Annotated in this window: 213 protein-coding genes, 8 pseudogenes and 2 riboswitches (1 of these 223 only partly in view); of the genes and pseudogenes, 124 read left to right on the plus strand and 97 right to left on the minus strand. The window is 61.5% G+C overall.

The window, feature by feature from the left end:
* Together WN982_RS38875 and WN982_RS38880 are read left to right on the plus strand one after the other, a co-directional pair.
* Positions 1-577, plus strand: the 3' portion of a protein-coding gene (locus tag WN982_RS38875) for a LysR substrate-binding domain-containing protein (protein WP_341317255.1). The gene continues 341 nt to the left of window position 1, outside the view; the window shows 577 of its 918 coding nt (coding positions 342-918); its start codon lies beyond the left edge, outside the window; the stop codon is at positions 575-577.
* Between the two features lie 74 nt (positions 578-651).
* Complete coding sequence (locus WN982_RS38880) at positions 652-1,806, plus strand: IS110 family transposase (RefSeq protein WP_341317256.1); 1,155 nt, start codon at positions 652-654, stop codon at positions 1,804-1,806.
* Between the two features lie 565 nt (positions 1,807-2,371).
* On the opposite strand, the gene WN982_RS38885 is transcribed toward WN982_RS38880, so the two are convergent.
* A complete protein-coding gene (locus WN982_RS38885) occupies positions 2,372-3,271 on the minus strand; it encodes an EamA family transporter (RefSeq protein ID WP_341317257.1) in 900 nt (299 codons plus the stop codon).
* A gap of 187 nt (positions 3,272-3,458) precedes the next feature.
* On the opposite strand from WN982_RS38885, the gene WN982_RS38890 reads away from it, so the two are divergent.
* Positions 3,459-4,352: an AraC family transcriptional regulator gene (locus WN982_RS38890; protein ID WP_341317258.1), complete on the plus strand. Its 894-nt coding sequence runs from the start codon at positions 3,459-3,461 to the stop codon at positions 4,350-4,352.
* Between the two features lie 514 nt (positions 4,353-4,866).
* Here WN982_RS38890 and WN982_RS38895 read toward each other — a convergent pair.
* The 7 genes from WN982_RS38895 to WN982_RS38925 form a co-directional block, all read right to left on the minus strand.
* Complete coding sequence (locus WN982_RS38895; protein ID WP_341317259.1) at positions 4,867-5,658, minus strand: patatin-like phospholipase family protein; 792 nt, start codon at positions 5,656-5,658, stop codon at positions 4,867-4,869.
* A 290-nt stretch (positions 5,659-5,948) separates the two neighbouring features.
* Complete coding sequence (locus tag WN982_RS38900) at positions 5,949-6,242, minus strand: hypothetical protein (RefSeq protein ID WP_341317260.1); 294 nt, start codon at positions 6,240-6,242, stop codon at positions 5,949-5,951.
* Between the two features lie 245 nt (positions 6,243-6,487).
* Entirely contained in the window at positions 6,488-7,819 is a 1,332-nt protein-coding gene (locus tag WN982_RS38905; RefSeq protein WP_341317261.1) for an MFS transporter, read from the minus strand.
* Between the two features lie 60 nt (positions 7,820-7,879).
* Positions 7,880-8,824: a hydroxymethylglutaryl-CoA lyase gene (locus WN982_RS38910; protein ID WP_341317262.1), complete on the minus strand. Its 945-nt coding sequence runs from the start codon at positions 8,822-8,824 to the stop codon at positions 7,880-7,882.
* Positions 8,821-10,014, minus strand: a complete 1,194-nt coding sequence (locus tag WN982_RS38915; protein ID WP_341317263.1) for a CaiB/BaiF CoA-transferase family protein — start codon at positions 10,012-10,014, stop codon at positions 8,821-8,823. The genes WN982_RS38910 and WN982_RS38915 overlap by 4 nt, the downstream gene beginning before the upstream one ends.
* Positions 10,015-10,119: 105 nt before the next feature.
* Entirely contained in the window at positions 10,120-11,061 is a 942-nt protein-coding gene (locus tag WN982_RS38920) for a LysR family transcriptional regulator (protein ID WP_341317264.1), read from the minus strand.
* A 79-nt stretch (positions 11,062-11,140) separates the two neighbouring features.
* The gene (locus WN982_RS38925) at positions 11,141-11,779 is read right to left on the minus strand and encodes an HD domain-containing protein (RefSeq protein WP_341317265.1); all 639 of its coding nucleotides are present in this window, start codon (positions 11,777-11,779) and stop codon (positions 11,141-11,143) included.
* 237 nt (positions 11,780-12,016) lie between these two features.
* Between WN982_RS38925 and WN982_RS38930 the strand changes: the two genes are divergently transcribed.
* Both WN982_RS38930 and WN982_RS38935 read left to right on the plus strand, forming a co-directional pair.
* Entirely contained in the window at positions 12,017-12,976 is a 960-nt protein-coding gene (locus tag WN982_RS38930; protein ID WP_341317266.1) for a GlxA family transcriptional regulator, read from the plus strand.
* Between the two features lie 85 nt (positions 12,977-13,061).
* A complete protein-coding gene (locus WN982_RS38935; protein WP_341317267.1) occupies positions 13,062-13,820 on the plus strand; it encodes an SDR family oxidoreductase in 759 nt (252 codons plus the stop codon).
* A 513-nt stretch (positions 13,821-14,333) separates the two neighbouring features.
* Here WN982_RS38935 and WN982_RS38940 read toward each other — a convergent pair.
* From WN982_RS38940 to WN982_RS38970, 7 genes and pseudogenes are all read right to left on the minus strand, one after another.
* Complete coding sequence (locus WN982_RS38940) at positions 14,334-14,699, minus strand: response regulator (protein WP_028196001.1); 366 nt, start codon at positions 14,697-14,699, stop codon at positions 14,334-14,336.
* A gap of 21 nt (positions 14,700-14,720) precedes the next feature.
* Positions 14,721-15,692 carry a chemotaxis protein CheX gene (locus WN982_RS38945; protein WP_341317268.1) on the minus strand — a complete coding sequence of 324 codons (972 nt, stop codon included), beginning with the start codon at positions 15,690-15,692 and terminating at the stop codon, positions 14,721-14,723.
* A gap of 37 nt (positions 15,693-15,729) precedes the next feature.
* Complete coding sequence (locus WN982_RS38950; protein ID WP_341317269.1) at positions 15,730-16,269, minus strand: hypothetical protein; 540 nt, start codon at positions 16,267-16,269, stop codon at positions 15,730-15,732.
* Positions 16,266-17,000 carry a methyl-accepting chemotaxis protein gene (locus WN982_RS38955; protein ID WP_341317270.1) on the minus strand — a complete coding sequence of 245 codons (735 nt, stop codon included), beginning with the start codon at positions 16,998-17,000 and terminating at the stop codon, positions 16,266-16,268. Before WN982_RS38955 ends, WN982_RS38950 begins: the two co-directional genes overlap by 4 nt.
* A 30-nt stretch (positions 17,001-17,030) precedes the next feature.
* On the minus strand, positions 17,031-19,418 hold the full coding sequence (locus WN982_RS38960; protein ID WP_341317271.1) for a HAMP domain-containing protein: 2,388 nt from the start codon (positions 19,416-19,418) through the stop codon (positions 17,031-17,033).
* A 1,231-nt stretch (positions 19,419-20,649) separates the two neighbouring features.
* On the minus strand, positions 20,650-21,345 hold the full coding sequence (locus tag WN982_RS38965; protein WP_341317272.1) for a DNA alkylation repair protein: 696 nt from the start codon (positions 21,343-21,345) through the stop codon (positions 20,650-20,652).
* A gap of 52 nt (positions 21,346-21,397) precedes the next feature.
* Positions 21,398-21,634, minus strand: a pseudogene (locus WN982_RS38970) (TolC family protein); the annotation flags it as partial.
* Positions 21,635-21,853: 219 nt separating this feature from the next.
* On the opposite strand from WN982_RS38970, the gene WN982_RS38975 reads away from it, so the two are divergent.
* From WN982_RS38975 to WN982_RS38985, 3 genes are all read left to right on the plus strand, one after another.
* Positions 21,854-22,597 carry a response regulator gene (locus WN982_RS38975; RefSeq protein ID WP_341317273.1) on the plus strand — a complete coding sequence of 248 codons (744 nt, stop codon included), beginning with the start codon at positions 21,854-21,856 and terminating at the stop codon, positions 22,595-22,597.
* Positions 22,581-23,828, plus strand: coding sequence for an ATP-binding protein (locus WN982_RS38980; protein ID WP_341317274.1), 1,248 nt, complete (start codon positions 22,581-22,583; stop codon positions 23,826-23,828). The genes WN982_RS38975 and WN982_RS38980 overlap by 17 nt, the downstream gene beginning before the upstream one ends.
* Before the next feature lie 910 nt (positions 23,829-24,738).
* A complete protein-coding gene (locus WN982_RS38985; protein WP_341317275.1) occupies positions 24,739-25,533 on the plus strand; it encodes a YkgJ family cysteine cluster protein in 795 nt (264 codons plus the stop codon).
* Here WN982_RS38985 and WN982_RS38990 read toward each other — a convergent pair.
* From WN982_RS38990 to WN982_RS39000, 3 genes are all read right to left on the minus strand, one after another.
* The gene (locus tag WN982_RS38990; RefSeq protein ID WP_341317276.1) at positions 25,530-26,048 is read right to left on the minus strand and encodes a hypothetical protein; all 519 of its coding nucleotides are present in this window, start codon (positions 26,046-26,048) and stop codon (positions 25,530-25,532) included. The genes WN982_RS38985 and WN982_RS38990 overlap by 4 nt on opposite strands.
* 211 nt (positions 26,049-26,259) lie before the next feature.
* On the minus strand, positions 26,260-26,739 hold the full coding sequence (locus WN982_RS38995) for a nuclear transport factor 2 family protein (RefSeq protein WP_341317277.1): 480 nt from the start codon (positions 26,737-26,739) through the stop codon (positions 26,260-26,262).
* Positions 26,740-26,752: 13 nt separating this feature from the next.
* The gene (locus tag WN982_RS39000; RefSeq protein WP_341317278.1) at positions 26,753-27,409 is read right to left on the minus strand and encodes a TetR/AcrR family transcriptional regulator; all 657 of its coding nucleotides are present in this window, start codon (positions 27,407-27,409) and stop codon (positions 26,753-26,755) included.
* Between the two features lie 110 nt (positions 27,410-27,519).
* Here WN982_RS39000 and WN982_RS39005 point away from each other — a divergent pair, with 110 nt between their 5' ends.
* Positions 27,520-28,170, plus strand: a complete 651-nt coding sequence (locus WN982_RS39005) for a YceI family protein (RefSeq protein ID WP_341317279.1) — start codon at positions 27,520-27,522, stop codon at positions 28,168-28,170.
* 56 nt (positions 28,171-28,226) lie between these two features.
* Here WN982_RS39005 and tdh read toward each other — a convergent pair whose 3' ends face one another.
* Entirely contained in the window at positions 28,227-29,258 is a 1,032-nt protein-coding gene (tdh, locus tag WN982_RS39010) for an L-threonine 3-dehydrogenase (RefSeq protein ID WP_341317280.1), read from the minus strand.
* Positions 29,259-29,271: 13 nt separating this feature from the next.
* Positions 29,272-30,471 carry a glycine C-acetyltransferase gene (locus tag WN982_RS39015; RefSeq protein ID WP_341317281.1) on the minus strand — a complete coding sequence of 400 codons (1,200 nt, stop codon included), beginning with the start codon at positions 30,469-30,471 and terminating at the stop codon, positions 29,272-29,274.
* 161 nt (positions 30,472-30,632) lie between these two features.
* Here WN982_RS39015 and WN982_RS39020 point away from each other — a divergent pair, with 161 nt between their 5' ends.
* The 3 genes from WN982_RS39020 (at position 30,633) to WN982_RS39030 (ending at position 32,914) form a co-directional block, all read left to right on the plus strand.
* Positions 30,633-31,271: an XRE family transcriptional regulator gene (locus WN982_RS39020; RefSeq protein WP_341317282.1), complete on the plus strand. Its 639-nt coding sequence runs from the start codon at positions 30,633-30,635 to the stop codon at positions 31,269-31,271.
* A gap of 105 nt (positions 31,272-31,376) precedes the next feature.
* Entirely contained in the window at positions 31,377-31,775 is a 399-nt protein-coding gene (locus WN982_RS39025; protein ID WP_341317283.1) for a DUF2471 domain-containing protein, read from the plus strand.
* A 56-nt stretch (positions 31,776-31,831) separates the two neighbouring features.
* Complete coding sequence (locus tag WN982_RS39030) at positions 31,832-32,914, plus strand: tyrosine-type recombinase/integrase (RefSeq protein ID WP_341317284.1); 1,083 nt, start codon at positions 31,832-31,834, stop codon at positions 32,912-32,914.
* A 73-nt stretch (positions 32,915-32,987) separates the two neighbouring features.
* On the opposite strand, the gene WN982_RS39035 is transcribed toward WN982_RS39030, so the two are convergent.
* Positions 32,988-34,193, minus strand: a complete 1,206-nt coding sequence (locus WN982_RS39035; protein WP_341317285.1) for a DNA-binding protein — start codon at positions 34,191-34,193, stop codon at positions 32,988-32,990.
* Between the two features lie 2,141 nt (positions 34,194-36,334).
* Between WN982_RS39035 and WN982_RS39040 the strand changes: the two genes are divergently transcribed.
* A complete protein-coding gene (locus WN982_RS39040; protein ID WP_341317286.1) occupies positions 36,335-37,684 on the plus strand; it encodes a replication initiation protein in 1,350 nt (449 codons plus the stop codon).
* A 53-nt stretch (positions 37,685-37,737) separates the two neighbouring features.
* Here WN982_RS39040 and WN982_RS39045 read toward each other — a convergent pair whose 3' ends face one another.
* Positions 37,738-38,793: a ParB/RepB/Spo0J family partition protein gene (locus WN982_RS39045; protein WP_341317287.1), complete on the minus strand. Its 1,056-nt coding sequence runs from the start codon at positions 38,791-38,793 to the stop codon at positions 37,738-37,740.
* A gap of 24 nt (positions 38,794-38,817) precedes the next feature.
* Positions 38,818-39,480 carry a ParA family partition ATPase gene (gene parA, locus WN982_RS39050; RefSeq protein WP_341317288.1) on the minus strand — a complete coding sequence of 221 codons (663 nt, stop codon included), beginning with the start codon at positions 39,478-39,480 and terminating at the stop codon, positions 38,818-38,820.
* 1,234 nt (positions 39,481-40,714) lie between these two features.
* Here parA and arsC point away from each other — a divergent pair.
* Positions 40,715-41,074 (plus strand): arsenate reductase (glutaredoxin), encoded by a 360-nt coding sequence (gene arsC, locus WN982_RS39055; protein WP_341317289.1) that lies wholly within the window; start codon positions 40,715-40,717, stop codon positions 41,072-41,074.
* An 80-nt stretch (positions 41,075-41,154) separates the two neighbouring features.
* Here the strand turns inward: arsC and WN982_RS39060 are convergent, their stop codons facing one another.
* Complete coding sequence (locus tag WN982_RS39060; protein ID WP_341317290.1) at positions 41,155-42,138, minus strand: sulfonate ABC transporter substrate-binding protein; 984 nt, start codon at positions 42,136-42,138, stop codon at positions 41,155-41,157.
* A gap of 388 nt (positions 42,139-42,526) precedes the next feature.
* Here WN982_RS39060 and WN982_RS39065 point away from each other — a divergent pair, with 388 nt between their 5' ends.
* Entirely contained in the window at positions 42,527-42,817 is a 291-nt protein-coding gene (locus WN982_RS39065; protein ID WP_341317291.1) for a DUF1272 domain-containing protein, read from the plus strand.
* 49 nt (positions 42,818-42,866) lie between these two features.
* Here WN982_RS39065 and WN982_RS39070 read toward each other — a convergent pair whose 3' ends face one another.
* Positions 42,867-43,070, minus strand: coding sequence for a zf-HC2 domain-containing protein (locus WN982_RS39070; RefSeq protein WP_341317292.1), 204 nt, complete (start codon positions 43,068-43,070; stop codon positions 42,867-42,869).
* On the minus strand, positions 43,057-43,665 hold the full coding sequence (locus tag WN982_RS39075) for an RNA polymerase factor sigma-70 (RefSeq protein WP_341317293.1): 609 nt from the start codon (positions 43,663-43,665) through the stop codon (positions 43,057-43,059). The genes WN982_RS39070 and WN982_RS39075 overlap by 14 nt, the downstream gene beginning before the upstream one ends.
* A gap of 449 nt (positions 43,666-44,114) precedes the next feature.
* Between WN982_RS39075 and WN982_RS39080 the strand changes: the two genes are divergently transcribed.
* From WN982_RS39080 to WN982_RS39095, 4 genes are all read left to right on the plus strand, one after another.
* Positions 44,115-44,246 (plus strand): hypothetical protein, encoded by a 132-nt coding sequence (locus WN982_RS39080; protein WP_279635189.1) that lies wholly within the window; start codon positions 44,115-44,117, stop codon positions 44,244-44,246.
* A 525-nt stretch (positions 44,247-44,771) separates the two neighbouring features.
* Positions 44,772-45,056, plus strand: a complete 285-nt coding sequence (locus tag WN982_RS39085) for a hypothetical protein (RefSeq protein WP_341317294.1) — start codon at positions 44,772-44,774, stop codon at positions 45,054-45,056.
* An 11-nt stretch (positions 45,057-45,067) separates the two neighbouring features.
* A complete protein-coding gene (locus WN982_RS39090; protein ID WP_341317295.1) occupies positions 45,068-45,337 on the plus strand; it encodes a DUF6723 family protein in 270 nt (89 codons plus the stop codon).
* A gap of 426 nt (positions 45,338-45,763) precedes the next feature.
* A complete protein-coding gene (locus tag WN982_RS39095) occupies positions 45,764-46,318 on the plus strand; it encodes an NAD(P)H-dependent oxidoreductase (RefSeq protein ID WP_341317296.1) in 555 nt (184 codons plus the stop codon).
* Between the two features lie 87 nt (positions 46,319-46,405).
* Here the strand turns inward: WN982_RS39095 and WN982_RS39100 are convergent, their stop codons facing one another.
* From WN982_RS39100 to WN982_RS39110, 3 genes are all read right to left on the minus strand, one after another.
* Positions 46,406-47,413, minus strand: a complete 1,008-nt coding sequence (locus tag WN982_RS39100) for a hypothetical protein (RefSeq protein ID WP_341317297.1) — start codon at positions 47,411-47,413, stop codon at positions 46,406-46,408.
* Positions 47,414-47,613: 200 nt separating this feature from the next.
* The gene (locus tag WN982_RS39105; protein ID WP_341317298.1) at positions 47,614-49,896 is read right to left on the minus strand and encodes an ATP-binding protein; all 2,283 of its coding nucleotides are present in this window, start codon (positions 49,894-49,896) and stop codon (positions 47,614-47,616) included.
* 131 nt (positions 49,897-50,027) lie between these two features.
* Positions 50,028-50,339 carry a hypothetical protein gene (locus tag WN982_RS39110; protein WP_341317299.1) on the minus strand — a complete coding sequence of 104 codons (312 nt, stop codon included), beginning with the start codon at positions 50,337-50,339 and terminating at the stop codon, positions 50,028-50,030.
* 248 nt (positions 50,340-50,587) lie between these two features.
* On the opposite strand from WN982_RS39110, the gene WN982_RS39115 reads away from it, so the two are divergent.
* The 7 genes from WN982_RS39115 (at position 50,588) to WN982_RS39145 (ending at position 57,629) form a co-directional block, all read left to right on the plus strand.
* Entirely contained in the window at positions 50,588-50,956 is a 369-nt protein-coding gene (locus tag WN982_RS39115) for a response regulator (protein WP_341317300.1), read from the plus strand.
* Complete coding sequence (locus WN982_RS39120) at positions 50,949-51,572, plus strand: chemotaxis protein CheC (protein ID WP_341317301.1); 624 nt, start codon at positions 50,949-50,951, stop codon at positions 51,570-51,572. Before WN982_RS39115 ends, WN982_RS39120 begins: the two co-directional genes overlap by 8 nt.
* Entirely contained in the window at positions 51,569-52,507 is a 939-nt protein-coding gene (locus tag WN982_RS39125) for a diguanylate cyclase (RefSeq protein WP_341317302.1), read from the plus strand. Before WN982_RS39120 ends, WN982_RS39125 begins: the two co-directional genes overlap by 4 nt.
* Before the next feature lie 250 nt (positions 52,508-52,757).
* Positions 52,758-53,606 (plus strand): presqualene diphosphate synthase HpnD, encoded by an 849-nt coding sequence (gene hpnD / locus WN982_RS39130; RefSeq protein WP_341317303.1) that lies wholly within the window; start codon positions 52,758-52,760, stop codon positions 53,604-53,606.
* 4 nt (positions 53,607-53,610) lie between these two features.
* Positions 53,611-54,876 carry a hydroxysqualene dehydroxylase HpnE gene (hpnE, locus tag WN982_RS39135; RefSeq protein WP_341317304.1) on the plus strand — a complete coding sequence of 422 codons (1,266 nt, stop codon included), beginning with the start codon at positions 53,611-53,613 and terminating at the stop codon, positions 54,874-54,876.
* The gene (gene shc, locus WN982_RS39140; RefSeq protein ID WP_341317305.1) at positions 54,873-56,897 is read left to right on the plus strand and encodes a squalene--hopene cyclase; all 2,025 of its coding nucleotides are present in this window, start codon (positions 54,873-54,875) and stop codon (positions 56,895-56,897) included. The genes hpnE and shc overlap by 4 nt, the downstream gene beginning before the upstream one ends.
* 3 nt (positions 56,898-56,900) lie before the next feature.
* Positions 56,901-57,629 (plus strand): phosphorylase, encoded by a 729-nt coding sequence (locus WN982_RS39145; RefSeq protein WP_341317306.1) that lies wholly within the window; start codon positions 56,901-56,903, stop codon positions 57,627-57,629.
* A 148-nt stretch (positions 57,630-57,777) separates the two neighbouring features.
* Here the strand turns inward: WN982_RS39145 and WN982_RS39150 are convergent, their stop codons facing one another.
* A complete protein-coding gene (locus WN982_RS39150; protein WP_341317307.1) occupies positions 57,778-58,803 on the minus strand; it encodes an MlaA family lipoprotein in 1,026 nt (341 codons plus the stop codon).
* Positions 58,804-58,805: 2 nt separating this feature from the next.
* Positions 58,806-61,421 carry an MMPL family transporter gene (locus WN982_RS39155; RefSeq protein ID WP_341317308.1) on the minus strand — a complete coding sequence of 872 codons (2,616 nt, stop codon included), beginning with the start codon at positions 61,419-61,421 and terminating at the stop codon, positions 58,806-58,808.
* 214 nt (positions 61,422-61,635) lie between these two features.
* Between WN982_RS39155 and WN982_RS39160 the strand changes: the two genes are divergently transcribed.
* Together WN982_RS39160 and WN982_RS39165 are read left to right on the plus strand one after the other, a co-directional pair.
* Positions 61,636-62,241 carry an ABC transporter substrate-binding protein gene (locus WN982_RS39160; RefSeq protein ID WP_341317309.1) on the plus strand — a complete coding sequence of 202 codons (606 nt, stop codon included), beginning with the start codon at positions 61,636-61,638 and terminating at the stop codon, positions 62,239-62,241.
* Positions 62,242-62,464: 223 nt separating this feature from the next.
* Entirely contained in the window at positions 62,465-63,595 is a 1,131-nt protein-coding gene (locus WN982_RS39165; protein WP_341313135.1) for an IS481 family transposase, read from the plus strand.
* Between the two features lie 906 nt (positions 63,596-64,501).
* Here the strand turns inward: WN982_RS39165 and hpnH are convergent.
* Both hpnH and ispH read right to left on the minus strand, forming a co-directional pair.
* On the minus strand, positions 64,502-65,653 hold the full coding sequence (hpnH, locus tag WN982_RS39170; protein ID WP_341317310.1) for an adenosyl-hopene transferase HpnH: 1,152 nt from the start codon (positions 65,651-65,653) through the stop codon (positions 64,502-64,504).
* Between the two features lie 10 nt (positions 65,654-65,663).
* Complete coding sequence (gene ispH, locus WN982_RS39175; protein ID WP_341317311.1) at positions 65,664-66,608, minus strand: 4-hydroxy-3-methylbut-2-enyl diphosphate reductase; 945 nt, start codon at positions 66,606-66,608, stop codon at positions 65,664-65,666.
* Positions 66,609-67,020: 412 nt separating this feature from the next.
* On the opposite strand from ispH, the gene WN982_RS39180 reads away from it, so the two are divergent.
* Positions 67,021-68,193, plus strand: a complete 1,173-nt coding sequence (locus WN982_RS39180) for a glycosyltransferase (protein WP_341317312.1) — start codon at positions 67,021-67,023, stop codon at positions 68,191-68,193.
* Positions 68,194-68,281: 88 nt separating this feature from the next.
* On the opposite strand, the gene WN982_RS39185 is transcribed toward WN982_RS39180, so the two are convergent.
* Positions 68,282-68,833 (minus strand): hypothetical protein, encoded by a 552-nt coding sequence (locus WN982_RS39185; RefSeq protein WP_341317313.1) that lies wholly within the window; start codon positions 68,831-68,833, stop codon positions 68,282-68,284.
* A gap of 137 nt (positions 68,834-68,970) precedes the next feature.
* On the minus strand, positions 68,971-69,981 hold the full coding sequence (gene hpnA, locus WN982_RS39190; RefSeq protein WP_341317314.1) for a hopanoid-associated sugar epimerase: 1,011 nt from the start codon (positions 69,979-69,981) through the stop codon (positions 68,971-68,973).
* Positions 69,982-70,294: 313 nt separating this feature from the next.
* Here hpnA and WN982_RS39195 point away from each other — a divergent pair, with 313 nt between their 5' ends.
* Positions 70,295-70,588, plus strand: coding sequence for an acylphosphatase (locus WN982_RS39195; RefSeq protein ID WP_341317315.1), 294 nt, complete (start codon positions 70,295-70,297; stop codon positions 70,586-70,588).
* Between the two features lie 103 nt (positions 70,589-70,691).
* On the opposite strand, the gene egtD is transcribed toward WN982_RS39195, so the two are convergent.
* Positions 70,692-71,672, minus strand: coding sequence for an L-histidine N(alpha)-methyltransferase (gene egtD / locus WN982_RS39200; RefSeq protein ID WP_341317316.1), 981 nt, complete (start codon positions 71,670-71,672; stop codon positions 70,692-70,694).
* A gap of 484 nt (positions 71,673-72,156) precedes the next feature.
* On the opposite strand from egtD, the gene rarD reads away from it, so the two are divergent.
* On the plus strand, positions 72,157-73,053 hold the full coding sequence (gene rarD / locus WN982_RS39205; protein WP_341317317.1) for an EamA family transporter RarD: 897 nt from the start codon (positions 72,157-72,159) through the stop codon (positions 73,051-73,053).
* 29 nt (positions 73,054-73,082) lie between these two features.
* Here rarD and WN982_RS39210 read toward each other — a convergent pair whose 3' ends face one another.
* Positions 73,083-73,622 (minus strand): Mpo1-like protein, encoded by a 540-nt coding sequence (locus WN982_RS39210; RefSeq protein WP_341317318.1) that lies wholly within the window; start codon positions 73,620-73,622, stop codon positions 73,083-73,085.
* A gap of 102 nt (positions 73,623-73,724) precedes the next feature.
* Here WN982_RS39210 and WN982_RS39215 point away from each other — a divergent pair.
* Positions 73,725-73,904: pseudogene (locus WN982_RS39215) on the plus strand (Crp/Fnr family transcriptional regulator); the annotation flags it as partial.
* Between the two features lie 40 nt (positions 73,905-73,944).
* On the opposite strand, the gene WN982_RS39220 reads toward WN982_RS39215, so the two are convergent.
* Positions 73,945-74,169 carry a hypothetical protein gene (locus WN982_RS39220; RefSeq protein ID WP_341317319.1) on the minus strand — a complete coding sequence of 75 codons (225 nt, stop codon included), beginning with the start codon at positions 74,167-74,169 and terminating at the stop codon, positions 73,945-73,947.
* 298 nt (positions 74,170-74,467) lie between these two features.
* Between WN982_RS39220 and WN982_RS39225 the strand changes: the two genes are divergently transcribed.
* Positions 74,468-74,989, plus strand: coding sequence for a lytic transglycosylase domain-containing protein (locus WN982_RS39225; RefSeq protein ID WP_341317320.1), 522 nt, complete (start codon positions 74,468-74,470; stop codon positions 74,987-74,989).
* 42 nt (positions 74,990-75,031) lie between these two features.
* Here WN982_RS39225 and WN982_RS39230 read toward each other — a convergent pair whose 3' ends face one another.
* From WN982_RS39230 to WN982_RS39265, 8 genes are all read right to left on the minus strand, one after another.
* A complete protein-coding gene (locus WN982_RS39230; RefSeq protein ID WP_341317321.1) occupies positions 75,032-75,916 on the minus strand; it encodes a 4-hydroxy-tetrahydrodipicolinate synthase in 885 nt (294 codons plus the stop codon).
* A gap of 2 nt (positions 75,917-75,918) precedes the next feature.
* Entirely contained in the window at positions 75,919-76,260 is a 342-nt protein-coding gene (locus WN982_RS39235) for a hypothetical protein (RefSeq protein ID WP_341317322.1), read from the minus strand.
* Positions 76,261-76,495: 235 nt separating this feature from the next.
* Positions 76,496-76,873 (minus strand): hypothetical protein, encoded by a 378-nt coding sequence (locus WN982_RS39240; protein ID WP_341317323.1) that lies wholly within the window; start codon positions 76,871-76,873, stop codon positions 76,496-76,498.
* A gap of 229 nt (positions 76,874-77,102) precedes the next feature.
* Positions 77,103-77,363 (minus strand): hypothetical protein, encoded by a 261-nt coding sequence (locus tag WN982_RS39245; protein WP_341317324.1) that lies wholly within the window; start codon positions 77,361-77,363, stop codon positions 77,103-77,105.
* Positions 77,356-78,105, minus strand: coding sequence for a DNA/RNA non-specific endonuclease (locus tag WN982_RS39250; protein ID WP_341317325.1), 750 nt, complete (start codon positions 78,103-78,105; stop codon positions 77,356-77,358). The genes WN982_RS39245 and WN982_RS39250 overlap by 8 nt, the downstream gene beginning before the upstream one ends.
* 334 nt (positions 78,106-78,439) lie before the next feature.
* Complete coding sequence (locus tag WN982_RS39255) at positions 78,440-78,799, minus strand: DUF3564 domain-containing protein (RefSeq protein ID WP_341317326.1); 360 nt, start codon at positions 78,797-78,799, stop codon at positions 78,440-78,442.
* Positions 78,800-79,842: 1,043 nt separating this feature from the next.
* Positions 79,843-81,531: an acid phosphatase gene (locus WN982_RS39260; protein WP_341317327.1), complete on the minus strand. Its 1,689-nt coding sequence runs from the start codon at positions 81,529-81,531 to the stop codon at positions 79,843-79,845.
* 125 nt (positions 81,532-81,656) lie between these two features.
* Complete coding sequence (locus tag WN982_RS39265; protein ID WP_341317328.1) at positions 81,657-81,944, minus strand: hypothetical protein; 288 nt, start codon at positions 81,942-81,944, stop codon at positions 81,657-81,659.
* Positions 81,945-82,171: 227 nt separating this feature from the next.
* Here WN982_RS39265 and WN982_RS39270 point away from each other — a divergent pair, with 227 nt between their 5' ends.
* Positions 82,172-83,143 carry an IclR family transcriptional regulator gene (locus WN982_RS39270; RefSeq protein ID WP_341317329.1) on the plus strand — a complete coding sequence of 324 codons (972 nt, stop codon included), beginning with the start codon at positions 82,172-82,174 and terminating at the stop codon, positions 83,141-83,143.
* Positions 83,144-83,222: 79 nt separating this feature from the next.
* Here WN982_RS39270 and WN982_RS39275 read toward each other — a convergent pair whose 3' ends face one another.
* Entirely contained in the window at positions 83,223-84,296 is a 1,074-nt protein-coding gene (locus tag WN982_RS39275) for a porin (RefSeq protein ID WP_341317330.1), read from the minus strand.
* A 441-nt stretch (positions 84,297-84,737) separates the two neighbouring features.
* On the opposite strand from WN982_RS39275, the gene WN982_RS39280 reads away from it, so the two are divergent.
* The 14 genes from WN982_RS39280 to WN982_RS39345 are packed head-to-tail and all read left to right on the plus strand — an operon-like array spanning position 84,738 to position 98,093.
* Entirely contained in the window at positions 84,738-85,052 is a 315-nt protein-coding gene (locus tag WN982_RS39280) for a non-heme iron oxygenase ferredoxin subunit (protein WP_341317331.1), read from the plus strand.
* Between the two features lies 1 nt (position 85,053).
* The gene (locus WN982_RS39285) at positions 85,054-85,365 is read left to right on the plus strand and encodes a recombinase-like helix-turn-helix domain-containing protein (protein WP_341317332.1); all 312 of its coding nucleotides are present in this window, start codon (positions 85,054-85,056) and stop codon (positions 85,363-85,365) included.
* 49 nt (positions 85,366-85,414) lie between these two features.
* Positions 85,415-86,509, plus strand: a complete 1,095-nt coding sequence (locus WN982_RS39290; RefSeq protein WP_341317333.1) for an aromatic ring-hydroxylating dioxygenase subunit alpha — start codon at positions 85,415-85,417, stop codon at positions 86,507-86,509.
* Complete coding sequence (locus tag WN982_RS39295; protein WP_341317334.1) at positions 86,502-87,278, plus strand: SDR family oxidoreductase; 777 nt, start codon at positions 86,502-86,504, stop codon at positions 87,276-87,278. Before WN982_RS39290 ends, WN982_RS39295 begins: the two co-directional genes overlap by 8 nt.
* A 26-nt stretch (positions 87,279-87,304) precedes the next feature.
* Positions 87,305-87,832, plus strand: a complete 528-nt coding sequence (locus WN982_RS39300) for a cupin domain-containing protein (protein WP_341317335.1) — start codon at positions 87,305-87,307, stop codon at positions 87,830-87,832.
* Positions 87,833-87,868: 36 nt separating this feature from the next.
* The gene (locus WN982_RS39305) at positions 87,869-88,759 is read left to right on the plus strand and encodes an alpha/beta hydrolase (RefSeq protein WP_341317336.1); all 891 of its coding nucleotides are present in this window, start codon (positions 87,869-87,871) and stop codon (positions 88,757-88,759) included.
* On the plus strand, positions 88,760-89,620 hold the full coding sequence (locus tag WN982_RS39310; RefSeq protein WP_341317337.1) for an IclR family transcriptional regulator: 861 nt from the start codon (positions 88,760-88,762) through the stop codon (positions 89,618-89,620).
* Positions 89,620-90,417 carry an SDR family oxidoreductase gene (locus tag WN982_RS39315; protein ID WP_341317338.1) on the plus strand — a complete coding sequence of 266 codons (798 nt, stop codon included), beginning with the start codon at positions 89,620-89,622 and terminating at the stop codon, positions 90,415-90,417. The genes WN982_RS39310 and WN982_RS39315 overlap by 1 nt, the downstream gene beginning before the upstream one ends.
* Entirely contained in the window at positions 90,410-92,068 is a 1,659-nt protein-coding gene (locus tag WN982_RS39320) for a thiamine pyrophosphate-binding protein (RefSeq protein ID WP_341317339.1), read from the plus strand. The genes WN982_RS39315 and WN982_RS39320 overlap by 8 nt, the downstream gene beginning before the upstream one ends.
* On the plus strand, positions 92,061-92,891 hold the full coding sequence (locus WN982_RS39325) for an aspartate dehydrogenase (RefSeq protein WP_341317340.1): 831 nt from the start codon (positions 92,061-92,063) through the stop codon (positions 92,889-92,891). Before WN982_RS39320 ends, WN982_RS39325 begins: the two co-directional genes overlap by 8 nt.
* A 44-nt stretch (positions 92,892-92,935) precedes the next feature.
* Positions 92,936-94,426: an aldehyde dehydrogenase gene (locus WN982_RS39330; protein WP_341317341.1), complete on the plus strand. Its 1,491-nt coding sequence runs from the start codon at positions 92,936-92,938 to the stop codon at positions 94,424-94,426.
* A gap of 14 nt (positions 94,427-94,440) precedes the next feature.
* The gene (locus WN982_RS39335; protein WP_341317342.1) at positions 94,441-95,406 is read left to right on the plus strand and encodes a VOC family protein; all 966 of its coding nucleotides are present in this window, start codon (positions 94,441-94,443) and stop codon (positions 95,404-95,406) included.
* Complete coding sequence (locus WN982_RS39340; RefSeq protein WP_341317343.1) at positions 95,399-96,664, plus strand: FAD-dependent oxidoreductase; 1,266 nt, start codon at positions 95,399-95,401, stop codon at positions 96,662-96,664. The genes WN982_RS39335 and WN982_RS39340 overlap by 8 nt, the downstream gene beginning before the upstream one ends.
* A gap of 25 nt (positions 96,665-96,689) precedes the next feature.
* A complete protein-coding gene (locus tag WN982_RS39345; RefSeq protein ID WP_341317344.1) occupies positions 96,690-98,093 on the plus strand; it encodes an MFS transporter in 1,404 nt (467 codons plus the stop codon).
* A gap of 90 nt (positions 98,094-98,183) precedes the next feature.
* Here the strand turns inward: WN982_RS39345 and WN982_RS39350 are convergent, their stop codons facing one another.
* On the minus strand, positions 98,184-98,645 hold the full coding sequence (locus WN982_RS39350) for a GNAT family N-acetyltransferase (protein ID WP_341317345.1): 462 nt from the start codon (positions 98,643-98,645) through the stop codon (positions 98,184-98,186).
* A 175-nt stretch (positions 98,646-98,820) separates the two neighbouring features.
* On the opposite strand from WN982_RS39350, the gene WN982_RS39355 reads away from it, so the two are divergent.
* Positions 98,821-100,311, plus strand: a complete 1,491-nt coding sequence (locus WN982_RS39355) for a PLP-dependent aminotransferase family protein (protein WP_341317346.1) — start codon at positions 98,821-98,823, stop codon at positions 100,309-100,311.
* 32 nt (positions 100,312-100,343) lie between these two features.
* On the opposite strand, the gene WN982_RS39360 is transcribed toward WN982_RS39355, so the two are convergent.
* From WN982_RS39360 to WN982_RS39375, 4 genes are all read right to left on the minus strand, one after another.
* Positions 100,344-101,447: an FAD-dependent oxidoreductase gene (locus WN982_RS39360; protein WP_341317347.1), complete on the minus strand. Its 1,104-nt coding sequence runs from the start codon at positions 101,445-101,447 to the stop codon at positions 100,344-100,346.
* 157 nt (positions 101,448-101,604) lie between these two features.
* The gene (locus WN982_RS39365; protein ID WP_341317348.1) at positions 101,605-101,811 is read right to left on the minus strand and encodes a DUF3562 domain-containing protein; all 207 of its coding nucleotides are present in this window, start codon (positions 101,809-101,811) and stop codon (positions 101,605-101,607) included.
* Positions 101,812-101,975: 164 nt separating this feature from the next.
* Positions 101,976-103,040 carry a DMT family transporter gene (locus WN982_RS39370; RefSeq protein ID WP_341317349.1) on the minus strand — a complete coding sequence of 355 codons (1,065 nt, stop codon included), beginning with the start codon at positions 103,038-103,040 and terminating at the stop codon, positions 101,976-101,978.
* Between the two features lie 44 nt (positions 103,041-103,084).
* Entirely contained in the window at positions 103,085-103,990 is a 906-nt protein-coding gene (locus WN982_RS39375; RefSeq protein WP_341319564.1) for a LysR family transcriptional regulator, read from the minus strand.
* Between the two features lie 107 nt (positions 103,991-104,097).
* Between WN982_RS39375 and WN982_RS39380 the strand changes: the two genes are divergently transcribed.
* From WN982_RS39380 to WN982_RS39405, 6 genes are all read left to right on the plus strand, one after another.
* A complete protein-coding gene (locus WN982_RS39380) occupies positions 104,098-105,654 on the plus strand; it encodes an MFS transporter (protein WP_341317350.1) in 1,557 nt (518 codons plus the stop codon).
* 221 nt (positions 105,655-105,875) lie between these two features.
* On the plus strand, positions 105,876-106,418 hold the full coding sequence (locus WN982_RS39385) for a DUF488 domain-containing protein (RefSeq protein ID WP_341319565.1): 543 nt from the start codon (positions 105,876-105,878) through the stop codon (positions 106,416-106,418).
* 15 nt (positions 106,419-106,433) lie between these two features.
* Positions 106,434-107,033, plus strand: a complete 600-nt coding sequence (locus WN982_RS39390) for a uracil-DNA glycosylase family protein (RefSeq protein WP_341317351.1) — start codon at positions 106,434-106,436, stop codon at positions 107,031-107,033.
* 225 nt (positions 107,034-107,258) lie between these two features.
* Positions 107,259-107,858 (plus strand): cytochrome b, encoded by a 600-nt coding sequence (locus WN982_RS39395; RefSeq protein ID WP_341317352.1) that lies wholly within the window; start codon positions 107,259-107,261, stop codon positions 107,856-107,858.
* 59 nt (positions 107,859-107,917) lie between these two features.
* Complete coding sequence (locus WN982_RS39400) at positions 107,918-109,369, plus strand: glycosyltransferase (RefSeq protein ID WP_341317353.1); 1,452 nt, start codon at positions 107,918-107,920, stop codon at positions 109,367-109,369.
* A gap of 194 nt (positions 109,370-109,563) precedes the next feature.
* The gene (locus WN982_RS39405) at positions 109,564-110,790 is read left to right on the plus strand and encodes an aromatic ring-hydroxylating dioxygenase subunit alpha (RefSeq protein WP_341317354.1); all 1,227 of its coding nucleotides are present in this window, start codon (positions 109,564-109,566) and stop codon (positions 110,788-110,790) included.
* Here WN982_RS39405 and WN982_RS39410 read toward each other — a convergent pair.
* Complete coding sequence (locus WN982_RS39410; protein WP_341317355.1) at positions 110,763-110,894, minus strand: hypothetical protein; 132 nt, start codon at positions 110,892-110,894, stop codon at positions 110,763-110,765. The two genes, WN982_RS39405 and WN982_RS39410, sit on opposite strands and share 28 nt — an antisense overlap.
* 472 nt (positions 110,895-111,366) lie before the next feature.
* Between WN982_RS39410 and WN982_RS39415 the strand changes: the two genes are divergently transcribed.
* Positions 111,367-111,558 (plus strand): hypothetical protein, encoded by a 192-nt coding sequence (locus tag WN982_RS39415; protein ID WP_341317356.1) that lies wholly within the window; start codon positions 111,367-111,369, stop codon positions 111,556-111,558.
* A 78-nt stretch (positions 111,559-111,636) separates the two neighbouring features.
* Positions 111,637-112,053 carry a rubredoxin gene (locus WN982_RS39420; RefSeq protein WP_341317357.1) on the plus strand — a complete coding sequence of 139 codons (417 nt, stop codon included), beginning with the start codon at positions 111,637-111,639 and terminating at the stop codon, positions 112,051-112,053.
* 136 nt (positions 112,054-112,189) lie between these two features.
* Here WN982_RS39420 and WN982_RS39425 read toward each other — a convergent pair whose 3' ends face one another.
* Complete coding sequence (locus WN982_RS39425; RefSeq protein ID WP_341317358.1) at positions 112,190-113,146, minus strand: LysR family transcriptional regulator; 957 nt, start codon at positions 113,144-113,146, stop codon at positions 112,190-112,192.
* 106 nt (positions 113,147-113,252) lie between these two features.
* Between WN982_RS39425 and lysA the strand changes: the two genes are divergently transcribed.
* Positions 113,253-114,494: a diaminopimelate decarboxylase gene (gene lysA, locus WN982_RS39430; protein ID WP_341317359.1), complete on the plus strand. Its 1,242-nt coding sequence runs from the start codon at positions 113,253-113,255 to the stop codon at positions 114,492-114,494.
* Positions 114,495-114,512: 18 nt separating this feature from the next.
* Here lysA and WN982_RS39435 read toward each other — a convergent pair whose 3' ends face one another.
* Positions 114,513-115,424, minus strand: a complete 912-nt coding sequence (locus tag WN982_RS39435) for a LysR substrate-binding domain-containing protein (protein WP_341317360.1) — start codon at positions 115,422-115,424, stop codon at positions 114,513-114,515.
* Between the two features lie 245 nt (positions 115,425-115,669).
* On the opposite strand from WN982_RS39435, the gene WN982_RS39440 reads away from it, so the two are divergent.
* The 9 genes from WN982_RS39440 (at position 115,670) to WN982_RS39480 (ending at position 126,289) form a co-directional block, all read left to right on the plus strand.
* Positions 115,670-116,785 carry a succinylglutamate desuccinylase/aspartoacylase family protein gene (locus WN982_RS39440; RefSeq protein ID WP_341317361.1) on the plus strand — a complete coding sequence of 372 codons (1,116 nt, stop codon included), beginning with the start codon at positions 115,670-115,672 and terminating at the stop codon, positions 116,783-116,785.
* A 418-nt stretch (positions 116,786-117,203) separates the two neighbouring features.
* Positions 117,204-117,599 carry a hypothetical protein gene (locus WN982_RS39445; protein ID WP_341317362.1) on the plus strand — a complete coding sequence of 132 codons (396 nt, stop codon included), beginning with the start codon at positions 117,204-117,206 and terminating at the stop codon, positions 117,597-117,599.
* 308 nt (positions 117,600-117,907) lie between these two features.
* Positions 117,908-120,244: a type VI secretion system tip protein VgrG gene (gene vgrG / locus WN982_RS39450; RefSeq protein WP_341317363.1), complete on the plus strand. Its 2,337-nt coding sequence runs from the start codon at positions 117,908-117,910 to the stop codon at positions 120,242-120,244.
* 187 nt (positions 120,245-120,431) lie between these two features.
* Positions 120,432-123,095 carry a glycoside hydrolase family 19 protein gene (locus tag WN982_RS39455; protein WP_341317364.1) on the plus strand — a complete coding sequence of 888 codons (2,664 nt, stop codon included), beginning with the start codon at positions 120,432-120,434 and terminating at the stop codon, positions 123,093-123,095.
* Positions 123,089-124,108 carry a hypothetical protein gene (locus WN982_RS39460; RefSeq protein ID WP_341317365.1) on the plus strand — a complete coding sequence of 340 codons (1,020 nt, stop codon included), beginning with the start codon at positions 123,089-123,091 and terminating at the stop codon, positions 124,106-124,108. Before WN982_RS39455 ends, WN982_RS39460 begins: the two co-directional genes overlap by 7 nt.
* A gap of 19 nt (positions 124,109-124,127) precedes the next feature.
* Entirely contained in the window at positions 124,128-124,523 is a 396-nt protein-coding gene (locus tag WN982_RS39465) for a hypothetical protein (RefSeq protein ID WP_341317366.1), read from the plus strand.
* Positions 124,524-124,677: 154 nt separating this feature from the next.
* Entirely contained in the window at positions 124,678-125,256 is a 579-nt protein-coding gene (locus tag WN982_RS39470; RefSeq protein WP_341317367.1) for a lysozyme inhibitor LprI family protein, read from the plus strand.
* Positions 125,257-125,311: 55 nt separating this feature from the next.
* Positions 125,312-125,959, plus strand: a complete 648-nt coding sequence (locus tag WN982_RS39475) for a hypothetical protein (RefSeq protein WP_341317368.1) — start codon at positions 125,312-125,314, stop codon at positions 125,957-125,959.
* A gap of 120 nt (positions 125,960-126,079) precedes the next feature.
* Positions 126,080-126,289, plus strand: coding sequence for a PAAR domain-containing protein (locus WN982_RS39480; protein ID WP_341319566.1), 210 nt, complete (start codon positions 126,080-126,082; stop codon positions 126,287-126,289).
* 187 nt (positions 126,290-126,476) lie between these two features.
* Here WN982_RS39480 and WN982_RS39485 read toward each other — a convergent pair.
* Positions 126,477-127,235 (minus strand): annotated as a pseudogene (locus WN982_RS39485) (transposase).
* Positions 127,236-127,356: 121 nt separating this feature from the next.
* Positions 127,357-127,542 (minus strand): annotated as a pseudogene (locus WN982_RS39490) (hypothetical protein); the annotation flags it as partial.
* 131 nt (positions 127,543-127,673) lie between these two features.
* On the opposite strand from WN982_RS39490, the gene WN982_RS39495 reads away from it, so the two are divergent.
* From WN982_RS39495 to WN982_RS39520, 6 genes and pseudogenes are all read left to right on the plus strand, one after another.
* Positions 127,674-129,653 (plus strand): amylo-alpha-1,6-glucosidase, encoded by a 1,980-nt coding sequence (locus tag WN982_RS39495; RefSeq protein ID WP_341317369.1) that lies wholly within the window; start codon positions 127,674-127,676, stop codon positions 129,651-129,653.
* A 51-nt stretch (positions 129,654-129,704) separates the two neighbouring features.
* Positions 129,705-132,470 (plus strand): glucosidase, encoded by a 2,766-nt coding sequence (locus tag WN982_RS39500; RefSeq protein WP_341317370.1) that lies wholly within the window; start codon positions 129,705-129,707, stop codon positions 132,468-132,470.
* Between the two features lie 140 nt (positions 132,471-132,610).
* Positions 132,611-134,236, plus strand: a complete 1,626-nt coding sequence (gene zwf, locus WN982_RS39505; RefSeq protein WP_341317371.1) for a glucose-6-phosphate dehydrogenase — start codon at positions 132,611-132,613, stop codon at positions 134,234-134,236.
* A 35-nt stretch (positions 134,237-134,271) separates the two neighbouring features.
* Positions 134,272-135,072, plus strand: a complete 801-nt coding sequence (locus WN982_RS39510) for an ROK family protein (protein WP_341317372.1) — start codon at positions 134,272-134,274, stop codon at positions 135,070-135,072.
* A gap of 942 nt (positions 135,073-136,014) precedes the next feature.
* Positions 136,015-136,167: pseudogene (locus WN982_RS39515) on the plus strand (nitroreductase); the annotation flags it as partial.
* A 76-nt stretch (positions 136,168-136,243) separates the two neighbouring features.
* Positions 136,244-136,555, plus strand: coding sequence for a high-potential iron-sulfur protein (locus WN982_RS39520; RefSeq protein ID WP_341317373.1), 312 nt, complete (start codon positions 136,244-136,246; stop codon positions 136,553-136,555).
* A gap of 31 nt (positions 136,556-136,586) precedes the next feature.
* Here WN982_RS39520 and WN982_RS39525 read toward each other — a convergent pair whose 3' ends face one another.
* Both WN982_RS39525 and WN982_RS39530 read right to left on the minus strand, forming a co-directional pair.
* Positions 136,587-136,937 (minus strand): DOPA 4,5-dioxygenase family protein, encoded by a 351-nt coding sequence (locus WN982_RS39525; protein ID WP_341317374.1) that lies wholly within the window; start codon positions 136,935-136,937, stop codon positions 136,587-136,589.
* Positions 136,938-136,973: 36 nt separating this feature from the next.
* Entirely contained in the window at positions 136,974-137,447 is a 474-nt protein-coding gene (locus tag WN982_RS39530; protein WP_341317375.1) for a GNAT family N-acetyltransferase, read from the minus strand.
* 861 nt (positions 137,448-138,308) lie between these two features.
* Here WN982_RS39530 and WN982_RS39535 point away from each other — a divergent pair.
* Positions 138,309-138,782, plus strand: a complete 474-nt coding sequence (locus tag WN982_RS39535) for a hypothetical protein (protein ID WP_341317376.1) — start codon at positions 138,309-138,311, stop codon at positions 138,780-138,782.
* 93 nt (positions 138,783-138,875) lie between these two features.
* Here the strand turns inward: WN982_RS39535 and WN982_RS39540 are convergent, their stop codons facing one another.
* A complete protein-coding gene (locus WN982_RS39540; protein ID WP_341317377.1) occupies positions 138,876-140,312 on the minus strand; it encodes a cytochrome c peroxidase in 1,437 nt (478 codons plus the stop codon).
* A 104-nt stretch (positions 140,313-140,416) separates the two neighbouring features.
* Positions 140,417-142,102, minus strand: a complete 1,686-nt coding sequence (locus tag WN982_RS39545) for an alkaline phosphatase family protein (RefSeq protein WP_341317378.1) — start codon at positions 142,100-142,102, stop codon at positions 140,417-140,419.
* 635 nt (positions 142,103-142,737) lie between these two features.
* On the opposite strand from WN982_RS39545, the gene WN982_RS39550 reads away from it, so the two are divergent.
* From WN982_RS39550 to WN982_RS39605, 12 genes are all read left to right on the plus strand, one after another.
* Complete coding sequence (locus WN982_RS39550) at positions 142,738-143,100, plus strand: hypothetical protein (RefSeq protein ID WP_341317379.1); 363 nt, start codon at positions 142,738-142,740, stop codon at positions 143,098-143,100.
* Positions 143,101-143,192: 92 nt separating this feature from the next.
* Positions 143,193-144,488 carry a TolC family protein gene (locus WN982_RS39555; RefSeq protein WP_341317380.1) on the plus strand — a complete coding sequence of 432 codons (1,296 nt, stop codon included), beginning with the start codon at positions 143,193-143,195 and terminating at the stop codon, positions 144,486-144,488.
* Positions 144,489-144,499: 11 nt separating this feature from the next.
* A complete protein-coding gene (locus tag WN982_RS39560; RefSeq protein ID WP_341317381.1) occupies positions 144,500-146,047 on the plus strand; it encodes an efflux RND transporter periplasmic adaptor subunit in 1,548 nt (515 codons plus the stop codon).
* Complete coding sequence (locus WN982_RS39565; RefSeq protein ID WP_341317382.1) at positions 146,044-149,250, plus strand: efflux RND transporter permease subunit; 3,207 nt, start codon at positions 146,044-146,046, stop codon at positions 149,248-149,250. Before WN982_RS39560 ends, WN982_RS39565 begins: the two co-directional genes overlap by 4 nt.
* Complete coding sequence (locus WN982_RS39570) at positions 149,247-149,603, plus strand: copper-binding protein (RefSeq protein ID WP_341317383.1); 357 nt, start codon at positions 149,247-149,249, stop codon at positions 149,601-149,603. The genes WN982_RS39565 and WN982_RS39570 overlap by 4 nt, the downstream gene beginning before the upstream one ends.
* Before the next feature lie 161 nt (positions 149,604-149,764).
* On the plus strand, positions 149,765-151,573 hold the full coding sequence (gene dsbD, locus WN982_RS39575; RefSeq protein ID WP_341317384.1) for a protein-disulfide reductase DsbD: 1,809 nt from the start codon (positions 149,765-149,767) through the stop codon (positions 151,571-151,573).
* A gap of 70 nt (positions 151,574-151,643) precedes the next feature.
* Positions 151,644-152,000: a hypothetical protein gene (locus WN982_RS39580; RefSeq protein ID WP_341317385.1), complete on the plus strand. Its 357-nt coding sequence runs from the start codon at positions 151,644-151,646 to the stop codon at positions 151,998-152,000.
* Positions 152,001-152,403: 403 nt separating this feature from the next.
* Positions 152,404-152,562, plus strand: a complete 159-nt coding sequence (locus tag WN982_RS39585) for a hypothetical protein (protein ID WP_341317386.1) — start codon at positions 152,404-152,406, stop codon at positions 152,560-152,562.
* A gap of 27 nt (positions 152,563-152,589) precedes the next feature.
* Positions 152,590-153,168, plus strand: a complete 579-nt coding sequence (locus WN982_RS39590; protein ID WP_341317387.1) for a PCYCGC motif-containing (lipo)protein — start codon at positions 152,590-152,592, stop codon at positions 153,166-153,168.
* Positions 153,169-153,231: 63 nt separating this feature from the next.
* A complete protein-coding gene (locus WN982_RS39595) occupies positions 153,232-153,549 on the plus strand; it encodes a P-II family nitrogen regulator (RefSeq protein WP_341317388.1) in 318 nt (105 codons plus the stop codon).
* A gap of 85 nt (positions 153,550-153,634) precedes the next feature.
* Positions 153,635-155,296 (plus strand): multicopper oxidase domain-containing protein, encoded by a 1,662-nt coding sequence (locus WN982_RS39600; RefSeq protein WP_341317389.1) that lies wholly within the window; start codon positions 153,635-153,637, stop codon positions 155,294-155,296.
* 77 nt (positions 155,297-155,373) lie between these two features.
* Positions 155,374-155,685, plus strand: a complete 312-nt coding sequence (locus WN982_RS39605; RefSeq protein WP_341317390.1) for a high-potential iron-sulfur protein — start codon at positions 155,374-155,376, stop codon at positions 155,683-155,685.
* Positions 155,686-155,755: 70 nt separating this feature from the next.
* On the opposite strand, the gene WN982_RS39610 is transcribed toward WN982_RS39605, so the two are convergent.
* Positions 155,756-155,905 (minus strand): hypothetical protein, encoded by a 150-nt coding sequence (locus WN982_RS39610; RefSeq protein WP_341317391.1) that lies wholly within the window; start codon positions 155,903-155,905, stop codon positions 155,756-155,758.
* Here WN982_RS39610 and WN982_RS39615 point away from each other — a divergent pair.
* From WN982_RS39615 to WN982_RS39635, 5 genes are all read left to right on the plus strand, one after another.
* A complete protein-coding gene (locus WN982_RS39615; RefSeq protein ID WP_341317392.1) occupies positions 155,904-156,428 on the plus strand; it encodes a TlpA disulfide reductase family protein in 525 nt (174 codons plus the stop codon). The genes WN982_RS39610 and WN982_RS39615 overlap by 2 nt on opposite strands.
* A gap of 56 nt (positions 156,429-156,484) precedes the next feature.
* Entirely contained in the window at positions 156,485-156,814 is a 330-nt protein-coding gene (locus WN982_RS39620; protein WP_341317393.1) for a TlpA disulfide reductase family protein, read from the plus strand.
* Positions 156,807-157,436, plus strand: coding sequence for an SCO family protein (locus tag WN982_RS39625; RefSeq protein WP_341317394.1), 630 nt, complete (start codon positions 156,807-156,809; stop codon positions 157,434-157,436). Before WN982_RS39620 ends, WN982_RS39625 begins: the two co-directional genes overlap by 8 nt.
* A 412-nt stretch (positions 157,437-157,848) precedes the next feature.
* Positions 157,849-160,170 carry a sialidase family protein gene (locus tag WN982_RS39630; RefSeq protein ID WP_341317395.1) on the plus strand — a complete coding sequence of 774 codons (2,322 nt, stop codon included), beginning with the start codon at positions 157,849-157,851 and terminating at the stop codon, positions 160,168-160,170.
* 295 nt (positions 160,171-160,465) lie between these two features.
* Positions 160,466-161,968 (plus strand): sialidase family protein, encoded by a 1,503-nt coding sequence (locus WN982_RS39635; protein WP_341317396.1) that lies wholly within the window; start codon positions 160,466-160,468, stop codon positions 161,966-161,968.
* A 260-nt stretch (positions 161,969-162,228) separates the two neighbouring features.
* Here the strand turns inward: WN982_RS39635 and WN982_RS39640 are convergent.
* The 4 genes and pseudogenes from WN982_RS39640 to WN982_RS39655 form a co-directional block, all read right to left on the minus strand.
* A pseudogene (locus WN982_RS39640) lies at positions 162,229-162,330 on the minus strand (TMEM165/GDT1 family protein); the annotation flags it as partial.
* A gap of 8 nt (positions 162,331-162,338) precedes the next feature.
* A riboswitch (yybP-ykoY riboswitch) is annotated at positions 162,339-162,527 on the minus strand.
* 70 nt (positions 162,528-162,597) lie between these two features.
* Positions 162,598-162,816 carry a DUF1289 domain-containing protein gene (locus tag WN982_RS39645; RefSeq protein ID WP_341317397.1) on the minus strand — a complete coding sequence of 73 codons (219 nt, stop codon included), beginning with the start codon at positions 162,814-162,816 and terminating at the stop codon, positions 162,598-162,600.
* 3 nt (positions 162,817-162,819) lie between these two features.
* Complete coding sequence (dmeF, locus tag WN982_RS39650; protein WP_341317398.1) at positions 162,820-164,097, minus strand: CDF family Co(II)/Ni(II) efflux transporter DmeF; 1,278 nt, start codon at positions 164,095-164,097, stop codon at positions 162,820-162,822.
* Positions 164,098-164,105: 8 nt separating this feature from the next.
* Positions 164,106-164,381 (minus strand): metal/formaldehyde-sensitive transcriptional repressor, encoded by a 276-nt coding sequence (locus tag WN982_RS39655; protein ID WP_207003354.1) that lies wholly within the window; start codon positions 164,379-164,381, stop codon positions 164,106-164,108.
* Between the two features lie 113 nt (positions 164,382-164,494).
* A riboswitch (yybP-ykoY riboswitch) is annotated at positions 164,495-164,666 on the plus strand.
* An 81-nt stretch (positions 164,667-164,747) separates the two neighbouring features.
* Here WN982_RS39655 and WN982_RS39660 point away from each other — a divergent pair.
* Positions 164,748-165,758: a sodium:calcium antiporter gene (locus tag WN982_RS39660; protein ID WP_341317399.1), complete on the plus strand. Its 1,011-nt coding sequence runs from the start codon at positions 164,748-164,750 to the stop codon at positions 165,756-165,758.
* A gap of 955 nt (positions 165,759-166,713) precedes the next feature.
* On the opposite strand, the gene WN982_RS39665 is transcribed toward WN982_RS39660, so the two are convergent.
* Positions 166,714-166,782, minus strand: coding sequence for a hypothetical protein (locus tag WN982_RS39665; RefSeq protein ID WP_341319567.1), 69 nt, complete (start codon positions 166,780-166,782; stop codon positions 166,714-166,716).
* Positions 166,783-168,072: 1,290 nt separating this feature from the next.
* Between WN982_RS39665 and WN982_RS39670 the strand changes: the two genes are divergently transcribed.
* Together WN982_RS39670 and WN982_RS39675 are read left to right on the plus strand one after the other, a co-directional pair.
* The gene (locus WN982_RS39670) at positions 168,073-168,489 is read left to right on the plus strand and encodes a plastocyanin/azurin family copper-binding protein (RefSeq protein ID WP_341319568.1); all 417 of its coding nucleotides are present in this window, start codon (positions 168,073-168,075) and stop codon (positions 168,487-168,489) included.
* A gap of 757 nt (positions 168,490-169,246) precedes the next feature.
* Positions 169,247-170,329, plus strand: a complete 1,083-nt coding sequence (locus tag WN982_RS39675; protein WP_341317400.1) for a TIGR03118 family protein — start codon at positions 169,247-169,249, stop codon at positions 170,327-170,329.
* Positions 170,330-170,937: 608 nt separating this feature from the next.
* Here WN982_RS39675 and WN982_RS39680 read toward each other — a convergent pair.
* On the minus strand, positions 170,938-171,132 hold the full coding sequence (locus WN982_RS39680; RefSeq protein ID WP_341319599.1) for a hypothetical protein: 195 nt from the start codon (positions 171,130-171,132) through the stop codon (positions 170,938-170,940).
* Between the two features lie 78 nt (positions 171,133-171,210).
* Between WN982_RS39680 and WN982_RS39685 the strand changes: the two are divergent.
* From WN982_RS39685 to WN982_RS39700, 4 genes and pseudogenes are all read left to right on the plus strand, one after another.
* Positions 171,211-171,503, plus strand: a pseudogene (locus WN982_RS39685) (IS5/IS1182 family transposase); the annotation flags it as partial.
* A 192-nt stretch (positions 171,504-171,695) separates the two neighbouring features.
* A complete protein-coding gene (locus WN982_RS39690; RefSeq protein WP_341317401.1) occupies positions 171,696-173,189 on the plus strand; it encodes a DUF4331 domain-containing protein in 1,494 nt (497 codons plus the stop codon).
* 174 nt (positions 173,190-173,363) lie between these two features.
* Positions 173,364-174,587, plus strand: a complete 1,224-nt coding sequence (locus WN982_RS39695; RefSeq protein ID WP_341317402.1) for a hypothetical protein — start codon at positions 173,364-173,366, stop codon at positions 174,585-174,587.
* Positions 174,588-174,640: 53 nt separating this feature from the next.
* Complete coding sequence (locus WN982_RS39700; protein WP_341317403.1) at positions 174,641-175,717, plus strand: HupE/UreJ family protein; 1,077 nt, start codon at positions 174,641-174,643, stop codon at positions 175,715-175,717.
* A 26-nt stretch (positions 175,718-175,743) separates the two neighbouring features.
* Here WN982_RS39700 and WN982_RS39705 read toward each other — a convergent pair whose 3' ends face one another.
* The 12 genes from WN982_RS39705 to WN982_RS39760 form a co-directional block, all read right to left on the minus strand.
* On the minus strand, positions 175,744-176,370 hold the full coding sequence (locus WN982_RS39705) for a HupE/UreJ family protein (protein WP_341317404.1): 627 nt from the start codon (positions 176,368-176,370) through the stop codon (positions 175,744-175,746).
* Positions 176,371-176,373: 3 nt separating this feature from the next.
* Complete coding sequence (locus WN982_RS39710; protein ID WP_341317405.1) at positions 176,374-176,988, minus strand: HupE/UreJ family protein; 615 nt, start codon at positions 176,986-176,988, stop codon at positions 176,374-176,376.
* A gap of 356 nt (positions 176,989-177,344) precedes the next feature.
* Positions 177,345-178,031, minus strand: a complete 687-nt coding sequence (locus WN982_RS39715; RefSeq protein ID WP_341317406.1) for a c-type cytochrome — start codon at positions 178,029-178,031, stop codon at positions 177,345-177,347.
* A gap of 391 nt (positions 178,032-178,422) precedes the next feature.
* Positions 178,423-178,926 (minus strand): hypothetical protein, encoded by a 504-nt coding sequence (locus WN982_RS39720; protein ID WP_341317407.1) that lies wholly within the window; start codon positions 178,924-178,926, stop codon positions 178,423-178,425.
* Between the two features lie 25 nt (positions 178,927-178,951).
* Positions 178,952-179,257, minus strand: coding sequence for a hypothetical protein (locus WN982_RS39725; protein WP_341319569.1), 306 nt, complete (start codon positions 179,255-179,257; stop codon positions 178,952-178,954).
* A 192-nt stretch (positions 179,258-179,449) separates the two neighbouring features.
* Entirely contained in the window at positions 179,450-180,118 is a 669-nt protein-coding gene (locus tag WN982_RS39730) for a hypothetical protein (protein WP_341317408.1), read from the minus strand.
* A 231-nt stretch (positions 180,119-180,349) separates the two neighbouring features.
* Positions 180,350-180,604, minus strand: coding sequence for a histidine phosphatase family protein (locus WN982_RS39735; protein WP_341317409.1), 255 nt, complete (start codon positions 180,602-180,604; stop codon positions 180,350-180,352).
* 219 nt (positions 180,605-180,823) lie between these two features.
* Entirely contained in the window at positions 180,824-181,750 is a 927-nt protein-coding gene (locus WN982_RS39740; protein WP_341319570.1) for a hypothetical protein, read from the minus strand.
* A gap of 127 nt (positions 181,751-181,877) precedes the next feature.
* Positions 181,878-183,134 carry an MFS transporter gene (locus WN982_RS39745; RefSeq protein WP_341317410.1) on the minus strand — a complete coding sequence of 419 codons (1,257 nt, stop codon included), beginning with the start codon at positions 183,132-183,134 and terminating at the stop codon, positions 181,878-181,880.
* Positions 183,121-183,549, minus strand: coding sequence for a chromate resistance protein ChrB domain-containing protein (locus WN982_RS39750; protein ID WP_341317411.1), 429 nt, complete (start codon positions 183,547-183,549; stop codon positions 183,121-183,123). The genes WN982_RS39745 and WN982_RS39750 overlap by 14 nt, the downstream gene beginning before the upstream one ends.
* Positions 183,550-183,659: 110 nt before the next feature.
* A complete protein-coding gene (locus WN982_RS39755; RefSeq protein WP_341317412.1) occupies positions 183,660-183,905 on the minus strand; it encodes a hypothetical protein in 246 nt (81 codons plus the stop codon).
* Between the two features lie 41 nt (positions 183,906-183,946).
* Positions 183,947-184,498: a DUF2282 domain-containing protein gene (locus WN982_RS39760; RefSeq protein ID WP_341317413.1), complete on the minus strand. Its 552-nt coding sequence runs from the start codon at positions 184,496-184,498 to the stop codon at positions 183,947-183,949.
* 827 nt (positions 184,499-185,325) lie between these two features.
* Here WN982_RS39760 and cueR (WN982_RS39765) point away from each other — a divergent pair.
* From cueR (WN982_RS39765) to WN982_RS39815, 11 genes are all read left to right on the plus strand, one after another.
* Positions 185,326-185,772: a Cu(I)-responsive transcriptional regulator gene (cueR, locus tag WN982_RS39765; protein WP_341317414.1), complete on the plus strand. Its 447-nt coding sequence runs from the start codon at positions 185,326-185,328 to the stop codon at positions 185,770-185,772.
* 60 nt (positions 185,773-185,832) lie between these two features.
* On the plus strand, positions 185,833-186,204 hold the full coding sequence (locus tag WN982_RS39770) for a hypothetical protein (protein ID WP_341317415.1): 372 nt from the start codon (positions 185,833-185,835) through the stop codon (positions 186,202-186,204).
* A 180-nt stretch (positions 186,205-186,384) separates the two neighbouring features.
* On the plus strand, positions 186,385-186,672 hold the full coding sequence (locus WN982_RS39775; protein ID WP_341317416.1) for a hypothetical protein: 288 nt from the start codon (positions 186,385-186,387) through the stop codon (positions 186,670-186,672).
* 55 nt (positions 186,673-186,727) lie between these two features.
* Complete coding sequence (locus WN982_RS39780; protein ID WP_341317417.1) at positions 186,728-186,976, plus strand: DUF2933 domain-containing protein; 249 nt, start codon at positions 186,728-186,730, stop codon at positions 186,974-186,976.
* Between the two features lie 251 nt (positions 186,977-187,227).
* Positions 187,228-187,632 (plus strand): Cu(I)-responsive transcriptional regulator, encoded by a 405-nt coding sequence (gene cueR, locus WN982_RS39785; RefSeq protein WP_341317418.1) that lies wholly within the window; start codon positions 187,228-187,230, stop codon positions 187,630-187,632.
* A 10-nt stretch (positions 187,633-187,642) separates the two neighbouring features.
* Entirely contained in the window at positions 187,643-189,955 is a 2,313-nt protein-coding gene (locus WN982_RS39790; protein ID WP_341317419.1) for a copper-translocating P-type ATPase, read from the plus strand.
* A gap of 236 nt (positions 189,956-190,191) precedes the next feature.
* The gene (locus tag WN982_RS39795) at positions 190,192-190,545 is read left to right on the plus strand and encodes a YciI family protein (RefSeq protein ID WP_341317420.1); all 354 of its coding nucleotides are present in this window, start codon (positions 190,192-190,194) and stop codon (positions 190,543-190,545) included.
* 153 nt (positions 190,546-190,698) lie between these two features.
* Positions 190,699-191,112 carry a YciI family protein gene (locus tag WN982_RS39800; RefSeq protein ID WP_341317421.1) on the plus strand — a complete coding sequence of 138 codons (414 nt, stop codon included), beginning with the start codon at positions 190,699-190,701 and terminating at the stop codon, positions 191,110-191,112.
* Positions 191,113-191,161: 49 nt separating this feature from the next.
* Positions 191,162-191,689 carry an SRPBCC family protein gene (locus WN982_RS39805; RefSeq protein WP_341317422.1) on the plus strand — a complete coding sequence of 176 codons (528 nt, stop codon included), beginning with the start codon at positions 191,162-191,164 and terminating at the stop codon, positions 191,687-191,689.
* A 69-nt stretch (positions 191,690-191,758) separates the two neighbouring features.
* Positions 191,759-192,166 carry a VOC family protein gene (locus tag WN982_RS39810; RefSeq protein WP_341317423.1) on the plus strand — a complete coding sequence of 136 codons (408 nt, stop codon included), beginning with the start codon at positions 191,759-191,761 and terminating at the stop codon, positions 192,164-192,166.
* A gap of 4 nt (positions 192,167-192,170) precedes the next feature.
* Complete coding sequence (locus WN982_RS39815; protein ID WP_341317424.1) at positions 192,171-193,445, plus strand: RNA polymerase sigma factor; 1,275 nt, start codon at positions 192,171-192,173, stop codon at positions 193,443-193,445.
* A gap of 24 nt (positions 193,446-193,469) precedes the next feature.
* Here the strand turns inward: WN982_RS39815 and WN982_RS39820 are convergent.
* From WN982_RS39820 to WN982_RS39835, 4 genes and pseudogenes are all read right to left on the minus strand, one after another.
* A pseudogene (locus WN982_RS39820) lies at positions 193,470-193,613 on the minus strand (LysE family translocator); the annotation flags it as partial.
* A gap of 23 nt (positions 193,614-193,636) precedes the next feature.
* Positions 193,637-194,215, minus strand: coding sequence for a DUF4337 domain-containing protein (locus WN982_RS39825; RefSeq protein ID WP_341317425.1), 579 nt, complete (start codon positions 194,213-194,215; stop codon positions 193,637-193,639).
* A gap of 175 nt (positions 194,216-194,390) precedes the next feature.
* A complete protein-coding gene (locus WN982_RS39830) occupies positions 194,391-194,567 on the minus strand; it encodes a DUF1427 family protein (protein ID WP_341317426.1) in 177 nt (58 codons plus the stop codon).
* 58 nt (positions 194,568-194,625) lie between these two features.
* Positions 194,626-195,588, minus strand: coding sequence for a zinc-binding alcohol dehydrogenase family protein (locus WN982_RS39835; RefSeq protein ID WP_341317427.1), 963 nt, complete (start codon positions 195,586-195,588; stop codon positions 194,626-194,628).
* A gap of 328 nt (positions 195,589-195,916) precedes the next feature.
* Here WN982_RS39835 and WN982_RS39840 point away from each other — a divergent pair, with 328 nt between their 5' ends.
* Positions 195,917-196,450: a GNAT family N-acetyltransferase gene (locus WN982_RS39840; protein WP_341317428.1), complete on the plus strand. Its 534-nt coding sequence runs from the start codon at positions 195,917-195,919 to the stop codon at positions 196,448-196,450.
* Positions 196,451-196,495: 45 nt separating this feature from the next.
* Here the strand turns inward: WN982_RS39840 and WN982_RS39845 are convergent, their stop codons facing one another.
* Positions 196,496-197,236 carry a GNAT family protein gene (locus WN982_RS39845; protein WP_341317429.1) on the minus strand — a complete coding sequence of 247 codons (741 nt, stop codon included), beginning with the start codon at positions 197,234-197,236 and terminating at the stop codon, positions 196,496-196,498.
* 105 nt (positions 197,237-197,341) lie between these two features.
* On the opposite strand from WN982_RS39845, the gene WN982_RS39850 reads away from it, so the two are divergent.
* Complete coding sequence (locus WN982_RS39850; protein ID WP_341317430.1) at positions 197,342-198,832, plus strand: PLP-dependent aminotransferase family protein; 1,491 nt, start codon at positions 197,342-197,344, stop codon at positions 198,830-198,832.
* A gap of 221 nt (positions 198,833-199,053) precedes the next feature.
* The gene (locus tag WN982_RS39855; protein WP_341317431.1) at positions 199,054-199,389 is read left to right on the plus strand and encodes a hypothetical protein; all 336 of its coding nucleotides are present in this window, start codon (positions 199,054-199,056) and stop codon (positions 199,387-199,389) included.
* 51 nt (positions 199,390-199,440) lie between these two features.
* Here WN982_RS39855 and WN982_RS39860 read toward each other — a convergent pair whose 3' ends face one another.
* The gene (locus tag WN982_RS39860) at positions 199,441-200,247 is read right to left on the minus strand and encodes an aminoglycoside phosphotransferase family protein (protein WP_341317432.1); all 807 of its coding nucleotides are present in this window, start codon (positions 200,245-200,247) and stop codon (positions 199,441-199,443) included.
* Between the two features lie 6 nt (positions 200,248-200,253).
* Entirely contained in the window at positions 200,254-200,544 is a 291-nt protein-coding gene (locus WN982_RS39865) for a hypothetical protein (protein ID WP_341317433.1), read from the minus strand.
* A gap of 184 nt (positions 200,545-200,728) precedes the next feature.
* Here WN982_RS39865 and WN982_RS39870 point away from each other — a divergent pair, with 184 nt between their 5' ends.
* Positions 200,729-201,310 carry a flavin reductase family protein gene (locus WN982_RS39870; RefSeq protein ID WP_341317434.1) on the plus strand — a complete coding sequence of 194 codons (582 nt, stop codon included), beginning with the start codon at positions 200,729-200,731 and terminating at the stop codon, positions 201,308-201,310.
* Positions 201,311-201,353: 43 nt separating this feature from the next.
* On the opposite strand, the gene WN982_RS39875 is transcribed toward WN982_RS39870, so the two are convergent.
* Positions 201,354-201,839, minus strand: a complete 486-nt coding sequence (locus tag WN982_RS39875; RefSeq protein ID WP_341317435.1) for a GNAT family N-acetyltransferase — start codon at positions 201,837-201,839, stop codon at positions 201,354-201,356.
* Between the two features lie 397 nt (positions 201,840-202,236).
* Between WN982_RS39875 and thrS the strand changes: the two genes are divergently transcribed.
* From thrS to WN982_RS39930, 11 genes are all read left to right on the plus strand, one after another.
* On the plus strand, positions 202,237-203,451 hold the full coding sequence (gene thrS, locus WN982_RS39880) for a threonine--tRNA ligase (RefSeq protein WP_341317436.1): 1,215 nt from the start codon (positions 202,237-202,239) through the stop codon (positions 203,449-203,451).
* Between the two features lie 158 nt (positions 203,452-203,609).
* Complete coding sequence (locus WN982_RS39885; RefSeq protein ID WP_341317437.1) at positions 203,610-212,786, plus strand: hemagglutinin repeat-containing protein; 9,177 nt, start codon at positions 203,610-203,612, stop codon at positions 212,784-212,786.
* Complete coding sequence (locus WN982_RS39890) at positions 212,783-213,055, plus strand: hypothetical protein (RefSeq protein ID WP_341317438.1); 273 nt, start codon at positions 212,783-212,785, stop codon at positions 213,053-213,055. Before WN982_RS39885 ends, WN982_RS39890 begins: the two co-directional genes overlap by 4 nt.
* 198 nt (positions 213,056-213,253) lie before the next feature.
* A complete protein-coding gene (locus tag WN982_RS39895; protein WP_341317439.1) occupies positions 213,254-213,460 on the plus strand; it encodes a hypothetical protein in 207 nt (68 codons plus the stop codon).
* A 302-nt stretch (positions 213,461-213,762) separates the two neighbouring features.
* Complete coding sequence (locus WN982_RS39900; protein ID WP_341317440.1) at positions 213,763-215,199, plus strand: UbiA family prenyltransferase; 1,437 nt, start codon at positions 213,763-213,765, stop codon at positions 215,197-215,199.
* Between the two features lie 39 nt (positions 215,200-215,238).
* The gene (locus WN982_RS39905; RefSeq protein ID WP_341317441.1) at positions 215,239-216,384 is read left to right on the plus strand and encodes a hypothetical protein; all 1,146 of its coding nucleotides are present in this window, start codon (positions 215,239-215,241) and stop codon (positions 216,382-216,384) included.
* Between the two features lie 2 nt (positions 216,385-216,386).
* Positions 216,387-216,722: a small multidrug resistance protein gene (locus WN982_RS39910; protein WP_341317442.1), complete on the plus strand. Its 336-nt coding sequence runs from the start codon at positions 216,387-216,389 to the stop codon at positions 216,720-216,722.
* Between the two features lie 14 nt (positions 216,723-216,736).
* Positions 216,737-218,494: a ShlB/FhaC/HecB family hemolysin secretion/activation protein gene (locus tag WN982_RS39915; RefSeq protein WP_341319571.1), complete on the plus strand. Its 1,758-nt coding sequence runs from the start codon at positions 216,737-216,739 to the stop codon at positions 218,492-218,494.
* 115 nt (positions 218,495-218,609) lie between these two features.
* Positions 218,610-219,287, plus strand: a complete 678-nt coding sequence (locus WN982_RS39920; protein WP_341319572.1) for a CsgG/HfaB family protein — start codon at positions 218,610-218,612, stop codon at positions 219,285-219,287.
* Positions 219,288-219,334: 47 nt separating this feature from the next.
* Positions 219,335-219,700 carry a DUF4810 domain-containing protein gene (locus WN982_RS39925; protein ID WP_341319573.1) on the plus strand — a complete coding sequence of 122 codons (366 nt, stop codon included), beginning with the start codon at positions 219,335-219,337 and terminating at the stop codon, positions 219,698-219,700.
* Positions 219,701-219,710: 10 nt separating this feature from the next.
* Positions 219,711-220,379, plus strand: coding sequence for a DUF799 domain-containing protein (locus WN982_RS39930; protein ID WP_341317443.1), 669 nt, complete (start codon positions 219,711-219,713; stop codon positions 220,377-220,379).
* Between the two features lie 133 nt (positions 220,380-220,512).
* Here WN982_RS39930 and WN982_RS39935 read toward each other — a convergent pair whose 3' ends face one another.
* From WN982_RS39935 to WN982_RS39975, 9 genes are all read right to left on the minus strand, one after another.
* On the minus strand, positions 220,513-221,550 hold the full coding sequence (locus WN982_RS39935; RefSeq protein WP_341317444.1) for a methyl-accepting chemotaxis protein: 1,038 nt from the start codon (positions 221,548-221,550) through the stop codon (positions 220,513-220,515).
* Positions 221,551-221,756: 206 nt separating this feature from the next.
* Positions 221,757-222,590, minus strand: a complete 834-nt coding sequence (locus tag WN982_RS39940; protein ID WP_341317445.1) for an AraC family transcriptional regulator — start codon at positions 222,588-222,590, stop codon at positions 221,757-221,759.
* A 180-nt stretch (positions 222,591-222,770) separates the two neighbouring features.
* Entirely contained in the window at positions 222,771-224,261 is a 1,491-nt protein-coding gene (locus WN982_RS39945) for a DHA2 family efflux MFS transporter permease subunit (RefSeq protein ID WP_341317446.1), read from the minus strand.
* Between the two features lie 177 nt (positions 224,262-224,438).
* On the minus strand, positions 224,439-225,110 hold the full coding sequence (locus tag WN982_RS39950; protein WP_341317447.1) for a glutathione S-transferase: 672 nt from the start codon (positions 225,108-225,110) through the stop codon (positions 224,439-224,441).
* 152 nt (positions 225,111-225,262) lie between these two features.
* Positions 225,263-226,903 carry an AMP-binding protein gene (locus WN982_RS39955; protein ID WP_341317448.1) on the minus strand — a complete coding sequence of 547 codons (1,641 nt, stop codon included), beginning with the start codon at positions 226,901-226,903 and terminating at the stop codon, positions 225,263-225,265.
* A 35-nt stretch (positions 226,904-226,938) separates the two neighbouring features.
* The gene (locus WN982_RS39960; protein WP_341317449.1) at positions 226,939-227,334 is read right to left on the minus strand and encodes a RidA family protein; all 396 of its coding nucleotides are present in this window, start codon (positions 227,332-227,334) and stop codon (positions 226,939-226,941) included.
* A complete protein-coding gene (locus tag WN982_RS39965; RefSeq protein ID WP_341317450.1) occupies positions 227,331-227,774 on the minus strand; it encodes a thioesterase family protein in 444 nt (147 codons plus the stop codon). The genes WN982_RS39960 and WN982_RS39965 overlap by 4 nt, the downstream gene beginning before the upstream one ends.
* A complete protein-coding gene (locus WN982_RS39970) occupies positions 227,771-228,991 on the minus strand; it encodes an acyl-CoA dehydrogenase family protein (RefSeq protein ID WP_341319574.1) in 1,221 nt (406 codons plus the stop codon). Before WN982_RS39970 ends, WN982_RS39965 begins: the two co-directional genes overlap by 4 nt.
* A complete protein-coding gene (locus WN982_RS39975) occupies positions 228,987-229,838 on the minus strand; it encodes an enoyl-CoA hydratase family protein (protein ID WP_341317451.1) in 852 nt (283 codons plus the stop codon). The genes WN982_RS39970 and WN982_RS39975 overlap by 5 nt, the downstream gene beginning before the upstream one ends.
* Between the last annotated feature and the right edge of the window lie 68 nt (positions 229,839-229,906).

The raw sequence follows: 229,906 nt of genomic DNA on the forward strand, positions 1-229,906 counted from the left end.
CGACCGTTACCCCGGCATTGCGCTCGAGTTGATCGAAGCGCCGAGCGCGGACCTGGGCAATTTGATCGGGGGCGGACGCGTGGAGCTGGCCGTGGTGGTCGACGCGGTCGAAACGCGTGGTGTGGCTTCGCAACGGCTGCTCACCGAAGCGCTGTACTTGATTGCGTGGCCGGAATATCCGATGCCGGGCGAGCCTGTGCCGCTCGCCGACCTGGCACGCATGCCGCTGATCCTGCCGAGCGCGCCGAATACGATCCGCAGCCGCGTCGACTGGGCGCTGCGCGAAGCCGGCCTGCCGTGTGAGATTCTGTTCGAGGCCAGTTCCACTGCGCTGTTGTTCGCCGCTGTCCTGGCGAAATTGGGCGTGACGATCCTCCCGTGGACCGCCGCGCACGTCGAACTCGATGAGCACAAGCTGAAGCTTGCCAAGGTCGATCATCGGCTGTTCTCGCGCGATCTGTCGCTCTGCTGGCACGATACGGCGTTGCTCAGCAATGCCGTGCAGAAGGTCAAGGCAACCCTACTCGAACTGTTCGACAGCCTCGGCAAGCGGCCGGAGTGGGCAGCGGCAGATTAGATCCTATGAGCAGGAGGCGTCGACGAACTGATACGTAGAATCAGCGTGTCGAGTCTTGTTCAAAGGAGAACATCATGCGCACGGATCAGACGTTCACCACCCATGGTGAAGAAGCAGTACTTACCGTGTCGCTCGAGCTGGCTGCGGCGAAGTGGAAGGTCGCGCTGCACGACGGCCGGCGCGAGACGCCCGCCGTGCACGCGGTCGCGCAGCCACAGGCCGCCGCCCGCGTGCAGGCAGTGCTGGACCTGATCGAACGGCACAAAGAGAAGTGGTTGCTGCCCGCGGGCGTGCGGGTCGTCGTGAGCTACGAGGCCGGTCAGGACGCCTTCTGGATCTGTCGTGCGCTGCAGGCGCGCGGCATCGAGTGCCATGTCGTCGATCCGGCGAGCATTCCGGTCGAACGCCACAAGCGACGCGCCAAGACCGACCGGCTCGATGTCATCAAGCTGGTGATTAACCTGCGTGCATGGCTGCGCGGCGAGCGCGACCGCATGCACGTGGTGCATGTGCCATCGCCGCAGGATGAAGCGTCCCGCCAGCTGATGCGCGATCGTGGGCAACTGCAAAAGGAAGTGCGGCAGCACCACGACCGGACGCGCAAACTGCTGGCCACGCTGGGCTGCTGGGACGACGTCAACTGCAAGGCCTTCGCTGGCCGGCTCGCGCGTAACGAGGTGAAATGCCACGACGGTGCGCCGCTGCCACCCGAGCTGCGTGAGCGGCTGCTGCGCGAGTGCGAACGGCTGGCGCTCGCCGAGCAGCAACTCGTGGCGCTGGAGAAGACGCGGCAGGCAAACGTGCCGGCACCCGCGCGCAAGCGAAGCCACGACCTGACGCGTCTGAAGGGGATTGGCGAAGTCGGTGCGTCGCGCCTCGCGCTCGAGCTGTTCTGGCGGGAGTTCAGCAACCGGCGCCAGGTGGGTGCGTGCGTCGGGCTGGTGCCGCAGCCGTACGACAGCGGCGAGAGCCAGGTCGATCAGGGCATCAGCAAACAGGGCGACCGGCGGGTGCGCGCATTACTGGTCGAGATGGCGTGGACCTGGCTGCGCTACCAGCCCGGCAGCGCGTTGACGCAGTGGTTCAACCGGCGCACGCAGGGCACGGGGCCGAACCGCCGGGCGCGACGGATCGCGATCGTCGCGGTCGCACGTCGCCTCGCGATTGCGCTGTGGCGCTATCTGAAGGACGGCACCATTCCGGAAGGGGCACAGATGAAGGCGGCCTGAGGCGAAAGGATGGCGAGCACCCAAAGAGTGAGCCCGATATATACAACGTCTGAAGTGAACATGCCCGTTCGCCACCCGGGTTGCTAGCGCAACCGATCTGTTAGATGGGGCATGTTTCGGACACTAGTCCCACGACGCAATGCGCATGCAGGATAAGGCTGGCGAGTCGCCAGCGGATAGAAGGTGGTCGGACGTCACGTCTGACGCGCGCAATGATCGGCTTCAGACCAGTAGGAGCGACGTACATCGGATCACAGCAAATATTGATGCACAATGCGCCTGTATGCCCGGCGAGCGTGCGCTCGCCAGGCGTACGTCAGCATATCGATCCCTTCCTGGGTCAAGGGTCCGCTGGCGCCAGGCTTCGCCTGCCCTTGACCCTGATTACGGGCACTGAGCAGAAGGCGCTGATCGATGCTTTGTGAGTCAGTCCGTCGAGAGGCCTTGACAACTTACTGCTCATAGAAGGGTGGCGCACGGCCTGTCTGGATGGAGCGCTCCCGAAACGCGGGCGCGGCGGCCGCGCATGACGATCTAGCCACCGCTCCTGAGCGGCAGATGCCGCTCAGGAAACCCTCACCCGCCGCACAAAGATGCGCCGCGTCAAATCGAACGCCACCAGATTGCCGGCCACCACAAGCACGAGGCCGACCACCGCCAACGCGGACCATCGATAGCCTTCGAACACCGTTGACGCCGCTAGCGCCACAATCGGAAACAGTACGGTGCAGTAAGCGGCCCGTTCCGGCCCGATCCGCCCGACTAGCATCAGGTAAGCCGTAAAGCCGATCACCGAGCCGAATACAGCCAGATAAGCGAGCGCGCCGAGATAACGCGTGGACGGCTCGATGGCGAAGGAAAAGCCGGCCAGCGCGCTCCCTGCCGTCAATACACTGGCGCCGATCAGCATCGCCCAGCTATTCGTGGCGAACGGATGCAAGCCCATCGATTGCATCCGGCTCGACAGCAGATTGCCGGTCGAGAAGCACAATGTTCCAAGAAACGCGATCGCGAGGCCCAACCACACAGCGTGGTCGCCCAGGTGTCCCGCCATCTGCTGGACGAACAGGCACACGATGCCGACGAGGCCCAGCAACGCACCGGCAATCGCCGTCGGCTGCAATGGGCGGCCCATGAAAAGGCGGCCGTTGATCGAGTTCAGGAGCGGCGCAGTCGAAAAGACCACCGCCACGAGTCCGCTCGGCACGACCTGTTCGGCGTAGTAAAAGCACAGGAAGTTGGCGCAAAACAGCGCCAGCCCCTGCGCAACCAGGAAGCGCCATGCGGCGCGTGGCGGCCAGATCGGTCTGCGCATCAGGCGCAGCAGCGCGAATAGCACCAGCGCCGCTATCCAGAAACGCCACGCGATCGATACCGGTGGCGGCACGACCCCCAGTTGCCATTTGATAGCGATCCAGGTGGTGCCCCAGATCAGAACGGTGACGGCATAGAGCAACACATTCATGGCAAACCCGGCAGCAGTGAAATCAGAGACTCGACTATGCTGCGGCGCGGGCGGTGGCACTTGTCCAGGATTGCGCATTTTTTCGTAGCGGCAAGCCGCCGCTAAAGGCTCGCCGTATACTGGCGCTTACTCATTGACCCGACCGCATTCCGCTCGCCCCGTGAACGCCACACCGCCCGCTCCCGTGATGGATTCCACCGACACGCCGTTTGGCCTGCAGTCGGTATGTCACACGCTGCGCGACGCCAACGCGAATCTGGAACGGTTTGCGTGGCTCGGCGATCAATTGGCAATCGCGCTCTGGACACGCGATACCGAAGAAGCTGAAACGGTTTACGACCAGCCCGGTCATCACACGCTGTCGTGTTATCTGGACGGCGGTTATCGCACAGAACGGCAGAAATTGCCCGGCCGCTATGGCGCGCCCGCGCGGCTTTGCGCACTGCCCGGCGATCACGAATCGCGCTGGTGGGTGCGCGGTCACATGCACTTCATGCACCTGTACTTTCTGCCCGAGCATTTCACGCAGCGCGCCGTGCGGGAACTGGATCGCGAACCTCGAGAACTGACGCTCGCCGATCGCACCTATTTCGAAGACGCTCGTATCGCCACGCTGTGTCAATCGCTTGTCAACGAAAGCTGGCAGGACCCCGATAGTCTGCTGCGCGCCAACGAAACCGCGCACCAGGTGTTGAGCTTGCTGCTGCGCGCGCAAGGCGTGCGCCGGACCGATGCGTCGCTCAAGGGAGGGTTGTCGGTCGCTACGCGGCGGCGCTTGCGCGACTATATCGAGAGTCACTTGACGCAATCGCTCACGCTCGGTGAGCTGGCTAGCGTGGCAGCGCTGTCGGAATTTCACCTCGTGCGCATGTTCCGCACATCGTTCGGACTACCGCCCGCTGCGTGGATCGCGCAACAGCGGCTTGAGCGCGCACGCACGCTGCTGCGCACCACGTCGCTGCCGCTGGCGCAAGTCGCCGAGCGTTGCGGGTATGCGAACGCCAGCCACTTCAGCCACCGGTTTCGCGAGAGCATCGGCGTGGCGCCGACTGCATATCGGCAGGCGGTTCGCGCCGAATAGCAGCTTTCACCGCCGCGCCCTTACTCAAGCGCCATCGCCAACACCCGCGCCACGTGAATCGCTTCAACGCCCGCGCCGTCGTGAATCTGGTGCCGGCAACTGGTCCCGTCGGCGACCATCACCGTATTGCCGTCGATCTTGCGCAGTTTGATGAAGTACCGCTACGGCGCGCGCAGCGCCGCCGGAAGAATGACTGCCTTGTCACCAGCGCGGAGTGTGCGGGAACACCGATTCCAGATGCTCCGCTGCCTCCTCCAAGCCATGGGACCCGCTTAAGAATTAGCGGTGTGAAGCCGCTTTCTTTGCTTACTTTCTTTGCGGCGGCGCCCCGAAGGAAGTCCACTTGGTGGGCAAAGAAAGTAAGTGCCTGCCCCGCACAGGGGCGACGCTAATAGACCACGAAGAAAGCAAGGAAAGGCCAACACCACAGGCACACAGACATAAAGCGCCGCGCAGGCAAAAAGATCAAAAGCAAAGACCACCACCGAAGCCCCCCGCTGCGGCAACGCAAGCGCTAATGTGCATGCTCAAGCAGTTCGCCCGGAATAAACGCCCTCTCAAGCCCCCCTTCGCTCAACCACTTTCGCGTTTTCTCGGCCGCCCGGTCGATCAGCCGATCGCATTGGGTGTAGTCGTAAGGCGAAACTTCCAGCGGGCACAGCGGCGGGACGACGAAGATCTCCACGCGGGTCGAATAGAACTCGAGGTCGCGCACGAGTTGCCGTGCGATGACGAGCGTCAACGCATGCATCGCCTGGGCAATCGCGCTGGAAGGCACCGCCCGCAGCGCACAAGCAAAGCCGGCCGGGAGCACAACCACGCGCGTCGCGCCGAGCCCGACCGCCACTGAGATGGGTGTGTTGTTGGCCACACCGCCGTCGACCAGATCGCGACCGCCGATCCGCACGGGCGGGAACACGCCAGGAATCGCTGCGCTCGCCAGAACGGCGTCCACCACCGGTCCGGAAGACAAAACAACCTCGTTGCCGGTCAGCATGTCAGTGGCCACGATGTGCAGCGGTATCGCTGCCTGCTCCACGCGCGTGTACGGTAAGTTTTTTTCCAGCAGCACACGCAGCGCAGTAGCCTCGAAGAGGTGCGGCCGACGCCGCAGCACCATGTCGAGAAACCCGCGCATCGTCAGCGGCATGATGTCCCGCCGATGGATGCGGCGCCAAAGCGCTTCAAGCATTGCGACACCGTTGCCATCGGGGCGGCCGGCGAAATAGGCAGCGTTGATTGCACCGGCGGATGCACCGACCACAAAGCCCGGCCGTTCGCCCCGGTCGAGCAGTTCGCGCAACATGCCGACCTCGATCGCGCCCAGGCTGCCGCCGCCAGCGAACACAAACGCGGTCGACCCGGTGCGGGTCGAGGCAGCCGATAAATCGGATAACGCGCAATGATGGAAGGACATGTGGATCGCTCCTGCCGGACAACGCGGAATTCGTGCGCCGATACTGCTTAATGCAGCGTCGCACGAAACGGCGCCCGGCTCAATGCGGACCATTCCTGATGACTCCCGGCAGCTCAAACGACAGCGGGCTGACGAAGCTGCGCCCGTCCAGGCGCAGCCTCAGTCAGCCATCGGCGAGATCAGTGCCCCTTGAACAGATCAAGCAACTGGTTCTGGATCGCCATCATCTCGTGCGCATGCTTCATCTCCATCTGCGCCATCGTGTCCTGATACTCCATTTCCATCTGCATCATCTTCTGTTGAATGCCAATGGCCTGCGTGCGTTGTTCGGGCGTAAGCTTGTCCATCATCATGCTGTAGTTCGGCGGCATGACGTAGGTGCCGGCGCGCCCGATTCCTTGTGCCTGCACCGAACCTGCCGCGAGCGCCAGCGGCAGCAGTCCGCACAGAATGATGGTTCGAATCGATTTCATGTCATCTCCAGTCTTACGTGAGTAGCCGACCATCGAGGCGGGCGGCATAAGCGACGTCAAGCACCCAGAACGGCTGGCTTCGGTGGGATCCGTCGCGCACGCCTGCTCCGGGAACACAACACCCGGACCGGCTCTTAAGATCACCAGCCGGGGGTTTCATGGGCTTAGTCGCGAACGCTGACTGGAAATGACAGAGGGAAGGAAAATAGTCTCGACGGCTTTTTTTGCTCACCTGAAGACGCGCATCATTGCGACGCATCCTTCTGACGCAACGATTCCGGCAGACCGTACAGCACGATCAGCGCACAGACGAGGCTCGTTGCACCGATCACATACAGCGCCGGCGTGGTGCTGCCCGTCAGGTCGCGCACGCGGCCGACCATCACCGGACTCACAATGCCGCCAATCTGCCCGAGCGTATTGATCAGCGCGATCCCGCCTGCGGCGCCAGCGCCGGTCACGAGTTTCGGCGGCAGCGCCCAGAACGCCGGAATGGAAGCGACGACGCCCGCGCCCATCACGGCCAGCGCAACGACCAGCAACGCGGTTTGCTTATCGAAGAAGCCTGCGGCAAAGAAGCCGACCGCCGCCATCACGAGCAGACCGCAGACGAACCTGCGCCTTTCGCCCGTGGCATCCGACATCCGGCCGACAACCACCATGCAGATCGCACCGGCGATATAAGGCACTGCCGTGAGCAAACCGACCACCGTCGGATTGTTGGTGCCGGCGACGCGGATCAGATGCGGCGCCCAGAAGTTAAGTCCATACGACGCGACCTGAATCAGGAAGTAGACGAGCCCAAGCGTCAGGAAGCCAGGTGTTCTAATTGCGCCCATCAACGAATGTCCACTGCTGGGGTGCCGGCTCTGTTGCGCGATCTGGCTCGACAGATACGATTTCTCCGCCGCCGACAACCATCCTGCATCCTCGATGCGATCTTTCAACAGCTTCAGCACGAGAATGCCAAGCGCCACGCAAGGCAAACCGCCGAGCAGAAACAACCAGTGCCATCCCGGCATGCCGAGCACACCGTTCATATGCCCGATCACCAGACCCGCAACCGGCGCACCGACCAAACCCGAAAACGCGGATGCGAGAAACAGCATCGACGTGATGCGCCCGCGATAGCTCGGCGGAAACCACAGCGTCAGGTAATACAGCACGCCCGGCGCAAAGCCCGCTTCCATCGCGCCGATCAGAAATCGCAGCCCGTAGAACTGCCATTCGGTATGGACGAACACCATCGCCGCCGTCGCCAGCCCCCAGGAAATCATGATCCGGGCAATCCAGCGACGCGCACCGACCTTGTACAGAAACAGATTGCTCGGTACTTCGAACAACACGTAGCCGATCACGAACAGACTCGCGCCAAGGCCGTACGCGGTATCGGACAACCCAAGGTCGCTCTGTAACTGAAACTTGGCGAAGCTGATATTGATGCGGTCGAAGAACGCGAACAGATAACAGATCATGATCAGCGGCATCAGCCGCCATGCAACTTTGCGGATGATTGTCGCGGCGTCGTGCCCGCTGTGCTGACGGCTGCCGGTTGCGACTGCGCCGAGGTCACTCATAGTCGTCTCCAATGCCGGATTCGGCAGCGCCGTCCGGTCGTATAGTCGGTTAAGGGAAGATCAGATTTGCAGGACGTATTCCGGCACGGGATGCAGATCGCAATTGCGGCCCGCTTTCGCCAGTTGCCCAGGCACCTCGTGACCGAGCAAAGCAGGCAAACCGCGCGATAGCGCAATCAGCTTTTCCAGGTCGATCGCGGTCGGAATGCCGATTTCGTCGCACATATTCACGAGGTCCTCCGTGCAGATGTTGCCGGACGCGCCCGGCGCGAACGGACAGCCGCCGAGGCCGCCCAACGCCGCGTCGAAGCGGCGCGCGCCGGCCTCATACGCGGCCAGCACGTTGGCGAGGCCAAGACCGCGCGTGTCGTGAAAGTGCAGCGTCAGCGCCGCAGCGGGCAGACGTTCGAGCACGCGCGTGACAAGCCGCGCGACCTGGCGCGGATTCGCCATACCGGTCGTATCGGCCAGCGTGACGCCCTGGATGCCCATCTCGCGATAAGTTTCGACGATGCCGATCACGCGGTCTTCGTCGATCTTGCCTTCGAACGGACAACCGAACGCGGTCGCCACGGTCGCGTTCAGCGTGGCCTGCGACGAACCCTTGACGAGCCGCACAATGTCGCCGAATGCCATCAGCGACGCCTCGCAACTCATCCGCATGTTGGCGCGGTTGTGCGTCTGACTCGCCGACATCACCAGATTCAGTTCATCGGCGCGCGATGCCAGCGCGCGTTCGGCGCCCTTCAGGTTCGGCACCAGCGCGACGTAGATCACGTCCGGACGCCGCTCGATCTGCTGGAATACGGCCTCGCCGTCACGCAGTGCCGGAATCGCTTTCGGCGACACGAACGAACCCGCCTCGATGCGCGTGAACCCCGCTGTCGAAAGCGCGTTGATCAACGCGATCTTGTCTGCGGTTTCGACCCATGTCGGTTCGATCTGCAAGCCGTCGCGCGGCGCTACTTCCTGCACGATCAGCTTGTCGAAGCTGGAAGCGTTCATTGCACTGCTCCTTCGCGGCGCAGCCGCTCGATATCGCCGCCGCCGAAGCCAAGTTCGCTCAGCACGCTTTCGGTATGCTCGCCCAGCGCCGGCCCTTGCCAGCGCACTTCGCCCGGCGTGTCCGACAGCTTGGGCACGATGCCCGGCATCTTCACCGAGGCACCACCGGGCAGGTCCGCTCGCAGCAACATGCCGCGCGCCTGGTAGTGCGGATCGGCAACGATGTCGGCGACGGAATAGATGCGCCCCGCAGGCACTTCGGCGCGTTCGAGCGCGGCCAGCACGTCCTCGGTGGAATGGTGCGAAGTCCACGCAGTGATCGCCTGATCGAGCCGCGCGCATTGCTTCGCGCGGCCGTCGTTGCGGGCGAGAGTTGGATCGTCGGCGAGATCGGCGCGGCCGATCACATGCATCAGGCGTTTGAAGATCGGATCGCTGTTACCGGCGATCACGACGTAGCCATCGTCTTCGGTCGGATAGGTGTTCGATGGGGCGATGCCCGGCAACGCGCCGCCGCTGCGCTCACGCACGTGACCGAGCAAGTCGTATTCGGGCACGAGGCTTTCCATCAGATTGAACACGCTCTCGACCAGCGAGACATCGACGACCTGGCCCTCGCCCTGTCCCGTCTTCACGCGCAGCAGCGACATCAGTGCGCCAATCACGCCGTGCAGCGAAGCGAGCGAATCGCCGAGACTCACGCCGACGCGCGCCGGCGCGCCGTCCACTTCACCGGTCGTATAGCGGATGCCGCCCATCGCTTCGCCGATCGCGCCGAAGCCCGGCCGGTCGCGATACGGACCGGACTGGCCGTAGCCGGAGATGCGGACCATCGTCAGTTTGGGGTTGATCGCGTGCAGCACGTCCCAGCCGAGACCGAGCTTTTCGAGCGCACCAGGACGGAGATTTTCGATCACGACGTCGGCGTCGGCGGCAAGACGTTTGACGATATCGATACCGTCAGCCGACTTCAGATTCACGCAGATGGATTTCTTGTTGCGCGACTGCAGATACCACCAGAGCGAGGTGCCCTCATGCAGCTTGCGCCATTTGCGCAGGGGATCGCCCGTCTCCGGGGCTTCGATCTTGATGACCTCGGCGCCGAACTCGGCCATGAGGCGCGCGGCGAACGGCGCGGCGATGAGGGTTCCGATCTCGACTACGCGGATACCCTGAAGGGGTCCACCCATAATGCCGTCTCCGAAGCTGGTTTCGTGTTGAGAGACAGCTTAGAAGCGAGGCCGCAGTAGCGTCCAACCGCAATTCGCCAACGACCGTTCGCGAACGGCGAACGCTTAGCGATTGGACGCAGCCGGCAAGGTTTCCGACGCCTCGATCGAGCGCAGGTGGTCGAACAGCAGCCGGCTCACCGGCGACAGCGCCTCAACATCGCGCACCACCAGCAGCAGTTTGCGTTCGGACCAGTCGTCTTCCAGCGGCACGCCGATCAGGCCAAGCGGCCGGCCCATGATCTGATAGACCTTCAGTGGCAAAACGCCTACGCCCATGCCGGCCTGCACCATCCGGCACACTGCGTCGAAGCCCGGCACGTGGATGCGCAAACGCAATGGTTTGCCCGCCTGGCGCGCGGCCATATGCGTGCGGGCGTTGATCGAGCTGGCCGCGTGCAGGCCGACGTGATCGCCGTCCAGCGTTTCAGCGAAGGCGATACTGCTGCGGCCGGCCAACGGATGATCGTCGCGCATCACGAGCACCAGCGAGTCGTGCCGATAGTGCGCGACGTGCAGATCGCGCGTGTCGGCGTCGCCGGAACAGATGCCGAGGTCGGCGAGGCTATCGTCGACGGCTTCGACCACGCCGCCGCTCGGCCGCTCTTCGAGATCGAGTTTGACGCGCTCGTGCTGCAACTGGAACGCGCGTAAATCCTCCGGCAGGAATTCGACGATCGCCGAGAGGTTGGCCATCATGCGCACGTAGCCGCGCACGCCGCTCGCGTGCCCAGCCAGTTCGATGCCGATATTTTCGATGTCGCGCATCACGCGGCGCGCATGATGCAGCAGCGTTTCGCCGGCCGGCGTCAGCGTCATGCCGCGCGCGTTGCGCTGGAACAATGTGGCGCCGACCGCCTGTTCGAGTTCGAGCAGACGTTTGCTCGCGGCGGACACGGCAATCGCCTCGCGCTCGGCGGCACGCGTGAGCGTGCCTTCTTCGTAGACGGCGAGAAAGAGTTGAAGCGTAGTGAGGTCGAGCCTTCGTAGAAGGTTTTTGATTACCATGGCGGGGCGCCGCGTCGTTGAGCAATGCGTCTATTCTGACGCTAGACACGGAAAATAGGTGCCGCCCCCAGCTAAACCCCTAATCCCTCCACGCCGAGCCAAGAATCATCGTGCAGAAATTCTCGCGATGATAATGCGGGTCTTTGAGCGCCAGCACGTCCGCCTTCACGTTGCCGAAAGTCGTCTCCGGTTTGTGAATCGTGCCATGTGCAAACGCGTCGATGATGCCTTCCTTGAAATGCGCGCCGCGTGGATGCGCATGGATCACCTCATGCCGCTGTTGCTCAGTGAACTCGTCGTAGGCGAGGCCGAGCACGTCCATCTCGACGCCCGCCGTGACCAGCGCGACCACCGGCTTCATATATTGCGGAATGCCCGGCGTAGTGTGCAGCGCAATCGAATTCCACACCTGCTCGATATCGTCCTCGCCGATGCCGTGGCGCCGCAGGAAATCACGCGCCGCGTTCGCGCCGTCCACCTCGAAGCGATCGTGTTCGCTGCTATACGGCGCGACGAGTCCCATGTCATGGAACATCGCGCCGATGTACAGCAGCTCCGCATCGTACTTGAGCTGTTTGCGCGTGCCGGCTAGCGAACCGAACAGGAACACGCGCCGCGAATGATGGTAGAGCAACTCGGTTTCGGTATCGCGCACGAGCTGTGTGGCTTCGCGCGCCATCATGCTGTCGGGAATCTGGATGCCTGCGATCGTGGTCATGTGATGTGCTCCGTGAATGACGCGGTCAAGAAAGCGCGCGGTCCTGGTGAGTTGAAAGCGCGTTTGGTATGCTGGTTCGTGACGCTTTTCCTGCTGCTCAAACCATGCGCCGATGAAAATCAGTATTGGCTAACGCGTTATCACGGGCAATCGCGGCGGGCCGCCAAACACTGCCAAACGCACTGCGTCTACTGCCGCGGCCTGCGGATCCAGTTCATCGTTAAAGGAAGTCATTCGATGCCTACCGTCGCGATCGCGATCTTTCCGGGCGTTCAGGCTCTCGACGTCGCCGGTCCCGTCGATGTCTTCTCCGAAGCCAATCGGTTCGTCGCACCGCAAGATCGCTATGAGGTGACACTGCTGAGCGCGGAGCCGGAACCGCTGCGCGCATCCAACGGCATGACGCTCACTGCCGACGCCACTTTCGAACAGGCGCGCCGCCCCTTCAATCTCGCATTGGTCGCCGGCGGCCCCGCGTTGCCGGACACCGCGCCCGATGCGCGGCTGCTGGAATGGCTAATGAACGTCGCCATGCAGTGCGACCGTTACGGCTCGATCTGCACCGGTGCTTTCGCGCTCGGCCATGCCGGACTGCTCGACGCACGCAACGTCACGACGCACTGGCAGCATGCGGCTCAACTGGCGGCGCAATTTCCACACGCGCACGTCGACTTCGATCGCATCTATCTGCGCGACCGGCAACTGGTGACGTCGGCCGGCGTCACGGCGGGTATCGATCTCTCGCTTGCGCTGGTGGCGGAGGACCACGGGCCGCACACGGCGCTGGCTGTCGCCAAGCGGCTGGTGGTGTTCGCGCAGCGGCAAGGCGGCCAGTCGCAGTTCAGCCCATACCTGACTGCGCCGGCCGATGAAACCTCGCCGGTCGCCAGGGTGCAGGCGCATGTGATGGAGCGGATTCGCGAGAGTTTCACGGTGAAGCAGCTGGCCGACGTCGCGGGCATGAGCGCGCGAAACTTCGCGCGTGTGTTCGTGCAGGAGACCAACGTCACGCCGCACGAGTTCGTCGAGCGCGCTCGCGTGGATGCGGCGCGCAAGTTGCTCGAAAGCAGCGGCGCGGCGCTCAAGGCCATTGCTTACGACTGCGGTTTCGGCACCGCGGACCGGATGCGCATTGTCTTCGCCAGACGAATCGGTGTGACGCCGATGCAGTATCGGGAGCGCTTTCGCTCCGCCTGAAGGAAACCCGATAGGCAGCGTCGCTGCAAGCATGCAATGCTGCATGAGAAAATGGTGGCTTCCCCAAGCCACCCATCACAACGACATGCCCCCCTCTTCTCCGATCCGCGCGATCGTCACCGGCCATACTCGCGGCCTCGGCGCTGCGCTCGCAGAACAACTGCTCGCGCGCAACGTCGCGGTGCTGGGCCTGTCCCGCTCGCGTCACGCCACGCTTGCACAGCGCTTCCCGGCTTTGCTCGAAGAGATCGAACTGGAACTGGCCGACCCCGCGCGCGTCGCGCAATGGCTGGCAGGCGACGCACTGCGCGGCTTTGTCAGCGGCGCGCAAAGCGTGCTGCTCATCAACAACGCGGGCATGGTGCAGCCGATCGGTCCGATCGAGGGGCAGGACGCCGCGGCCATCGCGAGCACGGTAAGCCTGAATGTCGCGACGCCGCTGATGCTGGCGAGCGCCGTCGCAGCGGTCAGCGTCGACGCTAACGATCGGCGCATCGTGCATATTTCGAGCGGCGCGGCGCGCAATGCGTACCCTGGCTGGAGCATCTACTGCTCGACCAAAGCCGCGCTCGACCATCACGCGCGCGCCGTCGCGCTCGATGCGAATCGCGCGCTGCGTATTTGCAGCCTCGCACCAGGCGTCATCGATACGAATATGCAGGCACAGATTCGCGACAGCGGCTCCGAGCAATTTCCGATGCGCGAAAAATTCGAAGACCTCAAGCGCAACGGCCAGCTTTCGACGCCTGAACACTGCGCGACCCAGTTGCTCGACTACGCCTTCAGCGATGTGTTCGGGCAAACACCCGTGGCCGACATTCGCGAGATAGCGAAGCAAGCCTGAGGCGCGGTTTCTCTGCTCCCGAAAAATCTCACCTTTGGCACGAAGCGGCCGGGGAAAGGCACGAGATGCGCATCGGCCAGCCCCCGAAAAAGCTCACCTCAGGCGCTTGCGTACGGCCTGCAAAGGCATGCTGGGCGGGGCACCAGTGGTTCCGGACCGGCCACTCCCGCAAACCCTCACCTTTGAGTGTGTTTCAGGTAATTTGCATACCCAGGTAAGAAGCGGTGCGCCGGGCAGACTTTCATCAGCCGGGTGAACGCGGATCGATCTTGCCGCTCACCGAATTCGGTCCAAAACCCGCTACGGCTCGTGACCATGTGCGCGGCTCCCGAATATTCTCACCTTTGCTCCGGTGATCGCATCTGGGAGCCGCCTGCAGCCACCCGCGGCCTCCACAATCACAACGTGTGAAGGATGCCCACGATCACCATTGCCTGACTTTTTGCGCGCGGCTCCCGAAAGTTCTCACCTTTGACCGGAACCGCGGCGCTCGTGCTGCCGCGCGCGTACTGCTCAGCTCGCCAGCTTGCGGAACGTTTCCAGCACCGCGTCGCCCTTGAACGGCTTGACGATCCAGCCTTTCACGCCGGCCGCCTTGCCGCGCTCCTTCATCGCCGGGCTGCTTTCGGTGGTCAGCATGATGACGTTGACCGTCGTGTTCGCGAGTTCGCCGCGAATCTTTTCGACCATCGTCAGACCGTCCATGTTCGGCATGTTGACGTCGCTGATCACCAGTTTGATGCCGGGGCTGGCCTTCAGCTTGGCGAGACCGTCTTTACCGTCCACGGCGGTGTCGACATCCAGACCGTTCTTCTTCAGAAAGCCGGCCACTTCATCGCGCACCGTGCTCGAGTCGTCCACCACGAGAATCTTCGACATGATTTTTTCCTATGACAACAATCAGAACAGCTCGAGTTCGCCCGCATCGACCATCGCGCCGACGTCTTCCTCGACTTCCTTGAAATCCTCGGGCGACCACCTCAGGCTGAACACAAAACGTTGATGCAGCTTGACCGACCGGCCCGACTGCGGGTCCGTCAGCCGATACATGAAACACAGCTGCGGATTGCCGCTGCCGAACGAGATGTACTTGTGCTTGTGATTCACCAGCAGCGGCACCTGCACCTGGCTGCGCAGCCACGCGTCCGCATCGCCGACATAGCGGTTCCGGAAGGAACCCCAGATCAGATTGGTCACTTCACCCAGCACGCCATTCAGATCGCGAAAGTCGGCCTCGCCGTCATGCGCGCCATGGGCCATCTGGAAACGATCCAGCAATTCGAGAATCGGCGCCTCCTCGACCTGCATCATCATGTAGCCGCGGCACCACGCGCTCTCCAGCGGAATCAGGCTGAACACCTCGCCGAAGATGATCCGGTCGCGCACGATGTAGGGCGTCTCGCAGGCGATGACCAGATCCTTGAAGACGTCGCCGAGGATCGCCTGCGTCATCTCCGCAATGCCGCGCACCAGCGCGTTCGGGTAATCCAGGCTGAAGATGTATTCGTCGATTACCTTGCGCAGCGGCGCCATGTCGTGCCCGACGTAGGCAGCGCAGACCACCCTCCGCAGACTTTCCGGCAGACCGTCCAAAGTCGGATCGGATTCGCGGCGCATGATGATCGGCAGTTCGGGCCGCACGGCATTGATCCTGATCGCGATCTCGGCGCTCGCCTCGGCCGAACCGCCGTATCCTTCGCCAAACAGAATCGCGCCCAGATCGATATTCGAGCGCAATACCGAAGGCAGACGACTCTTGCTGACCTTCACGCCGACCAGATTGTTCTCGTCGCAGAAGCGCTTCAGCGCGTCTTTATGCGCCGGGCAGTCATCCAGCACCAGTACCTTGCTGACCGGCTTGTTCACGTTCATTTCGGGTTCCTGCTCATTGCCGATATCGACATAACGTTCAAAACATCTCCAGCTCGCCGCTGGTCTCTTCGACGGCGCTCGTATCCGCCACGAAGTCGACTGGCGCATCTGCGCAGACGCAAATCGTCGCGGCGAGCTGTACCGAACCGTCGATCGTGATCGAATACGAAGACAGAAAATCCGGTTTCAGTTCCTGCAAATGCGACAGGCAGCGAGCGCTCAGCACGTAAGGCGTCGACATGCCGAGGTCCGGAAAATAGCGCAGCAGTTCGTGATTCATCGCGCCGCAGCACAGGTTGCAGATTTCCAGAAACACTTCCTGGAAAGACCGGTCCGCAGTGTCTTTCAGGAAGTAGTTGCAGGTGCTGTCGTTTTCATCGAACTGAACGATCAGCAGCAGTCTAAACACCATCGACGAGATGGTCAGTACGACGACCTGGGTGTCTCTCGTCGCGCCCATGCCGGCTTGCGCGACCGGCACGATCTCGCACGTATCGCTCGATTGCAGCGGCAAGCGCGCTTGCGCAGCTCTGCGGAAAATGCGTTCGAAGCTTTCCTTCGCGTGGCCGGTGATCACGTCGACACCTGGTTAAGCTTCGCCTGGAACTGATTGGCCAGCGACTCGACGCTGCTCAGCGACGCGGCGATCATCTTGCCGCCCGCCTGGATGTCCTGAAACGTCGAGGTCGTGGTCAGGTCGTTGCGGTGCAGGCTGTCGCGATAGCTCTTCGACAGGTCTTCGGAGCGCGCCGCAAGCGCGCGAACCTCGCTCGCCACCACCGCGAAGCCGCGCCCGGCCGGGCCCGCTCGTGCGGCTTCGATCGAAGCGTTCAGCGAAACGATCACCACGTGCCGGACAATCGACGAAAGCTCCTGATTTTTCGCGTGCATGTCGTGGTTTTGCGTCATCAGCGAAATCATCTGATCGTGCCAACGCTCGAACGTCGCGCCGAGGCTCTTCAGCCGCGCGGCTTCGCTCGCGATCTGTTGCGCGTGATGTGCCCACTGGCCTTTGTCGTCGGTGGCGGCTTGCAATGCCGTGCGCAGATCTTCAGATGCCGCCGATTGCCGCGCCAGTTCCTCGCGCAACTGAGTGAGCGACGCCTCCAGATCTTGCGCGAACTGCTCGCGCTCACGGAGCGTTTCGACATGACCCGCATGCTCGGACAGGAGCGTGTCGATTCGCGCTTCGCTTTCAGCGCGCAATCGTGCGATGGTCTTCCTGCTTTGCAACTTGTGCACGGCGAACGCCAGCAGCGCAGTGATTGCGCCGCCTGCCACCGCTGCCATCAGATACTCTGGAATCACAACCGATCCTTCCGAAAATCCTTGCCCGGCTCACGCCATTGCGTCGAGCCGCAGTTCACCGGCATCGCCGCGTGCTTGCACACCTAACGTATCGACCGCGACGCTGTCCGGCAGACAGACGATCGTCTGGAACTGGCGGAACGATGCGCCCTTGTGATCGTCGGTGAAACGCAGCTCGATGCTGCCGTTTTCGCGCTTAAGAAAATCGCGCACGGCATCCATACCGACACCGCGGCCCGACACTTCCGTGACCGTTTCCGCCGTCGAGAAGCCCGGCCGGAAAATGAAATCGGCGATGGCTTCGTCGCTGAGCGATTCGTCCCGACCGATCCAGCCGCGCTCGGCGGCGATGCCGCGAATCCGTTCGAGCGCGAGACCGCGGCCGTCGTCGCTGAGCGTGATCTGCAACGCGCCCCTGTCCACGCCGACTTCGATATCGATCGTGCCGGCCTGCGTCTTGCCCTGCGCGGTACGCGCCTCGGCGGTTTCGATGCCGTGGTCCATCGAATTGCGCAGCAGATGCATGAACACGTTGTTCAGCGTGCCGCCTGCCTGGCCGCGCAGGCGATAGCCGTTGTCGTCGATGCGCACGTTCGGCGCCTGCTTGCCCAGTTCATGCGCGAGAGACGGCAGCGAGTCGAGCACACCGGACAGCGCGTCGCGCACGCTTTCGCTGCCCAGAGCCCGCAAGGTTCGGCGCACGGCGTCGCGCATCGACTGCAATTCCTGGAGCTCGCTTGCGTTCGCCTTGTCCAGCAGGCTCAGGGTCTGCTGGATGTGTTCCTTCTCGACCATCACATAGCGCCCCGCGTTGCCGGCGTCGTTCACGCGGCCCTTGCCTTTGCGACCGAGACTCTGTTCGTTGATCTTCGCGTAGCTCTCAATGGCCTCGCGCACGCGCGTCAACTCCTGCATCAGATGTTCCTGATCCCACGAACGGTCCGCGTCCGGCTGGCGCAATTCGTCATAGCTCTGCTCGGTTTCGTGGACGACGTTAGTCAGATGCTGGAGGTTGTAGGTCCGTGCGTTGCCCTTGATGGTGTGCATGTTGCGGAACAGCTCGGCGATCGCCGCGTGGTCCGCTTCGGAATGCTTGCGAATAATCCGTTCGTTCTCGCTGACAAACCCAGCAGAGCTTTCGATGAAGTGATGGAACTTTTCTTCGCTGACCGCGAGAATCTCGCCGATCATGTCGAGGCGGCGACGCTGTTCGCTGGCTTCGGCCGCGAGCTTGCGCAACTCGGTGACGTCGCGCACGCACAGCATCAGGCGCACGATGACGTCGTTTTCGTCGGTGATCGCCGACCAGCTCAGGTCGAGAATCTTCACGCGGCCATCGGGCATGCGCTTCGAAATCTCGCCCACCAGCAGATGCTGATTGAAAGCGAAGTTGATGCAGTCTTCGCCGAGGCACGCGTGCGTCGCCGCATCGACTTGCGAGAGGACGTCCGAGCCGAGATCGGTGTCTGAAAATACCAGGTCCATCAGACTGCGGCCGGCGATGTCCTTCGTTTCGAAGATGTCTTCCAGATACGCCGAGTACTCCGCGTGAACCACGGCGCCATCGATGACCGTCAGGATACCCTGCTGCATGTTCTGCAACATCGCCTGAATGTCGGCGGTCTTCTGTTTGAGTTGCGCCGAGCTTTCCTGGATCTTTTCGATCATTCCGTTGAAGGCGACGATCGAGTGGCCGATCTCATCCAACCGGCCCACCGGCACGCGCCGCGTGAAGTCCTGGCTCGAGGCGATCTCGCTCATCATCGCCTGCATGCGGCTGAGCGGGCGAGTGATCTGGCGGTAGAGCAGCGAGCCGATTGAGGTCAGCAGAATGATCGCGATGCCGGTGACGATGGCGATCGCCGTCGTGGTGGTGGCCAATCTTGCGTTCAGCGTGGTGATCGCTTCATCTTTTTCGCGGTTCTTCTCGACGCGCAAGGTTTCGACGATGCCTTCGAGTTCGTCGCGATACTGCGCGACGTTGGCGAACAGATAGGCTTGCGCGAGTTCGTTCTTGCCCGCGGCCTTCATCTTCGCCGTCTCGGCGATTGCGGAGAAGTAGTTTTCCAGGCTGTCGTTGGCTTGCAGCACCAGGCCCTTTTGCGCGTGGCTGGCGGCGTCTTTCGCTTGCAGCGCGAGCGCCTGTTGCAGCGAGACTTTTTTCTTCTTCAGTTCGTCCTGTGCCTGGGCGACCATGTTGTCGTCCGGCGCGTAGACCAGCGTCATTGTGGCGAGTTGCACGTCTTTGACTTGCGACACGAGGTCGGCGGACGCGAGTGCGCTGGGCACGACGCCCTCCGTCACCTGCCGCACTTCGACTGCGCTGCCGCGGGTCTGATAGACGGCGTAGCCGCCGATCGCCGATAGAGCGACGAACATCAAGACAACCAATAACGTGATGCGATGACGGATAGTCATGTGGAACCCCCGGGGGTATGGCCTGGTGCGTCGGCCCTCTCGCGGGGCAGCGCGTTTTTTTGCGAAATCTGGTCATGCGTGCAACGCGTCCGATTATTCCGGACGCATGTTACTGAGCGATGACTAAATGCTAATAAAACAACTTAAAGGTGTGGTTTTGGGGGAAGCCCGATTTGCTAATTTTTTTCTAAAGTTTTTCTCGGGGATGTCGTTATATAAAGCCTATTTAAATTTGGCTTTAATTCGGGGTTGGTGTTTTCTTGTTCTGGTTGCCTGCTCGGCGCTATGGTATGTTCGCCTGCGGTGTTGGTCTTTGCTTTCTTTTTTTGCCTGCGCGGCGCTTTTTGGCTGTGTGCCTATGGCGTTGGCCTTTCCTTGATTTGTTAGTGGTTTATTAGCTTCGCCCCTGTGCGGGGCAGGCACTTACTTTCTTTGCCGCCGCAAAGAAAGTAAGCAAAGAAAGCGGCTTCACACCGCTAATTCTTAAGCGGGTCCCCTGGCTTGGAGGAGGGAGTGGAGCATCTGGAATCAGTGTTCTCGCGCACTCCGCGCTGGTGACAAGGCAGTCATACTTCCGGCGGCGCTGCGCGCGCCGTGGCGGTACTTCATAAAAGCGTCGGGCGCTTTTCGCGCCTGCGGTTGCTCAGGTGTTACGGCTGGTGTTTGCTGCGCCAGCGTAACTCGCGGGTGCGTTTCGTTCGGCACTTTTTCGGTGCCTGCGGTGGCTCGCCCTCATGTCTTCAATGCCTCGCCGAGGTACTAGCGTGTCAGCCGGAGTGGTGGCTCACATCCGCACACTTGGGCGCCTCGCCGAGGCGAAGCCGATGGCACCCAGCAAATCAAAACGAAGCCCCCGGTTTCCCTTGCAGACCGTTCCGGCGAGCACGCAGTGCGAGGCGGGAGGGATGATGCCGGAAGCGCATACGCCCCATCGGTGTTGGGAAGTACCGCTGCGGCGCGCGTAGCGCCGCCGGAAGGATGACTGCCTTGTCACTCACGCCGAATGTGCGAGAACACAGATTCCAGATGCTCCACTACCTCCTCCAAGCCAGGGGACCCGCTTAGGAGTTAGCGGTGTGAAGCCGCTTTCTTTGCTTACTTTCTTTGCGGCGGCAAAGAAAGTAAGTGCCTGCCCCGCACAGGGGCGACGCTAATAGACCACTAAGAAATCAAGGAAAGGCCAACACCGTAGGCACACAGGCATAACACGCCACGCGAGACAACCAACCCGTCAGCGAATCGACGGAAGATGCTTCGCGGCCTCACGCAATGTGAGCGGCGAGATAACGTCTCGCGCGGCAGACAGAAAGTCGCTCACTGCATCAGGCGCATGCCACGCGTAGTCACGCAAGGCCCAACCGATCGCCTTGCGAATGAAGAAGTCAGTTTCCGCCGCCAGCGAGCGGGCATAGCCAAATAGCCGCTCTTCATCGGTATGCTCGCGCCAGCCGAGTTGATGAATCATCGCGATCCGCCGAACCCACAGCGACTCATGTTCGAGCGCCGCATCCATGCAGGCCTGCGCGTGCGGCGCCTGCTCGCGCGCCGCTTTCAGAACGTCGCCAACCACACCAGCCAGCGGATCGACCGAATCCCACCATGCACTGCGTTGAGCTATCGACAGCAAATGCTCGATGTCCGCGAGGCCGAGGGTCTTCCACTTGCGCGCCAGCAGGTCGATGGCAGCGTATTGGTACTCGCGTTGCGGCATGGACCATAAGACGTGCGCGCACGCCAAGAGGTGCTCCGCGCTCTCGACCGGCAGCCGCTTGAAAACCGGCAATATCGCTTGCCGCCGCAGCGGCGTCGGCACGCCGATGAACTCGAAGTGGTTCCGCATGTAAGCGCGCATCGCGAGCGCGCGCTGGGCATCGGCATGCGGGGCGAGTGCCGCCTTGATCTCGTCGCCGAAAGCGTTGGGCGTCATCCCGAATATCCTCACCTTTGAGTTTGAAGTGCGTCGACAGGTAGTATTATTCTCACCACGCGCTCCCGAATATTCTCACCTCTTGGCATTTGGCATCACGCCCATCCACCACCCTGTGCAAGGTCACGAGATTGGCCTGTCGCGACGGCGTATCCAATGTGAGTTGCTGCTGCGCAGTATAGAAGGTGCGCTGCGCATTGAGGAACGTGAGGAAGCTGTCCGTCCCCGCCTTGTAGCGCGCCTGAGCAAGCGTGTAATAGCGCTGCGACGACGCCACCTGTTCGCGATCCGTGCCTGCATCTGATCAAAGTAGGTCACGCGCAGTGAGCTTAAACTCTATCTGAACGGCACCGTCGGCCGTAATAAACTGTAAGCGCCTATAAGAACCCGAAACCGCCACCGCCACGCGATTCGCTATATTCCGGTGTGCGACGGGCGTGGCGGGCGCTATACCTGTCCGCCTTCGGCCGCGCTGTCCGTCAACTATCCTCCTCGATCTGGTCCAGCCATGTCCGACACGCCCATCCAGGTTTTACTGGTCGACGACGACGCCGACTTGCGTGACCTGCTGAGAACATTCTTTCAACAACGCGGCATCGAGATGTCCGTGTTGCACGACGCGAATCACCTCGCGCGACGCCTGGAACGCGAGCGACCTTCGATCATCGTGCTCGATCTGATGATGCCGGGCGTCGATGGACTCAGCGCGCTCAGGCAATTGCGCGCGAGCGGTGACACGATTCCCGTCATCATGCTGACCGCGCGCGCAGACGGCGTGGACCGCGTGATCGGTCTGGAACTCGGCGCCGACGACTATCTCGGCAAACCGTTCATGCCGCAGGAACTGCTCGCGCGCATTCATGCGGTGCTGCGCCGTCATGCTCAACCGTCGGCGTCGTCGGCGGCGGCACCGGTCGAACGGCGCGAGGCGCTGCGCTTCGGCCGCTTCCGGCTCGATTTCGCGACCCGCACACTGTTTCGCGATGACGAGCCGCTCAAACTGACCGGCAGCGAATATGCGCTGCTCGAAGTGCTCGCCCAGCATCCCATGGAAACGCTGTCGCGCTCTAAGCTCGTCGATCTGCTGCACGGCCCGCACGCGGAAGTGACCGAACGCGGTATCGATGTGCCGGTGTGGCGCCTGCGCCGGCTGCTCGAAGACGATCCGGCCAACCCGCGCCGGATCCAGACAATACGCGGCATCGGCTACATGTTCGTGCCCGGCGATAGTGACAATGAAGAATCCGTTTAACACGCTGTTCGGCCGGCTCTCGCTCATGACGGTGAGCCTGATCGTGCTGGTGCACCTCACCGCATTGTTCCTCGTGGACCGGGAACGCGGCCATATCGACGCCGATCACGCGCAACGCGCCGTGCTTCTCGCGGTACAAGCCGAACACGATGGCATGCTCGCCGCATCCCACGTCACACAGACGCTCGGCGTGTCCTATGTGAGCGCGCGCGACGCGATCCAGTCAGGCTGTCCCGCGCCTTGCCAGAACACCTTTGGCCCGTTCGAGCGCGACTTGCGCGGCCGGCTTCCGGCAGGTAGCCAGGTCGTGGCCGACGGTGACAGCGGCACGGTCTGGGTACGTGATGCGGGCAATCCGGATTGGCTCAGAATGCAAAATTCGATGCTGCCGGTGCGCCGTTTTTTCGGCGCATCGGCGACGATGCTGGTGATGGCGGTCATCGTCGCGTTGCTCGGCGCGTGGCAACTGCAACGGCCATTGCACCGGCTGGCTCACGCGGCGCGCGAATTCCGGGTCGGCCATCGCGCGCCCGTGGTGCAGGCGAGCGGCCCGCGCGAGGTGAAGCAACTAATCGGCGACTTCAACCAGATGGTGCATGAACTCGCGCAAGCCGAGCAGGAACGCGCGGTAATGCTGGCCGGCGTGGCGCACGATCTGCGTGCGCCAATTACACGGATGCAGGTGCGTGCGGATCTGCTACCCGACGAAGCAAACCGCCGCGGTTTTCTGCGCGATGCGGAGTCGTTGTCGCGGATCGTCACGCAGTTTCTCGACTTCGCCCGCGAGACAGCCGATACGTCGCCAAGCACCAATGTCGACGCTCACTGCCGCCGGCATTACGGCGACAGTCTCGCGGACGACGCGCTCGTGCGCCTCGATCTGCAGGCCGGCGACGGCTTTGGCCTGCCGCTCGTCGATCTCGACCGGATTCTTTCCAATCTGATCGAGAACGCACTCACCTACGGCGAACCGCCTGTGGAAATCTCGACGTCCAGACGCAACGGTCAATACACGCTCGAGGTCCGCGATCACGGCGGCGGCATTCCCAGCGATCAACTCGAGCGCGCGCTGCAGCCGTTCGTGCGGCTCGATGAAGCGCGTAGCGGCGATGCTCACTGCGGACTGGGCCTCGCGATCGTGCGGCGCCTCGTGCGGTATAACGGCGGCGTTTTTCATGCCGGTAACGCAACCGATGGCGGTTTCGTCGTATCGCTTAAGTTTCCTGATTAGCCCTGGGCGGCGTTTCCAGGAACGACGATTGCGCCATGCGGCCCGCCGCCACCGGGGCCACCCCCGCCTGGCCCGCCGCCACCCGGGCCGCCACCGCCCCAACCCGGGGGCGGTCCCCACCAGCATCCGCTCAAGGTTGCGGTCAGGGCGGCCAACGCCGCGATTGCCAACAGCTTTTTCATGCCTTCTCCTTCGATGGATCAATGGTCACCTCGCGTCGCCGCTCGGGTGGCGACGCCATGTGTCATCCGCAACTTATCAATCAGCGAAGGATCATGTTTTACGAAGCCGTTACAACCACCGCAAAGTCGGCTCGCTCGTGCGATGCCGGCCTGCCGTCCGTATGCCCGCGGCATGCACTCCACGCGGGCTTCGCGGCGTCACGTGGCGCAAGGTGACGCGTTCACGCTTTGTTTATATATGGAAGAGGAAGTAAGGAGATCGACGGTTTCGCCCCTGAATTGCGTTGCTTCGTTTCAGGGTGAGGTTTCGAACGCTCGATGCATCACCGTCGGCGGATATGGGGTGGACTTCCTGGAAATCCTCACCTTATTGCCTCGTCGCGCTTGCGGTGGATCTTCCTCACCTCCTGGAATGGCTCACCTTTGCGGGTCATCTCCTGGAACTCCTCACCTTGACGTGTCTTTCTGCACTTCAAGGGTGCCGTTTAGCTCCTGGAACGGCTCACCTCTCGCCGATTCGGCTCTATCTCCTGGAATTCCTCACCTTCCCCCTTGCGCTAACGTCTTATCCACCGCCAGAAAATTTATTGCCCGCCCCCTGTAAGAATCGCGCCTATGCTCCGACTAAGTCCAATGCCCTGTCTTATGGCGATAGCTCGTTCGTTTCCAGGCTATCAATACAAAAGCGGGCGCAATTGGATGGCCCAAAGGGCAGAGGAGCTTGACGAATGGATATCGACTTCGACTGCACAATGTGCGGCAAGTGTTGTCACAACCTTCGGTTACCGTTGACGGTGCCTGAAGCCATCACCTGGCTAAGACGAGGTCACCAAACTCAGCTATTTCTCGAAGCTATCCCGTGGCCCGAGGAGCCGCCAGAAGATAACTTGATAGCGGCGCACAAGCGCCGGCGCTCGTTTCCAGCCTCGAGCGGTTCTCTACCTATACGGGTCGTGGCGGTGATTGTCGCCGCGTTTGACGGTCCGTGTCCGAACCTCAAGGAGGATATGCGGTGCGGCGTTTACGGAAGCCGACCGCTGGTGTGCCGTATCTATCCGGCGGAGATTAACCCATTCATTCCTTTGAACCCGGAGCAGAAAGCGTGTCCGCCCGAAGCATGGACACAGGCCACCACACCGCTACTTAGGCAAGGAAACATCGTCGATGCGCAAATCGCAGCGTTGATCGCGGAGTCGCGCAACACAGATGCTGCCGACGTTGACGCAAAGGCCGCTCTTTGCGAGGCACTCGGAATCGCAAGCGTTGCGCTGAGCAATGAAGGCTTCGTTGTCTACACGCCGGACCCATCCGCTCTGTTGAGCGCCCTGGAATCGGCGCAAGCGGCCATCACGTCAGTACGACCACAGTCATGGCAATTTGTATCAAATCGAAGCGCGACCGTCGACGCGTTACGTTCTGTCGATGCGGTCGCGTCGGAGAGGTCAGCGTGGGAAACAGAATCAGCCGAATTTTTAGGCTTTTTCCCAGACGAAGTTATAGGAAATTCCGGCTCAAACGCCTAGAACTTCACCTTCACCTGAAACCCGATCGTGAAAGGAAGATGGTCCGAAGGAATCGGCGGAATCACAATGAAGTTCGCCCCGACGCGCTTGTATTCGACCATCACGATCGGCGCGACCACGGGCCCGATCGTATGGTCGCGACCCAGGCCCCAGTTGCCGTAGTTGTAGCCCGAGATGATCCCGCCGATCGCCGCGATCCGGACGATACCCCAGTGCGCGAAGTCAGGCGACCAGACCCCGCCACCGTAGTACGAAGGGCGCCGCAGCGAGTTGCGAAAGCCGCCGGCGGTCAGCGCCCATTGGTTGTTGAGCCAGCATTCGACGCCCAGACCTGGGTTGAACTGTTCGAAATGGGTGTTGGGGTCGGGGTTGATGTGATACGAGCCGAGCATCATGTCACCCCAAATGCCGCCCTTGCACCAGTCGCCCGCATGCGCCGCGGACGCTGCGGCGAGGCTCGCGATGAGCGCCACGGCGGTGCGTCGGATATTTCTTTTTATCTGCCGAAAATGCATGTCCTCTCCGTCACCGGTCGAGCGCCGGTGTCATTCACGTTTTGGGTATTCCTGCTTGCCGTCCGTCGCGCACTGTACCTCAACCCGCACACGCGATGCGGAGGACACGCTCGGGCGCTCGGGCACAGGACGTGCCCCGCGGCGCAGGCACAACAATAACGGAGAACCGGGACAGAGCGGTGAACGCACGGCGGGCGTTCACCTCGAGGGTTTAGAGCCCGAGATCGGAGAGGCCCGGATGATCGTCGGGACGGCGCCCCAGCGGCCAATGATACAAACGGTCGGCTTCACGGATCGGCATATCGTTGATGCTCGCATGACGGTGCGCCATCAACCCGCGCTCGTCGAATTCCCAGTTTTCGTTGCCGTAAGAACGGAACCAGTTGTTCGAATCGTCATGCCATTCGTAAGCAAAGCGCACGGCGATGCGATTATCGGTGAACGCCCATAGCTCCTTGATCAGCCGATAGTCGAGCTCCTTGGCCCATTTACGGCGCAACAGTCCGACGATCTCCGCGCGGCCACGTGTGAACTCGGCGCGGTTGCGCCACACGCTGTCCGGCGTGTAGGCGAGCGACACGCGCTCGGGGTCGCGGGTATTCCAGCCGTCTTCCGCGGCGCGCACTTTCTGGATCGCGGTTTCGCGCGTGAACGGTGGCAGCGGTGGGCGGGTTTCGATCGGGTCGGCCATGATGGCTCCTCAGTCAGGTTGCGGTCCGCCGGGATGGCGGCCGGTTGTGTGCAAATTTTCCTGTGGATTCGGTGTCGAGCAATGCTTCGGCTGCGGCGCGCGCATCGAGCGCGGCATCGGGCTCGCCGCTCACCAGCGCGACGGCGATTGCGCCGTCGAGCAGGATCAACCATTGGCGCGACAAGCGCGCGGCGCGGCGACCGTCCATGCCGGATTCCAACGCGTATTCATCGCACTGCGTTCGCACGAAGGCCAACAGACGTTCCTTGTGCTCGCGCGCGACGATTCGAATCGGATCGTCCGCGGCGCCAATCTCGCCGGCCGCGTTCAGAAACGCGCAGCCGTGAAAATCCGCCGACGCAAACCATTCGCGCAGCACCTCGAACATGCCGAGCAGGCGTTTGCGCGCGTTCTTGCCGTGCCGCTGCGTGCCGGCGACGAACCAGTTCATCCAGCGTTCGTCGCGTCGTTCAAGCGCGGCGACCACCAGCGCATCTTTCGATTCGAAATGCGTGTAGAAGCTTTTGCGCGCGGTGCCGGACTGCTTGACGATGGCGTCCACGCCGGTTGCATGGATGCCGCCGGCGTAAATCAATGCTTCAGCGGCATCGAGCAGCCGTTCGCGCGCACTGCCCGGCGCGAGAGATTCAGTTTCAGTTTGCGTAGCCATGTACGGATGGTAGAACGATCATTCTCCTCCGTCAAGTTTCCGCGTGCTTTTTGCGGATTGAGTACGCTAGCTGCTATCGTGACGACGATCGGTCAACCGGGACGAACTTCATGAGCACATCTACTGTCCGCGCAACGTTCATGCGCGCGTTGCTCAGCGCAGTACTGCTGACGTCGACGGCCTGCACGCCGCTGCAGGTACTCACGCATTCGGTCAGCCAGAACGAGGCGCGGGTGCCGGTGGGCCACTACGAACTCGATCCGGACCATTGCAGCATTACCTTCGATGTCGATCACTTCAAGTATTCGCGCTTCACGATGCGCTTCGATCGCAAGCAGGCGCAACTCGACTGGAACGAAGGCGGTCTGGATAAAAGTACAGTAGCCGTGACAATCGACGCGGCGAGCATCGATACGAATGTGCCGATACTCGACAAGATGGTGAAAAGCGAAAGCATGCTCGACGTGTCGCGCTATCCGCAGTTGCGTTTTGTCAGCACGCGCTTTGAGCGCACTGGCGAATCGCGCGGCACCTTGACCGGCGATCTGACGATTCGCGACGTCACGCAGGCGGTCACGCTGGAGGTGACCTTTAACGGCTTCGCACCCGATCCGCTCACGAAAAAAGACACGCTCGGCTTTTCCGCGGACGGTCATTTCAGCCGCGCGAAGTTCGGTCTGTCGACGTGGTATCCGGCCGTCGGCGACGATATCCATGTGCGCATCCAGGCCGAGTTCGTGAAAACGCCCGCAGGCGCTTGAGCGCGCTGCGGGCGTTTCATTCGGAGTGCTGCGGTTTGGCGCGTCGTTGTTTCAGATCACGCGGCGGTCCAGTCGAGAATCACCTTGCCGCTTTCGCCCGACAGCATCGTGGCAAACGCCTGTTGATAATCGTCGACCTTGAAATGGTGGGTGAGGATCGGCGACAGATCCAGGCCGCTTTGCAGCATCGCCACCATCTTGTACCAGGTTTCGAACATCTCGCGGCCATAAATGCCCTTGATTTCGAGGCCCTTGAAGATCACCTGGGTCCAGTCGATCGCGGTTTGCGCCGGAGGAATGCCGAGCAGCGCGATCTTGCCGCCGTGGTTCATCGCTTCGAGCATGCTGGTGAAAGCGCTTGGCACGCCAGACATTTCCAGCCCTACATCGAAGCCTTCGGTCATGTGCAAATCGGCCATCACGTCGCGCAGCGTTTCGCGCGATACGTTCACAGCACGTGTTGCGCCCATTTTGCGCGCGAGTTCGAGCCGGTAGTCGTTAACGTCGGTAATCACAACGTTGCGCGCGCCCACGTGTTTTGCAATCGCGACTGCCATGATGCCGATCGGCCCAGCGCCGGTAATCAACACGTCCTCGCCGACCAGGTTGAACGACAGCGCGGTATGCGTGGCGTTGCCGAACGGGTCGAAGATCGCGGCGAGATCGTCGGAAATCTCCGGCGGAATCTTGAACGCGTTGAAGGCGGGAATCACCAGATACTCGGCGAACGCGCCTTCCCGATTCACGCCTACACCCACCGTGTTGCGGCATAGATGCCGGCGACCCGCGCGACAGTTGCGACAGAAACCGCAGGTGATATGCCCTTCGCCCGACACGCGATCGCCGATCTCGAAGCCGCGCACTTCCTGGCCCATTTCGACGATCTCGCCGACGTATTCGTGGCCGACGTGCATCGGTACCGGAATCGTCTTTTGCGCCCAGTCGTCCCATTTCCAGATGTGGATGTCGGTGCCGCAAATCGCGGTGCGCGTGATGCGGATCATTACGTCGTTGTGGCCGACTTCGGGTTTCTTGACGTCCGTGAGCGTGAGGCCCGGTGCGCGTTCGAGTTTTGCCAATGCTTTCATATGCGCCTCCGCTTCAGATAATGCCGAGTTGACGGCCGACGCGCGCGAATGCATCCACGGCGCGGTCGATCTGTTCGGGCGTGTGCGCGGCGCTCATCTGCGTGCGGATGCGCGCGCGGCCTTTCGGCACCACCGGGAACGAGAAGCCGATCACGTAGACGCCTTCCTTCAACAACGCGTCAGCCATGTTCGACGCGAGTTGCGCGTCGCCGAGCATGACCGGAATGATCGGATGTTCGCCCGGCACGAGCGTGAAGCCGAGCGCGCTCATCGCGCGGCGGAAGTGCGCGCCGTTTTCGCGCACGCGTGCGCGCAGTTGCGCGCCTTCGTCGCTCGCCAGCAATTCGAGTACTTTCAGCGATGCGGCGGCAATGCTCGGCGTCAGCGTGTTCGAGAACAGATAAGGACGCGAGCGTTGGCGCAGCAAATCGATAACCTCCTGGCGCGCGGCGACATAGCCGCCCGATGCGCCGCCCAGCGCTTTGCCGAGCGTGCCGGTAATGATGTCGACGCGCGACAGCACGCCGCAATGTTCCGGCGTGCCGCGCCCACGTTCGCCGACAAAGCCGACCGCATGCGAGTCGTCGACCATCACCAGCGCGCCGTAACGGTCGGCGAGATCGCAGATGCCCGCGAGGTCGGCGATGATGCCGTCCATCGAGAACACGCCGTCAGTGGCGATCAGTTTGAAGCGCGCGCCGGCCGCGTCGGCTTCTTTCAGTTTTGCTTCGAGATCGGCGAGGTCGTTGTTCTTGTAGCGAAAGCGCTTCGCCTTGGACAGCCGCACGCCGTCGATGATGCTGGCGTGATTCAGCTCGTCGCTGATGATCGCGTCGGATTCGTCCAGCAGCGTTTCGAACAGGCCGCCGTTCGCATCGAAACAACTCGAGTAGAGGATGCAGTCGTCTGTTTGCAGGAAGGCGGCCAGCGCTTTTTCGAGTTCCTTGTGCACGGTCTGCGTGCCGCAAATGAAGCGCACCGATGCCATGCCGAAACCGTCTTTGTCCAACCCTTGCTTGGCGGCCTCGATCAGGCGTTCGTCATTGGCGAGGCCCAGATAGTTGTTCGCGCAGAAATTCAGCACGTCGGCGCCATTCGCGAGACGGACGTCGGCCGACTGCGGGCTCGCGATCACGCGCTCACTCTTGTAAAAACCGTCGGCGCGGATCTGCTCGAGGGTGCCGCGCAGATGGGCGAGGTAAAGGTCACGCATGAAGCAGGCTCCTGAAAAGGTACTGGCACCCGCGGCCAGTATGTTCGGCATTTGCGGCCACGGGGCGGCCTGTTATAGTCAGCCGTCAGTTTTATCGGATATTTTCGTTTTTTCGAACTAAAATCCGGTATATCGAACAACTCTAAACGATAGGTCCGTAAATGGCAAGTTCGGGGACCCGCCGCGCCGCAGTCAAGGCCGCACCCAGCGCGACACCCACTTCAGGCTCGACCTCGGTCCCGGCGATCGCGGCGCCGCCTCGCGTCGGCGAGCAGATTCAGCGCTTGCGCGCCGAACGGCGCATGACGCTCGACGACTTGTCGCGCGCGGCCGGCGTGTCGAAATCCATGCTATCGGAAATCGAGCGCGACAAGGCGAATCCGACGATTGCGGTGGCCTGGCGCCTGACGAACGCACTCGGCGTCAGTCTCGATTCGCTGTTCGCGCCGCAAAAAGCGCCCGAGGCGATCGCCGTGTCCGGTCCGCACGAGATTCCGACCTTGAGCGGACACGACGCAAAGTATCAGCTGCGCGTGTGGGGGCCGATCGAGTTGGCCGGCAAGTTCGAGTGGTACGAACTGACGTTGCAGGCGGGTGGGGCGCTGGTGTCGAACGCGCACGAACCCGGCACGCGCGAGCATCTGACCGTTCTGCAAGGATCGATCGAAGTCGAGGCGGCCGGCGCGACGAAACGGCTGAAGGCAGCGGACACGGCGCGCTACGTCGCCGACGAGCCGCACGCGATCCGCAACGCCGGCAAAGGTGAGGCGAAAGCGCTGCTAGTGGTGATCCACGGCTGAGCGCCGGGCGCACCGTTACTAGCCGTTGACGGAATTGGCTGTTCGGCCGAGGTTGCGCGAGGCACTGTATATTTGTACAGTACAGGGTATCGACTGGAGCCGATAATGAACGACCTGACGACCGACCATGCCGACCATGATCTGGCCGCGCTGCGCTTTCAAACCGCGGCGCGCGACCTCGAACACATCGTGCGCAATATCGCCGCGCGCTACATCGTGCAGCAGGTGCCGCTTACGTGGCGGTTGCTGCACGCGATCGAAGCCGAGGCCTTGGCGGATCTCGGGTTTGCCAGCCGTCATGACGCGCTGATGCTGGGCTTGTTTCAACGGCCGTCCGACTTGCCTTACCCCGAAACGGACGAGGCGGTGGATTTCGGCACGTCGACCGCGTTGCCCGCGGTGTTCGCGTTTGCTGTGTCGGCCTATGAAGAGGCGTCACGGCGTGTCGCGCATGCCGTTTCCAATGATTCTTCGCCGAAACGGGCGCGAGCATGGGGCGGCTAAGCTTTATTTTCAGCGGTTGCGACCTACAATATGCGCAACTAACGGAAAGATAGCCTATGTCACCTCCCCATCTGTCTGACCCGATCGAACGCCCAGCGCCGTCTACTGATCTCTTCGATCAGGAACGCGAGGATTGGCGCCGCGACCCGCAAATCGCCTTCGACGCGTGGCTCGCCAAACAGCATTTCAGGCGTTCCTCCGCCGAGGTCTATCAAGCGCAATGGGGATCGTTCCTCGATTGGCTTGCGTTTCGCCAGAAGAGTCTCATTACAGTCGACGCGCAGACGATTGCCGAATTCGTCGCCGGCCTGGCGATTAAAAAGACGCAGCGTGTCCGATATCTGCGCCTGATTGAACGAGTGCTGGATCATGTTCGCGAGATCGAATCGGCTTCCACCAATCCAGCACGCTTCATTGCTCAAGACGGTGAAGCCGCGTGGCGAAACGCGCGCGATAACGAGCCAACCGGTTTTCTCAGCCATCCTGAACGCGCCGCGCTGATCGCACACCTGTTTTCGCCTTTGACGGCTTTGTCCGCCGCGCAGCGCTGGAGAGAGCGGCGCGATCGCGCGTTGATTGCGGTATTTCTCGGCGGCGGACTGAAAACGGGCGAAGCGGCGGCGCTAACGGTTAGTTGCGTGAACGTGGGCTCCCCGTGGGTGACGATCGAGTCGGCTAATCCGATGCTGACACGCCGTACCCGGCTTGCGCCGTTCGCGGTGGCGATTCTCGATGCATGGCTGGCCGAGCGGCGGCTTTCCGAACTGGCCGGCAACCTTGTCTTTCCCGCTTCGCCTTCGGGACGGCCGATGCATAAGGCGACCATGTTACGAGCAGTCGACGCGCTAATCGACACTGCCGGAATTGCCGCGTCCAGGGCATCACGCGCAAGTCCGCAAACATTGCGCAATACTTTCGCCGCGGATCTGTTCGAAAGCGGGGTTGAGGCTGAACTGGTCGGACAATGGCTGGGATTTGTCCAGGCGGTATCCGTGAATCGTTTGTATCGAGCGTGGCAGACATGGGCGGAACAGCAGGATTCGCCGGCAGTCGACGAACCGGATCCTGCCGCCCCGCCATTGCCAGTGCCTAGGCGTGACGGGCGTTTGACGAGGAAAGCGGGGCCGGGCGAGTCCTGAAAATCCTCACTTTCGAGGTCCCGAATTTCCTCACCTTTGGCAATTTATCCGCTATCGCTACCGCGTCGAACCATCACGCCGATGCGGAAATCGATCCCTTCGACAAAAACCGGCTGACCGCCTCCAGGCGCGACTCGCCGGGTCCCGACGAGTGATCGCATTCCGGACACTGCAATTCAAAGCGGTGATCCACCTGCGATAGCTCGGGCTCACCTTCTTCGCATTTCGGACATCGCTGCGGCAGCGTGACATGGCCGTCGGCCGCGGTACCGATCACCGTCAGTTCGTCGTTCGTCAGCCGGCCGGCTTCGACCAGCGTGCACAGCAGCCTTGCAACCGCCGGATCGATACCTTGCTGGCCGCGCAACTCGGCGACTTCCTTCGTCAAAACATCCAGTTCGTCGGACTGCTCGCGCAATTGCGCGTCCAGCCGATCGCCGCGCGCCTTGGCCGAGGCAATTTGCTGAATGAAATCGAACTCCTTGCGACTCGCGTCGCGTACCCCTGACTGATAGGTGGTGGCCATGCTGCGCAAGGAATCCAGTTCGACCAACATCGGCTTGACGCGCCGCTCAGCCTCAGCGACCGCGTCTTTGATCTGTTGCGCATAGTGTTCCGTGCCCTGGCGCAATTCGACATGCAACGCGTCGATCCGGTCGCGAAGCGTGGCATTGGTCGACTGCTCAGTGTCCAGGCGCTGGCGAAGTGCTTCGTTTTCACGGTCGAGTCGCTGCACCGTTGCCTGTAAGCCTTCCTGATGGGCAGTGCCATGTGTGGTGACACTGGATAACTCGGCTTCGAGCGCGCGAACCCGCTCCCACGCGACTTCCGCTCGCAGTTCGCTGCGTTTGACGGCTTCTTCCGACGCGTCCCGGCGGATTTCCGCTTCTCGTGTGCGCTGGTCGGCGGCGGCAATCTGCGCGCGAATTTCCTCGCGCTCCCCGTCGAGCGTTGAACGGGCATGCACGACGGCTTCTTCGAAGAGTGCTCCCAATAGTTCACCGGCCCGGTCTTCCAGCGCTTTTGGAATAGCACCGGCGCCGACTTTTACTCGCGACACATTTCTGATGCGTTCCCAGAAGTTGTCAATGTCCTTTGGAATGTCGCTCGCGCTGCCTGTTTGGGTCAGGTCGCGAACGGCGGCCATCGACGGACGGATTCCAAGATCAAAAAAAAGCCGCTTGCAGGCGTGGAGCGACAGTTCCTGGCGTCGCGCGCCGTTCGCTCGCATCGATTCAAGCTCGTCACGTATGGCTTGACGTTCTTTGTCCAGATTCATTTACACCTCGATGTTGCTCGAATTGGATGAATCATAACAATTTACGTATTGTTTGCTACGTATTTATGTGTGTCGGTTAAGGTTTGATGAATTAGGCGGGTTTATCGGTACAAGTAGACCAATGGATCGGAGCAGCGCTTCTTTTTCCGTGAAACAAAACGAAGAGTAGCCAATAAAGCCTTGTAAAGAAAGAAGTTTTTCGCTGTGTTCACTGATCGCGCACTGTTTCACGAACGCTCGATGATGGCTAGGTGGTGGGGAGGGTCTTGTCCGAAGGACGCGCGGGGAAAATTCTAGAGAGTAATAAAAGTAAACACCTTTGAACCCATGTTAAAAACGTTAACGCCATCGCAGAGCCTTGCCTGGCAAGGCTTCCAGCCCGGTAAGGTGAAGCTTTACGGGAGAGGTGGTGAGGTCCTGCGGGAGTATTGAGTGATGGGGTTCGGGGACGTCGGTGAGTGGGTCCGGGACAGAACGTGAGCGGGTTCAGGAGCCGCTGCAAAAGTGAGGCTTAGCCAAAGGTGAGGTTTTGCGGGACCTGACGGGCGCAGATCGCCCGGCAGCGCTCGAAAGTGCGTTTAGAGCACGGCCCTGCTGGAGGTGAGCGCTTTCAGGACCGCTCTGGACCCTATTTTTTGGCCTTATTTTGGGCTCCCAAACCCCATTGGTGAGTCAAGACGGGACTGAACGCGAACCGCAGGTGAGATTTTACGGGAACAAGGTGCCATTTTTGCCTTAAATCTAGGCACTCAGGCCGCTAAGGTGAGTGTTTGCGGGAGGCGTGCTGCGTTTTGGGCGAAATTCGGCTGATACCGGTATCGGAATTGACGGTGACCTTTTGACAAAGGTGAGCAAATTCGGGAGATAAGGGGCGGGTCGATCCGCGCGTCAATAATTGGCCTATTTTTGGCCAAAGGTGAGGCTTTTCGGGATGACTTTTAGGTGCTGCCGATCGTTGAGGTGAGGAAATACGGGACCAAAGTCGTCATCGCCCGCCGGAAATGCCCTGCAGGCGCTGTCGGACGCAGTCTGGTTCAGCTGCTGCGGAATTCGAATGGTGAGGTTTTTCGGGACCTTTGGGGGCGCGCTCAGGAATCGCTGGATTCACGGAAAAACTGCGGAAGGTGAGGAAATTCGGGAGTGGATGACTGCGTTATCGACCAAAGTGATTTGGTAAGTGCATGAATATATGGAGAAATTTGTCCTCTCTCGGCAAGGGTGAGGTTTTTCGGGAGGTGCTTGCCATGCTATGCGCAAGCACGAGTCGCACTCAATGGTGAGGCTTTTCGGGAGTATTTATCGGTGGTTTTTTGGACTACCAGGCCCGAAGGCCGCGTCAATTCAAGCGCTGAATAGGCTGAAAGGTGAGCTTTTTCGGGTGAGTTTGTCGTGCGTTGACTCGCAAGCATCGGTAAGTTGAGATGCTTGCTTGGCATTTAGTCGCCCTTCACTCGATGTAGGCATGCCACGGTATGTGCCGCCGGGGTCCTCTGCGCCACCGTCGGTCTATGCGGCGCGAGGGCATGTAGCCGTACGCTGCGTGTCTCCATTCGGAGCAGCATGGGTGCGCCGGCTGATTGGGTGGATGCCGGATTGGGAGGCCGCTCCGACGGCGCCGATGCGGCGTGGGACCTCAGGAGGGGGTTTGCGGGCGTGGGGCGCATGCCGTTCAGCCCGCTTCGGGCGGTACGAGACAACGGGCCCCGCCCACTGGCGCCGCTCGTGACGAAGCCGGCGCTCCGCCGACTCCGGGGCCGACATTGGACGGGTGCCCAGTTCTCCCCTGCCCTTCCGCTCGAGAACGAAGCATAAAAATTTTCGCTGCGTTGACCCCACGCGAGTTGACCCCACGCGCAACGTGGGTGCGGCCAAAATTCACGAGATTTTTTTAAGGTGAGGAGATTCGGGATCGAACGCGTCCCGTTCGAGGCAGGTCCGAAATTGGTCCGGATTTCCGGACGCCGCGACCTGCAAGGATGCCCCGAACCTGGCGCGAAATGCTTGAGGTGAGGGTTTTCGGGAGTTGCTCGAGGTGAGTTGCGACTCGTAAACTCACTTCACCAGGAACGGTGAGACCCACGCTATAGACGTGCATCACCGCAGCCGGTATGCTCTCGCCAAATCCCTCCTCGACCCGACGCATGGCCACGAAGCGCGCGAAGAAGACCGATGTTGTGAGCCCGAGTTCGGCCGAATTGCGAAAAGCCGTCGAGGCGATCGCCATCCAGCCCAAGAGCGGCAAAATCACACTCCTCACCCGTAAGCTGTTCAACGTGCTCCTCGCCGTCGCTCAGCAAGCGGACGAGTCCGGCGACACCTATCGGGCATTGCTGTCGGACATCGTCGCCAATTCTGCGTTCGATTCGAATGACACCGCGCTAGTGAAGGAACACTTGCGGCGCATGGTGTCGGTGCAGGTCGAGTGGAGTACCGGTACGTCGAGTCAGAAGCCGGGCCGCAAATGGGGTATCTCCACGCTGATCGCTGACGCTGAAATTCTCGAAGACCCCACCACTCGCCGCGTGTGGGTCGAGTTCTCGTTTGCGCCGAAGATCAAGAAGAAGCTGCTCGATCCAGTTCAGTACGCACGCTTGAGTCTGCAGTTCCAGAGCCAGCTGCGCAGTAGCGCGGGCCTTGCGCTCTACGAAATCTGCGTGCGCTACCTGACGAACCCGAGTCATCTGACGATGCGCGAAACGTGGGAGTGGTGGCGCCCTATCCTCTCGGGCACGCCTGACACGGAAGCCGGCGACGAAGCGAAACGCGAGTACAAGTATTTCAAGCGCGATTACCTGCGTCCGGCGATCGCCGAAGTGAACGCCGTCACCAACATCTTTGTCGAGTTGATCGAGCATCGGGAAGGACGGCGGGTCGCCGAGATCCAGTTCCGCGTGACGGAGCGCAAGCAGCCGATGCTCGCACTCGACGAACATCCAAACGTGTTCGACAGCACGCTGGTCGACCGCATGGTGAAGATCGGCATTCCGCTGAAGGAAGCGCAAACGCTGTACGCCGATAGCGAAGAAAATCGTATTCGTGCAGCTTTGCAAATGACTGAGCAACGCATGCGCAGCACGTCCTTGCCGCCTGTGCGCAGCGCGCCTGCGCTGTTCAAGGATGCGTTGAAGAAAGGCTATGCGCCGCCGGTCGAAGCGGTGCCGTCCATCGGCGGTGGCAAGGCGGCGGTCGCTGCGCCGGCAGACGATCTGAAAGCCCGTCTGCTTGGCGAGTACTCGGCGTATCGCCGCAAGGAAGCGCGCGAGCTTTACGACGAACAAGGTGAGTCCGAGCGGGAGATCGCTCGGCAGTCGTTTGAAGAAGATGAATTGCCGGGGCTCGGCACGCACATGCGGGACGACTGGCGTCGGCGCGGACTGGATTCGAAGATTGTCGAAACGGCGTTCTTCGATTGGCTGGCTCGCAAGACGTGGGGTGAGCCCACCGATGGCGATCTGCTCGCTTTCACGCTGAGCCAATCTCGCGCGGCGTAATCTTGCTGCAGGACGGTGGCCACGTTTCAACGCCGCCGTAACCTGCTCTTCTCTTATTTCAACATCTGTTCGATCTGACGAAGAATGTCGTCGCGCTTTTCGCGTGAGAGACCCTTCAGGCGGAGCTCGATTCGATCGTCGCCGTACGATTTCAGATCTCCGACCGAAACACCGCCGAGCTTGATTTCCAGACGCTGCGCATAGCGCTGCCGGCCCGCCGGTTTCGTGCTTTCCTGCGCGCTTGCCCTGCCCTTCACGATGTCGGCGACTTGCCTCGTGCTCAGATCATCCGAAAGGATCTTGTTGATCAGACGCAGCGTCGCGTCGGCGCCGCGGGCGGTGTGATAGCGGCCTACCTGATAGGCCATGTTCGAGCCGAACCGGTCAGGTCTTGCGACCATCTCATGCATTACCACTTCGGGCAGCTTCGCAATCGACAAGGCGACGGCAACGGTCGACTCGTCTAGTCCAAGGTGTTCGGCGAGCTCCTTCTGGCTCTGGAAATGCCGATCCTCCAGAAAGCGTTTCCACACGACGGCGTTATCGAATACCGTCTGCGAATCGCGCTGGACGTTGAGGTCGTAGCCGAGCTTATAGCTTTGGATGCCGATCGGCAGGTCGATAACGATCGCCTTCACCGATTCCTTGTTCGCTTCTTTCAGCGCTCGAACACGCCGGCCGCCGTCGCTGACGAAGTACGTGCCGGGATTGTCGTAATCCGGAATGACGTGAATGGCCTGTTGCTGCCCCTGTTTGGCCAGATTGACGGCAAGCTCGGCAATCGACGACTTCAGATAGAAATGTCGGGGATTAAACGGACTCGGCTTGATCGTTTTGAGCGCGAGATCGATGACCTGGCCTGGCCGGTAGCCATGCTCGATGCGCCACGCGCGATAGGCCGACGATTCATTGGCGGTGTCAGTCGATTCGATTTCCGCGACGACTTGCGGCATCACAGGCTGGTTCACGCGGCCCGGCGCATTGTTACTCGTGGGGCCATTCTTAACCAAACCGTCGATGGCATTCAGGCGGTCGAGAGCGGTCCGCTTTTCGCTGCTGGTCGTATCAGGACGTGCTTGAAAGCCTTTGGCGAATTGGGAGGGTTTCATTCAGGGTCCTTTATGCGCATAAATTCACGGAAGCAGGGCGGCGATTTCGTTGGCGCACGCCCGGATTTCGATGCCGGCGAGCTTGGCGCCGCGATCGTTCATCTGAAGCACTGTTTGCCCTAAAGCCATCGCCTGCTTGTACGCTTCGCGAGTTGGGATTTGGGTTTTGAGTAGCGGGAATCCGAGTTCTTCTAACGCGCGCTTCAGTTCACGCGTCAGCATCCGCTTCTCTTCGGTCTTGTTGAGCAGAAAGACTGCGCGCAGGTCTTCGTTCATGACCTGGGCTTGCTGGACAAGTTTGACCAGACCGACGCTTGACCAATAGTCAGCGGGCGACGATGAGGTCGGGATAACGGCGACGCTCGCTGCGAGCAACACAACGCCGGACACTTTCTCGGTGATGGAGGGCGGGCAGTCGACGACGATGATGTCGTAATCAGCGACGAACTTCTTGATCTCGCGATGGATCTGGCTGCCGGCTTCAGAGAGGTTGACGACTGGAAACGGGATGCCGGATTCGCCATCGGATGAGGCACTGGCCCAATGGATCAGTGTGTTTTGACCATCTGCGTCCACAACGAGGACGCGTTTGCCTTTCTCATGGAACGCAGCGCCGAGGTGCATCGCGATAGTGCTCTTCCCGACCCCGCCCTTCTGCTGAGTTACCGCGATGATTTCTGCTGCCAATCTTCACCTCCTCTTTTTAGACGCAGATGGATTTTACCTGGATGAATTCGTATTTCAATCGATTTTGTGTAAACACGCGAAGAAATAGCCATTCGGGATAGGTTTATGCGCATAAACGTTGGAAGGCGCTGCATAGAGACTGGGAGGTGGCGTGGGACAAGATGAGCGGCGCGCCGTTTTCTAAATATTCCGGACGTGTTCGTTCTCAAGTCGGCTTGACTCAGTCCGGGACTCGGATGCTCGTGCTGTTTTGCATTGGCGCTTTGATCGGATAACGGGCCGATCTTTATGCGCATAAACGTGCTTTCCGAAACCGCTTACGGGTGAGGCCGTGCAACGGTGTCTTGACGCGCCGGATCGATACATCGTCTCGGCGGCAACCGCATTCGACGATTTGGTGATTGCCGCAACGAGGCCGCTCCACTCGTGCGTACCGAGCAGGCCCGTTTCAACGGCCTGAGAAATGCCGACATGTACGACCGGCTGCGCGCCAATCGAGAGGCTTACGCGACAGGTCCGCGCTTTATGCGCATAAAGCGTTACGCTTCTCGCAGCAGCGCGAGTGGGCGTTTCTACATCGCCTCGCGTCCACGCTCTAATGCACTATCACTCGCTTTCACTCGGTCACTGGGCGCGAAGAGCAGGCGCCTGGTCGTGTTCCGTCCCATGCTCGCGTTGAGCAAGACGATCCGCTTCCCATACGCTCAACCGTTAACGAGCAAACAATGCGAAGCATCGCCGCTGGGCCTGGCGCTCGAGTTGTCGAGGTCCTAAGCCTGGAGAGAACTATCGATCAGAGGGTGACCGCCAATGCAGTCTGCCTTTCACAGTTCGCCGTTGAGCAGACCGCCCCACGCCGTGTCGCCCATGCTTTCCGGCAACATCCGGTTCTATCTGCTGGCACCGAAACCCCCACCGCCGCCGAGCTACGTCGTTCCGGGTGTGACTCAACGAGGCGTCATTCCAAACCCAGCCATTCGCGTTGGAGGAAGAATAATAAATAGAAAAGAAAATATAGCGTCAAGTTAGACGGGCGATCCGGATCTATCGCTAGCGCAAAGACCGGCCTCACTGGAAGCCTCATACCCGCCGGACCTGGAGAGCGCTTCCCACCAGCGATCAATCACGCACAACCCATCGACAAACCGGATCCCATCAAAGACCACCCCACCGCTCACAGCCGCTAAAATCCACCACGAAAAAACACCCAGCAACCGCGACCGCGAAAACCACCATGATCACCATCTACCATAACCCGCGCTGTTCAAAATCGCGCGCCGCCTGCGAGCTGATTGCAAGCACCTATAACAACACAAACGAACCGACAGAAATCGTCGAATACCTGAAGCAGCCGCTAACAATTGCGCAACTGAAGCAACTCAACGCGCAGCTAGGTTGTACGGTCCGCGAGATGATCAGGGACACGGAATCAGAGTACAAGGAACTTCAGCTCTCCGATCGCACCCTGAGCGACGCTCAGTTATACGAAGCATTGGCCAGGCATCCGATCCTTTTGCAACGCCCGATCGTCGTGCGAAACGGGCGGGCCGTGATCGGCCGCCCGCCGGAAAATGTCGAAGCGCTGTTTGCCTGACCGTCCAAACGGCGCTCCTCACGCCTTGCACTGCAGCCCGTTTCGGGCGTTCGCAGGCGCGTTTCATATGTGAACAGACCCTAGGCCTTCGCCGCCAATACAGCGTCCTTCGTAACGATCTTCGTCGGGATGATGCGCAGTTCGTTGAACGTGTCGGCGATACGCTGCTGCTCGGCGAGCACGTTCGCATCGATTGGTTTGTAGATGTGCGCGTAGTGCCGCAATCCGGCCTCGATCACGCCCGCATCGAGGCCCTGAATCGGCGCAAGCTGTGCGGCTGCTTCGCTGTAATGGCCGCGCACCCAGGCGCCTTCTTTTCCGGCTTCGTCCATCACGATAGCGAGCACATCGCCGTTTTGCTGCGCGAACGGCCGTGCGCTCAGAAAGAACTGATGGTGATTCACGATACCTTCGCCGTCGGTGAGCAGGCGCGCGTTCGATTGCCGTTTCGCCGCTTCGAGGAACGGATCCCAGATGGCCCATGCGTCGATCGCGCCGCGCTCGAAGGCCGCGCGCGCGTCGGCGGGCGGCAGATGGACCGGCTGGATTTCGCTGTACTTCACGCCGGCCTTCTCCAACGCCGCGACCAGGAACCAGTGAACGTCCGAACCCTTGTTGAAGGCGATTTTCTTGCCCTTCAGGTCGGTGAGCGTTTTGATCGGTGCGTCCTGATGCACGAGGAGGCCTTCCGCGTGCGGAGTCGGAATTTCGTAGGCGGTGTAGACAAAGTTGGCGCCGGCCGCTTGCGCGAATACCGGCGGCGCCTCGCCGACATAACCGAAGTCGATGGCGCCGACGTTCAAGCCTTCGAGCAACTGCGGCCCGGCGGGAAACTCAGTCCATTTAACTGTGATGCCGAGCGGCGCGAGCCGCTTTTCGAGTGTGCCGTGCGCCTTGAGCAGCACCAGCGTGTTGGCCGCTTTCTGGTAGCCGATGCGAAATTCCTTCGCATGCGCATCGGCGGCGAAGGCAGAGGTGGACACGATGGGCAGGGCCGCGGCGGCCAGCGAGGCGCCCACGCCGGCGATAAATGCGCGGCGCGTAAGCAGCGGATGACGGGACATAGCAGTGCTCGTTAAAAAGACGGACGCAAAACGGACCGATTGGCACCGACGATAAGCCGTCTGCAAACCTGGACGAACCGATAAATTCGCATAAGCAAATCACGCCGGAGGTGGCAGCCGTCATGGCGCATGACCACTCCGGCCGTCCACCCGCATCACTGCGCCACGTTGGCCTCGCGTTGACGCTTGTGATGTGGACGGTGTTGACCTGACAGCGGCATAGGCATTGGGCGCGATTGCCGGCGCGCGCGAGCGGGCGTGGTGGCAGGAATTGACGCGCTGCTGTCCATTCCGCATCGCGCTTGCCGCTTACACTGCTCCGCATCCGGCAAGCGCGGTTGACGCGACATACGCGCTCGCTTTCCCCTGTCGATGCGGAGCCAGAACCATGCTTGAACTGAGACCATCCTGCGAAGGATGTGGCAAATCACTGCCGCCGAACGTGCCCGACGCGATGATCTGCACCTACGAATGCACCTTCTGCGAAGTGTGCGCGCTCAGCACGCTGCGCAATGTGTGTCCGAACTGCGGCGGCAATTTCCAGCATCGGCCGATCCGTACGCGAGCGCAGCTCGCCAAGCATCCGGCTCGCACTGAACCGCATCCTGTCGGCATCGACGAAGCGTCGCACGCGAACTTCTTCGCCCGCTACCGCAACACGCCGCCGGGCGAGCGCTAAGCAAGGCGCCTGGTTGACGCGCTGCTAACGCGCAGACTCTGGCCGCACATCAATCATCGGAGGCGGCCGCGCCCGGTGCTTCAATCCCGCTTGCCGCATGCGCGGCCACCCGCAGCAGACGGATCTGTTTGCGGTAGTTGCGGCAGCCGCTGCAGGTCGGCAGATGCAGCCGGATCGCGACCCATTCGCGGGTCGTCAATCGACGGTCGAGCGCATCGGACAGCAGGCGCGTGATGTTTTTACACTTCCCCATTCGCATCCTCTCTGGATAGGCCTTTTTCGCTCAGGCAAGTGCGCAAGCGCAGCCGCGCCCGGTAGATCAGCACGCTGCAATGATTAGCGGTCATCTGCAATTCCGCGCAGATGGCATCGGTATCGAGATCGAGGAATTCGCGCATCATGAACACGCGCCCGATGTGTTCGGGCAGATGTTCGAGGCACATCTCAAACAAGGTCCAGAACTGCTGCTGACGCAACGCCGTTTCGGGCGTCGGCCACGGCTGCGGCTTGGTCTCGCGCGACCAGTGGCCGTTGTCCTTGAACAGCTCCCGGTCGAGCAGCGCCTCGCCGTCGAGTTCGGATTCGAGGGCCGATAGGTTCACCGTGCGCTGCCGGGCGCGCAAGGTATCGACGAGCTTGTGCCGCAGGATGCCGAACACCCACGTCTTGTGTTCCGACTGCGCGGCGAACCGGTCCGCTTGCGTCCACGCGGCTGCTAGCGCTTCCTGGACGGCGTCTTCGGCGGCTGCGGCATCGCGCAGTTGCAAACGGGCGAAGCGCAACAGGTCGCGCCGCAACTGCGTCAGATAGACGGGATCGTCGAGCGCGGGCCCGCTTATCCGCGCCATGACGCGCTCCGTCTGCGCGCCAACGGCTGCCGCACGTCTTCTATTGAATTGTTGTTGTTCATGAGCGGGTGACTTTCCTCGCGCTGTTTTTGGACTCGTGCGCCATTCTCCCGCACGTTCCTGCGCAAGCGAATCGATATTGAACATGTGCCCGCCGGAAAGCGATAACTCGATGACTTTAGTCGCGCCGGAAAGGCTTATATGACAGCGAAATACATTGTTGCGTAAATTGAAAGCAAAACCTCGGGATCAACCCGGGACCTGAAGCATATGCGCTACGGCTGAAGCCGAGGCGCAAGCGCATCCCCGGCCGCACAGTCCTTCAATTATTTCATTATTTGAAAAAATATCTTCTCAACTTCGATGTTTTTAGGTGAATGCTGAATCGCTATTCTTCACTCCATCGATCGCACCAGATCGCGAACCAAACGCTGAAGAGGAGTAGCACCATGAAACGCATTCTTTCCGCCCTGATCGCTTCCGTCGCTCTGTTTGCCGCCGCTTCGGGCGTGGCCCAAGCTGCCTCGCCGGCACAATGCAACGGTCCGGCATCGTACTGCAACGTGTTCTTCGGTAACTGATCGCTTGGTGGGCACGGTCGGACGAATGTCCGGCGCAATGCTTGCCAACGAAACCGACTCACAAAGTAAAAGAAGGGCACCGATAGCGGCGCCCTTTTTGCATTCACGGCCAACACATTTGCGGCGCATGCCGCCAAACGCAGTAACGGACCTGTGCGACACGCGGCCAGCCAGCGGTACACCTTACGCGGCACCACGAAGCAACGCTCGCGCCCGGCGGCCAAATGCGTCGAATGCTCTCTCAACTTACGTGTTACAGTGAGCCAACCGCTTGCAGTTCTCCTGCGTGTCCTGCGCAGTCCCAGACGCAAAAAAGTCTCTCATCCCAGCGCCCTGGTTTGAACAGGGTTCTTTCCTTCTACTCAGCTTTGCGTTGTCGTCGGCTCGGCTTCCTTGAAGCGGCCGCTCTTTGCGCGCATCGTCGATCAATATTTTTTTCGCGGAAACGGCGCAATTCGCCCGGTTTCACGCCGAAGCCACAGCGATGCGTTTTTACGCGAAAAGCCTTCACCGGAGACGACCACCATGAGCAACACGATCAGAAGTTACCGGGGCCTTGAGATCTATCCGCTGGTTTATCCACATCAACCGCGCAGCCTCGACGGCGCCCGTCACTACGATGCGGGCTTTGACGCAGCCGTGCGAATCTGCCGACGCGGCACAGACGATACATTGACCAGCAGCCGTGTGTTTCGCGTGCCGAGCCGTTCGCCATTTGGTGCGGCCGGCGACGCCCGCATCGCGTCAGCCAGTTATGCGGAGCGCGTGATCGACGGCATGGTGACAGGCCAGTCGATTGCCGGACTCTGATGGGCGCATCAATGGCAACTCCCGTTTCCAGGCGCTCGCAGCGCGCAGACCCCCCAGCCCTCACGGACCGCGCGAACTATCAGGTCGCGGTCTCGTCGCGCCGTACGTCGAGCGGCACCGTGCCGACGCTGAAGGTCATCCGTTTGAGCGACGAGCGGGTGATTTACCCATTCCAGGGCCACGCGGACATGCCGTTTTTCGACAGCGCCGACGCCGCCCAGGTGTTCGCCGAGACCTACGGCTGGCAGCTTGTGGATGGCGACATCGCCGTGCCGGAATGACCGCCCGTGCCGGTTGAGCGCGGACGGTTTCCAGACGCCAGACCATCGGCCTTGGCGTCTCGCCCGGCTCGCCGTCGTTGTATGCAGCGCACCGCCGGCCGCCATCAGTCGTCTATGCCAGACGTGTCGATTTGCATCCGGGCAGACAAAGCAGAACGTCCATTTGCCTCAAATCGTCATACACCGGAAGCAGGCTTGATTGACAAGGCAAAAGTACTACTTATCCACAAGGTTATTCAGTGAAACTGTGGATAACTTTGGGTGCTACCGGGTTATCCACTAGCTGCAACGGCCATCGTTTGCTCCCCGTTTTCCCGATCGTCGGCGTTTTTGTTGCCGCGGCCGTCATCTCGTCCGGCTTTTGCCTATGATTGTCAGTTCTGACCCTTTTCGCGCGTCAAGCGCTTCACACCGAAGGAGCGAGACATGGCCCATCACATTGCAGTCGTTGTCGGCAGCTTGCGTCGTGAATCTTTCAACCGCCAGTTGGCCCACGCCGTGATTTCGCTCGCGCCGGCCGATTTCACCTTCGAATTTATCGACATCGGTTCATTGCCGCTCTACAGCCAGGAATACGACGCCGACTATCCCGAAGTCGCGAAACAGTTGAAGCAGCGCGTCGAAGCTGCCGATGGCCTGCTGTTCGTCACCCCCGAATACAACCGCTCCATGCCTGGTGTGCTGAAGAACGCAATCGATTGGGGCTCGCGTCCGTGGGGCACCAATTCGTGGGCCAACAAGCCCGGCGCGGTGATCGGCACGTCCCCCGGCGCGACCGGCACGGCGCTGGCGCAACAGCATCTGCGTAATGTGCTGGCGTATCTCGATGTCGCCACGCTCGGCCAGCCCGAAGTGTTCATCAAGCACGACGCGGCGGTCATCAACGAGAAAGGCGAGATCCTGAACGACGGCACGCGCAAGTTCCTGCAGACATTCGTCGAGCGCTACGTCGCGTGGGTCAAGTTGCATACCGCCGCCTGACGGCGTTGCCGCGAAAGCGATCGGGTAAATGAAAAGCGCCGGCGTTGCCGCAACCTCACGGCACGCCGGCGCTACCGCTCACCCCGTTTAGACGTGGTGATGCCTCGTCACACGTTCCCAGCCGTGACGCACGGCGAGCTTGAAGCGCTCCCACGTGCTCTCCGGTGAGGTGGTTTCCCAATGGCGCCGGGCTTCCGGTTCGACATCGTCCCACGGCCTGTCGCGATAACGCGTGTCGCGGGCGATGTCCGCGCCGTAGCGATAGGCCGGCACGTAATCCTCGAAACGCGAATTGTCGGTCGCGTACTCCTCGTCGTAGTGGCTGCGGAAATCTTCTTCGTATTCCAGATACTCGTTCGGAATCTGCTCGCCCATGCCGGCGGTCGGCTGGCGCGCTTCGGGAACGACCTCTGACGGCTGCATGATGGCGCCCGAACCCGGCAAGCTACCGGCGGCAATCGCGCTGCGTCCCGCATCGCCGACCAGCGGATCGGTGACCGGCTCGTTCAGCGGATCGGTGACCGGCCGCTCAGCCCGCGGTGGCGGCGTAAATGGTTTGGCCGCGCCGGCGCCAGCGCCCACGGGCGGCGGTGAATACTGCGGATCGGCCTGCGTCGCGGGCCGGGTGGTCGCACCCGGCGTGGTGACGCTCGATGTGCGAGGCGTGCCCGCTGTCATCGCGCCGATGCCCAGTTCGTCGAGTATGGAATGATCACGGCTCGGCGGCGTGTCCCAGTCGGGCGAGCGCTCGCCGATGTCGGTAGCGCCCAGCCTCCTCAAGGTATTGCGAGCGAGTTCCGCATGCGATTCGCTCGCCGCGTTCACGCACACCAGCACGGCGCCGCGGCGCACGGCCTCGGTATAGCGGGCCGTTTCGGACGCGCGCGGGCCGCTGGCAAACAGGCTGGAAAGAAAGCGTTCGATGTTGGCCAGCACACCCGCGCTCGCGACTTCGTCGGTTGCCGAGCCGACGGAGGGTTCCGGGTTCGCCTGCAACTCGATCGATTCCCGTACAAAACCGGTCTGCACAAGCGTGTCGCGGGCGGTTTCCGCTTGTGAATAGGTGTCGAATAAACCAATCACGGTGTGTCGCATGGCAGTCTCCCGACGTCTTGAGCGGAGTGGACAGCGCGGGAACGCGCCGCTCTCCTTCCCCAACCGTGCTGCAACGTTCGTGCCGGAACCGTCCAATGCCCGTGCGCGCCCGTTTGGAAGGCAAGAAACGTGGCGTGTCGCCGGTTGTAGCCGACGCGTTTTTACAATTGCCGGTAAATCACGGCGATGTCTGAAGAGGGTTAATCAGCCGGGTGAGCCGCCGGGTACGCACCCGACTGCGCCAGATCGCGCTGGATCGTTTGCAGGAGCTTGTCGAGCAACGCGATATCGAAGGGTTTGGACAGCACGCGCACGTCCACATGCCGCGCGCGGTCGAGTTCTTCCGCGTAGCCGGTGACCAGAATGACCGGCAGCCTCGTATCGAACGCCTGCACCGCTTCAGCCAGATCGATGCCGTTCATCGTGCCGGGCATGTGAATGTCGGACAGCACCAGATCGAACGGCAGCGGCTCGCCGGTGCGGGCCTGCTTCGCGTGGGCGTCGTCGAACAGGCGCAGCGCGGTGTCAGCATTGAAGACCCAGGTGACCTGGTGACCCATCATCTGCAGCAAGGCTTCGGTGCCGGCGGCGACTTCGTCGTTATCCTCGACCAGCAGAATGCGCAGACCGTGCGGTGCGCCGGTTTCTTCGACGCCCGGTTCAGCCGGCCGTTCAGCCTCAGGCGCCGCGGCGGCGCGCGGCAGATAGAGGCGCACTGAGGTACCCGCGCCGATCGCGCTGTCGATCGCCGCGAGGCCACCCGAGCGCTCGCAGAAGGCAAACACCTGCGGTAGCCCGAGACCCGTACCCATGCCTTTCGGCTTGGTCGTGAAAAGCGGCTCGAAGGCGCGCGCGAGCACTTCAGGCGGCATGCCGCCGCCGGTGTCTTCGAGCGACAACTGCACGAAGTCGCCGGTGAGCGGAAAGCCGTCCTCGTGACGGAAATTGATATTGGTGGCCCGCACGGTGAAGCGGCCGCCGTTGGGCATCGCATCGCGCGCGTTCACGGCGATGTTGATCAGCGCCAGTTCGAGCTCCGCCACGTCGACGCGCATCGGCCAGATTTCGACGCCGATATCCATCACCAGCGAAATCTTCGCGCCGAGCGACGCGCGCAGCAATTCGCGGCACGCCGGCAACCAACGCTCGAGGGCAAGCGTCTCGTTTCTCAACGGCTGCTTGCGTGCGACGCCGAGCAATTGCCGCGTGAGCGATTGGCCGCTCTTGAGCGCCCGCTCGATGGCCGACAGCTCACGGTCGAGCCCAGGTGCGCCGCGCCGCCACGCGATCTGCACGTTCGCCGACACGATCATCAGCAGATTGTTGAAGTCGTGCGCGACGCTGCCGACCAGATTGCCGAGCGCCTCCATCTTGCGCGACTGACGATACGCGGATTCGATCGAGCGGCGCATCGACGCCTCGGCCTGCCAGCGCTCCCACGCCTCCTCTTCGGCGCCGAGGCGCCGCAGCGACAGCCAGATCACGCACCACAGCACGACCGACGGCGTAAACATCGACAGGATCAGCACGCTGAGATGCCGATACCAGCCGGCCCAGATGGCCGAAGCGCGATAGCCGCACGACACGTACACCGGATACGCGCCGACGCGCCGGTACGCGAGGATCAGATTGTCGCCGTCGATGTCCGAGCGCATCCTTACGACGCCGGCCCGCCGTACTTGCGCCAGCGCCTGGGCGAGCGGCGACTGCGGCAACACCGTCACCGGCTCGCGCGGACTGCGCGGATAGTGCGCGAGAATCGCGCCGTCGGTGCGGATCAGGCTCATGGTCATCGGCGTGTCGTCGCTGCCGCCCAGCAGCTCGCGGTAGAACGCGCTGAAATAGCTGGGCCGCAGCGCGACCGACACGACCCCGGCGAACGCGGCGTCGGCGGTGCGCCGCTCGACGCCCATGTTGAACACCTGTTCACCGGCAACGTGCCCCGTCATCACCTTCGACACGTGCTCGATGTCCTTGCCGTCGCGAATCCCGGTGAAATCTTCACGCTCGGCAATCGACATCGGCGGCGCCGGATAGAAACGGCTGCTGGCGAGCAAATCGCCGTCGCGGCCGAAGATCGACACGGCGGCCACCTGCGGATAACCGCCGCCCATGGTGCGCAGCTTGTCGTGAATGGCGGATTCGCCGGCGCGAATGCCGTTGTCGTCGAGTCCTTGCGTGAGATCGACAATGCGCGAATCGAGCGTCTCGTTCATGTCGAACACTTTCAGCGCGTGTTCTTCGGCGACCCGCACCGTGCGTAGCGTCATGTCCGTGGCGTCGGCCTCGCGCGCGCGCAGATCGTTGAGCGCCATGGCCGCCACGTACACGCATGGCAGGACGATCGCTGCGATCAGCAGCGCGATCAGCGTCATGCGCCGGACGTGGAAATTCTGTTCCGGCACGGCTGGGAACAACGCCTCGTCCTGCCGGTTAGCGGAAAGGCGGTTCGCTTGAGGCGGCTCGAACCGGTCAGGTGTCATTTTCGATTAACGCTACGGTCGTTCAAGACGAAAAAACTGGAAGCCGACATCATCATATGAGAAGCATAGACCCGTGGCGGCGCGAGTCGTTGCTGCGGCTAATGGCCGTACAGATTTGTCTGCCTTCTGAATCAGCGACGAATCGACAAGCGCAAACGTACACAAAAGTATAAAGGCAAAAGAAAGCCGCCGAGACCTAAGAAAATATTTTCAAAAATAGCATTAAATGGGGAAATCTGATTAGTGTAGGCTAAATTGGCGTGTTGCCTTTCCGCCCAATTACTTCGAAAATCGACGCCACCATAAATAATGCGTCCGCCATGTTCGGACACATTTGCCGCGAGGGCCGCCAGACAACGCGCACAACGCGTGATGGACGGCGTTTGCGGAATCACGCGCGCGGCAAGGGGACCAGCCCGATCCACCAAGTCGCGCAGATTCATCTACGGGGTAGGCTTCGAACATGCCGGTCATAGCCGTCGTCCACCGTGCGCGCACGCATTCATGCCTGCCCGGCGGTTCCACCATAAGCGCCTCGCGGCGCGCGCTCCCCGGCCGTCCCCAGCCTGAATTCCCGCCAGCATCAGATCTATCAGTCCTTCTTGCCGCCGGTCGACAGACCCCGCGCTAAAGAAATCGCCGCTACCCGCCGTTAACGCGCCAGAGCTCATTTCGCTTTCCCGACCTGCCCATGCCTTTGCCTATTGTGATCGCCGATGATTCGTTGCTTGCCCGAAAGGTGCTCACCAAGGCATTGCCGCCGGACTGGGATGTCGACGTGACCTACGCAACGAACGGACGCGAGGCGCTCGCTCTGTATCGCGAAGGCAAAGCGTCGGTGATGTTCCTCGACCTGACGATGCCGGACATGACCGGCTATCAGGTGCTGGAAGCATTGCAGCATGAGGACCTGAACACCTTCGTGATCGTCGTCTCCGCCGATGTTCAGCCGATGGCCCAGTCGCGCGTTCGCGCGCTCGGTGCCGCGGCGTTCATCGCCAAGCCTGTCACGCCCGAGGCGCTACTACCCATCCTCCAGGAGTACGGGTTGTATGTCTGAGCCAGTCCTTAACGAAGACCGGCGCGACGCGCTGCAAGAGGTCGCCAATCTGGCGATGGGCCAAGCCGCGACGCGCCTCGCACGGCTGCTCGACGCGTTCATCGAATTGTCGGTGCCGCGTGTGAAGATGGTGGCGGTGAGCGAAGCCGCGCAGGCGCTGCGCGAGATGACCGGGATCGAAGACACGGTCAGCGCGGTGCGCCAGGGCTTTCGCTCCGATATCAAGGGCGAGGCGCTGGTGATCTGCCGCAGCGACAACATCGAGCAGCTGTGTTCGCTCGTGAGCGACCCGTACGCGCGTTCCACCTACGAGACGGTGAGCCAGAACGAACTCGTGTTCGATGTCGCGAACGTGCTGACGGGCGCGTGCGTCTCGTGCATTCTCGACCAGCTCGGCCGCACACCGGTTTTCTCGGCGCCCGGTCTGCTCGGCGAAGCAATGACGCTCGACGACGTGTTCCAGCCCGGCGTGCTGCAATGGGAAGTCGCGTTGCTGGTCGAAGTGAATTTCGCCCTCGAAGACCAGAGCTTCCGCGCACATCTCGTGATGCTGATGGCCGAAGAATCGATCCGCCACATGAACGAGGCGCTCGACGCCCTCCTGTCCAGCTTATGAATGTGCCCGCTGATTCGTTGAGCGATCTGGTAGTCGAACGTGTCGGCTTCGGCATTTTCGTGCTCGATCGCGAGATGAACGTGTTGATGTGGAATCGGTTCATGCAGGATCACAGCAGTTTGTCGCCGGAACAGGTGGTCGGCAAATCGCTCTTCACGCATTTTCCCGAACTGCCGCGCGTGTGGCTGTCGCGCAAGATCGAAAGCGTGTTCCAGCTTGGCAGTTTCGCGTTCAGTTCGTGGGAACAGCGCCCGTATCTGTTCAAGTTCGATCACGACCGGCCGATTACCGGCGGCGTCGATTTCATGCAGCAGGACTGCACGTTCATGCCGCTTACGCGCGATCGCGAAGTGGTGGCCGTATGCGTGACCATCTCGGATGTCACGCACGTCAGCATCGTGCAACGCGAGCGCGAGGAGGCGGTCGCCAAGTTGCAGGAATATGCGGACCGCGACGGTCTGACGGGTATCGCCAATCGCCGTTACTTCGAAGCGCGCCTGCTGGACGAATACACGCGCTGGCAGCGCTACGGCGGCGACATGTCCGTGCTGCTGTTCGATCTCGATCACTTCAAGAAAATCAACGACCAGTTCGGTCACGGCGTCGGCGATACGGTGTTGCGCGTGATGGCGCAGCGGGTCGCCGAGGTAGTGCGGGCGCAGGACACCTTTGGGCGTTTCGGCGGCGAGGAGTTCGCCTTGCTGTTGCCGTGTACGCCGCTCGACGACGCGATGCGGGTGGCGGAAAAGATTCGCCGGACGATTAGCGACACGCCGGTCGAAGTGCAGGGCACGAGCGTGCCGGTGACGGCGAGTGTCGGCGGCGCGGCGGCGCGCGTGGGCGTGCCGGCATACGACGTGCTGATCAACGAAGCCGACGCGGCGCTTTACAGCGCGAAGCGGCAGGGGCGCAACCGGTCGGTTGCATTTATCTGACGCGGACGCCGACGGTTTTTGCGCGCGCCGCGCGCCACCGGATGCGATGACCACCGCCGGGTGCGGGCCCGCTTCAGACCCCTTATTCGTCCCCAAAACTGCGACATCCCACAAAGGTTGTTATACTTTTCGCCGTTTCCGGCATGCCTGCCGGGTGTTTCGCGCGTGTCCGCGCGCGCGGGCCGCTTGCCCTGCGGGTAAGCATGAATTCTTGAACGCCTTTCAGCGGGCGCCTCCAGCGGAGATCGTCTTGGCTGTTTCCAATCTTGTCGTGGACGATACAGAAATCGACGCCGCTGCCGCCACGTCCGGCAGCTCGTTCTATCTCGCGATGCGCATCCTGCCAGCCGCGCAGCGCGACGCGATGTATCGGGTCTACGCCTTCTGCCGCGCTGTCGACGATATCGCCGACAGCGACATGCCGCGCGCCGAACGCGCCGCCGCGCTCGAGCGCTGGCGGGCCGACATCGACGCGTGCTACGCCGGTGCGCCGCGCGCTTCATTGCGCGCGTTGACACGGCACATTCATACGTTCCACCTGCAGCGCGAAGATTTTCACGCGATGATCGACGGCATGGCGATGGACGCCGCCGCCGACATCTGCGCGCCCGATGAAGCCACACTCGATCTGTACTGCGACCGCGTCGCGAGCGCGGCGGGCCGTCTATCGGTGAGGATATTCGGGATGCAGGACGAGCCCGGCCGCCTGCTGTCGCACCACTTGGGCCGCGCGCTGCAACTGACCAACATCCTGCGCGATATCGACGAAGACGCCGGTATCAACCGCTGCTACCTGCCGCGCGAATTGCTGGCGCGCGAAGGCATCGCCGTGACGAGTCCGGCGCAGATCGCCGACGATCCGTCGCTGCCGCGCGTGTGCGCGACGCTCGCCGAGCGCGCCAAGAAGCATTTCGCCGCCTCCGACGCAATCATGGACCGCGAGCCGCGCAATAACGTCCGCGCGCCGCGCATCATGTCGGGCGTCTATCGCGTGCTGCTCGAACGCACGCTCGATCGCGGCTTCGACATTCCACGTACGAAGGTCAGCAAGCCGCGCATGCACCTGCTGTGGATCGTCGCGCGTTACGCGCTCTTCTGAGCTGATGCAAAAGCTCGTACATGTGATCGGCGCGGGCCTCGCCGGTCTGGCCGCTGCGGTGCAATTGCAGCGGCGCGGCGCGCAAGTCGTGCTACATGAAGCGTTGCCCCAGGCGGGCGGCCGTTGCCGTTCGTATTACGACAGTACGCTGGGCGCGACCATCGACAGCGGCAATCATCTGGTGCTGTCCGGCAACTACGCGACGCTCAACTATGTGCGTGCGATCGGCGCCGCCGATGAACTGACCGGACCGGTCCAGCCCGACTATCCGTTCGTGGATCTGGCCACGCGGGCGCGCTGGACCGTGCGCATGTCGCCGGGCCGTTTGCCCTGGTGGATCTTCGATCCGAACGCACGCGTGCCGAACACCGGCCCGACCGACTATCTGGCGCTCGCGCCGCTGCTGTTCGCCAAACCTGGCCGCAGCATGGCGCAGACCATGCGCTGTAACGGCGCGCTGTGGGACCGCTTGCTGCGGCCGTTGTTTCTCACGATGCTGAACGTCGAGCCGCGCGAAGCCTCGGCGGAGCTGGCGGCCGCGATGCTCAGGGAGACTGTCATCGCCGGCGGTCAGGCGTGCCGGCCTCTGGTGGCGCGTAACGGACTGGGCAGCGCCTTTGTCGATCCGGCGCTGCGCCTGCTGCAACATGGCGGCGCGGCGATCCGGCTCGGTTCGCGCCTGAAAGACATTCAGTTTGCCGACACCGGTCGTGTGTCGTCGCTGAATTTCGCCGATGAAAGCATCGCGATCGACGCGAGCCAGGCCGTGGTCCTCGCGGTGTCACCGGACATAGCACAGACGCTCGTGCCCGGCTTGCGCGCGCCCAATCGCTTCGCGGCGATCGCTAACGTGCATTTCGCGGTCGAGCCGCCGTTCGGTTTGCCGCCGATCACAGGGCTGCTCAACGCGACTGCCGATTGGCTGTTCGCGTTCGATGGCCGGCTCTCCGTGACGATCAACGCCGCTGATCGATGCCTCGACACGCCACCCGAAGCGCTGGCGAAAACCGTCTGGGCCGAAGTAGCCCGGGCGGCCAGTTTGCCGCCCGAGCCGATGCCGGCCTGGCAAGTCGTAATGGAAAAGCGCGCGACGTTCGCCGCGTTGCCTGATCAGGAAACGCTGCGGCCCGGCACGCGTACTCGCTGGAATAACTTGATGCTCGCGGGCGACTGGACGGCCACCGGCCTGCCCGCGACGATTGAAGGCGCGATCCGCTCCGGCCAGAAGGCCGCGGATATGCTGCTGAATCAACCGATGGAACGCCGATGAACGACTTATCTCAAGCCCAGCAGCTGGACGCCGTCCTGCCTGAATTCGCCGATGCGTCGCCTGACGCGCCGGCCGTTGTGCCGCAAGCGTCCGTAGCCTCGCTCGACGCCGCGATCGCGCGCGCGACCGATGCGATCCTCGCCGCGCAGAAGCCGGACGGCCACTGGGTCTACGAACTCGAGGCCGACGCGACGATTCCCGCCGAATACGTGTTGCTGGTTCACTACCTCGGCGAAACGCCGAACCTGGAACTGGAACAGAAGATCGCCCGCTACCTGCGCCGCATCCAGCTGGCAAACGGCGGCTGGCCGCTCTTCACCGACGGCGCGCTCGATATCAGCGCCAGCGTGAAGGCGTACTTCGCGCTGAAGATGATCGGCGATCCTGAAGACGCGGAGCACATGGTCCGCGCGCGCGAAGCGATTCTCGCGCACGGCGGCGCGGAAACGGTGAACGTGTTCACGCGGATTCTGCTCGCGTTGTTCGGTGTGGTGTCGTGGCGCGCGGTGCCGATGATGCCCGTCGAGATCATGCTGCTGCCCATGTGGTTCCCGTTCCATCTGTCGAAGGTGTCGTACTGGGCCCGCACGGTGATCGTGCCGTTGCTGGTGCTCAACGCGAAGCGGCCGGTCGCGCGCAATCCGCGCCGCGTGCGCATCGACGAGCTGTTCCGCGGCGCGCCGGTCAATACCGGCATGCGTGAGCGAGCACCGCATCAACACCTCGGCTGGTTCCGCTTTTTCCGCGGCGTGGACGTGATGCTCCGCGCGGTCGACGGCCTGTTCCCGAAGGCGACACGCGAACGCTCGGTGCGCGCGGCGGTAGCTTTCGTCGATGAACGGCTGAACGGCGAAGACGGTCTCGGCGCGATTTTCCCGGCGATGGCCAATTCGGTCATGATGTACGACGTGCTCGGCTATCCGGCCGATCATCCGAATCGCGCGATTGCCCGCCAGTCGATCGAAAAGCTGCTCGTTATCAAGGATGACGAAGCGTATTGCCAGCCGTGTTTGTCGCCGGTGTGGGATACCTCGCTCGCCGCGCATGCGTTGCTCGAAACCGGCGAAGCGCATGCTGAGCAGGCCGCTGAACGCGGGCTGGCATGGCTACGCCCGCTGCAGATTCTCGACGTGCGCGGCGACTGGATCTCGCGCCGTCCGAACGTGCGGCCTGGCGGCTGGGCGTTCCAGTACAACAATGCGTACTATCCGGACGTCGACGATACGGCAGTGGTGGCGATGGCGATGCAGCGTTCGGCGGCGCTGACGCAATCGGATGTCGATCGCGAAGCCATTGCGCGTGCGCGCGAATGGGTGGTCGGCATGCAGAGTAGCGACGGCGGCTGGGGCGCGTTCGAACCGGAAAACACGCAGTACTACCTGAACAACATTCCGTTCTCAGATCACGGCGCGTTGCTCGATCCGCCGACCGCGGACGTATCGGGGCGCTGTCTGGCGATGCTCGCGCAACTCGGCGAACTGCCGGCGAGCAGCGAACCGGCGCGACGCGCGTTCGATTACATGCTGAAGGAACAGGAATCGGACGGCAGCTGGTACGGGCGCTGGGGCCTGAACTACATCTACGGCACGTGGACCGCGCTGTGTTCGCTGAACGCCGCGGGCATGCCGCACGACGACCCGCGTATCAGGCGCGCCGCGCAGTGGCTGCTGTCGATCCAGAACGACGATGGCGGCTGGGGCGAGGGCGGCGAGAGCTACAAGCTCGACTACCGCGGCTACGAGCGCGCGCCGAGCACGGCCTCGCAAACGGCATGGGCGCTGATGGGTTTGATGGCGGCAGGCGAGGTGAATCACGAGGCGGTCGCGCGCGGCATCGAGTATCTGCAGCGCGAACAGCGCGAGCATGGTCTGTGGGACGAAACGCGCTTTACCGCGACCGGCTTCCCACGCGTGTTCTATCTGCGCTACCACGGCTATCGCAAGTTCTTCCCGTTGTGGGCGCTGGCGCGCTTCCGGCATCTGAAACGTAACGGGCTGACGCGCGTCACGGTCGGGATGTAACGGATGCCTCTTTTGACAACGCCGTTGTCCGACGCCGGCAGCAGTATCTTGCCGGTGATCGCGGTGACGGGCATGGCGTTCGAGGCGCGCATCGCGCGCGGCAAGGGCGTCGAGGTGGTGTACGCCGCGCGTGCCGATTTGCTGGAACGTGCGCTGAGCGCGGCGGTTGCGCGCGGGTGTTCGGGCATCGTCAGTTTTGGCACGGCGGGTGGTTTGGCGCCCGATCTGGAGCCGGGCACGCTGATCGTCGCGGACGCGGTCGAAGGGCCGTTTGGGCGGCTCGAAACCGATCCGCGGTGGGCGGATAGGCTGGCTGCAGCGTTGGCAGTTGGGCCGCTTGTGGCGCGGTTGCGGCGCGGCTCGATGGCTGCCGTTACTGCGCCTTTGGTCAGCGCTGACGATAAGCGCGTGTTGCATCGCTCGACCGGTGCTTTGGCCGTTGATATGGAATCGCATATTGCCGGGGCTGCTGCGGCGGCGCATGGTTTGCCGTTTGCTGTGTGCCGGGCGATTGTCGATCCGGCTTGGCGGACGTTGCCTTCGGCGGCTACGGCTGGCTTGCGGGATGATGGGAGTACTGCGCTTGCGCCAATTCTGCGGGAGTTGCTGCGGCAGCCGTCGCAGATTGGGGCGCTGATTCAGGTTGCGGTCGATGCTCGGGCGGCCCGCATTTCCTTGGTGCAGGCGCGGCATGCGATCGGCGAGGCTGGGGCCTTTCGGATGGGGGCCTGAAGGCGTTTGCCTACGGTGTTGGCCTTTCCTTGATTTGTTAGTGGTCTATTAGCGTCGCCCCTGTGCGGGGCAGGCACTCGCCGCGCTTTACGCGGCGTCCCGTTTTCGGGTGCCCCGCGCGGCGCGCGCAGAGGCAGTGGTTGGATGCTTATTGGACTGCAGGCGCCGCGGCCGGTTGTTTGTTGTCCGTCGGCGCGGTTTGAGGCGCCGCTTTCGGTGCAGTCGTACCCGACGCAGCGGCCGGTGCCGCCGCCGGGGCACCCGGCGTCAAGCCACCCGCGCCGCTCGCGGGCGTGTCGCCCGGGTCGGCGTAGTTCGGTACGCCCGCCGGCGCGCCTGTGGCGCTTCCGGAGGCGGCGTTCGGTGCTTCCGCTGCGTCGCCCGGGTCCGCGTAGTTCGGCAGCCCCGTCGGTGCGCTACCTGCGGCACCCTTTGGGGGCGCCGCAGATGCGCCGGAGTCGTCTTGGTCTTCGTAGTTCGGCGGCGGCGCCGCGCCTTCGCCGGTGGCGCGCAGACGCGCTTTGCGTTGCTGCGTATAGGCGTCGCGAACGAATGAATATTTGTCGAGCGCGGCCTGTTGCAGCAGGTCCGTCGCGCCCAGCAGGTCCGAGCGCACGCTCACGAACTGCAACACGTACAGCGGATTGCGCTCCGCCGGTTCGATGTAGTTCAGCGGGTTGAACTTCACGTCCACCACGAGACCCGCGCTGTCGCGTACCGAGCTCGGACCGAACAGCGGCAAGACGAGGTACGGGCCCGATGGGATGCCCCAGTGACCGAGCGTCAGGCCGAAGTCCTGGTGGTGCTTCGGCAGGCCGGCCGGCGTCGCCCAATCAAGTAAGCCGCCCAGGCCGAAGGTCGAGTTGAACGCGAAGCGAACGATGTCTTCGGTCGCGTCGGTGATCTTCAACTGCAACAGGTTGTTCGCGGCGTTGGTCAGGTCGCCCAGATTCGAGAAGAAGTTGCTCACCGCCGTGCGCAACGGCTGCGGCGTGACCTTTTGATAACCCTTCGCGACCGGGACGGCGACATAGCGGTCGACGCCGTCGTTGAAGTTGAACACGACCCGGTTCACCGGTTCGAACGGGTCGCCAGGCTTGCGGTCGGGACCGGTCGCACAGCCAGAGATCAGACCGGTGGCGACAAGCGCCAGCGCGGTGGTTCGCAGCTTCATGCTTAAATTCCTTTCTTCTTCGCGCGACGTGGCCGCGGTTTGCCCATCAGTACGGGTTGGAACACCACCGCGCCGATCAGCGTGCAAAACAACGAGAGCGCCAGCAGGCGTCCCATGCTGGACGTCCCCGGATGGTGCGACAGCCAGAGGCTGCCGAACGCTGTTGCCGTGGTCGCCGCGCTGAACAACACAGCGTGCGTGAGGCTCGACTGCAAGAGGCCAGTCTGACCGTTGCGCCACGCCATGACAAAGTAAATCTTGAATGCCACGCCGACGCCCAGCATAAGCGGTAACGCGATGATATTCGCGAAGTTCAGTGGCATGCCGAATACCACGCACAGCTCGAGCGTCACCAGCGCCGATACCAGCAGCGGAACCAGCGTGCGCAGCACGTCGCCGATCCGGCGCAGCGCAAGCCACAGCAGAATCGCGATGGTCAGTAGCGCGTAGCCGGCCGCTTGCATAAACGCCTTGATGATGGTGTCGGCCGAATGCAGGATTGAAATCGGACCGCCGATCGCGCCCGGTTCGGCCTTCTTCACCGCGTGCGCGAAGCGGGCTAGCATCGCGTCGTCGTTCGGATCGGCGCCGGGCTTGACCTTCGGCGCGATGTCGACGAGCGCGCGGCCATCCTTGGAAACCCAGCTCCCGGAGATTTCCTTGGGCAGGTTGTCGCGGGTGATTTCGGTCGGTTGCAGCAGATCCGCCAGTTGCTTCAGCGCGATTCGCAGCGGTTCCGACAGCGCGGTTTCGGCGCGGTCGCGCGTAGCGGCGTCCGCGGCGGCCAGCTTTTGCAGCGTCGCCGACAGATGCTTGGCTTCGGCGGCGCCGGGGCCCGGGTGATCGTCGGCGGCGAGTGCGAGCTGGTTCGACGCGCGTTTCAACGCGGCGACGCGCACCGCGTCCGTGGCTTGCGGCGCGGGCTGCTGCGTCAGCGCGGGCAAGAGTTGCTGCGCGGCGCTCGCGACCAGCATCAGCTTTTGCTGCTGCTCAGTCGGAATGAAGGTGTCGAGCGTGGTCACGCGGCCCACTTCCGGCAACGTTTGCAGATGCGCGGCTATGCGGTCCGCGTCCGCCAGCGACGGCGCCAGCGCTTGTACATTGTTGACCGCCGCTTCCGGCGAATCCTTCAGCGACAGCAGCGTCGCCATCGATTCCGTGTGCGGGTCCTTCAGATGCAGCGGGTTGAAGTCGAAGCGCAAACGCGTGAGCAGGGGCGTTGCGCCGATCACGACGATAAGCGTCGCAATCAGCACCGGCTTGCGGTGTTGATCGAGGAAATCGTCGACGGGCGCGAGTCGCGGGAAACCTGGCGACACGGGTTCGCCCGGCGGGTTGAAGACTTTCAGCAGCGCCGGCAGCAGCGTCATGTTGGTGAAGTACGCGACGAACATGCCGACACCGGCGATCTTGCCCAACTCCGACACGCCGCGATAAGCGGTCGGCAGGAACGAGAAGAAGCTTTCCGCGACCGCGACCGCCGCGAGCGTGAGCGGCACGCCGATGGTGTGGGCGGTGTGGACGAGCGCGGCGGAGAGGCGGTCGTCGCGATTGCGTTCCTCGCGGTATTTGACGCCGAACTGCACGCCGAAATCGACCCCGAGCCCGACGAACAGCACCATGAACGCGACCGAAATCATGTTGAGCGCGCCGACCATCATCAAGCCGAGCGCGGCGGTGATCGCGAGGCCGGCGAACAACGTGATGAACACAGCGAGGATCATGCGGCCCGAGCGCAGCGCCAGCCACAAGATCACCAGCACGACGATAAAGGTGCCGATGCCGTTGAGCACCGCACCGTCCTGGACCGAGGCGAATTCCTCGTCGGCGAGCGGCTGTTCGCCGGTCAGACGGACGGTTGCGCCGTAGCGTGTATCGAGGTGCAGCGATGCGGCGGTGTCGCGGATTGCCTTCGACGCGCTTGCGCCCGCTTCGAGCGCGTCGTAGTTCACGACGGGCTGCACGGTAACAAATGCGCGCGCCGGATCGGTGGCGGTGCTCCTGTCGACCAGCGCGCGCCACGAAAACGCCGCCGGCTGCCCAGCCAACACGCGATCGAGCACGGTCGCGCTTTGCGACAGCAGATGGCTCATGTCGGCGAGCTTCACCTGACCGATTTGCAACGGCAACAGCAGGCTCGTCGTGAGCGTGCCGGCGAGGCCGGTCAAGCTCGGATCGTGGGCGAGGGCGTTGACCAGCGGCCGGGACTGGACGAGCTGCGAAGTGGTCGACAGGACTTCATTGGTCGACGGGAACAACAGGCCATTGCGTTCGAAGAACGGGCCGCCGGCCGGTTGCGTGACCGCGACGAACTCCTTCGGGTCGGCTTTCAGCGCGGCGGTGAGCGCATTGGCTGCGGCGTCGGCGAATTCGGGGGCACGGGCTTCGACCACGACCAGTACCGTTTGACCGCGCTGGGGGAAGGCCGCGTCCAGTGCATCGCCGAGCGACGACCATTCCTTGTCGGTTTCGACGAGACGGCTGATATCCGTGTTGATCTTGAAGTGATGGACGACGTAAAAGCTGCTCAGGACCGCGAGCACGAGCGAAAGGACGATGACGCTTATCGGATGGCGCACCGAATAGGCGACGAGACGGACGATAGATGACTTCAGCATGTAGGCGGAGGGGGCCTTCTTATCACGGATGGTGTTTTTGACGAAAGTGCACAAGTATACAGAGCCGGCGCGATCCGGCTCGTATTCGGCAGCGAGTGCGACGCTGGGCTTAAGGGGCCAGGGTGGGAACGCAATCTCGGTATACTGGTCTATCTTGCTTTTGCCGCTGGCTTGTTGGCTTGCCGGGGCTTACTTTTCAGGTGTTGACGAGCGTATGAAACGTTATTTGTCTGCTTTTCTGGCTGCGGCTGTGATGTCCACGGCGGCGTATGCGCAAAGCGCGCCTGATGCCGTGGTGAAAAGTGCTGTTGAAGGCACTGTTGCCGCGATGAAGGCCGATCCGCAGGCGCGCGGCGGCGATATGAACAAGATCACCGAACTGGTGGAAACGCGATTCGTGCCCGCGACGGATTTTCAGCGGACCACGCGGATTGCTGTAGGCAAGGCGTGGACTACTGCCACGCCTGAGCAGCAGAAGCAGTTGTATGAGCAGTTTCAGATCCTGCTCGTGCGGACGTATGCTTCTTCGTTGTCGCAACTGCGGGATCAGGATGTGAAGTTTAAGTTCTTACCGGTTAGTGTGCCTGCCGGCGCTAAGGATGTGGTGGTGCAGTCGCACGTTATTAGTAATGGCGGTGATGATTCCATCGATTATCGGCTTACTAAGGGTGCCTCCGGCTGGAAGGTCTATGACATCAATATGATGGGGGCCTGGTTGATTCAGGTTTATCAAACGCAGTTTGCCGATCAGCTTTCTAAAGGCGGGGTTGATGGGTTGATTAAGTTTTTGACTGCTCATAATGCGCGGAGCGCGGGGTAGGTTTTGCGCGTAGCGCCTGATTGGGTTTTTGCCTGCGCGGCGCTATTTGTTTGTGTGCCTGCGGGGTTGGCCTTTCCTTGATTTGTTAGTGGTCGATTAGCGTCGCCCCTGTGCGGGGCAGGCACTTACTTTCTTTGCCGCCGTGTATAGACCGGGGACATAGCTGACAGGTGTGCGGGGACATGGTTGACACTTCCGGGTATTAAAACGCCCGGTCCCGACCATGCCCTGGAACGCAAGAGACACCATGAGCCTCCGACAGGAATTTGTTCATCTGGCCAGTCAGGACACCCTGACGATCACCGAGTTGTGCCAGCGCTTCAACATCAGCCGGCAGACCGGCTACAAATGGCTTAAGCGTGGCGAGAACGCGCTGTCAGATCAATCACGGCGCCCAGCCACCAGCCCCTTGAAGACTCCCGCTGCCATGGAGCAGGAAGTGGTGCGGCTGCGCCAGGCCCATCCGCGCTGGGGCGGGCGCAAGATCAGTCGGCGCCTGCAGGATCTGGGCTTTGAGGCGGTGCCGCAGCCCAGCACCGTGACCGACATCCTGCACCGGCATAACCTGATCCTGCCGACCGATTCAGCAATGAGCGAACCGTGGAAGCGCTTTGAACACGAGCAGCCCAACGTACTCTGGCAGATGGATTTCAAGGGTCACTTCGATACCCTCCAGAAGCAGCGTTGCAGCCCCCTGACGGTGCTGGACGACCACTCGCGTTTCAGCATCCTGCTGCGTGCCTGCGGGCCGACGGACACCTCGACCGTGCAGGCGGGATTACGTGAGGCGTTTGGGCACTACGGCCTGCCGTTGCGCATCAACACCGATAACGGCTCGCCGTGGGGTTCGCCCAGCAGTCCGGGGCAGCTTACCGAGCTGGCCGTCTGGCTGATCCGGCTGGGTATCCGTATCAGCTACAGCCGGCCGTATCACCCGCAGACCAATGGCAAGGATGAGCGGTTTCACCGTACGTTGAAGGCTGAAGTGCTGAACGGACGAAGCTTCGCTACGCAGGAGCACGTGCAACAGGAACTGGACCGCTGGCGCACCGTGTATAACTGCGAACGTCCGCACGAGGCGATTGGCATGGACACGCCGGTCAGCCGTTACAAGCCCAGCCCCCGGGCGTATCCATCGATCCTGCAGGAGCCTGAATACGGCCCGGACGACGTGGTGCTACGAGTCAGGTCAGATGGCCAGCTACGCTTTAAGGGACGGAAACTTAAGGTCTCGAACGCACTTTATGGACTGCCGGTTGCGGCACGCGCAAAGGTGGGCGAAGACGGCGTATTTGAATTCTGGTTTGCACATCACCGCATCCTCACCCTTGACCTGAGGAGCGAGAATCACTGACCATAAAGTGTCAACGATGTCTCCGCACGTTTGTCAATCATGTCCCCGGTCTATACACCGCCGCAAAGAAAGTAAGCAAAGAAAGCGGCTTCACCCCGCTAATTCTTAAGCGGGTCCCCTGGCTTGGAGGGGGCAGTGGAGCATCTGGAATCAGTGTTCTCGCACATTCCGCGCTGGTGACAAGGCAGTCATTCTTCCGGCGGCGCTGCGCGCGCCGATGCGGTACTTCATCAAACCGCCAGGCCGTTTTGGTCCCGCGCCGGTTTTGGCGCTTGCGCCTACTTTGGCGCCGTGGCCGACCTCGTGTCCCCTATGCCTCGCAGCAGCGCTAGCTTCTTACCCGGAGTGATCGCTCACACTCGCACGCTTGGACGTCTCGCCGAGGCAAAGCCGATGGCATCCACCGAACCCACGGGTTTCCTGGGCGGACCGTGCCGGCGAGCACGTAGTGCGAGGCGGGAAGGATGATGCCGGAAGCGCATACATCCCATCGGTGTTGGGAAGTACCGCCACGGCGCGCGCAGCGCCGCCGGAAGAATGACTGCCTTGTCACCAGCGCGGAATGTGCGAGAACACTGATTCCAGATGCTCCACTACCTCCTCCAAGCCAGGGGACCCCCCTAAGAATTAGCGGTTTGAGCCGCTTTCTTTGCTTACTTTCTTTGCGGCGGCGCCCCGAAGGAAGTCCACTTGGTGGGCAAAGAAAGTAAGTGCCTGCCCCGCACAGGGGCGAAGCTAATAGACCACTAAGAAATCAAGGAAAGGCCAACGCCGCAGGCACACAGATATAAAGCGCCACGCAGGCAAAAAAAGACCAATAAAAAAGCGCGATAGCAACAAAGCCACCGCGCTTTCAAAAAACCTGCAGGGTAAGGGGCATGAAAAACCGCCCCTATAAACCAAATTTTAATGTGCAGAAGCCGTCTGCACCTTCTTACCCTTACCAGCCCGCTGGATTTCATCCAGCTTGATCTCGACATGTCGAGAAAAAACATACTCAGCGGGACGCTGCTTATCCAAAGGAATATCCTTGGTAAAAGCACCCGAAGTCTTAGGCCCCCGAAGGCTAACCTTCAAAGCCTTCAACGGATGCGCAACCGTATCCATCACCGCGGTAGCTTCAAACCCACAGTGCACCATGCAGTCAGCGCACTTCTCATAGTTACCGGTACCGTAGTTATCCCAGTCCGTGGTTTCCATCAGTTCCTTGAAGGTCTTCACATACCCTTCGCCGACCAGATAGCACGGCTTCTGCCAGCCGAACACGGTACGTGCCGGATTACCCCACGGCGTGCACTCGTACGTCTGATTGCCGGCCAGGAAATCCAGGAACATCGCCGACTGGCTGAACGACCAGTTCTTGCCGTTGTTGCCGCGCTTGAAAATCTCGCGGAACAGATGCTTGGTCTTGTCGCGGTTCAGGAAGTGCTGCTGATCCGGCGCGCGCTCATACGCATAACCCGGTGAGACGGTGATGCCGTCCACGCCCATCGGGCCCAGCGTGTCAAAGAACGCTGCAACCCGTTCCGGCACCGCGTCGTTGAACAGCGTGCAGTTGATGTTCACGCGGAAACCACGGCGCTTCGCTTCCTTGATCGCAGCGACAGCCTTGTCGTACACGCCTTCCTGCGACACCGAGTGATCGTGCGCCTGCTGGTCGCCGTCCAGGTGAACCGACCAGACGAAGTACGGATTCGGCTCGTAATCGTCCATCTTCTTTTCCATCAGCAACGCATTCGTGCAGAGATACACGAACTTCTTGCGCGCGATGATGCCCTTCACGATCTGCGGCATTTCCTTGTGCAGCAGCGGTTCGCCGCCTGCAATCGACACCACCGGTGCGCCGCATTCGTCGACCGCGCCAAGGCACTCTTCGAGCGAAAGACGCTGGTTCAGGATGGGATCCGGATAATCGATCTTGCCGCAACCATTGCAGGCAAGATTGCAGCGGAACAGCGGCTCCAGCATCAACGCGAGCGGGTAGCGCTTGTTGCGCGAAAGGTGCTGACGCATGATGTAAGCGCCAACCCGGACTTTCTGTAGCAGCGGAATAGACAAGACGTCCTCCTTAAACTTCGCGTGCAGCGAGTGGTTGCATCAGTTTCGATGGCAACTTGAATTCGACTTTTTCTTCACGGCCCGCCATCGTCGTGACCTCGACGGGCCCCAATGCGCGCAGCGCATCGATTACGTTCGTTACCATTTCTTCCGGCGCCGAAGCACCCGCCGTGATGCCGACGGCTTGTACGTTCGCAAACCACTCCGGCTTCACTTCCGAACCGTCGGCGACGAGATAACTCGCGACGCCGCTTTCGCTGCCGATCTCGCGCAGCCGGTTCGAGTTTGAACTGTTGGTTGCACCCACCACCAGCAGCACATCGACCTGCTTGCTCAGTTCGCGAACCGCCGCCTGACGGTTTTGCGTCGCGTAGCAGATGTCGCGCGTGTCAGGACCGACGATGTCGGTGAAGCGGCGCAACAAGGCATCGATAATGCCGCGAGTGTCGTCGACCGATAGCGTGGTCTGCGTCACGTACGCGAGCGGCGTATCGAGGGGCAGATCCAGGTGCGCAACTTCGGCTTCGCTCTGCACCAGCAGCACCGTGCCGGGAATCTGTCCGATCGTGCCTTCGACTTCCGGGTGCCCGGCGTGGCCGATCAGAATCAGCGTGCGTCCCGCGGCCACATACTGACGGCCCTGCACGTGAACCTTGGTGACCAGCGGGCAGGTCGCGTCGAGCACGTCGAGGCCACGTTGTTCCGCGTCGCGCTCGACTGTTTGCGCAACACCGTGGGCGCTGAAAATCGCCACAGCGCCTTGCGGTACTTCATCGAGCTCTTCGACAAAGCGCGCACCCTTTTGGCGCAGATTGTCGACCACATGGCGGTTGTGGACAATCTCGTGACGCACGTACACGGGTGCGCCGTGTTGCTGTAACGCGCGATCGACAATCTCGATCGCACGAACAACACCCGCACAAAAGCCGCGGGGTTGAGCAAGGATGACTCGCATAAGTTGGCGAACTCCGACTGACGCGGGTTCCGAAGAAGTCGGTAAAAATGACTTTATCGCCGCGACCATCATATTTAGTTGATGTCTTGAGCCCGGCGTAAGCCGGTACAGCAAAACCAAACGCGCATTCTAACGCTATCGCGGCCGCTTTGCTTTGGCGCGCCTGCCCGGGTGTCGGGCAGGCGCCGCAACCGCCGGCTCGCTGTCCGGCGGCGCATCCGCGTCTCGTGCGGCAATGATTGCACACTGCACCGGTTTATCGGAACCCTTAAACTACGGGATCCTGCGGCACACGTTTGCCGCCGCAATACAGAATGAAACCGAGGCTCGCTGGATGGACGTCGATCACTACGAAAATTTTCCGGTCGCGGTGCGTCGGCGCGCAGGCGCGTTCAATCGAGGGTAATGCTTAATGGCGGTGGTTCTGTTTCTTCTTTCGTGTCTGTCGTTGTTGATCTGGTGCGTGTTGCTGTTCGCGCGTGGCGGTTTCTGGCGGGCCCGTCCTGCCCCACCGCTGACGCTCGAGCCGCGCGAAACATGGCCGGCGGTCGCTGCGGTCGTACCGGCGCGCAATGAAGTCGATGTGATCGCCGAGGCCGTGACCACCTTGCTTCAGCAGGACTATCCCGGCGAATTCCACGTGATCGTCGTCGACGACCACAGTACCGACGGCACCGCCGACGCCGCCCGCGCCGCGGCATTGCAACTGCAATGCGCGGACCGTCTGACGGTGCTGAGCGCGAAGCCGCTGCCGCCGGGCTGGTCCGGCAAGGTATGGGCGCAGTCGCAAGGCATCGAGGCGGTGAGCACGCTCGATTTGCCGGCCGATTTCCTGTTATTGACCGACGCCGACATCGGCCATCCCGCCGACGCTGTCTCCCAGCTCGTCGCCCGAGCAGATGCCGAAAAGCGCGACCTCGTCTCGCTGATGGTCCGTCTGCGTTGCGATTCGTTCTGGGAAAAGGCGCTGATTCCGGCCTTCGTGTTCTTCTTCGCCAAGCTGTACCCGTTCGCGTGGGTCAACAACCCGCGCAATCGTACGGCTGCGGCGGCGGGTGGCTGCATGCTGGTCCGGCGCAGCGCGCTCGAAGAAGCGGGCGGCATCGAGTCGATTCGTGCGGAACTGATCGACGATTGCAGCCTCGCCGCGCGTATCAAGCATCGCGGCGCCGGGCGCCATCCGATTCGTCTGGATGTGGCGGCGCGCAGCGTGTCGCTGCGTCCATACGATAGCTGGCGCGAAATCTGGAACATGATCGCGCGCACCGCATTCACGCAACTGCACTACTCGCCGTGGCTGCTGGTGGGCACCCTGGCGGGCATGACGATCATCTATCTGATGCCGCCCGTCGCCGCGCTGCTGCTCGGTCCGGCCGGCTGGCCCGCGTGGCTTGCCTGGGCGGCGATGTGCTGCGCCTATGCGCCGATGCTGCGCTACTACCGCCGCTCGCCGTTGTGGGCGCCGTTCCTGCCGTTGGTCGCGTTGTTCTATGTGGGCGCGACGTTTGCTTCTGCGGTGAGGTACTGGCGCGGCAAGGGCGGGCAATGGAAGGCGCGTGTGCAGGCGCCGGTGCAGGAGCGCTGAAGAGGAGCACTGAAGCGCGCGAACACGCAATGACGCGGATTTGTCGGATGAAAAGAAAAGCGGCGCTCTTGAGCGCCGCTTTTTCATATCACCCCTTGGTGAGCAGCATGTACAGCTGAATCACCATGTCGGGTGAGAAGGTGAACGGCACCCAGCCGTGGCCGGTGTGGCGCATGACCAGCAGACGGTCGCCATTCGACTGTTTCTGCACCGCCATGACCGGGTTCTTCGTCGAGACGAAGCGCCAGCCGGGCGGAATGCCCGGAGGCGGCTCCGGTGTCATCGACGCGCGCGCGTTCGACAATTCCTCGATCAGTTGCCCGATCTGCTCAGCACGCAGTGCGACCGTCTGGCCGCCGATCGTCATCGTGATCTCGTTCTGAGCGGGGCGGTTGATTTCGAGCGTCGGCTGGATTTGCGCAGCCGGCTGTTCGGCTAGCGCCGACGTTTCCGCCGCCTGTGCTTCAGGCATAGCGCCTTCTGCTACGGATTCCGGCGTGGTGAAGTGATCCACCGGCGCTTGCGGCGCGGCAGTTTCTGCGGGTGTCTCGGGGATGTTTTCGGCCTGTGGGGCCACGACAGCCTGGATGAGCTGATCGACGCCCATTTCCAGCGCGCCGAGCTGTTCATGAAGATTCATGCGAGGTTTCTCTGGTAAGACCCGCGATTTTACCTGCTGCGCGTAGGTTTTTACCTTTCGCAAACAAAGTGACGTTGTAACAAAATGCGTGCGGGCCGCGCCGGATTGCACGGCCCGGCCTGATTTTCATGCAAGCGTCAGGGCTTCAGATAGCCCGCTTGCCTGAACCATTCGAGCGCATCGCTCAAGCCTTCGCGATACGGCCGCGCGCGATAGCCGAGCTCGCGCTCCGCCTTCGCCGACGTGAAGTACATCTTGTTCTTCGACATCTTCAAGCCGTCGACGGTGACGAACGGTTCGCGCTTCGTGATCTTCGCGACCGCTTCAGCGCCTACCGCCAACGGATAGAGCGGCCAGCGCGGCAAACTCAGCGTCGGCGGTTTGCGGCCGGTCAGCGCGGCGATATCTGCGAGCATCGCCTGCAGCGGCAGATTTTCGCCGCCGAGAATATAGCGCTCGCCGATCTTGCCGCGTTCGAGCGCGAGAAAATGGCCGGCAGCCACGTCGTCCACGTGCACGAGGTTCAGACCCGTATCGACGAACGCGGGAATCTTGCCGAGCGCCGCTTCGACGATGATGCGTCCGGTCGGCGTCGGCTTGACGTCGCGCGGACCGATCGGCGTGGACGGATTCACGATCACCGCGGGCAGGCCGTCTTCGGCGATCATCCGTTCCACCGCGCGTTCGGCCAGCACCTTGCTGCGCTTGTAGACGCCGATTGCCTGGTCGGCTTTGAGCGGCGAGGTTTCGTCGGCGGACTGGCCGGAACTGGTGACCTTCAGCGTGGCCACGCTGCTCGTGTAGACGATGCGTTCGACGCCTTCCTTCAACGCCGCGCGCATCGTGGCCTCGGTGCCTTCGAGGTTCGAGCGTTCGATTTCGCTCGGGTCCGGCGCCCACAGGCGATAGTCGGCGGCGACGTGCAGCAGATAGCGCACACCGCGCAGCGCGACGCGCATCGACGCTTCGTCGCGCATATCGCCGATGACGATTTCCGCATCCAGCGCCTCGACGTTTTGACGCGGACTGGTGGCGCGCACCAGCACGCGCACCTTGAAACCCTTCTGCTGCGCGATGCGCGCCACCGACGAGCCGACGAAGCCGGATGCGCCGGTCACGAGTACGAGATCGCGATTCTGTTCGGTCATTCTCTTTCCATTCCCAGCGTGACAGTCGACGGATTGTACGTGGCGCGCGCGCCGCGTGTCGCCTCGCGCAGTCAGCGAGCAATCTCGCCGCTACGCGACTAGAATGCCGGCTTGAAAGATTGCGTTGCATGGGACCGGAGTAAGTGCTGAAGCGCTAACTCTGGTCGACAGCTAAAGCGCTAACTCCGGTCGACCGCAACCACCTCGCATGGGACCGGAGTAAGTGCTTTGCATGGGACCAAAGTAAGCGCTAAAGCGCTAACTCTGGTCGACAGCTAAAGCGCTAACTCCGGTCGACACAGGAGAATACGGCATGGCCCCGGATCTGGATTCGCGGATCGAAACGTATTACGTGCGGGTGCGCGGCATGGTGCAGGGCGTCGGCTTTCGCCATGCGACCGTGCGGCAGGCGCACGCGCTCGGTATCAAGGGATGGGTGGCGAATCTCGACGACGGTTCAGTTGAAGCCATCTTGCAAGGACCGGCCAACCAGGTCGACCGAATGCTGTCATGGCTGCGTCACGGGCCGGCGGCGGCGCGGGTGACCGAGGTCACAGGCGAAGAGCGCGTGACGGAAAAGCGTTACGAGCGTTTCGAGCAGCACTGAGAACGCGCGTGATGGAACGGCAAGGCGGCGCGACATCACACTGATGTCGTGCCGCCTTGCCGTTTTTGCGTAGATTACTGCGTAGATCACCGCCTCTATAGCGTTACCGCGCCACCAGCAGGCTCTCCGCAAAGCCCCATTCCTCTTCGATCCATTGATGGCTGCAGACGAAGCCGGCGTCGTCCGCAATCGCGGGCACTTCTTCAGCGCGATATTTGTGGCTGCTCTCGGTCCAGATCGTTTCGCCTTCCTTCAGCGTGACCGTCAATTGCGCCGCGCCCACGTGTGCCGTGACGTCGCGTTTTGCGCGCAAATGCATTTCGATGCTGCGCGCGTCCGGATTGAAACGTGCGACGTGTTCGAACGCGTCGAGCGGAAAGTCGCCGTCAAGTTCGCGATTGACCCGCGCCAGCAGGTTCAGATTGAACGACGCGGTCACGCCGATCGAATCGTCGTAAGCCGCCACCAGTACCGGCGTGGGCTTGATCAGATCGGTGCCGAGCAGCAACGCGTCGCCAGGTGCGAGCATGTTGCGGATGTCGCGCAGAAAACGCGTGGCTGCGAGCCGCCCGAAATTACCGATGGTGCTGCCGAGAAACAGTACAAGCAAGCGTTCGTTCGATGCGCGGTTCTTGCTGACTTCGGCGAGGCCCGCGAGATAATCGCGCTCATAACCGACAATCGAAATCCGTTCGATGTCGCCGAGCTCGCGCCTGCACAACTGCAATGCACTGCGCGATATTTCAATCGGACAGTATGAAGTGGGGCGCTTTTTACACAGCGCTTCCAGAATGCGCCGCGTTTTGCGGCCGCTGCCGCTGCCGAGTTCGGCGACGGTGACGTCATGCGGCAGGTGCGCGACGATGTCTGCGGCGTGCTTCGCCAACAGGCGCTCTTCGGCGCGCGTCACGCCGTATTCGGGCAGCACGGTGATCACCTCGAACAGCGCCGAGCCGACTTCGTCATACAGATATTTCGACGGCAGTTCCTTCTGCGGTGCGTGGGTGAGTCCGGCGCGGACGGCCGCGGCGAAGGTGGAGCGTAGGTCGGGTGATACGTCGTACGTGAGGGCTGGCTGGGTCATGCTGGCTCCAGTAGTCACATTCGGTGGTCGGGGGTTGCTGACCGGACGGCGGCATGCGCGATGAAAGCACTTGGTGCGTGCCGCGGAGAGTGGAGCGGACCGGATTCGCCGTGACGCGATGGCGTTTATTCCCGGACCGAAGGATTGATGCTGCAAGACTCGTAGCAAGATTCGCGCTTGTGCAACGAGGTTCGGCGTGACGACTTCAGAATTGCCGGTTACGCGTGAAGTTATGTTCTAGTGCATCGGCGCGCGATGCGCACGAAATAAATGCGGCGCGCTGCGGAAAACGTACGTGTGCTGTCGCCGGATAACCCGTCTAGAATGCCGGCTTGCATCGAATATCGACGAAAAATCGTAGTGCTCGCGCAGTGCTTGATCTGCTTGCTGCACGGTAGAGACAACCAAACTTAATGACAACAACCCAGACCACGCCGTCGCATGCTGCGCTGCACACGTTCCCGATTTCGCAGCAGGCCACTCAATGAACCAGTATGACCCAAAGCGCGGGATTGCGTTGTCAGTGGGCGCGTCTGCGCTATTTGCATTGCTGTCGGGTTACGCAAAACTTCTCGCGCCACTCAGTGGCCTCGACATCTTCGCGTGGCGCATCGTGTGGACCATACCGGGCGCGTTATTGCTGATCGTTCTGCGCCAACGCCTGCCGATATTCCGGCAATTGATCGCCCGCATGTTCCGCGAGCCGGTGCTTGGCCTCTCGATGATCGTCGGCGCGGTGCTGCTCGGTCTGCAACTATGGGTGTTTCTATGGGCGCCGCTGCACGGCCGGATGCTCGAAGTATCGCTCGGCTATTTCCTGTTGCCGCTGGTGATGGTGCTGGTTGGACGCTTCTATTATCACGAGCGGCTCGACGGTTTGCAGTGGCTGGCCGTCGCCTGCGCCGCATTGGGTGTCGTGCATGAACTTTGGGTGACAGGCGCGTTCTCATGGCCGACCTTGCTCGTCGCACTCGGCTATCCGCCGTATTTCGTGCTGCGCCGCAAAATCAACCAGGATTCACTCGCGATGTTCACCGTGGAGATGTCGGTGCTGCTGCCGGTGGCGATCATGCTCGTCATCAGCGGCGGCTCGCTGACGAAGATCGCCGGCCGTCTCGACATGTGGTGCCTGCTGTTGCCTGGCCTTGGCGCGCTCAGCACCGTCGCACTGGCTTCGTATCTGAAGGCGAGCCGCTTATTGCCGGTCGCGTTGTTCGGCATTCTCGGCTATGTCGAGCCCGTGTTGCTGGTGGTGGTCTCGGTGACCTTGCTCGGCGAAACGCTGGGCGCGCAGCAGTTGGCCACCTACATACCGATCTGGATCGCGGTCGCACTGACCGCGTTGCATAGCGTGCGGCTCGTCAGCCTCGCGCCGCGCTGAGCGTTGCCGGCTGAATGCGGCACGCGCGTTCAGCGATGCGCCGCCGCACGGTGCGGGTTGATACGCGTTGGGCCGACTTGCGCTTCGATCGCTTCGCGCAGCGCAGGCCGCCAGCCGAAACCGAACAATGCTTCGGCGAGCACGAACAGCGGGCCGATCAGAAGCCCGATCACGTCGTCGACAAAGGCCGGCTTGCGATGCTCGAATGCGACGTGGCCGATGAACTGAAACACCCAGCCGACCACGAACAGACCGATGCCCGAGGCCAGCCAGGTGAGCGTCGAACGCGCGGCCAGCCACTGACCGCACGCGACGCACAACACCGACACGACGGTCATCATCGCGCCGAGCGGCACGTCGAGCACGAAGTAATAGAGCGTTGCCGCTACGAACAACACCCATGCGGGCGACAGCGAAAACGGCAACGCGCCGAAAGTGAACGCCGGCCGGCTCGACAGCACCGCCAACGCCAGTACGATCATCGGAATGCCGATGAAATGCGTAGCGATATTGCGCCGGTCACGATGGTAGGCCGCGTATTGCGTAAGCTGTTCGGTCAGCGTTCTCATGGATGCCGCTCCTCAATCAAAGTCAGCATAATCGCAGGCGGCGGAATTTGAAACCATCGGGTAGCCGACAATCAGCCGGCAGTCGGGCAGGGATGCCATCCTGTGACTGCGAGTTTTTCATCGAATGAGCTTGCCGCGGTGCTTGGCCGCGGCGCGTGGTTTCGCTCGGCGCCCACTATGATGCAGGCGCAACTGATCGAAGCGGGCCGTATCGAGCGCCTGCCGGCAGGTCAACGGCTATTCACGCGAGGCGATCCCGACGATGGCCTTTACTGCGTACTCGCCGCTTTGAATCCGGCTTCGGATTGACGGTATCCCTCGTTCACGCAAAAAACGCAAACGGCAGGGTGGCTGCGAGGTAGACCGCAATACCCGTCGAAGGCAATCCCGCTGCGATCGCGATGGCGGCGACGGCGCTGCTCGCTACCGTCAACGCGAGCATGCGACGACGACGGGTTTGCCGGCCGGAGATAGCTGAGCGGTGCTGTGTGCCGCTTACGTCGTTCTGCGATGCCGCAGCGTAGGGACGGATATTCAGGCTGGACATGATGACGCCTCGTTAATCGGTCATCAGAGTTTGACACTGCTGAAATATCGAACACCTCAATAATGCAGTAAGAAGTGCAAAAGATACATATATGGCGCGCTTGGGCCCGCTTGACGCCGCATTTTTATAAGCATTTTACGGCGCACCCCTGTTTCTTTGGCGATTCGCTACACCGAGCCCGGTATGGTTTGATGCACCTGGTTAGGAAGCGAAGAATATGCACGGAAATGGCGCATTGGATGGTGTTCGAGTAACTCAAATTCACCCGGCATCCGGGCTGAAGATGCTGCTTGTAGCGATGGCTTTTTCACTTGCCGGCGCATGGCAGGCCGCCGATGCACAGTCGGCGACGGCTGCTCCAATCGCTGCCAGCGATACATTTCCCAACGTAGGCCTACCCACCCTAAGCGACATTGTCGAATTGTTGCGCGCGCAGTTCCGCGTGGCGCCCACCGAGTCCGCCAGGATCGCGCGCTCGGTCCTGACTGAAGCGGACCGTCACGCTATCTCACCGGTGTTGCTGCTCGCGGTGATGTCGGTCGAATCGAGCTTCGATCGTCACGCGGTCAGCGTTGCAGGCGCAAGGGGGCTCATGCAGGTCTTGCCTGCCGCGCATCCACAACTGATCGCGGGCACGACAGACTTGTCCGATCCGGCGATCAACGTGCGGATCGGCTCGACTATCCTGCGCGACTATCTGGACGAGGCAGACGGCGATCTCGAGGCCGCCTTGTTACGGTACAGCGGTGGCGGTCGAGGCTACGCGCGGCGCGTCGTATTAAGAATGCGGCGATTCGACGCGAGCTTGCATCGGGAGTGACAGACTCACTTCCGATGCAAGCTCGCGCTCTTCAAACTCGCGCTAGCTCATTGCTCCGGCAAATTCGGCTCGCAGATCCTGCAAGCCGTCACGAGCGCGATACAGCTGCTCGACGAGTCGCGCCGAAGCGCGCGTGATCGGCATCCGCGTCTCGTCGGTGATTGGATGATCGAATGCCAGCATCGCCTTGATTGCGGACGGATTCGGCGCGGCGAACAGCAAGCGCAACACCGGCAGCAAGCTGGCGAACAGATTGCGTGCGTCGCTATCGCGATTGGCCTGCGACAGTTCCTGCACCGCTGCCAGAAGATCCGCACAGACATGTGCGCTCGCCAGAATGCCGCCTGATCCACCGGCACTCAGGCAGTCGGCGAAGGCGTCATCGTTGCCGCACAGCACGTTGACCGGCAGGGCGCTCAGCTGATCGAAGTGTTCCTTCACGCACTCCTTGATCGCGACGATGTTGTCGCACTCGAGCAAGCGCGCGACCGTGGCCGGCGCAATCGTAACGCCGGTTCGATGTGGCACGTCGTACAAGACGATCGGCCGCTCGGTGGCGAGCGCGACCTGCTCGAAGTGCCACTGCACGCCTGCCTGATCCGGACACACATACGACGGCGCGGATACCAGATAGCCGGCGCAATCCCAGCGCTCGTAACGTTGGATTTCGCGCAGGACATCGCGCGTGTCCGAGCCGCCGACGCCGATCAGCATCGGCAGACGCGAGCCGACGACATCAGTCAGCGCTTGCAGTACGGTGAGGCGCTCGGATTCCTGTAGTAGCGCGGCTTCGCCCGTCGTGCTCAAGGCGACAAAACCGCTGATCTCGGTGCGCAGGTAGTAGTCGGCGAGGCGCTGCAACGCATCGATGTCGACTTCGCCGTTGCGCAGCGGCGTGACGATGGGCAACCAGATGCCTGAAAACATGACTAGCGCGCCTTTGCGACGACGTTGCGTCGCGTGAGCGGCCCGATCAATGCCGCGGGAAGCGTCCTGATCAGTGTGTGCAGGGTGAAATCGAGGTCGTCGGGCGCGATGTCGAGTTGCAAGCGAACCTCATCGCGAACCACTTCCGTGCTGACGACGTACACGCCGAGTGGCGAGTGCAATAGCGTGCGGAGCCCGGTGCCTGCAGGGTCGTGCGACTGGTGAGGAAGGGTGACCTGCAAGCGGGCACGCGCCGCGGGGAAGGGGATGACGTTGTTACGTCGAACGGTTGATTTGTTGAGCGGCTGCGTGTCGAGGCTGTCGAGCGATTGAGTGAGTGCCATGAGATGCGGCGTAGACGCCATGGTTGGTCAAGACAGTTTCGAGAGTAGACGTCCCTGAGTAAACGCAGTGCAAAAATTGAAGAGCCGAGTGAAAAAATGATGCGCGCTGTGCACGGCCAAAAGAGACGACGCATAAAAAAAGGCGAGTCATGAGACTCGCCCTCCCTGAACGGCACAATTCGGCTTTGATTAACTACACATGCCTCGCCGGTGCGTGCCGAAAACCGGACACGTGTTATTGCGTTTTGGTCGTGTCGGTTTTTGCGCCGTCGGCCTTAACCGGGGCATTGCTGGCCTCGTTCGCGCTACCCGTTTTGGTTTTGTCCGCGCCTGCTTCGACAGCGTCTTTCTTCTTGCTGGTTTTATGGACCGGCTTCTTCGCGGCGTGAGCGGTAGAAGCCTTTTTCACATGCACTTTCGTCGCGGCCTTCGTCGTCGCCGTGCCGGTCTCGGCTGCGCCGGTTTGCACGGCCGTGCTGGCCTTCAGATTCGCCTGGCCAGCGGGTTGCGTTTGCGCGGGTTGCAGCGGCTGCGTGGTCGACGGTGCGGCGGTTTGTGCGAAAGCGGTCGACACGAGCAGAGCGGAAGCGAGAGCGGCGAAAAGCGTCTTCATGGTTTAACTCCTTGGTTTAACCGGTTGAATCTTGTGTGGCGGCTGAGATTTTTCAGCGCTGCCGGTTTAACGTTGACCGGAAGACAGGAGTTGACGGTGCTCTGGTGACAAAACGTAACGGTTGAAACAGGTTGGGTTGTATCGGCGACTGCCAGGACCGTGCGTAATCGAAATAAAGAGGGTGCACGCCGCGCTCGCGTTGTGCTGCGTGCGCGGCTATGCGGTAGCGCTATTGAAACGGGTTCTGCACCACCCCCGGCTTCGCATCCGGTTCGTCCTTCACCTTCGCGGGCAGATTCGTCTGCGCCTGCAATGCAGCGACGATCGCATCCACCGCTTCCTTGAGCGCGAGCGCCGCCTTGAGTCCGCGCTGGTCCTGCGTTAGCTCCAGTGTTCCGTTCAGCACGACGCGGGTGGTGCCGTTGCTCACGGTGAGCGCATCGCCCTGAATGTTGAGCACGTCGTCATCGTTCGAATAGGGTTTAAACACCTTTCAGTCCTCCCGGTCGCTGATCTTTGAGGGTCTCCGGAATGCCCGGAAAACGGATACTGCTTGCCGCTTCGAGTTCGTGAATCGTCTTGATGTCGTAACGGTTGGTCGAGACATTGTCCACCACCACCGCGAACGCCATCCGCTTCGACGGCACGTAGACGACCTTGAACAATTGCGTCGGCACGAAGACGCGCGTCGGCCCGATGGTCTGCAATTGCTGGCCGTTGAAAATCGGCCCGGTGACCACGTAGGTATCGTCGTACGACATCGCGATTTTGCGCACCGAGGTTTCGATGCGCGCCCACAAGCGCTGATTGTTCTCGCGGTTTTGCGGGACAACGTTGGCGAGCGAAAACGATTGTGCCATCGCTTCCTGATTCCAGCGATTGCCGGCAGGGCTCATATGGCCACGATCGAAACCGCTGCGTTTATAGTCCGCCAGCTTCGCGCCTTCGCCGTCGGGCAAGCGTGCATCTTCGAAGAACTTGTTGGTGCGCACTATGTCTTTGGCGGCTTCGATGTGATCGCGCGTCAGATGCTCGGCGGACCACAGTGGACCATGCGTGATACCGGAATGCAGAACGGCGAAATCGGTGTAGCAAAGCATGCGCGTTTTCGGCGCCATCTTCTGATTGGTCAGCACCGGCCATTGCGCGTTCGGTGTGAACTGAGTGCAGGAGGGCGCCGCGCTCGCGTGAGCGGCGACGGCAAACAACAGACAGGCGAACCACTTCTTCATGAGTCAATCGGTCGAGGGATGGGGGGCGCAAGTATAGCGTTGCGAGCCCGATTCGAGCGACGTGGAACGCACGAAAACACAGCGGAAATTGAGGGGATTTGCGCGGAGCGCCTGGGAAAACCAGAGCTGCGCTGGACAAAAAAATGGGCCGCCTTGCAGCGACCCTAATGCGTGGATTTCCAACTCTACGCACGCAAACTTAAGAACGGCTTAAATGCCGACAAAGTGCAGATGGCGGATGAACTGCCCGCAAATCAGGTGTACAAGTCCGCCTGCACCCAGGCGGCGCCGTTCGATTCATACGGTCGTTCGCGCGAAAAGGAAGCGCGGGAAGCTAATTTCCGAACACGCTGTGTTCGGCGTGGATCGTTTGCCGGTCGACGGCTTGCAGGCGCCAGAAGCCGCTTGTCTGCGCGTGCGTCGGCACGGCTGTCCATGCGGCAGCCCCTTGCGCCGCACTTACTTGCTGTTTGCGGTCCACGTGTAATCCGCGCAGCGTGCACAGCGGTGCGTCCGCGCTCGGCGCGCAGAGCGTCGTGACGCCGTTTTCGTCGTGTAATTCGCCCCACGGGGGCAGATCGATCCCTTGATGCGCTTCTCTCGACCAACGGTGCTCTTCGGTGTCGAGCCATAGCACAGCGTAATCGTGGCTAACGGTGGGATCGGAACCGTTGATGAGGATGGTCAGGCGCATGGCAGTTCCGTACAAATTGCGAAGTATTGCTCTATCAGTCTACGCCGCGACGCGCGTTATGCAAGCTGAAAGGTATGGCCATCCGGCACGAATAAACTTGACGCGATGTATGCGGCTGTACGATTGCGGCGGCATTGGTTGTGTGCCTGCTGCGTTGGCCTTTCCTTGATTTGTTAGTGGTCTATTAGCGTCGCCCCTGTGCGGGGCAGGCACTTACTTTCTTTGCCGCCGCAAAGAAAGTAAGCAAAGAAAGCGGCTTCACACCGCTAATTCCTAAGCGGGTCCCCTGGCTTGGAGGAGGCAGGGGAGCATCTGGAATCAGTGTCCTCGCACATTCCGCCCCGGTGACAAGGCAGTCATTCTTCCGGCGGCGCTGCGCGCGCCGTGGCGGTACTTCACAAAACCGTCGGGCGCTTTTCGCGCCTGCGGTTGCTCAGGTGTAACGGCTGGTGTTTGCTGCGCCAGCGTAACTTGCGGGCGCGTTTCGTTCGGCACTTTTTCCGTGCCTGCGGTGGCTCGCCCTCCCGTCTTCAACGCCTCACGGAGGCGCTAGCGTGTCAGCCGGAGTGATGGCTCACATCCGCACACTTGGGCGCCTCGCCGAGGCGAAGCCGATGGCTCCCAGCAAATCAAAACGAAGCCCCGGGTTTCCCTTACAGACCGTTCCGGCGAGCACGCAGTGCGAGGCGGGAAGGATGATGCCGGAAGCGCATACGTCCCATTGGTGTTGGGAAGTACCGCCACGGCGCGCGCAGCGCCGCCGGAAGTATGACTGCCTTGTCACCGGCGCGGAGTGTGCGAGAACACTGATTCCAGATGCTCCACTGCCTCCTCCAAGCCAGGGGACCCGCTTAGGAGTTAGCGGTGTGAAGCCGCTTTCTTTGCTTACTTTCTTTGCGGCGGCAAAGAAAGTAAGTGCCTGCCCCGCACAGGGGCGACGCTAATAGACCAATATCAAATCAAGGAAAGGCCAACACCGCAGGCACCCAGACAAATCCCGCCGCCAAAAGGCAAAACCAAAAGCACAGACCAACACCAAACCCTCAGGCAAGATCAAGCGCACTAGTCAAATCCCCAAGCGGCGCGAGGCCATTCTCCGCAAAAGCGCGATCTCTCGCGACAACCCCATCAAGCGGTACTAGCCCAAACACGCGGCTGATAAATCGAAGAATCGAATTAGTGTCATACACCGTATGATCGACATACCCTTTCTTCGCCAGCGGCGAAATCACAATTGCGGGAATCCGCGACCCCGGCCCCCAGCGATCGCCCCTAGGCGGCGCAACCGGATCCCACCAGCCGCCGTTCTCGTCGACGGTGACGATCACCACAGTGTTAGCCCACTGCGCACTGCGCTGAATATGCTCGATGACGTGCGCAATATGCCGGTCGCCTGATTCGACGTCCGCGTAACCCGCATGCATGTTGAGATCGCCCTGCGGTTTGTAGAACGTGACGGCCGGCAGGCGCCCCGCATCGATATCGGCGAGCAGGCGATTGGTCGACGCTTCGTTGCCCAAGCCCGCATCGCGCAGATATTTGCGGCGCGCCGCAGTGCCCGGTGCGTAATTGGCGAAGTAGTTGAACGGCTGGTGGTGATACTGGAAGTCGGGTACGGCGCCCGTGTCCTGATGCTCGAGTGCGTATTGCCACGCACCGCTGTACCACGCCCAATCGACCCCCTTGTCCGTCAGACGGTCGCCGATCGTCGCGAACTTTTGCGGCGGCAGCACGCGCGGATTCGACGGGTCGGCGAGCGCCGGATCGCCACCTTGCACCGCACGCACGTTGCTCGGCTGATAGGGCGGCGCCATCGTATTGACGGCGTAACCGTCGGCGGTGAACAAGCCGTCGTTGACGTATTTCGGCGGACCGTCGAGCGCGGACGCGGGCGAATCCGCCGACAGCTTGAGGCGCGTGCCGGTCGGGTCGTCGCCTTCAACCACCGACACCAGCTTCTTCGCCGGGCTGTTATGCACATCCGGGTAGAACGGCGCCTGCGCCGAGATCAGAAAGATGTGGTTCAGCCACGAGCCGCCGAAGGCCGCCATGAAGAAGTTGTCGCATAGCGTGTACTGCCGTGCAAGATTCCACAGACGCAGCGTGTCGGCGGAATTGCGATAGTGGCCCATCACCAGGCCGCCGGAATCGCTCCATGCGGCGAACTGATTGTTGCGCCCGGCGTTGATCTGCATCTGGTTCTGATAGAAACGATGCACCAGATCGCGCGTAATCACCCCGTTCGGCAGCGGCACGCCCTGTGCGTCAGTGATGTGGAACGGCCGGTTGTGCAAGCTGCCGATATCGCGCTCGCCAATCATGTAGCGCTTGCCGTCCACTTCCTGCGCCTGCGGCACGAGGCCGCCCCAGATCTTCGGCAGCTGCGGCAGCGGCGTCTTGCCGTCGCGGTCGAGTTGCAGGTAACGCTCGGCTGTCACTGCATCGAGTGGGTACTGGACGCCGGGAAAATTGCCGTACAGGTTAGCGAAGCTGCGGTTCTCGGCATAGATCACCACGATATGACGGACCTGGTCGCGCAGCGCGGCGTCGAGTCGCAAGTCGGCGGCACTGCGCGGTGCAGCGCCGTTCGCCGCGCTCTGCTCAGCAGTGTGGCAGCCGGCGAGAGCGAGTCCCATGCCAACCGCTGCGAGGCCGGTCAGGACACGGCGGCGCTCGGGATCGTCAGGGGCGTCGTCAGGATTAGGTGGCAGGGTGGAGTCGTTGTCGGTCATCGGTGTTTTCGCAGTTTGCGTGACGGGTGTCAAAGCGGGGTGTCAAAGCGGGTGTCAATGCGCTGCTCGCGGGCGGCGTGCGCGCGACGACGGTTTGAGGTTCGGACTGGCCCGGCCGGGCCAGCTTAAGGCAGACGCCGCTTGACGCGCCAACTGTTGTGCGTCGCGTCAACGGCCAGCAGCAGCCAATGCTTGGCGTCGACGGGATGGCGTCTTTGCGTGGCGTAGCCGTCGACAGTCAATTCGAGTTCGTCGGGCGCGCGGCGATGGCAGGTGGCGTGTGCGCCTGAGCCGTCCGCGAATTCGACTATCGCGGCGGCCGCGCGGGCCGGCTCGGGCAGGTGCGCGATGCGCACCGCGCAGCCCGGATAAAGATGCGAGTCATCGACCTGAATCTGGATGGGATCGGACATGAGCGTGCCCTCCGGACGCGTGCGAGGAGCGAAAGCGCGGCGAGACGGCCCAGCGCTACGAACCGCATCAAAGGATAGCACCGCGCGAAATGGTGGCGGTGCACAAACTGCGCTGCCGGTCGCCGAAAATAAGCGCCCGCCGCGCCGCCAGCCAGATAAATGGCCGTCCCATGCTTCGCGCTATCATGCTGATCTGTAAACGATGAACAGCAGAAACGGCAGCCAAGATGGCAAAAGAAGACCAGACAGGAGCGGGACGCAAGCACGCGAGGCCACGCGGTGCGGCAGCGCCGGCTCCTCAAGACGACGCGGCGTTGTCCCAGGCGGACAGCGCTGATTCCACCGATTCCGCCGATGAAGAGAGCACCGGCGGATCGACCTACCTCGTGCCGGGGCTGGAGCGCGGCCTGCGCATCCTCGCCGAATTCAGCGCGCGCGAGCCGGTGCTCGGCGCGCCCGAATTGTCGAAGCGCATCGGCATTCCGCGCACCACCACTTTCCGTTTATTGCAGACGCTCGAAGCACTCGGTTTTCTCGAGCGCGTCAATGGTGACCGCTATTTCCGCCTGAGCGTCGCGGTGCTGCGGCTCGGTTTCGAATACCTGAGTTCGCTCGAACTGACCGACGTCGGCACACCGATTCTCGAACGCTTGCGCGATGCGACCGGCCTGAGCACGCACCTGCTGATTCGCGATCAGCGTGATGTGGTGTTCGTCGCCAAGGCGCAGACCCATGAGCCGATGTTCAGTTCGGTGAAAGTGCATGTCGGCACGCGTTTGCCGGCGCATGCCACCGTGCATGGGCAGGTGCTGATGGGCGATTTGAGCTTCGAGGAATTGCGTCAGTTGTATCCCGAGCCGCAACTCGAACGCTTCACCGAACGTACGCCGGCGACTGTCGAAGAGCTGTACGGAAGAGTGCGCGAAAGCGCGGCGCTCGGCTACGCGTTGAGCGAAGCGTCGTTCGAGCGCGGGATTTCGGTGGTGAGCGCGCCGGTACGCGACCAAAGCGGAAGGATCGTCGCCGCGCTGACCGTCACCATTCCACGTTCCGATATCGGCGAAGCGGAGGAACGCGAACCGCTCGTCATCGCGGTGTGCCAGGCAGCGCTCGAATTGTCCGAACGGCTCAGCTATCGCCCGCGGCCGGATGATCCGACCGCGGCCCAAGCTCGCCGCAAACCCGTCGCGGCGAACTGATTCCGCGTCTGACCATGTTCAACGGCCCGGCTGTTTTCACAGCCGGGCCGTTTGCTTTACACCACCGACATCATTCGCATCAGAACGAGTGGTGGATGCCAGTCAGGATAATCGTCTGGTTCCGGCCACTCGACACACCCGCCGTAAAGAACGCGGCGTCCGTGTTGGAGCCCGCGCGCTCATAGAGCGCATTCACGTATAACTGCGTCGACTTCGACAGCGCGTAGATATCGCCGATCTCGAACTGCGTCCAGCGATGGCCGGCCATCGTTGTCGTCGCGGCGCCGCCGGCCACGCTGTTGAACGGCGTGAACTGGTAATTCGCGCCGACGTCGTAGCTCTGATACGTGTCCGAATGTCCTGACGATTCCAGCTTCACACGCGTGTACAGACCATGCACCAGCAGTTTGCCGAACTGGTACGACGCGCCCGCGCCCATGTTCTCGACCTTGCTCGCCGTGTAGTTCGCTGCCGCCACGCCCTGGAAGTTGGTGATGCCCGTCGTCACGATCGACGGCGTGCGGTCATGCTCGTTCGCGTACGTCGCGCCGGCCTTGAACGGACCGTTCGCATAGCTAAGCGCAAAGCTCAGCGTCTTGCCGGTCGAGAAGTTGGTCGTGTTGCCGAGCCCCATCATCGCGCCGAACGTGAAACCGCCGAAACTCGCCGAGCGGAATTTCATCGAGTTGTCGAACGGCACCACGCCGGTGTCGGCGAGTTCGTCGATATTGCCTGGGTGGAACGCGTACCAGCTTGCAGCCAGATAGGCCGTGCTCAACGGACCCAGTACATCGAAGCTGAACGGCGTCTGATGGCCGAACGTCAGCGTGCCGATCTGGTCCGAACTCAGTCCGACAAAAGCCTGGCGATTGAACAGCGTGCCGGCTTTAGCAAAGTTACCGGTGTTCGTATAAAAACCGTTCTCCAGCTGGAAGACCGTCTTCAAACCGCCGCCCAGATCCTCGACACCCTTCAGGCCCCAGCGGTCCGGCTGCATGTTGCCCTGTTCCTCGATCCACTTCGAATGGCCACCCGCATTGCTGATGTACGCGACACCGGCATCCAGGCTGCCGTATAGCGTCACGCTGCTCTGCGCCCAGGCGCCTGTCGTTGCGCAGATTGCCGCTACGCCGGCTGCAATGATGTGCTTCACCGTTGGTTCTCCTGATCACACGACGGATGGCGCTTTCGCGATTCCGTCATCCCTGATCCGTACTGTGGGTTGATGCAGCTTTGGGTTTATGCGCCAAAACCGCTACGCTTTATGTTCCACCTATGGGCGTTTGTATCGCCTATGGAAAAGTATAGTGAGTCTAGGAGTGGTCAAAATAAATTTTCGGACCCCGTACAAACCCGCATGAGCGCATCGACATTTGTCTGGAAATAAGCCGAAAACCCATGCCTGGAAAGGTTCTGCGGCCAGCGCGGCCACTCGCATCAGTCCACGCGACGCTGTGTTGTGGGCACCACACTCGGTGTTTTCCCCTGGCTGCCACGATTTTTGTTTTTTCTCGCCGAAGCCAATCCTATAATTATCCATACACGAACTGCTGTTCCGTATATGGAACATAGAGCTTCAGGAGAAAGGCGAGAAATGACTGAACAATGGCGCTGCGCCGGCCATGCCGGCGACCTGTCCGAAGATGCGCCGATCGAGTTCAAGCTCGACGGCACCGAAATCGGCATCTACAAGGTGGGCGATGCGCTGTACGCGCTGGAAAACGTCTGCCCCCATGCGTACGCGTTGTTGACGCAGGGCTTTGTCGACGGCGACACCGTCGAATGCCCGCTGCACGAAGCCGTGTTCCATATCCCGACCGGCAAATGCTTGAAAGAGCCCGGTGGCCGCGACCTGAAGATGTACTCGGTACGTCTCGCCGGCGAAGAAATCCAGATCAAGGTGGAATGACATGCGAGAGGTAGCTGTGAACTTCAATCCCTTCCTGAAGCCGTGGCTCGCGCCGCAGCCGAACAACGTCGCCGGCAAGGGCGTGATCGAAAAGCCGGGCGCGACCGAGAACTTCATCTGGCAAACGCGCAAGGCCGAGCCGACCCAGTACGAAAACGACTTCGGCGATGCGCTCGAAAAAGTCTTCGAAGCCGGCGCAATGGAGTTGCAGGAAGTCGTCGACGGCTTGAATGGCATGGGTTTCCGCACGCCCGAAGGCAATGCGTGGGACGCCGAACGCCTCGCCGCCGAATTCCGCCTGCTCGCCGATTAGGCGCGCTTTCCCGAACACGTTCCATCGCATCCGTATCCGGAGTCTCTTCATGACGTCCCCTAGTACAACGACTCAAGGCACTGCCGACCCGATTCAGTCCTATCTGGACAAAGGCCTGCGCAACTACTGGTATCCGGTCTCGCCGAGCTGGCAAGTCGGCGACGCGCCGGTCGGCATCACGCGCCTCGGCGACCAGATCGTGCTGTGGCGCGACAAGGAAGGCAAAGTCCGCGCGCTCGAAGACCGCTGCCCGCACCGCGGCGCGCGTCTGTCGCTCGGCTGGAACCTCGGCGGCAGCGTCGCGTGCTGGTATCACGGCATTGAAATCGACGGTGGCGGCACGGTCACCAAAGTGCCGGCTGTGTCGAACTGTCCGCTGGAAGGCCAGAAGTGCGTGAAGTCGTATCCGGTTGAAGAGCACGCCGGCGCGATCTTCCTGTGGTTCGGCGACGACGCTCATAAAGAACCCACACCGCTCGTGCTGCCGGAAGAACTGGTCGGCGAGGCGTACGCGAACTTCCTGTGCATGTCGAACTGGAAGTGCAATTACCAGTACGCGATCGACAATGTGATGGACCCGATGCACGGTGCGTATCTGCACGCGACGTCGCACTCGATGGCCGAAGGCGACAAGCAGGCCGACATGCGCGTGCGCAAGACCGAAACGGGCTTGATGTTCGAAAAGGTCGGCCAGCGCGATGTGAACTTCGACTGGGTCGAACTCGGCGAAACCGGCGCGCTGTGGATGCGCCTCGCGATTCCGTACAAGAAGAAGTTCGGCCCGGGCGGCAACTTCGGGATCATCGGCTTTGCTACGCCGGTCGACGAAAACAACTGCCAGGTTTATTTCTGGCGCACGCGCAAGGTGTCGGGCTGGCAGCGCGACGCATGGCGCTTCATGTACCGCAACCGCCTGGAAGGGTTGCACTGGGCGGTGCTCGAGCAAGACCGTTACGTGCTCGAAAGCATGGCGCCGAATGCACGTGAACACGAATTCCTCTATCAGCACGACGTCGGCATGACGCGTGTGCGCCGCATGCTGCGTCAGCGCGCGCAACAGCACTTCGCTGAACTGGACGCACATCGCGCTCAGGCTGCAAGCGCAACACCGGCTATCGAAGCAGCAGGCCACAGCCATGCATAACGAAGCGCCACCGGCATTGTCAGCACTCAAAGGCCGGCGCGTCCTCGTGACGGGCGGCGCGCGCGGTCTCGGCGCGGCGTTCGTCCGTGCGCTGGCGCAGGCCGGCGCGCAAGTGGTGTTCGGCGACGTGTTGCACGACGAAGGCCGGGCGTTGGCTGCATCGCTCGTTGAGCAAGGTCACGGGGTCACGTATCTGCCGCTCGATCTCGCGGACCCTGCCAGCATCAAGCAATTCGCCGATCAGGCTGCAGCGCAACTCGGCGGTCTGGACGCGCTGATCAACAACGCGGCGATCACCCACTCCGGCGGCAAGTTTGCCGACGAGTTGTCGGTCGAGACGTGGGACGCCGTGATGAACGTCAACGTGCGCGGCACCTGGCTCATGAGCACTGCGGCGCTGCCGTACCTGCGCGACTCAGGCCGCGGCAGCATCGTCAACATCGCCTCGGATACGGCGATGTGGGGCGCGCCGAAGCTGCTCGCGTATGTCGCAAGCAAGGGCGCGGTGATCTCGATGACGCGTTCGTTGGCGCGCGAGTTCGGCGCGCACAACGTGACCGTCAACGCAATCGCGCCGGGCCTGACCGAAGTCGAGGCTACCGCGTACGTGCCCGCCGAGCGTCACCAGTATTACCTGCAAGGCCGCGCGCTGACGCGCGCACAAGTGCCCGACGACGTGACTGGGCCGGTGTTGTTCCTGTTGTCCGACGCCGCACGCTTCGTGACCGGCCAGTTGCTGCCGGTCAACGGCGGCTTCGTGATGAATTGATCTTGTCGAATCGTAAGGAGAAAGAGATGGCGGACGCCGAATTCGAACGCAAATCGTGGGACCAACCCGCGGACGCGAGCTTTGCCCAATGGCTGGACAGCCGCGTCGCGCGCCTGGAAACGCGTCGCTATGACTGGGACGCGCTCAAGTTCCAGGCCGACTACGACCCGAAATACCGCCGCGCGCAAATGCGCTATGTCGGCACGGGCGGCACGGGCGTCGCGAAGGACGTGAACACGGTGCCCGCAGGCGGCTTTACGTTCTCGACGATGGTGATCCCGGCCGGCAACATCGGGCCAAGCCATATTCATATGGATGTCGAAGAAATTTTCTTCGTGCTGCGCGGCAAGATGAAAGTGATCTGCGAGAAGGACGGTGAAACGTGGGAAGCCGTGCTCGGCGAACGCGATCTGATCTCGGTGCCGCCGGGCGTGTATCGCACGGAAGTGAACATCGGTGAAGAAGACGCGTTGATGTGCGTCATGCTCGGTTCACCGAAGCCGATCACGCCGACGTATCCGCCGGATTCGCCGCTGGCGAAGCTCAAGCGCTAAGCGCCCGCACTACCGCTCACTTTGAGAAGAGAACCCATGTCCACAGTCCCGTCCGTCAACGCCGATCAGAAAGCCACGCTCGAAGCACGTCTCACGCGCTTCCCGGCGCAGCAGATCTGGCTGGCATCGCAACGCGCCGTGAGCTATCGCGAAGTGGATAGCGCCGACAGCGATGCGTTGCCGCTGGTGTTGTTGCACGGTATCGGTTCGGGCGCGGCTTCGTGGGTGCAGCAATTCGAAGTGCTCGGCGCAACGCGCCGTGTGCTCGCGTGGGATGCGCCGGGTTATGGCGCATCCACGCCGGTTGCGGCCGAATCACCCGCCGCAAGCGATTACGCAACCGTGCTGAAGGAATGGCTCGACGCGCTCGGCATCGAACGCTGCGTGCTGCTCGGCCATTCGCTCGGCGCGCTCATCGCCGGCGCGTTTGCTGCCGTGCATCCGCACCGCGTGGCCGGCTTGCTGCTGTTGTCGCCCGCTGGCGGTTATGGCGCGGCATCGGCGGACGTGCGCGAAACGAAACGTGACCAGCGTCTTGCCATGCTGAAAGAGCTCGGCCCGCTTGGCCTCGCCGAAAAACGCAGCACCAATATGTTGTCCGCTCACGCAAGCGACGAAGCCCGCGCATGGGTGCGCTGGAACATGTCGCGCGTGATCCCGCACGGCTACGCACAAGCGACGCATCTGCTCGCCGATGCCGATCTCGCTGCCGACCTCGCGCGTTACAGAGGTCGCATCAGCGTGGCGGTTGGCGTCGACGACATCATTACGACCCCCGATGCCTGCGAGCGAATCGCACTGGCAGCGGGCACCCAATTGCAGGTCGTGCCACGCGCGGGGCACGCCGGTTATATCGAAGCACCCGCCGCGTACACCGCGATCATCGACACGTTCTGCCGCACTAGCGACGGACAACGGAGCCAATGAATGACGCCCGACACGATTAGCGCCGAGCGCGACGCGGACGACGACCGCAACGACACCAGTTACCGGGTGCCGGGTCTCGAACGCGGCCTGAAGATTCTCACGGAGTTCTCGCCACGCGAGCCGGTTCTCGGCGCACCCGAATTGTCCAGGCGCCTGAAGATTCCCCGCACGACGGTATTCCGTCTGCTGCAAACGCTCGAATCGCTCGGCTTTCTCGAACGCGCCGACAAGGACCGCAACTATCGCCTCGGCGTCGCGGTGCTGCGGCTCGGTTTCGAATATCTGAGCTCGCTCGAATTGACCGACCTCGGCTTGCCGATCATCGAAGCACTGCGCGACGACACTGGCTTGACGAGCCACATCGTGATTCGCGATGGGCGCGACGTCGTGTTCGTCGCCAAGGCACAAAGCCACGCGCCGATTTTCAGTTCGGTGAAAGTGAACGTCGGCACGCGCCTGCCTGCCTACGCGACGACCCACGGCCAGGTGCTGATGGGCGACATGACGCTCGACGAGTTGAAGAAGCTCTATCCCGAGCCGGAACTCGAACGCTTCACGAAGCAAACGCCCGCCACGATCGACGACCTGTACGAACGGATTCGCGACGACGCACGGCGCGGCTTCGCGATCAGCGAGTCGTCGTTCGAACGCGGCATTTCGGTGGTCAGCGCGCCGGTGCGTAACGACACGGGCCGCATCGTCGCCGTGATCACGACGACGATTCCGCGCCACGAGATCGACGCGTCGCTGCTCGACAGCGGTCTGATCGACAAGGTCCGTCGAGCCGCCGACGAACTCTCGCAACGGCTCAACTATCGGCCGTCCTCCGGCACGAAATACATGAAGGCATTGGGGCTCTGATGATTCAAATCGACTTGACCGGGCAGGTAGCGGTGGTGACGGGCGGCTCGTCCGGCATCGGCTTCTCGACTGCCGAGCTGTTTCTGCGGGCCGGCGCCTCGGTCGCGATTTGCGGCCGCGATACCGAACGTCTTGCGCAAGCGGAAGCCGCGCTGAAGGCGCAGTTCCCCGATGCGCAACTGTTGGCGCATGCCTGCGACGTGCTTGACGCCCGCGAAGTCGCAGCATTCGCGCAAGCCGTGCAAGCGCGCTTCGGCCGCACCGACATGCTGGTGAACAACGCCGGCCAGGGCCGCGTGTCCACTTTCGCCGACACCACCGACGACGCCTGGCGCGAAGAACTCGACCTCAAGTATTTCAGCGTGATCCGCCCGACCCGCGCGTTCCTGCCGATGCTGCGCGACGCAACCAACCCAGCGGTGGTCTGCGTGAACTCGCTGCTCGCGCTGCAACCGGAGCCGCACATGGTCGCGACCTCGTCGGCGCGGGCCGGCGTGCTCAGTCTGATCAAGTCGCTCGCGGTCGAACTCGCGCCGCAACGCATTCGTGTGAATTCGATTCTGATCGGCATCGTCGAATCGGGGCAGTGGCGCCGCCGTTTCGCCACGCAAGCGCAGCCGGGCCAGAGCTGGGAAGACTGGACCGCTGACCTTTCGCGCAAGAAAAACATTCCGCTAGGCCGCTTCGGTCGCCCCGAAGAAGCCGCTCAAGCGCTCTTTTACCTGGCTACGACGCTGTCGTCCTATACGACGGGCAGTCACATCGATGTTTCTGGAGGCGTTGCACGACATGTCTAACAAAACCACCGTTGGCGAGCTGATCGCCGCCTTTCTCGAACAATGCGGCGTTCAAACCGCATTCGGCGTGATCTCGATCCACAACATGCCGATCCTCGACGCGATCCATAACCGCGGCAAGATCCGCTATGTCGGCGCGCGCGGCGAAGCCGGCGCGGTGAACATGGCCGACGGCCTCGCCCGCGTTTCCGGTGGTCTCGGCGTGGCGTTCACCAGCACCGGCACCGCAGCGGGCAACGCAGCGGGCGCGATGGTCGAAGCACTGACCGCAGGCACCGCACTGCTGCACATCACCGGCCAGATCGAAACCGAGTACCTCGATCAGGACCTCGCGTATATCCACGAAGCACCGGACCAACTGTCGATGCTGTCGTCGATTTCGAAGGCCGCGTTCCGCGTGCGTTCCGTCGAAACCGCGTTGCCGACGATCCGCGAAGCGGTGCGCGTCGCGCAAACCGCGCCGAGCGGTCCGGTCAGCGTCGAAATTCCGATCGACATTCAAGCCGCCGAAATCGAATGGCCCGCCGATCTGGCCGCCCCGCACGTGACCACGCTTACGCATTGCAGCAAGCGTGTCGCGCAACTCGCCGATCAACTGGCGAAGACGAAGCGTCCGCTGCTGTGGCTGGGCGGCGGCGCGCGTCATGCACGTGCTGCGGTCGAACGTCTGGTGGCATTGGGCTTTGGCGTGGTGACCAGCGTGCAGGGCCGTGGTGTGCTGCCGGAAGATCATCCGGCGACGCTCGGCGCGTTCAACGTGCATGCCGCAGTCGAAAGCTTCTACAAGACGTGCGACGCGCTGGTGGTGGTCGGCTCGCGTCTGCGTGGCAATGAAACGCTGAAGTACAAGCTGGCGCTGCCGCAACCGCTGTATCGCGTCGACGCCGACGCGCTTGCCGACAACCGCGGCTATCGCAACGAAATGTTCATTCATGGCGATGCGTCGGCGGTGCTCGAAGAACTGGCGATGCTGCTCGAAGGCCGCCTGAAGGTCGACCCATCGTTCGCACAGGATCTGGCCGCCGCGCGAGAGAGTGCCGTCGCGGATGTGGGCAAGGGCCTCGGCCCGTACAAGCGCCTCGTCGACGCGTTGCAACAGGCGGTGGGCCGCGACTACAACTGGGTGCGCGACGTCACGATCTCGAACAGCACGTGGGGCAACCGCATGCTGAAGATTTTCTCGCCGCGTGCGGGTGTCCATGCACTCGGCGGCGGCATCGGCCAGGGCATGCAGATGGGCATCGGCGCAGCGCTTGCCGGCAGCGCTGCGAAGACCGTGTGCCTCGTCGGCGACGGCGGCCTGATGGTCAACGTCGGCGAACTCGCCACCGCCGTGCAGGAAAACGCCAACGTCATGATCGTGTTGATGAACGACCAGTGCTACGGCGTGATCCGCAACATTCAGGACGCGCAATACGGCGGCCGCCGCTGCTACGTCGATCTGCATCAGCCGGATTTCGCGCAGTTCTGCGAGAGCCTGAAGCTGACGCACTACCGCATCAAATCGCTCGACCAGGCCGAAGAGATCATCCGCGAAGGCATGGCGAAGACGGGGCCGGTGCTGGTCGAAGTGGACATGTTGTCGGTCGGCTCGTTCGCCACCGCGTTCGCGGGTCCGCCGGTCAAGGAACAGGAGCCGGAACATGCGTGATGCCGATTACGCCGGATGTCACGCGCCCGTCGACGTCGCGATGATCGGCTTCGGCGCGATTGGCCAGGCGGTGTACCGCTCGGTCGCCGCCGATCCTACTGTGCGCGTGTCGCACGTGATCGTGCCGGAACGCCATGCGGTATCGGTGCGCGAAGTGGTGGGCGCATCGGTGGACGTGGTGTCGTCGGTGTCGGCGTTGAGCAGCAAACCGCACTTCGCGCTCGAATGCGCGGGACACAGCGCGCTGGTGGATCACGTGGTGCCGTTGCTGAAAGCGGGCACGGATTGCGCGGTGGCTTCGATCGGCGCGCTGTCCGACATGATGTTGCTCGACGCGCTGTCCGCTGCAGCCGATGAAGGCGACGCGACGTTGACGCTGCTGTCCGGCGCAATTGGTGGCGTGGATGCACTGTCGGCGGCGAAGCTCGGCGGTCTCGACGAAGTGCTGTACACGGGCCGCAAGCCGCCTACGGGTTGGCTCGGCACGCCGGCGGAACAGGTCTGCAACCTGAACACGCTGACCGAAGAGACAGTGATTTTCGAAGGCAGTGCGCGTGAGGCGGCGCGTCTATATCCGAAGAACGCCAACGTTGCGGCGACGATCGCTTTGGCCGGCCTTGGTCTGGATCACACCACCGTGCGCCTGATCGCCGACCCGAACGTGACGCGCAACGTGCATCGGATCGTGGCGCGCGGCGCATTTGGCGAGATGTCGCTGGAGATGTGCGGCAAGCCGCTGCCGGACAACCCGAAGACGTCCGCACTGACCGCGTACAGCGCGATCCGTGCGCTACGCAATCGCGCGGCACGCTGCGTGATTTAAGTCCCCAAGTTGAAGCTAGTTTGAAGCACACCGGAACGACCGACATGACTCACTTCGATACCAGCCTCGTGCCCACCGGCGATATTTTTATCGGCGGCGAATGGCGGCAAGGGCGTGGCAACCCGTACAAAAGCCTGTATCCGGCGGATCAGTCGGTCAACATGGAAATCTCGACGGCCAACGCCGACGACGCCTGCGAAGCAGTGGAAGCCGCGGACATCGCATGGCGCAAAGCCGATTGGTCCGGCCTCAAGCCGCATCAACGCGCGCTGATTCTGTACCGCATCGCCGATCTGATCATGGCGCGTCACGAAGCGCTTGCGCAGTTGCAGCGTCGCGACAACGGCAAGCCGATCGGCGAAACGCGCGTACTGGTGGCGAGCGCAGCGAACACGTTCCGCTACTTCGCCGCGTGCCTCGAAACGCTCGATGAAGACGTGACGCCTTCGCGCGGCGACTATCTGACGATGAGCATTCACGAGCCGATTGGCGTGATCGCGGCGATCACGCCGTGGAACTCGCCGATTGCCTCGGATGCGCAGAAGCTCGCCCCCGCATTGGCAGCAGGCAATGCCGTGGTGCTGAAGCCCGCTGAAGTGACGCCTCTGGTTTCTCTCGCCTTGGCGCGCATCTGCGAAGAAGCCGGCGTGCCGAAAGGTGTACTGAGCGTGCTGCCGGGCAAGGGTTCGGTGATCGGCGACGTGCTGGTGCGTCATCCGTTGGTCAAGAAAGTGTCGTTCACGGGCGGCACCGAAGTGGGCCGCGGCATCGCGCGCATTGCTGCGGACAAGCTGATGCCGGTGTCGCTGGAACTCGGCGGCAAATCGCCGACCATCGTGTTCGACGACGCCGATCTCGATCACGCGGTGAACGGCGTGCTGTACGGTATTTTCAGTTCGTCGGGTGAAGCGTGCATCGCCGGTTCGCGCCTGTTCGTGCAGCGCTCGATTTACGACGCGTTCATGAAGCGTCTCGCGGAAGGCGCACGCAAGCTGCGCGTCGGCGATCCGTCACATGCGGAAACGCAGATGGGTCCGTTGATCACCGCGGCGCATCGCGAAACCGTCGAACGTTACGTCGCATTGGGTCTGGAAGAAGGCGGCCGCCTGCTGTGCGGCGGCGAGCGTCCGGTCGGCGACGGCCGCGAACAAGGCACCTATTTCCAGCCGACGATCCTCGAAGGCCTCACGAACGACGCCCGCATCTGCCAGGAAGAAATCTTCGGCCCGGTGCTGGTCGCCATGCCGTTCGACGATGAAGCCTCGCTGCTGAAAGAAGCGAACAACAGCGTGTTCGGCCTCGCCGCCGGCATCTGGACGCGCGATTACAAACGCGCCTACCGGATCGCCCGCGCGCTCGAAGCCGGCACCGTCTGGATCAACACCTACAAGCTGTTCTCGATCTCGACGCCGTTCAGCGGCTGGAAAGAGAGCGGCATGGGACGCGAGAAGGGCCGTCTCGGCATCCGCGAATACATGCAGCAGAAGAGCCTCTACTGGGGCTTGAACGACGCGCCGCTGGCGTGGGCGAACTAAGCAAGAGGCACGTTATGACGATTCTCGGCATTGAACAGATTATTTACGGTGTGACGGATCTCGCTACCTGCCGTCGGTTTTTCGCGGACTGGGGCCTCAAAGAGACCGAGCACGACGACAAGCACGCGCGCTTCGAAACGCTGAACGGCTGCACGATTCTCGCCGTCGATGCGAACGATCCTTCGCTGCCGCCCGCCTTCGAAGAAGGTCCGACGCTGCGTGAAGTGACGTGGGGCGTCGCGACGAAAGCCGAACTCGACGAACTGCGTGGCCGTTTCGCCGGCCAGCCGGGCCACTTCGAAACCGACGACGCGGTCGGCTGTATCGATCCGAACGGCATGGCGATCCGCGTCGAAGTGACTCGTAAGCGTGCGCTCGATATTCACGGCTCGCCATCGAACGTGTGGGGCCAAACGCTGCGCGTCGATCAACCGTCGCCGATTTACGAGCGCGCCGAACCGGTCGAAGTGGGCCATGTCGTGTTCTTCACGAACCGTCTCGCGGAACAGGAAAAGTTCTATCAGGAACTGCTCGGCTTCGAGATGTCGGATCGCTATCCGGGCCGTGGCGCATTCATGCGTTGCGCGCCGCACGGCGGCCACCACGACATCTTCCTGCTGGCACTCCCTGGTGGCAAACGCGGCCTGAATCACGTTGCATTCACAGTGCGGGATATCCACGAAGTGTTCGGCGGCGGCATGCACATCAGCCGTTGCGGCTGGGATACGCAACTTGGCCCGGGGCGTCATCCGGTGTCGTCGGCGTATTTCTGGTACTTCCAGAATCCGGCGGGCGGCCTGATCGAGTACTACGCCGACGAAGACCAATTGACGCCCGAATGGCAGCCGCGCGATTTCGAACCGGGTCCGACCGTGTTCGCGGAATGGGCGATCGACGGCGGCATCGACGGCAATACGCGTCGCCAGAAGAACGCGAAGGCGCCGGAAGGCAAATTCATGACGGAGCGAAAAAATGACTGACGCTGCTGCTGCAAAGGCGCAAGCCGCGCACGCCGGACTCGAAGCGCCGCGCACGATCGTTGTGATCGGCGGCGGCCAGGCGGCGGGTTGGGTCGTGAAGACATTGCGCAAGGAAGGCTTCGACGGCCGCCTCGTGATGATCGCCGATGAGATTCATCTGCCGTACGAGCGCCCGCCGTTGTCGAAGGCCGTGCTGGCCGGGGAAGCGGATATCGAAACCGTACGTCTGGTGACGCCCGACGATTTCGAGGCGCTGAACGTCGAAACGTGGCAACCGGATTGCGCGACGTCGATCGATCGCGAGCAACGCATCGTGCGCACGCAATCGGGCCGCGACGTGCAATACGACCGCCTGGTGATCGCCACCGGCGGCGCGGCGCGCCGTCTGCCGGATGCACTGGTGAAGACCTCGCACATCGCCTATCTGCGCACGCTCGACGAAGCCGTCGCACTCGGCGAACGGCTGCGCAAAAGCAAGCGTGTGCTCGTGGTCGGCGGCGGCTGGATCGGTCTCGAAGTCGCGGCGACCGCGCGCAAGCTCGGCGTGCAAGCGACGGTCGTGGAAGGCGCGCGGCGTCTGTGCGCCCGTTCGTTGCCGCCGATGGTGTCGGACTTCCTGCTGGATCTGCATCGCGCGAACGGTGTGGATGTGCGCTTGAACGCATCGCTGGTATCGCTCGCAGATCGCCCGAACGACGCCGACCGCATCCGCGCGACCTTTGCTGACGGCTCGACACTCGACGCCGACTTCGCCGTCGCCGGGATCGGCCTCACGCCGCACACCGTACTGGCTGAAGCCGCCGGCCTCAAGGTGCAGGACGGCATCGTCGTCGACCATTTCGGCGCGACCGAAGACCCGCGCATCTTCGCCTGTGGCGACGTCGCGAATCATCCGAGCGCGTGGCTCAGGCGCCGCGTACGGCTCGAATCCTGGGCCAACGCGCAGAACCAGGCGATCGGCGCGGCAAAAGCCTTGCTCGGCACCTTCGAACCGTACGCGGATATTCCGTGGTTCTGGTCCGATCAATACGACGTCAATCTGCAAATCCTCGGCGACATTCCGGCCGATGCGCAGCTCGCCGTACGCGGCGATCTGGCGGACAAACGCGCCACGCTCTTCTATCTGGAAGACAACGCGATTCGCGGCGTCATCGCCATCAACAATCCACGCGAACTGAAACTGTCGCGCAAGTGGATGAACCAAGGCCGGACCATCGACCTTGCCACACTGACCGACGCCTCAACGGCGCTTGCCTAACCACACCTACGGACGGCACCACGGCATGAGAACCATCGACAACACCATCGGGGACCGCAGCAGCGCCGGTGTCTCCGGCCCTGTGACACGGGGCTCGATCATCGCGCGTCTCGAGCGGTTGCCGAAGAATTCGATGCAGGTGCGCGCGCGCATCCTGATCGGTCTCGCGACGTTCTTCGACGGCTTCGACGTGATTGCGATCGCGGCCACACTGCCGATCCTGATCGCGAAGTGGCATCTGACGCCATGGGAAATCGGCTTCCTGATCGGCTCCGGCTCGGTCGGCCAGTTGATCGGCGCGTTCGTGTTCCCGTGGTACGCGGAACGCAAGGGCCGTGTCAGGGCGATTGCGTTGAGCTCGGGGATCATCGGCATGACCAGCATCGCGTGCGGTTTTGCGCCGACTTTCGCCGCGTTTGTCGTGTTGCGTGTGATTCAGGGCTTGGGGCTCGGCGGTGAATTGCCGGTGGCCGCGACGTACATCAACGAGATCAGCCGGGCGCATGGCCGTGGCCGTTTCGTGCTGCTGTATGAAATCGTTTTTCCGGTCGGCCTGCTCGCGTCGAACGCGTTGGGCGCGTGGATCGTGCCGCGCTTCGGCTGGCAAGCGATGTACTTCATCGGCGGCATGCCGTTGATCCTGTTCTTCGTGCTTCGCAAGCTGGTGCCGGAGTCGCCGCGCTGGCTCGCCGAACGCGAACGGATGACCGACGCCGATGCAGCCGTGCATGCGTTCGAGCGTGCCGCGAAAGGTCCGCTACCGCCGGTGGCTCATTCTGCCGAATTCGAAGCGATGGCCAATCGTCATCCGAAACGCCGCATGGGCGACCTGTTCGGCCCGGCGTATCTGAAGCGCACGCTGGCCGTGGCGATGTTGTGGATCACCTGCGGCTTCATTCAATACGGTCTGTCGACCTGGCTGCCGACGATCTATCGCACGGTTTATCACGCGCCACTGCAACTGGCGCTGAATCTGGCGGTGGCCGCTTCGGTGCTCGGCGTGGTGGGGTCGCTGACCTGCGCGTTGCTGGTCGATAAGGTGGGACGCAAGCCGATCATCAACCTGTCGTTCGTGTTGTGCGCGCTGTCGTTGTTGCTGGCAGGCGTGTTCCACGCTTCATCGGTGTATGTGGTCGCGACGTGCTGCGCATTCTCGCTCGGCTTCCTCGCTTGCGGTTTCATCACGGCATACGTGTACACGCCGGAGTTGTATCCGACCAGCATCCGCGCGATGGGCTGCGGTGTCGGTGGCGCGTGGCTCAAGGTGGCGGCAATTTTCGCACCGGCTATCGTGTCGAAGACGATGATCGGCGGCAATCTGCAGGTCGCGTTCTATATCCTCGCGGCGGTGCCGTTTCTGGCAGCGATCACGGTGCACTTGCTCGGCATCGAGACCAAGGGCAAAGTGCTGGAACAACTCGAGGCTTGACGGTTTGGTGGGCGGTAGGTGTAGAAGTGAAGCAGTAGCATGAAGACGAAGGGCGCACTGGGTGGTGCGCCCTTTGTTTTTGCAGCAGCGTTACAGCGCCTTGCGATACACCACGAAGCCCGAGCGTTCAGCAACGCTGTCATAGAGCCGCATCGCCGTCTGATTCGTTTCATGCGTCTGCCAATAGACGCGCTGCGAACCGTCGGCCTTGGCCCGCGCATACACCGCTTCGATCAGCGCCCGGCCGACGCCCTTGCCGCGCTCCGTTTCCAGCGTGTACAGATCTTGCAAATAGCAGGTCGGGCCCGCCATTGTCGTGTGACGGTGGTACAGGAAGTGCACGAGGCCGAGCAATTTGCCGTCGCGCTCGGCGACCATCGCGTGCATCGGCTCGTAGCCGTCGAAGAAACGCCCCCACGTAATCTGCGTGATCTCGCGCGGCAAGGCGGTTTCGCCCGAGCGGCCGTAGAACGCGTTATAGGCGTCCCACAGCGGCAACCACGCGTCGAAGTCGGCGGGTGTGACGGGGCGGATTTGAATCGATTCGGACATGACTGCGGCTCCTTGTCTGGTTATGGGTTGTGGGCGAGCGGTTCGCGCCGTTACGGCTGAGTCGAGCAAGCGTAGAGGGCTGCGCCCGTGTGTGGCAACCCGACAGCCGTCAGCATAAGAAATTTGTGGCACCATTGTTAGCTCCACAATGCAGTCAGAATTTGGAGCCACGAATTTGGACTACGGTCTGTTGATGTCGAACGTCGAGCGGGCACTAGGCGGCCGCAAGCTGACGCAGCAGGATTTGCTGTACGAAAGCCTGCGCCGCGCGATTCTCGATGGCGCCATCCGCCACGGCAGCCAGCTCGTGCCGACGCGTGCGCTCGCCGAGCAACTAGGCATTGCGCGAAATTCCGTGTTGTACGCGTACGAACGGCTGACCGAAGAAGGCTTCATTACCACGAGCCGGCATGGCTCCATCGTCAGCATGGTGAGCGGCGCGGGCGCGTCGATAACCACGACCAGCGGCGGTGTATGCCCACCCGCGAACCGTCTGTCGCATCGTGTCACCGGGCTGCCGCGCGAGCGCAGCAACCCGGACGACCCCACGCCGTTTCGTCCCGGCGTGCCCGCACTCGATGAATTTCCGCTCGCGCAATGGCGCGCTTCGATGGAACGCGCGTGGCGCTCGGTCGAGCCGAACGAACTCGGCTACGGCAACAATTCAGGACATCCCGCCTTACGCCGCTCGATTGCCGAATATGTGAGCGTGTCGCGCGGCGTGCGTTGTTCGCCCGAACAGGTGTTCATCACCGCGGGCACCCAGGCGAGTCTGGATCTGTGCGCATGCATGCTGGCCGATCCCGGCGATAGCGTGTGGGTCGAAGATCCCGGTTATCACGGCGCGAAGGCCGCGTTTCAGGCCGCCGGTTTGCGACTGGTGCCGATTCCCGTCGACGCCGCGGGCATCGCGCCCACACCGGATCACTGGCAGCAGACGCCGCCGCGCCTGATGTACATCACGCCGTCGCATCAATATCCGCTTGGCAGTGTGTTGAGCCTGGAGCGGCGCTGGTCGATCATCGAGAACGCGGTGGCGCGCGGCGCGTGGATCATTGAAGACGACTACGACAGCGAACTGCGCCACAGCGGTCCGCCTTTGCCGTCGATCCAGGGGCTCGCGGCCGATACGCCGGTGATCTACCTCGGCACCTTCAGCAAGACGATGTTCCCGGCGCTGCGCATGGGCTTCATGATCGTGCCGGCGCATCTGGTCACTGAGGTGGACGAGGCGCTCAGCGAGATCGCGCGGCAGGGGCGCGTGGCCGAACAGATCGCGTTGGCGGATTTCATCGATAGCGGGAAATATGCGCGGCATCTGCGGCGCATGCGGCGGCTCTATCAGCAACGCCGCGCCGCGTTGGTCGACGCGATCGAGCGGCACATGGGCGACCTGGTGACGATCTCGTCCGATGGCGGCGGCATGCATCTGACGATGCGGCTCGATGCGCCGCTGCGCGATCAGGATGTGAGCGCGGCCACGCGCGAACACGGCTTGCATATCGCGGCGCTGAGCGCGTTCTGCCAACCGCCCGCAAAGGAAGCCGCGCACTACAACGGCTTTATGCTCGGCTACGCGGGCATCAAGCCAGACGAAGCCGATGCATTGGTGGCGCGCCTCGCCGCCGTGGTGCGTGGACTGGATCGCGAACGTACGCGGCGTTAGAGCGGCGTGTTCGTTGTTGTGACGAACCGCCGCTATGCCATTTCCGCTCTGAGCCAGCGCGCGAGCATTGCGTCGTCGTCCGAATGCAGTGCTTGCGCGATGCGCTGCCCGACCGCCGCGCCGAATTTATAGCCATGGCCCGAGCATGCCGAGACAACCAGCGTATTGCCGATACGCTGCGAAAAGAAGCGGCTATCCGCGGTGAACGTGTACGCGCACGTCTTGACTTCGGTGACCGTATATTCGTCGATGCGGCCGAACGGCGGCGAGAATAGCCGGCGCAACCTGTCGCCTTCGCCGGGCGCGGCAACGCGATTGGCGTCGGGGTCGGCGGCAAGTGTCTTGTGCACGCCCGCGCCGAACTTCAGACCGACGCCGTCGATCGGCGGCAGAACGTAACCGGCGCTATCGCCGCCGATATCGACAATCGCCGGCGCGTTCGACCACGCGTCCTGCAAGTCCGCGGGCGGCTCCATATAGGCAACCGCGTTGCGATAAGTCATCAGCTTTTCAGCGAGGGCGGGGAACAATTGCAAGGTCCAGGCGCCCGCGGTGATCACGAGCTTGTCGCCGCGAACAGTGCTGCCGTCTTCGAGTCGAACGGATGCCGTAGCCGGATCGGCGGCGAGCGCTTTTGCATGCATGCGAATCTCGGCGCCGCTCATCTTGAGCCACGCTTTGACATCGCGTGCTATGCGTTCGCTGAAGAGCGCGCCGCCGTCATGGTCGAGGTAAGCGTAGCGAAAGGTAGCGGGGTCGAGAAACGGATAACGTTCGGCCGCTTCGCGCGCATCGAGCCGTTCGTATTCGAATTCCATCCGGTCGAGGCCGGCGCGGAACAGTTCGGCGCCGTCGCCCGCGTATTGTGAAATGCCGAGCACGCCGCAATTGGCATAGTGCGAAACGCCAAGGTCGTTCCACAGCAGATCCCAACTATCGAACGCTTCGGCGATGGTGTGTGCGTAGCCGTCGGCGTCGCCGTATGCGCGGCGGATCATCCGGTGCTGGTCGCCCGATGCGGCCAGCGGATTGGGAATCGAGCCTTGCTCGATCAGCGTAACGTCATGCCCCAACTTCACGAGCGCCCATGCCGTGCTCAAGCCCGCAATGCCCGCGCCTACGATTGTCACCCGCATGACTTCTCCCCCCAAATCGGTGCGTTGGGTTCAGAGTCTAGCAGCGTGAAAATTAAGTCGGTGCGCGTTTGTGCGAATCAGCGCGCGCAAACCAGCGCGGCTTGTGCGTCGTGCAAAAGCGGTGTAAAGCAGGCGGTGGTCTCCGCGCGCCAACGTATCAATGTTTTCGATTCGACGAATTCCGCAGCTGGTCGCGGACTTTCTTTGCTGCGAAGAGCGGCACGTAATCGAAGACGCGCGCGTCGATTCGATAGTCGGCCAGGGTATCGGCGTACATCTTCAAGACCGTTTCGGTGGGCGTATCGGTTTCTTCCGCGATGTTTTTCACCACTTCGTCGACATTGGGCTCGGGCTGATGGGACATGGATCTCTCCGGAGTAGGCAGGATGAACCGCGGGCGACAGGAGCTTTATTAGAGAACGTGATTCGCGTTGATGCCAATTGAATCGGTCTATCGCGTGATCTGTTCCACAGAGATTTTTGTCTTGCGGTGCCGCTAGTTCCTGCGTCGCGCCGTCATGCGAGAAATCAATGTGTATGTCGATGATGAATATCTGGGAAATGCGCGTGAGCGTGCGTGATTGGTGCATGGCGATGCGGGTGGGTGTGCGGCTCGTTGCCATCCCATGCAAAGTCATGTTCGTGCTGATGATGCGCGTCGTGGCGATGACGATGCGTGTGGTCCAGCGCGTGATGAGTGTGCGGATGTTCATGACGTTCGCGGATGTGCAGCCAGACGCCCAGCGTCATCAATGCAGCCGCGACCCAGAACATGAGCGGCGGCATGTCGGGCCACAGTACCCACGACAAGGTCACGCCGAATAGCGGCGCGACCGAGAAATAAGCGCCGGTGCGCGCGGTGCCGAGATTGCGCAATGCTACGACGAACAGCACGAGGCTCACGCCGTAGCCGGCGAAGCCGGTCAGCATTGCAAGCGCGATGGTTGCGGCCTTCGGCCATGCGGCGCCGAGGGTGAGCGCGAGCGCGACATTCACCGAACCGGCCACGAGCCCTTTGACGCACGCAATGAACATTGCATCGTTAGCCGATACTTTGCGCGTGAGATTGTTGTCGATGGCCCAGCAGGCACACGCGGCAGCCAGCAGCAGGGTGCCGGGCGGCAGGCCGATGGCGCCCGGCTGCCACGACAATACGACCCCGCCCGCGACGATCGCGACCATGCCGAGGAACACCTGCACGTCGACGTTCTCGCGAAACACGACCCATGCGATCAGCGCGGTGAATACGCCTTCGAGATTCAGCAGCAGCGAACCGGTAGCCGCGGGCGTCGTTTGCAAACCGAGCATCAAAAGCGCCGGACCGGCGACGCCGCCAGCCGCGATCGCGCCGGCGAGCCATGGGACTTCGCGTAAAGGGAAGCGGTCGTGGCTGACGTGCTGGCCGCGGGCATGGCTTTGCAGCCGGCGCATCAGGATCACGACGGCAAGGCCGGTGCCGCTGCCGAGGTAGAACAGGCCGGCGAGCAAAAACGGCGACAACGAGCCGAGCAGCGCCTTGGCGAGCGGCGTGGTTGCGCCGAACAGCGCGGCGGCGAGCAAAGCGGTGAAGGCTGCGTTAAAGCGGGTAGACATGAATTGGAAATCCGGTTGAAGCGAGCGTTGCCGACACGATAGTGCTATCTGCGCGCCGGCGCCTCGGGAAATAACCGCTCCGACAGAAAATCCACGAAGGCCCGCAGTTTCGGCGACAACTGCCGGCTCGACGGCCATAGCACCGAAAACTGTCCAGCGTGCGCCAAATGGTCTTCGAGAACGGTGCGCAGCGTGCCTGCGCGGAGTGCGTCGCGCGCCAGAAAGTCCGGCATGTACGCGATGCCCAAGCTCAATTGCGCCGCCGCGCGCAGCGCCTCCATGTTATTGCAGGTCAGCGCGGTCGGAAAGCGCGCGGCCGCATCCTCGGGCAGTCCGCGAAACGCCCAGTGTTGCAGCTTGCCCGAGGTCGGAAAGCGAAAGCGCAAACATGCGTGCTTTGCCAGATCGGCCGGCGTGAGCGGCACGCCGTGCTGTTGCAAATAGGCGGGCGATGCGCACAGCACGAAGCGGAACGGCCCGAGCCGTTTGGCCATCAATTGCGAATCGGGCAGATCGCCGCTGCGAATGGCGGCGTCGAAGCCGCCTTCGATCACGTCGACGATGCGGTCGTTGAAATCCAGTTCGAGATCGACCTCGGGATAGCGTTCTGCGAACTCGGGCAGGACCGGCAGCAGGAAGCGATAGCCGATGGTCGGCAGACTTACGCGCAGCCGCCCGCGCGGCGCGGCGTTGGCTTGCAGCATCATCGACTCGGCTTCGCCGAGCGCGTCGAGAATCTGCCGGCAGCGCTCGTAGAAGCGCTCGCCGTCGCCAGTCAGGCTGACGCGCCGCGTGCTTCGCTGCAACAGCCGCACGCCGAGGTGCTGTTCGAGCCGTGCGACGCTTTTGCCCACCGCCGAAGGCGACAAGCCAAGCCGCTGCGACGCACCGACGAAACTCGACGCCTCCACGGTTTGCACGAACGCGACGATGCCGGTCAGGTTTTCCACCATGTATCGATTCGAGAATTGAAGTCCGGAGTGTGGCGACTTTATCAGTATTTATCGCGTTGGACTCCGCAATTAAGCTCTGGCAGATCTCCTTCTTAGGAAGCGCCATGTCTGTCAGTACCGTTGCACAATGTTCTTCGACCGGCTCCGCCGTGCTGGCCGCAGTCTGCCTCGCCGCGGTGATCCTACCGCTCAGTTTCTCGGCAGGCGCGATTGCCACGCCGGCGATCGGCCGCGCCCTCGGCGGCGGGCCGGTCGCGCTCAACTGGATCACCAACGCTTTCATGCTCGCGTTCGGCAGTTGCCTGATGGCTGCGGGCACGCTCGCGGACCGTTTCGGGCGGCGCCGCGTGTTCATGGCCGGCGTCGCGGCGTTTGCCATGATTTCGACCTTGCTCGCGCTCGCGCCGGGCATCGTCTGGCTGGATCTGCTGCGCGCGGCGCAAGGCGTGGCGGCGGCTGCCGCGCTGGCGGGCGGCTCGGCGGCACTGGCGCAGGAATTCGACGGTCACGCGCGCACGCACGCGTTCAGCCTGCTCGGCACGACCTTCGGCGTGGGCCTGGCGTTCGGGCCGGTGCTGGCCGGCGGCTTGCTCGAAGTCTTCGGCTGGCGCGCCGTGTTCGTGTCGACGGCGCTGCTCGGCGCCGTGTCGCTGTTGCTCGCTGCGCCGCGGATGCGCGAAACGCGCGATCCGGCTGCGGCCTGCGTGGACTGGCCGGGCATCGTCAGCTTTACGGCGATGCTGGCGCTCTTTACCGTCGCGATTCTTGAAGCGCCGGAAATCGGCTGGCGGCATCCGGCGATCTGGGCGTTATTTGTGGCGGCAGCGGTCGCGCTGACCTCGTTCATCGTGATCGAACGGCGCACCGCGCGGCCGATGCTCGACCTTTCGTTGTTTCGCTATCCGCGCTTTATCGGCGTGCAATTGCTGCCGATTGCGACCTGCTATTGCTTTGTCGTGCTGCTGGTGCTGCTGCCGATCCGCTTCGTCGGTATCGAAGGACATGCGCCGCTCGCGGCGGGTCTGATGATGATCGCGCTGTCGGCACCGATGCTGGTGATGCCGATGCTGGCGGTGCGCTTGAGCCGCCACGCGTCGGCGGGATGGATTTCGGGCGTCGGCTTGCTGGTGGCCGCCGCAGGGCTGCTGTGGCTCGGCGACATACCGACGGGCGCCGTGCCGGCAGCGATTTTGCCGCCGATGGTGCTGATCGGTATCGGCGCGGGGCTGCCTTGGGGCTTGATGGATGGCTTGTCGGTCAGCGTGGTGCCGAAGGCGCGCGCCGGTATGGCGACCGGCATTTTCAGCACGACGCGCGTCGCCGGGGAAGGGCTGGCGCTGGCGATGGTCAGCGCGACGCTGGCCGGCATCACGGCGCTCCGGCTCGCGCCGGCAGGCAGCGCGGCGACTGACGCCGGCGTCGTCTCACGCGCGGCCGAGCGGCTTGCAACCGGCAACCTGCACGGCGCGGCGGCGCTGCTGCCAGGCATGCCGCTCGCGCTGCTCCAGCAGCAGTATTCGGAAGCCTTCCGCCTGCTGACTTACGGGCTGGCTGCCATTACAGTGCTAGCCGCGCTGGCGACGCTGCGTTATCTCGGCGCGGACGCCGTTGCCCGCGACACGCAGTCGGCGCCCATCGCTCCCGCCTGCGACGACGTCTAGCCGCCGCGGGCGCCGGCTGAAACCAGCGACGATTGCTGATAACGCTGTGAACACGGCCGGCTGTTCGATGGCGTGATCCGCTGCGGCATGCGTCGGTTGAAGCGCCAGCGGTTGCGCGACAAAGCGGTCGACAACAGCGCTGTGGTTGACCAGGCACCGTGTACGGCGTAAACGTACAGGATCACGTACAGCATCGCCGCCAACGCCCGGGTGGGCCTACGATAACGCGTCCGTTTTTCACGATCGGTCATTCCACGCGTCCGCTGCGCGAGTTCGTCGATTTGCTCGAAGCATCGGAGATCGAAACGCTGGTGGACGTGCGCAGCATTCCACGCTCGCGCACCAATCCGCAATTCAATCGCGATACGCTGCCGGGCTCGCTCGCACCTGCGCATATCGACTACCTTCACCTGAGCGAACTGGGTGGCCGCCGCAGCCATCACAAAGGCGATGCGCCGTCGCCGAACGGTTACTGGACGCATCCCGCGTTTTGCAACTACGCCGACTACGCGACGACGGCCGCATTTCAGGAAGGCCTCGCACGCCTGCTCGACCTCGGCCACCGCCGCCGTTGCGCGATCATGTGTTCGGAAGCGGTATGGTGGCGTTGCCACCGGCGTATCATCGCCGACTATTTGTTGCTGCGCGGCGAGACCGTGTTGCACATCATGGATACGCACCACACCAACCCCGCAACGATGACGCCAGGCGCACGAGCGCAACCCGGTGGCACCTTGATTTATCCACCGGAAACCGAGTCCTGATCTCTGCGACATTGCATGAACGCCAGAAAACTCGCTTCACTGAATACGCTGTTGCGCGAGATCCGCGCCTGTACGATCTGCGCGCCGATGCTGCCGCATGCGCCGCGGCCGGTCGTTGCGGCGTCCGCTGATTCGCGCATTCTGATCATCGGCCAGGCGCCCGGCGCGCGCGTGCATGCTTCGGGCATTCCATGGAGCGATGCGAGCGGTGCGCGCCTGCGCAACTGGCTCGATGTCTCGGATGAGACTTTCTACGACGAGTCGAAATTCGCGATCGTGCCGATGGGTTTCTGCTATCCGGGCAAAGGCGCAAGCGGGGATTTGCCACCGCGGCCCGAGTGTGCCGCGCATTGGCATCAGACCTTGCTGGCGCAGTTACGCGACGTACGACTCACGTTGCTGATCGGGCAATACGCGCAACGCTTCGGTCTCGGCGACGGGTTTGGGCCGACGCTAACCGATACGCTACTGCGTTGGCGCGAGTATGGGCCGAACGTCATGCCGCTGCCGCATCCATCGCCGCGCAATGTCGCGTGGTTCAAGCGCAATTCGTGGTTCGAAGCAGAGATGTTGCCGACGCTGCGGGAGCGGGTAGAGGCGGCGTTGAACGGGTGATTTCATCTCGCGTCATTTACTCCGCTTCCGCTGCCAGGTTATCGCCCCCGGCATGTCGCGCCACGCGCGTACGAAATAAACCGAAATATCCATTTAAGCGTCTGACGGAATAAAACGGCACACTAATACGTATGCCTTATGCCGGCGGCGCAATCACACATGCGTCGGCATGGCCATATTTCAAACAGCTTTCGCAGAAACGCCTTCTTGCCGACGGAACCACCAATGAACACCCACGCCGACACCCTTACCGATTCAACCGGCACTCCCCTGCCATCGCGCTACACCCGCACCGCGATGCTGTTGCACTGGCTGATCGCGCTACTGATGATCGGCAACGTCGTGCTCGGCCTGAGCGCCGACTCATTGCCCGACGACTGGGTGCGTCCGGTGGTCGATACCCACAAATCGATCGGTATCACGGTGCTCGGTCTCGCGCTCATGCGCATCTTGTGGCGCGTGTCGCACAAGTCGCCACCGTTGCCGCGCGAATTTCCGTCGTGGGAAAAGATTGCCGCGCACATCGCGCATTTTCTGCTGTATCTGCTGATGATCGCGCTGCCGCTGTCCGGCTGGCTTCACGATTCGGCCTGGAAAGACGCAGCGACCCATCCCATGCGCCTGTTCAACCTGTTTCCGTGGCCGCGCATCGGCTATGTGATGAGTCTCGATCCGACGCTCAAGGAGACCTTGCACGACCGCTTCGGCGCGCTGCATACGTGGCTCGGTTACGCGCTGTATGCGTTGCTGGCGATGCATATCGGTGGCGCGTTGAAACACCAATGGATCGATCGCAAGTCGGTTCTCAAGCGCATGGTGCCGTAAGCGCCGCGGCCAACACGCCCAATCTTTTAACCGCACTTTCGACGGACTCAGCCGTTATTTTGAAGAAAACTCTGGACCAGGCGCTCGCTCTCGCATCGCCACGCATTCTGCCGCGTCCCGCTACGCTGTCGAGCACGCTGATTCATGTCAGCGTCGTTGCGTTGTGGCTGTTGCTGTTCGCGCGCGCGTTCTTTCTGCAAGGCGTAGTGGCGTGGTCGACTGGCATTGCGTACGTGGTGTACGACACCTTGCTGCTCGCGTTCGTCACGTTGAAAACGCTGCCGCTGATGCGTCCCACGCCGCCGCTCGAACCCGACTTCGACCAGCGCGATTTGCCGAGCATGGGCGTGATCGTCGCGTCGCATAACGAGGCGGCGGTGTTGCCGGTGACGCTCGCCGCGCTTTTGCGTCAGACGCACGGTCCGGCGCAAATCGTGATCGCCGACGACGGTTCCACCGATCACACCGGCGAACTGCTCACCGAACGCTTTGGACTCACTGCCGCAGCCGAAGGCGTACTGAGCGCGCCGAGTTTGCTTTACCCGAATCTCTACTGGCTGCGTGTGCCGCACGCGGGCAAGGCGCGTGCACTGAACGCCGCGATCGCGATCATGACGACCGACACGGTGATGACCGTCGACGCCGACACGCTGCTCGACGACGACGCCACCTACGCGATGCGTGCTGCCTTCGCCGGCGAACCGAAGCTGGTCGCGGCGGCGGGCATTCTGGTGCCGGTCTGCGGCAAGTCGGTTTCGGGCCGCGTATTCCAGTGGTTCCAGACCTACGAGTACATGCGCAACTTCATCGCCCGCTTTGCGTGGATGCGCGCCGACAGTCTTCTGCTGATCTCGGGCGCGTTCGCGTCGTTCAAGCGCGACGCGCTAGTCGACGTGGGCGGCTTCGATCCTCAATGTCTGGTGGAAGACTACGAACTGATTCATCGTCTGCGCCGCTATTCGGTCGATCACGGCCTCGACTGGGACGTGCGCGTGGTCGGCAACGCGCATGCGCATACCGACGCGCCAGGCAACCTCAGCAGTTTCCTGCGGCAGCGCCGCCGCTGGTTTGCGGGCTTCCTGCAGACGCAGTACTGGAATCGGGACATGACCGGCAATCCGCGCTACGGCACGCTCGGCATGCTGATGCTGCCGGTCAAGGCGATCGATACGATGCAGCCGATCTACGGACTGACCGCGTTCGCACTGCTGCTCGGGTTTCTGTTCGGCAGGCATGGCGCGATCGTCGTGTCGATTTTCAGCGTGATCGGTCTGAAAACCGCGATCGATCTCGCGTTTTATCTGTGGTGCATCCACCTGTACCGCCGCTGGACCGGCGAGCGCACCGGCTCGAGTTTGCGGATGGCTGTCCTCGCGGCGATCGCCGAGCCGTTCACGTTCCAGCTGGTGCGTCATGTCGGCGCACTGCTCGGTTGGCTGCATTTCCTGCGCGGCGGACGCTCGTGGGGCGTGCAACGTCGCTCGGGCCTCGTGGCGCGCGACGAAAGTTAGCGGCGGATAGCCTCCTCCGTTGACGCGCCAGGGCGTCGGCCTGGCGCGATTGTGGCGAGGGGCGGTGGCGAACGGCATGTAAGGGTGAGCGGCAGTCCCGACCCACTGCTGGTTCGAGTAGACTGTGCGACGACGTCGGCCGCTATTTGCAGCGGCGGTGACACCCATTCCGCTCGTGCACGGAGACTCCACCTATGCAGGCTGTTCCCCCGCTCGAACAAGACACCGTCGACGTGCTCGTCGATGCGCCGCCTGCTGATGCAGGCGCGCATGCAGCCGTGAATGCGCACGCGCCCAGCCATGCCGCCAACGACGCGCCGGTGCGCGATCTGCGCCGCGTCGGCATTCATCCCGATTACTGGTATCCGCTGGCGTGGTCGAACGAGGTAAAGCGTGGCAAGGCGCACGGTGTGACGTTCGCGGGCGAACCGATCGTGCTGGTACGCACGGAATCGGGCGCGGTGTTCGCATTGGAGGACCGCTGCGCGCATCGTCAGGTGCCGTTGCATCAGGGCGTGGTGGACGGTGAGTCGATCCGCTGCTGCTATCACGGCTGGACGTACGACTGCTCCGGCAAGTGCATCGACGTGCCGTATCTGGGCCGCGATCGTTTGCCGAACGGCGTTCGTTCGTATCCGTGCCGCGAAGTCGAGGGCCTGATTTTCGTGTTTCCCGGCGATGCCGCTCTGGCTGAAGAGCGTCCGTTGCCGGCTCTCGGTTCGGTATCGGACAAGAAGTACAAGACGCGCCGGTTCGGCCGCGCGGTGAGCTGCCACTATTCGTTCATGCACGAGAACCTGATGGACATGAACCATCAGTTCCTGCATCGCCGGCAAATGGGGCAGATGCGTGCGCGTTCAGTGGGTCGCCGGCGTGGCGAAGGCTGGGTCGAAGTCGATTACACGTTTGCACGCATGGCTGGCCAGCAGCCGATCGGCGAAGCGATTGTATTCGGCCAGAGCCGCAAGACCGGGGGCGACAACGACAAGGACGTGATGACGATCCGCACCGGTTACCCGTATCAGACGCTGCAAATCCGCACGTCCGATCAGACGCTGGTGATGGATTTATGGATCGTCTACGTGCCGCTCGATCGCGAGCAGCGCACTAACCGCACGTTTGGTTTGCTCTCGATCCGCAAGCCGGGCATTCCGGGCGTGCTGAATCTCGCGTGGCCGCTGCTGGTGTGGTTCACCGAACGCATTTTCAAGGAAGACCGCGAGATCGTAGAAGCCGAACAGCGCGCGCACGACAAGCAGGGCGCGGACTGGAACCACGAAGTGTTTCCGGTCATCAACGAACTGCGCGCGTTGCTGCGGGAGAGCGGCGCGCCGGACCACGTGGTGGGGGGTGGCACCGGCGATACGTCGGTGATTCGGTTCTGGGATTCGCGTCACGGCAATCCATTGTCGAATACCTGATATTCGAATTTTTTGACGCCGCGCAGGATCGTACAATCGTCGGCGACGATGACCTGCGAGCCGCCGGCACCGGCTATAACAACACACGCGAGGCGCAGGACCATCGGCTATTCCAAACCATAACTAATCGCCGAGGCGCCCGATGGTTTTGTGAAGTACCGCTACGGCGCGCGCAGCGCCGCCGGAAGTATGACTGCCTTGTCACCAGCGCGGAATGTGCGAGAACACTGATTCCAGATGCTCCACTACCTCCTCCAAGCCAGGGGACCCGCTTAAGAATTAGCGGTGTGAAGCCGCTTTCTTTGCTTACTTTCTTTGCGGCGGCAAAGAAAGTAAGTGCCTGCCCCGCACAGGGGCGACGCTAATAAACCAATATCAAATCAAGGAAAGGCCAACGCCGTAGGCACACAGAGGTAAGCGCCGCGCAGGCAAACAAGCTTAAGCAAAAGCCAACGCCGTGCACAACAACCCCCCAAAAAAAACCATGAAGAATTGGTCCATCTCCAAAGGGTAACGAATCCAGCCCGTTCGAGAAGCGACAATGGCACTAATGCACATCGGTTTGCGCAAATCGGCATGCGCCAGCCCCAACCCCATGTACTATTTCGTTTTTTCCGTAATCAAGAACGCCACGTGACTGCTTCCAAATCCCCTATCGCCCAACAAATTCCCGCTTCTTCGCGTAAATCCCTCACATTGCTGCAATTGCTTGGCCTCATCAGCGGCGCGGCTCTGATCGCCGCTATCCTGCTGAACCAGCTGGTTTAATCCCGCCGCAAGCCCTCGCTGCACGCATCCGACCTAACGCCGGCGCTGGCCGCCGGCTTCATCGAACTCCGATTTGCCATGTACAAGAAGGGCGTAGCCGTAGAAATCCAGTTTTCCCCCGAGCGGCTGAACGACGGCGCCGGCGACCCGTACTGGATCGATTTGACGCACACAGAAGCGCAGCGTCTGTTGGAAAGCCTGCAGGCGCGTCTGGCCGAAAGCGCCACGGGCACTGCCGCGCCGCTGGTCGTGAGTCTCGATGAGACGCCGGCTTTGCAGGGAGCCGATGCGCCGCACGCAGTGGTAGAAAACCGGGCACTGGCGGACGACTTCAAGCAGTGGGTCTGCGTGATCTGCGGCTGGGTCTACGACGAAGCCGCCGGTTTGCCCGACGAGGGCATCGTGCCCGGCACGCGCTGGGCGGATGTTCCGGCCGATTGGCGTTGCCCTTTGTGCGATGTGGGCAAGGAAGATTTTGCGTTGGTCGAGTTTTGAGGTTGGCCAATGGCCTGGCTTGGCGCCGGGTACAAATCAGCGTTAGCCCGCGCCTTCCGGAAAATCCGCCCCAACCGTTGTGGCTTCCCTCACATCGAAGTCGCCACGCATGAAGTCCAGCTTCGTGTGCGCCAGTTCAGACGTGTTTCTGCGTTCGAGCGCCCGACGTGCGCCGAGCGTGAGTGTGATTTTTCAACTGTAGCCGCAGCGCAGCCGCCTCGCTCTGCAGCGCCTCGACGAACGCGCCAGCCAGCGGATGGCTCGGACGATGCTCCGGATGTACCACGCTCACGCGAAACGGAAACGACACGGCGAGCGGCCGGATATGCAGATTACGGCCCACGAAATCGAGCGCGGTAAGCGGATTGACGATAGCTAAACCAAGGCCTCGCCGTACGAAACTGCAAACGGAAACGGCCGTGGGTGTCTCGATCATCTGCCGGCGTGCGATGTCCGCTTGCGCGAACGCTTCGTCGATCTGAATCCGGTACGGATCGCTCGACGACAAGCTGATGAAAGGCTGATTCGCGAAATCCTTCAGTTCAATCGCGCGCTTTGCAAGCAGCGGATGCGCGTCGGGCAGCACGCAGACTTCGTCCACTTCGAGCAGCGGCGTGAGTAGCGTGCCGGCCGGCGGCGCGCCGTGTTCGGTCAGGCCGAGATCGTAGCGCTGCGCGGTCAGCCACTCTTCGAGAAACGGCGATTCCTGTGTGGCGATCGACAGGCTCACGCCCGGCTGAGCGTCGTGGAATCGTTTGGACGCGCCGGGCAGGATCGAATGTGAAAACGCGGGCAGCGCGATGATCGAGAGCTGCCCGCCCTGAAATTCGCGCAGGCTTGCCGCTGTCGAGGCGACTCGTTCGAGTCCGATATACGCGCGCTTGATCTCGTCGAAGAGCGTCAGTGCGGACATGGTGGGACGCAGGCGTCCATGCACGCGTTCGAACAACGCAAAGCCGATGCTTTGTTCCATGCGCGCGAGTTCACGGCTCACGGTGGGCTGCGAGGTGAACAACATCTCGGCCGCTTTGGTGACGCTGCCTGCGGTCATCAACGCGCGGAAGACTTCGATATGCCGATGCGTGAGCGCCATGGTGCCTATATCAGGAATGAATGGAAGAGCGAAGAATTGGTATTTTACTGAATGCACGGTTCTCAGCATTATGCCGGTCAAGCCTTCGCATAGAGACGTGAGAACCGTGACCACTTTCGATCCGCAACAACTCGTTGAACTCGCCGGACAGCACGGCACGCCGTTGTGGGTGTATAACGCCGACGTAATCCGCCAACGCATCGCCGAATTGCGCAGCTTTGACGTGATCCGCTACGCGCAAAAGGCGTGCTCGAATCTGCATATCCTGAAGCTGATGCGCGACGAAGGGACCATGGTCGACGCTGTGTCCTTGGGCGAAATCGCGCGTAGTCTCGCGGCGGGCTTCACACCGGATGGCGATCCAGAAGGTGTCGTTTTTACCGCTGATCTGATCGACCACGCGACGCTGGCTACGGTGCTCGCGCACCGCATCACCGTCAACGCCGGGTCGCTCGATATGCTCGAGCGCGTGGGGCTGAACGCGCCTGAAGGTCATCGAGTGTGGCTGCGGATCAACCCAGGTTTTGGACACGGACACAGCAATAAGACCAACACGGGCGGCGAGCATAGCAAGCATGGCATCTGGCTCGATGACGTGGCGCGCGCAGTAGAAATCGTGCGTCGTTACGGCTTGACGCTGGTTGGACTGCACATGCATATCGGCTCAGGCGTCGACTATGCGCATCTGTCGCGAGTGTGCGATTCGATGGTCGAGGCGGTCAAACGTTTGGGTCACGATATCGAAGCGATTTCCGCCGGCGGCGGCTTATCGGTGCCGTATGGTGAAGGCGAGCCGCGCATCGACGCCGAACATTATTTCCGTCTTTGGGACGCTGCGCGCCGGCAGATCGAGGCGCATGTCGGGCATCGCGTGAGGCTGGAAATCGAACCGGGGCGTTTTCTGGTCGCAGAAGCGGGCGTGCTGGTCGCCGAGGTGCACGCACTGAATCGACGGCCGAACCGGCATTTCGCGCTCGTCGACGCGGGCTTCAATGATCTGGTGCGTCCGTCGTTTTACGGCAGTCGTCACGAGATGAGCGTGGTGAAGCGCAACGGCACGCTTAGCGAAAAGCCGCGCGAATCGTTCGCGGTGGCCGGCCCTTTGTGTGAAGCCGGCGATGTGTTCACGCAAGCAGCGGGCGGCGTCGTTGAGAGCCGGTCTATGCCCGCGCCTGAAGTGGGGGATTTTGTCGTGTTTCACGATGCGGGCGCATATGGCGCATCGATGTCATCGAACTACAACAGCCGGCCGCTCGCGCCTGAGCTGTTGCTGGAGAACGGCAAGCCGCGTCTGATCCGTCGTCGGCAGACGATCGAGGAGTTGTTGACGCTGGAGGCGTTGGCCTGATTCACCGAGGTCGCTCCGTCAGCGCGCCCTCACCGTGCGTGTGTACGAAGCAATCATCGTGGCGAGCTCCTGCGCGGCGGGCGTGACCGGAATCGCCGCACGCTGCAACAGGCACACGTTCTGTTCGACCGCGCGTTCACGCACCGCGATCGACGTGAGCGTGCTCGCAAACGGCCCGTGCTTCGCGACGATCGACGGTTCCAGCGACAGACAATCCGTCGCGCCGACCAGATGCAGCGCCTCGAACAGGCCTTCCACCGTCGCGATGATTTTCGGCGCGGGCAAGCCGTGGCTCTCGAACAGATGGTTCAGGCGATTCACCTGCGGATCGCCGGTGAGATTCGGCGAGCGCGTGGCTACCCATGTGCAATCGGCCAGTTCGGCCAGCGAGGTCGCACCCGCTTTCGGATGACCGTGCCGGCAGACGATCACCGGATCGGACGGATACAGCGGCGTGATCGACAGATCGGCTGTATCGGTATGTTTCGACACCAGCGCGACGGCGAAATCCAGCGTGCCTTCGCGGATCCACGAAATCATCATCCGCGAGGTGCCGGTGCGCAGATGTACCGCGACGCGTTCGAAGCGCGCCCGAAATTCCGTCAGCACTGGCGCGAACGCATCGATCAGCGGCTCGGTGGTCATTCCGAACGTGACTTCGCCGGCGTAGTCGCCACGCAACTGCTGCACTTCCTGTTCGGCCCGCTCGCATTCGCCGAGAATCGCGCCGGCACGCTGCAACAGCCGCTGACCCAGCGCGATCCCGCGATTCGCGCGGGTGAACAGCGTCGCGCCCAGCATCGCTTCGAGGTTTTGCAGTTGCTGGGTGATGCCGCTCTGCGCGATGCCGAGCGCCCGCGACGCCGCGCGGATGCCGCCGTGTTCGGCGACCGCCGTGAACGCGCGCAGCTGGGAGATCGTCAACGCCATGAAAGATTTCCACGATCAGAAAAAGTGATCATGATAGTCCGATCGGGACTTCTTTGAAGCGCGATGGCGACATAGGATGGCCCGGTAGGACTCCGCCCAACCCACATCCTTCGCCCATGAAAATCCCGCTGACGATCTTGAGCGCCGCGCTGACTTTCAGCTGCGGCACGTTCGCGCGGAAGTACTTCGGCTTCGATCCGTACGGCAATTGATTTTTTATTTCCTATTCTCCAGACCTTCCGCTCATGAACAAGCAATCGATTTCGCTTCTTTCGCCGGCTATCGGCACGCACCGTGAACTGGTTTCATTTCATTTTGGGCCCTCGAATAGTGGGAAAAAGATTTATATCCAGTCGTCGCTGCATGCCGATGAAACGCCGGCGATGCTGACGGCTGTTTTGCTTAAGCGTCGTTTGCTTGAGTTGGAGAAGCAGGGCGCGTTGGCGGCCGAAATCGTTCTGGTCCCTGTGGCCAATCCGGTCGGGCTTGGGCAGTTCGTGCTCGGACAGTTTCTCGGGCGCTTCGATCTTGGCAGCGGCAAGAACTTCAATCGACACTTCTTGCAGTTTTCGAAGCTGGCGGCGCGGGCTAAGGAGGTTTTGGGTTCTGATCCTTCGGAGAATCTTCGAATCGTTCGCGAGTTAATTGCTGAGGAGCTTGCGCAGCAGAAGCCGTTGACTGAGTTCGAGTCACTGCAATTGGCGTTGCTGAAGCTTTCTTTCGATGCCGATGTTGTTATCGATCTGCATTGTTCGCTTGAAGCGGCGATGCATCTCTATACCAGTGAGGCGGCTTGGCCGGAGTTTGAACCTCTGGCTCGGTATCTTGGGGCGCAGGCTTCGTTGCTTGCCACTAACTCAGGCGGTGAGTCGTTCGATGAAACGCATAGTTTGCTGTGGTGGCAGTTGCAGCAGGAGATGTCCGTCGGTAAGCCTGTGCCCGATGGGACGATTGCAGTGACTGTTGAATGCCGCGGGCAGCGGGATGTTTCTTATTCTGTTGCTCAAAAGGATGCTGATGCGATTGTTGATTTTCTTGTTTGGCGGAAGGCTATCAAGCTTGATGCCAGGCCTTTGCCCAAGCTGCTGGCGCCTGCTACGCCGCTCGCCGGTAGTGAGCAGTTTTATGCGCCTGTTAGTGGGATTCTGGTTCATCGCGCGACGATTGGGGACACGATTCGTGTCGGGCAAGCTTTGTTCGATATCGTCGATCCGTTGACGGATGAGACTACTACTGTTTCTAGTCAAACCGAAGGTGTGTTTTATATGCGGCGCGCTATTCGGTTTGTGACGGCTGGCGCGCCGTTGGGCCGCGTGACTGGTGCGCGGGCCTTTCGGACTGGGGTTTTGTTGGGGGCCTAAGTCCGGGCGCACTGCGCGGTACGACATCACACAATAGCGTTGCCGGCCGCAAACCTGTCGCCGCTCCGGAGCATCACGGTACGGTGCTCGCACGTTGCCGTCGTGTTTGCAATGGCCAGTGTCGTACAGATTGCCAACCCGGTTCCATCTTTTGTATTTCAGACTTATCCGATAGCTTTGTTTTAAGTGTCGATCCAGCATTCTTGAGCGAGAACGAAACACAAGTGGGGCCGCTCAACTCGAGCCGAGGAGACTTCAAGAAAACACCTCAGTTCACTCGTCGGACGAGGGTGCAGCCTCGTGACCAGCCCCGTCAGTTTTTGATCTATACACGGACGTGTAGATGCCGAAAATCGTTGTCCGAAATTTGTTGAATGCAGCATTGATGGAACGTTGATCGCATGCTCTGGTTGAGAAAATGTCAATACATTCACGCTTCGATGCTGCGCTTCTTGCCGCAGAAGGTGATCTTCAGGCGTTCGCCGCAAAAGACCCTGCCTCTCGGGGGCGAATTCACGATATCGCATTCGGATACTCGTCGTATAAGGCGGTTCTTCACTATCGTCTTGTTCGCGCCCTCAACGAAATGGTGGCGGATGACAACGATGCCACTCGAGAAATCGAAAGCGTCGCCGCGCTTGTGTCATCGCGCGGAAAACTGTTGTCAGGAGCCGAAATTCATCCGCGCAGGTACATTGGTCAACGTTTCGTACTGGATCACGGATGGGCTAAGGAGGGCTGTCTTGCCCGTTCAGGGATGCGGTATTCGACATCGATGCATTTCACCCCTGACGCCAGCCGAATACAAGTGTAGATCATGCTGCCGGTCCGATCAGGAACGCACCCCCGCAGAGGTCATTTCTTATGAACCACTCGCTGAGTCACGCATGCCCGCGTAACTCAAATGAGTCTTCGAGTCTGTCGGCCGGTTCATATTGATCCTTTAGTAGCCATATTACTCGCAGTCATCCGGCACAAATACGCGTTAGAAATAAGACGGGAGGCGGATGTTTGAAAAATTGTCAACCCAACGCTATCCCGAAAATATTTGGTTGACCTGATGAGATTTAAATGGTCAGTTAGCGGGTTTGGCGACCGGATCAGGAACAGGGGGAGCAGTTTTTGGACTCAACAGCTGAGTATTGGGACGAGCTTAAACGTAACGCGAAGAAGCTCACGGGGGATGGTGACCACGAGAAATATTTCCTTCAGGTGCTCGGGCCTGAACGGATCAGCGATATTTCGGTGGTGTCATACCGTACCGTCGAAAGGATGGGGCAGCCCTATCGCATCGATATCGTCGCGACTTTCCCGGAGAAGCTGAAGCGTGATGTGATCCTGGGACATGAGGCGAAGTTCAGGCTCGTGCCCGACGATGGCGGCGAGCCAGCCGTGTACTGGGGACGCATTACACGCTTCTCGCATACGAAGACGACAAATGACTTCAGCGGTTACGAGATTGTTCTCGAAGCGCACATCGGTTGCCTGAATCCCCGCACGACGCAGACCTACCAGAACCAGAGCGCGCCCGAGATCATCGATTCGGTCCTGCGTCGCAACGAACTGAAGGGGCATCAGTTCATCTTCAAGTTGCGTCGCCAGTACCCAAGGCACCAGTTCAGGTTCCAGTACCAGCAGGGAGACTGGGATTTTGTCAACATGCTCATGCAGCAGGAGGGCATGTACAGTTATATCATCCAGGGCGATCACGGCGATGTCGTAGTCTTTGGCGACGATATCGACCACTATGTGTATCAGCCCAAGCTCACGGCCCTGCACCGGGCCATCTCGGGCCTGATGACGGGCGAGGAGTCCGTGTTGGCGTTGCGCACGGACACCGAAATGGTGCCTCAGTCCTTTGTCGTGGCCGACTATAACCCCGACCAGGCATGGGAGCGGTTCAGGGCCGAGGGGAACGTCGCTCGAAGCGATACAACGACTTACGGCCGGCCATATATCTACGGCACGGGTCATCTTGACCAGTCCGGCGCACAGTGGGAAGCGCAGTTACGTCATGAGGCTGCGCTTGCGTGGCAGGTCGTCTATACCGGCGAGAGCAACCTGCGCGAACTGCGCCCCGGTCGCATCCTGACCACAGACGATATTCTGCCGGATGCGCCGCACGGTCAGGTCATCATCGAAGTCACGCACTGGGGCGGGCGTGACCAACCCTATCGCAACACCTACAAGGCCATTCCTTCGGACCGGCGTTTCCGGTTAGGAATCGAGGATCACAAGTGGCCGAAAATCACGGGAACCCTGAGTGCCCGTGTCACCTCACCGGGCAAGTACAAGTATGCGTACCTGACGCAGCAGGGCTGGTACGTCGTCCGCTTCGACTGTGACTATGGCGAGTGGCCTGCCGGTGGTGAGAGCGTGCCGCTGCGGCTTGCGAAACCATTCGCGGGCGGCTTGCAGACCGGCTTCCATTTCCCTGTAGTGGAGGGGACAGAAGCCATCATCGAATTTAGAGACGGTTGTCCCAACAAGCCGTATATCAGCGCTTTCCATCACACGAGCCAGCAGGCCGACCTGATTACCAGCCAGGATCGCCTGATGTCGCGCAACCGCATTTATACGCAGAGCGGCAACGAGTTTGATCTTGAAGACTGGGAAGGTGAAGAGCACGTCAGGCTCTCCACCGAGCATTCAGGCAGGAGCCAGCTGACCCTGGGTCACATCGTCAGTGGTAAACGTGAGCATCGTGGGAACGGTTTTGAACTGCGCACCGATGAGCAGGGCGTGGTGCGTGCCGGTGGCGGGTTGATGCTGTCCAGCGATATACGGCAACAGGCCGACGGCAAACAGACCGACATGGCGGAAGCCATGAAGCAGTTCCAGACACTGCAGGTCCAGGCTCAGGGCCTGGCTGACCTTGCGAACACGGCGAAGGCCGAGATTGCTGACCTGAAGGCCGAAAACGACTGGCTCAGGAACAGCGTGAACGAGCTGAAAGAGGCCGTCATGCTGCTGTCCTCGCCCAGGGGTATCGCCGTTTCGACGCCTGATCGCTTATCAATTGGCGCGGGTAAGGACGTGAACGTGACGACAGGCGCAGGCTTCAATGTGAGTGCCCTAAAGAGCATCGTCATGGCGGCCGAAAGCGCGCTGTCGCTGTTCGCGCATACCCTCGGCATCAAGCTGTTTGCAGCACGTGGCAAGGTCCAGATTCAGGCGCAGAGCGATGAGCTTGATATGTCGGCCCTGAAAGATATCAAGATAACCAGCTCGAACGGCAAGCTCATCCTCTCGGCGAAGGAAGAGGTCTGGATTGGCGCGGGCGGTTCATACGTCCGCATCACCCCCCACAACATCACTAACGCCACACCTGGAGACTATATCGAAAAGGCGGCGTCGCTCCAGAAGGACGGCCCGGATTCGGCAATGGTCAAGGAAGGGCTCCCGTGGACGACCGATCTGCCGGATACGGGCGCTCACGGTTCGCGGTTCTCCGGCTGACAACGTTGCGTCGAACCTGACTTACTGACCATTACCACTACCACACCACACAAGCATGCCCGCACAAGCTCACCCGCATCCAGCACCAGCAACGGTCCCTGCGCCCGCGTCAGCGGCCACCGCGCCGACCCCAGCGACCTCGCCGCTAACGTGGGGCTATCCGTTTCCGGACAGGGACAACAAGGAAGTGACCAGCCCGCAGACCTTCTATCAGGCACTGGCCGGAATGGATGATGGCTTTTTCCCGCTGGGGGTCAATGGCTTTCCGCACGGCGGTATCCACCTGAACAACGGCGTCGGCATGTTCGGGACGAAGGACGGCGTGCGCTGCATTGCTGACGGATACATCGTCGCCTACAAGATCGATGACGCCTATCCACACCTGCAATTCAAGGACGGCAAGTGGGCCATGTACTCGACCGGCTTCGTGCTGGTACGCCATACGCTGACGCTGCCGCCCGCGCCCAACAGCACGGGCGTACAACCGGCTGACGAGTCACACGATATCTACAGTCTCTACATGCACACGGCGGACTGGGCGACCTATCTGGCCGATGAGAAACTGAAGCGTCCGTGGTGGTGGCTGGATGTTGACGCGTTCCGCGTTCAAGACAGGGATCATCAGATGGCCCCGCCCGAGGGAGGCACGACCGGGGCGGCGGGCGCATTTGTCTGGACGGAGCCGAAGGCGGGCAAGAAGGCCGGAAGCTTCACGGCGGGCGAACGGGTCGGCTTCCTGCCCGCAGGCAGCGAGGTCATCATCAGCGAGACGCGCGGCCAGTGGGTACACATCAAGGCCATCACGGCGGGTCATATGGTCAGCCTGGTCAATGGCGGCTATTTTGGGTGGGAGGACCAGAATGTTCCGTGGAAAACTGAAGCCGAGAACGCGAAGGTCACTCCCGAAAACGACTGGGGCTGGCTGTACAAGCCGAACCTGCAAGGGATCAAGGAACCGGACCCGGTAGGACAGGTGGTGATTCCGCCGAAGCCGGTATTCGTCAAGGCCGGGACGCCGCTCGGCCAGATCGGTGAGTATCACGATTACGAGCGTGCGACGCCGCTGCCACCTGTGCCGAAGCGCCAGCTTTTGCATCTTGAAGTGTTTGCCGACGATGGCTTCAGCGCGTTTCTGGACAAAAGCCGCGCGCGGGCAGCACGGCTACCCGTCGATCAGCGGACACTTCTGGTGATAGATGTGGGTGCGAAACTGGTGAAAGACATCGCTCCGGCAGATCGCAAGTTGTGTGACTGGCATCCCCTGTACCGGGCTGACGTGACACCGGACAGTCCGGCAAGCGGTCCCTGGGTCAAGGTGCAACCGCGCTATCAGGACTCAAACACGACCCTGCTCATGCCCGAGGGGCCGCCTGTATGGATTGAGCGAGAGAAACTCGCAACCGCAACGGCCACAACGCCCGCCTGGAGCCGGTTCCCGCTTGGCCTGCAAAACGTGGCCGACCCAGCGAACGCATTTACGCTGGTGTATCCACGCAGTCAACTCGATGGACTGAGGGCGCAGGACAAGGCTGTTGACGATGGCAAGACGCAATGGTGGCGTGTGAAATTTGGCAATGCAGACGGACACCCGGCTACGGGCTGGGTCTGCGAAAAGAACCATCCCGGTACACAGTGGCAGAGTCCGTGGGCGTGGCCTGGCTTTGAAAAGGTGGACGCCACCGGTATCAATCTCACGGACGCTTTCAAGCGCAATCTGGTCCTCACCGGTGCAGCGGACTGGAAGGAACAGAAGGAGTTCGAGCCATCGATCACGGCAGTCAATGGCAGTCCATTGTTGCTGAAACTGGAACAGACGATTGCAAAGCTGTCTCCCCCTCCGACCTACGGGGCCGGTAGCAAGCCCAAACCGGAGAATCCTGCTGGCAAGGTCACGGCCAGGGCTATGCAGGCAGCAATGCGCACGCCGTGGCTCGCGCAGGCCCTATCACACGTGATCCTTCGCTACGAAAGCGAATGGGGCGGTGACATGTCGCGATGGGATGCAATCACACCGCTGATGCGAAACGCAAAGGATAACTGGCAGGTTGAAGTGCAGCGCATCCACAAGCTGCAATGGTGGAGCGAGGTGAAGGGCAAGGTCGCGGGCTTTCCTGTCAGCGCGACGGTGCACCACATTCACCCTATTGGTCTGATCACGAATTTCATGTGTAACTGTAACTGTATCGATATAGATACATTTTTGCAGGCCTACGAAGCTGAGCACATATCATTTGAAGCAGGTACGCAGCCGCTAGATGACACGTCAAAAAATAATCTGCGAATTTTTATTCAAGGAATTCTCGACTACTACAAGAAATATAAAAATGGAGAGTGCAATGTCCCCTATATTGCCTACATGCTTGGAACGGCTCGTTTGGAAACAAAGAAATATCATGCAGATCAACATAAAACTATTTATTTCGAACCAACTACGGAAGGCGGTCCCATGTCCTATTTTAATAAATACGACCCAGTTTTAGCGGATACGGCAGCCCATCGACAACGCGCGCTTGACGACGGAAACACACATCAAGGAGATGGTTACAAATATCGTGGTCGTGGGTACGTCCAGGTGACCTGGAAGAGTAACTATCAAGCGATCGGGCAACTAATTGGTGTCGACTTGGCGAATAGTCCCGATCGAATGTTGGAACCGGAAATCGCAGCATGGGCGACTGTCTATGGCATGGAAAATGGAATTTTTACTGGGAAAAAACTCTCAAACTATATCAGTGCAACGACGCAGGATTACGTTAACGCTCGGCGGATAATAAACGGCTTGGATCAGGCCGATAAGATCGCTGGTTTTGCGGTTAGGTTTAAAATAATTCTTGAGGCGGCAAAATGCTAAAATCAGTATTCTGTGCATTTGTTATTTCAGTGCCATTGTTGATTTCTGAAAAAACTATTGCGTCTGACTTGGGGCGAGATGGTCATGCGGACAAGATATTGATTGAGAAAGTAAATAAAGCGGGTGAGGTCGAAATTTATGAAGGTGGCAAATCGCTAGGAAAATATGAAAATTTAATCGTCAACGCATCTTCGCTTTCTTCAAATCTAGTGCCGCTTGTAGACGGAGGGCTCGCCATTGAAATTGATTCAGAAGGATCGAGAAATAAGTTTCATATCGTCGCGCCGATAAATAGAATCGGAGGTCGCCTCTATGTCGATTGCATATACAGAACGTTCTATGATTCCGTTGACGAGACACGTTCAGTTGGCTCTTCCTGCAAGAGGGTAGAGTTAGGCAGTTTCGACGTTGCTGCTGCGATTAGTGAAGACGGCATGATTGCTTACAGTGACGGAAAGGATTGGCTGAAAAACATACAACGCGCAGCTTGTACTAACCCGACTGGATTGGAATATGGGGATTTTCGTTTTGTTAGATGTAGTGCCGATGGGGCCTCGGATACAAAGAACCAAAAAATTATAATTCTCGACAAAGGCGGGAAATCCCTTGCTACTCTTGTTGGTTATGAGTTGATTCCAAAGGTGGACGGATTTGGGTTCGCAATAATCGCTGGTCTTCAAAGCCAGGCGATTGTTTTCAGTGGGGATGCTCGGTGTCTATCGAAAGAGATGGTCAATTCGAATCCTTCATCTGGTGTGGCCAAAATTGCAAATGGACTTGCTATTAATTACACGCTCAACGAGACTAATGCGTGTATTTCTGGTCATTATTCGTATGCTGGGAGAAATGGAGATATTGTGCTAAAAGGTTATAAGGACAATGGGATATTTTATTTGCTGGAAATGGTATCGCATAAGATCTCGAGTGGCCTTTTTATACTCAATCGACTGGATGGCGGCGCTCGGGGTGTGTGGGTTGCAGTTCCTCCAAAGGAACCGCTCATGGTAAATTAAGTATTTACGATGCCCGAGTATGAAGAGCGTTCTCTATTTTTTTGTAAGGCTCAATATAGTTGCCGCATTGATATTTTCGTCGATTGCGGCATTCTCAGAACCATCCTCTGGTGCGTCGGGTATTGAAAGGCTACGCATCGATTTTATTTCCGTTCCAGATTGGATCGAGATAAAGCGTATCGAAGAAGAACCTGAAAAACTTGTGGTTCGGCTTGTGCGTAAAGACGGGGTGGTGATTCCGATTGCGACATTTAATCAAGACGGCCTGCCTACCCGGAATTGGTTGGCACTTTCAAGAATTCAGCCGGTGGGGGGAGTGCTATTTGCAATTGTCAAGTGGCGATATTACCTATCTGGAGTCGATGCGGAAGGTGATTGCTATGAAGTGCATGCGTGTGAGACTCAAAAAAAGTGAAAGCGGCGGAATTGCTTTCTCGGAAAACAAAAAAATATCGGTTTTTTTTGGTTCTGGATCTGACGGAAAGCGGGAGGGTGAAATGGTGAATTTTCGATTTAAGGATACTGCCTCCATTCGGAAGAGTGTGAGCCAGGGTAGGGTTTTGAAATAAATGAAGATAATTGGTATGGTATTGGCGGGGCTATTTTTGATTTCTAATGCTGCTCATTCTCGGCCGGTATGTGGCAGTCCGGTAACGCGCGAGATTGAGACTTGTGCTGAATCAAATTTCAAGGAAGCTGATGCTGAATTAAATCGTGTTTATCAGGCGCTGGGAAAAAAATGGGTGGAAGGAGATCGCAAGCAGTTGCAGCAGGCGCAACGCTATTGGATTCAGTACAAGACTAAGTACTGTCAAGCAGCATTTGACGAAACCAGCCCAGGTCAGGAAGCGGGTATCGATAAATGGGCTTGTTTAGAATCGGTAACGTTCACGAGGACGCGCGAACTCCTTTTCCTTGATAACTCGTATAGCATGAAGGATTTTAAGCGAGCTTTAACTTTCATGGCGAACGAGTATGAAAATGGCAATGAGGGGCAGGTGCTCAATAAATTGGCTCGTGATATGCCAGATGGAAAGAATCAGGACTGGTTGCGGTACGTCGAAGCTAATTGTCAAATGACTCACACCAAGCTTCGAGAGGAGCACGACGTTTGTGTGGCGAGGATGAATTTTTACAAAAACTGGTAGCCTCACAATGCCGAATGAACAGCGCTGCTATAACGAGACGCGGGAATAACGGAGGATGACGTTGCTGACTCCCAGTATCCGGTATGACCACAACGGGATTTCGTTCTTCAGGGTGCTGCCTGTCTACGTTCTCTTTTTTGAAGATGAGGATGGCGACCCCTGTTTTGTCACCGAAAGAACTGAGCAGGGCCAGGCAGTCGTGTGCTTTCTCTCCCCTTTCGATGCGGTGTTCGAGGCGGCTCACGCTGTAACACGCGGCAGGTTCTATCATGTGCTGCCCGCGTCTGAGGTCGACTGGAGAGTATTTCGCGATGCTGACCAACTCGGATTCATTGCCGACATCCACCTGGGATGGCCTTCGATTGACGGCAATATTCTCCTGCGCCCCTCGGGCAGGCTCGGCGGGGTTTGCAGGTTGATGCACCACTGGGCGCGTGACCCGCTGATGTTCGAAGTGGACCCGATTATCCTCGCGGAGTATTCCCGGATTCGCGAGCTTGCCGGTCTATTCGCCTGGGAGGAGACTCACAGGGAGGTTTTGAACTGGGACAGTCATCGCCTGTATCAGGTTGCCGAGCGTGCCTTTGGCTCGATTGAGCTATTGCGACGGAACGCTACGGGTTGCAAACAGGTTGCCCTGTTCGATCCCGAGTTTGGGCAGTGGCATTTCGTCCCCTTCACAGAAATACCGCAGCGGCGATGACGCGGCCGCCCAGATATCCATCAGACCGCTTTCAAGGAAATAACAATGAGTCAACGCTACACCATTCGCGATGGTGATAAGACCACGGCAGGGGGGACTGTGATAGCACATCGCGCCGACATGCTGTACGGCCGTTCGATAGCGTACGAAGGTGATCCGGTCGTGTGTCCGGCATGCAACACGACCGGGTATATCGTTTGTGTGGGCGATCGTGTTTCCAGCAGAGGCGTGAATGGTCGTCAGGAGGCATTGAGCTATGACTGGTGCATGTGCAAGTGCGAAAAAGAACCGCTACTGATCGCGTCGCAGAACCGCTCAATGAGTAGATAGCAGACCACCGTTGCTGTGATGCCCCGGAAAACCGCAGTGCTTCACGCCCGCGCGAGCGGTTGTCTTTTTGTGCGTGATTGCGGCGATCCAGAAATCCTAGGGTGTGATTTCTACACGACCCCGGCGGTCACACCGCTGACGTGGCGCTATCCGTTTCCGGACAGGGATAACAAGTTGGCCCTGCAATTCAAATTGCGAATTGAGGTGAGCCGGGCAAGGGATGTGAGGGCCGCTTTGCCCGCACAAAGCCGGCGAGCAGACGCGAGAGCATAAGCGCAAAAAGCATGGGCTCGATGCCCAGGCGGACGATGGCGCGCAGCAGCCAGCGCAGGTTGTAGCCGGCGGCGCATAGCACGGCATGCAGCGCATCGCCAGTTTGTCCTTTGAGCCAGCAGCGCCGCGTGCCGTGGTCCTGCTTCACGTGCCCGATGATTGGCTCGATGGCCTGTCGCCGTTTCAGCCAGCGCCGCTGAACGCCCGACAAGGTTTTTGCTCTTGCCGCGATGCACGACCTGGCCAGCAGTTCTTCGACACCGGTTTCGCCCAGCGCTTGCCGGAAGCGCACCAGATTGGTCGGGTCGCACGGCAGGCGCGGCTGGAAGTACTCCTCGCCGCAGAAGAACTGGAAGTACACGTCCTGCGCCCAACGCTCGCACACCGACTCATCGCTTTCGTTGTACGCGTGCTTCACGTAGAGCAGACCGACCATCAGCCGAACTGGCAACCGTGGCCGACCGGCCGCGCTCGGACTAGCTCCTGCCAGCACAGGCGTCACGCCGAACAGATCGATGCCTTCACTGACCTGGCCTTCGCGCGCGCCGCTCGAACACCGGACCCAGCGTTGCTCCGATCGACGCCCACGGCATCCGCGTGGCCAGCACGGCCAGCGCGTGACGAAGATCGATCACGCGTCCAGGCGGCTGCGGAAAAAGTCGGGGGTGGTCATCGGCGTCGCTCACAAACTTCCAGAAAGAAATGCAGATCAATATCGTTTCTGGGAGTTCGCCAATTCACTAAGCCCCAGTGAATCCTTGCTGCGCTTGCCTACTGAGATTTCTGAAAAGCCGACTCTTGTAGTTGCTCGTGTCCGGCAACGGCGGAATCCTCGAGTCGGGTGTGCGGAAGTCGAACGCAGTGGTCAGGTCGCCGCACACTGCGCGGCGCCACGCCGTGATGTTCGGCTCATACACGCCAAACCGCGTTTCGATGAAGCGAATCACCGATGTGTGATCGAACACCTGCGAGCGAACAAAACTTAACAATTCGCGTCGATTTCTCGACAGGCAACGGAAAGCGATAAGCTGGCGAATGTTCACGATAGCGCCACGCGCCTGAAGTCCAGGCATACCGAAAGATCTGCGGTTTGCATAACCCAGGTAAATCCATGACACGCATCGGCAGACCCTTCGACATTTCGCGTCTCGAAGACGAGTGGCTCGAAGCAGACGGCTTCGGCGGTTTCGCATCGGGCACCGCCGGCACGTTACGCACGCGCCGCTATCACGCGTTGCTGCTGACCGCTACACGTGCCCCGGGCGGGCGCATCGTTCTCGTCAACGGTGTCGAGGCGTGGCTCGAGGCCAACGGCAAACGCTATCCGCTAAGCATGCAGCGCTATGTGCCGGACGTGATCTATCCGGACGTGACGGCGAGCCTGTTGGACTTCGACACTCAGCCGTGGCCGACATGGCGCTTTCAACTCGACGCGCAAACGCTGCTGACGGCCGAAGTGTTCGTCAGCAAGGCAACGTGCGAAACGGTTTTGCGTTGGCGCGCGGAAGCTTCCGAACCAAGCGCCAACTCGAACGCGTTCACGTTGAAGGTCAGGCCGTTGCTTTCCGGCCGCGACTATCATGCGCTGCACCACGAAAATCCCGCGTTCAACTTCAACGCGCAAACGAGTGACGAGCAAGCGCGCGTCAGTTGGCAGCCATACGGTGACTTACCAGCTATTCAAGCGGTGACGAACGGTGTCTACACGCACGCACCCGACTGGTATCGAAACTTCTACTACGTCCGCGAGCGTGAGCGTGGCCTCGATTTCAGCGAAGATCTCGCGACGCCCGGCGTGTTCAGCTTCAATCTCGCCGAGGGCGAAGCGGTGATGATCCTGAGTGCATCCATAGCGGCTGCGGCTAGGACTGCAAACATTGAACCAGCCACCGCCCATGCCACGCAACTCGCCACCATCGAACAACAACGCCGCGCCGCGCCAGGCTCTCGCCTCCAGCGCTCCGCCGATGCCTATGTCGTCACGCGTAACGAAGGCCGTACGATCATCGCGGGTTTTCCGTGGTTCACCGATTGGGGCCGCGATACGTTCATCGCCATGCGCGGCTTACTGATTGCATCGGGCCGATATAGCGACGCCGAAGCGATCCTGCTCGAATGGGCCGGCACACTGTCTGAAGGCATGCTGCCGAATCGCTTCCCTGACTATGGCGATACACCGGAATACAACTCCGTCGATGCGTCGTTGTGGTTCGTCGTCGCAGTGCACGACTATCTCGCGACCCATCACGCCACCGCCGCCACGCGCACGTGCTTGCAGCAGGCAATAGAAACCATCCTCACGGGCTATACGAACGGCACGCGCTTCGGAATCAAAGCGTCCGCTGACGATGGACTTTTGAGCGCGGGCGTGTCCGGCGTGCAACTGACGTGGATGGACGCAAAGGTCGGCGACTGGGTGGTCACGCCGCGCATCGGCAAACCAGTGGAAGTACAAGCACTCTGGATCAACGCATTGCGCATTGCAGCAATGTGGAATCCGCGGTGGCAGCAACCGGCCGAGCGAGCGTTGCAAGCGTTTCATGAACGCTTTATCGATCCGTCGACGCAAGCGCTTTTCGACAACATCGACGTCGATCACGTAAATGGCGCTGTCGATCGCTCGATCCGGCCGAATCAGATTTTCGCCGTGGGTGGCTTGCCGTTTCAATTACTCGACGGCGCGGCGGCGCGTGCGGTAGTCGATCAGGTCGAAGCGGAGCTGCTTACGCCGCTAGGTTTAAGAACGCTCGCGCCGTCCGATCCTGGCTATCGGGGCCACTACGCCGGTACTCCGTTGGAACGAGATGGCGCCTATCATCAAGGCACAGTCTGGCCGTGGTTACTAGGTCCGTTTATAGAAGCGTGGCTACGGGTTCACGCGACCGGGCACGATGTCTGCATGCAAGCCAAAGCGCGCTTTCTCGAGCCGCTGTACGCACATCTCGACCACGCCGGTCTCGACCACCTCTCCGAAATCGCCGACGGCGACGCGCCGCACAGACCCGCCGGCACGCCGTTTCAGGCGTGGTCGCTCGGCGAGCTGCTACGCATTGAAAATCTGCTTGCCCGGATGGAGCGCATCGCCGCGTAAACCGCGCTACGATATGAGTCCCGCCGCCAAGCTCGACGCAAGGACGTATTCATGCCACCGCTGCGCGCTGCCAATTTGCTCGCCACTACTGAAGGTTCACGCCTGCATTCGGCCGAGTGTGACCACTGGCAACGCTGGGGGCCCTATCTCAGCGAGCGTCAATGGGGAACGGTGCGTGAGGATTACAGTGCGAACGGCACCGCATGGGACTACTTCCCGCACGACCACGCGCGCAGCCGCGCGTATCGCTGGGGAGAAGACGGCATCGCCGGTTTCGGCGACGACAAGCTCAGCTGGTGCGTCTCGCTTGCGCTGTGGAACCGCAACGATCCGATTATCAAGGAACGCCTGTTCGGCCTCACGAACGCGCAGGGCAATCACGGCGAGGACGTGAAGGAGTTGTACTTCTACGTCGACGGCACGCCCACGCATTCGTACATGCGAATGCTCTACAAGTACCCGCAAGCGGCCTTTCCGTACGACGATCTGATTCAGGAAAACGCGCGGCGCGGTGCCGACATGCCGGAGTACGAAATCCTCGATACCGGCGTGTTCGACGATTCGCGCTATTTCGACGTGCAGGTCGAGTACGCGAAACATGCCCCCGACGACATCCTGATGCGCGTGACGATCGAGAATCGCGCGGACCGGGCGGCGTCGCTCGATGTGCTGCCGCAGATCTGGGCGCGCAATTCGTGGTCATGGAAGGAAAACAAGGACAAACCAACGCTGGTCGCCGGCGAAGACCACAGCGGCGAGATGCATGTGGTCGGCCGTCAGCATGGTCATGAGCCGATCGTCGTGACTGCATGGTCGAAAGATGCGCCTCACCTGACGTGGCTGTTCTGCGAGAACGACACCAACGTCAAGCGCCTGTTCAACATGGACGGCGCGGGCCCGTTCAAAGACGGTTTCAACGATTACCTCGTGCACGGTGACGCGCAAGCGGTACGCCACGACGCCGGCACCAAGGCGGCCGCGCACGCACCGCTCGAACTCGCGCCGCATGGCCGCGCCGTGGTGTACCTGCGCTGGCGTCCGGAGTCGAGTCCGGATGATGTCTTGCTCGACGCCGACGCGGTATTCGCTCACCGCATCGCCGAGGCAGACGAATTCTATGGCGCGTTGCAGCATGAGATCGACGATCCCGATGCGCGCCTCGTGCAGCGTCAGGCGCTCGCCGGCATGCTGTGGTCCAAGCAGTACTACCAGTTCGACGTGCATCGCTGGCTCGAAGGCGATCCGCTGCAACCCGCGCCGCCCGAGAGCCGCAAGCGCGGCCGCGACTCGGAGTGGCAGCATTTGTGCAACGCGGACATCGTGTCGATGCCCGACAAGTGGGAATACCCGTGGTACGCGTCGTGGGATCTGGCGTTTCATGCAGCCGCTTTCGCGCTGATCGATCCGGCGTTTGCGAAGCGTCAGTTGCTGCTGCTCGTGAAGGATCGCTACCAGCATCCGAACGGCCAGTTACCCGCGTACGAATGGGCGTTCGGCGATGCGAATCCGCCGGTGCATGCATGGGCCGCATGGCGCGTCTATGAAATCGATCGCGCGCTGACCGGTAAGGCGGATCGCGATTTTCTCGAACTCGTGTTTCACAAGCTGTTGCTGAATTTCTCCTGGTGGGTGAACCGGAAGGACGCCGACGACCGCAATATTTTTCAGGGCGGTTTTCTCGGCCTCGACAACATCGGCATCTTCGATCGCTCGTCGCCGCTGCCGACCGGCGGCCACATCGATCAGGCCGACGGCACCGCATGGATGGCCGCGTACGCGCTCGACCTGATGCGCATTGCACTCGAATTGGCGTATGCGAACCATGTGTTCGTCGATATCGGTGTGAAGTTTTTCGAGCACTTCCTGTATATCGCCCAAGCCGTCAGTTGCGACGACGGCTGCGATACCGGTCTGTGGGACAGCGAAGACGAATTCTTCTACGACAAACTGCGCCTGCCGGACGGCGGCAACATACCGATGCGGGTGCGCTCGATTGTCGGCCTTATTCCGCTGTTCGCTGTACACGTACTCGAAGAACGTCTGCATGGCGGCTTGCCGGGCTTGCGTGAGCGACTCGTCTGGTTCCTCCAGCATCGGCCCGATCTGGCGAGGCTGGTGTCGCGCTGGAATGAGCCCGGCAAGGGCAATACCCTCCTGCTGTCGGTGTTGCGCGGGCACCGGATGAAAGCATTGTTGCGCCGAGCACTCGACGAAAGCGAATTCCTCTCCGATCACGGTGTGCGCGCACTGTCGCGCGTGCATCGCGACAAGCCGTTTGAGCTCGACCTCAACGGCCACAGTTTCTGCATCAAGTATCTGCCGGCCGAGTCGGACTCACGCGTATTCGGCGGCAATTCGAACTGGCGCGGGCCGGTGTGGATGCCGGTGAACTACCTGCTGATCGAATCGCTGTATGAATTTCATCGCTACTACGGCGACGATTTCCGCGTCGAGTATCCGACCGGCTCAGGGCAAAAGTTTTCGTTGTGCGAAATCGCCGACGAACTGGCACGTCGCGCAACCACACTATTTCTCAAGGACAAGTACGGCGAGCGGCCGGTGATGGGCGCGTATCCGCTGTTGCAAGCGGACCCGCGTTCGCGCGATCTCGTGTTGTTCCACGAATATTTCCATGGCGACAACGGGCGCGGCGTGGGTGCTTCGCATCAAACCGGCTGGAGCGGGCTGGTTGCGTTGCTGCTGCAACCGAGAGCGATGGCCGGATCGGGCAATGTGCCGTTGACCGGCGAACCGGAACCGGCTCCTGCACCGGCACGCACGCCTGAGCCTGCGCTGGCAACCGCGGCGGCGAAGTAGTTAAACAGGCATACGAAGTTACACAAGCCATACAACACGCGTGGTATGCGGGTTTAGCGGTTGATTTGAACTGTGCGGGTTCAAGCGTGGTTTTTTATGTACCGCCACGTCCGATTCATTGGCTGCCTTAAGCGAATCCCATGTCGACTACTCCGAACGCATCACTATCCGCTCAACCTGCTTCCAGCGCCGGAGCGAACCCCGAAGCCAGCTGCAAAGTCAGCGCGAGTCCGCATGATGCGCCGCCGTCGCCGGCCGGCAAGCGGCCTGCGCCTTCTTGCACGCTCGTCATCTTCGGCGCGGGCGGCGACCTCACCAAACGGCTGCTGATGCCCGCGCTGTACAACCTGGCCGTGGATGGCCTGCTCGACGGCGGTACGCAGATCATTGGCGTGAATCACGGCGAGCGCGAGACGAGCGCATGGCGCGACGATTTGCACAAATCGCTGCAACAGTTCGCCGCCGACAAAGCCAGCACCTTCCACGCCGGCAAGCTCGACGACAAAGCGTGGGACTGGATTGCGCAACGGCTCGAATACATGGCCGGCGAATTCGAAACCGACGACACGTTCGCGAAGCTCAAGCAGAAGATCGATCAGTCGCCGGGCGGCAACGTGATTTTTTATCTGGCAGTCAGTTCGCGCTTTTTCAAACCGATCGTCGAACATCTCGGCAAAGCGGGTTTGCTGAAAGAAGGCGATGGCGGAAGCGACGGTTTCCGCCGCATTGTGATCGAGAAACCGTTCGGCACCGATCTCGCGTCGGCACGGGATCTGAACGAACACATCCTGTCATACGCGCAAGAATCGCAGGTGTATCGCATCGATCACTTTCTCGGCAAGGACACCGTGCAGAGCATTCTCGCAGTGCGATTTGCGAATGCGCTGTTCGAGCCGGTCTGGCGGCGCGAGTATATCGACAGCGTGCAGATCACCGCGGCCGAAACGATCGGCGTTGAAGGGCGCGGCAAATTCTACGAACAGACTGGCGCGTTTCGCGACATGCTGCCGAACCATCTGTTCCAACTGCTCGGCATGGTCGCGATGGAGCCGCCCAATTCGTTCGATGCCGAAGCCGTGCGCGACAAGAAGGCCGACATCTTCGACGCGATCCTGCCGCTGACTGCCGATGACGTCGTATTTGGTCAATACGAAAAGGGTCCGGCAGGCGTCGGGTATCGCGAGGAACCGGATGTCGGGTCGGACAGTACGACGGAAACGTATGCCGCCGCGCGCGTGTTCGTCGAGAATTGGCGGTGGGCGGGGGTGCCTTTCTATCTGCGTACGGGCAAGCGGCTCGCCGCACGTCGCACGGAGATCGCGGTGCAACTGAAGCCCGTGCCGTTCCGTCTGTTCCGCGACACGCCGGTCGATGCGCTGACGCCGAACGTGCTGACGTTGCGCATCGATCCCGCGCATGGCACGAGTTTCGACTTCAACGTAAAAACGCCCGGGCCGGTGATGCAGGTGGGCGCGGTGCAGTCGTCGTTCGACTATGGCGATTTTTTTGCCGAGCGGGCTAACGTCGGCTATGAGACGTTGCTGTATGACTGCATGCTTGGCGACGAGACGCTATTCCAGCGCGCCGACAGCATCGAAACGAGTTGGGCCGCGGTGGACGACGTGCTGCATCCGAAGACCGGCGGCGCAATACCGGTGCACGGTTATGCGGCCGGCAGCGAAGGCCCCGCGGAAGCAGACGCGCTGCTCGAGCGCAACGGACATGCGTGGCGGCCTTTGCAAAGGAACGCAGTCGAGAAGAAGTAATTCCATGAGACGCAGCGACACAATCGGGGGACACCATGGCAACACGTAAGAAGAAAGCGACAGGCAGCGACGAGCGGATTCTGGCAATCGACGTCGGCGGAACGGGGTTGAAAGCCGCGATCATCGATGCTGACGGGCAGATGAAAACCGAGCGTTTGCGGGTAGCGACGCCGCATCCGTGCACGCCGGATCAACTGGTGGATGCGTTGGTGATGCTGGTGGAGCCGCTCGTCGAGAAGGAGCGGCCGACGCTGATGTCGATCGGTTTTCCGGGCGTCGTGCGCGACAACCGTATTCTGACCGCGCCGCACTTCGGCGTTGAGGGCTGGCACGACATTCCGCTGGCCGATTCGCTGGCGCAGCGCCTGGGTGGATTGCCGGTGCGGATGATCAACGATGCCGAGATGCAAGGCCTTGCCGCGATTGAAGGCCACGGCATTGAGTTTGTGCTGACGCTGGGCACTGGCGCGGGAACGGCGCTCTTTCGCGACGGCGAGTTGATGCCTCATCTGGAGCTTGCGCATCATCCGGTCAGCAAGAAGGGTGTGGCGTACGACGAGTATATCGGCGAGGCGGCGCGCGAGAAGGTGGGGAATAAGCGTTGGAATCGCCGTGTCGAAAAGGTGATTGGGATTCTTGCTTCGCTGGTGAATTACGACAAGCTTTGGATTGGTGGTGGGAATGCTGCGCGGCTGACGATTGAGTTGCCGGCGAATGTCGCGACTGTATCGAACGATGCAGGTATCGAGGGTGGGACGCGGTTGTGGCACCCGAAGTCTGTTCGGGAGACGCGGCAGTTGCCGGAGGCTAATCAGCGGGTTGGTCTGTTCAAATGATGGTTTTTTTGCTGCGCAGCGGGGTTGGTTGGTTGCCTACGGCGTTGGTCTTTGCTTTCGTTTTTTGCCTGCGCGGCGCTTATCTCTGTGTGCCTGCGGTGTTGGCCTTTCCTTGATTTGTTAGTGGTCTATTAGCTTCGCCCCTGTGCGGGGCAGGCACTTACTTTCTTTGCCGCCGCAAAGAAAGTAAGCAAAGAAAGCGGCTTCACACCGCTAATTCTTAAGCGGGTCCCCTGGCTTGGAGGAGGCAGTGGAGCATCTGGAATCGGTGCTCTCGCACATTCCGCGCTTGTGACAAGGCAGTCATCCTTCCCGCCTCGCACTGCGTGCTCGCCGGAACGGTCTGCAAGGGAAACCAGTGACTTCGCTTTGGTTCGTGGGGGTCATTGGCTTTGCCCCGGCGAGGCGCTGAACTGTGGAAGTGCGGGCCACTTCGCCGAACGAAACGTAGCCGCAAGTTGCGCTAGCGCAGCAAAGGCAAGCCACTACGGTTGAACAACCGCAGGCACCGGAAGCGGCTGACGAGCCCGTCGATTTTGTGAAGTACCGCAGAGCGTCGGAACTGGCGAGTGGTTTGATGAAGTACCGTTTCGGCGCGCGCAGCGCCGCCGGAAGAATGACTGCCTTGTCACTCACGCCGAATGTGCGAGAACACTGATTCCAGATGCTCCACTGCCACCTCCAAGCCAGGGGACCCGCTTAAGAGCTAGCGGTTTGAGCCGCTTTCTTTTGCCTACTTTTCTTTGCGGCCGGCAAAGAAAAGTAGGTGCCCCCCCGCACAGGGGGAACGCTAATAAACCAAAAAGAAAAGAAAAACCCACCGCCGTAGGCACACAGAATAATGCCGCCGCAAAAGGCAAAAAGGACAAAGAAAAACCCAACGCCGCAGGTAAGTCTGCACGCCTGCAAGCGAGAAACCAGCCCCTCGCGCTAGAATCATCGCAGGCCGCATTCACGCCGTTTCATCGGGTCATCGCCGCGCATCTCGGCTTGCCGGACGAAGAGCAACTGGTGTGCGGCATGTCGCTCGGTTTCGCCGACGAAAGCGCGCGGGTCAACCTGTTGCGCACCGAGCGTGAACCGGTCGAACGTTTTCCCTGTTCCTCGATTGAAGAACGTTGCCGCGTGTCGTCGCTTGCCATCATCCACTACTACTTTCCACCGGACCACCATGAAAACATCGCGCCGAAACTTTCTGATGCTGAGCGTGGGCGTCGGCTCGACGCTGGTGCTCTCGCGTGCCGCGTTCGCTGACACAGGCGGCAAGCTCAGCGAAGCGGATCCGAAGGCACAAGCCGTCGGCTATAAAGAGGACGCTTCCAAGGTCGACAAGGCGAAATTCCCTGACTACACCGCCGGACAAACTTGCGGCAACTGCTCGCTGTTCCAGGGTAAAGCCACGGACGCCTATGGCGGCTGCACGCTGTTCGGCGACAAGCAGGTCGCCGCGCGCGGCTGGTGCAGTTCGTATTCAAACATCTGATGTGAACGAACGCGCGCCGCCCGCACGCATGTCAGCGCAATGCGTCCAGCAGCAGTGGATGCGAATGGCCGATCCACACGGCCGCGTCGCGATGGTCGCGCAGGGCGTCGCCGGTGTTCGGGTGGAGAAAAATATCGAGCGAGCCATGATTCAGCGTGAGCCAGCCGACAATCTCGGCGAACTGCTCCTGGCTGAATGCGAGCTGATACGACCACATCGGATGCGGCCCGACCGGACGCTCGTGAAAGCGGCCCAATTGCAGCTTGCCGTTCCAATGCGCATCGATCTGCTCGCGAAAGGCCCACGCGGCGTCGCGGCTGCTTGAGTCGAAGTAGATGTGGGCGTGCCAGCTTGCAATGGCCGAGGTGTCGCGAAAGGTCATAAGAGGGTCAGTTGCATATCAGTCTTTATCAGACTTTCATTCTGCTTGAGTTTCCGTCGACGCGTGCGGTAAGCGCCTCATGTGAAACTGTCTTTCATCTTCATCGACTGTCTCGAAGCCCAGGCGTTCGTACAGGCGTTTCGCCGGATTGCCCTTGAGCACCTTGAGCGTGACCGGCAACGCGTCGGCTTGTGCGGCCTGCAGGACCGTTTGCAATGCGCGCTCGCCGATGCCGCGGCCTTGATGCTCCGGCGCGATCTGCAATTGCACGACGACCCATTCGGTATCGTTGCGATGTGCTTTCAGCAAACCGGCCGGCGCGCCGTCGACGCAAATCACCCGCGCCGTGTCGTAGCGATGCAGCAGCCGCGCGCGATGCCCGGCGTCGTCCGCAGGTTCACCGACGCGCGCCAGATGCTCGGTCATGGTCGCCTTGCGCAGTTCGAAGAGAAAGCCTTCGTCGGCGTTCAACGCTGGACGCAAGGTGAGGACAGGTTCTGGTGTGGGCATGCTGGAAACGTTCCCGGTGCGCAGGCGGCTCGTAAGAATTGTCGCGCCATCAGCGCTTTTTTACCACGCGGTCATGTTTCGGCCGATCAACTTCATGGCTCGGCGGCCGCGTCGATTCTGCTACGGATGATCCGCGTCGATGCCGGCAAGCGTGCCGCTTCAAGCACTATTTGGCGGCGCAGCTGAAACAATCCGATCTTTTCAGCGCCTATTGACCGAAATCGCCGAGCGCCGGCGATTCGCCAAATTGGGCCGCCATTTCCCCTCGTTTCGCGCAATTGCATTCGCGCTCTCTCGCATAAACTGGTTTCCATGGAGCGACAGGTCATCGAGCCCATCGACGCGGTCTTCCCCCGCGTTGTTTTGAACCGTACCGTTGATAGCAGTTTGCCGCGGTTGTCGAAAGCGGCAGGGCAGGAAAGCAGTAGGAAGTAGAAGCAATCGGAACAGCGCGCAGTCGATTCAATAAGCGCTGGAAACAGCAGGGGATTGCAGCGAGGTGCAGTGAAACGAAGGACCGAGCTGTGATGTAGTAGCAATTGAAGTTGCAGTTCAAGTAGCAGTTGAAGTAGCAGCAGCGTTGTTAGTGAGTGGTGGGTATAGGTCGGCAAGCATCCACGCGCCTGCGCGACTCCTCCATCCTGTCCGACCCTGTTCCCTTGCGGAACAGGGTTTTTTTTCGTCGGTGCAGCACATTGCGACTTGCATTCGCTTAAGTCTGTCTTAATAGTTGCTTGCCATGATGGCGACACAGATTCACATTCAGAGTCTGTCAGGCCGCCGGCGCATCGGCGGCGTTTGTCACCGGACAACAAAATTCCGGTGGCAAAGCCGAGAGTTAGCGAAGGAGGTTGAACCGATATGTCCAGTAAATCGCGAAGCCGCAAGCACAGTCAGCCAGCAATGTCGCCGCTGTTGCGCGCGCTTACCTATAGCCGCACCGCACACGAGCCAGTCACCGAGGCGATGCTTTTGCAGAGCTACACCGCTCTCGATGCATTCCGGCACGGCCACGGCTCGCGGAATTTGCACATGACGCTGAGCCGGCATTTGCTGGTGTCGCAAGAACTTTCGCGTCTCGGGCTCGGGGCGGACGTGCTTGCCGACATTGAAAGCGCACACGCAGCGATGGTTCAGCTCGACGTCCGCGAGCATCGCGATGGCATCTGGACACTCGAGGACAGCGAATATTCCCGCCTTTGCACTGCGCTGGCCATTCTGGACGGACAACTGTCCATCGCCTCGCTGAGCGACATCGCGAACGCCGAAGCGAAAATGCTCGAAGGACTGATGAGATCGGCCCAGAAACAGGCGGCTGCCGTAGCGACGGTCTAACCGCGCCGTTCTTCGCTCTGCATAACCCGGAAACGAAAAACGCCCTACGTAGGGCGTTTTTTTGACTCCGGAGTCAACCGTTATCACGATCGCTCAGCGCGCGCTAACCTTGTACCCATCGTTGAGCGTCTTCAGGAACGCGATGATGTCGCGAATGTCTTCATCGCTCATCGCGGGCTTGTCGCCGAATTTGCGGTCGAACGGCGCGTCTTTGTCGTCGATGTTTGCCTGGTACTTCGCTGGCAGATCATCGTACTTCTGAATCTTTCCATCAGGGCCGCGCGGGTAGAACTTCTGCGGCGCGGTATTGCGTTCGTTGTAAAACGCCATGACGTCCTCGAGCGAACGATAAACGCCGTTATGGAAGAACACCTGGCGTGTGGCGACGTTGCGCAGCGTCGGCGTGAGGAACATCCCGCAATACTGCGTCTGGTCCTTCAGGTCGGTACGGAAGGGCCCGCAGATGCCCATGTCGAAGAAGCCGTGGTCCCGGTTGGCGGCAAGGCTGGCATTCCGTGGCACGCCGAGCGCCTCGTACTGATAATCCGTGAACATCGGCGGCAGGCCGTCGGAACCCGGCTTCGAAAGATGGCAGCCCGCACAGTTCGCCTTGTTCGGGTCGTTGAACAGACGCAACCCGTGCAGTTCCGCCTGACTGAGCCGTGCTTTTCCTTCAAGCCAATAGTCGTATTTGCTGGTGTAAGGATGAAACGATTGCTCTTCCACCTGGTAGCGCGCAATGGCAAACATGGCCTCTGACATGGCGAGGTCCGTGTTTTCGAAAACGTTCGGACCGAATAGCTGAATGAAGTCGTTCCTGTACGGCGTGCGCTGAAGCTTCGCCAGGACGTCGGCCATGCTCGCATTCGCCATTTCGACCGGGTTCAACATCGGACCGGATGCCTGTGCCTGGAGCGTGTCGGCGCGGCCGTCCCAGAACATGCCGCCTTGCGGCACCAGCGCAGGCGCGGCAGGTGCAACCCCCGCGTTTTTCTGAGCCTTTTCCACGCCCGCCGCCTGACTCGCAATCTGCGCCAGATCGGGCGCATTGTCCGCGTCGCCGCTATCCGGGCCGATGCTGAAATTCGGTTGCCGGTAGAGGTACATGAGTGACTGCGGCGGCCGGTAGCCTTGCTGCGACAGAGCGGGCCCGCCTAACTGAACAGCCAGATTGTTCGCTGGCCCGTACGAGTGCTCCGGGCTATGACACGACGCACATGACTGGCGACCGGACGCGGAGAGCGTCGGGTCGAAAAATATCTTCTTGCCGAGTTGCGCCACGGCGCTGAGCTGAGCCGGTGCAACCGGGCGCTGGAGCGCGATGGGGTTTGCATTCGCCCCCGTGAGGTCTTCGACAAGCGCGCCGACTGCGGCTGGACCCCGCGACGGGTACGCCAACGCCCAGACACAAAAACCGATCGACGCGATAAGCACGGCGGCGACGAGCAACGCCAGAATGCGCCGGGCGCTGTACCGCGACGGATGCTGAGGAGGACGTGATTCGACGGGACGAGCTGCGGAAGCGGGCATAGGGGCAACGGCAAGGAAGCTAAAAACGAAAAATGTTGCCAACCCCGAAAAGGTTGGCAACACGGAGATACCGTCTAGCTACGCGTCGACGCGTAGCGCGGAACTTAGATAGCAGGGACCGACGCGACCGGCGTGCCCAGGTTCGGGTCGACGAACAAAGTCGGGTTGTTGCCGCCGCCGTTGAAGTTGAACAGGCCCATGATGCTGCCTGCCGTCGCATCGAAGGAGCCGCCGCCGATCCGCTGGCTGCCCAGCCAGTTATCTTCGATGAAGCGAACCACGGACGCCTGGCTAATCAGGGTATGGTCGACATAATTGGCCTTCGCCCACGGCGAAATTACGAGGAACGGGATGCGCGTGCCAGGGCCGCAACGACCGTTGACCGCAGCGCCGCTCACACCGACCGGAGCCGTTCCCGTGCCGCACTTGCCGGCGCCGTTCAACTGGTCCGCCTGAGCATCGAATGACGAAGACGTCGGGTTCGCAAAGGCATGGTCGTACCAGCCATCCGAATCGTCCCACGCGACAATCACGGCCGTGCTCTTCCAGTCAGGCTGTTGTTGGAGGAAGTTGACGATCTTGGCCGTGAACGCCTGTTCGTCGAGCGGGTCGGAGTAGCCTGCATGGCCGTCCTGGAACGCCGGCGCCTTGATGAAGCTGACCGACGGATAGTTGCCTGCCTTCACGGATGCAAAGAAGTCGTCGGTGTCGTACTGGTGATTGGCCGGGTCAGCCGTCTTGCCATCCGACTGTAGCGTGTAGCCGATGGCTGCAGTCGCGCTCGGGCGCAAGTGCTGCGGGTTCGCCGTCGATGCGTAGTACTGGAACCAGTTGTGGTGCGGGATGTAGTCGGCCGTTGCCTGTCCGACCACCGGCGACACCGTGCTGCGCTTGCAGCCCGTCGTGCCGTTGCTGTTGGTGGTCGCGAGGTTGAAGCCGCCCATGAAGCCGCCCCAAGTGATGCTCTTCGCGTTGAGCAGGTCGCCGATGTTCTTGCCGGACATCAGGATCTGGTCAGTCGTGCTGGAGCACAAGTCCGCAGCCGGGTCGGCGTCGTTGATCAGCGTGATGCCGCCTTGACCGTCGTTGACGTAATACGAGTGCGATGCCGTCGACAGATTGAACGGTTGCTGGCTGGTCTTGACGAGCTGCACGCCGTTGTTCTGACCGGAGATCACTTCAAGTGCGCCCGGAGTCGATGGGCCATACGTATCCGTATAAGCGTTGTCGCTCATCGCAAAGTGCTGCGCCCAGTTCCACATCGCCGACACGGTGTTGCCGTCGTAGTAGCCCATGACCTGGCCAGTCGTACCGAAGGCGCCGGCGCCGCCGCTCGAACCCTTACCCGTGAACTTCGGGAAAAGGTCGGCAGCGCCGTTGTCGTACGCTTGCTGCTCCGCCGTGTACGCGTGGTTCTGGTCGGCCGTCGCGGCCTGAGTGCGGTCCAGCCGGAACGGATTGGCAGCGCCCGTGCCGTTCGCGGTGTTCGTGAAGTTCGGGTTGGCGGTCAGCAACGTGCCGCTCAGGCCGTTCACCGTCGGCGTGCCGGCCGCAGCCGTGAACGCAGGTTCGCCAGCCGGGTTCGCCGCATTCGGATAGGTGGCGAAGTAGTGGTCGAACGAGACGTTCTCGTTATAGATCACGACCACATGCTTGATGGGCGTCGACGTGGTCAACTGATTCTGCGCTGAAACGGTGGTAAGCGAATTGCCGTTGTTGCCACCGCACGCATACAGCGCGACCGCCATTGCTATGCCTGATACGCCAAAAAGGAAGGCTCGGGAAAGCATACGTTTTAACTCCGGGTATTATTTTTGCTCGTTATTTTTCGACCGCGGTTCGTGGCGAACTCAGCGGGCGCGTGGGGACCGTTTGAAAACCCACGTACATTGGAGCATCTCGTCGTTACCGTGAAATGGCGCTTTGCTTACCCGGCTATTACGTTGCTGGTGCGATCTCAAGCTTATTGAAGGACTTCGTGGAGACACGTGCGAAGGCGTACTGAAGGGCGTACATCTGCGTACCCTCCTGTCTATGAATGAGTGCCGGCTGGCGCTCGATGGTCCGTACGACGAAGAAGTTCGAAAGCAGTATGTTTGCCGTTGCCGTTGCCGTTGTCCTTGCCGAACCGCAACCTGTCACCGGACGATGCTCCAGGTTGCCGCATGAGTGCATTTACCCAAAGACACCGCAGTGCATTACCCCAAACACACAGGTGGGCAATACCCCACGACGCAGGCGTGCGCGTGGCAGGTGACCACGAACGTGCCAGCGTCGATGTCTTTAAACGTCAGGCGGCGCGGTATCGATGCCGACACGGTTTTTCGCCGGGCAATCATGCGCCCACCCTTTACCAAACCGTGAGGGGGCAATCGGGTAGACGTCGCTACAAACTGACCATATTTTTCACGCTATAATTCCCGCCATGAAATTCCTCCGGACATTGCTCCTTCTGTTGCTCTGCGCTGCGCTGCCCATCAGTGGGCTGGCAGCCAGCGGCTTGACGGGAGCGTGTCCGATGCAGATGAGTATGGGCGCAGATGAAAGCAGCGCCATGTCACCGGATATGTCCGGCTGCGAAAATATGAAGCCCGTACCAGCCGGGAAGACCAAAGGGTTTTCCTGCAAGGTAACGGCGCAATGCCAGGTCGGCAGTTTGTATCATCCCGTCTCCGCCACTGAGGTAACCCGCCCGGCGGGACTGGCCAGTCCAGTTGTATTCCACTACGCGCAGTCGCTCTCCGTCCGTGAACCGGCCGGACTCTGGCGACCTCCTCGCGCCATCTAATCCCTTGCTGACAGGTTCACCGCATTTGCGGTGAGGTCGTCCTGCGTTCAGGACGTGGACTCCCTTTGAGAGTCCGCCGTTGGGGTTAGACCATGCTTTTAACTATTGGCACGCCGTCATGCCGGCGTGTACCACTGCGCGCGCGTTCGTTTTTTGCCGCGCTGATTCTCGTGAGCGTTGCCGCGCGCGCTCAGGAAATGCCCGTCACGCTCGATGCGGCGCTCCAGTCCGCCACCGACCGCTCTGCCGCCATGGGGGCGGCGCAAGCGTCCGTGCGAGCCAGCTCAGAGGCGGTCACCAGTGCTGGCCAGTTGCCGGACCCGATGCTCAAGGCTGGCGTCGACAACCTGCCGGTGAACGGACCGCAACGGTTCACCATCGGCCAGGATTTCATGACGATGCGGCGCATCGGAATCGAACAGGAATGGGTCTCGCCTGAAAAGCGCCGGCTACGGTCGGCGCTGGCGAACCAGGTCGTCGACCGCGAACGGTCGGGCTATCTCACGCAATTCACTAACGTGCGTCAGCAAACCGCGACCGCGTGGCTGAACGCAGCCTACGCAAAAAAAACGGTGTCGTTGCAGCAGGAGCTGATCATGCACATGACGCATGAGCTTACAGCCACGCAAGCCTCCTATCGGGGTGCAAAAGCGTCGGCGGCCGACGTCACGCAAGCCCAGCTCATGCTGGCGCAGACGCAGGACCAGCTGCTCAAGGCACAACAGACATTGCAGACCGCACTGATTGCGCTGTCGCGATGGACTGCCGCACCGGTCACTGACGTAGCCGGCGAACCGCCGGCACCCCAGTCGTTCGTCACGTCCCTGCCGCCCGAGGAACTGCGGCACGTGGAGCCGGCGCTCATCGCGGCTTCTGCAGAGATTGCCGTCGCTGATGCCGACACCGCCGTTGCGAACAGCAACCGCAGCCCCAACTGGACGTGGGAAGTCTCATACCAGCAGCGCGGCGGGGCGTACTCGAACATGGTGTCGGTTGGCGTCAGCATCCCGCTGCCCATCCATCGCAAGAACTACCAGGACCGGGACGCTGCCGGAAAAGCGGAACTCGGGACCAAGGCACGCCTGATGTATGAGGACACCCAGCGGCAGGTCGAAGCAGATGTGCGGACGCTGTCAGCCACCCTGGCCAACGGCCGCGAGCGCATTGCCAGTCTCAATCAGGCCTTGCTGCCGGCGGCCGGCCAGCGCGTACAACTGGCGACGGCGGCGTACAAGGCCGGCACGGGCTCACTCGCCGACACATTCGCTGCCAGACGTGCGCAACTCGATGCGCAATTGCAGGTGCTCGACCTCCAGCGTGATGTATCCCTGACGTGGGCGCAGCTGGAATACCAGGTCGTGCCCGCCACCATGTCCGCCGCTCAGTGAAGGAGAACGCTATGGAAAAGAAACAACTGGCGCGCGCGGTTCTGGCTGTGTTTGCCGCTGCCGTGCTCGTGGGTGCAGGTTATGTTGCAGGCACGCATCGCGAGGCGATGGGTGGCGCAAGCGCTGTTGCGGCTACATCGTCCAGCGACAAAATCGATCCGAAGAGTGGCCGGAAGGTGCTGTACTGGCACGATCCGATGGTGCCGAACCAGCATTTCGACAAGCCGGGCAAGTCGCCTTTCATGAACATGCAGCTCGAGCCGGTCTATGCGGACGAAGGCGGGTCGAGCGGCATCAGGATTGACGCGGGATTGCAGCAGAATCTGGGCATTCGATACGCGACGGTACGGCGGCAGGACACGGCAGAAAGTTTCGATGCGGTGGGTACGACGCAGTTCGATGAGTCTATGGCGGACGTCGTCCAGTCGCGGGTGACGGGCTACATCGACCGTCTGTACGCGAGCGCCCCGATGCAGCGCGTGGCGAAGGGCGCGCCCATCGCGTCGCTCTTCGTTCCCGACTGGCTGGCGCCGCAGGAGGAATATCTGGCGCTGAAGCACGGCGGCATGGATGACAGCATGCTGGCCGCTTCCCGGGCGCGGATGCGGGCAATGTCGATTCCGGAGGGCGTCATTGCCAGTCTCGACCGGACCGGCAAGGCGCAGACGCACGTCACGCTGTCCGCGCCGGAAACCGGCGTGCTGACCGAACTCAATGTGCGCGATGGCGCGATGGTGTCGCCCGGCCAGACGCTGGCCAAGGTATCTGGGCTGAGCAGACTATGGCTCATCGTCGAAGTACCCGAGGCGCTGGCCCTTCAAGTGCGGCCCGGGATGACTGTGGACGCGGTGTTTGCCGGTGACCCGGCACAACATTTCACGGGACACATCCGCGAAATCCTGCCGGGCATCAGCACGAGCAGCCGAACGCTGCAGGCGCGTCTCGAAATCGACAATGCCGGGCTGAAGCTGACGCCGGGGATGCTGATGCGCGCGCGTATCGGAGCAGCGAAACCTGTGTCGCGCCTTCTCGTACCTTCGGAAGCGGTAATTACCACCGGCAAGCGGTCCGTCGTGATCGCCAGGAACAGCGACGGTCGGCTGCAACCCGTTGCAGTCACGATCGGCAACGATGCCGGAGACAGCACGGAAGTGACTGGCGGTCTGACGGAAGGCCAGCAGGTCGTCGCATCGGGTCAGTTCCTGATCGACTCCGAAGCGAGCTTGAAGTCCGTGCTGCCGAAACTGGAAGGCGCCGCCGCGCCCAGCGGCGCAGCGTCTGCAACGTCCGCCGCGGTGCCCGCCGCCGGCGCTGCCGCGACCGCTGCTCAAACCTACGAAACGACCGGCAAGGTTGAAAAGGTTACGCCCGGTGACATCACGTTCTCGCACCAACCCGTGCCGGCACTGGGCTGGGGCGCGATGACGATGACGTTTGGCAAGCCATCGCCGACTGCCTTCCCGGACGTGAAGCCGGGCGAGGTCGTGCACTTCGTCTTCAGGCAATCGGATGACGGATACCAGTTGACGAAGGTCGAACCAGCGGGAGGTGCCAAATGATTGCCCGCCTGATTCGCTGGTCGATCCACAACCGGTTTCTGGTGCTGCTCGCGACCCTGCTCGTTACCGCCTGGGGCGTGTATTCCGTGACGCAGACACCGCTCGATGCGCTGCCCGACCTGTCGGACACGCAGGTCATTATCAAGGCGTCGTATCCCGGCAAGGCGCCGCAGGTCATTGAAGATCAGGTGACCTATCCGCTCACGACGACACTGCTCGGTGTGCCGGGCGCGAAAACGATCCGCGCGTATTCGTCGTTCGGCGATGCATTTGTCTACGTGCTGTTCGACGACAAGACGGACCAGTACTGGGCACGCTCGCGGGTACTCGAATACCTGAACCAGGTGCAGAGCCGCCTGCCGCAGGGCGCGACCGTTTCGCTTGGGCCCGACGCGACCGGTGTGGGCTGGGTGTACGAGTATGCACTTGTCGACAGGACCGGACAGCACGACCTCGGACAACTGCGTGCACTGAATGACTGGTTCCTGAAGTTCGAACTGAAGTCAGTGCCGGACGTCTCCGAAGTCGCAAGTATCGGCGGCATGGTGCGGCAATACCAGGTCGTCCTTGACCCGGACAAGCTGCGAGCCTACAACCTGACGCAAGCCGCCGTCGCGGACGCGCTCGGCAAGGCCAACCAGGAGTCGGGTGGCTCGGTGGTGGAACTGGCCGAGTCCGAGTACATGGTTCGGTCGTCCGGGTATCTCCGTTCACTAGATGACTTCCGCAACATCGTGCTGCGCACCAACGACACGGGCACGCCGGTGCTGCTGGGGGATGTTGCTCGCATCCAGATCGGGCCAGAGATGCGCCGCGGCATCGCCGAGCTGAACGGCGAAGGCGAAGTCGCGGGTGGCGTGATCGTGATGCGTTCCGGCAAGAACGCGCTGACGACTATCGACGCGGTGAAAGCGAAACTGGCTGACCTGAAGCGGTCATTGCCGGCTGGCGTGGAAGTTGTGACGACTTACGACCGCTCCCAGCTCATCGAACGCGCGGTCGACAACCTCAAGGACAAGCTCATCGAGGAGTTCATCATCGTCGGGCTCGTGTGCGCGGTGTTCCTGTTCCACTTGCGCAGTGCTTTCGTTGCGATCCTGTCGCTGCCGTTGGGCGTGCTGGCTGCGTTCATCGTGATGCGCTATCAGGGCGTCAACGCGAACCTTATGTCACTGGGCGGCATTGCGATTGCCATAGGCGCGATGATCGACGCCGCCATCGTGATGATTGAGAACGCTCACAAGCACCTTGAAGCGTACGACCACGACCATCCGGGCGAACCTATCACGACGACACAGCGCTGGGAGCTCATCGCGACATCGGCGGCAGAGGTAGGGCCGGCATTGTTCTTCTCGCTGCTCATCATCACGCTGTCGTTCATCCCGGTGTTCTCGCTGGAAGGACAGGAAGGGAAGCTCTTTTCGCCACTGGCATTTACCAAGACGTACACGATTGCCGCTGCGGCTGGCCTGTCGGTGACGCTTGTGCCGGTGCTGATGGGCTACCTCATTCGCGGCCGGATCCCACACGAGAACGCCAATCCGATCAACCGCGTACTGATTCGACTGTACAGACCGCTGCTCGAAGCGACGCTGCGCCGGCCGTGGGTCGCGATTGGGCTGGCGGTCGTCGCGCTTGCCATCACGCTGATTCCCGTGTCGCGGCTCGGTGGCGAGTTCATGCCGCCGCTCGACGAGGGCGACCTGCTCTACATGCCGACGGCGCTACCGGGTATCTCGGCAGACAAGGCGGCCGAACTGCTGCAGCAGACGGACCGCCTGATCAAGACCGTGCCGGAAGTGGCAACCGTATTCGGCAAGTCAGGCCGCGCGGACACGGCGACCGACCCGGCGCCGTTCGAGATGTTCGAGACCACTATCCAGTTCAAGCCACGTAGTGAATGGCGCCCAGGCATGACGCCTGAGAAGCTGGTCGATGAACTCGATGCACGGGTGAAAATTCCAGGTCTGTCGAACGTCTGGGTGCCGCCGATCCGCAACCGGCTGGACATGCTGTCGACCGGCATCAAGACGCCCGTGGGGGTCAAGATTTCCGGCGCGGATCTCGGACAGATCGACAGGATCGCCACACAGGTGGAGGCTGCGGTGAAGAACGTTCCAGGCGTCACGTCGGCGCTTGCGGAACGCCTGAACGGCGGGCACTACGTCGACGTCGACATCGACCGGCTGGCGGCCGCCCGCTACGGGATGTCGGTTGCTGACATCCAGTCGGTCGTGTCGTCGGCGGTCGGCGGCGACAACGTCGGCGAGGTCATCGCGGGTCGCGAGCGTTTTCCGATCAATATCCGCTATCCACGCGAGGTCCGGGACTCGGTCGACAATCTGCGCCAGTTGCCGGTGGTCACGGACCGGGGCGCGCAGATCACGCTGGGCGACGTAGCTGTCATCAGGATTGCCGATGGCCCACCCATGATCCGTAGTGAAAATGCGCGGCTGTCGGGCTATGTCTACGTCGACATTCGCGATACAGACCTGCAATCGGCAGTGAAGGCGATGCAGCAGGCCGTATCGCAGAACGTCGTATTGCCGCCTGGCTATTCGATCGCCTGGTCCGGCCAGTTCGAGTACCTCGAACGCGCGGCAGCCAAGTTGCGTACCGTGATTCCGGTCACGCTCGTGGTCATCTTCGTGCTGCTCTTCCTGACCTTCAACTCGGCGGCCGACGCGCTCCTGCTGATGTCGACCGTGCCCTTCGCGCTGGTCGGCGGCTTCTGGCTGATCTGGATTCTCGGTCACGCCGTGTCTGTCGCGACGGCCGTAGGATTCATCGCACTCTCAGGGGTCGCGGCCGAGTTTGGGGTCGTGATGCTCCTGTACCTGAAGGGGGCGCTCAACAGTCGGCTTGAGCGAGGCGAGCCATTCACGGAGGCGACACTCGTGGACGCTATTCGTGAGGGCGCCGTGCTGCGGGTCAGACCGAAGGCCATGACGGTCGCGGTGGTGCTGGCGGGCCTCATTCCGATCATGCTGGGCCATGGTGCCGGGTCCGAAGTCATGCAGCGTATCGCCGCGCCGATGGTGGGTGGGATGGTGACCGCGCCGCTCCTGTCGATGCTCATCATTCCGGCAGCCTGGCTGCTGCTGCAACGCCGTCGCGTTATCCGTACCAAAAAAGCGTCTCAACCTCATGCAGTACCAATTGGCACGTCCGTGCCGCAAACCCTCCCTGGAGAAAACCAATGAAGAAGTTGATTATCGTATCCGCTATGGTCTGTACAGCTACTGCGTTTGCCGGCACCGCGCTGGCAGCCGACGATATGGCGGGTATGAAAATGAAGACAGGTGCCATGGACACAGCTTCATCGACAGACACCGCACTCACTGACGCGGTGGTCAAGAAGGTCGACCCGTCGACCGGCATGGTGACGCTGAAGCACGGCGCGTTGAACAACGTTGGCATGCCGCCGATGACGATGGCATTCAAGGCGAAGGACGCTGCGATGGTCAAGCAGGTCAAGGAAGGTGAGAAGGTCAAGGTCCGCGTTGAAAGCGTCAATGGCACGCTGACCATCGTGAAACTGGAAAAACAGCAGTGATAGGGCGCTGACGCCATCACCCCAGGTCCGTCTCGTAACGGCGGGCCTGGGGTCGCGTTTTCGCTCACGTCTTGCGTAGGAGCATTGCCATGCGAATGACATCATCCAGTACAAGCCGCGGCACTCGCTGTCTCGCGGAAACGCTGAATCGGGCGTTGCGCATGGTGTTCGCCTTTCTGCTTGTGCTCGCTCCATTCGCTGCGCATGCAGTGAGCGAGTCCGATCTGCTGCCACCCCGTGATGCCTTCCCACTGAAGGTCAGCCTCAGCGGGCCGCAGCAGGTGACGCTCGATTTCGGTACAAAACCGGGGTACTACCTGTATCGCGACCGCTTCAGCTTCGCGGTGGATGGCGTGCCCGTGAAGCCGGCCGGGATGCCGGCGTCAGAATCGAAGAATGACCCGACGTTCGGGGTGGTGCAGGTTTATCACCGGCCAGTGCAACTACAGCTTCCTCTTCCTCATGTCATCGCATCGGGCATCGTGCTTTCCGTCACGTCGCAGGGCTGCTCGGACCTTGGCGTGTGTTATCCCCCGCTGGCGCGGACCTACCGGATCGCGGCCGACGGGACCGTCACCGCCATCGTGCAGGACGGGACCGCAACGGCAACGACAACGACAGGCTCGGGTGAAACCACAGTTGCCGGTGAAAATCGGAGGCTTACTGTTTTCGGTCTGAATCTGCGACCGGCGAACGGTCTTGGTGTACCTGAATTACTGGGCTTCCTCCTGGCCGGCCTGTTGATGGCGGGCACGGTGTGCATGTATCCGCTGATCCCGATCGTGACCGCCGTTATCGGTGGCACCCGGGACCTACCGCACCGGTGGCGTGGCTTCGCGTTGTCGTTCACCTATGTGCAAGGACTCGCGCTGACCTATGCGCTGGCAGGCACCGTTGCGGCGCTTGCCGGCATTCCGTTGGTGACACTGACGCAGAAACCCTGGGTACTGGCCGGCTTCGGCGTGCTCATGGTGCTCTTTGCACTTGCCATGTTCGGGGTGTTCCGACTGCAGTTACCCGCAAGCGCGCAGACTCGCCTGACCGAATGGAGCAATCGTCTGCCCCGGGGCCGGATTGTTCCGGTGTTCGTGATGGGCATGCTCTCCGCGCTGATTGTCGGGCCGTGCTCCACACCGGCACTGGCGGGCGCGCTACTGTATATCGCCAATAGCCGTGACGTGATCGGCGGAGCGCTGGCCCTCTATGTGATGGGCGTCGGAATCGGTCTTCCGCTGTTGCTGGTTGGCACGTTCGGGGCGCACGTTCTGCCCAGGTCGGGCCACTGGATGGTCGCGGTGCAGGACACGCTAGGTGTCATGCTGCTGGCTGCAGCCCTGTGGTTCGTTTATTCGCTACTGCCAGACTGGCTGCTGATGGTACTGATCGCGTTGCTGCTGGCCGGCTGCGGCATGATGCTGCGCGCCATCGACCCGTTGCCGCCAGATGCGGCTGGTGTTGTTCGTATAGGCAAGGCAGTCGGGCTATTGTTGCTGGTTGCCGGAGTCGCTGAATTCATTGGTGTTGCATCGGGCAACTTCGACGTTCTGAAACCGCTCGGCGGCGTGGTGCGCGTATCGTCACCGGTGAGCGCAAACGCGGACGCAAGTGCAACGGCGCGGTTTGAAATGGTACGGACGAGTGCCGAGTTAGACCAGGCGCTCAAGGCAGCGCGTGGCCAGCCAGTCATGCTGGATTTCTATGCGGACTGGTGCGTCACCTGCAAAGAACTCGAACGCTTCACCTTCGCTGACCCGCGAGTGGTGAATGAATTTGCGCACTGGAAACTGCTGAAGATTGATGTGACAAAGGGCACCACCGAGGACATCCTGATGCTGCGGCACTATGGCCTGTTCGGGCCGCCCGCACTGATTTTCTATGACCGCAACGGTGAGGAGCAAGATGACGCGCAGTTGGTAGGGTTTGTCGGTGCCGACGCGTTCCTGACGCACCTCAAACGATGGGACCGGTAGCTCATGAAACCGCTGTTGAGACCGTCGCCGCGTCGTGGCAACGTGCAGCCACAGCGCCTATACTGAATCCATGAAATTCTGGACCCGATTCGTCGCCTGCTTTCTCGTCGCGTGGTTGCCACTCGCCGGTTATGCCTCGCAGGCGACCGTGTGCCCAGAGATGTCGTCGTCCGCCATGCAACGACCAATGAGCGCCTCGCCCATGACCGGCACGGCGGCCAGTGCACAGAAGGCTGCCGCGCATGCCGCCCGGGCGGTGCTCGGGTGCCATGGTCATCCTGGCAGTCTTTCGTGCGGTATGGCTGCCCTCCCGACCACGCGCGCGATGCTCGACATTCCGTCATCGTCTTTGTTCCGCGCAACGATTCCTCTTCTCGCCGAGCAGTTCATCCCAGAACCGCTTCAGCCTCCCCCCCGGACCCTGTAATCCTCCATCGTCGAGTCACGATCCCGCTACTCGAGCGGTGGTTCGCGCACGTGCATGCCGCAGGCGGCCCGAAGCAGAGACTCGCATGTACATCCTCTATCACGCTTGCGGTGAGGCGGGTCCTGTTCGCGCACGCAATCAGATAGACACGTCCGAAAGACGCAATTCGAACCAACGCACCACGTCTGGAGAATTAAATGAACGCGAAATTTCTACTCATCGCCCCGCTATCGGCGCTCCTGTTGAGTGCGAGCGGATTGAGCATGGCTGCGACAGGAGGCAGTGACGCCCACCCCAAAGCCCAGCCGGAAATGCAGCGCAAGGGAGGCTCCGGGATGGGCGGGATAGCGTGCCACGGCGCTTTGTCAAGCTATCCCGCGCCGGGGCTGTAGCGGAGGCAGTCATGATTAGCAGATCTGGATTCCTGAACGTCGTGATTGTGATCTTCGCCGTCATCGGCCTTATCGCTGTGCTTGGCGTGGCGGGCATGGCCGTTTTACACGTAAGCATGATGCATGGCATGCGGTTCTGCGGTGCGGCCATGCATGTCAGGCCGCAATAGCGGTCTGTCGACCGAGGAGAGGCTGTCATGAAACATCGAGACCACAGCAGGAAAACGGCGAACACGCATGGAACTTCGGCGCCCATCGCCACACACCGCCCCGATGGCAGGAGATGGCGTCTGCTGGCACTGCTCATCCTCGCGCTCGCCGTCTTGCCTGCCGTGTACGCATTGTTGCCTCTCATCACGAGGCGCCGGCTGCTCCGGCTTGTCACCGCGAAACCGGATTTGCCCGCAGCGCCCGGTCGTCAACCAGCGTGGCAGGTTGGCATGCTGCGCCCGGACGGATTGCGCATCATTCCAAGCGGACGATCGGACGCATCTCACGTTCTTGATCCGAACCAGTTTTCCGACAAGGACATCAGGCACTCCTACTGGGTGGCGACACAGATACCCGCGGTACTGAACCAGCTCTACTGCTGGTGTGGCTGTGAAAACCGCGGCGTGCATCGCTCCAACCTGCAATGCTTCGAAGACAAGATGGCGGTCGACTGCGCGGTGTGCCAGGGCACCGCGGAAATCGCCTATCAGATGACGCGGAACGGGGTTCGGGACGCCGGGAAAATTCAGGCCGCGGTCGATGCCAAATGGGCACCAAAAGGGTGACCACCAAAGCTGGCCCAGGCAGTATGAATAACGCTTCATTCATCCGCTATTCAGGAGGAGATCATGGAAATCAGATGCGTTGTCGCCATCCTCAGGTCTGACATCCTGGAGACGCTCGAAAGGCGGCTCGGCGCGATTCACATCCACGGTGTCACGGTCAGCAAGGTCAAAGGATTCGGCGCACACCCGAACCTGTTTTCCAATGACTGGACGACCGAGCACATCAAGATCGAGATCTTCACTCAGGAGACGAATGTCGACGCCCTTGCCAGGGAGATCACGGCCATCGCGCACGCAGGCGCGGGCGGGGACGGAGTCGTCGCAGTTTTCCCCGTCGAAAGGTTCTTCCGTATCAGCACCTCGTCTGAAGCGATGCCTTGAGCCGCAAGGAGGACTTGCCGTCAATGACGGACTGGGTAGAACGTTCAATCAACGAGTCTGAAGCCTTGCGGGCACGGAGACCGACATGTTACGAATGGAGGATGCAACGCGGCGTGCCTTTCTGCGGGCGTCCGCTCTGTCCTGTCTTGTTGCTGCCGGTGCGTCCGGGCTTCTGACTCTGCGCGACGTCCGGGCGCAACCACGTGCCAGGAATCCGCAGTTCGTTCCGGACCTCGAGATCCAGTTGCGCGCCAGGGAAGACCACGTGCAGATCCTGCATGGAGAACCCACCCGCGTCTGGCGTTACGACGGCAAGGTCTTGAAGGGCGATCCGGGCGGTCTCGGTTTCCTGTCGAACGGTTACCTGCCGGTGTTGCGCGTGCAACGCGGTCAGAAAGTGAGGATCGACCTCGTCAACGAATTGCCCGAACCGACCATCATCCACTGGCACGGCCTGTACGTGCCGGCAGCCATGGATGGGCATCCGCGCAATGCTATTGCGACCGGCCAGCATTACGTCTACGAGTTTGAGGTGCTCAACCGGGCGGGGACGTACTGGTTCCATGCGCACCCGGACGGGCGTGCCGGCGCGCAGATCTACTTCGGCCAGGCCGGGCTCCTGATCGTCGCAGATGACGAGGAGGCAGCCCTCGGCTTGCCCAGTGGTGCGTACGATGTACCGCTGGTGATTCAGGACCGCGTGCTGGACGGCCAGAACCAGTTCACGTACCTGTCCGACAGCGATGGCGGAATGATGGGACGCGGCATGATGGGCGGTGGCGGCATGATGGGGCCGGGGATGATGGGCGGCGGCGGGATGATGGGTCGAGGCATGATGGGTGGTGATGGCATGGGGCAGATGATGGCGCGGATGATGGGTTTCCTGGGCGACCGGATTCTGGTCAACGGGAAGCCCGATTTCGTGTTGCCAGTAGCGACCCGCGCGTATCGCCTGAGGCTGCTGAATGCCTCGAACACGCGCATCTACAAGCTGGGCTGGAGCGACCGCTCGCCTCTCGCGATTATCGGTACCGACGGTGGACTGCTGGAGAGGCCGGTGATGCGTCCGTACGTCACGCTGTCACCCGCGGAACGCGCGGACATCTGGGTGGATTTCAGTCAGCGATCGATTGGAACTGAACTCACGCTGCAAAGCCTGGCGTTCGATGGCGAGATGGCAATGGGCGGCATGATGGGTAATGCATCACTACCGAACGGTGCGTCGTTCCCCGTCCTGAAGGTCCGGGTCGAACAGCGCGTGAATACAAAGGCCGAACTTCCAAAGCGGCTCGCGTCGCTACCGGTGGCTTTGCCTCGGGACGCGGTCAATGCACGAGCTCCGAAAGTGTTCAACATCACAATGGGGATGATGGTCTGGGGGATCAACGGGCGCAGCTTCGACATGGACAACGTGACGAAGACAGAAACCGTGAGGCGCAACAGCGCGGAACTCTGGGAATTCCGTAACGAGAAGTCGATGATGCTGATGGCTCATTCGATGCATGTCCACGGCCTGCAGTTCCGCGTGCTCGGCCGTACCGTACTGCCGGACTTCGTTTCCGCGCACCGCACCGTGGCTGCGGGACTGGTCGACGACGGGTGGAAAGACACCGTGCTGCTGATGCCCGGCGAGCGCGTCCGGTTGCTGCTCCGGTTCGAGCACTATGCAGGCATGTTTCTCTACCATTGCCACATGCTGGAGCACGAGGATACCGGTTTGATGCGCAACTATCTGATCGAGACGTAACGAGGTGGCGCCCGCTTCCGCGACTGCGCTATCCGGTCGCGAAGCGAAAACAGTGGAAGGTAATCTGGAGTGAAACCATGAAATCGTCCCGCCGTAGTTTCATCCTCAGTGTAGTGGGCGTTGCGTCGTCGCTCGTGCTCTCGCACGAAGCATGGGCCGAGGTCGCGCCAGTCCTCGAGACCGATGCGAATGCACAGGCGCTCGGGTACAGAACCGATGCAGGGAAGGTCGACCGTGCGAAGTACCCGAAGTTTCAGGTAGGGCAGGCGTGTGCGAACTGCCAGTTCTTCCAGGGCAAGGCCGGTAATGCAACGGCGCCCTGTACGATTTTTGCGGGCAAGCTGGTGAACGCGAAAGGGTGGTGCAGCGCGTACTTAAAGAAGACGTGAGGCGATTACGATCAGCAATACGGTCTGGGCGCCGGCAGTCCCGATTGGCGGTCCAGGTGCGGGCTCGATCTCAAGTCGTGGTCGCTGCAACGCCGGCTGCGTAAGCAGCAACATCGGTCATCCGGTGCCAGATGCATTGCGCAGCGATGGTCTGTACGGTTTGCCGGCATCTGGAGCCCGAAACGTTGACCGGCAGGTTGTTGGTGGGGAGTTTTATCATGGCTGGCCTTCGCAGGTTCAGGTTTTCAGTTAGCGGGATCCTCGCGGCTCTCGCGATCGCCGTCCTTGCCGCGGCGGCGTATATGACTCTGGGCAGGACAGAAACCGTTCCCGACGCGACGTTCACGTTGATGTCGGGGCAAAAGCTGAGTACCGCTGACCTGCGCGGCAAGGTGTACCTGGTCCATTTCTGGGCCACGAGTTGCGCAACCTGTATCAAGGAAATGCCGCAGATGATTCAGACCTACAACCGGTTCAGGGGCGAACACTTTGACTTCGTCGCAGTGGCGATGAGCTATGACCCGCCGTTGTATGTCAGGAATTACGCAGAGACCCATCATCTGCCGTTCAGGATAGTGATGGACGCGGACGGCAGCCTTGCACAGCAGTTTCATAACGTGCAACTCACTCCAACAACGTACGTCGTCGACGGGAAAGGCAGAGTCCTCAAGCGCATTCTTGGAGAGGCCGATTTTCCCGAACTGAACCGGATGATTGGCGAAGCGCTCTCGGAGTCGACGTAAGGAGAGCGCGGTAAAGACGCGAGGCTGGGCCGCCTGCCGGGACCTGGGCTGAGGAGATGCCAACGCTGGACCGCCTACAGGCAGCGCTGGGCGGACCGCACTTCGCAGTCGTCGCGGTGTCCGTTGACGCGGGCGGCTTGCCGGTGGTTCAAGCGTTCTTTCGCGAGACCCGCGTTAATCACCTGCACCCGTATCTGGACACCTTCCACGACGCGGCGGCCTTGATCACGACCGGCATTCCGATCACCCTGCTGGTCGACCGTAACGGCCGCGAGGCGGGCCGCAAGCTGGGGCCCGCAACGTGGGACGACCCGCGAATGCTACAGCTGATACGAGGCTACTTGCCGGCGTGGACCGCAGGAGAGGAGACGAAAGCCCATGAGTAAGTTGCCGACAGACCGACGCCTGTATATCGCCCGGGGCGTCCTTTCCGTCGTACTGGCGTTGGCACTGGTCGCCTGCGACGACCACGCCGGCTCTTCAACGACATCGCCACGATTCGTGTCCTCCGACATCACCGGCGTCCGCTGGGGGCGCGATTTTCATTTGATCGATCACACTGGCAAACCGCGGAGCCTCGCCGACTTCAAGGGGAAAGTAGTAATGCTCTTCTTCGGCTACACCCATTGCCCTGACCAGTGTCCGACCACCATGGCCGAGATGGCGGGGGTGCGCAGCAAGCTGGGGGAAAACGGCCGCCGGGTGCAGGGCCTGTTCATCACTGTCGATCCCAGGCGTGATACCCCGCAGGTGCTGGCGCAATACGTTTCCGCGTTCGACCCGAGCTTTCTCGGTCTCTACGGCGACGAGAACACCACGGTGGCCCTGGCCAGCGAGTTCAAGTTCTACTACCGCGCGCAGCAGGCCGACGCGCAGGGCAACTACAGCGTCGATCACGGTAGCGCGATCTACGTATTCGATTCGGCAGGCCACTTGCGTCTATTGATGAGCCCCGGGACGAGCATCGATGCGATGGCGGCCGATGTTGGGCTTCTGCTGAAGGAGTGAACAATGGTGGCGATGCAAGTCATTCACGTGTCTGCAGCCGCCCTGACCGCGAAAGCCCTGTTTCAGCGCTGACAGCCATGTCTCGAAAACCCACGGCCGAACTGCAGTTGTCGCCCCTCCGTTGACTGCCGCATGCTGGCCCGGCGCGAAACGCTATACATGGTACGCGAGTACGCCCGCACCATGCTTGATGCCCACTGACCACCGCTCCCCTATCAGGGTCGTCCGGGCCATCGAAAAATTTGAGGTAGTCGACTGCGAATCTGGCCGGGTCAGTTCGTCTTGGAGCTAACAACAACGGGGATTCGTAGTCCGATCCCTCTCCGAGAGTCGACCACGGATGCAAGACCATTTCCCGAGGTGGATAAGAGAACGGAGAGGCTACTGCCAATGGCGTTACCCAGGAGGAACGATGCTCCCGCTGATTCTTGGACCAAGATACAACATCCGCGTCACCTGCGATGCCAGCCCCAGCAATGACCGAAGTGAATCGACGATAGAAGTCAATCCGACCAATCCGTACAACATGGTCGGGTCGTCCAAACGATTCACCGACCCGCACACCTATGCGTTCTCGCTCGCCGCGTATTCGACATTCGACTCGGGCCGATCGTGGCAGGAGGCTGCGCCCCTCGGGCTCCTCGCGGGCTGGGACGGCGTTTCGGATCCGACGGTCGCCTTCGATGATGTCGGCGGCGCATATCTCGTCGCTCTGCCGTTTCAGGGACCCGAGCCGATGGCCATAGCGGTGTACAAGTCTACGGACGGCGGTTTGACCTGGTCTGCACCGAACCTCATTCACTCAGCGCCTGGCGATGACAAGCAGTCGGCCGCAGGCGATACCAATCCCGGCAGCCCGTATCATGGCCGTGTTTACGCCGCCTGGGACGGTCCGGGTGGCATGCTCTTCGGGCGCACGATCGACTATGGGGCCAGCTGGCGCGGGACCGGAGCGAACCCGGTCGGAACGTCGCTTGCGCCGGCCTCGTTCGGACCCCAGGTCGTCGTGGCCGCGGACAGTAGCGTCTACATCTTCTTCATCGCCGGCACCGACATTCAGTTCGTCAAATCCACCGATGGCGGGGATTCGTTCTCGAACCCGGCCACCGTTGCGAGCGGAATCACGGGCTTGCCCGGCCAGCTACCCGGTGGGTCGTTCCGGACGCCCACGGTCGCGACGGCGTGTGTTGGGGTCAATGCGACGGACCTGGTTGTTGCCTGGGCCGACTATCGACAGGGAGTCGCCCGCATCTACTATGCGCGCTCCAACAATGGCGGCGCCGTCTGGCAGGCGGGCAGTGGCTCCGGCATGCCGCTGATGAGCGGCGGCGCTGTCTCTGCCCCCGATCAACATGAGTTCCAGCCGCAGCTTGCCTGCACGCCCCAGGGAGACGTCGGCTGCGATTTCTATCTCTTCGGACCGAAGGGAGGCGGCACGACACCGCTGATCGACGTTGTCCTGACAGCGTCGGCCGACAACGCGGCGACCTTTGTGGATCGGGCCACCGTGACCGAGATGCCGTGGGACCCCACAGTGGATGCCGTCTGGGCGCACGGAGATCCTAACGTCACCTTCATTGGCGATTACTTCGGTCTGGCCGCGAGCCCGCTCGGGTTCTTCCCGTTCTGGATGGACACTCGCACCGGAACCCAGGAAATGTTCACCGCGCGCGTCGCGGTCCGGCCCGCGAACGTCTACATTCGAGACTCCTCAAGCGACACTGGTACGGTACCGTCACCCGGCAATCATTGGGAGGCTCCGGATCTAATCGTGCGCCGGCAGCAGGACGGCAACGCTGTCTGGGTCGATCAGGATCTGCTGCGCGACGGTGTGACGGATCATTTCATCTACGGCAAGATCACCAACCTCGGGCCCAATCCGGCGGAGAACGTCACGCTCGCGGTCACCGTGGGCAACTATCCCGCGCTCGATGCGCTGCCCGGGCTGGAGTTTCGTTATCCGCAGGACTGGTATCCGGGCGACTGGCAGACGGCTGCGGTCCAGCAGAGGCACCTGTACCTCGGTGAGAGTGCGCCGATGAATCTGGCGGTGGGCGCCACCCGTATCTTCGGACCCATTCGCTGGCCTGCCGCCCAGATTCCTCAGGAGGGCACCTGGCACCCATGCCTCCTGGCCGAGGCGCGCGGGGACAACAACGACTCCGCAGGCGGGCTTGATGGTGCGCCACTGCTGGTCTCGCCCGGTACGTGCGACTACGGCAGCTACTTCTGGGGCGACAACAACGTCTGTCAGCGCAACCTGTCCTATGCGCATGTCTTCGCCGACGCCGAGAGCCTGATCGAGTTGCCCTTCATCATCGGCAGCCCGTACAGTCACGCAAAGCTCATCGAGGTCATCGTCCAAAAGGGCCACAGGCTCGACGACGTTCCGATGATTCTCGAAGTGCTTCCGCCCAGGAAGGGAGAGAAGCCGCCTGTACCGGACAGGAATCACATGCACGGCGCGAAGCTTACTGGCAAGCATTGGAACCTGACCCATCGAGTGGCAGGAGTCGGCTTTGCGGTTGAACCAGGGCAGACGGTTCGCTTGAAGCTGTCGGTCAAGCTTCCCACGGCATTCGATCTCGACGCGCCGACAAAGCTGACGATCTTCCAGCGCAATGACGGCCATGTCACCACCGGCAGCGCTACCCTGGAACTCGTTCGCGGTCATGTCGAGCACGCGAGCCACGAACCGAAACAACGTGCTTCTTCGGCGCGCAAAAAGGGGTGATGACGCCGCGTACCATCGGCCTCCCGCTCTTACTACGTGCACGTTACAAAATCGGCCTGCCTGCATCGTTGACTACACGTGATTTTGCGAGGCACCTTTTCCGAGCTGGGTTGATCGAGCCGGGCTGTCGGGCTCGACTGGCCAGTCGTTACCGTCCGGGGCCTTGTTATGGTTCTGGTCACGTCTTCGTGACCAGAACCATGAATGGAGGTTTCGCGGCGGACAATCACTCGACCTTTCGAATTATCGATAAGGGGGGATCATGTCGAATATCCAGGTCACGCACGATTCGAGCGTGAACAACGCGAGAAGCGAAAGCAATATCGTCGTCAATCCCAATAACCCGAAACAGATTGTGGCGGGATCCAAGAAGTTCCGGGACATTCACAACTACGACTTCATTCTGGCCACCGAATACTCCACGGATGGTGGCCTCTCATGGCGTGATTCGGCCGCCTTGACGCTATCCGGTTTTACGCTTCTCACCGACCCTGCGCTTGCCTGGGACGATGTGGGAAACGTTTATCTGGTCGGTCTGTCGGGCAACAATCCGCCGACCTTCGACACGGTCGGTATCGTGATCTACCAGTCGTCGGATGGTGGACAGACCTGGAGCGCTCCGCTGCCGATCCACAACAGCGTTGGCGATGACAAGCAGTGGGCGGCAGGAGACACGAATCCGTCGAGTCCGTTTCGCGGCCGTGTCTATGCAGTCTGGGACGACGGATCCGACATGCGGTTCGCTCGCACCACAGACCATGGCGCGACCTGGATCGGTGCGGGACCTGGCGTGACTCCCGCCGGCACGGTGCTCGTCAATGATTCGTTTTCACCGGACATAAGAGTCGCGGCCAACGGTGACATCTATATCGTCTGGATCGCGGGAAGCGAGATCAAGATGATCGTGTCGACGAACGGAGGCGACAGTTTTGCGCCGGCGGTATCGCCGGCCACGGGCGTGACGACACTCAATGCCGGATTGCCTGCCCCTCATGGGTGGCCGGTGTTTCCCGGCGGAAACTTTCGCGTGCTCACGATCCCATCGGCCAGCGTCTTCGGGAGCACGGTCGCCGTGGCATGGGCGGACTTCCGCCAGGGCGTGTCCCGTATCTATTGCGCAGTGTCGCCAGACGGTGGCGCCAGCTGGCCCACCGGTCTCTCAGGAACGCCGCTGCTGGCAGGACCGCTACCCTCGAATTTGCAGCACTTTCACCCGCAGATCGTCATCGATCCCAGCGGCGTGATCGGGTGCGCCTTCTACGAGTTCGGACCCAAGCCGTCGACACCGCTCATCGATGTGATCATCGCCCAGTCGGTTGATGGCGGGATCTCGTTCGATCGTGCCACCGTGACAGACCAGCCGTGGGATCCGGCCATCGACGCACCGTGGTCGCATGGAGATTCCAACGTCACCTTCATCGGTGACTACTTCGGGCTGGACGCCAGCACGCGGGGATTCTATCCGCTCTGGACGGACACTCGGACCGGTATCCAGGAACTCTGGACCGACATCGTGCCGGCCCGTGTACAGGTCAGGATTCCGCCCGGCCTGTATGGGCAGGTCGCCCAGATTCTGGACGGCATCATTCAGGACGGCGGTGGCGACGAAATCGTGGGCGGGCATATCGTACATATTCCGCCCTGGGGACCCGAACTGGATATTCTGCTGGGTGTCGCGATCCAGCGGATCGCCACGCTTGTCGCCAGCCCCGGGGGTATCGGCATTCAGAGAGCGGCCATGGCCATGGTGGCGCATGTCGCTCAACAGGAAGTCAAGCGTCTTGAAGGCAAAGGATAGGCGACCAGCGCGAAGTGTGAAGATTCGCCAACGTGCTGACGTCTGTCGTCACGGCGGCTGCACGTCGGCGTCCACATTTTCGCGCGATGCAAGACTACCTCGGATAGACGTGCGCAGCTGTGCGTCAGCGTGAGCGGCGTGCGCGATTCACCGTATCGACGGCGGTGGATCGCGTTGCGTTGGTGGCGATGCGCTTCAGATCTGACAGGCGCGATCGAGTCGGCCCGTTTGCGCCGGCGAGCCGTGCGGATCCGTGAACATGGCCTGCGATATCGTGCAGCAAGCACGAGGGATAGCAATTGAGTTTTGTCGCCAATTTCGGCGAGACCGACCACACTGGTCGAGACTATGAAGGATTGCATGGGTTGTTTGTACCCGGGCCGCGCTGTAAGAACGCGATGACGCGCATTCCGGCGACCCGGTCAGGTCGGAATGCGTGTCATCGGTCTTGCCAGGCATCTAGCTGCGCACGCCATAGCGGGTCTTTCGACTCGCCAAGTATGTTGACGTGCGCCCTCGAACATTGCGTTCGAGGCGGCTACTCCCCAATGAGCGGGTGCGATTCTATCGCGCAGGGTGTTACAGAAGTAAGTCGTCAGAATGAAGCGGTGGCGGCGCTCCACATCGATTCAGGTGTCCTGCGTTCGCTGTTGTTCGGACGATAACACTGGAGATTCTCGCTGCAGCTTGGCCTGTCGTCGCGCCCGGTCGTTAATCACCTGATGGCGCCGGTGGTCGGTCATCTTCTTCCACCCTCGAATTTCATCGAGAGTACGAAAGCACCCGACGCACAATTTGCTCTTGCCATCGAAGGCACACACATCGATGCACGGCGACTTGACTGCCATGGTTCAGGCCGCCGCTTGTGAAGGTTGCACTTCAACAGTGACATGCGAGAGCCCCTTGAAGCGCTCGAGCACGGCATGATAGAAGCGCGAGTCCCGCTGGGGTTCACCTGTTGCCACCGACACCACGGCGCTCATGTGACCCGGACCCACCCGCCATACGTGCAGGTCGACGACCTTGTCGCCACGGTCCTCGATAGCATGACGCACGTTCTCCGCGATACGTCGGTCGGAGTTCATGTCGAGCAGAATCGCGCCGGTGTCGCGCATCAAGCCGTAGGACCAGTTTGCAATTACGAGTGCACCGATGACACCCGCCAGCGGGTCCATCCACAGCCAGCCGAACGCGCGCGCCAGCACCAGACCGATGATTGCCAGCACGGAAACCGCGGCATCGGCCATGACGTGAATGTAGGCCGACCGGATGTTGTGGTCGCGGGTCGCTGCCTCATGCGCGTCGTGGCCGTGCTCATGTTCTTCGAATTCGACTTCGTGCTCGCCGTCCGGCATCCGCACGATGGCTTTGAAGGCGTGCGGCTCAGGAATGTCTTCCTTCGATTCCAGATAGCCACCACGGTCCGCCAGCGCGAATACCTGTTGCGTGCCATCGGGTCGCACCGTAGTCACGGACACTGCCGATGCGTCCAGTCGTGAACCCTCCGTCGCCGGCGTAATCCGGAAAACGGGCGGTACGCCGTCCTCGAAGATGGAGATGGCAAACACACCGGGCGGCGCGAAAATCTTCTGCGCCTCGTCTTCGTGAGCATGGTCGTCGTGACCATGACCGTGTTCGTGGCTATGCCCATGGCTGTGTCCGTGGTCGCCGCCGCTCAGCAGCCACACGCTTGCCAGGTTAACCAGCAGGCCGACCACCGCGATGGGAATCGCTTCGCCGAAGTGGATCGGTACGGGTGACAGAAAACGCGCAACCGCCTCGTAGCCAATGAGCACGGCAATCATTGCCAGCACGATGGCGCTCGTAAATCCGGCGAGATCGCCAAGCTTGCCGGTACCGAACACGAAGCGGGAATCGGTGGCGTGCCTGCGTGCATACGTGTAAGCGAGCGCGGCAATCAGCATGGCGCCTGCGTGCGTCGACATATGGAGACCGTCGGCCACGAGCGCAAGCGACCCGAACATACTCCCACCGACGATTTCGATCAGCATCATCGCGCTGCACAGCGCGATCACCGCCCACGTCTTGCGCTCGTTCTTCTCATGGCCAGCACCCAGAAAGATGTGGTCATGTCCCGCGCCGAACGCGGCGTCTTTGAAATCACTCATTTTTGACTCTACTTGAAATAGCTATGGACGACTTCGATGAGCTGGTCGGTCGCACTGCCGGCCGGTTCTTCGTTGGTATCAGCGTCCACGAGATGGGTGCGGATATGGTCTTCGAGCACGACCGCCAGCAGGCCGTTCATCGCCCCACGACAGCTCGTGATTTGCTGCAGCACGTCGACACATCCGCGCTCCTCTTCCAGCGCTCGTTCGATGGCTTCAACCTGTCCCTTGATGCGGCGGACGCGGTTGAGCAGTTTCTGTTTCTCGCGAATGGTGTGGCTCATTGATGACCTCCGATATACCGTGGGGGAGTATATATCGGATAGGGTAGGGGGGTATATCAATTCATCGCAACGGAAAGCTTGTTGAAAGAATGCGGTTGCGTTAGACTCTGCTTCATCTTTTGGGGAGTAGCCTTCCTTCCGCCCCGGAAGGAGAGCGCGTCAACATACTCGGCCTTTGGTCGTGGCGCACTCGGCCGGTTCGGTTTGGCGAGACCATGGGTGCATTGCGTCGTTCCTGGTCGGACGGCGGCGGATGCGCCATGGTTTGTCGACGTCCGACCCCGGAGGGCCCATGTGCTTCCCAACTTCCCGCTTCAACCCCACTCGTCTTGCGCTCGCGCCTACTCGCTCAGGCGGAGGTGCAGCATGACGCAGCTGTTCCTTGAACTGGTTCTCATGCTGGCCGTCATCCTGGTCGCAGCCGAGGTATTCACGAACGCGCTGGAACATCTGGGCGAGCGCCTCAAGATTTCTGAAGGCGTGACCGGCTCACTGTTTGCCGCTGTGGGGACCGCGCTGCCCGAGACGATGGTGCCGCTGCTCGCGCTGGCCGGCGGCACATCGAGCAAGAGCGTCAATGAAGAAATCGGTGTCGGCGCCATCCTGGGCGCGCCGCTGATGTTGGCCACACTGACCACGTTCCTGATGACGCTGGCCATCGTTCGTACGCGCGGTTTGCGCGGGTCCGTCGTGCCGGAGCGAAGCGGATTCGTGCGCGACATGAACTATTTTCTTGCTGCGTTCGGGCTCGCTGCTGTGGCGATGTTCGTACCGCATGACGAGTGGTACGTGCGCGCGCTATTCAGCGTCGGGCTGGTCGGTATCTACGTGCTGTATGTCGTGATGACATTCCGCGCATCGGAGAAGCTTGTCGAAAGCGGACACGGCACGGAGGCGCCGGGCACCATGTTTCTGGCGCGACTTGGGGTTCCGACCAACCTCCTGACAATCCTCGTGCAACTGGCGGTCGGTGTGGCGCTGCTTGTCGGTGGAGCCAAAGGCTTCATTCACGGCGTGGAAGGTGTGTCGCATGCGCTTGGTATATCGGCACTCTTGCTGTCGCTCATCATCATTCCCATTGCGACGGAACTGCCCGAGAAGGTGAACAGCATTCTGTGGATTCGACGCAAAAAGGACACGCTGGCATTCGGCAACATCACCGGAGCGATGGTATTTCAGGGCACGCTGCTACCCGCCATCGGCATCATGCTGACGCCATGGGAACCGCGTGTGGAGGTGCTAACGGGCGTCATCATCACGCTGATTGCTGCTGCCTGGTTGCGCATTAACGCGCGAGCGGGCGGCCTGGCGGTCCGGGCGTTGCTGATGAATGGATTACTCTATCTGGGCTACCTTTTCCTCACACTGACGCGGTAATCGCCCGACACCGCGTACACACTTCTATGGATACGCGTTTCAACGCTGCCTCCACGGCGCTCCCCGCGCCTGCGCTGTCAGGCGCACGACGACACCGCTCGCCAGGACTCTGCCGGGCACGGTGTCGGCCCGCATAGTCGCTGGGCTGTTCTACCGCTGGAAGCGGTGTCGGTCTCGCCGTGGCAATTCTCGACCAGCGGTTGAAACGGAGTGCCGGCTAGCTGAAAAGCGAAACGCGCACCGGCTGGCATATCGATCCTGGCGTATCGGCGACGCAATCGATGGGCGACATGCCGCTCGCGTCTGCATCGAAGTCCGGCAATGTCGGCACGTCGGATTTCTTTGCGAAGGCCCTGAAATGTCCCGACGGAGCCGCCTGACGTCGAACAGTGAATCCGGATGTCCGCTAAGCAATACGAACCTTGTCGTTGACCGCCTTGCCCTCTGCGGTAAGGCGCGTCTCGTACTTGTGCCTGGCCTTGGTAAAGAACGAACCGCTCAGCCAGTCATTGAGGTTGAGAATCACGTCGTTCGGGGTCGCCGCGGTGCCGGGCAGGATTGCAATCAGCGTGGCGTGACCGCGATTGGACTTATACGTTTCGAGTTGATAGACCGTTGCGCGAACATTTCGCCGTACTCGGTGTCACTGGAAGCCGTATTCGGGGTTCCGCCGATCCGTCGCGCAGGACCCGCTCGTCGCCCCGCCCGGGGCTGCCAGGTCGGTCTCGAAACGCATGGAGGCAATCCCGCCCCTACGACGTCGTCAGCAACATCAATATCCGCGACCACCACTACTGCTGCTACCACCGCTGGACGTCGCGCCGTCGCCATGCATGCTCCCGTCTGATGAGCACCCCGCCACGGCGACCGCGAAAACCATCAGGAATGCTGCAAATAGTCGAGTCGCTTTCATCGTCATCTCCTGTGAGCGCGACCAGCGCGCTCACTGTCTGACCTACGGTTTCGCCATGTGCCGCATGCCTTTGAAGCCGTCGCCGTTCATCTCACCGGACTTCCTGTCCATTGCAAACCGGTACAGGCGGTGTCCTTTGTATGCCGGGTCGCCTCGTCATACACATCCGCGATGCGTCGGCAGCCAGTTCGCGGCACAAGCGCACTCGCACGCACCCTTGCCGGGCACGCGTGTCCTTGTCGATGGTGTAACGGGTCCTACCGTCCTTCGTCGACCCATTTACCGACGTCGGTCCTGAGCACGTCGGCCAGGGGGAGCGGCAAGGCTCGCGCACGCGGCCAGCACGATCAGGGTTCCTGGCATGTCGTCTTCTTCCCGGTCAGGAACGGCATCCCGGGACGGAGCGGACTCAGAGCATCGCACGCCACTACTGTTAATAAACGTGCGGCGTGACCGATATATTCCAGTCGGATGGGGTGAACTCACGGTGTGACGAAGTCGATATTGTTTTCGGCACAAAGGTCCACCTTGTGGTCGGGCTCGAACCGTCGTTGATCGGCCAGGGTTCAGACTTCTTCCGGGCGCACCAACCGACAAAAGCGGGCCGCAGGCCGCCTTGCGCTGACGCACCTGACGCACGTCGGTTCTGTTTGACGCTTTCACCTGTACCTCCGGTCCAACCAGCGCCTTCAAGCCGTATTGTTTGCATCAGTTCATGCCGACATCGGCGCAGTCGAATTCGCGCTTCGCATCCGTGCCGCACACGTCGTACTTGACCTCTGCGTTTAACAGGCACTCGAATGAATTGAGTTCAGGTTCATCGGACTGGTTGCGCGCTACAGCGTCAGCGTGCCAATGATCTGCCTCGGTGTGTCGCCGGTGGCAACGGCTCGCGTACGCCTGCAGCGGCAACGCCCATCGTGGGCCCTGCCCTGCCGCGAATCGGCGTGTGGCCCGGCCGGCTGTCGACGCCCGCGTCAGTGTCCGCGGTGGTCATTGGCGTTGCACGAAACGGGCGCGTACAGTTCCGATGCACTGGGGTGCGTCATTGTCCGCCATGCGTCTTCATTGGACAGTGACCGACATGAAAATAATTCCTGGTCATAGGAATAACCGCGTTGCGCTGGACGTTTTAGTACCGTAGTGAGCAGGCGGGCGCAATGGTCAGTCCTCGAAGCGCACCCGCGCCTGAAATTCATTGCCTCTTGCGACGACTACGACCCGGACGGCGGCGTGAGCAACGCTCTGCCGTTAGCTATTGACTCGTGCTGCGGTCGATGGACCGCACGTCGTTTCTTTGCGCTTCGTCCGACCCTTCTCAACGAAGCGCCCGGCCATGGCATGACGCGTGGGCAACCTGCCGCATGCGGAAGCCCGCGGCGATTTGCAGAGGAAAACGTCATGATCTCCAGTCCACACATCGCGGTCTTCCTTGGCGTGGCCGCGCTCGGTCTCGTTTGCAGCCCTGTTTACGCAAAAGAGACGATAAAAGCCACATTGCTTAGCAATGCGATCCAGCTTGATATGAGTCGCGTCAAGGCAGGCACAGTCATGTTCGAGGTAAGCAACGCACCGGACAGCGCTCAGACACACGAACTGGTCGTGCTAAAAACTGACCTGGCCGCCGACAAGCTGCCAGTTAAAAACGGGAAAGTACCAGAGAGCCAGTTCAAAAAAATGGGAGAGGTGGAGGACATGGCGCCCGGCAAGGGCAAGCGTATGACGCTCAAGTTGGCACCAGGCCGCTACGTGCTGATCTGCAACAAGCCCGGTCACTACGCTATGGGGATGCATACGTCTCTGGTCGTCATGCCGTGACGCGGCCTGCTCCACGCGTTCTTTGACGCGCCACGGTTCACTTATCGCCGATGGCTTGGGGTCGGTCGGAGGCTGTGGACGCAAACGGGTTCAGGCGCGAGTTGGTTCAAATGGAAGGACTGGGTGAATGCGACGGAAGACCCGTAGCCAAGGCAAGCCTGCTTCGGTGGGTTTGTCGCGGGAAGAACGTTGAGTCCACGTAAGGCGGCGTTACGCGGCGAGTGAAACGACTGCCGGGCAGCGGATGGCGTTGTACCCCGAGCCGCTATGAGCTGGCCTTTCCTGATTGTGTGCATGACCTTGGGCGCCCAAACCTGGGCTTTGCCGGTAGGCATGGACCGATCCACGCTGGGTTGATGGTCCTTGCCCACGGATAAGCAGTCACCGCCGCGGTGCTTGATCTCTTGCGCGATGGTCACCTGGGTGCCGATTGCACCCAGGCTCCCCTTAAGGGGGCGGAACGGCGGCAAGCGCCCAACGGCCGCGACGCGCAGAACGCGCTGCTAAAGCGCGCGCGATTGAACGGCGCCGCACGCCTCAGTCAGTACGACCCGGCGCTGGAGGCTACCGCAAGTTCAGCTTTTGTGCGTTCCTTGATCTGTTGGCCCTTGTGTGCCGTTCGGCCGACTGACCGCCGAACGCAAACCCATCGCGCACCCCGAAATAGTTCGCCGGCGAGGGAATAAAGTCGCGTCACCGCACGTTCAGTATTCGCGTTGGTCCTCGATCATCCCTCGGTCAGGTGAGGAGTGCTGTTATGAAATCTCTGCTTAAGGTGTTGAGCATCGTGGCGGGCGGTGCGGCTTTGGCGAGTCTTGTCGCGTGTGGCGGTTCAGGATCGATCACTGTGCAATCGTTCACAGCGACCGCGCTGGTTTCGGATGGGGCCGTCCCCGCGCTGCACGTCGACGCGAACCTGAAAAACCCTTGGGGCATCGCGTTCAATCCGAAGGGCTTCTTCTGGGTCGCGGACAACGCAACGTCGGTCGCCACGCTCTACGATGGCAACGGCGTGCCGCAATCGCTCGTCGTCAGCATTCCGGACGGCAGCACCGGTCCGGCGAATCCGACAGGCATCGTTTTCAACGGCACCACGGATTTCATCGTCAGCCAGGGCGGCAAGTCCGGCGTGGGTGTTTTTATCTTCGTGGGCGAGGGCGGCACGGTTACTGCTTGGTCGCCCGCGGTCAGTCTGACGGCCGCGATCACGATGTTCGACGACGGCAGCGGCGGCGCGGTCTACAAGGGGCTCGCCCTCGCGAGCAACGGCGGCGCGAACTTCCTGTATGCCGCCGATTTTCACAACAGCAAGATCGACGTCTTCGACAGGACCTTCAAGAAAGTCGCGACGCCCGGCAAGTTTCAGGATCCGACGTTACCGGCCGGGTTCGCACCGTTCGGCATCCAGGCAATCGGATCGAAGCTCTTCGTGACCTACGCGAAACAGAATGCCGCGATGCATGACAATCTCGACGGCCCGGGCCTCGGCTTCGTCGACGTATTCGATACGGCGGGCAATCTCATGCAGCGCTTCGCATCGGCCGGTCCGCTGAATGCGCCCTGGGGCGTCGCGCAGGCGCCCGGCAACTTCGGTCCGTTCAGTGGCGACATGCTGGTCGGCAACTTCGGCGACGGCACGATCAACGCTTTCGATCCGGTGAGCGGCCAATTCGTCGGCACCGTCAAGAGGAAGGATGGAACCGTAATTGTGGAGCCAGGGCTATGGGGGATCGCTTTCGGCAACGGGCTCGACAACCAGCCCACGAACACGCTGTTCTTTGCCGCAGGACCCAACGGCGAAGTGGATGGCGTGTACGGACGCATCGACGTGCAGATGTAGCGATCGTCGCTCACGCTCGTTGCGAACTGCGAAACCTGAACTGGGGCGTGCCCGGAAGTCACCTTGCGTTCCTTGAGCGCGTCCCGGAATGCTACGGCGATCCCGGTGGCAAACGGCCGCAGATTTGCATGCAGTTCAGCCGGCGAGTGATGACCTGCGACGATGCTAATGATCGCAAGATAGCGTTGTTGCATGGTGCGAAGCGAGGACGAACTTTTTCCTTTCCCGTACGTTATGCGAGCTGCTGCTCACGGCGCACGGATTTCGCGCGTGCGATTAAGCACGGCCACGCCGATCGGGGGCCCTCGGCGCGTTGAGCCGCCAGGCCACGGACCGCAATTGCGCACTGACCAGCGTCTTGTATCGGCCCAGGGTGGTCTCACCCAACGCGTCGTCCATAACCCGTGGCGTTCTGCCAAGCCAGCCGCCCCTGAGTGTCCGGTCATGGCCAGATGGCCGTCCCGCTGCGAGGGCGCTGCATCGGCCGCATCGCTGGGCACTGCCGTCGAGCGTCAGTCCCATCGGGCTGATCACGGATTCCAGCAGGCCTTCGGCCTGACGCAGCGGCATCCTGAATGCCGTGCGCAACATCAGGCAGGTGCTGATGGTCAGGCCCGGGTAGCGCGTTGTCTGCCTGGCGTCGTCCGGTACGGCGCGGTCCGTTGTTCCAGCACCTCAGAAGTGATCCACGGCGTCAGGCTGCCTCGTTGCTTCAGTCCGTCTTCATCTTCCTGCCAGTTCGCCATCCCGAACGATATCTCCGGAATGTGGTGCCGGCGCGCGGCGTTGTGCTTGTCGGGCATCGAATTCCCACAGAACTGGCAAGCCAGAAATTTGCCTCGCAACCCTCTCAGATTCCCATCCGTGCACCAACGCCTGTCAAGACGGTCGGTGCCGGCAAGGCGTGCGACACGCGAGACTTCGTTAAGGATTGCCGCGCGCAACGTGACGCCGCACGTGGCACGCAGCGATGAGTGCCGGGGTGGCAGGCAGTGCGAACGATGGCCGCACTTCGCGACACGCGAACTACCCTGTGAACCAGGTCCTCTGGACACGCATCGAAGAACATTTGCGCTGGGGCATCACCCTTCACCGGATTTGCCAGACCGTATGTCGAGAGATGAGGTGCGTCGATCAGTACTTCGTTCTGACGATAGTGTGGCCAGCAAGCTGACGTCACGAATACTGAGCGCGGTGCCACGAGAGCGGCGCGATGAGCCGCCGACATGCACATGCCACGCGACACCATCCCGCTACTTGCCTGCGCGAAATCCATATCGCAGCAACGAATCTTGCCTATATTGAGACAGTGTCCTCCTTCCTGTGACGAACCGCCGTTCCGGCGTCGTATCTTTGAGGAGTTGCCATGCTTACTTCAGGATTTAATTTGCGGCCGGTCTACTTCGCGTTGAAGCAGGTACTCGCCGCCGGAATTCTATTGTGCGCCGCCGCGAGCGTTGCTTACGCGTCGAGCCATCGCGAGGCGCCTCTGATTGCGACGATGCCGAAGGTGGATGGCACCGACTTCTACATGTTCAACAGCTATGAGCCGAACCGACGCGGCTATGTGACGCTGATCGCGAACTACTCGCCATTGGAAGACGCCTACGGCGGCCCGAATTACTTCGCCCTCGACCCCAATGCGCTGTACGAAATTCACATCGACAACGTCGGCGACGGCAAAGCGCATCTGACGTTTCAGTTTCGTTTCAAGAATACAGTGCGTAACGTCGCACTGAACGTCGGCGGCAAGCAGGTGGCGATTCCTCTCGTTCAGGCGGGCCCGGTGTCAGCAGGCGACTCATCGAAGCTGAACGTTAACGAAACGTACACGCTCAAGGTATTGCGTGGTGCCTCTCATGAAGATTCTGAGGAAGTGATGGTCACGGGTCCGGGCGGCATCACGACCTTCACCAAGCCAACGGACTTCATAGGGACGAAGACGTTCGGCAGCGTAAGTGGTTATGCCAGCTACGCGCGGCAATATGTGTACACGATTAACATTCCCGGGTGCGGGGCCCCAGGGCGCGTTTTTGTGGGCCAAAGAAAGGAGTCGTTTGCGGTGGCGCTCGGCAAGACGTTCGACTTGCTCAACCTTAATCCGCTGGGTCCCCGAAACGGTAACGCGAACGATCTGTCCGACAAGAACATCACCTCGATCGCGCTCGAGGTTCCGACCCAGTGCCTGGTTGGCGAGCGCGGCACGTCGGTTATCGGTGGCTGGACGACGTCAAGCATTCGCAAGGAGAGGCTGAGCGATAACGACGCGGCAGGTATATCAGAGGGGGGCTGGACGCAAGTTTCCCGGCTCGGGATGCCACTGGTCAACGAACTCGTGATCGGCTTGAAGGACAAGGACAAATTCAACAATTCGAAGCCCGCGAACGATGGGCAGTTTGCGGACTATGTGACGAATCCCACGCTTCCTGCGTTGATCGAGAGCCTTTTCCCCGGGGCCAAAGCGCCTACAAACTTCCCGCGCCTCGATCTGGTTTTCACATTCCTCACAGGATTTCAGGGACTCAATCAGCTGAGAACGGTCACACCATCCGAAATGTTGCGTCTGAATACGTCTATTCCACCCACACCCAAAGGCAGTCAGAAGAATCTGGGGGTCCTCGCCGGCGACAACGCGGGCTTTCCAAACGGACGGCGGCCAGGGGACGATGTCGTCACGGCATCACTCAGGGTGGTGATAGGGGTGCTGTGTACATTCAACAAGCCTGGGATCTTCGGCTGCTCACCGTCCGACGCTCCAGCCGGAGCGGCTCCTCTGACAGATGGCGCAGCAATCGACGACAGCGTATTTGACAATTCCTTTCCTTATCTGACCACGCCGATCCCGGGTGCGATGAATTGACAACCGGGCAAGCGCAACCTGAATGAGTCGCAGCAGACCATGATGCGGCGCGGGGTTCACCCTCTCGCCGCATGACAGACCGAGGCGGCCATGGCGCTAAAAAGATCGACCGCCCTCAAGGTGCTACGGGCCTATCGTTCGAATCGGACGCGTGTCGTTAAAAGGGAAACGAATGTGCGGCGCATCCTGTGCGTATCGTGCCTCTTCGTTGGCCTGGCAGGCGCGTTGGCGAACGCGGCTCCCGTGCGGCCGCAACAGGACTCACAGGTGCTGGAAACGCTCCCGCCCCGTGCGCACGACTCACTTAACTCGACCATTGCGAGCATGCACGCAGCCCTGGCTGCGGGCGGTCAGAACTTCGACCTGGCGGCTGAGCTCGCGAAGCGCCACCTGGAGCGTTTTCGGCGCGATCAAGACCCGCGCGACCTGGGCCAGGCCGAAGCCGCAATCGAACCGTGGCTCCGGCAGCCAAACCCACCGCCGCGCGCATTGGTGTTGCGGGCGAGCGTCCGGCAAAGCAACCACTTCTTTGCAAGCGCGCTCGACGATCTCGATCACGCAATTCACGCCCAGCTGGACAACGTGGATGCGTGGCTGATCCGTGCGAATATCCTGCAAGTGCAAGGCCGCTACCTGGAGGCCCGGCAGAGTTGCGGTCGGCTCATCCTGATGAATACCGCCATCGCGGGGATATGCCTCGCCAATGTGGCAGCGGTCAGCGGCAGGCCCGAGCAGGCTTATTTCCTTTTGCAACAGCTTGCCGCGCAGATACCACCGACCGATTCGCTCTACACCTGGCTGATGGTCAGTCAAGCCGAAACGGCGGTCTGGATGGACAAGCAGGAAGCCGCCGAACAGTTCTTCCGCAAGGCGCTGGCCGCCAATCCGCGCGACGCATACCTTAAAGCAGCCAGGGCTGACTTCCTGCTCGACCGGAACCGGCCAAGAGAGGTCCTCACTCTGCTGGCGGCCGACATCCGAAACGACAACCTGCTCCTTCGCCTGGCGCTGGCAGAGAAACAGGCGGGGCTGAATGCTGATCTGGCGCCTCATGTCGAAGACTTGCGAAGTCGGTTTGCGGCGTCCGCCGAGCGGGGTGATCGCGTGCATCTGCGCGAGGAAGCCATTTTCAACCTGAAACTCCTTAACGACCCGGAAAAAGCGCTCAGCCTGGCCGAGGCCGATTGGCAGGTGCAAAAAGAGGTCGCGGATTGCCGGATCCTGATGGAGGCGGCGATCGCCGCCCGGCAGCCTGCCCGCGCCGCTCCCGCGATGACGTGGCTGAAGACCGCGCGATTGCGCCATCCGGTCTTGACGACACTCGAGGCGCGGCTGGCAAGCCTTGTCGTTGGGGCCGGGTCTGCGATGCGGGCAACGCACAGCGGCTCGTCTGCATGAAACGGCGAGCGCCCGGGTGGCTGGCAGTCTTCATGTTGTGCTGGGCTGCCGCGGTGCAGGCGCACAAGCCGAGCGACAGTTACCTGACGCTTACAGTCAGCGACAAAACGATTGTGGGCCGATGGGATATCGCACTTCGCGACCTGGACAATCCGCTTATCCTCGATGCGGACGGGGACGGCGTGCTGACATGGGGCGAGGTCCGCGTCCGCGAAGCGGACATCAAGTCGTATGCCTTCACGCGGATCAAGCTTACGGGTGACGGGCGAGCGTGCGCGATTCATCCAGGCGACCTGCTGATCGACCACCACAGCGACGGCGCGTACGCGGTGCTCGAATTCGACGTGGCCTGTCCAACTCGACCGACCCGGCTTGGCATCGACTACCGCTTGTTTGCCGACGTCGACACGCTGCACAAAGGACTCATACACGTCGTGAGCAACGGCGCTACAACGACGGCTATTCTTGGGCTCAGTCATCCGACCGAGATCCTGGACATACGCGGGAAGGGAGTCGGGCGCGCCTTCATCGATTTCGTTGGGGAGGGCATGTGGCACATCTGGCGCGGCTTCGACCACGCCCTGTTTCTCCTGTCACTGATGTTGCCGGCAGCTTGCGTGTTGCACGGGAAAAAGTGGTTTCCTGCCGACTCCCCGAGGGCCGTGTCGATCGATGTATTGAAGCTCGTCACTGCGTTCACGGCGGCACACGCAATCACGTTGTCTCTTGCCACGCTGCACGTCGTGGCGTTGCCGTCGCGGTGGGTGGAAGTCGCTATCGCTGTGACGATCCTGCTTTCCGCGCTCAACAATATTGTTCCGCTGGTGCGCATGCGCCGTTGGCTGGTCGCGTTTTCTTTTGGCTTGATCCACGGCTTCGGCTTCGCAAGCGTGCTGACCGATATGGCCCTCCCGACATCCCTGCTTGCGGCTGCCCTTGCCGGGTTCAACATCGGTGTGGAATTGGGGCAGATCTCGCTGGTCCTGCTGCTATTGCCCATTCTTTACATCTATCGGTCGAGCCGTTGGTTTCGCCTGGCTACCCTTTACGGCGGATCAGCAGCCATCACGGTTTTCGCAACCCTGTGGATTTATGAACGAACGACAGGGCTGACAGTGCTTGCACTTTAGATGCGATTGACGGCTGTGGAGATGACCTAGGAGAGAAGCAACGCACGTTGAGTGAGACTGAGAACGAGAAGCCCGATTGCTGCGGCCCAGCTGCCCGCGACGCGCACGGCAATGGCGATCCAGGTGGGCCGTAGCCGCAGCAGGAACGAGGTCGCCGCAACCGTGTAGGCGATCAGGATGAAGCTCGCGACCGCCATGCCCGCTATGAAAACGCCTGGGCGGATTTGACCGATGATGGCTGATCCGTTTGCGTAACCGTGGGTCAGGCCGAACCCGACCGACAGAATCAGGATCAGCCATGACGGCAACGTCAAGGCCGCCGCAAGGAGGGAACCCAGCAATACGGCTGAGACAACGTTGAGCAGGAGAACACCACGCAGATCCGGAACGGAAAGGGCAGTGCACGCGCCGGCTGCCATGGCGGCCGGAAATGCCCAAAGCACGAATTCACATCGTTTCAGGCCGTTCTGCCCTGCCAGCGCGCCGAGCACCAGCATGGGCAATACATGTTCCGGCGACGTCAACGGATGCAGCATCCCGGCGTAAAAGTCGCCCGCGCCCTGGTACACCGCGTGTGCTTCGGCTGATGCAAGCAACATCAGCGCACTCAGACCGGCAGCGGCTTGCCGGACCACCCGGTGCAATGCGCGCATGCGTCACGCTCCCCGAATCGCATATGTGAGGAAATAGACACCGCAGCCGGAGATGAGGGCTCCGCCTGCCCGCAGTGCATAGCCGCCCGCCTTCCAGCGATTGACTGTGCCGATCAGGATGCCGAGCGCATGAAGTGTGCCGGTGGCCGCGACGAAGCCGATCGCGTAGGTCATTGCGTTCGCGGACCCGGGTAGTTCCGCCCCGTGTGCGTGTCCATGGCAGATGGCGAACAGGGCAACCAGCAGACCCGCAATCCAGAGCGGCGGCGTCAACGCAAGTGCCACCGCCGCACCGAGTGCCAGTGCCGATAGCGCAATGCCGACCTCGATCCCCGGAATCGGGACGCCTAGGCCGCCGAGAACAGCGCCGAAGGCCATGACGATCGGGAACGTGACCGGCAGCACCCAAATAGCCGGTCTCCCAAGCTGGGCACCCCACAATCCAACTGCAACCATCGCGACGACGTGATCCAGGCCGGAAATCGGGTGTCTGAAACCGGCGAGCAGGCCGCCGGATATGTCGCCTTGGCCGATATGCGCGAATGCGATGACCGGAAAAAGACACCCATACCCGAATACAAGTCCCGCGTGGATCGCGCGTCGCATTCCGAAAGTCATGATGATCCTTTCGAGGTGTCTGCACCCGCCTGACACCGGACTGAGCACGCATCAGACCTGGCTTTTCCCGGCTTCGTCAAGTCATCTGCTGGGGCGTCATCCGTGGACTATCCGGCATTCCCCAACACTATAGGTCGCCTGCAGCGAGTCGCCAACGGCGTTGGTGCGCGAATCGGAATCCGGGAAGGTTGTGAGGCAAACTTCCGGCTTGCCAGCTCCTGCCGGAATTCAATGCCGAACAGACACGACGCTGCGCGCCGGCACCGCATGCCGACGATATCGTTCGGGCCAGACGATCTGGCGGGCCTATACAGACGGACTGAAGTAACGAGGCAGCCTGGCGCCTTTGGGCACCCCTAGTTATGGACTGCTCTTCGATCGGTGGGCATGTCGGTCGACATCCCGATCTCGGATGGAAGCGCCTTCACGTAAGCAGCTACTGCGCGAAATTCCTGCTCCGACATGTTGATGCAGATCGCCTTCATGGTTGCACCACGGGGCCTGTCTTCGGTGCGCTGGTAGACCAGCAGCTGCTTCACGACATAATCCGCATGTTGACCAGCGAGGCGAGGATTTGGACCCGCCCCCTCACCGTGCTGTCCGTGACATGAAATGCATGCCGCGACGTTCCTGTCCGGCAGGCCGGATGCGAATATCGTCCTCCCCTGGTCGATGAGCATGCGATCGCCAGACTCACCCCGAGCCGCAGGCTGATCCGAAAAATATGTGGCGATCTCCTCGATTTGCGACTCGGTCAGGTGAGTAAAGCCCCACATGAATCGTTTGGCATTCGGATCAGCCCGGCTATGCGACTTGAAGTCCGTTAATTGATCGATAAGGTATTGCCGCTGTTGACCTGCCAGCTTGGGAAACATCGGTGACACCGAGACGCCGTTCGCGCCATGACAGTTCGAGCAAACTTGCAGGGCAATTGTCTTCCCGGCGACCGCCGGGTTGTCGATCGCGCGTGATCGTTCCAGGTCGTGACAACCCGACCCCGCAAGCAACGTCACAAGCGATATGAATCGCGTCACGTTTTTCATGTCGCGAACCTCCAACCGCCGTCACTGTTTTTTGGATCGACGCCACCGCATGACCAGGCGCAGCGCCATCCACTCACGGTTAAACGACTCGCGCTCGCTTTTTATTCCGTGAGCACGAAGGTTCGTTTCGCGAAGAGCTGCTTGCAGCAAGGCTCGGCGACTCGGCAATTTTTCCGAATTGGGCGATCTTGCAAGTTGTTGTGATCCACACGGATTTTCAGAATCAAACCGCCTATTTTGTGCGGAAGGTGCGATTACCCTTAGCCACGGCGAGCCCGCTTCCGTGGCTTTGTCGACGGAAGGGCGTAGAGGCGAGCGTGAGTGCGATGTGAGGCGACGTTGCGCTGTGAGTTAATAAGGACTACATTGCAACTGACGGCGAGCTTCAGCCTCAACTCGCTGGAGGCGGTGGTGGCGGCAAGCCTGGGGGCGGCGGTGCATAGGGCCGTGTGCCCGGCGCGATCATCATGCGTCCGCGGACCGGAATGCGATCACCGACGGCATACATGCACTGGAGGTAAGCATAGTCGTAGCGGCGCTGCACGCCGTAGGCCGAGCCTTGCGCGGCGCCCGCGCCAAACGCACTTCCGACAAGCAGGCCGACACCCGCGCCCACGGCCGCGCCGGAGCCTCCATTGAATGCCGCACCCGCAGCCGCGCCGAGTCCCGTTCCAATGGCGGCGCTGCCAACCGCGCTCGCGGTTGCCGCCTGATTGGCCGATACTCCACCCACCTGATTGAACGCAAATTGCCGGCACGAGGCGTCGTCTGCGCGGAACTGGTCGAACGTCTTTCCGGTGCCGGGCAACGCCATAACGCTCGGAGCGGTCGGCAGGACGGAGCATGCGCTGGCACAGGTCAGCGAGGCAAGCAGGGCAAGTCTTGAATACTTCATGGCGCTTTGAACAGCCAGTTGATCGTCAACGGGAAGATGCGGGCTGCGGAGGCACTTCACGCCACCCGCCGGGGCACTGCTTCACATACGGGTAGTAGGCCCTGGACGCATCGCAGTAATACCAGGAGCCGCTGGACTGCCTCGGGCCGGCTGACGGCTGCCCCTGTTCGACGTAGGTCACCGGAGCGGCCGGCACGGCGACGACCGGCGGGTAGTAGTAGTACGGGAGCGGAGCGACCGGATAGAAGAAGGGGGTGCCCACGCCGACAAAGACCCGCGCGTGCCCGGCATCTGCTGACCCGGATGCGCAGCCGGCGGCCAGCACCGCCATCGTGACGAAAATCTTCAAGCTTTTCACGACGAACTCCTCACTGGACGTTTTTGCCATCAGCTTGACGCCAACCTGGCCACCGGCTAACAGCGACCGGTAGCACTGCAGAATTCTTGAGCGGCCTACGTAGTTCGTTCTTCAGTGGCCCCTTTGGGCTATCCCGGATGCAAGGTGGGAGCAGGAAAGGTTGGGCTAGTGCCGTCGCATCCCGCCGGACACGCGCATACCACCGGACGTGGGCATGCCACCGGACATGCGCATACCACCGGACATGGGCATGCCACCGGACACGCGCATACCACCGGACGTGGGCATGCCACCGGACACGCGCATACCACCCGACACGGGCATGCCACCGGACACGCGCATACCACCCGACACGGGCATGCCACCGGACACGGGCGTGCGACTCATGCCTCCGGACCCGCGTATGCCCCCGCCGGGGAATGGTCTGCGGTGAAAGCCGGCTCCCATTAGCACACCGAAGTGATTGTGATCCATCTGGTGGAAATGATCGAAGTGACGGAAATGATGGAAACGATCGACAAAGATGAAGCTCACGCCCCCGCCGATGAAAAGCGGCGGCCCCCAATACCAGGGGTCAGGATACGGGTAGGCCGTGACCGGGTACCACAGCTCGCTGCCATCAGGGTTTTGCACGATCTGCCATGTTCCGTCACTTTGCAGGCACGCACGTCCGATGATCTGCCGCATCGTGCCGTCAATTTCTGCCTGCCCGGCGACCGCGCGGCAATTGGAGCTGTCGGCCGGGACGGGTGAATCGTAGTAGGTTTGCGCGAGTGCAGGCGCAGTAAAGCCGAGACAGATGGCTAATGTCCCGAAACGAAGTAATTTGTCCATGATGGGGTCCTGAATGGATCCCCGACGTTTCGACGCGCGGCGTCACCAGCGTCATCCAGCACATGGGTTTGCTTGCGCAAATTCACGCCGCGGCGGTAGAGACTTGCCGCTCGGGACGTGGTTGCCCGATGGGTAAACGATGGAACATGCCGGACTATTCCAGGCCGTGAAGGGGACAGTCGATCTCGCCGAAGCAGACACCCATCAGCCGGCCGGGATCAAGGCATGGCATCACGACTGCGTCGGCCACCACGCCCATCCGCGAGTCGAACGCCGCAATTCGACAACCGGGAGCGGCGCGACCTCGATTCGCGAAAACGCTGCGGGTGACGCATTCAGCACATGAAATACCGCAGCACGGATTATCGAAGCATGCGTGATCGCGACGACGGTGCCAGTATCACCCAAGGCATCAAGCCATGTCCTAACGCGCGCCAGCACCTCAACAAACGACTCACCGTCGTGCGATGCCGCTCCCCGGATCACGGCTCCACGCCGCCGATGCGTGTGGCTCGTCGGCGGCGATACCCTCCCTGATTAAGCGACCCTGAGGCCGTAATGGGGTCGGTACGGTCAATTGGAAGTCTCGCCCGTCAAATGGATTTGAAATACCTCCCTCTAACACGTTGCCTGTCTTCTCGGGGAGCAGGGAGCGATTTCGCCGTTCGCCGAAGTGTTCGACTGCTCGGCCGCGCCACGACGGCCTCAGCCTTGCGGCGCCATGATGCGCAACGTCGCCTGTCCCTGAACATTCTTGAGCGGGAAGTAGGCATGATGCGTCGAGTCATCCACCGCGACGATATGCGCATTGGGCCCGATGCGGCCGTCGCCGATCTTCGACACCTGGCCCGCTTTGACTTTGAACATCGAGACGATGCCGGCTTCGCCAGCGACGTAAAGCAGATGCAATTGCGGGTCGAAGGCCAGGACGTCCGGATTCTGACCGACGTCGAAGGACGACGTAACGTGCATCGTGTGCATGTCGAGCACCAGCAGCTTGTCATTGCCTTCGCAGGCAATGAAAGCGAGTCGTTGCTGCGGATCGATCAGCAGGCCGTGATTGCCCCGCGCGCCCGGCAGATTGATCTGCGCGAGGATCCGGTCGTTGGCCGGGTCGATCTCGACCAGCTTCCTTTGGGATTGCACGTTCACAAAAATGTGCCGGGAAACCGGATCGTACTGGGTATTGCCGACCTCGCCGCCGAGCGGGATCGTCGCAATCCGCGTGTTCGAGCGAACGTCGATCACCGTCGCAGTCTCGCCCGTTTCGTCGGAGACATAGAGCTTGTGTGCGTCGGGTGCGTAGGCCATGCCGTCCGGGTAGCTGCCGCCCGGCATGCGCGCGGTGATTTTTAGCGTGGGTTCGTCGATCGCGACGATCTCATCTGAGCCGGTGGCCGACGCATACACGCGGGACAGCTCGGGAATGGCGAGTACGCCGTGGACCGAGGCCACGTCCGGAATCCTGGCGATCACGCGCGCAGCGCGCGTGTCGAACACAACGATCTCGCCGTCGCCCAGATGGGCGATGAACAGCAGGTGACGATCCGGGTCAAAGCTTGCGTAGTCGAGTCGGGTCGGCCGTCCGCCCAGCGGAACGTCGGCGACCTGTTTCAACGGCAGACCGCCCATTTCAACACCGTCGTCCGCGCCTGACGCCGAGAACACAGCGGCCCCCAGCGCAGCAGCGATAGCGCACGCGACCGGAAGCAGCCAACGAGCAGCAGGCCGAGACCAAAGTGTATTCATGATGCGAAATTCAATCAGTGAGCTTCACCCGTCGGAATGCCCCCAGTAGCGTGAGGTCATAGGCAATCTTCAGCAGGCCGCAGGCGACAAGTGGGGCGCCGACCCAGCCCATTGCCAGCAGCGCGCCGGCCAGCGTGGGGCCAAGCGCCGAAGCGAGGCTTCTGGGTACCGACGTGAAGCTTGCCGCCGCCGGACGCTCGGGCGGTGTCACCACCGCCATCACATAGGCCGTCCGGGTTGGCACGTCCATTTGCGACAGCGCGCTGCGCACGAGCAGCAGCGTCAGCGTCATCAACATAGTCGGCGCGAAGGCAGCAGCGATCAGGCAGAGGCTGGACGGGATATGGGTGAACACCATCGTGTTCAGCAAACCGATCTTGCGAGCCAGTGGCACCGCAGCGAGCTGCGAGCCCGCGGTCAACAGACCCGCCCAGAAGAAAAACTGCCCGGCCGCGCCGAGGGAAAGCCCAAAGCGCTGCATCAGCCAAAGCGACAGCAACGAGTTCACGACCAGGCCGCCGGCAAATGCGTCCACACTGAAAAGCAGCGCGAGGCGCGTGACAATCCCGCGCGACGGACCTAGCGGCGCGCTGCGCGACCGGTCGTGCGCCTGAGGTTCGGGCAACCTGCGATAGAGGAACCACAGTGCGACACCGACTAGCGCATAAACGCCGAACATCGCACGCAGGGATGCGAGCAAAGACAGGCCCGCATGCGCGACGAGCCAGCCCGGGAGCGCTGCCGCCAAAGCGCCTACCGAGGCGGACACCGCGCCCACCAGGCTGTAACGGGCGAATATCGCTGTGCGGGCATCGCCGACGGCTGAACCAGCGAGACGCGCCAGTTCCAGTGGCAGGAACAGACTGACGTCCCCCGAACTGGGGTTGAGCGTCCCGACGAACGCGACAATGAGCAGCGGCCACAGCGCAGACAGTCCTGCAAAGCCCATACCGGTCGCGGCCATCAGGCATGCCGCCAGGGTGAGCATGCGACGCAGCGGATAGCGACCGGCGAACATTCCAACCAGGATCGTTGCCATCGCCGAGCCGATCAGCGTGGCGCTACTGACCAGTCCCACGTCCAGTTGGCCGAAACCGAGCGCGAGCAGATACGCGGGCAGCAGCACAGCGACAAATCCATCACAGAAGCCACGCAACCCGCGACCGATGAGCAGGGGCAAGGCAGTTGCGTCAGCTCCGGCGGGCAGCATCAGGCGTGACACTGCACCGCGATGCGCGACCGAGGCCGCGGTCCTATGTGCGCCCATCGCCCTGACACCACGCATAGAGCGCGTCGTAGACAACCATGCCGTACCGCAGCTGTTCATGATCGTCGTCGAAATGGCGCGACAGCCCCACGGAAATCGCATAGAGACCGCTCGCTTCGGGCGCGAGATCAAGCCGGCTGGTGTCCGCCCCGCGCACGATCTGCGCGAGTTTCAGCAGCGCCGGGTCGATCAGCTGGTACTTCTGCAGGAACGCATCGAAACTGCACAGCTCGCCGTGGTGACCCAGTTCGACGTTCGGCACGTCATAGGGAATGGCACCGGTTTCCTGGGCCACCCGCAGCACCTCGTCGCGCGGCACGTAAAGGAACTCGGCCTCCTTGTCGATGAACCTGACGATCAGCCACGGACAGGCGATCCGGTCAACCTTGGGACGTTCGCGCGTGACCCATTTCATGATGTTTCTCCATGCCGCAGTGATATGCGAGCGGCGCTCGCTCAATCGTCGTCTTCGCCTGCGTCGGTGGCGACCACCTTTCCGCCTTCGTCGATGATGAGCTCCTGCTTCTAATTACCAGAGCCCAGCGCGACGGCATAGCGAGTCGTGCCCTTCGCGGTCTGCTTTTCGATTTCGCCGACACTGCGGCCTTGTGCCTGCTGCGCGATCGTTGCCTTGACGGGCGCCGGTAGCTGCGACAGGCCGACCGCTTCCTGATAACGCCCTTCGAACGGCTTCTCTTTGCACCCGGCTAGCGCGAGGCCTGCGGCCAGAACGAGGTCGTCCAGAGCCAACGGATGAATGCGAACCGACATGACATGCTCCCGGTCGTATGGCGATGCACTGGCGACCTTGATCAGAGGCCCAGTGCGTCGAATCGCGTCGCCACCTGGGTCCAGTTGATGTTTTGCATGAAGGCATCCACATACGCTGCAGCCTTCGCACCGAAATCGATGTGGTATGAATGCTCGTACATGTCCAGCGCGAGAATCGGCGTTCCGTCAGCGAGCGTGTGCGCGTGGTCGGACGCCCACTGGTTCGTGAGGCGGCCGAGGCGTGGCGACCAGCTGCACAGCACCCGGCCGGAGCCACCGCCCAGCGCCTTGCCCATGGCGGCGATTTCGGCCGCCCCGTGCGGCTCACTGCGATCGTAGTAGGTGTCGACCGTACCGCCGAGCTTGCGGCACGTTCCCTTCGGCACGTTCTTGAAGTCGCCCTTGTCGTTGTCGACCTTCGATTCGCCGGCGCAGCCATCCACGCCGGTTTTGCTCCCGCAGTCGTTCTGACCGGCCTTCGCGATGCCGTAGCACCTCACGTTGTCCTCTGCATGCGCGACGCCCGATCCTGCGGCGCCGAGACTCGCGAGGGCTGCGGCAACGAGGGCCTGGCGGGCGAGAGTCGATTTCATCCTGGTTCTCCCGGAACTGTCCAATGCGACGCGTCGGGTTGCGTGTCCCGGGGTCTGCCTTCTTCTCCCGCAGAATCTGGCGCTTTAATGACGTAACGATGTTGATCGTAAATCATTATTTTGCACGCGTGGACCCCGGGCCTGCAGGGTTGCCGCAAGGTCCTGCTCAACAAGGCTTTCCGGCCACTTATCCCCAGATTTTGCATGAAAGGAACGACTACTCCCTCTCGAACTGCTTGTCGGCGCGGCGCCTGATCATGCGGCCGTGATCGCGGTATTGACGGCGTTGAATCAATGCCGTGGACCATCTACTCGCCCTTCGTTGTCAAACTTTCACAGCGCTCGACATTTCCGCTGCCGCTCCTAGTGCGGCCAAAGCGCAGCTGGGTGCGATGACCGAATCTCGTTCGCGAATCGGCATCTCGCCCCTGAGGGGAACGTCACGATCATTCGTGTTTCTCAATCCGGAGTGTGCAACGCCACTCGTCGCCGGAATGCTCCGACTCAGGCCTTTCACGTTCCATGCGTCCACGGTTTTGCCGTGGCTGTGCTCTGAGGATTCGAACGATGAAGCGGAGTCTAGGCACTCCCACCGCTGGAGTGTCAAGGGCGCGGCAATGAAATTTTGGCGTCCAATGTTCGCCCGAAAAAGACCTTGACATTCCCGCAACTGGAAGGTTTAGAGTGAAATCGGGCTAGAGGCAATAGATGGAATTGCTGCTACGGGTTTTCGCCGGGGCCGCTCATTCCGGAGCGGGCAGCGTAGCGTTGTGACGCTGCGGCATGGCCGTTGGCAAGTCACTGCAATGTAGTGGGTGAGGTGTGGAATGAATATCGGACAGGCAGCCAGCGCATCGGGTGTTTCGGCAAAGATGATCCGCTACTACGAAAGTATCGACCTGGTACAGGTCGCCTCGCGATCCGATAGTGGTTACCGGACGTACGGCGACAGCGACGTTCACTTGCTTCGCTTCATCCGGCAAGCCCGTACCTTGGGATTCCCGATCGAGCAGATCAGGCAACTGCTCTCGTTATGGCAGGATCAGAATCGTGCGAGCGCGGAAGTCAAGGCAATTACGAAACGACATATCGGCGAGCTGGACGCCCGCATTGCCGAACTCGTTGTGATGCGCGACACGCTCTCCTACCTCGCGAAGCATTGCGCGGGTGACAGCCGGCCTCGCTGCCCGATCTTGGAGGGAATTGACCGCGCTGATACCCGGCAGGACCAGGATTGCAAAACCGCGGACCGCCGTGTGGCGCTCGCATCATGACGCGAGTCCCCGCACGAGCGTTGCCTGATTGAACTCGTTATTCCGAATCTGAACCGACACGTGAAACACGCCGTCAAATTGATACTGTATCTGCTGATCGCATGGCTGCCCCTGACGGGGTTTGCCGCGTCGGTATCAATTTGTCCGCACATGCCAACCACAATGAGTGCATCGTCACAGACGATGCACTCACCGGCAACGCAGCATACGGCCGCCACGACTGCGACGCATGCGGCCACCGCCGTATCGATCATGCACCAGTCCGATTGCAACGGCAGTATCGGCGGCGCTGGCTGCAATCTTGCGGCGATACCGTCAGCCTTGGTAGTTGTGGTTGCCGCTCCGACTATGCTCGTCTACACGTCATTCGACGTCACGCTTCTTCCGCAGTTCATCCCCGACCTTCCGCAGCGCCCCCCTCAATTTCTGTAACTCCCTTCGCTGGTATTAGGCGTCAAGACCGTACGCAGGCGTCAACGCGCGCGTACGGTCTCGAGCCGGCACGGTGATATCCCGGCTTGATTGATTAAGTCCGTGATATTCATGCGGCGCCTCAGGAAGGTGATCAGACGATCTTCGATTCTCGATTTCCGCATTAACAAGGGAGGTTTTATGCATACCAAGCACCTGGCTGCTGCGGTACTCGCAGTTGCTTTGTTAGGAGTGAGTGGCTTGAGCGCGGCGGCTGGAACACCGCAATCGGCCATGCACGATCGTGGAAGCTCGATGATGGGCGGGGCAATGATGGGTGGGGAGATGATGCGCAACTGCCCGATGATGGGGCAACTCCCGCCAGGAAACGAAAAACTGGCCATGCAGATGCACGGGGAAATGATGAAGGCGATGGGCGACATCATGCTCAAGTACGCCGACAAGATTCAGGCCCCAGCCGCGAAATGACACGTAGCGCCTGTTGATTCAGGCAATCACCGAACTTCGATCAAGGAGCAATACCATGAAATGCACGAAAACAATGGTTGTCACGGGCGTCGCCTTGCTGGCTGCCCTGGCGCTCGCCTATACGGCGCTTCCTCAGTTCCGGACGCTTGTAGTCAGCGCCGGACCCTACCTGCTGTTCCTGCTGTGTCCGCTGTCCATGCTGTTTATGATGAAAGGTATGCATTCCAGCAACGACGATCATCGTCCGTCGACGGTCGAGACATCACGCGATCAGCAACCTCAGTCGCAGATCAGCAAACAGTGATCCTGATGGTTTTCATCTAAAGCAGTTACGTCGGGCGAATGCGCAATCGTGCGCATTCGCCCGGTAAAGCGGCTGCGAGGAATGCTTTTTTGATTGCATGCTTGAGAAGGGTGCTTGTCGCGGTCCGCGTCGCAGTGGCGACCGGCAGCATCAGTGTGTGGGCAACGCGCTCCTGCTTACGCTGGCGGCCGTCGATTGAAACGTGCACTCATGTCTAGTCGTTGCAGGCAGTCCAACGAGGAAGTCACAAGATGAACATTGGGCAAGTTGCCAGTTCCACCGGTATGTCGGTCAAGATGATCCGATACTACGAAAGCGTTGACCTGATTCAGCCACGCGGACGTGCTGCGAGTGGCTATCGGATCTATAGTGATAGCGACGTTCAGGTTCTGCGCTTCATCCGGCAGGCACGCACGTTGGGATTTTCGATCGAACGAATCCGGAAGCTGCTGGCCCTGTGGCGTGATGAAGATCGCGCGAGTTCCGATGTCAAGGCGGTCGCCCTGAAGCATCTCGCCGAGTTGAACATGCAGATAGTCGAATTGTTGGCCATGCGCGATTCACTCGACAAGCTGGTGCAGCAATGCGTGGGCGACAGTCGATCTGACTGCGCGATATTGGAGGGCTTGCACCGTCGCGATGGATCTCTCGATTAAGGCGGGCAACATGAAAGAATCGTCCGACTTGCAAACACCGGAAACGCGCCGCGTGAACCACGTGCATGATTCGCATACGGCATCGGAACACTACCACCACGATGCCGGATCACACGTTGTGTCCCGGGTACGGGGGCAAGAGCAGCAGGCTGATCCCGCCAGTGTCGAGTACACCTGCCCGATGCACCCGCAGGTGCGTCAACTGGGGCCTGGAAACTGCCCGATTTGCGGCATGTCCCTGGAGCCAGTCGCCGTCACGGCGGACGCCCAGGAAAGCCACGAACTCCGCGACTTCACGAGACGATTCTGGATTGGCGTTGCCTTGACCGTGCCCGTGGTGATTCTTGACATGGGCGCCCATCTGCTCAGACTCGACCGCGTTATTGCGCCGCAGGTGTTGAACTGGCTGCAGCTAGTGCTGGCAACCCCGGTGGTTCTCTGGTCCGGCTGGCCTTTCTTTCTGAGAGCGGTGACGTCGGTCGTGAACCGTAGCCTGAACATGTTCACGCTGATTGCACTCGGCACCGGCGTGGCTTGGGCATACAGTATCGTGGCGACAGTGGCGCCACAGCTGTTTCCAATGACCTTCCGTACAAGCGGCGCGGTGGCCGTGTACTTTGAGGCCGCTGCGGTCATTACCGTGCTTGTATTGTTGGGCCAACTACTTGAATTGCGTGCTCGGGAGCGGACATCAGGCGCGATCAAGGCGCTGCTGAATCTCGCTCCCAAGACAGGTGTCAGGGTCGGTCCTGACGGGACAGACGAAACGATAGCCTTGGAATCTGTGCAGGTTGGCGATCTGCTTCGCGTACGCCCAGGTGAGAAAGTCCCAGTGGATGGCGTTGTCACCGAAGGACGATGCACCGTCGACGAATCAATGGTGACAGGCGAACCGATTCCTGTAGCCAAGACGCCTGGATCGAAGGTCACTGCCGGCACCTTGAACCAGACTGGCAGTTTCGTCATGCGTGCGGAAAGAGTCGGTGCCGATACGTTGCTTGCACAGATTGTCCAGATGGTCGCGTCGGCCCAGAGAAGTCGGGCGCCCATCCAGCGTCTGGCGGATCAGGTGGCGGGCTGGTTCGTGCCTGGCGTGATTCTCATTGCGCTCGCTACGTTTGTCGCGTGGGCTGTGTGGGGACCAAGCCCCGCATTGTCGTACGCGATCATTTCGGCCGTTGCAGTATTGATCATCGCGTGTCCTTGCGCTTTGGGCCTTGCGACCCCCATGTCCATCATGGTCGGCGTCGGTCGCGCAGCACAGTTCGGCGTGCTGATCCGGAATGCCGAAGCGCTTGAGCAGATGCAGAAGGTGGACACGCTTGTCGTCGACAAAACCGGGACGCTGACTGAGGGCCGCCCCAAGGTCGTGGCGGTTCAGCCAGACGGGACGCGGCATGAAGGTGAGCTTTTGCAACTGCTAGCGAGCGTGGAGCGGGCCAGTGAACACCCGCTGGCCGCGGCAATTGTCTCGGCGGCAGTGGAAAGAGGCCTGGAGATTCTGCCGGCAACGGATTTCGATTCCCCCATTGGCAGGGGTGTTCTCGGGACAGTCGAAGGCAGGAAAATTGTCTGCGGCAGCGCGAAATTCCTCCTCGATCAGAACATCGCGATGCCTTCCGGTGAACCGGGCGAGACGCTTCGGTCTGAGGGCGCGACCGTGATCTATGTCGGTGTCGACGGGCAATATGCCGGCCTTGTGGGAATCGAGGATCCGGTGAAGGAATCGACACCGGAGGCAATCCGGTCACTCCATCGTGAAGGCGTCCGGATCATCATGCTGACAGGTGATAACAAGGTGACCGCGCAGGCCGTTGCACGAACACTCGGCATTGACGAAGTCATCGCGGAAGTGTTGCCGCACGACAAAGGGGCTGTTGTTGAGCGCCTTCAGGCACAGGGCCGGGTAGTGGCAATGGCCGGAGACGGTGTCAACGACGCACCCGCGCTTGCAGCGGCCAACGTGGGTATCGCGATGGGGACGGGGACTGACGTTGCGATGGAAAGCGCCGGCATTACCTTGCTTAAGGGGGATCTGATGGGCATCGTACGCGCGAGACGAGCTTCGCAGGCAACCATGAGCAATATCAAACAGAACCTGTTTTTTGCCTTCATCTACAACGCGGTTGGTGTGCCGATAGCGGCTGGCGTGCTCTACCCGATCTTCGGGATTCTGCTGTCGCCCGTCATTGCGGCTGCTGCAATGGCGCTGTCATCGGTGAGTGTGGTTTCGAATGCGCTTCGGCTTCGAGCAGTCCAGATTGATCCCATGCCTGGTGTTCCAGCTCGAAGTTTTCGAGCGTTCGAGGATCGGTCAGCGTGACAGTCGCACCCGCTACGGCGCTGCCGGCGGCCACCGTGCCGCTCACCGAGGTTGCCGCGTCCGCGCTACGAGTGTCCGTAGGGTGTGCAATTAACCGCGGCCCCAGCGCTGAAACGGGTTTGCTGGAGTCATCCGCGCTTGTTAGACTGCCTCTCGCAAGCTATCCGCAAGCGCGTTTTTTGCTGTCATATGCCTACCGGGCGTTCACGTCTGCGGCACGATCAATCGGAGACGCTATGTCTTACATGCTGCTTATCGTCGAACCTTCGGAACAACGCATTGAACGCGGTGAGCGTGCCGGGCGCGAAGTCTACGACCAGATGGTGCGCTTCGCCGCCGATCTGAAAGAACGCGGCAAACTGCTCGCAGTCGAATCGCTGACGTCGACCAGCGACGCCGTACGCGTGCAGGTGCGCGAAGGTCGTGCGAGGCTCGTCGACGGCCCGTTTGCCGAAGCCAAGGAAATGATCGGCGGCTTCTTCCTGCTCGATTGCGAAACCCGCGAAGAAGCTGTCGCGATCGCGCAAGCCTGCCCGGCGGCGTCGTGGTGCACGGTCGAAGTCCGCAAGCTCGGGCCTTGTTTCGAGTAAGCCGCACACATACTACGCGTAGGCGCTATGAGTCCAGGGTTTTCCCTGGGCTTCGAAAATTGGTGTCGATCCGGTCGCGTATCGCTCGTCGTGTGAGTAAGGAGCCAGCAAACAATCCGCGGCTTTCCACTCACAGCGAAAGGAGCAAGTGCGATGCGATTCATGATCATAGTGAAGGCGACCGCCGTCAGCGAAGCCGGCGGCCCGCCCGATGAATCCCTGATGGCCGCGATGGGTACGTACCACGAGGAACTGGCAAAGGCCGGTGTGCTGCTCGACGCAACCGGCCTGCAACCGAGTTCCAAAGGCTGGCGCATTCGCTACAGCGGCGGCAAGCGCACGGTGCTCGATGGCCCGTTCGCGGAAACCAAGGAACTGATTGCCGGCTACACGCTGATCCAGGTGCGCACGCGCGAAGAAGCGATGGAATGGGCGCGGCGCTTTCCCGCGCCGTTCGGTGAGCACGCCGACGGCGAAATCGAAGTCCGGCAACTGTATGAACTCGAAGACTTCGAGCCCAGTCCCGAAGTGGAGCGCTTCCGCGAACTGAACGCGGCCAAGCGTTGATCGGAACGCTGATTCAAGCGCCGATCCAGCTACATCGAAAGGAATCGTCATGCTCAAAACTATTCTGATCGCCGTCGTCGCGGCCGTGGGCCTGCTGCTGATCTACGCGGCGACGCGCCCCGACAGCTTCCGCATCGAGCGCAGCGTGCGCATCAAGGCGCCGCCCGAGCGGATTTACGCGCTGATCGACAACCTGCATCAGTTCAACCTGTGGAATCCGTATCTGCGCAAAGATCCCACGACGCAAGGCACGTACAGCGGCTCGACGAGCGGCAAAGGTGCGCGTTACGCGTGGCGAAGCGAAAAGGTCGGCGTGGGGCAGATGGAGATCGCCGATACGGCGGCGCCGTCGAGCGTGACGATGAACCTCGATTTCCTCAAGCCATTCGAGGCGCACAACATCGCCGAATTCACGTTGAAGCCCGATGCGGATGCGACTCAGGTCACCTGGGCGATGCACGGACCGGCACCGTTTCTGTCGAAGCTGATCCAGGTTTTTTTCAGCATGGACAAAATGGTCGGCAAGGATTTCGAAGACGGCCTGGGCAATCTGAAGGCGCTTGCCGAGGCGAGCTGACGGCGCTCCAAACTCGGCGCACCTTAGCGCCCGCGCAGCCCGAACACCACTCGATTAATGGACTCCATCATGCATAAGCAGATCTACGTGAACCTTGCCGTCGGCAATCTCGAACGGTCGAAAGTATTTTTCAGCGCGCTCGGATTTACGTTCAACGCGCAATTCACCAACGAACAGGCGGCGTGTCTGATCCTCGGCGAAAACATCCACGCGATGCTGCTGGTCAAGGATCTGTTCAAGTCCTTCACGCGCAAGGCGCTCTGCAATCCGCAAGAAAGCACCGAGGCGCTGATGGGCCTGTCGTGCGAGAGCCGCGCAGAGGTGGATGCGCTGGTCGCGAAGGCGATTGCCGCCGGCGGCACGGCGCCGCGCGCGCCGCAGGACCACGGCTTCATGTACGGACACGGCTTCGAAGATATCGACGGGCACATCTGGGAGCTGATCTATATGGACCCGAACGTCAAGGCGGCGGGCTGAGGCCGTGACGACGGCGGCCACACATCGTGCCATCGAGGCGGTCTGGCGGATCGAGTCCGCCAAGGTCATCGCCCACGTCGCGCGGATCGTGCGCGACGTCGGGCTGGCTGAAGAGTTGGCGCAGGACGCGCTGGTGGCGGCGCTCGAACATTGGCCCGACGCGGGCGTGCCTGATAACCCGGGAGCGTGGTTGATGGCGACCGCGAAGAACCGCGCACTCGACCGCCTGCGCCAGGAAGCGCTGCATGCCCGCAAGCGCGAAGAGCTCGGCCACGATCTCGATGCGCAGGAGGCTCACCTCGTGCCGGATTTCGTCGATGCCCTCGATGCCGCGCGTGCCGACGATATCGGCGACGATCTGTTGCGGCTGGTGTTCACCGCGTGTCACCCGGTGTTGTCGACCGATGCACGCGTCGCGCTGACGCTGCGCCTGCTCGGCGGCCTCACCACGGACGAAATCGCGCGCGCATTCCTCGTGCCCGAGCCGACCATCGCGCAGCGCATCGTGCGGGCCAAGCGCACGCTGTCGGCGGCCAAGGTGCCGTTCGAGGTGCCGCAAGCGGACGCGCGTGCGCCGCGGCTCGCGTCGGTGCTCGAAGTGATCTATCTGATTTTCAACGAAGGCTATTCGGCCACCGCCGGTGACGACTGGATGCGTCCGGCGCTTTGCGAGGAAGCGCTACGGCTTGGGCGCGTGCTGAGCGGTCTGGTGCCGGACGAAAGCGAAGTGCACGGGCTCGTCGCGTTGATGGAGATTCAGGCGTCGCGCACGCATGCGCGTACCGATGCCGAGGGCCGTCCGGTGCTGTTGCTCGAGCAGGACCGCAGCCGCTGGGATCCGCTCCTGATCCGTCGCGGGCTGGCCGCGCTCGGCAGCTCGCACGCGCTCGGCGGCGCGAGCGGACCGTATGCGCTGCAAGCGGCGCTGGCCGCGTGTCATGCACGCGCCCGGCGTGCTGAGGACACCGACTGGGCGCAGATCGTCGCGTTGTATGACGCGTTGGCGCAGGTGGCGCCGTCGCCGGTGGTCGAGTTGAATCGCGCGGTGGCCGTGGGCATGGCGTTCGGGCCGGCCGCGGGTCTGGAAATCGTCGATGCGCTCGCTGCCGATGCGACGCTCGCGAACTACCACTGGTTGCCGAGCGTGCGGGGCGATCTGCTGGCGAAGCTCGGGCGCGTGGCCGAGGCGCGCGCCGAATTCGAACGCGCCGCGGCGATGACGCGCAACGCGCGCGAGCGCGAGTTGTTGCTCGCGCGGGCGCGTGAGATGGCGCATTGAGCGGCGGGTCGAAAAGTACCGACCTTACCGTATCAACTGCCGCACACCCAATGCGACGATCAAGCCGCCGCACACGCGATCGATCCAGGCCTTGCAGCGCCGGTACGCCGACGCAATCCGCGAGTGCGACAACGTCAGCGCAACGAATCCATACCAGCTGCTAGCAATGCGCTTGCCCGCCGCCGCGTGCATCACGCCGAGAGAAACGCCCAGGCGCCCGTCAGCACGCCTGCCGCCGCAACGCCGAACGACAGATTGCGCAGCCACGTCTTGCGCGTGAGCAACGTAATCGCGCTCAATGCGATGGCGACCTGGATCAGCGTGGTGGCCTGCGCCCAGCGATGATGACCATGCAGAAGCGCCTCGCTTTTAGCGTCGTTTTGCACGACTTCTTTTTCGATCGCTTCAGCCTTCGCGCGGATCGGCTCTTTCTGCTGCGTGTATTTCTCGACGTCGGCGACGAACTTGGCGTGCGCCTGCGCATTGCCGGCCGACAGCACCGCGCCGAGTTCAGCGAGATTTTGCTTCTCGCCCTTGGCTTGGTAGTAACTCCATTGATTCGACGCCTCGGTCTTCTTGATGGCGGCTTCGTTCTTGTAGTAGAGCGCCAGATTTTCGCTATTGCCGCTCTGGTACGCGCACAGCGCGCCGATCGTCGCGAGGATCGCCGTCATCACGGCCATGCGGCTCGCGAAAGGATCGGCGTCGTGGTGGCCGGCGTGTTCGACCGCATGGTCGTGCGGGCCATGCACTTCATATTCTTCAGGCATCTCATTCTCCGAGGCAAAGCTTTTCTTGTATTCCGGACGGCGCTCGCTGACGCGAACCGGGCACCGGCATCGACGCCGGTGCGGCGAGATCTTCCGGAGCCCTCAATCTTAGCGTGAGGCGCCTGGCGATGGGAAAGGTATCGCCGATGCGGCGAAGAAAGCCCCGCTGTCTCGGTCAACGAATGCCGGAACCCAACCACGTCCGCACGAACGGAATCAGATGTTCGCCGCCGAGCATGCCGAGCAATCCGACCAGCGCGATAGTCGGCGGCGCGGGCGATTTCACCTGTGCCACGTTGTAGAGCAGGCCGACCGCCACGCCGACGGCCAGCGAGATCAAATACGCTTTCATGATTGTTCAACCCATTTGAAACGCGGACGCGCACCGCCGCGCCCGCCGGCCGTTCCGTTTACTGCATCGTGATGACGACACGGCCGCGCGTGCCCGCGGCCACCGCCTCGTACGCTTCGCGCGCCCGCTCCAGCGTGAACTGCTGAGCGATAGCCGGCGCTTGCAGCTTGCCGCTCTCGAAGCCTTCCACCAATGCGGTCATCAACGGTGCCGATTCGGCTACGCCCAGTTTCGCGCTGTCGACGCCGAGCAGTTGCGTTTCGTTGTGATAGAAATCGATCAGGTCGAACTCGACGCGGCGCTTGCCGGTTCCGCTGATTTCCAGCACCCGGCCACGGCGTTTGACGAGACTCAGTGCGGTCTCGAACGCCACGCCGCCGACCGTGTCGTACACCACGTCCGCGCCGCCGGTCAGCGCCTTGACGCGCTCGGTCACGTGTTCGTCGAAGGGCACGTACTCGTCGATCAGCCGGCCCGCCGGCGAATCAGCCGCAAGCGGCTGACGGTCGACGGCGATCACGCTCGCGCCGCGCGCTTTCGCGATCTGCACCACCGCGCCGCCGACCCCGCCGCCCGCGCCGATTACCGCGATGGTTTCGCCGGCTTGCAAGCGCGCGTATTCAACCGTGCCGAGCCAGGCGACCACAAAGTTCACGCCGATTGCCGAAGCCTGTGCGTGGCTGAGCGTCGTGGGTTTGCGCGACAGTGCGCCGAGCGGAATCTTGATGAACTCGGCGTGCGTGCCGTCGCGCGTGAAGCCGATGTCGCCGCCGGTGCCCCACACTTCGGCGCCGAGCCATGGCTGCGGGCCGTCCACCACCACGCCGCTGAAGTCGCGGCCCGGCGTGCGCGGCAGTACCGTGTGTTCGAAATGGCCGGATACGTTCTTGGCGTCGCTCGGGTTCACCGAGGCCGCCTTGACCTGCACGACGACGCTGTCCGCGTCGGCTTGCGGCGTCGGCAGATCGACGTAGTCGAGCACCTCTGGGCCGCCAAAAGACTTGAACTGAATTGCTTTCATCGAGTGTCGCTCCTGTTGGGTCTTACGCTGCGTCGTGCATCGGATGATGCGTAGTCTAGATGGCCGACACAATGGCGTTAAGACAAAGAATTTCGAATTCTGGGCAACCCGCGACGGACTCCGATGCGAAGCCTCAATCGCTTAACAGGCCGCGGATGCGTCGCTTTTGACCTGCTCGGCTACCGCGGCCGAAGCCTCTTCGGTCAGCGTGCCGCGCGAATCGGAATCCGTGTTTGGCACGGTTTCCTGAGTCGGCCTAATCTGCGATCATCCCACGCACTCCTTCAACGCTTCAAAGTCTCCAAACCCAACCACTCGCCCCTTTTCAATGTCCACCCCCACGCTCCTCACCACCGACCGTCTGATCATGCGTCCGCACACGCGCGACGATTTCCTCGAGAGCTATGCGATGTGGTCCGATCCCGAGGTGATCCGCTACATCGGCGGCAAGCCGTTCACGCGCGAAGAAGTCTGGGCGCGCCTGTTGCGTTACGCCGGGCATTGGGCGATGTTGGGTTACGGTTACTGGGTGGTTCGAGAAAAGGAGAGCGGCCGGTTCCTCGGCGAAGTCGGCTTTGCCGACTACCACCGCGAGATCGAGCCTTCGTTGATGGGCACCCCTGAGATCGGTTGGGCTCTCGATCCGGCGGTGCATGGCCGCGGCTACGCGACCGAAGCCGTGCGCGCCGCGCTGAGTTGGGCCGACCAGCAGTGGCCGGACGCCGAAACCGCCTGCATCATCGCGCCTGAAAATCTGCCGTCGCTGCGCGTCGCGCATAAGTGCGGCTATCGCGAGCGGCTTCGCACGACGTACAAAGGCCAACCGACCATCGTGTTGCGGCGCGCGGCAGGCGGTGCCTGATTCGTCGCACGCCGTGCGGGTTGTATGTCGTTGCCAGCTCGCAGCTTATTGACCAGACTCACTCGCCGCCGCCCGCTGTTGCGCGATCAGATCCGCCAGCCGTTCAATCTGCTGACCCTGCGCGTCGAAGTTGCCGGCGTCGAGCCAACGCGCGTAGCACGGACGCAGCGCGGGCCATTCGCCGTCGAGCATCGAGAACCACGCGGTATCGCGATTGCGTTGGCGATACACGATCGCCTGGCGGAAGATGCCTTCGAACGTGAACCCATAGCGCAGTGCCGCCGTCCGTGACGGACCGTTCAGCGAGTCGCACTTCCATTCGAAGCGGCGATAGCCGAGGTCGTCGAACACGTGGCTCATCAGCAGGAACATCGCTTCGGTGGCGATGCGGGTGCGCTTCAGGTGCGGCGAATACGTGACGTGCCCGACTTCGATCACGCCGTTCGCGCGGTCGATCCGCATCAGCGCCAGGGTGCCGACAGCCTTGCCGGTCGCCAGATCGATCACCGTGTAGTGCAGCGGATCGACAGACGCCGCCATGCGTGTCAAATGCTCGCGATACGCGGCGAGGCTCTCGAACGGTCCGGCCGCCAGATAGGTCCAGTCGCGGCCATCGGCTGCCGAGCTGTATGCGTCGTAGAGGTCTTCGGCGTGGCGTTCGACGTCTACCGGTTCGATCCGGCAATAGCGGCCCACCAGCGGCTCGCGGCCGGGCGCCCGGGCGCCGTTCCAGCCCGGCACCGGTGCGCCGATAGGCTGGTCGAACGCGTTACGTCTGGGTTCCATGTCTGCTCTCCTTGGTTCAATCGGTCGATTGTCAGAGAGTACGATACGGCAATCGTGGCATGTTAAAAAGATCCAGATCGAGAACATTTGATAGGTCCAGAAGCGATGATCGAAATCATTGGTCCGCTCACTAATCAGGCCACCGCGAGCGGTGCGGGCACCGTCGGCAAAAAACCGGCGCCGCTGCAAAAGCAACTGATTGAGCGCTTGCAGCAGGCGATTCTTGCCGGGCGTTTGCCGGCGGGCTCGCTGCTGCCGTCGTCGCGTTTGCTGGCGGCGGAGATGGGCGTTTCGCGGAATACGGTAGTGATCGCTTACGAGCATCTCGCCGCAGTCGGCTACGTGGTCGCCGACAAGAAAGGCACGCGCGTGAGCCCGCTCTCCAGCCCGGCCGCGCGTGGCGAACATCAGACATCGCCCGCCACGCCCGAGGCGGTCTATGCCGCGCGCGTCGAGCAATTCGCCGCCACGCGCACGCACGCCGACAACACCTTGCCGCTGACGCCAGGCACGCCCGCCCTGGATCGCTTTCCGCTCGGCGCGTGGCGGCGCGCGCTCGAGCGTTCGATGGAACGCGCGTTGCCGCTAGCGCTCGGCTACGGCGCGCCGACCGGCGAGCCGGCACTGCGCGACGCAATCGCCGCGCATCTGCGCATGTCGCGCGGCGTGCGCTGCGACGGCTCGCAGGTGGTGATTACCGAAGGCGCGCAGGAAGCGTTGAACCTGTGCGTGCGGCTTTTCACCAACCCGGGCGACATCGCATGGGTCGAAGATCCCGGCTATCGCGGCGCGAAGGCGGCGTTCAATCTCGGCGATCTGACCACGCTGCCGATGCCGGTCGATCTGGAAGGCATTGCGGTGCCGCCAGACGCGTGGCGCACGCATTCGCCGAAACTGATCTACACGTCGCCCGCGCATCAGTATCCGACCGGTTCGGTGTTGTCGGTGGCGCGGCGGCTGGCGTTGATCGCGCAGGCGCGCCGCAGCGGCGCGTGGCTGATTGAGGACGACTACGACGGCGAATTCCGCCACACCGGCGAGCCGATCGCCAGCTTGCAGGGGCTGGTGCCGGACGCGCCCGTGTTGTACGTCGGCTCGTTCAGCAAAACCATGTTTCCGGCGCTGCGCATCGGCTTCGTCGTGCTGCCGGGCGCGATCGCCGGGCACGCTGCAGTCGCGTTGCAGGAGATGCTGCGCGGCGGGCACCGTCTGGAACAACTGGCGTTGGCGCACTTCATCGAAAGCGGCGAGTTCGGGCGCCATCTGGGCCGTATGCGGCGCCTCTATCGGGAACGGCAGCAGGCGCTGCGCGATGCGCTGACCGCGCATTTCGAACCGTCGCAGATTCTCGGCGGCAATTGCGGCATGCATCTGACGCTTCGCCTGCCGCCGCACCTATCGGATCAGGTGCTCGCTGAGCGTGCGCTCGCAGAGCGGCTCAATCCCCGAGCGCTGTCCGGTTTCGCGTTGCAGCCTCGCGAGGAAACGAACGGCCTCGTGATCGGCTACGGCAGCACGCCCGCGGAGCAGCTGGCGCCCGCGATCGGCGTGTTGGCCAGCCTGGCGGGCGAGATGGCAGGTGCACGCGTCGTGTAAGTTTTTACGTTTGTCCGCGCGGCCGATGTCGCGCTATCGTGTCGTCTATGCGCGGCGATTTTCCAGGTGTGCGAGGTTGGCGAATCGCCCGCAGGTCATGCTCAGCGCGCCGCACTGCACCATCGCGTGAAATGTGTGCGCGCATGCCGGGCCGCTGCCGGGCTCGGGCATGAAGAATGCCTTTGTGGTTGTCTATGACGATTTATCAGACCGGAGAAGACATGAAGGAAATCGAACCGACCCCATGGTTTGAGCTTGCCGTCCATACGCCCGTCCGCGAAGGCTGGTACGAGGTGCAGTTGACGAGCGGGGACACGGCATTTGCGAAATTCGGCGATGGCGTATGGACCGAAAAACCGTTGCTGGTGTTCACGCACTGGCGCGGCCTGTCCGCCGATCCGGCGAACGTTCCCGCAGGCGAGGGGGCCGAATCGATCAGCGCGGAGGCCGCTGCGGCTCAAGGTGTGCGCGCCGCCTGGGACGTGTTCTTCCCGGGGCTCGGCGAGGAACAGCACAAACCGTTGGATGCGATGCCCAACGGTAAAGCCACGCATTGATGCGAACCTGGGCGGCGGCCAGGCGGCTGCCGTCCTGAATCCGCTGGGTTCTCAGTCCAGCTTCAACGCTCCGGCAGCCAGTTTGCCGATGTCCATATCGATGTCCGGGGTCTCGCCTGTCTCGAGAATCCACGCCGCGGACAGTCCCGACCACGCCAGAATCCATTGCAGCAAACGGCGTCTATCTAGCCCGGCCAATTGCGCGACATGTTCGACGCGCCGCTCGAAGCGTCCGGGCGCCAATGCGGACTGCCGGTCGGGGTTGCAGAAAATGTTCGCATAGTCGAAACCGCGCTCGCCATAGAGGCCTTTCGGGTCGATTGCCAGCCAGCCGCGCGGGCCGAAATCGAGCACGTTGCCGTGATGGATGTCGCCGTGCAGCACGACCGGGTCTTGCGGGGCGGCAAGCAGCGCTTGCGCCGCTGCGGCACTTTCAGTGAGCCAGCCGCCGTATTGTTGTGCTGCCGGCCAGAGACTTTGAAACCAGCGTGGCAATCCGATCAGTTCGGGTAGCGGCTTGTTACGGGGCGCGTGCAGTCGCGCAGCGGCTGCGCAGAGGATCTCGGTGGCGGCGTCGTCGGCGTCGCTGTCACCCGTGCGGACTTTGTCCGCGAGCGCGTGGCTGTTTTGTGCGCGCTCGAGCAGTATCGCGTCGGCATCGTGCGCCAGCACGCGGGCCGCGCCGTCGCCGTCCCACCACACCATCAGCTGCACGCCGGATTTCTCTTCGGCTTCCAGCGCGACCTTCAGCATCGCTGCGACGCCGTGCCGGCGTACCGGCAGAAGCCGGCTGCTGTGCGTGCGGATCGGCTCGCCGTCCGGCAGCAAATCCCACTTGACGATGTACTCGGCGAACATCGCGGTTCAGATCGCAAGCGCGGCCGCTTGAACGGCGGCGGCGAGGGCGTCGTCGACGGCCGGCCCGAGCGTCGAGCAGGTGAGCAACACGGAGTGCGCGTCGAGGCGGAGCGCGAGGAGTGCTGCGCGGGTTTGCGCCGCGATTGCATCGGTCAAACCGCCGGCTTGCTCGGCCGCTGCCAGCAGGTCCGCGCGGACCGCGTGATGCAAGTCGAGCGATTGCCACCCGGCGGCGCGGGCCGCCGCGTCGAACACGGCGATATTGCTGTCAGCGGTATGCAAGCAGACGATGCGCACGGTCACTCCAACGCGTTTGATGGTGTTGCATTCTCGCCTGGAAACGGCTCAGGCATGTCGAATCTGATCGGCCGGTCATGGCCCGCGCGCGGAGCCCGTTCGAGCGTCGTCCGCGATGGCGGCGTCAACAACGCCGCGCGTACCCCGCTACAATCGACGTCATTCATTGACGTGGAAAGGACATATGAAAGGCACTCGAGAAGCCGTGGCATTGCCACGGGCGACGCAGTTACTGAACCATGGACCGGTCACGATCGTCACTAGCGCGCACGACGGGCGCTCGAACGTGATGGCGGCATCGTGGGCGATGCCGCTCGATTTCAACCCGCCGAAGGTCGTCGTGGTGGTGGACAGCCGCACGCTGACGCGGCAACTGATCGAAGCGAGCGGCGTGTTCGGATTGCAACTGCCGAGCCGCGCTTTTGCCGCGCAGACGCTGGCGGTGGGGTCGAACGCGGGCGCCGAACTCGACAAGTTCGCCGCCTTCGACCTCGAAACTTTCCCCGCGCAAAACATCGACGTACCGATGCTGGCCGGCTGCATCACGTGGATGGAATGCAAGGTGATTCCGGACGACAGCCAACGGCACGATCTGATCATTGGCGAAGTCGTGGCGGCGTACGCGGACAGCCGCGTGTATTCGAACAACCGCTGGCACTTCGGCGACGATCCGGATCTGCGAACGTGTCACTACGTGGCGGGCGGGACGTTCTTTGCCACCGGCGACGCGTTCGAAGTCGCAGCAGTGGCGAACGGCACGGCGTAATAGTTAGCGGCGGCGCGACGCGTTAGTGTCCCGACCAAAACCCTCACGCATCGCCATCTGCAAACGCCTTGAGCGCGTCGCCCGCCAGCCGGTAGCGGACCCACTCGCTTTGCGCGCTCGCACCGATCGATTTGTAGAAGCCGATGGCCGGCTCGTTCCAGTCGAGCACGCTCCATTCGAAGCGGCCGCAGCCCGTGTCGCACGCAATGCGTGCGAGGTGGCGCAGCATCTGTTTGCCCGCGCCGCTGCCGCGCGACTTCGGCGACACGTACAGGTCTTCCAGATAAAGCCCTTGCATGCCGAGCCACGTCGAATAAGAAAAGAAGTAGACGCAGAAGCCAACGGGCTCGCCGTTCATCTCGCAGATCAAAGCCTTCGCGGTGGATTCGGCCGAGAACAGGCTCGCTTCGATATCTTGGACGGTAGCGACAACCTCGTGCTCCGCTTTCTCATACACCGCGAGTTCGGTGATGAAGCGCAGAATCAGAGCGGCGTCGGATGTGTGGGCGGGGCGGATGTGGATGGTCAAGGTAAGGTGCTCGGTCGGTTTTGAATGTCGATCGAAGTTTTGCGAGTACACATCGGCTTCGAATCAAGTCTGCATCGTATCGTTTATCGTGTTGTCCTGACCAGCATGCGCTGGCTCCCAATATGACAGGGCAAGCAAGCGTATGTCGAGATTACGATTGACGCGTCGTCGCAAAATCGCTTACTGTCGATCCATGGACTTCCACTCGATTCCCTTCGCTGCCGTCACCACCACGACGACCACCTTCACAGGCGGGTCGTCTGGAGGTTGCACGCGCTAGAAGCACGAAGCAGTGGCAAACCACCAAAGGCCCCGCCGGAAACGGACGGGGCCTTTGGCGTTTCTGGACCTTCGTTTGCGGCATCAATCTGCGGCATCAATCAAACGGAGCGTGACTGTGAACGACATCGATCATCGTGTACTGGGCAATAAACTCGACCTCTTCCATCAGCAGGAAGAAGGCGTCGGCATGGTGTTCTGGCACCCGCGCGGCTGGGAGCTTTACCGCGTGCTCGAAGACTACATCCGCGCCCGTATGCGGCGCGCCGGCTTTCGCGAGATTCGTACGCCGCAATTGCTGGCGCGCTCGTTGTGGGAGCAGAGTGGCCATTGGGAGAAGTTCGGCGCGGCGATGTATTCGCTGGCCGACGCGGAAGAAGGGCGCGCGCTGTGCCTGAAACCGATGAGTTGTCCGTGCCATGTGCAGGTGTTCAATCGGCGCGTGCGGTCGTATCGCGAGTTGCCGGTCCGCTATAGCGAGTTCGGCGCCTGTCATCGCGACGAGCCTTCGGGCTCGCTCGAAGGTCTGAAGCGCACGCGTGCCTTCGTGCAGGACGACGCGCATGTGTTCTGCACGGAGGCGCATATCGAGACCGAAGTCGGCCGCTTCTGCGAATTGTTGCGCACGGTCTATGCGGACCTCGGCTTTCCCGCCTTCAAAGTAGCGCTCGCCACGCGGCCTGCGATGCGCGCAGGCAACGATCAAACGTGGGATCGCGCGGAAGCCGCATTGACAAACGCGGCCCGCGCGGCGGGCCTCGAATTCGATGTACTCGAAGGAGAGGGCGCCTTTTACGGGCCGAAACTGGAGTTTCATCTAACGGATAGCCGCGCGCGCAGCTGGCAATGCGGCACGATTCAACTCGACTTCGTGCTGCCTGATCGGCTCGATGCGGAGTTCGTCAACGAGCGGAATGAACGCGAGCGTCCCGTGATGATCCATCATGCGGTGCTTGGCAGCATGGAGCGCTTCATTGCAATGCTGCTGGAACATCACGAAGGATGGCTACCTGTGTGGCTCGCACCCGAACAAGTCGTGGTCGCGACAATCAGCGACGCAAATACGGCGTACGCGCAACAGACCATGCAAGCGCTCGACGCCGCCGGTATCAGAGCGCTGCTCGACAAGCGGCCGGAACGGCTGGAAAAGAAGATCGTCGATGCGCGCGAAAAGCAGGTGCCGATTCTGGTCGCGGTAGGTTCACGCGATGAACGCGATCGGACGATCAGCATTCGCATGCGCGACGGGCGGCAATCGACGCTTGCGATGGCGGAGGGCGTCGAGCGGTTGCGGCTCGCCACGTCACCCCCCGCCTCTTTCACCTCTTTTTAGCCCGTTTCGTCGGCCTTCATTTCGCCTTGGGCGCAATCGGACGAATCCGAACTTGTGCAAAGTGTTGTACTGGCGTGGAAGTTTTGCAAATGTTGATGTTTCCAGTCGGCATTTTCGAATACGTTATGCGGCTTTAGTCCGTATAACGTATCAATAAAATGAATAAGGCGACCTATCGGCTGGTTTTCAGCCGACTCGGAGGCATGCTGGTCGCGGTCGAGGAGACCCCTGCGGGAACCGGCAAGAGCAATCGGGGAGAAACCATAGGAGCAGGGCGAGGCGTATCTGGTGCGCAGCGCCTATCGTCGTTCGCGTTCAGGCATATTGCCTTTGCGGCGCTGATACTGATCGGCACGGCACCTCTGCACGCCGACGCGCAGATTGTGCCATCGGGTGCGCACGCGCCCGGCGTCATCCAGACGCAGAACGGTTTGCCGCAGGTGAACATTGAGCGTCCGTCGGGCGCTGGCGTGTCCATGAACACGTACTCGCAATTCGACGTTCAGAAGAATGGTGCGATCCTGAACAATTCGCCGACGCTAGTGCAGACACAGCAGGCGGGGTATGTGAACGGCAATCCGAACCTTGGTCCAGGACAGTCGGCACGGGTCATCGTCAACCAGGTCAACAGCAATTCGCCGTCGCAGTTGCGCGGCTATCTTGAGGTCGCAGGTAAGCGGGCTGAAGTGGTGGTCGCCAATCCGAACGGCATCCTGGTGGACGGCGGCGGGTTCATCAATACGACGAGAGGCATCCTCACGACCGGCACGCCGTTGATCGGCGCGGACGGCAATCTGAACGGCTTTAAAGTTACGCGCGGCAATATCGCCGTACAGGGTGCGGGCCTGAATACGGCGAACGTCGATCAGGTCGATCTGATCGCGCGAGCGGTGCAGGCCAATGCGGCGATCTACGCGAAAAATCTGAGTGTAGTGACGGGCGCGAACAGCGTAGATCACGACACGCTTGCCGCGACGCCGATCGCAGGCGATGGTCCTGCGCCTGGCGTGTCGATCGACGTGAGCAGTCTCGGCGGCATGTACGCGAACCGTATCGTGCTGCTGGGCACCGAAAACGGTGTTGGCGTGTCCACTAAAGGCGTGCTTGCGGCGCAGGCGGGCGACCTGATACTGACCACGCAGGGGAAGCTGATTCTCGCGGGACAGACTAACGCGAGCGGCAATATCGCGCTGTCCGCGCGTGACGGGATCGACAACAGCGGGACGACATACTCCCAGCAGAACGTCAGCGCGAATACGTCGGGCGCGCTCACAAACAGCGGCGTGCTCGCCGCGCAGCAGAACGCGACCATCGGCGCGGCCAGCGTCGCTTCAACGGGCATACTCGGCGCGGGCGTGAACGGCAATGGCAGCCTTGCGCAATCCGGCGACCTGTCGGTGACGACGGGCGGCACACTCGCGGCGACCGGCCGCAGTGCGGCGGGCCGCAATGCGACCCTGAGCGGTGCAGCGGTCAATCTCGGAGGAAGCAGTACATCGGCTAATGGTTCACTCAAGCTCACGGCGAACAGCGGCGACCTGAACCTGTCTGGCGCGACGGTGACAGCGGGCGGCATGCTTGACGCACGCGCGGCCGGGACGCTGACGAACGACGGTGGTGTGCTGTCGTCGGGCGGTGGACAGACCATCACGGCTGGCGGGCTGTCGAACCACGACGGCCAGATCGTTTCGGGCGGCGCGCTGACGGAAAATGTTGCTGGCTCCGTCGCGAACCAGGGTGGGACGATGCAGGCGGCGGGCGCGCTGTCCGTTACAGCCGGTTCGCTCGACAACACGGGCGGTCATATTGCGTCGCTGAACGCGGACGGCCTGACGCTGACCACAGGCGGCTCGCTGAACAACGGAGTGGGTGAAACCGGGGCCGGCATCATTGGCGGCAACGGAAATGTGACCGTACAGGCCGGACAGATCGCGAACGCAGGGTCGATTACGGCCGTCCAGAACCTGATTGCGACGGCCGTGCAGACGCTATTCAACGGCGGCACGCTGGCCGCGAATGGCAACATCAACGCTTCGGCTGGCACGACACTGACGAACGCCAGCACGATAGCCGCCGGTCGAACGGCAGCCCTTACCGGTGCCACGTTCGACAACAGCCAGGGCACGACGAACGCCGACCAGCTCACGTTGCACGCGACGAACCTGGCCAATCACGGCGGCAGTATCACGCAGACGGGCATGGGCGCGACGACCATCGACGTGACCGGCATGCTCGACAACTCGGGCGGCACGCTTCAGACCAACGGCGACAGCCTCGCACTCGGCCCCGCCGCGCTCGTCAACGACAACGGCACGATTGCCAGCTCCGGTGCCGGAACGCTGTCGGTCAATGTAGGCACGCTCTCGAACAACGGCGGGACGATTGCGACGAACGGCGGCCTTGATGTCCGCTCGGGCGCGGCATTGAATCGCGGCGGCACGCTCGCGGCGCAGACGGGCGCGACGCTCAATGTCTCCTCGCTCGACAACAGCGCGGGCGGCTACGTCGGCGCGCAGACGGTGTCAATCACTGACACGGGCGCACTCAACAACGCGGGCGGAACGATCCAGGCGGACGACGCGCTTTCAGTATCCGCGCAGTCGGTTGCCAATGACGGCGGCTCGATCGCGAACAGTGGTACGGGCACGACGACGGTGAGCGCCAGCGGCGTGGTCACGAACACGCAGAATGGTCTGATCGGCGGTAACGGAAACGTATCGGTGTCGGGCGGCAACATTGGCAATGCAGGCGGCACCATCACGGCGGGCGGCGCGACAACCGTGCAGTCTGGCAGCACGCTCGACAACCGGGCGGGCATGATCCAGGGCAGCGGCAATGTGTCGGCGGCGGCGCAAGGCGCGATCGACAACACGGGCGGCCAGATCGAAGCGGACGGCACGGGCGCGACGCTTGCCGTCACGGGTGCATCGCTCGACAACACGAACGGGCGCATCGCGAACACAGGATCGGGCGCGACGACAGTCAGCGCCGCTGGAATCACAAACAGCAATACAGGCGGCGTCGCTGGCGCGGGCACCATCGGCGGCAACGGTGACGTGACAGTGAACGCGGGTACGCTGTCGAACACGAACAGCGCGCAGCTCGTGTCGGGCCATGACCTCACGCTGAACATCGCGCAACTGGCGGACAACACGAACGCGACGCTCTCGGGTGCGAACAATGTCACGCTCAACGGCCCCAACGCGGGTGTCACCAACGCGGGCGGCTCGGTCCACGGTAACGGCACGATTGCGGTGAACACGGCCTCGTTCGACAACACGTCGGGCCGCGTCGGCAACGATACGGGTAGCGGCGGCTCGGTGTCCGTCAATACCGGCACACTTGCGAACCAGAACGGCGCGATCGGTAGCGACCAGGACCTGAGCGTGGTGACGGGTACGCTCACGGGCGACGGACGGATCGTCGCCGGGAACGACGGCGCGATCACGATTGGCAGCGACTACGCACTTAACCGCACCAACCAGATTCAGGCGAACCACGACCTGACTTTCACGACCGCGGGCACGTTCGCGAATCAGGGCACGCTCGGCGCGGTGAACGCGCTGACTGTGAACGCTGCGAACGTGGATAACCAGGTCGGTGCGGACATCAATTCGTCGAATACGACGGTCAATGCCGCGAACACGATCACGAACGAAGGCCGTATCGAAGGCGATTCAGTGACGATGCATAGTGCGTCGCTGACCAACACTGCAATGATCGTTGGTAACACGGTCACGCTTAACGCCGGCTCGATCGCAAACACGGGCGCGGCGGCGGCCATGGCAGCGGCTTCGCAGCTGAACCTGTATTCGCCCGGCGATATAACGAATACGGGCGGCGCAAATATCTTCAGTCTCGGCGACATCAACATCGCGGCCGATGCAGCGCGCGACGCCAACGGCGTGCTCGCGAACCGCGCGAATTCCGTCGCGAACGATCAGTCGACGATCGAGGCACAAGGAAATCTGGAAATCGCGGCGCAGACGCTGACGAACACGCGCCCCGCTCCCACAGTCGAGACCGTGACGACCGGTGTCGATACGGTTCATCAGACCAAGCGCGACAAATACGTCGGCTGCGCGACGACTAATGCCAACGGGAAAGCCGGGTGCTCGCAGTCGGCGTGGGACAGCGGCTACAAATCGCCGGCAACGGCGACCTACAGCGGCGCCGATATCGTATCGAGCCAGAGCGGGCCGAACGCAACCGAACGCGTGCTGGTGGTGAACGTCAACGGTCAGCCGCAGACGATCTGGTACAACGCGATCACGGCCAATTCCGACGGTACGGTTACGGTCAACTACTGGGACGACTACAACCCGAACGTCAACTACGACCCCGCTACCGAGTACGCGACGCGCAGCGACGGACACAAAGGCTACCAGCGCGTCGAGATCGCACGGGACACGACGACCACCACGCAGCAGGATCAGGTAACAGGGCCGCAGGCACAGCAGGCGCAACTGCTTGCGGGCGGAAATATGACGCTGGCGAACGTCGGCACGCTCAACAACAGCTTTAGCGCGATTGCGGCCGGTGGCTCAATCCAGATCGGTAGCAGCGAGCAGGACGGCGCGATTGGCAACGGCAGTGGCAACTACGGCGGTACGCTCGTCAACAACACTGGCCAGACGCTTTACCAGTATCAGAAGCAGGACATCGTCTCGACTTACGCGTGGAACGAAGACATCACGCGCGACGTGGGGACGGTGGTCGAACCGTCGATTGTGCTCTCGCCCGTTGCCATCGGCGGTACCGGCGGCACGATCATCGCGAACAACGCGGTGCAGATCAGCGGTACGGACATCAGCAATACGAACGTGGCGGCGGCAAACTCGGCGACAGGCGCGACCGGCGGCACGCTCGGCGCGAACGGGACCGGGGGTGGCCTCACGGGCGGCGGCGCGCAGACCGTCAACCTCGCAACCGGTCAGACGCAGACGATCAACGCGCCGCAGTCCGTCGCGGGGCCGACCGGCGCGCTCAATATCACGTTGCCGTCGAGCGGCCTGTACACCTTTAACACTGCACCCGGCGCTTCGTATCTGGTCGTCACCGATCCCCGATTGACCAGCTATACGAATTTCATTTCAAGCGACTACATGCTTGGACAACTCGGGCTCGACCCGTCGAAGACCATCAAGCGGCTGGGCGACGGCGTGTACGAAGAACAGATGGTGCGCAACCAGATCACGCAGCTGACGGGCCGCGTCTATCTCCAGGGGTACACCAGCAACGAGGACGAGTACCGCGCGCTGATGAACAGCGGCGTGCATGCCGCGCAGGAGTTCAATCTTGTTCCGGGTATGGCATTGACTGCCGCGCAGATGGATGCGCTTACCAGCGATATCGTGTGGCTGGTCAGTCAGACCGTCGCGCTGCCGGACGGCAGCACGCAGCAGGTGCTGGCGCCAGTTGTCTATCTCGCGCATGCGCATGCGAATGACCTGCAACCGACCGGCGCACTGATCGCCGCCGACGATGTCGAGATTCACGCTACCGGTAGCGCGAGCAACTTGGGGGTCATCAAGGGTGGCACACAAACGGTTATCAGCGCGACCAACATCCTGAACCGGGGTGGTTCGATCGGCAGCAGCATAGACAATGGCGCGACCGTTGTATCGGCGACAAATGACGTGGTCAACGCGTCAGGCCAGATCACCGGCAATCGGGTTGCCGTGCTCGCCGGTCATGACATCGTGAACACGACGCTGGTTGACGCGGTCGGCGTCAGTTCGGTCGCGGGCAACAGCAAGGTCAGTCAGACGCTGCTCGGCACGCAAGGCACGATTGCATCGACGGGCGACATGATCGTGTCGGCGGGCAACGACCTGAGCGTGCATGGCGCGAACATCACGGCGGGCGGCGATGGACAGATCACGGCGGGCCACGACATCACGGTTGATGCGGTGCAGTCCACAACCTCGCAATCGGTGACGCTGAACGACCAGCACCATTGGGAAGCGGCCAGCACCACCAACGAGACCAGCGCGATATCGGCAGGCGGCAGCCTGGCGATGCAGAGCGGCAACGACATGACGCTCAAGGGGGCGACGGTCAGCGCGGGCGGCGATATGGCTGTCGTGGCGGGCAGCAACCTGACTGCGACGACCGTCACGAATACCGCGACCTACAACAACGTCGCAACGGACGACCGCACGCGCAAGGAAGTCGATCATGCCTATGACGAGCAGGCGGTTGGGACGAGCTTTACGGCGGGTGGGAATGCGACGCTGGCGGCAGTCAATACGACGGATGCGAGCAAAGGCAATGTGACGCTGACCGGCTCATCGCTGACAGCGGGTGTGACGGATGGCGCGGATAACGGCACGGGCGCGGCGACGATCGCGGCCACTGGCAACGTGACGATCAACGAAGGTCGTGAGGAACACGACAGCGCGAGTGCGGTGGAGTCGAAGCGCGGTAGTTTCATCGGCGGCTCGACCACCGATACGTCGCAGAACACGCAGGCGAATATTGGTGTGGCAAGCTTGGTGTCGGGGGATTCGGTGACCGTGCAGGCCGGTGAGGACCTGACAATTCGGGGCAGCAATGTGGTTGGCACGAACGACGTGAAGCTGGGTGCGGTCGGGAACGTGAACATCACCACCTCGCAGAACACGGCCACGCAAGACAGCTACTACCACCAGACCCAATCAGGCCTGATGACAGGTGGCTTGAATGTCACCATCGGTCATTCGTCACTGACGGATACCGACCACGCCACGAGCGTGACGAACAACGCGAGTGTGATCGGTTCGTCAACGGGCAACGTGTCGATCACGGCGGGCCATGACCTCGGGGTCACGGGCAGCAATGTCATAGCGGGCGGTAATGTGGCGCTGACCGGCCAGAACGTCACGGTCGGTTCGGCCTACGACACCTACAACGAATCGCAGGCGCAGCAGTTCAGCCAGTCGGGCCTGAGCATCGGCCTGGGTGGAGGTCTGGTGGGCCTGGGACAGGGAATGGCGAGCACCGTGCGCCAGGGCGTGCAGACGGACGACTCGCGCTTGGCTGCCGTGCAGGGTGTGGCCGCTGCCGAGCAGGCGTACCAGAATCGCGGAGCCATCGAGGGAGCGGCAGACGCGGTAACGAACGGCAATGCGAGCGACGCGACGCAGGGCCTTCAGGTGCGGGTCAGCATCGGGTCGAGCCACACCAGCAGCAATGCCAGTACGTCGATCACGCGCGCGAAGGGTTCGTCTGTCATCGGCAATGGCAACGTGACGATGACGGCAACCGGTACGCCGGAGGCGAACGGCAACGCGCAAGCCGGTACGGGCGACATCACCATGACCGGCGCGACGGTGATGGGGAAGAATGTCACGCTCGACGCGAATAATGCGATCACTCTGCAAAGCGCGCAGAGCACGGAGCAGGACAGCAGTTCGAACAGTTCGGGTGGCTGGAACGCCGGGGTGGCGCTGGGTGTCGGGAAAAACACCGGATTCAGCATCTTTGCGAACGCGTCGAACGCACACGGCCAGGGCAACGGCAGCAGCGTTACGCAGGACGATACGACCGTCGCGGCAAGCGACACGCTGACGATGAAATCGGGCGGCGACACGACGCTCGCGGGTGCGCAGGTATCAGGCAATACGGCGAAGGTCGATGTCGGGGGCAACCTGACGATGACGAGTGTCCAGGACACGTCGGACTACGCGAACAACCAGCACAGCAGCGGAATCAGCGGCAGCTTTACGTTTGGCTACGGCGGTGGCGTGGACCTGTCGATTGGTCATACCAGTATCGACTCCAACTATGCGTCGGTAAACCAGCAGACCGGCATCGTGGCCGGCACGGGCGGTTTCGACGTGAACGTGGCTGGGCATACGCAACTCAACGGCGCGGAGATTGCGAGCGCCGCTCCAGCTGGCAGCAACAGCGTGACGACCGGCAGCTTCGGATACTCGGATATCCAGAACTCGATGTCGTATTCGGGTTCGTCGGAAGGCTTCTCGCTGTCGAACGGCCCGAGCTTTGCGAACACGGGGGACAGCGCGCGCGGGGTCACGCAGGCGGCTGTCAGTCCGGGAACGATTACGGTGAAGTCGGGCCAGCAGAACGGCACCGACAGCACGGTGGGCCTGTCGCGCGATACGGCCAATGCAAACCAGACCGTACAGAACACGTTTAACCTGCAGCAGGTGCAGAACAACCTGGCCTTTGCGCAGGCGTTCGGCAAGGTGGCAACGACTGCGGCTGGGCAGATTGCGGACCAGCTTGAGAACAGCAACCCGGCCTTTGCGGAGGGCGGCGTCGCGCGCGACGCGATGCACGCGGCGGTCGCGGCCATCGGGGCGGCGTTGTCGGGCGGAAACATTGCAGGGGCAGTCGGCGGGTCTCTGGCGGGCGACGTGTTGCAGTCGCTGGCAAATCCGATCATCGAGCAGGCCGTCGCGCAGGTCCCGCCCGAGAATCGGACTGCGTTACGTAATGCGCTGAATGAGATTGTTGCGACGGCGGGTGGTGTAGCGGGTGGCGCGTTGACAGGCGGCGGTTCGTCGGGCGCGCTGGCGGGAGCGGGTGCGGCTATCGACAATGAACGGTTCAACCGGCAGTTGCATCCTGAAGAGAAGACGCTCGCAAAGCAGATCGCGGACAAGAGCGGTGGCAAGTACACGCAGGCACAGGTCGAAGACCAATTTCGTATCATGGGCGTAAGCGTGAATGGAACAAGTGAATCCGGCGCACCGACGACCCTGATTGGCCAGACACCCACGGACTCGGGTGCACAATGGATATCGGCGGGAACAACGGCGGACGGCAAACCGATCCTGACGCAGGTCACGGCACAGGGCGATCCACAGTTGCAGAGCTACATTCTGGCGAACTACAACAGCGCTTCGTCGGGACAGGTGCCGAGCCAGTTCACGTATGCGCTGACAGGAAACAGCGGATCGATCAACCTGACGGGGCCATTCACGAAGTTCGATCAGTCGGATGCAGACTACATGCGTAATACGACAGCTGATACGGCTTCGATGATCTCTACGAATGCGGGGCGGTTCAGTGCGCTAACGGCCGCTGGTGCACAAATTCCATCGCCGTACTCTGCTGGACTCGCAGGAGCAGCTTATGCGGCAGCGGTTGCTGGATTTGGGGCTGACGTAGTGGCACAGCTAGTTAAACCGGATGTTGGGCAGTACGCCGTATCCGGCGTGACCGGGTTGATATCCGGGGAGCTGTCTGATCGAGTTCCAGGACTGGGGCCAGCTATTAATGAGACTGCGAATACATTCAACAACAGCAAGGCTGGTCAGAAGACCCAGGATTCTTTGAATAACTATTGGAACAATTTCGTGAACTACTGGAGCGGGAAGCAGTGAAGATCCAGGTCATTGAAGACGGTAATTTTAAAAGATGGGTTCGGACGAGCTTGCTTGTCATTGGTTTGCTGACCATGTATCTCGCTTACAAGTTTGTGCCACCAGCGCCATTTGGTGGTTTCTTGCTGCTGCTTGGATTCGTGATCGCAGCTATGGGAGGCTATGCGAGCAGAGCGCATCTGCTAAAAATAAAGCCGTTCGACAAAAGCTACAAGAAGGCCCGCAAGAGCTACGAAGTGAGGGACGACGAGCAAGACAAGTCATCGTAACGATAAACCCGGCGATTGCCGGGTTTGTTGTTTGATGGTTATTCAGTTCCGTTTGCTGCGTCTTTGCAACATGGCCTCGGCTTCTGGCCCGGTCATATACCTGCCAGCGACCCTGTAGTCGGAGTCCGGGGTAATGGTGAGGTATCCGAGCCGGTAGGCGACGCTGAACAGGACCTGGCGCCCAGGCAGGAAGCCGGCATGTTCGAGCATGGCATCGGTGACCTGCACCCAGGGAAAGGCGATGCGTTGCATATTGCACGGGAAGGACTCGCGCTCGTCGATATAGAAGGCGACGAATGTGTCGCACTGCTTGGCCGCGATGAGTCAGGCTTGGTGTGGTACATGGTGACAAAGACACAAGATCTGTCGCCGCCGTATGCGATGCAGCATTGCGCTGAAACATAGGCGAAACGCTGTGAAACCAGTGCGAGCGAGCTGCTCGTCATGCGCCAACATTCCGGTACGCGGATTATCGCAGCACGATTTCAGCATATAAGTTTATCGGCTCGGTTAGTTATGCAAACATATTGAGATGACCAGAATGAATCTTCTGGCAAACTTCCCTCTCACGATAACAAGTCTGAGCAGTCCCGCATCGATTCAGCATTGAAATAGCAACCGAATTGAACGGAGCGATCTCGTCGCTACAAGCCATCAAGCGGCAACAAGATCCGGTTCCCTTGAACAATTTTGACGATTAAGAACAAGTGCAAGAGACAAACGATTTGCCGCTGGTCGTGGATCTGGATGGAACGCTGACATTGACCGACACGCTGACCGAGTCCGTGATTCAGCTGGTGAAGCGCAATCCGTCGAACATCATTCGTTTGCCGATGTGGTTGTTGCAAGGACGTTCGGCAATTAAGCACAAGATTGCCGCACGCTCCAATTTCTCGGCGGAATACCTCCCGTATCGCGAAGCATTGATCGACTTTTTGACCGTCGAGAAAATACGCGGCCGAAGAATCATTCTTGCCACTGCCGCGCATGGTTCGATTGCTTCCAGTGTGTCTGCACATCTAGGGCTGTTCGACGAAGTGCTGGCTACAAAGGGAGACATCAACCTGAAAGGATCGGCGAAACTTGAGAAAGTACGCGAATGCGTCGGTGGGCCGTTTGTCTATGTCGGCGACAGTTATGCCGATCTACCGGTATGGCTTGGCTCACAGGCGGCCATTCTGGCTGGTGTTTCGCCGCGTCTGGCCGCCTTAGTCCGCGAACACGTTCCGATCGAGCGTGAATTCACAAACAGGAAAATCGGTCTTCACGTTTGGCTGAAGGCGCTACGCGTTCATCAGTGGCTCAAGAACCTGTTGCTGTTCGTGCCGCTGCTGACGGCATTTTCCTTCTTCGATACTGACAAGCTGGTCACGCTCGCGATGGCGTTCATTTCGATGTCGCTGGGCGCTTCCGCAACCTACATCGCAAACGATATCTGGGATCTGGAAAGCGACCGTCGGCATCCACGCAAGCAGTATCGTCCTTTCGCAAGCGGAACGCTGACGATATCGAGCGGACTTCTGTCCATTGTTGCACTTCTCATTGCGTCGGTAGCCCTGGCGTTCTCAGTATCGGTTGAGTTCGCTGCGATGCTGGTGCTGTACCTGGTCCTGACCACAGTCTACAGCTGGTTTTTGAAGTCTCGTGTGATGATCGACGTGATCACGCTGTCGCTGCTGTACACCCTGAGAATTTTAGCAGGATCAGTAGCGGTTCAAATCAATACGAGCCGCTGGTTGCTTGCCTTTTCTGTTTTAACATTCCTGAACCTCGCCCTCGTCAAACGCTGTTCGGAGTTGGTGTCTCTGCGTGCGAGCGGCGATACCGCAACGGTGGGCCGCGATTACCACGTCGCCGATCTCGAGGTTCTGTGGCCACTTGGCATCGGTGCATCACTCGCGGCCGTGGTCGTCTTCGGTCTTTTCATTAACGCGCCTGACACGGCCGTTCGATATGCGTTACCTGACCTGCTGTGGTTAGTCGCGCTCGGTTTGATCTCCCTGTTCGCGCGGCTGTGGATCAAGACCGTACGCGGTGCGATGGATGACGACCCGGTCGTCTATCTGATTGAAGATCACGGCAGTCTTCTCACTATCCTGATTATGGTCGCGATCATGATGACGGCCCACTTTGTACAGCTTTGACAGGTCATCAACAAAATGAATCAAAAAAATAGAAACAGTATGCTTGCATTCTGCCGGTTCTCGGTCGTATTCGTATTGCTGCTGGTCTGCAGTGGAAACGTAACCAATAGTGTATTGCTGAAGTTCGGATTTCGCGACGATCACAAGCTCGATGGCTACGCGCAAAGCCTTACGCTGGTCAGCATGATGGAGGGGACTGCCCCCAGGCCGTACGTCTATCGCTCTACATTCGCCAAGGTCGCGAAGCGGATGTCAGAGAAGCTCAGCCCGAGCCTGCAGCAGAGGCTGTTCAAATCCATTACCCGCTACGATTCGCTGCACCACAGCTATTTCAGCGGCGTCCCGGACGTGTTCTGGACGACGACGGTGGCGATCAGCTATCACGTCGTCTATTTCTTCGTGGTGTTGTCGATGACGCTGACGTTATGGTTGGTCTACGCGCTCGCAAGAATGCACGGCTTGTCGTTCGGGCAGGCATTGGGGTTCCTGGCCGGCTTTAGCTTTATCTATCCGCTCACGTTCCAGCAGGGTGGGTATTACTACGACTTCATCGAAATACTCGGCGTATTCAGCGCATGCTATTTCATGCTGAAGCGATGGATGATCCCCTGCACGCTGGCCATTGCATTCTTTTCGTTCAATAAGGAGACTTTTTTCCTCGTACCGTTCGCTTTGTTTTTTTTGCACCAGCAGGAGGTTCCGATTCGCAATCGGATCGGATGGCTGATCGTTCAACTGGCGTGCTGTTTCGCGAGTCGGTTTTTCATCATGAGCGGCTACGAACTGAATGGCGGGGGCTTCTTCGAGTTTCACGCAAAGGAGAATCTGCTGTTCTGGCTTAACCCGGCGTCATATGTTCGATTCTATAACCTCATTGCCAAGGGCATTTTCACACCGAGTCTGCAGAATCCGCTGATCCTCATACCTGCAGCCGTTTTCTTTCGCCAGGCGTGGCGGGAGACTGGCGCGCGCTACAAGCGGTATTTCCTCGCAGCTTTCCTGCCGGTTGCCATTCTGTTTGTGCTGTTCGGCTATATCGACGAAGCCCGCAACTTCTCGCTGGCGTTCCCTGCGATCGTACTCGTTGCACTGAACGCGGCAAGCCGCTTTGGGCAGATTTTTTCGCCTGGGCACGCCGATCAGGCGGAGGTCGAAACGCGCCAGCGCTCGGCCGTGGCGGGTTAATCATGTCGTTGATCGCGTTGATTGCCAGCGGTATGTTGAGCGGACTGGCGAGCGTTCTGCTACGGCTCGCCGCGCTCCGGGCCACGGCACCGTCTGCTGAATGGGTGCCGCTTCTGCTTCGCGCAGCCGCAATGGGCTCCTATAGCATCGGGTTTGTGCTCTATGCGCTTGCGCTTCGCAAAGCCAATCTGGGCCTCGCCTATCCGCTAATGGTCGCCGTCTCGGTCCTCGTAGTACTTGCGTTCACAGCGCTGCACGAGCAAATGTTAAAGCCGACCCAGATAGTCGGCGCGGCAGTGATTTTTGTTGGTGTCTGGTTGGTAACGAGACAGGTATGACTAGACCGCAACGTATGCAGGTGGGCAGGGCGCTATCGATCCTTCCACTATCGGTTGCTTTCTTGTCGCTGACCGCTTCTGATTTGCGTGCCCAGCAGGTGCCTGCTGCTCGGGCTGCTGTCCGAATCGGAGCCGAACAGGATCAACGTGCCCGGCAACAGCAGGAAGCCCGCGAACGCGAACAGACCGTGAACGCCCAGGCGATACGCTCCGCTGCCGTGCCGCCGGCGGTCCTTCCTCAACTACCGGCAGAAACTCCCTGCTTTCCGATCCGCTCGTTCATGCTGGACGTGCCATCGACTCTTTCAGACGAGGTGCGGGCACAGGGTACATCAGCCTTACCGCTCGACCGCTTCACGTTCGCCCGCGAATGGCTCGATCACTACGTGGGCCAGTGCATTGGCAAACATGGACTGGACACACTCACGAAAGGCTTGCAGCAGACGATCCTGAGTCGCGGCTACATCACCACGCGCGTGCTGTTACCCGAACAGGACCTGTCGACCGGCGCGCTGAAATTCGCGCTCGTCCCCGGTATCGTCCGCCACCTACGATTTGCCGACCCATCGACTCGCGGCACATGGAAATCCGCATTCCCCGTCCGCGGCGGCGACATGCTGAACTTGCGTGATCTGGAGCAAGGGTTGGAGCAGATGAAGCGCGTCAGCAGTCAGGACGTGGACATGAAAATCGAGCCGACCGATACACCGGGCGAAAGCGACGTCGTCGTCACCGTGAAGCGCGCAAAACCGTGGACCGTCGTCGCGTCGGTCGACAACTCGGGTTTCCGCGCGACGGGCAAGCTGCAGGGCAACGTGAGCATCGGCATCGACAACCCGCTCGGATTGAACGATGTGTTCACTGTCGGCGCGAACCAGGACCTTGAATTCGGCGACAAGGGTCTCGGCTCGCACGGCTTTAACAGCTCGTACTCAATTCCATGGGGCTACTGGACCGCGACGCTGTCGGGCAACACAAACACCTACTATCAGCAGATAGCGGGCGCAAACCAGACGTTCATCTCCAGCGGTAATTCGCAGACAGCCGGCTTGAAGTTGCAGCGCGTTATCAGCCGTAGCCAGAACGACGTGCTCGGCGTCGAGTTCCAGCTATCGAAGCGCTTCGGCGAGAGCTTCATCGACGACACAACGATACCGCAGCAGCATCGCAACAACACGTTCGTCGAGGCCGGGTTGACCGACCGTCACTACTTCGGCGACGCCCAGTTCGACGGCACGCTTGCCTATCGCCAGGGCATCAATGAATTCGGCGCGACACCTGATCCGTACCCGAGTGGACCGACGTACCGCTTTCACATGGCCGTGCTCGACGCAAACCTCTCGGTGCCGTTCCAGATCGCGCGGCAAAACCTGCGCTACGTGACGACCGTCCACGGCCAGTTCACGAACAAGACACTGTTCTATATCGACGACCTGACCATTGGCAGCCGCTACACCGTGCGCGGCTTCGACGGCGAAACGATGCTTGCCGCAGAAAAAGGTTTCTACTGGCGCAACGAATTACAGATGCCGGTCGGACAGACCGGACAGGCGTTGTATGTGGGAATCGACTACGGGCGCGTGTTCGGCCCGAACACGGCGTTTCTGGCGGGTACGCAACTGGCGGGTGCGGTCATAGGCATTCGCGGCAGTATGCCGGCGCGGATCGCAAGGCTCTCCTACGACCTGTTTGCCGGCACGCCGATCTATAAACCATCCGATTTTCCCACCGCACGGGTCACGCTCGGTTTCCAGATGATGGCCCAGTTTTGACCCAAACAGCCCGTCGACTTGTACGGGCCGCCTCGCCTATGCCGCGTGGCACGACCCACATGATTTAACTGATTTATCGCGTTTCCCCACTAATCCATTTCATGGAGTGATGCAATTGAAGTCAACCAGAAAATATGGAGTGCTGATCGCAGCTTCCATCACTATTGCCCTCACTGGATGCGCAACCGAATCGTCAAGATCACTACCGGTTCCGGTCGTCAGCAGTGCCCAGACACCGTATACGGGCAAACCGGTGGAGATCGCCGTAGGCAAGTTCGACAACCGCTCGAGCTATATGCGAGGGATTTTCTCGGATGGGATCGATCGCCTGGGCGGTCAGGCCAAAACCATCCTGATTACCCACCTGCAACAGAGCCGCCGCTTCAACGTGCTGGATCGCGACAATCTGGACGAGATCAGGCAGGAAGCGACATTCACAAAAAAAGCGCAAACCATCAAGGGCGCCAACTTCGTCGTGACAGGCGACGTGACCGAATTTGGCCGTAAGGAAGTCGGCGACCAGCAACTGTTCGGCATCCTGGGACGCGGTAAAAGCCAGGTGGCCTACGCGAAGGTGAACCTGAACATCGTCAACGCAGCGACATCCGAAGTGGTGCTGTCGAGCCAGGGCGCTGGGGAATACAGCCTGTCCAATCGCGAAATCATTGGTTTCGGTGGCACGGCCAGCTATGACTCGACACTGAATGGCAAGGTGCTCGACCTGGCAATCCAGGAAGCAGTGAATCATCTGGCTAAGCAGGTTGATGCCGGAGCATTGACGGTGAGCAAATGAGCACCACTCGAACCACTTTGGCAGACCAACACCTGAACATGAAAGCCATGAGAAACAGCACCATAACGAAGACGATCTGGTTGCCGGTGATGGCAGCCGGAACATTGCTGGCGGGATGCGCGACGTCAACGCCGACGCTGTATCAGTGGGACGGATATCAGCCGCAGGTCTATGAGTACTTCAAGGGGCAAAAGAGCCCTGCAGAGCAGATCGATGCGCTCGAAAAGGCACTTCAGGAGATTCGGGCCAAAGGCAACATGCCGCCTCCTGGCTTCCATGCGCACCTCGGGATGTTGTACGCGAGCGTCGGCAAGGACCAGCAGGCGCAACAGGAACTGCAGGCGGAAAAACAGTCGTTCCCGGAGTCTTCGACCTACATGGACTTTTTGCTGAAAAAGTCCAAACAACAATAAGAGGATAACTATGTTCAAATCCATCTTTCTCAAACTGCCTGCAGCGATTTCGGTCCTGGCTCTGCTTGCCGCGTGTACGACACCCGTCCAGCGTGCCGACTACACGGCCTTCAAGAAGAGCCAGCCGCGTTCGATCCTGGTACTGCCGCCTTTGAATGAAACGTCGGATGTGAAGGCCACGTCCGGAATGTTGGCCCAGATGACGAAGCCGATTGCGGAAGCCGGATATTACGTTTTGCCCGTCGCTGTGATGGACGAGACTTTCAAACAGAATGGCTTGACCACCCCAGCAGATATTCAACAGGTCTCCACGGCCAAACTCCGTTCCATTTTTGGCGCGGACGCAGCGTTGTATTCGAAAGTCACCCAGTACGGCTCCGTTTACACAGTGGTGGATAGCAATACAGTCGTGACTGCTTCGGCGAAGCTTATCGATCTCACGACGGGTGATGTGCTCTGGCAGGGCTCCGGGAGCGCTTCAGGTAAGGAGCTCGGGAATTACAGCGTGAATGCCGGACTCATCGGGGCGCTCGTGCAGGCAGCCGTCAAGCAGGTGGCTCACAACCTGTCGGACGATAGCTTTGCGGTAGCGGGCCTGACTAGCCAACGGTTGCTGTCCGCCGGGCCTCCAAATGGGCTTCTGTACGGACCGCATTCTCCGAAGTACGGTACCGACTGACGGAAGGGGCTGCAGTTTCGATCCGGCGAACCAGGTTCAAGCTGACCGGCAAGCGCCTGCGCGATACGCTATTCGATTTTGAGAACGGCGCGTAGGCGCGTGCTACGGGTAATACCTCGCCCAAAGCGAAGGCTTAAGCCGGCGGCGACTGCACCACCACGCCATACCACCCCAGCCCGCGATAGCTTTCGTAGCCGGGCGTGGCGGCGAACGATACGGTGCGACCGTCCGTCAACCGATAGAAGCCGGTCGGCTTGCCGTCGGTCGTCAGGCGAAACTGTTCGTCGAGCACGCCTTGGTCGTCCGAGCTGGCAATCACGCGATGCGATGCGTTGACGATCATGCAGCGCGTGCGGCGCCATTCTTCGTCCGTGAGACGCACGCCTTTGACGACCGCCGACGCCTGCGGCGCCCAGTCGAAAAAGATCACCAGCGCGCCGAGCGGCTTGCCGTCGACCGCGCCGTTCTCGCGAATCGCTGTGGCGTAGGTCGCGACTTGCGCGTGCTTCAGCAGCGGCAGCGCTTCGATATCGCCCGCAACAAAATCCGCGCCAGAAGGCGTTTTCATCGCGTCGCGAAACCAGCTCGCTTCGCCTACGTTGCGGCCGTGCACCGCGTACATATCGGGCCGCCCGTTCGCGACCACGTTGCCCGACGCATCGACGATCCATAAATCGCGGTACACGGTATAGCTGTCGAGAATCACCGATAGACGGCGCGACGCATACGCCTGCGTGCCGGCGTTCGCGTCGGCGAGGCAATTCACCACGGCGGAATCGGTGGCCCACCAGCGCACGTCGCATGAGCGCTCGTACAGATTGCGGTCGATCACGTCGATCATGTTCAGCGCGAGATCGGCGCAACGCTGACCTTCGTGCGAGCGCAGCCGTTCCATCATGCTGTCGCCGAGGTCGGTCAGCCTGGTCAGCGAACCCGCGAGTTCACGGTTGAGCACGGTAGTGATTTCGCCGATGCGTGCCGACACATGCTTGACCTGATTCGCGACCACCGCGAAGCCGCGGCCCGCGTTGCCCGCACGCGCCGCCTCGATCAGTGCGTTGAGCGCAAGGAAAGTGGTTTCGCGATTGATGTCGTTGATATCGGAGATTTTGCCTGTGGCGAGCTTCCTGACGTGATGCGTCAGTTCGACAATTTCAAGCGGATTCGACATGACGTGGTCCCGGTTCCTGGCAATATTGTGCCTGCATAAAAGCAAGCATTGGGCCGGGCAGATGAAGAGGGCACCGCGGAGGCTGCCATGCACGCGGCAAACGTTTGGCGGCGAATGACGTGGTGCAAGGTGTCACCAGCGCTTACCGGCGACGCACCGCGCTCGTGCATCGCCGTGATGGAACTGGTGGCCTGCAAAGGCGCAAATCAGGCCTTCAAAGGCAACCAGATTTCGAGCCCACCCATTCCGCTGACGGGATCGAACTTCTCGTCATAGCGCTCGAAGTTCGGCGCATCCGCGGGCACATGTCCCGACGCCGGCAGCCACTGATTCCAGATCGTGTTCCAGGTGCGCCGGATCGCCGAGATATGCTCGCGATGGCTGAATACCGCATAGCGCTGTGCGGGAATGCGTACGCGGCTCAACTCGGCCGGCAGCGTGGAGAAGTCGCTGACTTCGACGCCGCACAGGTAATCGAAATTGCCCGAGTCGTCGGCGTTGTAGCTTACGCCGTAGGCGACGCCGCCTACTTGGGCCGGCACCTTGCCGTAGTAGGCGCCAAAGCGCTGCCATTGCGAGGGAATGGCCTGGCTGGTGTCGCAGGTGTAGCGTTCGTTCAGACCGGCGACGAGAAACGGTTTGCCGTCTTCGAAACGCGGCGGTTCCAGATGGGCGAGAAGGGTTTGGTCCATTTTGATCGGCTCCACGATGGCAAGATTGTCGAGATGACCACGCGCGCGCAGCGCTTCGGGCGTGAGCCCGAACTGCTCGCGAAACGCGCGCGTGAATGCCTCGTGAGAACCGTATCCGGCGTCGAGTGCGACCGTCAGAATGTCCGGCGCGCCGTTGGCGAGGCGCCGCGCCGCTTCGCTCAATCGACGCGCGCGGACATAGCGCATGACCGGAACCCCAGTCGCCGCTTCGAACGCGCGCGCCATGTGAAAGCGCGACACGCATCCACAGCCGGCGATGTCGTCGAGCGTCAGTTCGCGGGCAAAGTGGCTTTCGATAAACCAGAGTGCTCTTCCGACGGGGCTCATATCGGCTCTCATGTCAGCATGAAGCCATGCATACCAGGCGGCGAACTGGCGCATTTGATCGCGCTTGCGGTTTTGCGATTTTTCGCGATCGCCGCGAGTTCAGGTGGGGGAAACGTCATCGGCCGACGAGCCGAAATAGACCTGCACTTCAACAATCTGGCCGTATGCGTCCCGCGCGAATCAGTAGTTTGGCGTGGCCGCCTTATTCTCTGTGGGCCGTGAATGTGCGGGTGCCGACGTGTCCTGGCCGTGGGCGTCCGCACTTGCCTGTTGACCCGGGCGCAACAGCAACCCGCCTAAAATGCCTGCCGCTGCCGCGAAAATCGCCCCGAACAGGAACGCGACGTGATAACCGCTGTTGAGCGTCGCCGCCGCGTTTTCGGAAGCCTGCACAACGCTGCTGCGCGCGGCGGCGAGACTCGCAAGCACCGCGAGACCGAGCGCACCACCCATCATGAACGACGTATTGACGATCCCCGACGCGAGGCCCGAATCGCTCGGATCGACGTCGCTCATCGCGGCCAGCAGCACGGGATTGAATGCAATGCCCGCGCCGAAGCCGAGCAGCATCATGCCGGGCAGCACATCGAGCACGAAGCTGCCGTTGACCGGCGCGCGTGCGAACAGCGCCAGTCCCGCCGCCGCGACCAGCAGACCGACGGCGAGCGGCACCCGCAGCCCGAAGCGCATCACCACGCGCGCTGACAGACCCAGCGAGAAGAACGCCATGATCAGATTCGCGGGCAGAAACGCGAGTCCAACCTGCAACGGCCGGTAGCCCAGCACGCGTTGCAGATACAACGCGGAGATGAAGAACCACGCGAACATCGCCGCTGCCCACAGCACGCCGACCACGTTGGCGGTCGCGACGTTGCGCAAGAGGAACAGCCCGAGCGGCATCAGCGGATGCTGCACGCGCGCTTCGATGAGGAGAAACACCGCGAGCAGCACCAGCGCCGCGAACAGCAGACCGAGCGTCTGCGGTGAGGTCCAGCCCGCTTCATTGCCGTTCACGACCGCGTACACGGCCAGCATCAGCGAAACGGTGACCGTCACAGCGCCGGCTACATCCAGCCGTTCGCCGTGCGCGTGGCCGCGCGCCGACGGCAACAGCGCGACGCATAGCGCGTAGACCGCGATACCAATCGGCAGATTGACGAGAAAGATCCAGTGCCAGCTCAGCAGGTTCGTCAGCAGACCGCCCAGCAATACGCCGATGCTGCCGCCGCCCGCGCAGACGAAACCGTAGACGCCCATTGCTTTTGCGCGTTCGCCGGGCTCGGTGAACAGATTCATGATGAGCGACAACGAAACGGCGGAAACGATCGCACCGCCCAAACCTTGAACGGCGCGCGCGCACACCAGCAGCACTTGCGTGTTCGCCATCCCGCATGCGAGCGACGCGAGCGTGAACAGTGTGATACCGCCGAGGAACAGCTTACGGTGCCCGTACAGATCGCCGAGCCGGCCGCCCAACAGCAAACAGCCGCCGAACGTGAGCATGTAGGCGTTGACCACCCACACCAGCGAAGTCTCGCTAAAGCCGAGATCCGCCGCGATCGACGGCAGCGCAACGTTCACGATCGTCGTATCGAGCACAATCATGAGCACGCCGAGGCACAGAACAATCAGCGCCAGCCAGCGTTTGCTGCCATGGATGGAATGGGTCATGCAGGGAACTCCTTTGCCGCGCTCAGTCGGATGCCGGACGCGCCGCCGCTTCGCGAGACGTCGGCAACTCGTTGATGGCAATGGGGATTTTCGAGTCTAGCCCCGGTAATGCCGGACTACAACTACGAATTCCTGGTCGCCCGGCATCGGCTCGCCAGTTGAGGCCGTCCGCCAGCCTCAGCTCAGAAGTTCGTACTTGCCGCCGCGTTCGAGCGCGCGCTGATAAGCCGGCCGCGCATGAATGTGCTTGAGAAATTCGATTACAGTCGGAATCTGGCCTTCCATGCCGCCGCGCGCGGTGGCGGCTTCGAGTGGAAAGCTCATCTGAATGTCGGCGGCCGTGAAGTCGTTACCGACGAACCAGCCAGTCGCGCTCAATTCATTGTTGACATAACCGAGGTGCAACTTCAACTGCGGATCGATGAAGCTCGATTGCAGCGTCGCTGCGATCTTGCGGGCGATCGGCTTGGCGAAGAACGGCATCGGCGCGCCGGCAATGCGCAGCGCGATCAGCTTCAGCAGCAGCGGCGGCATCGCCGAGCCTTCCGCATAGTGCATCCAGATGGTGTAGCGCAGCCGCTCCGGCGTGCCCGCCGCAGGCGCGAGGCGGCCTTGACCGTACTTGTCGATCAGATACTCGATGATTGCGCCCGATTCGGCGAGGGTCTGGCCGTCGTCGGTAATCACGGGCGATTTGCCGAGCGGATGCACCGCGCGCAACGCCGGCGGCGCCAGCATCGTTTTCGGGTCGCGCTGGTAGCGCTTGATCTCGTACGGAACGCCGAGTTCTTCGAGCAGCCACAACACGCGTTGCGAGCGGGAGTTGTTCAGATGATGGACGGTCAGCATGGGTCGAGGGATGTTGGCCTGTGGAGTGTCACATCATAGGGACATTGTGCAGAGGCGTGACTCTAGTCGTATCTCACATGCGTGACTTGTTGCCCATCAACTGATTCGACGGTAGCGTCTCGTCGAGCAGTTTGCGCGCGCTCTCGAAGCGACTACGTCATCGTACGCAACGCGAAGCGTTTGAGCTTGCCGGTTTCGGTACGCGGCAGCGTGTCGATGAAAGCGATGACGCGTGGATATTTATACGGCGCCACGCTATTTTTCACGAAATCCTGCAGTTGTGCGACCAGTTTGTCATCCGGCGTGTAGCCCGGGTTCAGTACCACGAACGCCTTGACGATCTGCCCGCGCGTTTCGTCCGGTACGCCGACCACGCCGCATTCGGCCACCGCGTCATGCTGCATCAGCACGCTTTCCACTTCCGGGCCGGAGATGTTGTACCCGGCGGAGACGATCATGTCGTCGGCGCGGGCCTGGTAAAACACGTAGCCGTCTTCGTCCAGATAGACCGAGTCGCCGGGCAGATTCCAGCCGTCGCGGACGAACTTCGCTTGCCGCTCGTCGGCCAGATAGCGGCAGCCGGTCGGTCCGCGCACTGCGAGTTTGCCGATCGTGCCGGGCGGGACCGGTTGCATGGCGTTGTCCACAGCTTGTACGACGTAGCCCGGCACCGCGCGGCCGATTGCATGCGGACGAATCTCATCGCCCTGCGCCGAAATGAAAATATGGATCAGTTCAGTGCCGCCGATTCCGTCGATCATGTCGATGCCGGTGGCGTCGCGCCATAGATGCCGCGTCGAATCCGGCAACGCTTCACCCGCCGACACCGTCTTTTGCAGGCTCGAAACGTCGTGGTGCGCAACCAGCGGCGCCATCTGACGGTAAAACGTCGGCGCGGTGAACATGATGGTTGTGTGGAAGCGCTCGACGGTCTGCAGCAAGGTCTCGGGCGTGAGCCGCTCGATCAGCACCGTCGACGCGCCGACGCGCAGCGGAAAGCACAGCATGCCGCCGAGCCCGAACGTGAAGGCGAGCGGCGGCGTGCCGCAAAAGATATCGCTCGACGTCGGTTTCAACACGTGACGCGGAAACAGATCGCACATCGCCAGGACGTCGCGATGAAAGTGCATGCAGCCCTTGGGCGCGCCGGTCGTGCCGCTGGTGAAAGCGATCAGGCAGACGTCGTCGGCGGCGGTGTCGCACGCGGTGAACTGGTCCGGCTTGTTGATCGCGAGCGTCTCGAGTGAATCGGCGGCATCGTCATGGAACAGGCGTGTTTGCTTCAGGCCCGCACAGTAGAACTCGTCTTGAGGATCGTTGCAGCGCGCGAGTTCTTCGGTTAGACGGGCATCGCATAACGCGGCGCCGACTTGCGCCTTGTCGATGATCTGCTTCAGTTCTTTCGCGCGCAGCAACGGCATGGTCGGCACCACGACGAGGCCCGCCTTCAGCGCGGCGAGTGCGGTCACCGCCATTTGCAACGTGTTCGGCCCGCGCAGCAGCACGCGGTTGCCCGGTTGCAAACCCATTTCGTCGACCAGCACATGCGCGCTGCGGTTCACCAGCGCGAGGAGCTCGCCGTAAGTGGTGGCTTGAGGCTTGCCGTCCACCTCGGACCAGATTGCCGGACGATCTCGATGGCCGGCTTCGATGGTCCGGTCCAGCAATTCCGTCGCGCAATTGAAGCGAGCGGGGTATGCAACGTCGGGATTGTCGAGCAGAAAAACAGGCCATTGATCCTGCGGCGGAAGATTATCGCGCGCGAAGGTATCGACGTGTGCTGACGGTTCCATCATGGTCTCCCGGGTGTAGAGCCGGCTTGGCGGTCTTAGTGAGGGATCACTGCTGTCGCTTCGATCTCGACTTTGGCCTCGTCTTCGATCAACGCGACGACTTGCACCGCGCTCATCGCGATGTCGTAGTCGCCGATCAATTCGCGAAACGCGCGACCGATGTCTTTCAGCGATGCCAGATATTCGCGTTTGTCGGTCACGTACCACGTCAGGCGCACCAGATGATGCGGCGAGCCGCCCGCTTCATGCAGTACGGCCAGAATGTTTTTGAGCGCCTGAATGGCCTGGGCGGCAAAGTCGGTGGTCTGGAAACGCGCCTGTTCGTCCCAGCCGATCTGGCCGGCGATGAACACTTGCGTGCCGGTAGCCGCGACGCCGTTTGCATAACCGCGCGGCTTGACCCAACCGGCGGGGAGGAGAGCTGTTTTCATGAGCGTTGCGCCTCGATGGGTTCGGGCTGTGGGGCAAACTTCGCGAGCGCGCTCGCGATGTCGGCGGGGATGTCGATGGATGTGCCGCTTTCGAGCGAGGTCGTCACGAGCACCTGCTTCGCGCGGAAGCGGGTTTCGTCGCCGCAATAGCCAACGATGTCGATGCTTAGCGAGCGGCGTCCGATTGCAAGCACGGCGAGCGAAAGCGTGATCGTTTCACCCATCTGGCTCGGCCGCGAAAACTCGCAATCGAGCTTGACGATCGGCAGGCCGACGCGGCGCTGCGCGATCATGTGCGCGTAGTCGATATGCAAGCCTTCGTTGAACCAGTCTTCAACGAGGGAGTTGGTCATCACCAGATATTGCGGAAAGAACACGATGCCCGCCGGATCGCAGTGCGAGAAGCGGATGCGAACGGGCCTTTCGAAGCTCGCGCTCATTTCGTATTGTCCTCACTGTTGTCCTTGAGGGCCGCGGCAGCGTGCGCCTTAAGCAAGTCGCGGCCGACAATCAACTGCTGCACTTCAGTCGCGCCTTCATAGATTCGCAACGCCCGGATCTCGCGATACAGCATCTCGACGGCCGTGCCGCTCTGCACACCCATGCCACCGAACAGTTGCACGGCGGCGTCGATCACCTGCTGTGCGCCTTCGCTCGCGTGCCACTTCGCCATGGCGGCTTCACGCGTGACGTTTTCGCCCTGATCGCGCAACCATGCCGCGCGATAGACCAGCAACGCGCTGCTGTCGATCGTCAACGCCATTTGCGCGAGCTTCGCCTGTGTCAGTTGAAAATCGCCGAGCGTCTGACCAAACATCTTGCGCGACGCTGCGCGAGCGAGACCCTCGGCCATCGCATGACGTGCGAAGCCTAAAGACGCCGCCGCCACTGACGTGCGAAAAATATCGAGTGTGCGCATCGCGAGCTTGAAACCTTCGCCGGGTGCGCCGAGCATCTGGCTGCGTGGCACGCGCGCGCCGGCAAAGTGCAGACGGGCGAGCGGATGCGGCGCGATCACGTCGATACGTTCGGCGATTTCGAGCCCCGGCGTGTCGGCGTCGACGATGAATGCGCTAATGCCGCGTGCGCCGGGCGCTTCGCCGGTTCTGGCGAACACTACATAGAAATCGGCGATGCCGCCGTTCGAAATCCACGTCTTGTCGCCGTCGAGCACATAGGCGTCGCCGTCTTCGCGGGCGGAAAACGCCATCGCGGCGACGTCCGATCCCGCTTCCGGCTCCGACAAAGCGAAGGCGGCAATAGCCGTGCCGTTCGCCACGCGTGGCAAGTAGCGCGTCTTCTGCTCATGCGTGCCACCGAGCGAGATCGCGCCTGAACCGAGCCCTTGCATTGCCAAAGCGAAATCGGCGAGGCCGGAATGTTTGGCGAGCGTTTCGCGCAGCAGGCAAACGGCGCGGGTGTCGATAGTGTCGCCATGCCCGCCGTACGCGACGCCGCCGACGCCGTATTTCAACCAGCCTGCCGCGCCGAGTTCACGAACGAGCTTGCGGCAGGTGGCATCGACGTCATCGTGTTCGACGTGCGTGAGATTCGTGCGGGACCATGCCTCGATACCCTCGGCAAGTTCGCGATGGCGCGGTTCAAAAAACGGCCACGCCAGCGCGCTGTGCAGATCTACGTGAGCGCTCAACTCAATCTCCTTCGAACACTGGGCGCGACTTCGCGGCAAATGCGCTATATGCACGCTCGAAATCGCGCGTGCTCATGCAGATCGCCTGCGCTTGCGCCTCGGATTCGATCGCTTCGTCGATGCTCATGCTCCATTCCTGGTGCAGCATCTTCTTCGTGATGCCGTGCGCGAAAGTCGGGCCCGCGACCAGGTCTGAAGCGAGCTTGTGTGCTTCTTCAAGGAGCGCTGCCGGTTCGCACAAACGATTGTAGAAACCCCATGCATAGCTTTCGTCGCCACTGGCCGAGCGGCCGGTGAAGAGTAATTCGGCGGCGCGACCCTGGCCGATGATGCGCGGCAGGATCGCGCAGGCGCCCATATCGCAACCTGCGAGACCCACTCGCGAGAACAGAAAGGCAAGCTTGCTGCGCGCGGTGCCGAGCCGCATGTCGGACGCCATTGCGAGAATCGCGCCTGCGCCGGCACATACGCCGTCGACCGCGGCAATCACAGGTTGCGGGCAATGCCGCATTGCTTTGACGAGATCGCCGGTCATGCGTGTGAACAGTAGCAGTTCCGGCATCGGCAGATCGATCAGCGGCGCGATGATGTCGTGCACGTCGCCGCCGGAGCAGAAGTTCTCGCCTGCGCCGTGAATCACCACGGCTTTTACGTCGGTCGCATACGCGAGTTGCCTGAACAGGTCGCGCAGCTCCGCATACGATTCGAAGGTGAGCGGATTCTTGCGCTCGGGCCGGTTCAGCGTGATCGTCGCGAGCTTATCGGCGACCGACCAGCCGAAGTGCTGCGCCTCGTAACCGGCGAGCGTCAGACGGTTGCCGGCCAGCAATGCGTCGGCGTTGGATCGTGTCATGAATGTCTCCTATGTCGACCAGAGTTGACGCTTTAGCGTCTTACTCTGGTCCCATGCAAGATGGTTGT

Source organism: Paraburkholderia sp. IMGN_8, from assembly GCF_038050405.1.
In the GTDB taxonomy this organism is placed as follows: Bacteria; Pseudomonadota; Gammaproteobacteria; order Burkholderiales; family Burkholderiaceae; genus Paraburkholderia.

What these genes read in the sequence shown, in the direction of transcription:
- WN982_RS38880 (WP_341317256.1), top strand. Translation starts at nt 652, where the DNA reads ATGCGCACGGATCAGACGTTCACCACCCATGGTGAAGAAGCAGTACTT.
- WN982_RS38885 (WP_341317257.1), bottom strand. Translation starts at nt 3,271, where the DNA reads ATGAATGTGTTGCTCTATGCCGTCACCGTTCTGATCTGGGGCACCACC.
- WN982_RS38890 (WP_341317258.1), top strand. Translation starts at nt 3,459, where the DNA reads ATGGATTCCACCGACACGCCGTTTGGCCTGCAGTCGGTATGTCACACG.
- WN982_RS38895 (WP_341317259.1), bottom strand. Translation starts at nt 5,658, where the DNA reads ATGTTGCGCGAACTGCTCGACCGGGGCGAACGGCCGGGCTTTGTGGTC.
- WN982_RS38900 (WP_341317260.1), bottom strand. Translation starts at nt 6,242, where the DNA reads ATGAAATCGATTCGAACCATCATTCTGTGCGGACTGCTGCCGCTGGCG.
- WN982_RS38905 (WP_341317261.1), bottom strand. Translation starts at nt 7,819, where the DNA reads ATGAGTGACCTCGGCGCAGTCGCAACCGGCAGCCGTCAGCACAGCGGG.
- WN982_RS38910 (WP_341317262.1), bottom strand. Translation starts at nt 8,824, where the DNA reads ATGAACGCTTCCAGCTTCGACAAGCTGATCGTGCAGGAAGTAGCGCCG.
- WN982_RS38915 (WP_341317263.1), bottom strand. Translation starts at nt 10,014, where the DNA reads ATGGGTGGACCCCTTCAGGGTATCCGCGTAGTCGAGATCGGAACCCTC.
- WN982_RS38920 (WP_341317264.1), bottom strand. Translation starts at nt 11,061, where the DNA reads ATGGTAATCAAAAACCTTCTACGAAGGCTCGACCTCACTACGCTTCAA.
- WN982_RS38925 (WP_341317265.1), bottom strand. Translation starts at nt 11,779, where the DNA reads ATGACCACGATCGCAGGCATCCAGATTCCCGACAGCATGATGGCGCGC.
- WN982_RS38930 (WP_341317266.1), top strand. Translation starts at nt 12,017, where the DNA reads ATGCCTACCGTCGCGATCGCGATCTTTCCGGGCGTTCAGGCTCTCGAC.
- WN982_RS38935 (WP_341317267.1), top strand. Translation starts at nt 13,062, where the DNA reads ATGCCCCCCTCTTCTCCGATCCGCGCGATCGTCACCGGCCATACTCGC.
- WN982_RS38940 (WP_028196001.1), bottom strand. Translation starts at nt 14,699, where the DNA reads ATGTCGAAGATTCTCGTGGTGGACGACTCGAGCACGGTGCGCGATGAA.
- WN982_RS38945 (WP_341317268.1), bottom strand. Translation starts at nt 15,692, where the DNA reads ATGAACGTGAACAAGCCGGTCAGCAAGGTACTGGTGCTGGATGACTGC.
- WN982_RS38960 (WP_341317271.1), bottom strand. Translation starts at nt 19,418, where the DNA reads ATGACTATCCGTCATCGCATCACGTTATTGGTTGTCTTGATGTTCGTC.
- WN982_RS38965 (WP_341317272.1), bottom strand. Translation starts at nt 21,345, where the DNA reads ATGACGCCCAACGCTTTCGGCGACGAGATCAAGGCGGCACTCGCCCCG.
- WN982_RS38975 (WP_341317273.1), top strand. Translation starts at nt 21,854, where the DNA reads ATGTCCGACACGCCCATCCAGGTTTTACTGGTCGACGACGACGCCGAC.
- WN982_RS38980 (WP_341317274.1), top strand. Translation starts at nt 22,581, where the DNA reads ATGAAGAATCCGTTTAACACGCTGTTCGGCCGGCTCTCGCTCATGACG.
- WN982_RS38985 (WP_341317275.1), top strand. Translation starts at nt 24,739, where the DNA reads ATGGATATCGACTTCGACTGCACAATGTGCGGCAAGTGTTGTCACAAC.
- WN982_RS38990 (WP_341317276.1), bottom strand. Translation starts at nt 26,048, where the DNA reads ATGCATTTTCGGCAGATAAAAAGAAATATCCGACGCACCGCCGTGGCG.
- WN982_RS38995 (WP_341317277.1), bottom strand. Translation starts at nt 26,739, where the DNA reads ATGGCCGACCCGATCGAAACCCGCCCACCGCTGCCACCGTTCACGCGC.
- WN982_RS39000 (WP_341317278.1), bottom strand. Translation starts at nt 27,409, where the DNA reads ATGGCTACGCAAACTGAAACTGAATCTCTCGCGCCGGGCAGTGCGCGC.
- WN982_RS39005 (WP_341317279.1), top strand. Translation starts at nt 27,520, where the DNA reads ATGAGCACATCTACTGTCCGCGCAACGTTCATGCGCGCGTTGCTCAGC.
- tdh (WP_341317280.1), bottom strand. Translation starts at nt 29,258, where the DNA reads ATGAAAGCATTGGCAAAACTCGAACGCGCACCGGGCCTCACGCTCACG.
- WN982_RS39015 (WP_341317281.1), bottom strand. Translation starts at nt 30,471, where the DNA reads ATGCGTGACCTTTACCTCGCCCATCTGCGCGGCACCCTCGAGCAGATC.
- WN982_RS39020 (WP_341317282.1), top strand. Translation starts at nt 30,633, where the DNA reads ATGGCAAGTTCGGGGACCCGCCGCGCCGCAGTCAAGGCCGCACCCAGC.
- WN982_RS39025 (WP_341317283.1), top strand. Translation starts at nt 31,377, where the DNA reads ATGAACGACCTGACGACCGACCATGCCGACCATGATCTGGCCGCGCTG.
- WN982_RS39030 (WP_341317284.1), top strand. Translation starts at nt 31,832, where the DNA reads ATGTCACCTCCCCATCTGTCTGACCCGATCGAACGCCCAGCGCCGTCT.
- WN982_RS39035 (WP_341317285.1), bottom strand. Translation starts at nt 34,193, where the DNA reads ATGAATCTGGACAAAGAACGTCAAGCCATACGTGACGAGCTTGAATCG.
- WN982_RS39040 (WP_341317286.1), top strand. Translation starts at nt 36,335, where the DNA reads ATGGCCACGAAGCGCGCGAAGAAGACCGATGTTGTGAGCCCGAGTTCG.
- WN982_RS39045 (WP_341317287.1), bottom strand. Translation starts at nt 38,793, where the DNA reads ATGAAACCCTCCCAATTCGCCAAAGGCTTTCAAGCACGTCCTGATACG.
- arsC (WP_341317289.1), top strand. Translation starts at nt 40,715, where the DNA reads ATGATCACCATCTACCATAACCCGCGCTGTTCAAAATCGCGCGCCGCC.
- WN982_RS39060 (WP_341317290.1), bottom strand. Translation starts at nt 42,138, where the DNA reads ATGTCCCGTCATCCGCTGCTTACGCGCCGCGCATTTATCGCCGGCGTG.
- WN982_RS39065 (WP_341317291.1), top strand. Translation starts at nt 42,527, where the DNA reads ATGCTTGAACTGAGACCATCCTGCGAAGGATGTGGCAAATCACTGCCG.
- WN982_RS39070 (WP_341317292.1), bottom strand. Translation starts at nt 43,070, where the DNA reads ATGGGGAAGTGTAAAAACATCACGCGCCTGCTGTCCGATGCGCTCGAC.
- WN982_RS39075 (WP_341317293.1), bottom strand. Translation starts at nt 43,665, where the DNA reads ATGGCGCGGATAAGCGGGCCCGCGCTCGACGATCCCGTCTATCTGACG.
- WN982_RS39080 (WP_279635189.1), top strand. Translation starts at nt 44,115, where the DNA reads ATGAAACGCATTCTTTCCGCCCTGATCGCTTCCGTCGCTCTGTTTGCC.
- WN982_RS39085 (WP_341317294.1), top strand. Translation starts at nt 44,772, where the DNA reads ATGAGCAACACGATCAGAAGTTACCGGGGCCTTGAGATCTATCCGCTG.
- WN982_RS39090 (WP_341317295.1), top strand. Translation starts at nt 45,068, where the DNA reads ATGGCAACTCCCGTTTCCAGGCGCTCGCAGCGCGCAGACCCCCCAGCC.
- WN982_RS39095 (WP_341317296.1), top strand. Translation starts at nt 45,764, where the DNA reads ATGGCCCATCACATTGCAGTCGTTGTCGGCAGCTTGCGTCGTGAATCT.
- WN982_RS39100 (WP_341317297.1), bottom strand. Translation starts at nt 47,413, where the DNA reads ATGCGACACACCGTGATTGGTTTATTCGACACCTATTCACAAGCGGAA.
- WN982_RS39105 (WP_341317298.1), bottom strand. Translation starts at nt 49,896, where the DNA reads ATGACACCTGACCGGTTCGAGCCGCCTCAAGCGAACCGCCTTTCCGCT.
- WN982_RS39110 (WP_341317299.1), bottom strand. Translation starts at nt 50,339, where the DNA reads ATGAATCTGCGCGACTTGGTGGATCGGGCTGGTCCCCTTGCCGCGCGC.
- WN982_RS39115 (WP_341317300.1), top strand. Translation starts at nt 50,588, where the DNA reads ATGCCTTTGCCTATTGTGATCGCCGATGATTCGTTGCTTGCCCGAAAG.
- WN982_RS39120 (WP_341317301.1), top strand. Translation starts at nt 50,949, where the DNA reads ATGTCTGAGCCAGTCCTTAACGAAGACCGGCGCGACGCGCTGCAAGAG.
- WN982_RS39125 (WP_341317302.1), top strand. Translation starts at nt 51,569, where the DNA reads ATGAATGTGCCCGCTGATTCGTTGAGCGATCTGGTAGTCGAACGTGTC.
- hpnE (WP_341317304.1), top strand. Translation starts at nt 53,611, where the DNA reads ATGCAAAAGCTCGTACATGTGATCGGCGCGGGCCTCGCCGGTCTGGCC.
- shc (WP_341317305.1), top strand. Translation starts at nt 54,873, where the DNA reads ATGAACGACTTATCTCAAGCCCAGCAGCTGGACGCCGTCCTGCCTGAA.
- WN982_RS39145 (WP_341317306.1), top strand. Translation starts at nt 56,901, where the DNA reads ATGCCTCTTTTGACAACGCCGTTGTCCGACGCCGGCAGCAGTATCTTG.
- WN982_RS39150 (WP_341317307.1), bottom strand. Translation starts at nt 58,803, where the DNA reads ATGAAGCTGCGAACCACCGCGCTGGCGCTTGTCGCCACCGGTCTGATC.
- WN982_RS39155 (WP_341317308.1), bottom strand. Translation starts at nt 61,421, where the DNA reads ATGCTGAAGTCATCTATCGTCCGTCTCGTCGCCTATTCGGTGCGCCAT.
- WN982_RS39160 (WP_341317309.1), top strand. Translation starts at nt 61,636, where the DNA reads ATGAAACGTTATTTGTCTGCTTTTCTGGCTGCGGCTGTGATGTCCACG.
- WN982_RS39165 (WP_341313135.1), top strand. Translation starts at nt 62,465, where the DNA reads ATGCCCTGGAACGCAAGAGACACCATGAGCCTCCGACAGGAATTTGTT.
- ispH (WP_341317311.1), bottom strand. Translation starts at nt 66,608, where the DNA reads ATGCGAGTCATCCTTGCTCAACCCCGCGGCTTTTGTGCGGGTGTTGTT.
- WN982_RS39180 (WP_341317312.1), top strand. Translation starts at nt 67,021, where the DNA reads ATGGCGGTGGTTCTGTTTCTTCTTTCGTGTCTGTCGTTGTTGATCTGG.
- WN982_RS39185 (WP_341317313.1), bottom strand. Translation starts at nt 68,833, where the DNA reads ATGAATCTTCATGAACAGCTCGGCGCGCTGGAAATGGGCGTCGATCAG.
- hpnA (WP_341317314.1), bottom strand. Translation starts at nt 69,981, where the DNA reads ATGACCGAACAGAATCGCGATCTCGTACTCGTGACCGGCGCATCCGGC.
- WN982_RS39195 (WP_341317315.1), top strand. Translation starts at nt 70,295, where the DNA reads ATGGCCCCGGATCTGGATTCGCGGATCGAAACGTATTACGTGCGGGTG.
- egtD (WP_341317316.1), bottom strand. Translation starts at nt 71,672, where the DNA reads ATGACCCAGCCAGCCCTCACGTACGACGTATCACCCGACCTACGCTCC.
- rarD (WP_341317317.1), top strand. Translation starts at nt 72,157, where the DNA reads ATGAACCAGTATGACCCAAAGCGCGGGATTGCGTTGTCAGTGGGCGCG.
- WN982_RS39210 (WP_341317318.1), bottom strand. Translation starts at nt 73,622, where the DNA reads ATGAGAACGCTGACCGAACAGCTTACGCAATACGCGGCCTACCATCGT.
- WN982_RS39220 (WP_341317319.1), bottom strand. Translation starts at nt 74,169, where the DNA reads ATGTCCAGCCTGAATATCCGTCCCTACGCTGCGGCATCGCAGAACGAC.
- WN982_RS39225 (WP_341317320.1), top strand. Translation starts at nt 74,468, where the DNA reads ATGGCTTTTTCACTTGCCGGCGCATGGCAGGCCGCCGATGCACAGTCG.
- WN982_RS39230 (WP_341317321.1), bottom strand. Translation starts at nt 75,916, where the DNA reads ATGTTTTCAGGCATCTGGTTGCCCATCGTCACGCCGCTGCGCAACGGC.
- WN982_RS39235 (WP_341317322.1), bottom strand. Translation starts at nt 76,260, where the DNA reads ATGGCACTCACTCAATCGCTCGACAGCCTCGACACGCAGCCGCTCAAC.
- WN982_RS39240 (WP_341317323.1), bottom strand. Translation starts at nt 76,873, where the DNA reads ATGAAGACGCTTTTCGCCGCTCTCGCTTCCGCTCTGCTCGTGTCGACC.
- WN982_RS39250 (WP_341317325.1), bottom strand. Translation starts at nt 78,105, where the DNA reads ATGAAGAAGTGGTTCGCCTGTCTGTTGTTTGCCGTCGCCGCTCACGCG.
- WN982_RS39255 (WP_341317326.1), bottom strand. Translation starts at nt 78,799, where the DNA reads ATGCGCCTGACCATCCTCATCAACGGTTCCGATCCCACCGTTAGCCAC.
- WN982_RS39260 (WP_341317327.1), bottom strand. Translation starts at nt 81,531, where the DNA reads ATGACCGACAACGACTCCACCCTGCCACCTAATCCTGACGACGCCCCT.
- WN982_RS39265 (WP_341317328.1), bottom strand. Translation starts at nt 81,944, where the DNA reads ATGTCCGATCCCATCCAGATTCAGGTCGATGACTCGCATCTTTATCCG.
- WN982_RS39270 (WP_341317329.1), top strand. Translation starts at nt 82,172, where the DNA reads ATGGCAAAAGAAGACCAGACAGGAGCGGGACGCAAGCACGCGAGGCCA.
- WN982_RS39280 (WP_341317331.1), top strand. Translation starts at nt 84,738, where the DNA reads ATGACTGAACAATGGCGCTGCGCCGGCCATGCCGGCGACCTGTCCGAA.
- WN982_RS39285 (WP_341317332.1), top strand. Translation starts at nt 85,054, where the DNA reads ATGCGAGAGGTAGCTGTGAACTTCAATCCCTTCCTGAAGCCGTGGCTC.
- WN982_RS39290 (WP_341317333.1), top strand. Translation starts at nt 85,415, where the DNA reads ATGACGTCCCCTAGTACAACGACTCAAGGCACTGCCGACCCGATTCAG.
- WN982_RS39295 (WP_341317334.1), top strand. Translation starts at nt 86,502, where the DNA reads ATGCATAACGAAGCGCCACCGGCATTGTCAGCACTCAAAGGCCGGCGC.
- WN982_RS39300 (WP_341317335.1), top strand. Translation starts at nt 87,305, where the DNA reads ATGGCGGACGCCGAATTCGAACGCAAATCGTGGGACCAACCCGCGGAC.
- WN982_RS39305 (WP_341317336.1), top strand. Translation starts at nt 87,869, where the DNA reads ATGTCCACAGTCCCGTCCGTCAACGCCGATCAGAAAGCCACGCTCGAA.
- WN982_RS39310 (WP_341317337.1), top strand. Translation starts at nt 88,760, where the DNA reads ATGACGCCCGACACGATTAGCGCCGAGCGCGACGCGGACGACGACCGC.
- WN982_RS39315 (WP_341317338.1), top strand. Translation starts at nt 89,620, where the DNA reads ATGATTCAAATCGACTTGACCGGGCAGGTAGCGGTGGTGACGGGCGGC.
- WN982_RS39320 (WP_341317339.1), top strand. Translation starts at nt 90,410, where the DNA reads ATGTCTAACAAAACCACCGTTGGCGAGCTGATCGCCGCCTTTCTCGAA.
- WN982_RS39325 (WP_341317340.1), top strand. Translation starts at nt 92,061, where the DNA reads ATGCGTGATGCCGATTACGCCGGATGTCACGCGCCCGTCGACGTCGCG.
- WN982_RS39330 (WP_341317341.1), top strand. Translation starts at nt 92,936, where the DNA reads ATGACTCACTTCGATACCAGCCTCGTGCCCACCGGCGATATTTTTATC.
- WN982_RS39335 (WP_341317342.1), top strand. Translation starts at nt 94,441, where the DNA reads ATGACGATTCTCGGCATTGAACAGATTATTTACGGTGTGACGGATCTC.
- WN982_RS39340 (WP_341317343.1), top strand. Translation starts at nt 95,399, where the DNA reads ATGACTGACGCTGCTGCTGCAAAGGCGCAAGCCGCGCACGCCGGACTC.
- WN982_RS39345 (WP_341317344.1), top strand. Translation starts at nt 96,690, where the DNA reads ATGAGAACCATCGACAACACCATCGGGGACCGCAGCAGCGCCGGTGTC.
- WN982_RS39350 (WP_341317345.1), bottom strand. Translation starts at nt 98,645, where the DNA reads ATGTCCGAATCGATTCAAATCCGCCCCGTCACACCCGCCGACTTCGAC.
- WN982_RS39360 (WP_341317347.1), bottom strand. Translation starts at nt 101,447, where the DNA reads ATGCGGGTGACAATCGTAGGCGCGGGCATTGCGGGCTTGAGCACGGCA.
- WN982_RS39365 (WP_341317348.1), bottom strand. Translation starts at nt 101,811, where the DNA reads ATGTCCCATCAGCCCGAGCCCAATGTCGACGAAGTGGTGAAAAACATC.
- WN982_RS39370 (WP_341317349.1), bottom strand. Translation starts at nt 103,040, where the DNA reads ATGTCTACCCGCTTTAACGCAGCCTTCACCGCTTTGCTCGCCGCCGCG.
- WN982_RS39380 (WP_341317350.1), top strand. Translation starts at nt 104,098, where the DNA reads ATGTCTGTCAGTACCGTTGCACAATGTTCTTCGACCGGCTCCGCCGTG.
- WN982_RS39390 (WP_341317351.1), top strand. Translation starts at nt 106,434, where the DNA reads ATGAACGCCAGAAAACTCGCTTCACTGAATACGCTGTTGCGCGAGATC.
- WN982_RS39395 (WP_341317352.1), top strand. Translation starts at nt 107,259, where the DNA reads ATGAACACCCACGCCGACACCCTTACCGATTCAACCGGCACTCCCCTG.
- WN982_RS39405 (WP_341317354.1), top strand. Translation starts at nt 109,564, where the DNA reads ATGCAGGCTGTTCCCCCGCTCGAACAAGACACCGTCGACGTGCTCGTC.
- WN982_RS39410 (WP_341317355.1), bottom strand. Translation starts at nt 110,894, where the DNA reads ATGGTCCTGCGCCTCGCGTGTGTTGTTATAGCCGGTGCCGGCGGCTCG.
- WN982_RS39415 (WP_341317356.1), top strand. Translation starts at nt 111,367, where the DNA reads ATGCGCCAGCCCCAACCCCATGTACTATTTCGTTTTTTCCGTAATCAA.
- WN982_RS39420 (WP_341317357.1), top strand. Translation starts at nt 111,637, where the DNA reads ATGTACAAGAAGGGCGTAGCCGTAGAAATCCAGTTTTCCCCCGAGCGG.
- WN982_RS39425 (WP_341317358.1), bottom strand. Translation starts at nt 113,146, where the DNA reads ATGGCGCTCACGCATCGGCATATCGAAGTCTTCCGCGCGTTGATGACC.
- WN982_RS39435 (WP_341317360.1), bottom strand. Translation starts at nt 115,424, where the DNA reads ATGGCGTTGACGATCTCCCAGCTGCGCGCGTTCACGGCGGTCGCCGAA.
- WN982_RS39440 (WP_341317361.1), top strand. Translation starts at nt 115,670, where the DNA reads ATGAACAAGCAATCGATTTCGCTTCTTTCGCCGGCTATCGGCACGCAC.
- WN982_RS39445 (WP_341317362.1), top strand. Translation starts at nt 117,204, where the DNA reads ATGTCAATACATTCACGCTTCGATGCTGCGCTTCTTGCCGCAGAAGGT.
- WN982_RS39460 (WP_341317365.1), top strand. Translation starts at nt 123,089, where the DNA reads ATGCTAAAATCAGTATTCTGTGCATTTGTTATTTCAGTGCCATTGTTG.
- WN982_RS39465 (WP_341317366.1), top strand. Translation starts at nt 124,128, where the DNA reads ATGAAGAGCGTTCTCTATTTTTTTGTAAGGCTCAATATAGTTGCCGCA.
- WN982_RS39470 (WP_341317367.1), top strand. Translation starts at nt 124,678, where the DNA reads ATGAAGATAATTGGTATGGTATTGGCGGGGCTATTTTTGATTTCTAAT.
- WN982_RS39475 (WP_341317368.1), top strand. Translation starts at nt 125,312, where the DNA reads ATGACGTTGCTGACTCCCAGTATCCGGTATGACCACAACGGGATTTCG.
- WN982_RS39480 (WP_341319566.1), top strand. Translation starts at nt 126,080, where the DNA reads ATGCTGTACGGCCGTTCGATAGCGTACGAAGGTGATCCGGTCGTGTGT.
- WN982_RS39495 (WP_341317369.1), top strand. Translation starts at nt 127,674, where the DNA reads ATGACACGCATCGGCAGACCCTTCGACATTTCGCGTCTCGAAGACGAG.
- WN982_RS39500 (WP_341317370.1), top strand. Translation starts at nt 129,705, where the DNA reads ATGCCACCGCTGCGCGCTGCCAATTTGCTCGCCACTACTGAAGGTTCA.
- zwf (WP_341317371.1), top strand. Translation starts at nt 132,611, where the DNA reads ATGTCGACTACTCCGAACGCATCACTATCCGCTCAACCTGCTTCCAGC.
- WN982_RS39510 (WP_341317372.1), top strand. Translation starts at nt 134,272, where the DNA reads ATGGCAACACGTAAGAAGAAAGCGACAGGCAGCGACGAGCGGATTCTG.
- WN982_RS39520 (WP_341317373.1), top strand. Translation starts at nt 136,244, where the DNA reads ATGAAAACATCGCGCCGAAACTTTCTGATGCTGAGCGTGGGCGTCGGC.
- WN982_RS39525 (WP_341317374.1), bottom strand. Translation starts at nt 136,937, where the DNA reads ATGACCTTTCGCGACACCTCGGCCATTGCAAGCTGGCACGCCCACATC.
- WN982_RS39530 (WP_341317375.1), bottom strand. Translation starts at nt 137,447, where the DNA reads ATGCCCACACCAGAACCTGTCCTCACCTTGCGTCCAGCGTTGAACGCC.
- WN982_RS39535 (WP_341317376.1), top strand. Translation starts at nt 138,309, where the DNA reads ATGTCCAGTAAATCGCGAAGCCGCAAGCACAGTCAGCCAGCAATGTCG.
- WN982_RS39540 (WP_341317377.1), bottom strand. Translation starts at nt 140,312, where the DNA reads ATGCCCGCTTCCGCAGCTCGTCCCGTCGAATCACGTCCTCCTCAGCAT.
- WN982_RS39545 (WP_341317378.1), bottom strand. Translation starts at nt 142,102, where the DNA reads ATGCTTTCCCGAGCCTTCCTTTTTGGCGTATCAGGCATAGCAATGGCG.
- WN982_RS39550 (WP_341317379.1), top strand. Translation starts at nt 142,738, where the DNA reads ATGAAATTCCTCCGGACATTGCTCCTTCTGTTGCTCTGCGCTGCGCTG.
- WN982_RS39555 (WP_341317380.1), top strand. Translation starts at nt 143,193, where the DNA reads ATGCTTTTAACTATTGGCACGCCGTCATGCCGGCGTGTACCACTGCGC.
- WN982_RS39560 (WP_341317381.1), top strand. Translation starts at nt 144,500, where the DNA reads ATGGAAAAGAAACAACTGGCGCGCGCGGTTCTGGCTGTGTTTGCCGCT.
- WN982_RS39565 (WP_341317382.1), top strand. Translation starts at nt 146,044, where the DNA reads ATGATTGCCCGCCTGATTCGCTGGTCGATCCACAACCGGTTTCTGGTG.
- WN982_RS39570 (WP_341317383.1), top strand. Translation starts at nt 149,247, where the DNA reads ATGAAGAAGTTGATTATCGTATCCGCTATGGTCTGTACAGCTACTGCG.
- dsbD (WP_341317384.1), top strand. Translation starts at nt 149,765, where the DNA reads ATGGTGTTCGCCTTTCTGCTTGTGCTCGCTCCATTCGCTGCGCATGCA.
- WN982_RS39580 (WP_341317385.1), top strand. Translation starts at nt 151,644, where the DNA reads ATGAAATTCTGGACCCGATTCGTCGCCTGCTTTCTCGTCGCGTGGTTG.
- WN982_RS39585 (WP_341317386.1), top strand. Translation starts at nt 152,404, where the DNA reads ATGATTAGCAGATCTGGATTCCTGAACGTCGTGATTGTGATCTTCGCC.
- WN982_RS39590 (WP_341317387.1), top strand. Translation starts at nt 152,590, where the DNA reads ATGAAACATCGAGACCACAGCAGGAAAACGGCGAACACGCATGGAACT.
- WN982_RS39595 (WP_341317388.1), top strand. Translation starts at nt 153,232, where the DNA reads ATGGAAATCAGATGCGTTGTCGCCATCCTCAGGTCTGACATCCTGGAG.
- WN982_RS39600 (WP_341317389.1), top strand. Translation starts at nt 153,635, where the DNA reads ATGTTACGAATGGAGGATGCAACGCGGCGTGCCTTTCTGCGGGCGTCC.
- WN982_RS39605 (WP_341317390.1), top strand. Translation starts at nt 155,374, where the DNA reads ATGAAATCGTCCCGCCGTAGTTTCATCCTCAGTGTAGTGGGCGTTGCG.
- WN982_RS39615 (WP_341317392.1), top strand. Translation starts at nt 155,904, where the DNA reads ATGGCTGGCCTTCGCAGGTTCAGGTTTTCAGTTAGCGGGATCCTCGCG.
- WN982_RS39610 (WP_341317391.1), bottom strand. Translation starts at nt 155,905, where the DNA reads ATGATAAAACTCCCCACCAACAACCTGCCGGTCAACGTTTCGGGCTCC.
- WN982_RS39620 (WP_341317393.1), top strand. Translation starts at nt 156,485, where the DNA reads ATGCCAACGCTGGACCGCCTACAGGCAGCGCTGGGCGGACCGCACTTC.
- WN982_RS39625 (WP_341317394.1), top strand. Translation starts at nt 156,807, where the DNA reads ATGAGTAAGTTGCCGACAGACCGACGCCTGTATATCGCCCGGGGCGTC.
- WN982_RS39630 (WP_341317395.1), top strand. Translation starts at nt 157,849, where the DNA reads ATGCTCCCGCTGATTCTTGGACCAAGATACAACATCCGCGTCACCTGC.
- WN982_RS39645 (WP_341317397.1), bottom strand. Translation starts at nt 162,816, where the DNA reads ATGGCAGTCAAGTCGCCGTGCATCGATGTGTGTGCCTTCGATGGCAAG.
- dmeF (WP_341317398.1), bottom strand. Translation starts at nt 164,097, where the DNA reads ATGAGTGATTTCAAAGACGCCGCGTTCGGCGCGGGACATGACCACATC.
- WN982_RS39655 (WP_207003354.1), bottom strand. Translation starts at nt 164,381, where the DNA reads ATGAGCCACACCATTCGCGAGAAACAGAAACTGCTCAACCGCGTCCGC.
- WN982_RS39660 (WP_341317399.1), top strand. Translation starts at nt 164,748, where the DNA reads ATGACGCAGCTGTTCCTTGAACTGGTTCTCATGCTGGCCGTCATCCTG.
- WN982_RS39670 (WP_341319568.1), top strand. Translation starts at nt 168,073, where the DNA reads ATGATCTCCAGTCCACACATCGCGGTCTTCCTTGGCGTGGCCGCGCTC.
- WN982_RS39675 (WP_341317400.1), top strand. Translation starts at nt 169,247, where the DNA reads ATGAAATCTCTGCTTAAGGTGTTGAGCATCGTGGCGGGCGGTGCGGCT.
- WN982_RS39680 (WP_341319599.1), bottom strand. Translation starts at nt 171,132, where the DNA reads ATGCCCGACAAGCACAACGCCGCGCGCCGGCACCACATTCCGGAGATA.
- WN982_RS39690 (WP_341317401.1), top strand. Translation starts at nt 171,696, where the DNA reads ATGCTTACTTCAGGATTTAATTTGCGGCCGGTCTACTTCGCGTTGAAG.
- WN982_RS39705 (WP_341317404.1), bottom strand. Translation starts at nt 176,370, where the DNA reads ATGCGCGCATTGCACCGGGTGGTCCGGCAAGCCGCTGCCGGTCTGAGT.
- WN982_RS39710 (WP_341317405.1), bottom strand. Translation starts at nt 176,988, where the DNA reads ATGACTTTCGGAATGCGACGCGCGATCCACGCGGGACTTGTATTCGGG.
- WN982_RS39715 (WP_341317406.1), bottom strand. Translation starts at nt 178,031, where the DNA reads ATGAAAAACGTGACGCGATTCATATCGCTTGTGACGTTGCTTGCGGGG.
- WN982_RS39720 (WP_341317407.1), bottom strand. Translation starts at nt 178,926, where the DNA reads ATGAAGTATTCAAGACTTGCCCTGCTTGCCTCGCTGACCTGTGCCAGC.
- WN982_RS39725 (WP_341319569.1), bottom strand. Translation starts at nt 179,257, where the DNA reads ATGGCGGTGCTGGCCGCCGGCTGCGCATCCGGGTCAGCAGATGCCGGG.
- WN982_RS39730 (WP_341317408.1), bottom strand. Translation starts at nt 180,118, where the DNA reads ATGGACAAATTACTTCGTTTCGGGACATTAGCCATCTGTCTCGGCTTT.
- WN982_RS39740 (WP_341319570.1), bottom strand. Translation starts at nt 181,750, where the DNA reads ATGGGCGGTCTGCCGTTGAAACAGGTCGCCGACGTTCCGCTGGGCGGA.
- WN982_RS39745 (WP_341317410.1), bottom strand. Translation starts at nt 183,134, where the DNA reads ATGGGCGCACATAGGACCGCGGCCTCGGTCGCGCATCGCGGTGCAGTG.
- WN982_RS39750 (WP_341317411.1), bottom strand. Translation starts at nt 183,549, where the DNA reads ATGAAATGGGTCACGCGCGAACGTCCCAAGGTTGACCGGATCGCCTGT.
- WN982_RS39755 (WP_341317412.1), bottom strand. Translation starts at nt 183,905, where the DNA reads ATGTCGGTTCGCATTCATCCGTTGGCTCTGGACGACCTCGTTCTGGCC.
- WN982_RS39760 (WP_341317413.1), bottom strand. Translation starts at nt 184,498, where the DNA reads ATGAAATCGACTCTCGCCCGCCAGGCCCTCGTTGCCGCAGCCCTCGCG.
- cueR (WP_341317414.1), top strand. Translation starts at nt 185,326, where the DNA reads ATGAATATCGGACAGGCAGCCAGCGCATCGGGTGTTTCGGCAAAGATG.
- WN982_RS39775 (WP_341317416.1), top strand. Translation starts at nt 186,385, where the DNA reads ATGCATACCAAGCACCTGGCTGCTGCGGTACTCGCAGTTGCTTTGTTA.
- WN982_RS39780 (WP_341317417.1), top strand. Translation starts at nt 186,728, where the DNA reads ATGAAATGCACGAAAACAATGGTTGTCACGGGCGTCGCCTTGCTGGCT.
- cueR (WP_341317418.1), top strand. Translation starts at nt 187,228, where the DNA reads ATGAACATTGGGCAAGTTGCCAGTTCCACCGGTATGTCGGTCAAGATG.
- WN982_RS39790 (WP_341317419.1), top strand. Translation starts at nt 187,643, where the DNA reads ATGAAAGAATCGTCCGACTTGCAAACACCGGAAACGCGCCGCGTGAAC.
- WN982_RS39795 (WP_341317420.1), top strand. Translation starts at nt 190,192, where the DNA reads ATGTCTTACATGCTGCTTATCGTCGAACCTTCGGAACAACGCATTGAA.
- WN982_RS39800 (WP_341317421.1), top strand. Translation starts at nt 190,699, where the DNA reads ATGCGATTCATGATCATAGTGAAGGCGACCGCCGTCAGCGAAGCCGGC.
- WN982_RS39805 (WP_341317422.1), top strand. Translation starts at nt 191,162, where the DNA reads ATGCTCAAAACTATTCTGATCGCCGTCGTCGCGGCCGTGGGCCTGCTG.
- WN982_RS39810 (WP_341317423.1), top strand. Translation starts at nt 191,759, where the DNA reads ATGCATAAGCAGATCTACGTGAACCTTGCCGTCGGCAATCTCGAACGG.
- WN982_RS39825 (WP_341317425.1), bottom strand. Translation starts at nt 194,215, where the DNA reads ATGCCTGAAGAATATGAAGTGCATGGCCCGCACGACCATGCGGTCGAA.
- WN982_RS39830 (WP_341317426.1), bottom strand. Translation starts at nt 194,567, where the DNA reads ATGAAAGCGTATTTGATCTCGCTGGCCGTCGGCGTGGCGGTCGGCCTG.
- WN982_RS39835 (WP_341317427.1), bottom strand. Translation starts at nt 195,588, where the DNA reads ATGAAAGCAATTCAGTTCAAGTCTTTTGGCGGCCCAGAGGTGCTCGAC.
- WN982_RS39840 (WP_341317428.1), top strand. Translation starts at nt 195,917, where the DNA reads ATGTCCACCCCCACGCTCCTCACCACCGACCGTCTGATCATGCGTCCG.
- WN982_RS39845 (WP_341317429.1), bottom strand. Translation starts at nt 197,236, where the DNA reads ATGGAACCCAGACGTAACGCGTTCGACCAGCCTATCGGCGCACCGGTG.
- WN982_RS39850 (WP_341317430.1), top strand. Translation starts at nt 197,342, where the DNA reads ATGATCGAAATCATTGGTCCGCTCACTAATCAGGCCACCGCGAGCGGT.
- WN982_RS39855 (WP_341317431.1), top strand. Translation starts at nt 199,054, where the DNA reads ATGAAGGAAATCGAACCGACCCCATGGTTTGAGCTTGCCGTCCATACG.
- WN982_RS39860 (WP_341317432.1), bottom strand. Translation starts at nt 200,247, where the DNA reads ATGTTCGCCGAGTACATCGTCAAGTGGGATTTGCTGCCGGACGGCGAG.
- WN982_RS39870 (WP_341317434.1), top strand. Translation starts at nt 200,729, where the DNA reads ATGAAAGGCACTCGAGAAGCCGTGGCATTGCCACGGGCGACGCAGTTA.
- WN982_RS39885 (WP_341317437.1), top strand. Translation starts at nt 203,610, where the DNA reads ATGAATAAGGCGACCTATCGGCTGGTTTTCAGCCGACTCGGAGGCATG.
- WN982_RS39895 (WP_341317439.1), top strand. Translation starts at nt 213,254, where the DNA reads ATGTTCGAGCATGGCATCGGTGACCTGCACCCAGGGAAAGGCGATGCG.
- WN982_RS39905 (WP_341317441.1), top strand. Translation starts at nt 215,239, where the DNA reads ATGCTTGCATTCTGCCGGTTCTCGGTCGTATTCGTATTGCTGCTGGTC.
- WN982_RS39910 (WP_341317442.1), top strand. Translation starts at nt 216,387, where the DNA reads ATGTCGTTGATCGCGTTGATTGCCAGCGGTATGTTGAGCGGACTGGCG.
- WN982_RS39915 (WP_341319571.1), top strand. Translation starts at nt 216,737, where the DNA reads ATGCAGGTGGGCAGGGCGCTATCGATCCTTCCACTATCGGTTGCTTTC.
- WN982_RS39925 (WP_341319573.1), top strand. Translation starts at nt 219,335, where the DNA reads ATGAGAAACAGCACCATAACGAAGACGATCTGGTTGCCGGTGATGGCA.
- WN982_RS39930 (WP_341317443.1), top strand. Translation starts at nt 219,711, where the DNA reads ATGTTCAAATCCATCTTTCTCAAACTGCCTGCAGCGATTTCGGTCCTG.
- WN982_RS39935 (WP_341317444.1), bottom strand. Translation starts at nt 221,550, where the DNA reads ATGTCGAATCCGCTTGAAATTGTCGAACTGACGCATCACGTCAGGAAG.
- WN982_RS39940 (WP_341317445.1), bottom strand. Translation starts at nt 222,590, where the DNA reads ATGAGCCCCGTCGGAAGAGCACTCTGGTTTATCGAAAGCCACTTTGCC.
- WN982_RS39945 (WP_341317446.1), bottom strand. Translation starts at nt 224,261, where the DNA reads ATGACCCATTCCATCCATGGCAGCAAACGCTGGCTGGCGCTGATTGTT.
- WN982_RS39950 (WP_341317447.1), bottom strand. Translation starts at nt 225,110, where the DNA reads ATGCTGACCGTCCATCATCTGAACAACTCCCGCTCGCAACGCGTGTTG.
- WN982_RS39955 (WP_341317448.1), bottom strand. Translation starts at nt 226,903, where the DNA reads ATGGAACCGTCAGCACACGTCGATACCTTCGCGCGCGATAATCTTCCG.
- WN982_RS39960 (WP_341317449.1), bottom strand. Translation starts at nt 227,334, where the DNA reads ATGAAAACAGCTCTCCTCCCCGCCGGTTGGGTCAAGCCGCGCGGTTAT.
- WN982_RS39965 (WP_341317450.1), bottom strand. Translation starts at nt 227,774, where the DNA reads ATGAGCGCGAGCTTCGAAAGGCCCGTTCGCATCCGCTTCTCGCACTGC.
- WN982_RS39975 (WP_341317451.1), bottom strand. Translation starts at nt 229,838, where the DNA reads ATGACACGATCCAACGCCGACGCATTGCTGGCCGGCAACCGTCTGACG.